Below are 216,307 nucleotides of genomic sequence, written 5' to 3'. Positions count from 1 at the left end.
GGATCAGGTGATTGTCATTACCCGGGGTGGGCGTGGTGTGGTCGCGGCAGGGCTGTCATCGAAGTCACCGGTGCGTTACCCGATGACAGCCAAGCGAACTCTTCGCGCCGCGCGGTCACTGATCAGGCACGCGACTGCGGCGCCGGTGCCGGGGCATCCACACGCGGCGGTTCCCGTCGCTGTGCTCGTGCGAGGACAAGCGCAGTCCAGGCGGCGAGCACTGCCGCGCCCAGCACCCAGCCGAAGGTCACTGTGAACGCGGACATCGTGCCGGCCTGAGTGGGCTCGTGGCTGTCCATGCCGTTCTGTAGCACCGCCACCAGCACGGCGGTGGCGATCGAACCGCCAAGCCGTTGCACCATGTTGAGCTGTGGCGCGGCATGGCCGATCTGGTCCGGGGACAGGGCGCGGAAGGCGGTGGTCATGGCCGGCATGACGGAGAGTCCGGCCCCGGCGCCGGAGATCAGCATGGCCGTGGCGATCACCGGATACGGGGTGTTCGCGCCGATCAGTACGAAGGGCACTCCGCCGGCCACCCCGAGCAGGGCACCGTAGAAGACCGTGCGCCCGCCGCCGAACCGTTCCGTCGCCCGCCCCGACAGCTGGGTCGCGATCGCGGCGCCCGCGCTGGAGGGGACGAGCAGGGCGGCGGTGGTCAGGTCGTCCGTGTCGTGCACGCTCTGGAAGAAGAGCGGCATCAGCACCATGCCCGCGTACATGCCCATCGACAGTAAGAACGAGCTGAGTGAGGCGGCGCGGAAGACCTGGTCGCGATAGAGGCGGATGTCGAAGAGCGGGTGCGCCGCCCGCAGGCTGTGCGCGACGAAGACGCCGAGCAGGGACACCCCGGCGACAAGGGCGAGCACCGCGGTGGCGGAGGGGTCCCGGCCCATCTCGCCGAGCCCGTAGGTGAGGGCCACCATGCTGACGCAGACCGAGACGAGTCCGGGCAGGTCGAGCGGAGCGGATGCCTGCGGTTCGTCGCGGCTCAACAGGCGCAGGGAGGCCAACGCGGCGGCGGCGCCCACCGGCAGATTGATCAGGAAGATCCATTGCCACTGGGCCCAGTCGAGGAGCACCCCTCCGGCGAACGGGCCGAAGACCGGGGCGAGTACGACCGGCACCCCGACCACCGCCATCACCCGCGGCAGACGGGCCGGACCGGCCGCCCGGGCCAGGATGATCTGACCGACCGGCATGATCAGTCCGCCGCCGATACCCTGGAGCGCCCGGAACGCGATCAGCTGGCCGGAACTCTGAGCCAGCGCGCACAGCGCCGAGGCGACGGTGAACAGTACGACCGCGGCGACGAAGGTGCGGCGGGCCCCGAAACGGCGGGCGGCCCAGCCGGATATGGGGATCACCGCAGCGACGGCGAGGAGATAGGCGGTGACCACCCACTGGATGGCGTCCAGCGAGGTCCGCAGGTCGGCGGCGAGAGTCCTGAGTGCGACGTTGACGATGGTGGCGTCCAGGAAGGACATCGTCGAGCCGAGGATCACCACGGTGGCCGCGCGGCGCACCGTGGGCCCGAGCCCGGTCCGCTGATCCGCTTCGGAACTGTCTTCTTGCCTGACGCTCACAGTCGGTGTCCCGTCCCCTTCGGCACTGCTGCCGGGTTCGTGTCCTCCGGTGCCTGGTTCACCGCGTTCCGTCCAGGTCGCGCAGCCAGTCGTCGACCGCTCCGGCCGTGGTCACCGCACCGTCCTCCAGCATGGTGAAGTGGTCACCGGGTACCTCGCGTTGGTCGTGTGGAGCCGGCCACTCCGGCTTCACGTCACCGGCCAGCGCCTGTCCCGCGCGTACCTGGAGGGTGGGCACCGTGCTCGGTTGGGGGGTCCAACCGTGGAAGATCCCGAAGTAGCCCCCCATGGCGGTGAGTCGGATGTCCGTGGACCAGCCGAACTCCCGGTCCCGGTCGAACATCGCCCGCACCATCCCGCCACGGAACGCCGGATCGGCGGCCTCGCCGGGCAGGTAGGTGTCGAGCAGTACCAGGCCCCGGGCGGGGGAACCTCGCCGTTCCAGGAACGCGGCCACCTCCTGCGCCGCCCATCCCCCCGAGGAGTAGGCCAGCAGTACGAAGGGCTCGCCCTCTGCCGCAGCCAGGGCCGAGGCCGCCGCCAGCTCCGTCAACGCGCTTACGTTCGCGGGCAGTTCCTCCCCCTCCAGGAAGCCGGGCAGTGGCACCACCGACAGGCTGCGCCGCCCGCGCAACGCCGAGCCCACGCGAGCGTACTGGTCGGGGCTCGACATCGCGGTCAGCGACGGCAGAGCCACCAGCACCGGCCCCCTGCCTCCTTCCGTCAGTCGCACCGGCGCCAGCGGGGGGCGGTCAGATCCTTCGGTGAAGACCGGCCGCAACCGGGCCGCGGCGATCAGCACCCCGGTGGCCTCGTCGACCTTGCCGTCCTGACATGCCTGCCGGTAGAGCGCGGCCAACAGGCCCTGCTCCCGCTCTGGTTGTTCGCCCTCCGGCTGACGCTCGTCGTCCAGGCGCTGTGCGAGGTGGACCGCGAGCCGGGCCGGGGTCGGATGGTCGAAGACGGCGGTCGCGGTCAGCTGTAGCCCGGTGGCGGTGACCAGTCGGTTCCGCAACCGGACCGAGGTCAGTGAGTCGAAGCCCAACTCCAGGAATCTCCGGTCCGGGTCGACCTGGTCGCCGGAGGCGTGGCCGAGCACCGCGGCCGTGTGAGCGCGGACCAGGGCGAGTGGATCGGTGTTCGTGTCCGCGGTGACCTCGGGGCCGCGGCGGAGGGTGGGCACCAACTGCCGTAGCGGCGGCGGTAGTTCCTCCTCCCGGGCGCGGGCGCGCAGCGCGGGCAGATCGAGCCCCAGGGGGACGATGAGCGGGTCCGGCTGGTTCAGGGCGGCGTCGAAGAGGGCCAGCGCCTCGTCGGTGTCCAGGGGCCGGACGCCGCCGAGCGCGACGGCTCCCGTCTTCTCGGCGTCCAGCCCCGCGGTCATTCCGCTGCGTTGGGCCCACAACCCCCACACCAGCGAGAGTCCGGGCAGCCCGGCCGCGCGGCGGGTGGCGGCCAGAGCGTCCAGATAGCCGTTGGCCGCGGCGTAGGCGGCCTGCCCGGGGGCGCCGAGCAGCCCGGAGGCGGAGGAGAACAGGACGAAGGCGGTGAGGTTCAACTCCCGTGTCAGCTCGTGCAGATGACGTGCCGCGTCCACCTTTGGCCGCAGGACCGCGGTCAACCGCTCGGGAGTCAGGGTGTGCACCACTCCGTCGTCCAGGACGCCGGCCGCGTGCACCACTCCGCGCAGCGGAGCCTGCTGGGGCACCGTGTCCAGCAGTGCGGCGAGCGCCGCCCGGTCCGCGACGTCGCAGACGGCGGTACGCACCGAGGCCGCGCCCAACTCCTCCAGCTCGGCGGACAGATCGGCGGTGGTGCCGGGTGCCGCGCCGCTGCGACCGACCAACAGCAGGTGCCGCACGCCGTGCGCCGTGACCAGACGCCGCGCCACGGCACGTCCCAGCGTTCCCAAACCACCGGTGATCAGCACCGTGCCCTCAGGGCCGAACTCCTCTCGGGGCCACGGCGGTTCATCAGTTCCGTGGGTGGTCACCCGAACCAGCCGGGGCGCCAGCGCATCGTCTGATCGCACCGCGAGCTGTGGCTCACCCATTCCGGCCAGCACGGCCAGTGACTCCTCCGTGATCCCGTCGGTGTCCCCGGGTTCGAGGTCCACCAGCTGGAAGCGGCCGGGATGCTCGGACTGCGCGGAACGCACCATGCCCCACACGGCCGCCGCAGCCGGGTCCGGCGCCTCCCCGGCGGTGGCGGCCTGGGCACCCCGGGTCACGAAGACGGTCACCGGGCCCGACGGCGCCTCGATGGCCTCTCGCACCCCGTGGAGCGCGGCGTCGAGAGCGTCGCGCACGGCGGAGGTACCGTCCACCTCGACCGGGCACACGGGCGTCCGATCCTCGGTACCGGCACCGGCCGTGACCCGCACGGCCTGCCAGTCCACACGGAACAGGTCCTGGCTGGCAGGAAGGTGACCCGCAGCCAGAGGGCGCAGTACCAGACTGTCGACGGTCATGACGGGGGCGCCGGTTCCGTCATGGGCGGTGAGCGCGACGGCGTCGGCGCCCGCCGCGGCGATCCGGACCCGCAGCACCGAGGCGTCCGCCGTGTGGAGGCTGACCCCGTTCCACGAGAACGGCAGCCGGACTGCGCCGTCGTCGAAGAAGGCGCCGAGCCCGATGGCGTGCAGCGCGGAGTCGAGCAGCGCGGGGTGTACGCGGAAGTGTCCGGCCTCCTGCCGTGCACCCTCCAGACGCACCTCGGCGAATACCTCCTCGCCGCGCCGCCAGGCCGCGCTGAGCCTCTGGAAGGCGGGGCCGTAGCCGAGGCCGGTGTCGGCGAGCGCCGGGTAGAAGCCGGCGAGTTCGAGCGGTTCGGCGTCCCGGGGCGGCCACTCGTGCCGTTCCGGCGCCGGGGCTGGTGTCTGCGGGGAGAGGACTCCGGAGGCGTGCCGGGTCCAGGGTTCGTCGGTACTGCCGACGGAGCGGGAGTACACGGTCAGCCGCCGGACACCGGAGGGTTCCGGCGGCCCGGCCTCCGCCTGGATCACCACCGCACCGGTGGACGGCAGTGGCAACGGTGCCTCCACGGTGAGCTCGGCCACGTACGGGGTGTCGAGGTGACGCCCGGCTGTCAGCGCCAGGTCCAGGAAGGCCGTGCCCGGGAGGAGCGGAGTGCCGCCCACCGCGTGCTCGGCCAGCCACGGGTGGGTGCGCTGCGAGAGCCGGCCGTTGAACACCACGGCAGCGGTACCGGCCAGGGGAAACGCGGTGTCCCACAGCGGATGCCCGACCGGTTCGGCCCCGGACGCGCCGACACCTGCGGCCGTGGCCACGGAGCGCAGCCAGTAGCGCTCGCGTTGGAAGGCGTAGGTGGGCAGGTCAGTGGGAGCCACCTCCGGCAACACCCCAGCCCAGTCAACAACCACCCCAAGACAATGAGCCTCAGCAACCGACACCAAAAAACGACCCAACCCACCCTCACCACGACGCAACGAACCCACCCCCGGAAACCCCACCCCCGGAACCAACACCGGATGCGGACTCACCTCAACAAACACACACCCCCGCCCACCCAACTCCTCAACAGCCTCCCCAAAACGCACCGTCTCCCGCACATTCCGATACCAATAACCACCATCCAACTCCCCACCCTCCACCCACCCACCCGTCACCGTCGACCACAACGGCACCCCCCCAACACCCGGACACACATCCCCCAACAACCCCACCAACTCACCCTCCACACACTCCACCTGCGACGAATGCGACGCATAATCCACCGAAACCCACCGCGCACCCTCCACCCCCGCACACACCTCCTCCAACACACCCCACCCACCCGAAACCACCACCGAACGCGGACCATTCACCGCAGCCAACTCCAACCCCCCACCCAACAACCCACCAACCTCCCCCACCGACAACGGCAACACCACCATCCCCCCCAACCCCGACAACCCCGCCAACACACGCGACCGCAACACCACCACCCGCGCACCATCCACCACACTCAACGCACCACTCACCACAGCCGCCGCAATCTCCCCCTGCGAATGCCCCACCACCGCCCACGGCACCACCCCCACCGAACGCCACACCTCAGCCAACGCCACCATCACCGCCCACAACACCGGCTGCACCACATCCACCCGCCCCAACGCCACCTCATCACCCAACACATCCTCCAACCGCCACCCCACAAACAACTCCAACGCACGCCCACACTCAGCCAACCGACCCGCAAACACCGACGACACCGCCGCCAACTCCAACGCCATCCCCACCCACTGCGCCCCCTGCCCCGGAAACACAAACACCACCGGCGCGTCGGGACGGGCCGTCTGCCGCACCAGGTTCTCGGCGTCCTCTCCCCTGGCGAGCGCGGCGAGCCCGGTCAGCAGCGCGTCCCGGTCGGTGCCGGTGACGGCCGCCCGCTGTGCGAAAGAGGAGCGGGTCAGCGCCAGCGAACGTCCGACGCTGACGGGGTCGAGTTCCGGCCGCGCCTCGGCGTACGAGAGAAGCGCCTGGGCCTGGGCCCGCAGCGCGGTACGGGTAGGGGCGGAGAGCAGCCAGGGCACGGCCTCCGGCGCGTCAGCCGGGGTGTCGGCCGTCTCGTCGTCAACCGCCGGGAGTGGTGAGGGGGCCTGTTCAAGGACCACATGGGCGTTGGTGCCGCTGATGCCGAAGGCGGAGACGGCGGCCCGGCGCGGCCGGCCGGTCTGGGGCCAGGGCTGTTCCTCGGTGAGGAGCGCGACCCCGCCCGAGGACCAGTCGACGTGTGGGGTGGGCTCGTCCACGTGCAGGGTGCGGGGCAGCACGCCGTGCCGCAGCGCCAGTACCGTCTTGATGACACCGCCGACCCCGGCGGCGGCCTGGGTGTGGCCGATGTTGGACTTCACCGAACCGAGCCACAACGGCCGCCCCTCCGGCCGCTGTTGACCGTAGGTAGCGAGGAGCGCCTGAGCCTCGATCGGGTCACCCAGCCTGGTCCCCGTACCGTGCGCCTCGACCGCGTCGACTCCGTCGGCGCCGATACCCGCCTGGGCGAGGGCCTGCCGGATGACCCGCTGCTGGCTGGGCCCGTTGGGCGCGGTCAGCCCGTTGGAGGCACCATCCTGGTTGACCGCCGAACCACGCAGGACCGCGAGCACCCGGTGACCATTACGCCGCGCGTCCGAGAGACGTTCCAGGAGCACCATCCCAACCCCCTCACCCCAACCCGTACCATCCGCGGACGCCGCGAAAGACTTGCAGCGGCCATCGGCGGCGAGTCCGCGCTGTAGCGAGAACTCCACGAACGTGGTCGGCGTGGCCATCACGGTGGCTCCGCCCGCGAGTGCCAGGGAGCACTCGCCCTGGCGCAGTGCCTGCGCCGCCAGATGCAGGGTGACCAGTGAGGAGGAGCAGGCGGTGTCGACGGTGACGGCGGGCCCCTCCAGGCCGAGCGTGTAGGCGATCCGCCCGGAGAGCACACTGCCCGCGTTACCGGTGCTCAGGTATCCGTCGACGCCCTCGGGTACCTCACCGAGGCCGCCGGCGTAGTCGTGGTACATCACGCCCGCGAACACTCCGGTGCCGCTGCCGCGTAGTGAGGTGGGGTCGATCCCGGCGCGTTCGACGGTCTGCCAGGCGGTCTCCAGAAGGAGCCGCTGCTGCGGGTCCATGGCGAGCGCCTCATGCGGTGAGATGCCGAAGAACCCGGCGTCGAACTCGGCCGCGTCGTAGAGGAATCCGCCCTCGCGGACGTACGAGCCGCCAGCGGTTTCCGGGTCCGCGTCGAAGAGCGAGTCCAGGTCCCAGCCGCGGTCGGTGGGGAAGGCGGCGATGCCGTCGCGGCCCTCGGTGAGCAGCTCCCACAGGTCCTCGGGGGAACGCACCCCGCCCGGGTAGCGGCAGGCCATGCCGACGATGACCACCGGATCGTCCGCGTCGGCGGAACGCACCGCGGCAGCGGTCTCGGGTGCGTCGGCGTGGTCGCCGACGAGCTCCCCGACCAGGTGGGCGAGGAGGGCCGCGGGGGTGGGGTGGTCGAAGATGAGGGTGGCGGACAGGCGGAGCCCGGTCTCGGTGGCCAGGCCGTTGCGGAGTTCCACCGCGGCGAGCGAGTCGAGGCCGAGGTCGGTGAAGGGGCTGTCCATGGCGAGGGACGCTCCGTCGCCGTGGCCCAGAACGGCGGCGACGCGGGTGCGCAGCACGTCGGCCAGCCGCTCTTCGCTCCACTCCGTCCCGGCGGAGCGGGGTCCGGTGGCGGCGGCGCGGCGTGCCGGGCCGCGCAGGAGTCCGCGGAGCAGTGGCGGAACGGGACCCGCCGAGGGCCGCAGGTCCAGCGGGGCCGGCAGGAGGAGCGGCTCGTCCAGGTGGAGCGCGTGGTCGAAGAGCGCCAGACCTTCCTCGGCGTCGAGGGTGGTGAGGCCGGAGCCGGTGACCCTGTCCAGGTCACGGCCACCGAGTCTGGCTCCCATGCCTTCCGACCACAGTCCCCAGGCCAGCGACACCGCGGGCAGTCCGAGAGCGTGGCGGTGCTGGGCCAGCGCGTCCAGGGCGGCGTTGCCGGCCGCGTAGCTCCCCTGCCCCGGGGCGCCGAAGACCCCGGAGGCCGAGGAGAACAGGACGAAGGCGGACAGCTCCGTCCGCCGGGTCAGCTCGTGCAGATGACGGGCCGCGTCCAGTTTGGGCCGCAGCACGGTGCTGATCCGCTCTGGGGTGAGTGAGCCGATCACCCCGTCGTCGAGCACGCCCGCCGCGTGCACCACCGCGGTCAGTGGCCGGTCGGCGGGTATGTCGGCCAGCAGGCGGGCGAGTGCTTCGCGGTCGCTGACGTCGCAGTTCTCGATGTGCGCCGTGCCGCCCAGTTCCCGGATCGCGGCGGCGAGTTCGGCCGCGCCCGGTGCCCGGGTACCGCGCCGTCCGGCCAGCAGCACGTGCCGCACACCGTGCTTGGCTACCAGGTGTCGCGCCAGGAGGGCGCCGAGACCGCCGGTGCCGCCGGTGATCAGGACGGTGCCCCGGGGGTCGAAGGCCACGGGAGCGGCGGTGCCAGCTTCGTCGCGGCCAGCCGCCGAGGAGGCGGTCGGGACGGGGGCCGTGCGGGCGAGCCGCGGGGCGAGGAGCCGTCCCGCGCGCAGCGCCAGCTGAGGTTCGTCCAGGTGGGTCACCGCGTCCAGCAGGGGCGCCGACTCCGCGTCCATGTCCACCAGTTGGAAGGCGCCGGGGTTCTCTGCCTGCGCCGAGCGCACCAGCCCCCACACCGCGGACGTCTCCGGGTCCGGAACCGCTTCGCCGGGCCGTGCCGCCAGCGCGCCCTCGGTGACGCACACCAACCGCGATCCGGCGAACCGCTCATCGGCGTTCCACGCCTGGAGCAGTTCCAGCACCCCGTGCACCGTCTGGTACACCCCGCTCGGGTCCCCGGTGGAGGACAGCGGGACGTGGACGGCCGCCGGGACCTCGTCCCGTGCGGCCAGCGCGGCGAGGTCGGTGACCGAGCGCACGACCGCTACCTCGTCCGAACGCCGCTGTGGCGGGGGGAGTTCGGTCCAGTCGACCCGGAACAGCGCGTCGTCGTGACGCCGGACCGGCTCGACACCGGTCACCGGTCGCAGCGCCAGTCTCGTCACCGAGGCGACCGGCGTGCCCGCCGGGTCGGCCGCCTCCAGTGCCACCGCGTCGGTCCCGGCCGCGGAGACGCGCACCCGAAGCGCCGAGGCGCCGGAGGCGTGCAGCCGTACGCCCGTCCAACTGAACGGCAGGCTGGGCCGGTTGTCAGTGACGAACTCGCCGGGGCCCAGGGCGTGCAGCGCCGCGTCCAGCAGCGCCGGGTGCAGCCCGAACCGTCCCGCCGTCTCCTCCTGCGCGGGGGGCAGCCGGACCTCGGCGAACACCTCCGTGCCTCGCCGCCAGACGGCCCTGAGTCCCTGGAACGCGGGACCGTAGCCGAAGCCGGTGGCGGCGAGGTGCTCGTACAGTCCGTCCACCGGGATCTCCTCGGCGCCCGGTGGCGGCCACTCCGCCAGGTCGCCAGCCGGGTCCGTGTCCGGCTCGGCCTGCCCCGGGGCGAGGCGCCCGGCGGCGTGGCGCGTCCACGGCTCCTCACCGCGCCGGGAGTGGAGGGAGAGTTCCCGCCCACCGTCCGCGTCGGCGCCGCCCACGGACAGCTGGATCCGCACCTCACCCCGTTCAGGGAGCACCAGCGGTGCCTCGATGGTGAGTTCCTCCAGGACGCCGCAGCCGGTCTCGTCCCCGGCGCGCACGGCGAGTTCCACGAGGGCGGTGCCCGGTACGAACACGCTGCCCCGCACGGCGTGGTCGGCCAGCCAGGGGTGGGTGCGCAGGGACAGCCGCCCGGTGAACAGTGTCCTGTCCTCCTCGGCGAGTGTCACCAGCGCCCCGAGGAGCGGATGTTCCGCCCCACGCAGCCCCGCGGCCGTGACGTCGCCGCTTCGCGCCGTCTCCTGCCAGTACCGTTCGCGGGCGAAGGGATACGTCGGCAGCTCCACCCGGCGGCCCGTGAACAGCGCGCCCCACTCGGGCCGGACGCCGTGTACGTACAGTTCGGCGAGGGCGCCCACGGCACGGTCCGGTTCGCCCTGGTCTCGGCGCAACATCGCCGTGAACAGGGGGTGTTGGGCTATCCCGTCGTTGACCGGCGGGAGGCAGTCCTGGGCGGCGGCGGTCAGGACGGCATCGGGGCCCAGTTCGACGTACCGGCAGACGTTCTCCGTGGCCAGGGTGCGTACGCCGTCGAGGAACTGGACGGGGCGGCGGACGTGCCGCAGCCAGTACGACGGGCGTGTCAGTTCGCCCGGAGTGGCCAGCGCGCCGGTCACGTTCGAGACGATCGGTATGCGTGGTTCGGACAGGGTCAGTTCACCGACCACGGCGCCGAGTTCGGCGAGCATGGGCTCCATGCGCGGGGAGTGGAACGCGTGGCTCACCTCCAGCTGCTTGGTCCGATGACCGGCCTCACGGGCCGTGTCAGCGATCCGCGCCACCGCGTCCGCCTCGCCCGACACCACCACCGACGCCGGACCATTCACCGCCGCCACCTCAACCCGACCCTCATACCCCGACAACAGGCCCACGACGACCTCGCACGAGGCCCCCACCGCCACCATCGCCCCACCCCCAGGCAACGCATCCATCAACCGACCCCGCGCGGCGACGAGTCGAGCCGCGTCCGGCAACGAGAACACCCCCGCCACACAAGCCGCCGCCACCTCACCTATGGAATGCCCCAGCAGGTAGTCCGGCCGCACACCCCACGACTCCAACAACCGGAACAACGCCACCTCCACCGCGAACAAACCCGCCTGCGCCCACACCGTCCGCGCCAGCAGCCCCGCGTCATCACCGAACACCACACCCCGCACCGACCCCCCGAGGTGACCATCCAACTCCCCACACACCTCATCGAACACAGCCGCGAACACCGGAAACGCCCCATGCAACTCCCGCCCCATACCCAACCGTTGCGACCCCTGCCCCGAGAACAGGAACGCGGTGCGTCCCGCCGCACCGTTCTCCCGCGCGGCGGGCGGTTCAGCGAGGGCGGCCAGGAGTTCGGCGCGGGAGCCGCCGAGGACGGCGGCCCGGTACGGGAGTTGGGGGGACAGGGTCAGCGAGTGGGCGACGTCGACCGCGCTGAGTTCGGGCCGCTCCGTGATGTGTGCCGCGAGGGTGGCGGCACGGGCGGTCAGGGCCTCCGGGGTCTTCGCGGAGAGGATCCAGGGCAGTACCGGCGGAGCGTGCGAACCGGTCTCCCCGGATTCAGCCATCTCCGGGCTGTCGGGGGCCTGTTCGAGGATCAGGTGGGCGTTGGTACCGCTGACGCCGAAGGCGGAGACACCGGCGCGGCGCGGTTCGCCGCCGTGCGCGGGCCAGGGCTGGCTCTCGGTGAGGAGGCGGACGGTTCCGGCGGACCAGTCGACGTGCGGAGTGGGCCTGTCGATGTGCAGGGTGCGCGGCAGGGTGCCGTGACGCAGGGCCAGGATCATCTTGATGACTCCGGCGACCCCGGCGGCGGCCTGGGTGTGGCCGAGGTTCGACTTCACCGAACCGAGCCACAACGGCCGCTCGGCGTCCCGCCGTTGGCCGTACGCCGCGAGGAGCGCCTTGGCCTCGATGGGATCGCCGAGGACTGTGCCGGTGCCGTGCGCCTCGACCGCGTCCACCGCGTCCGGGGCGAGTCGGGCCTGGGCGAGGGCCTGCCGGATGACCCGCTGCTGGGCGGGCCCGTTGGGCGCGGTCAGCCCGTTGGAGGCGCCGTCCTGGTTGACCGCCGAACCCCGGATGACGGCCAGGATCTCGTGGCCGTTGGCTCGCGCGTCCGAGAGCCGTTCGAGCAGCAGCACGCCGACGCCCTCGCCCCACCCCGTACCGTCCGCGGCTTCGGCGAAGGCCTTGCAGCGGCCGTTCGCGGCGAGACCTCGCTGGCGGGAGAACTCGGTGAACACCCTCGGGGTGGACATCACGGTGACGCCGCCGGCCAGCGCGAGGGCGCACTCGGAGCGGCGCAGCGCCTCGGCGGCCAGGTGCAGGGAGACCAGCGACGAGGAGCAGGCGGTGTCCACGGTGACGGCCGGGCCTTCGAGGCCCAGGACGTAGGACAGGCGGCCGGACAGGACGCTCGCCGCGTTGCCGGTGCCGATGTAGCCCTCGGCGCTCTCCTCCCCGATCTGGCCGTCGAAGAGACTGCCGTAGTCCTGACCGTTGGTGCCCATGAAGACGCCGGTGCGGCTCTCGCGCAGCGCGGCCGGGTCGAGACCGGCGCTCTCCACGGTCTCCCAGGCGACTTCGAGCAGCACCCGCTGCTGGGGGTCCATCGCGCGCGCCTCGCGCGGCGAGATGCCGAAGAACCCGGGGTCGAACTCGGCGGCCCCGTCGAGGAATCCGCCCTCGCGGACGTAGCAGGTACCGGGGCGGTCCGGGTCCGGGTCGAAGAGCGCGTCCAGGTCCCAGCCACGGTCCTCGGGGAAGGCGCCCACCGCGTCCCGGCCCTCGGTGAGCAACCGCCAGTACTGCGCTGCCGAACGCACCCCGCCCCCGAACCGGCAGCCCAACCCGACGACCGCGACAGGCTCGTGGCCCCGGTCCTCGCTCTCCCGCAGTCGCCGGTTGGCCTCGTCGAGGTCAGCGGTGACCCGCTTGAGATAGGCCAGGAGCTTCTGCTCGTTGCTCGTCTCGTTGCTCATCAGCGGGTTCCGTACTTCTCGTCGATGTAGGCGAACAGGTCGTCGGCGGAGAGGTCCTCGGTGTTCGCCGGGGGTTGGCTGCCTTCCGAGGTGGGGCTGCCGGCGGAGTCCGGGCGGTCGGCGCGGAGCGTCGCGAGCAGGGCCTCCAGCCGGTCGGCGGCCTCGGCGCGCACCGCGTCGTCCGGGTCCAGGTCGGGCAGCGCGCTCTGGAGACGGTCCAGGCTGGCGAGGACGCGGGTGGCCGCGGTGCCGCCGAGGACGGTGTCCAGATGGGCGGCGAGCGCTCGTGGGCTCGGGTGGTCGAAGACCACCGTCGAGTCCAGGGTGAGGCCGGTCGCCGCACCGAGCGCGTTCCGCAGGTCTACCGCCATCAGGGAGTCGAACCCCAGGTCTCGGAAGGGGCGTTGGTCCTCGACCCGTTCCGCCGTACCGTGCCCGAGCACGTTCGCCGCCCGATCGCGGACGAGGTCGAGCAGGGCCTCGGCGCGTTCCAGGGCGGGGAGTTCGGCATAGGCGGGGGCCGCCGTGGCGGCGGGTGCCGCGGCGGTGCGCGCGTCGGCCTCGGGGAGCGTGGACAGCAGCGCGCTCAGCCGGACGGCGGTGAGCCCGCGGCCGAACCGTGACCAGTCGATATCGGCCACCGCCAGGCAGGCGTCCCCGTGGTCCAGCGCCTGCTGGAGTCCGTCCAGGGCACGCTCCGGGCTCATGGGGCGCACTCCGTGCCGGTCGAGACGCTCACTGACCGCGGCCTCGTCGGCCGCCATGCCGCCGCCATCCCAGGCACCCCAGGCGAGTGCGGTGGCGGGCACTCCTTCGGCCCTCAACTGCTCGGCGAGCGCGTCGAGATGGGCGTTGGCGGCCGCGTAGTTGCCCTGGCCCGCGCCGCCCACCGCGCCAGCGAAGGAGGAGTAGAGGACGAACGCGGAGAGCCCGGCGTCGCGGGTGTGCCGGGCGAGGTTCGCGGCGGCCTCCGCCTTGGGGCGCGAGACGGCCGCGAGCCGTCGTGGGGTCAGTGCGTCCAGCACACCGTCGTCGAGCACCCCCGCCGTGTGCACGACCGCCGTCAGCGGGAACTCCTCCGGTACGTGGGCCAGCACGGCGGCCAGCTGGTCGGAGTCGGCCACGTCACAGGCGGTCACGGTGACCCGCGCTCCCGTGGCGGTGAGTTCCTCGGCGAGTCTCTCGGCGCCCGGGGCGTCGGGGCCCCGGCGGCTGAGCAGCAGCAGATGGCCGACGCCCCGGCCAGCCAGGTGCCGGGCGAGGTGGCCGCCGAGGGCGCCGGTGCCGCCGGTGATCAGGACCGTGCCCTCGGGACGCCAGCGCTTCGTGGGGGCCGTCGCGCGCTCCACGCGTTCCAGCCGACGGCCGTACAACCCGGTGTCCCGGAGGGCCAGTTGGTCCTCGTCACCCGGGTCGGCGAGCAGGACGGCGAGGCGTTCGGCCCCCGCGGTGTCCAGCTGCCCCGGCGGCAGGTCGACAAGTCCGCCCCAGCGGTCGGGAGTCTCCAGCGCGGCGGCCCGGCCGAGCCCCCACACCTGCGCCTGCTCGGGCGCGGTGATCCTGTTCCCGTCTCCGGTGGCCACGGCTCCGCGTGTCGCGCACCACAGGGGCGCGGCAACCCCGGCGTCGCCGAGCGCCTGGTGCAGGACCAGCGCTCCGGCGGCGCCGGACTCACCGGCCGGTGCCGGGAGGTGGAGCACACCGGCGAGAGGGGTCAACTGACGGATGCTGGCAGCCAGTTCGCCTCGGGAGGTGTCCTCGCCGACGGCCGGAAGGGTGCGTACCGTGGCGCCCCGGGCCGCCAGAGCGGCGCCGGCGGTTCCCGGGTCCGTCCCCACGACCAGCCAGGTTCCCGTGAGGTCACGCCCGGTGGGCGTGGGGAGGAGGTGCCAGGTGGTGCGGTACTGCATGCCGGTGGAGAGCGCGCCGGGACGGGTTCCGGCGGCGCCGCGCGCCCAGTACCGCTCCCGCTGGAACGGGTAGGTCGGCAGCGCGACGCGCCGGGCCTCCGAACCCTCGTACACCGCTTGCCAGTCGGGGACCACGCCGCGGCACCAGAGCTGGCCGAGCGCGGCGGCGAGCGTCCGGTCGGCGGGGCGGTCACGGCGAAGCAGGGCGGTGAACAGGGGCGGCGCGGTCACGTCGCCGTCGGCCCCGGGAAGGCAGTCCTGGGCGGCGGCGGTCAGGACGGCGTCGGGGCCCAGTTCGACGTATCGGGTCACGCCCCGCGCGGCGAGGGTACGGACGCCCTCCAGGAAGAGGACCGGCTGGCGGACGTGGCGGGCCCAGTACGCAGGATCGCGGAGTTCGTCCGGGGCCGCGAGTTCGCCGGTGACGTTGGAGACGACCGGGATCCGCGGCTCGCGGAACTCCAACGTCCCCAGCACTTCGGCGAACTCGGCGAGCATGGGCTCCATGCGCGGGGAGTGGAACGCGTGGCTCACCTCCAACTGCTTGGTCCGATGACCGGCCTCACGGGCCGTGTCAGCGATCCGCGCCACCGCGTCCGCCTCGCCCGACACCACCACCGACGCCGGACCATTCACCGCCGCCACCTCAACCCGACCCTCATACCCCGACAACAGGCCCACGACGACCTCGCACGAGGCCCCCACCGCCACCATCGCCCCACCCCCAGGCAACGCATCCATCAACCGACCCCGCGCGGCGACGAGTCGAGCCGCGTCCGGCAACGAGAACACCCCCGCCACACAAGCCGCCGCCACCTCACCAATCGAATGACCCAGCAGGTAGTCCGGCCGCACACCCCACGACTCCAACAACCGGAACAACGCCACCTCCACCGCGAACAACCCCGCCTGCGCCCACACCGTCCGCCCCAACAACACAGCGTCATCACCAAACACCACACCCCGCACCGACCCACCCAGATGACCATCCAACTCCCCACACACCTCATCGAACACAGCCGCGAACACCGGAAACGCCCCATACAACTCCCGCCCCATACCCAACCGTTGCGACCCCTGCCCCGAGAACAGGAACGCGGTGCCCCCGGCGTCCGGTGCCGCGTTCAGGCTGCCTCGCGCGAGGCCCGGGTAGGCGCCGCCCTCCGCGAGGACGGTGAGGCCGCGTACCAGATCCGGGTGGTCGGCGACCGTGAGGGAAGCCCGGTGTTCCAGGGCGGCACGCGTGGTGGCCGAGGAGAGTGCCAGGTCCGACAGCGGAGTGCCGGGGTGGGCGTCGAGATGCACACGGAGGGCGGTGGCACTGGCGCGCAGTCCGGCCTCGTCGCGGGCGGAGAGCAGGACCGGGAAGGCACGGTCGGGTCCGGGAGCCGGTGTGGCCGCCCGCTCCTCGCCGGGGGCCTGTTCCAGGACGAGGTGAGCGTTGGTGCCGCTGACGCCGAAGGCGGAGACACCGGCGCGACGGGGTTCACCGGTCTCCGGCCAGGGGGTGGTACGGGTGAGCAGCCGCACGGTGCCCGGCGACCAGTCGACCTGGTCGGTGGGGGCGTCCACGTGGAGGGTCCTGGGCAGCACTCCGGCCCGCAGGGCCAGGATCATCTTGATGACTCCGGCGACTCCGGCGGCGGCCTGGGTGTGGCCGATGTTGGACTTCACCGAACCGAGCCACAACGGCCGCTCCTCCGGCCGCTGTTGACCGTAGGTCGCGAGGAGCGCCTGAGCCTCGATCGGGTCACCCAGCCTGGTCCCCGTACCGTGCGCCTCGACCGCGTCCACCTGCGCGGGTGTCAACCGGGCGCTGCTGAGGGCCTGTTCGATGACGCGCTGCTGGGCCGGTCCGCTGGGTGCGGTGATGCCGTTGGAGGTGCCGTCCTGGTTGACCGCCGAGCCCCGGATGACTGCCAGGATCTCGTGGCCGTTGACTCGCGCGTCCGAGAGCCGTTCGAGCAGCAGCACGCCCGCGCCCTCGCCCCAGCCGGTGCCGTCCGCCGCGGCGGCGAAGGCCTTGCAGCGGCCGTCGGCGGCCAGACCGCCCTGCCGGGAGAACTCGGTGAAGAGGGTGGGCATCGCCATCACGGTGGCGCCACCGGCCAGCGCGAGCCCGCACTCGCGCTGGCGCAGTGACTGGCAGGCGAGGTGCAGCGCGACCAGCGACGCCGAGCAGGCGGTGTCCACGGTGACCGACGGTCCCTCGAACCCGTGCACGTACGAGAGCCGCCCGGAGAGCACGCTGGCCGCGTTGCCGGTCATGATGTGGCCGCCGAGGTCGTCCGGCGAGTCCACGGCGACCGGTGCGTAGTCCTGTCCGTTCGTGCCGACGAAGACGCCGGTGCGGCTGCCGCGCAGGCTGCCCGGGTCGATCGCGCCACGTTCCAGGGCCTCCCAGGAGATCTCCAGGAGGAGACGCTGCTGCGGGTCGAGGGCGAGCGCCTCGCGCGGTGAGATACCGAAGAAGGCGGCGTCGAACTCGCCAACGTCATGCAGGAATCCGGCCTCGCGGGCGTGCGAGGCACCCGGCGAGTCTGGCCCGAGGAGGGTGTCGAGGTCCCAGTCACGGTCGGTGGGGAAGCCGGTGATCGCGTCCCCGCCGGAGAGCAGCAGTTCCCACAGCGCCTCGGGGGTGTCGGCGCCGCCAGGGAAACGGCAGCCCATGGCGACCACGGCGATGGGCTCGCTGTCCCTGGCCTCGTTCTCGCGCAGCCGCTCCTGGGTCTGTTCCAGCTCGGCGGAGACCCGCTTGAGGAAGTGGCGGAGCTTGTCTTCGTTGGACACGGGGGCCTCCTCGTTCGGGCTGATGCGGGGTGCGGGGCGGGTTGCGGCCGTCCGGGTGCTCGGCGGGACGCCGGTGCCGGTCATGAGATGCCGAACTTCTCTCCGATGAGCCCGAAGAGTTCGTCGTCGTCCGAGGCGGCTCCGAACTCGTCGCCCTCTTCGGCGGCTTCGGGTTCCGCGACGGGGGTGTCGTCACGCCAGCGGGCCACCAGGGCCTGCATACGCAGCATCACCCGCGTGTGGGTGGCGCTGCCCGGCTTCAGCGTATCCAGGGCGCGTTCGAGCTGGTCGAGGTCGCTCTCGGCGGAGTCGCCGGTCTCCGGGTCGCCGAGTTCGGCGTGCAGCCACTCCGCGAGCGCGACCGGAGTGGGGTGGTCGAAGACGAGCGTGGCGGGCAGGGTGAGGCCGGTGGCGGCGGCGAGGCGGTTGCGGAGCTCGACCGCGGTGAGTGAGTCGAAACCGGCCTCCCGGAAGGCCCGCGTGTCCATCACGGAGGCGGGCGAGTCATGGCCGAGTACGGCGGCGGCCTGGGCGCGCACCAGTCCCAGCAGGGTCGCGCGCTGCTCGGCGGCGGGGCGATCCCGCAGGGAAGCGCGCAGACCGCCGGACGGTTCCCCGTCCGGCGTCCCCCGCTCGGCCACACTCGCCTGGATTTCCGGGAGTTCGGAGAGCAGGGGGCTCGGTCGGCCGGTCAGGAAGGAGTCGCCGAAGCGCCGCCAGTCCACGTCGGCGACCACCAGATGCGTCTCCTCCGCGAGGAGTGCCTGCTCCAGCGCGGTGAAGGCGAGGGCGGGGGCCATGGCGCTCATGCCTCCGCGGGACATCCGGTCGGCGGCGGCCGCACCGGTGGCCAGTCCCCGCTCGGCCCAGGGGCCCCAGGCCACCGACGTGGCCGCCAACCCCTCAGCACGACGACGCTCAACCAACGCGTCCACATGCGCGTTCGCCGCCGCATAACTCCCCTGCCCCGCACCACCCACCGTCCCCGCAAAAGACGAGAACACCACAAACTCCTCCCACACCACACCCAACTCCCGCGCCACAGAATCCAAATGATCCGCACCCACCGCCTTCGCACCCAACACACCACCCAACCGCTCCCCACTCAACGACCCCACCACCCCGTCATCCACCACACCCGCCACATGAAACACAGCCGACACCGAATACTCCCGCAACAACCACCCCACAGCCCCACGATCAGACACATCACAAGCCACCACCACCACCTCAACCCCCAACCCACCCAACTCCCCCACCAACTCACCCACACCCACCCCACCCCAACCCCCACGACTCACCAACACCAAACGCCCCACACCCCGACCAGCCAACCACCGCGCAACCCCCACACCCAACCCACCCGTACCCCCCGTCACCAACACCGACAACCCACCAACCCCCCACGACCCCACCAAACCCGACGGGACGGGCGCCGCGCGACGCAGCCTTCGCCCGAAAGCGGCACCGTCCCGGACGGCCACCTGGTCCTCCCCGTCCGCCGCGCCGAGGACCCGGACCACCTGAGCAGCGGCCGCGCCGTCCACGGTTTCCGGAAGATCCATCAACCCGCCCCAGTTCTGGGCCCGTTCGAGGGCGACCACCCGGCCCAGCCCCCAGATCTGCGCCGTGTGGGGGTCGGGCGGCGTGTCGCCGTCCCCCACCGTCACGGCGCGGTGAGTCAGGCACCACAGCGGTACGGGGTGTTCGGGCTCGCCCAGCTCCTGGACGAGCCCGAGCACCGCCGTAGCCGAGGAGACCAGTGCGACCACACCGGTCAGCCGCGAGCCTTCGGCGAGGGCACGGGCGGCCGCCTCTTCGACTGAGCCGCGCACGACCTCGGCTCCGGCGGCCACGAGCGCCGCGCCGACGGCCTCCGCCCGGGCCGCGTGGCCGGTCTCCGCCCGCTCTTCCGCTCCCCGCTCTTCGGTGACCAGGAGCCAGCGGCCCGACAGCACGGCGGGGGCGGCGTCCGGCAGCCGGGTCCAGCCGACGCGGTACCGCCAGGAGTCCAGGTCCGCCTGGTCGCGACGAGCGCGGCGCCAGGTGGCGAGGGCCGGAAGGGCGTCTTCCAGGGCATCGGCCGTCTCGGCGCCGAGCTGGGTGGTGAGCGCCTCGACGTCGGCGTGCTCGACCGCGCTCCAGAAGGCGGCGTCGACCGGGTCGGCGCTGGGTGCGGGCTTGGGACGCGGCCAGTAGCGCTGGTGTTGGAAGGCGTAGGTGGGCAGGTCAGTGGGGACCGCCTCCGGCAACACCCCAGCCCAGTCAACAACCACCCCAAGACAATGAGCCTCAGCAACCGACACCAAAAAACGACCCAACCCACCCTCACCACGACGCAACGAACCCACCCCCGGAAACCCCACCCCCGGAACCAACACCGGATGCGGACTCACCTCAACAAACACACACCCCCGCCCACCCAACTCCTCAACAGCCTCCCCAAAACGCACCGTCTCCCGCACATTCCGATACCAATAACCACCATCCAACTCCCCACCCTCCACCCACCCACCCGTCACCGTCGACCACAACGGCACCCCCCCAACACCCGGACACACATCCCCCAACAACCCCACCAACTCACCCTCCACACACTCCACCTGCGACGAATGCGACGCATAATCCACCGAAACCCACCGCGCACCCTCCACCCCCGCACACACCTCCTCCAACACACCCCACCCACCCGAAACCACCACCGAACGCGGACCATTCACCGCAGCCAACTCCAACCCCCCACCCAACAACCCACCAACCTCCCCCACCGACAACGGCAACACCACCATCCCCCCCAACCCCGACAACCCCGCCAACACACGCGACCGCAACACCACCACCCGCGCACCATCCACCACACTCAACGCACCACTCACCACAGCCGCCGCAATCTCCCCCTGCGAATGCCCCACCACCGCCCACGGCACCACCCCCACCGAACGCCACACCTCAGCCAACGCCACCATCACCGCCCACAACACCGGCTGCACCACATCCACCCGCCCCAACGCCACCTCATCACCCAACACATCCTCCAACCGCCACCCCACAAACAACTCCAACGCACGCCCACACTCAGCCAACCGACCCGCAAACACCGACGACACCGCCGCCAACTCCAACGCCATCCCCACCCACTGCGCCCCCTGCCCCGGAAACACAAACACCACCGGCGGGCTGTCCTGGGCGGCGCCGCTGACCAGCGCGGGGTGCGGCTCGTCCGTGACGAGGGCGCGCAACGCGTCCTGGAGCACGGTCTGTTCGGTGCCGACGACCGCGGCCCGGTGAGCGAAGGAGGAGCGGGTGGTGGCCAGGGCGCGCGCCACGGCCAGCGGGTCCGCGTCCGGGTGGGCCTCCAGGTGCGCGAGCAGCGCGCGGGCCTGACCGCGCAGCGCGGCCGCTGACCTGGCGGAGAGCAGCCACACGGGTGGCACGGGACCGCCCAGCGCGGAGGTGTCCCGGGCCGGGGCGCCGGGTGCCGCGCGCTCCGGGTCGGTGTCCTCCTCGTCGCTCTCCTCCAGCACGAGGTGCGCGTTGGTGCCGCTCATGCCGAACGAGGAGACCGCGGCGCGGCGCGGGCGGTCCCCGCGCGGCCAGGGGCGGGTCTCGGTGAGGAGTCGCACCGCGCCGGCTGACCAGTCGACCTGATCGCTGGGGACGTCGATGTGCAGGCTCGCCGGGAGTACGCCGTGCCGCAACGCCATCACCGCCTTGATCACGCCGGCGACTCCGGCGGCGGCCTGGGTGTGGCCGATGTTGGACTTCACCGAACCGAGCCACAACGGCCGCCCCTCCGGCCGCTGTTGACCGTAGGTAGCGAGGAGCGCCTGCGCCTCGATCGGGTCACCCAGCCTGGTCCCCGTACCGTGCGCCTCGACCATGTCGACCTCGGCCGGGGTCAGGCGCGCCGCCGCGAGGGCCGCCCCGATGACCCGCTGCTGGCTGGGCCCGTTGGGCGCGGTCAGCCCGTTGGAGGCACCATCCTGGTTGACCGCCGAACCACGCAGGACCGCGAGCACCCGGTGACCGTTACGCCGCGCGTCCGAGAGACGTTCCAGGAGCACCATCCCGACCCCCTCGCCCCAACCCGTACCATCCGCGGACGCCGCGAAGGACTTGCAGCGGCCGTCCCGGGCGAGTCCGCGCTGCCGGGAGAACTCGGTGAAGACGGTGGGCGCCGCCAGCACGGTCACCCCGCCGGCCAGGGCGAGGGCGCACTCCTCCCGCCGCAGGGACTGGGCGGCGAGGTGCAGGGCGACGAGGGACGAGGAGCAGGCCGTGTCGACAGTGACGGCCGGTCCCTCGAACCCGAGGCTGTAGGAGATCCGGCCGGAGAGCACGCTGGTGGCGTTGCCGGTGGCGAGATAGCCGTCGGTCTCCTCGGGGCCGCCGACGAGCACCGTTCCGTAGTCCGCCCCGTTAGAGCCGACGAAGACACCGGTGTCGCTGTCGCGCAGGCTCCGGGGGTCGATCCCGGCGGACTCCAGCGTCTCCCAGCTGGTCTCCAGGAGGAGCCGCTGCTGCGGGTCCATGGCCAGCGCCTCACGCGGGGAGATACCGAAGAACTCCGCGTCGAACCCGGCCACGTCGGTGAGGAAGCCGCCCTCGCGGACGTAGGACGAACCGGCCCGGTCGGGATTCTCGTCGTAGAGCGCGGCCAGGTCCCAGCCGCGGTCCTGGGGGAACGGCACGATCGCGTCCCGGCCCTCGGCGACCAGTTCCCACAGCTCCCGCGGGGAACCCACTCCGCCCGGAAAGCGGCACCCCATCGCGACCACGGCCACCGGCTCGCGGTCGGCGTCGGTCAGCCGCAGGTTCTGCTCACGCAGCCGCTCGGTCTCCTTCAGCGAGGTCCGCAGCGCTTCGAGCAGCTTCTCGTTCGATGCAACCATGTCGTTCAGTCCCGTGTCTCCGCGAGCCGTCAGGGTTCGTTGCCGTCCAGCGCCAGCTGGATCAGCGCTTCGGCGTCCATGTCGTCGATGTCCTCGTCGGCGATGCGGACCGGTCCGGAGGGGGTCTCCTCTCCGGCGAGCTTCAGCAGTACGTCCAGGAGGCCGGCCTCCCGCAGCCGGGCGACCGGCACGGTGGCCAGCGTTCGCCGGATCCGCCGTTCCTCGTCGTCCTCACCGATCTCGCCGGCCAGCTCACCGAGGAGGAAGTCGGCCAGTCGTACGGGGGCGGGATGGTCGAAGATCACGGTCGCGGGCAGCCTGAGACCGGTGGCGGCGCCGAGGCGGTTGCGGAGCTCGACCGCGGTGAGCGAGTCGAAGCCGAGGTCCTGGAACGCCAGGTCGTCCGTGATCCGGCCCTCCTCGCGGTGCCCGAGGACCCCGGCCACATGGGTACGCACCAGGGCGAGCACCTCAGTCCGTCGCTCCCCCTCCGGCAGGTCGGCGAGGCGTTCGGTCAGGGAACTGGCCGCCGCCGTCCGCTCGTTGAGGAGCGCCACCTCGGGTAGCGCCCGGAGCAGCGGACTCGGCCGGGCCGCGGTGAATCCGGGCACGTACCGCTCCCAGTCGATGTCCACCACGGTCGCGGAGGCGGTGCCCGTGAGGAGCGCCCGTTCCAGTGCGGTGAAGGCGGAGTGTGGCTCCAGAGGGGTCATTCCGGCCAGTCGCATCCGTTCCCGGACGGCCTCGTCGGCGGTCATTCCGCTCTCGGCCCAGGGGCCCCAGGCCACCGACGTGGCCGCCAACCCCTCAGCACGACGACGCTCAACCAACGCGTCCACATGCGCGTTCGCCGCCGCATAACTCCCCTGCCCCGCACCACCCACCGTCCCCGCAAAAGACGAGAACACCACAAACTCCTCCCACACCACACCCAACTCCCGCGCCACAGAATCCAAATGATCCGCACCCACCGCCTTCGCACCCAACACACCACCCAACCGCTCCCCACTCAACGACCCCACCACCCCGTCATCCACCACACCCGCCACATGAAACACAGCCGACACCGAATACTCCCGCAACAACCACCCCACAGCCCCACGATCAGACACATCACAAGCCACCACCACCACCTCAACCCCCAACCCACCCAACTCCCCCACCAACTCACCCACACCCACCCCACCCCAACCCCCACGACTCACCAACACCAAACGCCCCACACCCCGACCAGCCAACCACCGCGCAACCCCCACACCCAACCCACCCGTACCCCCCGTCACCAACACCGACAACCCACCAACCCCCCACGACCCCACCAAACCCGGTGTCTCGGCCCGCACCAGGCGCCGTCCGAACACGGAACCGGCCCGCAACGCCACCTGGTCCTCGTCGCCACTCGCGAGGACCCGGGCCAGGCCGGCCGCCGGGGCCCCGGCGGCCGGCAGGTCGACCAGGCCGCCCCAGCTCTGCGCCCGTTCGAGGGCGACCACCCGGCCCAGCCCCCAGATCTGCGCCAGCTCCGGTTCCGGGCCGGGGTCGGTGGGGACCGCGGCGACCGCGCCGCGGGTCAGGCACCACAGCGGTGCCGTGACCTCCAGGGCGTCGAGGGACTGGACCAACTCCAGTGCGGCGAAGGAGGTTTCGGGGCAGGCCGCCACTCCGGCCAGCGGGGCGCCGGTGTACGGGGCCAGGGCCTCGACGGAGACACCCGAGACGCGCACCACGTCGGCGCCCGCCTCGGACAGCGCCGCGGCGGCGGTCTCCGCCACGTCGGTCCCGCCCTCGTCACCGGTGACGAGGAGCCAGCGGCCGTCGAGCCGGGCCTGCGGTGGGTCCACCGGGTGCCAGTCGACGCGGTACACCATGTCGTCCACCCGTGAGGCTCCGGTGGCACCGCCCAGCCAGGCGGGCAGCGCGGCCTCCTCGGCCGGGGTCGGCCAGTAGAGCTCCCGCTGGAAGGGGTAGGTGGGCAGATCGCCCGGTGTCCCCGGGGCGCCGAGCACAGCGGTGAGGTCCATCCGCGCCCCGGCGGCGTAGGCGCCGCCGAGGGCTTCGAGCAGTGTGTCCGGCTCGGGGCGGCCGGAGCGCAACGCCGCCGTGAACACGGGGCGTTCGGTGGTTCCGGTGCCGAGGTCCGGGAGACAGTCCTGGGCCGCGGCGGTCAGGACGCCGTCGGGGCCCAACTCGACGTAACGGGAGACGTGCTGGGCGGCGAGCGTGCGCACGCCGTCGAGGAAGAGGACGGGGTTCCGGACCTGGCGGACCCAGTACGCGGGGTCCGCCAGCTCGCCGGGGGCCGCCGGGGCACCGGTCAGGTTCGAGATCACCGGCACCCGTGGCTCGTGCGGTTCCAACTCACCGACCACCGCCGCGAACTCGTCGAGCATGGGCTCCATGCGTGGCGAGTGGAAGGCGTGGCTCACCGCCAGCCGCTTCACCCGGTGGCCGAGCGCCCGGGCCAGGGTCTCGATCTCCGTCACGGTGTCCTCGTCGCCGGACAGCACGACGGACGACGGGCCGTTGACCGCGGCGATCTCCACCCGGCCCTCGTGGCCGGACAGCAGCGTCCCGGCCTCCTCCGGCGAGACGGCGGCGGCCAGCATCGCTCCTCCGCCGGGCAGGGCGTCCATCAACCGACCGCGCGCGGCGACGAGTCGGGCCGCGTCCGGCAGCGAGAACACCCCCGCCACACAGGCCGCCGCCACCTCACCTATGGAGTGACCCAGCAGGTAGTCCGGCCGCACACCCCACGACTCCAGCAGCCGGAACAACGCCACCTCCACCGCGAACAACCCCGCCTGCGCCCACACCGTCCGGTCCAGCAGCTCAACGTCATCACCGAACACCACCTCCCGCACCGACCGGTCAAGGTGACCGTCCAGCTCCGCGCACACCTCGTCGAACGCGGCCGCGTAACGCGGGAAGGACTCGTACAACTCCCGGCCCATACCCAACCGTTGCGCGCCCTGTCCGGTGAACAGGAAGGCTGTGAGGGCCTCCTCATCGGCCCTGACCGGAGCCCAGCCGCCGTCGGCGACGGACCGCAACTGGGCGAGGAGGTCCTCCTCGCGCCGCCCGGTGAGTACCGCGCGGTGGGTGAACGGCGTACGGGTGGCGGCCAGTTGTCGGCCCAACTCGGCCGGGTCGGTGTCCTGGTGGGCGGTGAGGTAGTCGGCGAGCCGGGCCGCCTGGGCGCGCAGCGCCTCGGGGGACTTGGCGGACAGCGGCCACAGGGCAGGGACCGCCCCCGGCTGCGGCTCAGGCCCGGGCGCCGACTCAGCCCGTACGGGCGGGAGTTCGGGGACCTGCTCCAGGACCAGGTGAGCGTTGGTGCCGCTCATGCCGAACGAGGAGACGGCGGCGCGGCGCGGACGGCCGGTCTCCGGCCAGTCGGTGCGGGCGGTGAGCAGGGCGATGCCGCCCTGTGACCAGTCCACGTGTGGGGTGGGCTCGTCCAGGTGCAGTGAGCGCGGCAGGACGCCGTGCCGCAGGGCGAGCACCGCCTTGATGACGCCGGCGACCCCCGCGGCCGCCTGGGTGTGGCCGATGTTGGACTTGAGCGATCCGAGCCACAACGGGCTTTCCGCCGGGCGTTGTTGACCGTAGGTCGCGAGGAGCGCCTGAGCCTCGATCGGGTCGCCCAGCGCTGTGCCGGTGCCGTGCGCCTCGACCAGGTCGACGTCGGCGGTGGTCAGGCGCGCGTTGGCGAGGGCCTGACGGATGACGCGCTGCTGGGCGGGGCCGTTGGGCGCGGTCAGGCCGTTGGACGCGCCGTCCTGGTTGACGGCGGAGCCCCGGACCAGGGCGAGCACCGGGTGACCGTGGCGGCGGGCGTCGGAGAGCCGCTCCACCAGGAGCATGCCCACGCCCTCGGACCAGCCGGTGCCGTCGGCCGCCGCGGCGAACGGCTTGCAGCGGCCGTCCGGGGCCAGTCCGCGCTGGCGGGAGAAGTCGATGAAGGACTGCGGGGTGGACATCACCGTCACACCTCCGGCCAGCGCCATGGCGCACTCTCCGCGCCGCAGTGCCTCGGCCGCCAGGTGCAGGGCGACGAGGGAGGAGGAGCAGGCGGTGTCCACGGTGAGCGCGGGTCCTTCCAGGCCCAGGGTGTAGGCGATGCGGCCGGAGGCGACGCTTCCGGCGCCGCCGGTGCCGAGGTACCCCTCCAGGCTCTCCGCGGAGTGCGAGACCAGGTCGGTGTAGTCCTGGCCGTTGGTGCCGACGAAGACGCCGGTGCCGCTGCCGCGTACCGCGCCGGGCCGCATGCCGGCCCGTTCGAGGACCTCCCACGAGGTCTCCAGGAGCAGCCGTTGCTGCGGGTCCATGGCGAGCGCCTCGCGCGGGGATATCCCGAAGAAGGCGGCGTCGAACTCGCCCACGCCGTCGAGGAATCCGCCCGCCCGGGTGTAGGTGGTGCCCTGCCGGTCCACATCCGCGTCGTAGAGCCCGGCGAGGTTCCAGCCACGGTCGTCCGGGAACGGGGTGATGGCGTCCACCTCGTCCTCGACGAGTCGCCACAGGTCCTCGGGGGAGGCGACTCCGCCCGGGAAGCGGCAGCTCATACCGATGATGGCGATCGGCTCGTCGCTGCCCACGGTGCGCACGGCCGCGTGGTGGTCGCGGGCACCGTCGAGCAGGACCTCGCGCAGGTGGCGCACCAGGTCCGCCGGGGTGGGGTGGTCGAAGACGAGGGTGGCGGGCAGGGCGAGGCCGGTGGCGCGGGCTAGGCGGGTGCGGAACTCCATCGCCGTCATCGAGTCGAAGCCGAGGTCGCGGAAGGCGTGGCCCGGGTCGGCCGTCTCCTCCGGGGTGTGGCCGAGGACCTGGGTCACCTGCTCCCGTACCAGGTCGAGCAGAGTCCGGTCCGGGTCGGGCGCGGCGGCGAGGGTGGCGTGCAGCGGGGTCACGGTCTCCGGACCGGCGATCTCCCGCGTCGGCCACGGGGTGACGGAGGTGACGGTGCCGGGGCTCCGTGGATTCTCGGGCCACAGGTGCCGCCGCTCGAAGGCGTAGGTGGGCAGTTCGATCCGGCGCGCCCCGGTGCCCTCGAAGAGGGCTGACCAGTCCACTTCCTCGCCCCAGCAGACGAGTTGGCCGACCGCGGTGACGACCCCCCGCGTCTCGGGGCGTCCGGAGCGCAGCAGGGCCACGAACCCGGAGTCCGGCTCTTCTTCGACACCGTCGAGGCATTCCCGCGCCATCGGGCTCAGTACGGCGTCGGGACCCACTTCGAGGTAACGAGCCACACCCTGCCCGGCGAGCGTACGAACCCCCTCGGCGAACAGCACCGACTCACGCACCTGCCGAACCCAGTACCCCACGTCCGACAGCTCACCAGGCACCGCCACACGACCGGTGACGTTGGAGACCACCGGGATCCGCGGCTCGGACAACTCCACCTCGCGGAGTGCCGCGGCGAACTCGTCGAGCATCGGCTCCATCAACGGCGAGTGGAAAGCGTGACTCACCTCCAACCGCTTCACGCGGTGCCCCAACGCCCGAGCCTCCCCAACAACCTCCGCGACCGCCTCCCCCTCACCCGACACCACCACCGACGCCGGACCATTCACCGCCGCCACCCCAACCCGACCCTCATACCCCGACAACAGGCCCACGACGACCTCGCACGAGGCCCCCACCGCCACCATCACCCCACCCCCCGGCAACGCATCCATCAACCGACCCCGCGCGGCGACGAGTCGAGCCGCGTCCGGCAACGAGAACACCCCCGCCACACACGCCGCCGCCACCTCGCCTATGGAGTGACCCAGCAGGTAGTCCGGCCGCACACCCCACGACTCCAACAACCGGAACAACGCCACCTCCACCGCGAACAAACCCGCCTGCGCCCACACCGTCCGCGCCAGCAGCCCCGCGTCATCACCGAACACCACACCCCGCACCGACCCACCCAGATGACCATCCAACTCCCCACACACCTCATCGAACACAGCCGCGAACACCGGAAACACCCCATACAACTCCCGCCCCATACCCAACCGTTGCGACCCCTGACCCGAGAACAGGAAGGCCGTACGACCGGCGAGCGCGGTCCCGTGCACCTGCTGCGCCGTGCCCCTGCCCTCCGCCAGGTCGGCCAGGTTGGCGCGCAGGCTGTCGTCGTCCTCGGTGAGGAAGGCGGCCCGCGCGGGGAGTGGCGTGCGTGTGGTGGCGAGAGAGAGGGCGATGTCGGCCGGGCTCGGGTGCGCCGGGAGGCCGTCGTCGAGCGCCGCGAGGAGGCGTGCCGCCTGGCGCTGGACGGCGGCCTCGGTGCGGCCGGAGAGGACGGTGATCACGGGGGTGCGGCGCCCCGTCCCGTCGGCTTCGTCGCCGGTGCCGCCGTCGGGTGTCACGGCCGCGGGTTCGCTCGTCGCGGAGGGGGGCCGCTGCTCCAGGATGACGTGCGCGTTGGTGCCGCTGATACCGAAGGAGGAGACGGCGGCGCGACGCGGGCTGCCGGTCTCCGGCCAGTCGGTGGCTTCGGTGAGCAGGCGGACCGCACCGGCCGTCCAGTCGACGTGCGGAGAGGGTTCGTCCACGTGCAGGGTGCGGGGCAGGAGCCCGTGGCGCATGGCATGGACCATCTTGATGACTCCGGCGACCCCGGCGGCGGCCTGCGTGTGACCGAGGTTCGACTTCACCGAACCGAGCCACAACGGCCGCTCCTCCGGCCGCTGTTGACCGTAGGTCGCGAGGAGCGCCTGCGCCTCGATCGGGTCGCCGAGGGTCGTGCCGGTGCCGTGCGCCTCGACCGCGTCCACGTCGGCGGCGGTGAGCCCGGCCCTCGCGAGCGCCTGGCCGATGACGCGTTCCTGGGAGGGTCCGTGGGGGGCCGTCATGCCGTTGGAGGCGCCGTCCTGGTTGACGGCGGAGCCACGGACGGTGGCGAGGACGCGGTGGCCGTGGCGTTCGGCGTCGGAGCGGCGCTCCAGGAGCAGTATGCCGACGCCCTCGGACCAGGAGGTGCCGTCCGCGGCGGCGGCGAAGGGCTTGCAGCGGCCGTCGGCGGCGAGTCCGCGCTGCCGGGAGAACTCGACGAACGTACCGGGTGTGGACATGACGGTGACACCCCCCGCGAGGGCGAGGTCGCACTCGCCCTCGCGCAGGGCCTGGCTCGCCAGGTGCAGGGCGACCAGGGAGGAGGAGCAGGCGGTGTCCACGGTGACGGCGGGGCCTTCGAGGCCGAAGGTGTAGGCGACGCGGCCGGAGGCGATGCTGCCCGCGCTGCCGTTGCCCGCGTAGCCCTCGACGCCGTCCTGCCCGGCGAGCAGACCGGCGTAGTCGTGGTACATCACGCCGGTGAAGACGCCCGTGCGGCTGCCGCGCAGGCTGCCGGGGGCGATTCCGGCGCGCTCGAAGACCTCCCAGGAGGTCTCCAGGAGCAGGCGCTGCTGGGGGTCCATGGCGAGCGCCTCGCGGGGCGACACCCCGAAGAACAGGGGGTCGAACTCGGCGGCCCCGTCCAGGAATCCGCCCTCGCGGACGTAGCTGGTTCCAGGGCGGTCCGGATCGGGGTCGAAGAGCGCGTCCAGGTCCCAGCCACGGTCCTCGGGGAAGGCGCCGATGGCGTCGCCGCCGTCCGCGACCAGTCGCCACAGGTCCTCCGGGGAGCGGACCCCGCCCGGGTAGCGGCAGCCCATGCCGACGATGACGATGGGGTCGTCGACGACGGCCGCCGGTCCGCGTCCGGTGGCCTGGGCCGGGTTGGACCGCGCCGTGCCGGCGAGGTGGTCACGGAGGTGGGCGGCGAGGGCGGCCGGGGTCGGGCGGTCGAAGGCGAGGGTGGACGGCAGACGCAGGCCGGTGGCGGTGCTGAGCCTGTTGCGCAGTTCGACGGCGGCGAGCGAGTCGAAGCCGAGGTCCCTGAAGACCTGGTCGGGCGGCAGGGGTTCGCGCGCGTCACGGCCGAGCACCGTCATGACCTCGGTGCCGATCAGGTCGAGAAGGAGCCGTTCCTGGCCGCGCGGATCGAGCGCGGCCAGGCGTGGGGCGAGCGGCGCGGGGGACGCGGTGTCCGGGGAGCTGGCGGTGGGGCGTGCCGGGGTGGGGCCCGACCGCCAGAGCACGGACGGTTCTCCGGAGGTGGCGCCTCTCGGCGCGCGGTCCAGGCGCATCGGGTACAGCACCGGTTCGGGGCGACCGCGCGCCGCGTCGAAGAGGGTCAGGGCCTCCTCGGTGCCGAGCGGGAGCATCCCGCCACGAGCGACGCGCCCGGTGGCGGCGGTGTCGAGGTCGCCGGTCATCGCGCTGCGTTCGGCCCACAGGCCCCAGGCGAGGGAGAGGCCGGGGAGTCCGGCGGCACGGCGGTGGGCGGCGAGGGCGTCCAGGAAGGAGTTGGCGGCGGCGTAGGCGGCCTGGCCGGGGGCGCCGAGAACCCCCGCGGCGGAGGAGAAGAGGACGAAGGCGTCGAGGTCGAGGTCCCTGGTCAGTTCGTGGAGGGTGCTGGCGGCGTCCACCTTGGGTCGCAGCGTGGCGTCGAGGCGTTCGGGGGTGAGTGTCTCCACCACCCCGTCGTCCACGACGCCGGCCGCGTGCACGACCGCGCGCAGGGGCCGCTCGGCCGGGAGCGTGCCGAGTAGCGCGGTGAGCGCGTCCCGGTCGGCCGCGTCGCAGCGGGCGGTGCGCACCGACTCCGCGCCGAGGGCGGTGAGTTCGGCGGTGAGCCGCTCCGCGACGCCCGGCGCGCCGCCGGTGCGGCCGGCCAGGAGGAGCGCCCGGACGCCGTGCTGGGCGACCAGGTGCCGGGCCACGGCGCGGCCGAGGGTGCCGAGCCCACCGGTGATGAGCACGGTGCCGTCGGGGCCGAAGTCCCCGCCGGGCGGGGCGTCTTCGGTGCCCTCGGTACGTTCCGGGGCTCGGGTGGCCACCGCGCGGGTCAGGCGCGGGACGAGCACCGCGCCGTCGCGGATCGCGGCCTGCGGCTCGGCGGTGGCCGCGACGCTCCCGGTGTCCAGCGAGCCGTCGGTGTCCAGCAGCCCGAAGCGGCCGGGGTGTTCGGACTGCGCGGACCGCACGAGCCCCCATACGGCGGCGGCCGCCGGATCCGGCGCCGTGCCCGCGGCGTCCACCGCTCCCCGGGTGACGAGGACGCGTCGCGGGCCGTCCTCGTCGGCCAGGGCCTCCCGCACCGCGGTCAGCGCCTGGCGGAGCGCGTCCCGGACGCCGCCCTCGCTGCCGACCTCGACCAGGCGCGGCGCGGCGGCCGTCACGGGGGTGGCCGGCTGCCACTCCAGGCGGTGGAGCGCGTCGGCGCCGGTGCGGGCGGCGGTGGAGACGGGGCGCAGCGTCAGGGACGTGATGTCGAGCACCGGTTGTCCCGCCGCGTCGGTGGCGCTGAGGGCGACGGTCTCGGGACCGGTGCCGGTGAGCCGGACCCGCAGGGCGGTCGCTCCGGAGGCGTGCAGGGTGACGCCGGTGAAGGCGAACGGCAGCCGGGCGGTGCCGTCCCGTGGCAGCAGCCCGCCGAGTCCGACGGTCTGGAGGGCGGCGTCGAGCAGGGCGGGGTGGATTCCGAACCGTTCCGCCTGCTGTTCGGCGCTCCCGTCCAGCTGTGCCTCGGCGAGGAGGGAGCCGCCGGTTCCGTCCTCCGCGTCCACCTCCCAGGCGCGGCGCAGACCCCGGAAGGCGGGTCCGTAGCCGAATCCGGCCTGGGCGCGGCTGGCGTGGAAACCGTCCAGGCCGATCTCCCGGGCTCCGGGCGGAGGCCAGGCCGTGTCGCCCGCCGCCGTTTCCCGGTGCGCCGCCGTCGCGGGGGCGAGTACGCCGTCCGCGTGCCGGGTCCAATCGCCGCCGTGGTCCGCGTCGTCCTCCCGGGCGAAGACGGTGACGGTACGGCGGTGGGTGGCGTCGGCCCCGCCGACCTCTACCTGGAGGCGGACGTCGCCGGTGGCCGGTAGCGCCAGCGGGGCGCGCAGGGTCAGTTCCTCCAGGTGGGGGCAGCCGACCCGGTCCCCAGCGCGGATCGCCATCTCCACGAAGGCGGTGCCGGGCAGCAGGATCGCGCCGTCCACCGTGTGGTCGGCGACCCAGGGCTGGGCTCGCGGACCGAGCCGTCCGGTGAACACCTGGACGGCGTCACCGGCGAGGGCGACGGTGGCGCCCAGCAGCGGGTGCCCGAGCGCGTCGAGTCCGGCGGAGGCGACCCCGGCGGTGCCGGGCCCGGTCTCCAGCCAGTACCGGCGCCGCTGGAAGGCGTAGGTGGGCAGGTCGGTCAGGGCGGCTCCGGGGAGCGGCGCGTTGAGGTCGACGGGGACGCCGTGGACGTGCAGGGCGGCGAGGGCACGGCCGAGGGTCAGCACCTCGTCCTCGTCACGGCGTAGCGCCGCGGTCCAGCGCGGTCCGGCGGTCTCGTCGGCGCCCTGGGCGAGGGCCGTGAGCACCGGGTCGGGCCCGAGTTCCAGGCAGTCGGTGACACCCTCGGCGGCCAGCGCCCCCACGCCGTCGTGGAACCGGACGGTCTCGCGCACCTGCCGGACCCAGTACTCGGCGTCCGTCAACTCGCCCGGGCGGGCCAGGCGTCCGGTGACGTTGGAGACGATCGGGACGCGCGGCTCCAGGAAGGAGAGGCGGGAGACCACCGCGCGGAAGCGGTCCAGCATGGGCGCCATCAGCGGTGAGTGGAAGGCGTGGCTGACCTTCAGGCGGCGGACGCGGTGGCCGTCGAGCAGCCGGGCGGCCTCCTCGACGGCGTCCTCCTCTCCGGACAGCACGAGGGACCGGGGTCCGTTGACGGCGGCGACGCCGAGCCGGTCCGCGCGTTCCGCGCACAGGGGCCGTACGTCCTCCTCGGTGGCCTCGACCGCGAGCATGGCGCCACCGGGTGGCAGCGCCTGCATCAGCTTGCCGCGAGCCGCCACCAGCGCGCAGGTGTCGGCCAGCCCCAGCATGCCGGAGACGTGGGCGGCGACGAGTTCGCCGACGGAGTGGCCGAGGAGGACGGCCGGACGGGCTCCCCTGCTCTCCGCGAGCCGGTAGAGGGCCACTTCGAGGGCGAACAGGACGGCCTGGGCGTACTCGGTGCGGTCGAGGAGGGCGGCGTGCTCGCTGTCCGGCTCGGCGAAGGCGACCTCGTGCACCGGCACCTCGAAGAAGCGGTCCAGGTGGGCGCAGGCGGCGTCGAAGGGCTCCGCGAACTCCGGGTACGCGGCGTGCAGTTGGCGTCCGGCGCCGGGGCGCTGGGAGCCCTGCCCGGTGAAGAGGACGGCGAGGTGGGCGTCCGGGCGGGCGGCCTCGGTGCCGTCGCCGACCAGTCCGGGCGCGGTGGCTCCGGTGGCCAGCGCTTCCAGCGCCGAGCGGAGTGCGGCGGTGTCCCGGCCGAGGGCCACGGCACGGTGCGGCAGGAGGGCGCGGGCGGTGGTGAGCGCGTACGCGACGTCCGAGGGGCTGGCCTCCCCGGGGGTGCGGGTGGCGAGTGCGGCGGCCTGGCCGCGCAGCGCGTCCGCGCCGCGCGCCGAGACCGGCCAGGCGTACACCGGGGGTTCGGCGGCCGCCCGGGGCGGGTTGGGGGGCGGTGCCTCGTCCCGCGCCGGTTCCGGCGCCTGTTCCAGTATCAGGTGAGCGTTGGTGCCGCTGATGCCGAAGGAGGAGACGGCGGCGCGGCGCGGTCGGCCGGTCTCCGGCCAGTCGACGGTCTCGGTGAGCAGGCGCACCGCGCCCGAGGTCCAGTCCGCGCGCGGGGTGGGCCGGTCCACGTGCAGCGTGCGGGGCAGGACTCCGGCGCGCAGCGCCATCACCATCTTGATGACGCCGGCCGCGCCCGCGGCGGCCTGGGTGTGGCCGATGTTGGACTTCACCGAGCCGAGCCACAACGGCCGCTCCTCCGGCCGCTGTTGGCCGTAGACGGAGAGCAGCGCGTGGGCCTCGATCGGGTCACCGAGGCGGGTCCCGGTGCCGTGCGCCTCGACGGCGTCGACCTCGTCGGGCGTCAGCCGGGCCCGCTCCAGGGCCTGCCGGACGACCTGTTGCTGGGCGGGTCCGTTGGGCACGGTCATCCCGCTGCTGGCGCCGTCCTGGTTCACCGCGGAGCCGCGGATCACCGCGAGCACCGGGTGCCCGTTGGCGCGGGCGTCCGAGAGGCGTTCCAGGACGAGCAGGGCGGCGCCCTCGCCCCAGCCGGTGCCGTCGGCGGCGGCCGCGAAGGGCTTGCAGCGGCCGTCGGCGGCGAGTCCGCGCTGCTGGCTGAAGTCGACGAAGAGGTCCGGGGTGGCGAGCACGGTGACGCCGCCGGCGAGGGCCAGAGCGCACTCGCCCTGCCGTAGCGCCTGGGCGGCGAGGTGCAGGGTGACCAGGGAGGAGGAGCAGGCGGTGTCGACGGTCACGGCCGGGCCCTGGAGGCCGAGGGTGTAGGAGAGCCGACCGGAGGCCACGGAGGCGGCGTTGCCGCTGCCCGCGTACACCTCGACGCCCTCGGGCAGGGTGTCGTGTCCGGTGAGGTAGTCGTGGTTCATCATCCCGGCGTAGACACCGGTGCGGCTGCCGCGCAGCGACAGCGGGTCGATGCCGGACCGTTCCAGGGCCTCCCAGGCGCACTCCAGGAGCAGCCGCTGCTGCGGGTCCATGGCGAGCGCCTCGTGCGGGGATATCCCGAAGAAGGCGGCGTCGAACTCGCCCGCGCCGTCGAGGAATCCGCCCTCGCGGACGTAGCTGGTGCCGCGGTGGTCGGGGTCCGGGTGGTAGACGGCGTCCAGGTCCCAGCCGCGGTCGTCGGGGAAGGGACCGACCGCGTCCCGCCCGTCGAGCACGAGCCGCCACAGGTCCTCGGGAGAGGCCACGGCGCCGGGGTAGCGGCAGCCGACGCCGACGACCGCGACCGGTTCCGTCTCCTCGGCGGCGCGCAACCGCTCCCTGGTGCGGTGGAGTTCGGCCGTGACCCACCGGAGGTGGTCGAGCATCTTCTCTTCGTCTGTCATGAGGTCCGCCCACTCCTGTCGATCACGGTGGTACAGCGCCGGAGGCGGGGGCGCGGCACCCGCCCACCGGCGACGGTCAGCGGCGCCCGACGCCCGTGTACTGCTCGGCGAAGGAGGTGGCCTCCGCCGTGGAGCCGAGGAGCCGCTCGAAGCGGGCCCGGCGTATCCGGCGGCTGAACACCGGCTCGTCGGGGGCCACATGGAGCAGTGAGGTCATGTGCGCCGAGAACTCCTGGCCCTGCCAGGCGAGTCGGAGCGCGGTGTCGGCGTACGCGTCGAGCGCCTCCCGCCTTCCGTCGCGGAACCAGGCGGTGAGGCCCTCGGCGAGCAGCCGCGCGTCGGCGACCGCCAGGTTGAGGCCCTTGGCGGCGCTGGGCGGCACGATGTGCGCGGCGTCGCCGACCAGGAACAGCCGCCTGTACTGCATCGGTTCGGCGACGTGGCTGCGGAGTGGGACGAGGACCCTCTCCAGGATCGCGCCGGTGGGGAGCGAGCCGTCACCGCCCGCGAGCCGGAAGTCCAGTTCCCGCCAGATGTCCTCGTCGGTGCGGTCGTCGATGCCCTCGTCCCTGCCGACCTGGAGGTAGAGGCGGCTGACGGAGGTCGAGCGCATGCTCTGGAGCGCGAACCCGTGGTCGCTGACCGCGTAGATCAGCTCGGGCGACATGGGTGGGGCGGCGGCGAGCACCCCGAGCCAGGCGAAGGGGTACTCGGTGTCGTGGCCGCTGAGCGCGCGGGGCCCGACGGCGCGGCGGCTCACCCCGTGGAACCCGTCGCAGCCAGCCAGGAACTCGCAGTGGATCTCGGTGAGTTCACCGTCGAGCGTGCAGCGCACCACGGCGCCGTCGGCGGTGACGGAGGCGATCTGGGCGTCCTCGACACCGAAGTACAGCCGCTCGCAGTCGCCGTCGGCGTCCCGCGCGGCGAGGAGGTCCTTGACGACCTCCTGCTGCCCGTACATCGACACCGAGGCACCGCAGAGCGCGGCGAAGTCCAGCCGGTGTGCCTCACCGTCGAGTCGCCACTGGAAGCCCTCGTGGACCAGGCCCTCGCGCTCCAGGCGCTCGGCGACCCCGGCTTCCCGCAGGGTGTCGACGGTGCCCTGTTCGAGCAGTCCGGCGCGTATCCGCTTCTCGACGTAGGCGCGTGTGCGCTTCTCCAGGACGAGGGACGGGACACCGGCGAGCTTCAGCAGCCGGGAGAGCAGGAGGCCGGAGGGGCCCGCGCCGATGACGCACACGGGGGTGCGCAGAACTCTGGTCACAGTGTCACCTCACCGGTGTCCGCCACCGACAGCCGTGCGGTCAGCGGGAGTTCGGACGAGGACGGGCCGACGGAGAGGGTGCGGGCACCGGCGCCGACGGTCCACTCGCGGGTGGTGGGGTCCCAGTACCGGAAGCGTTCGGCGGGCAGTTCGACGGTGAGGCGGGTCGACTCGCCCGGTTCGAGGCGGGCGGCCGCGTATCCGGCCAGGGCCTTCGGGGCCTGGGTGACGCCGAGGCCGGGAGCGGCTCCGAGGTAGACCTGGGCGATCTCGCGGCCGCTCCGGTCGCCGGTGTTCCGGACGGTGAACTCGGCGCGGAGGGCGCCGTCCTGGACGCTCAGCGCGAGGTCCTCGTAGCCGAACGTGGTGTAGCTGAGCCCGTGTCCGAAGGGGAACAGCGGGGCGGTGCCGGTGTGGTCGTGCCAGCGGTAGCCGCTGAGGACGCCCTCCGAGTAGGCGACCGTGCCGTTGGCGCCCGGGTAGCTCAGCGGGTCGTCCGTGAAGGGGGTGGCCCCGCTGCCGGTCGGGAAGGACTGGGTGAGTTTGCCGCTCGGGTTCACGTCCCCGAAGAGCAGCGCGGCGGTGGCCTCGGCGCCCTGCTCGCCCGGGTACCAGACGCCCAGGACGGCGGCGGTGTCGTCGAGCCAGGGCATCGGGACCGAGGAGCCGGTGTTGAGGACGACCACGGTGTTCGGGTTTGCCCGGGCCACCTCGGCTATCAACTGGTTCTGAAGGCCGGGGAGTTCGAGCGCGGGCCGGTCGATGAGCTCGGCCAGCTCGTCGTACGCGTACACGACGGCCACCTCGGCGCCGCGGGCCGCCTCGACGGCCTCCGCGATGTCCTCCCGTGCCTGCCGCGGGGTGACCCAGCCGAGGGTGAGCCGGACCGGGTTGGCGGGCACCGGCAGGGCGGAGAGGACCAGCCCGTAGGTGCCGGGCTCCAGATCGACGGTGAGGCCCGCGGTGTCCCCGAAGGAGCTGCCTGCGAAGACCCGCGGGTGACCCTCCAGGTCGATGGCGGCGTAGCCGCCGAGCGCGGTGACCGCGATCCGGTAGCGGCCCGCCTCCTCGATGGTGAGACGGCCCTCGTAGAAGTAGTCGGGCTCGTCGGAGGGTCCCGCGGGGACCTCGCCGGACCGGAAGGGCGGCTGGAGCGCGGACTCCGGCACGGGGCGGCCCGCCGGGTCCTCGCCGACACGGAAGGTGACCCGCTCCGCGCCGAGCCGCTCGGTGAGCACGTCGAGCGGGGTGCTCTGCCGCTCGGGCACCACCAGGGCGCTGCCGACACCGGCGCTCTTCGGGGTGACGGCGGGCCGGCCGATGACCGCCAGGCCCCCGGCGGACAGGGCCCGCTCGCTGAGCGGGAGGACGCCCCGGGGGTTGTGCAGCAGCACGCTGCCCGCCTGGGCGATCTCCCGGGACAGCGCGCGACCGTGCTCGGCGTCGCGTTCGGTGACCGGGGCCTGGGCGCCGTCGAGCAGGCCGAAGCGGGACATCTGGCCGAGGACACGGGCGACCGTACGGTCCAGGACCTTCTCGTCGACGCGGCCCTCGGCGATGGCGGCGGCCAGCGGCGCCCCCAGGTGCCTGCCGTCCGGCATCTCCTGGTCGAGTCCGCGCTCGATGGCGGCCGTGTCGTGTACCGCGTCCCAGTCGGACATCACCCAGCCGGTGAAGCCCCACTCGTCGCGCAGCAGGGTGGTGAGCAGCGCCTCGTTCTGGCAGGAGAAGTCGCCGTTGACGCTGTTGGTGGCGCCCATCAGGGCGCCCGCTCCCGCCTCCACCACGGCCTGGAAGGCGGGGAGTTCGAGTTCCCTGAGGGTCCGTTCGTCGACGCGCACGTCGACGGTCATGCGGCCCTCCTCCTGGTTGTTGGCCGCGAAGTGCTTGGGCATGGCGATGACGCCCCGCGACTGGATGCCGCGGACCACGGCGGTGCCCATCGCGGTGACGAGGAGCGGGTCCTCGCCGTACAGCTCGAAGTTGCGGCCGCCGAAGGGCTGGCGGAGCAGGTTGAGCATCGGGCCGATGAGCACGTCCTGGCGCTTGGCGCGCGCCTCGTGGCCCAGGAACTCCCCGTACTGGCGGGCGAGTTCGTCGTCGAAGGAGCAGGAGAGCGCGATCGGTGCGGGCAGTGCCGTGGTGGTGTGCCGCTTCATGCGCACGCCCGCCGGGCCGTCGGTCATCCGCAGCGGGGGGACGCCGAGCCGCGGGACACCCGGGATGTAGCCGGACTGGCCGAGCTTCTCCGGGTCGTCGGCACCGTGCGCGAAGGAGAGTTTCTCCTCCAGGGTCATCGCCTCGACCAGTGCGGACACGGGGTCGGTGGGGTGCGCGGTCACAGGGGGTCACTTCCGTTCGCTTCGACGGGGGCGGCCGCGGCGGCGAGCCGCGGGGCGCGCAGGGCGCGGGCCGGAGCGGCGGCCTTGAGGAGCATCTCCTCGTACTCCTCGTCCGGGTCGGAGGCGAGCACGATCGCTCCCCCCGCGCCCAGCTTCCAGTGGCCGCCGGAGCGCACCAGGGTGCGGATGACGATGTTCAGGTCGGCGCTGCCGTTGCAGGCGAGGTAGCCGAGCGATCCGGAGTACACGCCCCGGGGGCGCCGCTCCAGGGACTCGATGATCTCCAGGGTGCGCTGCTTGGGCGCGCCGGTCATGGAGCCGCCCGGGAAACAGGCACGTACGCAGTCCACCGCGTCGGTTCCCGCGCCGAGTCGTCCCTGGACGGTGGTGACCAGCTGGTGCACGGTGGCGTAGCTCTCGGTGGCCATGAGCACCGGCACCCGGACGCTGCCGACCTCGCAGACCCGGCCGAGGTCGTTGCGGAGCAGGTCGACGATCATCAGGTTCTCGGCGCGGGTCTTGGCGCTGGCCGCCAGTTCCCGGCGGATCGCCTCGTCCTCCTCGGGGGTGGCACCGCGCGGGGCGGTGCCCTTGATCGGCTTCGTCTCGGCGAGCCCCGCCGTGTCGATGCGCAGGAAGCGCTCGGGTGAGGAGCAGGCCACGTCGACGTCGTCGAGGTGCAGATAGGCCGCGTAGGGGGCCGGGTTGAGGCGGCGCAGCCGGCGGTAGGTGTCCCAGCCGTCGTCCCCGCCGGGCAGGTCGGCGCTGTTGGTGAGGCAGATCTCGTAGCTCTCGCCCCGGTGGAGGTAGGTCTGGCAGAGGGTGACGGCCTCGGTGTAGTCGGCCCGCCCCCGGTCGAGGAAGGGCTCGACGGAGAGGGGGTCGGCCGGTTCCGGTTCGGGCAGCGGGCGCAGGGCGTCGAGGCGCTTCCCGGTGCGGGTCAGCCAGTCCTCCGCGGTTCGCTCGTCAGCGCCGTCCGCGCTGAGCGCGAGGAGGTAGGTGCGCTCCTCCCGGTGGTCCACGGCGAGGAACCGGTCGGCGAACAGCCAGACGGCGTCGGGGGTTTCGGCCCGCTGGGAGCCGGGGGCCCCGCAGTCGGCGCGCGTCTCGTAGCCGAGGTAGCCGACATAGCCGCCGGTGAAGTCGAAGGGCAGTTCGGGGGCCTCGATATGGCGGCGGCCCAGCTCCCGCTGGAGGTAGTCGAGTACGGACTCCTGGTGGGTGGCTGGGGTGGCCGAGGAGACCCGGACCTCGCGGTCGGTGACCGAGTAGCGCACGGTCTCGGCGAGCGGGCCGGTGGCGTCGCCCAGGAAGGAGAACCGGGACAGGCCCTCGCTCACCCGCGCGCTGTCCAGCCAGAAGGCGTGGGTGGCGCCGGAGTACAGCTCGGCGAAGGCGGCCTCACAGTCGACGGCGCGTTCCAGGACGCGCACGTGCAGGCGGTAGCGCAGGGCCTCGGCGGGGCGAGCCGGTTCGGCGGCGCGGGCGGGCGCGGTGGTGGCCGGTGCGGGCCTGCGGCCGGTGCGCCGCTGGTCGCCGAGGGTCAGGTCGCGGAAGTTGGCCATCATCCGCAGCCCGTACTCGGTCTCCACCGACTCGGGGTGGAACTGCACGCCCCAGCGCGGCAGCCGCCGGTGCCGCAGGGCCATGACCACGCCGTCCTCCGCCCGGGCGATCACCTCAAGGTCCGGGGGCAGGGGTTCGGCGACACAGAGTGAGTGGTAGCGGACGGCGCCGAACGTCTCCGGGACGCCGTCGAAGAGGGGGTCGCCGTCGTGGGTGACCCGGGCGACCTGGCCGTGCCGGGCCGCCGGGGCCGCGACCACCGAGCCGCCCTCGCAGACCGCCAGTCCCTGGTGGCCGAGGCAGACCCCGAGCACCGGCAGTCCGGCCTTGCGCAGCACGTCGGTGGAGACGCCGAAGTCGCGGGCGCGGGAGGGGTGTCCGGGGCCCGGCGAGATCACCAGGTTGTCGTAGGCGTCCAGGTCGGGGAAGACGTCCGTGTCATTCGGGACCACGACGGGGTCCTCGCCGTTCACCTGGGCGAGCAGGTGGAAGAGGTTGTAGGTGTACGAGTCGTGGTTGTCTATCAGCAGCGTGCGCACGGGCTCACTCACTTCCCGCTGCGGGACGGCGTGAGCCGGTCCAGTCGGTCGAGGCACTCCTGGGGACGGTGGACCGGCGCCAGGGTGTCGAGGTGGCCGTCCGGCCGTACCAGAGCGATCACCGGTTCCGGCCCGAACCCCGGGAGGAGGGTACGGCGGTGCTCCGCGCCGAGTTCGGCCAGGTCGTGCACGGCGACGCGGGGGGTCAGGGTGCGCGCCGCCCGGGCGGCGCGCGTGGGCCAGTCGTCACCGGCCGTGGCTCCGGGCCACAGCAGCGCGAGGTGGCCGCTTCGCGGTAGTCGCGGGGCGCCGGGGTCGCGGCGGGTGGTGTGGAAGAAGGGGACCCGGTCGCCGGGGGCCAGGCGCCGGTGCAACGGGGTGCGCCACAGCGGTTCGTCCCGCTCGGCGTAGCTGAGCCCGATCTGGCTCATCAGCGGGGCGCCGACCCGGCGCAGGAAGCCGGAGTTCTCGGCGGCGGTCAGGGCCTCGTCGCGGCGTTCGGCGTCCTCGGGGGTCTGGGGGGCGGAGAGCTCCATCTCGGTGCGGATCACGGTGCGCACCTGCTCCACCGCGGTCCGCCGTTCCCGGTCGTAGTCGTCCAGCAGGCTCTGGCCGTACGCGCCGCCGATCACCCCGGCCAGTCGCCAGCCGAGGTTGCAGGCGTCCTGGAGGCCGATGTTGAGGCCCTGTCCGCCGAGCGGCACCACCGAGTGCGCGGCGTCCCCGGCGAGCAGCACGCGCCCCTCGCGGAAGCGTTCGGCGACCCCGGGCCGGGGGAAGTAGGTGCGCTTCCACAGCGGCTCACCGAGGGTGTACGGGAGGCTGGTGCGCTGGTCGGTCATCTCCTGCCAGTCCGCGAGGGGCCGCTCGGACCAGTCCTCCTCACCGGGCAGCAGCACCGTCGCGAGGCGGCAGAGCCCGTCCGGCAGGTGCACCAGCGGGAGCATTCCGGTGGGCCCGTAGTGGTACTCGACCCCGGAGACGGCCGGCCCCTCGATGGGGAAGTCGCCGAGCGCGATGCCCAGCGGGAAGGGCAGTCCCGGGTAGGGGATGCCGAGCAGTCGGCGTACCAGGCTGCCCGCCCCGTCGGCGCCGACCAGCCACGGCACCTCGGTCTCCTCGGTGCGCCCATCGCGGTGGGCGAGGATCGCCCGGGGCAGTTCGCCGGAGGTGTCCAGCCCGGTCAGTTCGGTGCCGCACTCGACGGTGCCGCCGAGTTCGGTGAGCCGTGCCCAGAGCAGGTCCTCCAGTTCGCGCTGGACGACGCCGAGCCCGAAGGGGTACGGCGAGTCCAGCTCCTGGAGCGGGACGGTGGCCAGACGGCGGCCCTTGGCGAAGAAGCTGACGTCGTGGGCGGGGCGGCCGCGCGCGACCAGCCGTTCGGCGACGCCCGTCCCCTCCAGGAGTTCGAGGACACGCGGCCAGATCATCACGGCCCGCGAGTGCGGGTCGCTGTCCGCGAGCGAGGGTTTGGAGTCGACGAGCCGCACCGGCACGCCCTGGTCGAGCAGGTCGCAGGCGAGCAGGGAGCCGACGGCGCCGCCGCCGACGATCAGCACCTCGGGGGCGGTCATATCGTGGCCGCCTCTCCGCCACCCAGATGTGCTTCGAGGGCGTCGGCGGCGGCACGGGCGCCTCCGGCCTCCCGCACCCGCTCGCGCATCGCTGTGGCGCGGGCCGCGGTCTCCGGGGCGGCGTGCACCGCCCGTACGGCGTCCAGGAGTTCGGCGCCGGAGGCGGCGGGGGCGAGACGGCGGCCGAGGCCGAGCTGGGCGACCCGGTCGGCGATGATCTCCTGCTCGACCATCTGCGGGACGGTCACCATCGGCGCGGCGAAGGCCAGCGCCTCCATGGTGGAGCCCATTCCGCCGTGGGTGACGAACACGTCCGCCTGCTCCAGCACCGACAACTGCGGTACACGCGTGTGCACTTCGACGTGGTGCGGCGGGCTGCCGAGCACCGCGGGGTCGGTCTCGGCGCCGACGGACATCACCGTGTGGAACTCGCTTCCCGCGAAGGCCTCCAGGCAGCCCCGGTAGAAGTCGGTGGCCTGGTTGAAGACGGTGCCGAGGGAGACGAGGACCACCGGCCGCCCGTCCTCGGGGCGCCGCCACTCCCCCTCGTCGGCGCGTCCGCCGAGGCTCGGGCCGACGAAGTGGTAGTGCGCGCCGAAGGTCCGCTGCTCCGGCTGGAACTCCCGGGGGAGGAAGGCCAGGTTCAGCTCCTCCTCGAAGTCCATGAACTCCTCCGTTGACAGGCCCCCGAGTCCGGCCGCGTCCAGGAACCCGGCCAGCCTGCGGTCGAACTCGGCGCCGTTGGCCTCGTGGTGGGGGGCACGGCCGGTGCGCGCCACCATCTCGTCCATCAGCGCCCAGCCCCGGCTGGAGGCGAGGCTGGGGAAGAACTGCGCCGCCCGGCAGCCCCAGCGGCGCGCCAGCGCCCGCCCGGCGAAGGGCACCGTGTTGTCGTAGACGACGAGGTCGGGCGCGCCGTCCGCGAACTCCCGCTCGGCGAGGGCGATCCGTTCCTCGCTGCCGTGCAGGAAGAACAGCGGCAGCGCGCCCGGGTCGTTGTCGGTGAAGGCGCGCCGCGACTGGCTCGCCGGGGCGGCGATGTCGTACCGGCACACCGAGGCGCCCAGCCCGGCGAGCCGTTCCGCGAAGGCGCCGGTGGTGAAGTACGTGACCCGGTGGCCACGGGCGACCAGCTCCTCGACGACGCCGAAGGTGGGCGAGACGTGACCGTGCGCCGCCACGCTGAAGAATGCGATCTGTGCCATCAGTTTCCCCGGGGGACGTGCCGGATGGGCCCGGTCAGATCCCGACCTCTCCGTCCAGGATGTCGAACAGTTCCTCGTCGGACGCGTCCTCCATGGCGGAGGCGTAGTCCGTGGCGCCGCTGCCCGCGGTGCCCGCCTTGGTGCCCGCCGCGCCACCGAGCAGGGCGGCCAGCGCGCGCAGTCGCTCACCGGCGTACGCGCCGGTCGCCGACTCCGGGCCCGCGTCGCGCAACTGGGCTTCCAGCTGGTCCAGGACGCGGATCACGGACCGGTCGGGAGCGTCCGGCGCGGGGGCCAGCTCCTCGTCCAGGTGCCCGGCGAGCAGTACCGGTGTCGGGAAGTCGAAGATCAGCGTGGGCGTCAGCCGCAGTCCGGTCCGCTCCCCGAGCCGGTTGCGCAGCTCGATCGCGCCGAGCGAGTCCAGGCCCAGCTCGCGGAAGGACCGGTCGCCGTCGACCCGGTCGCCGCCCCGGTGGCCGAGTACGGCCGCCACCTCTCCGGTGACCAGGTCGGCCAGCAGTCGCTCGCGGGCGGCCGGGCCGACACCGGCCAACCGCTCGGTGAGCGGCCGCTGTTCGCCGCGACCGCCCCGGCGGGGGGCCGTACTCGCACGGCGTTGGGGGGCGGACCGCCGTACGGCGAGCGGGGCCGCCGGTCCCTCGCGCAGGGTGAGGGCGGCGTCGAGGAGCGCCAGCGCCGCCTCGGTGCCGAGCGGGACGGTGCCGTGCCGGGCCATCCGTGCCACGGCCTCCGGTCCGAGCCGTCCGGCCATGCCCCGCTCCTGCGCCCAGGGGCCCCACCGCAGGGAGAGCGCGGGCAGTCCGAGCGACCTGCGGTGTGCCGCGAAGGCGTCCAGGAACCCGTTGGCGGCGGCGTAGTTGGCCTGGCCGGGGCTGCCGTGCACAGCGGCGGCGGAGGAGAAGAGGACGAAGGCGGCGAGGTTCTGCCCCTCGGTGACCGCGTGCAGGTTCCGGGCCCCCTCGGCCTTCACTCGCATCACCCGGGCGAACTGCTCCTCGGTCAGCCCGGTCACGAGTCCGTCGTCCACGATCCCGGCCGCGTGCACCACCGCGGACAGCGGCCGGTCCAGGCCCGCCACCACGTGTGCCAGGGCCTCCCGGTCGGTCACGTCACACGCCGCGAGGGTGACGTCGGCGCCCAACTCCCGGAGTTCGGCGACCAGTCGGGCGTGCTCCTCGTTCCCGGCGGTGCGGCTGAGCAGCACCAGCGTCCGCACACCGTGCCGCTTCACGAGGTGCTGGGCGAGGACGGCGCCGAGGCCGCCGGTTCCACCGGTGATGAGCACGGGCCCGTCGCCCAGCGCCACCTCCGTGGCGTCCTCCCCCCGCACCGGGACCTCCCGTGGAGTGACCACCTTCCCGTCGCGTACGGCGAGTTCGCGCGCGTCCGAGCGCAGCGCCGCGGCGGTCGGCGCGCCCTCGCACTCCACCACCGTGATCGCGCCCGGGTGTTCGGACTGGGCGGTGCGCAGCAGGGCCCGTACCGCGGCGTGCGTGGTGGACCCCGCCTCCGGCTCCGGCACGGTCAGCAGCAGCCGGGCGCTGTCGTGCGGGCGCCCGTCGAACCACTCCCGCAGCAGCGCGACCGTCTCGCCCACGGCGGCCTCGGCCTCGGCTACCGTCCCCGCGCCCTGGGCGAGTTCGAGGCGCCGCACCACCACGTCGGGCAGCTCGGAGGAGTCCGCGAGCGCCGTCAGATCCTTGTGGTGGCTGGCGCCCAGTGCCTCGGCGACCGCCGCCGCCTCCGCTCCGAGTACGGCCACTCCGCCCTGGAACCGCTCGTCCTCGTCCGGCCCGTGCTCCTCGGCGGGCTCCCAGACCGTCTCCAGCAGCTGGGCGTCCGAGGGGGCCAGGTCGGCGGCGGGTGGCCGCCGCAGCGTGAGCGAGCGCAGTTCGGCCACCGGTTCACCGGTCATGTCCGTGACGGACAGGGTGAGTTCGTCCGGTCCCAGCCGGTCGAGTCGCACCCGCGCCTCGGCCGGGCCCGGGCGGTACACGGTCAGCCCCTGCCAGACGAAGGGCAGTCGCCCCACCTCGTCCGAGGCACCTGGCGACGCCACGAAACCGGTGTGCAGCGCCGAGTCGAGCAGCGCGGGGTGCAGGATGAAGCGTTCCGCGTCCGCCGCCTCCGACTCCTCGATCCGCACCTCGCCGAAGACCTGGTCGCCGAGCCGCCAGGCACGCCGCAGCCCACGGAACACGGGGCCGTAGCCGAAACCCATGTCCCCGGCGCGCGCGTAGGTGTCGTCGGTGTCCACGGGTTCGGCGCCCACCGGCGGCCACACGGTCTCCGGGGCCCCCGTCGTCTCGTCCGTCTCGTCGGCCTCCTCGGCCAGCACGCCCACCGCGTGCCGGGTCCACTCGCTCTCCCCGGCGGGCCGCGCGTGCACGGCGACCGGACGGCGACCGGGCTCCTCGGCCGCGGCCACCGCGACGTGGAGTTCCACGGCGGAGCCACCCGGCAGCACCAGCGGAGCCAGCACGGTCAGTTCGGCGAGTACCGGGTGTCCGGTCTCCCCGCCCGCCTCCAGGGCGAGTTCGGCGAAGCCGGTGCCCGGCAGGATCGCCGTCCCGTTCACCACGTGGTCAGCGATCCACGGGTGGGTGCGTGCCGACAGCCGCCCGGTGAACAGCACCTCGTCCGAGCCCGGGGGCCGCAACGGCGCCCCGAGCAACGGGTGGTTCCCCTCCTCGGGCGCCCGGCCGGTCCCCGGCCTTGGCCAGTACCGGTCACGCCGGAACGGCCGCCTCGGCAGCTCGACCGTGCCCGCGGCCACGGGACCGAAGTAGGCGGCCCAGTCCACCGGGACGTCCCAGGTGAACAGCGCGCCGAGGGCGGCGGCCACTGTGGCCCGCTCGGAGCGGCCGTGCCGCAGGAGGGCGGTGAGGTCGTGGGCGAGGGCGGGGGGCCTCCCCGGGGCCGGACGGGACGTTCCCGTCACGGGCTCCGGCTCCGGTCGCGACTGCGGTTCCGGCTCCGGCAGGCACTCCCGGGCGGCGGCGGTCAGTACGGCGTCGGGGCCCAACTCGACGTAACGGGTGACGCCCCGCTCGGCGAGGGTGCGAACACCGTCGAGGAACAGGACGGACTGCCGCACGTGCCGGACCCAGTACCCCGCGTCCGACAGCTCACCGGGCACCGCCACACGACCGGTGACGTTGGAGACCACCGGGATCCGCGGCTCGGACAACTCCACCTCGCGGAGTGCCGCGGCGAACTCGTCGAGCATCGGCTCCATCAACGGCGAGTGGAAAGCGTGACTCACCTCCAGCTGCTTGGTCCGATGACCGGCCTCACGGGCCGTGTTAGCGATCCGCGCCACCGCGTCCGCGTCGCCCGACACCACCACCGACGCCGGACCATTCACCGCCGCCACCCCAACCCGACCCTCATACCCCGACACCAACTCCCCCACCACCGACGGCGACACCCCCACCGCCACCATCACCCCACCCCCCGGCAACGCGTCCATCAACCGTCCCCGCGCGGCGACGAGTCGAGCCGCGTCCGGCAACGAGAACACCCCCGCCACACAAGCCGCCGCCACCTCACCTATGGAATGCCCCAGCAGGTAGTCCGGCCGCACACCCCACGACTCCAACAACCGGAACAACGCCACCTCCACCGCGAACAACCCCGCCTGCGCCCACACCGTCCGACCCAACAACACAGCGTCATCACCAAACACCACACCCCGCACCGACCCACCCAGATGACCATCCAACTCCCCACACACCTCATCGAACACAGCCGCGAACACCGGAAACACCCCATACAACTCCCGCCCCATACCCAACCGTTGCGACCCCTGACCCGAGAACAGGAAGGCCAGGCCACCGGGGAGGGGCGCTGCCGAGCGCGTCAGTCCGTCGAAGGCCCCGGGCAAGGGGCGTTCGTCGTCGGCGAGCACGACGGCACGGTGCGCGAAGGCGGCGCGGCCCACGGCGAGTGAACGGCCGACGACGGCGGCCGGGGCCGGATGCGCGGCCAGGTGCTCCCGCAGCGCGTCGGCGTGGGCGATGAGTCCGTCCCGGGAGGCTGCCGACAGCAGCAGGGGGACCGTGCCGGACGGCTCCGAGTGCCCCTCCACGGCGGGGGGTTCGGGGGCCTCCTCCAGGATGATGTGGGCGTTGGTGCCGCTGATCCCGAACGAGGAGACCCCCGCCCGACGCGGACGCCCCTCCACCACCGGCCACTCCCGCTCCTCCCCCAACAACCGCACCCCACCCGAAGACCAATCCACCAACGAAGACGGCTCCTCCACAAACAACGTCCGCGGCAACACCCCCCACCGCATCGCCATCACCATCTTGATCACACCCGCCACACCCGCAGCCGCCTGCGTATGACCAAGATTCGACTTCACCGACCCCAACCACAACGGCCGACCAACCTCCCGACCCCGCCCATACACCCCCAACAACGCCTCCGCCTCAATCGGATCACCCAACACCGTCCCCGTCCCATGCCCCTCCACCACATCCACCCCACCCACACCCACCCCACCATCCACCAACGCACCACGAATCACCCGCCGCTGAGCCACCCCATTCGGCGCCGACAAACCATTCGACGCACCATCCTGATTCACCGCACACCCCCGCACCACACCCCACACCTCATGACCCAACCGCCGCGCCACCGACAACCGCTCCACCAACACCAACCCCACACCCTCACCCCACCCCGTACCATCCGCACCCCCACCAAACGCCCGACACCGCCCATCACCCGACAACCCACCCTGCCGACTGAAATCCACAAACGAACCCGGCGTCGACATCACCGTCACACCACCCGCCACCGCCACATCACACTCACCCCGCCGCAACGACTCCACAGCCAACCGCAACGCCACCAACGACGACGAACACGCCGTATCCACCGTCAACGCAGGACCCTCAAACCCATAGAAATACGCCAACCGACCCGACAACACGCTGCCGGCCAGGCCGGTGCTGAGGTAGCCCTCGACGCCTGGCTCCTCGGCGAGGCGGAGCGCGTAGTCGTGGTACATCTGCCCGGCGAAGACACCGGTGCGGCTGCCGCGCAGGGACTCGGGGTCGATCCCGGCGTGTTCGAAGAGTTCCCAGGAGGTCTCCAGCAACAACCGCTGCTGCGGATCCATCGCCAACGCCTCACGCGGCGAAATACCGAAGAACTCCGCGTCGAACTCCCCCACCCCCTCCAGAAACCCACCCCCCCTCGCAGAACTCGTCCCCCGGACATCAGGACCACCACCCAACAAAGAATCCAGATCCCACCCCCGATCCTCCGGAAAAGGACCCACCGCGTCCCCACCCGACACCACCAACCGCCACAGATCCTCCGCCGACCGCACACCACCCGGATAACGACACGCCATCCCCACAATGACCACCGGATCATCCCCCACACCCCCCGAACCCACGACCGGCTCCACGACCGACGCGCTCTCCTCCGGGACGCCGGAGAGCGTGTCGTGCAGGAAATCGGCGAGCGCGCGCGGACTGGGGTGGTCGAAGACCAGCGAGGCGGGCAGCGTGAGAGCGGTGAGCGCGGCGAGCCGGTTGCGGAGTTCGACGGCGGCGAGCGAGTCGAAGCCGAGGGCGCGGAAGGACCGGTCCGGGTCGATCGCGTCCCCCGAGGGGTGCATCAGCAGTTCAGCGGCGTGCGAGCGGACGACGTCCAGGAGTTCGGCGCGCCGCTCGTCGGCGGTACGGCCGTCGAGGCGGGCGAGCAGAGCGCCGCCCGCGGGGGTGGACGGGGTGATGACCCGGCGGAGCAGGGGCCGCTCCGCGGCGGGGCCGTGCGCCTCGGCGTAGCGGTCCCAGTCGACGTCGACGACGAGCAGAGCGGCGGGCTCCTGGCGCAGCGCCACCTCCAGGGCCCGCAGGGCGGTCGCGGGGCGCATCGGCCGGAAGCCGGTGCGCCGCACGCGGTCACGGACCGTGCCGTCCGCGGCGGCCATGCCGTCGCCCTGCCAGGCGCCCCAGGCCACGGCGGTGGCGGGCAGGCCCTGGAGGCGGCGGCGCTCGGCGAGGGCGTCGAGAGCGGCGTTGGCCATGGCGTAGTTGGCCTGGCCCGCGGCGCCGACGACCCCGGCGAGCGAGGAGAACAGGACGAAGGCGTCCAGGTCGTGGCCGCGGGTGAGTCTGTCGAGGTGGAGAGCACCGTCCGTCTTGGCGGCGAGCACTCCGGCGAGGCGCTCGGCGGTGAGCGAGGTGATCACGCCGTCGTCTAGCACTCCGGCCGCGTGCACCACCGCCTTCAGCGGGAGTTCGGCGGGGATGCCGTCGAGGACCGCCGCGAGCGCCTGCTCGTCCGCCACGTCGCAGGTGGCGAGGGTGACCCGGGCTCCCAACTCTTCGAGTTCAGCGGCGAGTTCGGCGGCCCCGGGCGCCTCGGCGCCCCGCCTGCTGGTGAGCAGCAGGTGGGCGGCGCCCGCCGTCGCCAGGCGCCGGGCCAGGTGGGCGCCGAGGGCCCCAGTCCCGCCGGTGATCAGTACGGTTCCGGCCGGCGCCCACTCCTCGTGCGCCTGGACCGGCTCCATCCGCTCCAGACGGCGCGCGTGGACCGCGCCGTCCGGACGCAGGGCGACCTCGTCCTCTCCGACGGCGCCGGAGAGCAGCACGGCGAGCCGCCGTCCCGTCTCCGCGTCCAGTTGGCCGGGAAGGTCCACCACGCCGCCCCAGCCGCCGGGCAGTTCGAGCGCGGCGACGCGACCGAGGCCCCAGAGCTGGGCCTGGGTGGGGTTCACCGTGGCGCCGGGACCGTCGGCCGCCGGTACGGTGACCGCCGCCCGGGTACCGAGCCAGAGCGGTGCGTCAGTCCGCGTGTCGGAGAGTGCCTGGATCAGTGACAGCGTCTGGTACGGGGCGAGTTCACCGTGCGGCAGGGAGAGGATCCCGGCGGGCGGGGCATCGGTGTCATCGAGGACGGCGGCGAGGCGGAGGGCCAGCCGCTGACGGTCGTCGCCCTCGGTCAGGGGCAGCCGGAGCACCCGCGCTCCCGCCTGTTCCAGGGCGGCGGTCACCTCCGCGGGGAGCCCGTCCGCGGCTTCGTCTCGGCCGTCGCTGACCACCACCCAATCACCGCCGAGTGCGGCTGACGTGGCGCCCGGAAAAGCCAACGGCGCGGCCAGCGGCACCTGTTCCCAGGTCGCCCGGTACAGCAGTCCGTCGGGGTCGTCCGTACCGTCCGCCGCCCGTCGCATCGGGGTGTCCGGCCAGTAGCGCCGCCTCGCGAAGGGGTAGGTGGGCAGTCCGGTCCGGCGCGCCCCGGAACCGGCGAAGTAGGCGGCCCAGTCCACCGGGACACCCCAGGTGAACAGTGTGCCGAGCGCGGCGGTCACGGTGGAGGACTCGGAGCGGCCGCGGCGGCACAGGGCGGTGACGCCGGGCGCGAGGGCCCCTTCTCTGCCCGTCGCGGGCAGGCATTCCCGCGCCATCGGGCTCAGTACGGCGTCGGGACCCACTTCGAGGTAACGAGCCACACCCTGCCCGGCGAGCGTACGAACCCCCTCGGCGAACAGCACCGACTCACGCACCTGCCGAACCCAGTACCCCACGTCCGACAGCTCACCGGGCACCGCCACACGACCGGTGACGTTGGAGACCACCGGGATCCGCGGCTCGGACAACTCCACCTCGCGGAGTGCCGCGGCGAACTCGTCGAGCATCGGCTCCATCAACGGCGAGTGGAAAGCGTGACTCACCTCCAACCGCTTCACGCGGTGCCCCAACGCCCGAGCCTCCCCAACAACCTCCGCGACCGCCTCCCCCTCACCCGACACCACCACCGACGCCGGACCATTCACCGCCGCCACCCCAACCCGACCCTCATACCCCGACAACAGGCCCACGACGACCTCGCACGAGGCCCCCACCGCCACCATCACCCCACCCCCAGGCAACGCATCCATCAACCGACCCCGCGCGGCGACGAGTCGAGCCGCGTCCGGCAACGAGAACACCCCCGCCACACAAGCCGCCGCCACCTCACCTATGGAATGCCCCAGCAGGTAGTCCGGCCGCACACCCCACGACTCCAACAACCGGAACAACGCCACCTCCACCGCGAACAACCCCGCCTGCGCCCACACCGTCCGCCCCAACAACACAGCGTCATCACCAAACACCACACCCCGCACCGACCCACCCAGATGACCATCCAACTCCCCACACACCTCATCGAACACAGCCGCGAACACCGGAAACGCCCCATACAACTCCCGCCCCATACCCAACCGTTGCGACCCCTGCCCCGAGAACAGGAAGGCCAACTGGCCGCCCTCGCTCCCGGGGACGTCGCCCGCCACTGTCCCGGCGTCGGCCAGTCCCGCGAGGCCGCGCAGTAGTTCGGCGTGGTGGGCGGCCGTCAGCGCGGCACGGTGCTCCAGCGGGGAGCGGGTGAGCGCGAGGCTCCACGCCACGTCTGGCAACGGGAGTTCGGGCCGGTCGGCCAGGAACGCGTGCAGCGAGGCCGCCTGCGCGCGCAGCCCGTCCGCGTCACGCGCGGAGATGAGGATCGGGAGGGGGGCGCCGTCGGGTGTGCTGGCGGCGGTCCGCGGTTCGGCGGGCGGCGGGGTGGGCGGCTCCTCCAGGATGATGTGGGCGTTGGTGCCGCTGATCCCGAACGAGGAGACCCCCGCCCGACGCGGACGCCCCTCCACCACCGGCCACTCCCGCTCCTCCCCCAACAACCGCACCCCACCCGAAGACCAATCCACCAACGAAGACGGCTCCTCCACGAACAACGTCCGCGGCAACACCCCCCACCGCATCGCCATCACCATCTTGATCACACCCGCCACACCCGCAGCCGCCTGCGTATGACCAAGATTCGACTTCACCGACCCCAACCACAACGGCCGACCAGCCTCCCGACCCCGCCCATACACCCCCAACAACGCCTCCGCCTCAATCGGATCACCCAACACCGTCCCCGTCCCATGCCCCTCCACCACATCCACCCCACCCACACCCACCCCACCATCCACCAACGCACCACGAATCACCCGCCGCTGAGCCACCCCATTCGGCGCCGACAAACCATTCGACGCACCATCCTGATTCACCGCACACCCCCGCACCACACCCCACACCTCATGACCCAACCGCCGCGCCACCGACAACCGCTCCACCAACACCAACCCCACACCCTCACCCCACCCCGTACCATCCGCACCCCCACCAAACGCCCGACACCGCCCATCACCCGACAACCCACCCTGCCGACTGAAATCCACAAACGAACCCGGCGTCGACATCACCGTCACACCACCCGCCACCGCCACATCACACTCACCCCGCCGCAACGACTCCACAGCCAACCGCAACGCCACCAACGACGACGAACACGCCGTATCCACCGTCAACGCAGGACCCTCAAACCCATAGAAATACGCCAACCGACCCGACAACACGCTGCCGGCCAGGCCGGTGCTGAGGTAGCCCTCGACGCCTGGCTCCTCGGCGAGGCGGAGCGCGTAGTCGTGGTACATCTGCCCGGCGAAGACACCGGTGCGGCTGCCGCGCAGGGACTCGGGGTCGATCCCGGCGTGTTCGAAGAGTTCCCAGGAGGTCTCCAGCAACAACCGCTGCTGCGGATCCATCGCCAACGCCTCACGCGGCGAAATACCGAAGAACTCCGCGTCGAACTCCCCCACCCCCTCCAGAAACCCACCCCCCCTCGCAGAACTCGTCCCCCGGACATCAGGACCACCACCCAGCAAAGAATCCAGATCCCACCCCCGATCCTCCGGAAAAGGACCCACCGCGTCCCCACCCGACACCACCAACCGCCACAGATCCTCCGCCGACCGCACACCACCCGGATAACGACACGCCATCCCCACAATGACCACCGGATCATCCCCCACACCCCCCGAACCCACGGGGGACGCGTTCTCCGGGTGCTCCGGCCCTTCGGCCTCCTCCGGCGCGTCGTCGCCGAGGAGTTCGCGTCCGAGGTGGGTGGCGACCGCCCACGGCGTCGGGTGGTCGAACGCCAGGGAGGCCGGGAGAACGAGGCCCGTCACGGAGATCAGCCGGTTGCGCAGTTCCACCGCGGTACGGGAGTCGAACCCCAGCGAACGGAACGCCTTCCGGGGATCCACCGTCCGGGAGTCCGCGAGTCCCAGCAGCTTCGCCATCTCCGCCACGACCGTCTCCAGGAGATGGCGGCGCGTGTCCCCCGGCCTCAGCTCGCGGTACTCCGCGGCGAGTTGACGTGCGCGCTCCGGGTCGGGCCCGGCTCCCGTGGTCGCCGGGGCGGCCACGTCGGCGGTGGCGAGGCGCACCGTCACGGAACGCTCCAGCAGCGCGGCGTCCAGGGCCTCGGCGAGCGCGTCCGGCCCGGTCTCCTCCGGTACGGCGGTGAGCGCGACGGCGAAGCGCCCGGCGGCGGCGAGGCCGCTGACCGTCGCGTCGTGGGCGCCGTCCGCCGAGAGCAGGACCAGCACCGCCTCGGGGTGCGTGGGATCGGGGGCGCCGTCTGGCAGAGGGGCGACCGTGACCTCGGCACCGTGCGTCCCCCGCAGGTGGTCGGCGAGTCCGCGAGCGCCGGTGGCGGACGCCTCGTCATGGACGAGTTCCACGCGGGCGCCCCGCACCGGACTGGTGTCGTCGTCCGGAACCGAGGCGGGCAGCGGCGCACCGTCCGGGTCGAGGAGCCGGGAGTGGTGAGTGGCCGTGCAGGCGAGCAACCGGGACGGCCGCTCGGCGACCTGGTGACGGATCGTCTTGCCGGAGGCGGTGCGCGGAACACTGTCGGTGCGGTGGAGCCGCACGGGCACCTTGAACCAGGCCAGGCGCGCGCGCAGCGCCGCGGTGATCGCCCCCACCGGCAGCGCCTGCCCGGGGCGGGCCACCAGATAGGCGGTGGGGACCTCACCGAGGGTGGTGTGCGGGCGGGCTACCACCGCCACATCAGCGACCTCGGCGCTCTCCCGGATGACGTCCTCGATCTCGGCGGGGTGCATGTTCTCCCCACCGCGGATGATCAGTTCCCGGAGACGGCCGGTGATGCGCAGGTACCCCCGCGCGTCGAGGCGGCCCATGTCCCCCGTCCGGTACCAGACGCCGTCGAAGGCGGCCCTGGTCTGCTCGGGGGCGTTGTGGTAACCGAGCATCAGGCTGGGGCTGTTGACCTGGATCTCGCCCTCGGCTCCGGTGGGCAGCACGGCGCCGGTCTCCGGGTCGGTGACTCGGACGTCGATGCCGGGGACGGGGGTGCCGCAGGAGCCGTGGACACGGTCGCCGTCCGGGGGGTTGCAGGTGATGACGCCGGTGGTCTCCGTGCTGCCGTAGCTGTCGATCAGGGGGATACCGAAGGCGGACTGGAACCGCTCCCCGAGGGCGGCGCTGGTGAGTGAACCGGCCACCAGGAAGGCGCGCAGGCCGTCGAGTTCAAGGCCCTCGTTCTCGGCGCGGTCCACCAGGTAGTGGCACATGGTGGGGACGGCGGCCATCAACGTGCAGGGCTCTTCGCGGAGTTCGGCGACGATCTCCGCGGGCGAGAAGTCGTCGAGGACACGGGCCGTGGCGCCGGCGGCGAGGACCCCGAGGACACCCAGGTTGAAGGCGAAGCTGTGGTGCAGTGGCAGCGGCCACAGCAGGCGGTCGCCGCGGCCGATCCCGAGCACCGACACGTAGCCGTGCACGGCGGACCACAGGGCGGCGTACTGGGTGGAGAGCACGCCCTTGGGTGCCCCGGTGGTGCCGGAGGTGTACAGCATCCAGGCCACCTGGTCGAGCCCGAGGCCGTCCGGGGCGGGGAGGGCGGGCTCGGTGGCGAGGAGTTCCGTGTAGTCGTGGACGTGCCCGGGGCGGGCAGCACGGTCACTCTCCGTGAGATTACGGCCCGTTTCCGGGACGACGACGAACCGCAGATCGTCGCGGAGCCCGGGGAGCCGCCGGAGCCGGGCGAAGCGCGCCTCGTCGGTGATGACGAGAGCGGCCCCCGAGTCGGAGAGGATGTGCGCCAGCTCCGAGTCCCCGGAATTCGGGTTCACCGGAATACCGACGAGTTCGGCACGGGTCAGCGAAAAGGCGCCCTCGATCATTTCCGTACGGTTGCCGAGGCAGACGAGTGCACGCTCCCCCGACCCGATTCCGAACGAAGCGAAGTGGCCGGCGAGGCGCCCGGTGTTCTCCGACAGCTCGGCATAGGTCAGCCGACGCACCCTGTCGGAGTAGGCAACCGCGTTGCCGCATTCCGCGGCATGCGTCCTGAGAATGTCCGAAACGGGACGGATCAGAGCAGCAGCCACTGCATTGACCCCCCACTCGATCAGTCAAAGTCATAAACCGGGAAAGGCACCTTCTGAGCCCCGGCAGGCGGCGGACCGGAAGATCCAGCCAGCCGCCGGGGGCGAGACTAAGCGACGCGCGACCGCAGGGCAACACGTGTGACCCTCTTGACGCTTTCAGGCCCATGCCCCCACTCTCACCTGCGAGTTGAAGCCATGGATCAAGCGGAGCACCGCCACCGAAGCGAACCGCCGCGGCCGCCGTACCCCGGCGCGGACCGCCTCCGGCTGTCCGTTCACGGCGGGCGACTGTACCCTCCAGCCATCACGGGCGCACCCTTCCCGTAGCTGCCGTCGACGCCGAAGCGGGCGACAGTTCACCGAGGAAGAGGGCGACCTTTTCTGGACATTCACCACAGCCGGAGGCGGACACTCCGGCCGACGGCCCCCACCGCAGCCGAATACCGACAAAGGAGTTCCGGGTGAGTTTGCCGATCATGGACGACGAGTTCCTCACCAACCCCTACCCCGCGTACCAGGCGTTGCAGTCCGGGGGCCCGGTGCACCGAATGCTGCTCCCCAGCGGCCTGCGCGTCTGGGCGGTGGTCAGCTACGAGGAAGCGCGCACGGCGCTCACCCACCCTTCGCTCTCCAAGGACTTCGACGCCTCGGTCCAACTCGGCTATTTCGACCGGGAAATGACGGAGGGCGGCATCCCGCGTGCCGAGCACAGCTCGGTGGGCCAGCACATGCTCAACATGGACCCGCCCCATCACACTCGGTTGCGGAAACTGGTCAACAAGGCCCTGACCGTCCGCAGCGTGAAGAAGCTGGAACCGGTCATCGAGGCGATCAGCTCGGAGCTGCTCGACGCCACCGAGGCCGTAGCCGCCGCGTCCCCGGACGGCTCGGTGGACCTGGTCGCGGAGTACACCTCACGCTTCCCAGTCCGGGTGCTGGGTGAGCTGCTCGGCATCGACGAGGAGCACTTCCCGGTGCTCGTGGGGCTGACCGCCGCGATCATGTCGGACGACAACGAGAACGCCCGGGACAACATGGCGCTGTTCGGCAAGCACATTACCGAGATGATCGCGCGGAAGCGGGAGCGTCCGGGCGAGGACCTGGTGAGTTCGCTGATCCAGGCCCGGGACGAGGAGGAGCGGCTGTCCGACGTGGAGCTGGTCTCCACCGTCTTCCTGATGGTCGTGGCCGGCTACGAGACCACCGTCAACATGATCGGGCACGGGCTGCGCGCCCTGCTCAACCACCCCGAGCAGCTGGCCGCGCTGCGCGACGACCACTCGCTCATACCGGGCGCCAACGAGGAGTTCCTCCGCTACGAGGGGCCGGGCAACCGTGCCACGCTGCGCTTCGCCACCGAGCCCTTCGAACTGGGCGGCGTCACCATCGGCACCGGTGAGTACGTCTCGGTGCTGCTCGGCTCGGCCAACCGGGACGGGACCCAGTTCGTCTGCCCCCACCAGCTCGACGTGCGGCGTTCCCCCACCGGGCACCTGGGTTTCGGTCACGGCGTCCACTACTGCGTCGGGGCCCCGCTGGCCCGGCTGGAGCTGGAGATCGCCCTGCGCCACCTCCTGACCCGCTACCCGGACATCGAACTCGCCGTTCCCGACAGCGAGTTGCGTTGGCGCAGGAGCTTCATGATGCAGGGCCTGGAGCGGCTTCCGGTCCGCCTCAGCAAGGGCTGAGCGAGCCGGTGCCGGCCACCACGCGGGGGTCCGGCACCGGCCGTGCACACGATCCTCCCCGGGCCCGGACGCCCGGGGCCGGGCTCAGGAGGTACCGAACTCCTTCTGGATGAAGTCGTAGATCTCGTCCGCGGACGCCGTGCCGAGCGCCTCGACGCCGCCCTCCGGGACCCCCTCCGATACCGTCCCCGACGCGGTGGGCGCGGCGCAGAGCGCGGCGAGCGCGGTCAGGCGCTCGTGCAGCCTGGCCCGGGTGCCGTCCTCCCCGCCCGCTTCCACCAGGGCGCGGACGGCGGTCTCGATCCCGTCCAGCTCACCCAGTACGGCGGGGTCCTCCCCGGTCACCGTCAGCTGGTCGAGGAGGTGGGCGGCGAGGGCGGCCGGTGTCGGGTGGTCGAAGACCAGGGTGGTGGGCAGGGTCAGGCCGACCGCGGCGCCGAGCCGGTTCCGCAACTGGACGGCGGTGAGCGAGTCCAGGCCCAGGTCGAAGAAGCCCTTGCCCTCCTCCACCGCCGCGGCGCCCGGCAGGCCGAGGACCGCCGCGGCGTGTCCCCGGACCAGGTCGAGCAGCACCCGCCGTCGCTCCGGCTCGGGCACGCCCGCCAGTTGCCGCGCGAAGCTGACCTCCGGCGTCACCTCCGTACCGTCCCGGCGGGCGGCCGGGGCGGGCAGCAGGCCGCGGAAGAGCGGCGGGACGCCGCCGCCAGCGGCGCCGCGGCGCAGGTCCGCGAGATCGAGCCGGAAGGGGACGAGCACCGCCTCCTCGTGGCCGAGGGCGGCGTCGAAGAGGGCCAGTCCGTCCTCGGTGGACAGGGCCCGCAGGCCGTCCCGTTCGATCCGCGCGAGCGCGGCCCCGTCCAGGTGCCCCGTCATGCCACTGGCGGCGGCCCACAGCCCCCACGCCATCGAGATCGCGGGGCGCCCCTCAGCCCGGCGGCGCTGGGCGAGCGCGTCCACCAGGGCGTTGGCGGCGGCGTAGGTGGCCTGGCCGGGGGCGCCGAACAGGGCGGCGGCCGAGGAGAACAGGACGAAGGCGCGGAGGTCCGCGTCCCGGGTCAGCTCGTCGAGGTGCAGCGCGGCGTCCGCCTTGGCCCGCAGCACCGCTTCGAACCGCTCCGGGGTCAGCGAGTCCACCACCCCGTCGTCCAGGACGCCCGCCGCGTGCACCACGGCGGTGAGCGGATGCTCGGCCGGTACGGAGGAGAGCAGTTCGGCCAGCGCCTCGCGGTCCCCCGCGTCGCAGGCCGCGACCCGTACGTCGGCACCCATCTCCCGTAGTTCGGCGGCGAGTTCGGGCGCCGAACCACCGCGGCTGACGAGCAGCAGCCGCCGGGCCCGATGCTCGGCGACCAGATGCCGGGCCACGGCGGCGCCCAGGGTGCCGGTCCCTCCGGTGATCAGAACGGTGCCCTCGGGGTCGAGTTCGACCGGTTCGGCGGCGGCCGCCCGGGCGAGCCGTGGCGCGAACGGTTCCCCGTCCCGGACGGCGACCTCCGGCTCGCCGGAGGCGGCGGCGTCGGCGAGCGGCGCGGCGGACGGAGCGTCGGCCGGGGACAGGTCGACGAGGACGAACCGGCCGGGGTTCTCCGACTGCGCGGAACGCACCAGGCCACGCACGGCGGCGGCGGCCGGATCGGGCGCGCCGGTCTCGCCGGGCAGGGCGACAGCGCCCCGGGTGACCAGAAGCAACCGGGTCCGGGTGAGCCGTGGTTCGCCCAGCCAGGACTGGAGCAGCGTGAGGGTTTCGGCGGTCGCCTCGCGCACCGTACGGCCGACCGGGACGGCGACGGCGACCAGGTCGGGGGCGTCGGCGGAGGCGTCCGGGGCGCCGAGGGCGGCGGTGAGGGCGGCGACGTCGGCGTACCGCGGTCCGTCGGCGGGGAGGTCCGTGTCGCCGAGCACCGCGAAACTCGTGGTGGCTGTGGGGCGTCCGAGGCGCTCCCAGGCGATCCGGAAGAGCGAGTCGCCGCGCAGACCCGCGAGTTGGCCCTTGCGCACCGGGCGGAGCGCCAGGGACTCGACCCGGGCGACCGGCAGCCCCGAGGGGTCGGCCAGGCTCAGCGTGACGGCGTCCTCACCGGCGGGGGTGAGGGTGGCGCGCAGGGCGCGGGCGCCGGAGGCGCGGAGTTCGGCGCCGTGCCAGGCGAAGGGCAACCGGCCACCGGAGTCCCCGGTGTCTCCGGTGGGGCCGAGCGAGACGGACTGGAGCACCGCGTCGAGCAGGGCCGGGTGCAGGCCGAACGCGCTTGCCTGGCCGTGGAGTTCGTCCGGCAGCTCCAGTTCGGCGAAGACCTCGTCGCCGCGCCGCCAGGCCGCCTTCAGGCCCTGGAAGGCGGGACCGTAGGAGAAGCCCTTGCTGGCGAACCCGGCGTAGAACTCCTCAAGTTCCAGCGGCTGGGCTCCGGTGGGCGGCCAACTGGTCTGGGGCAGGCCGGGGGTGGCCGGGGTGGCGGGGGCGAGCGATCCGGTGGCGTGCCGGGTCCAGGCCGCGTCGGCTTCGGTGTCCCCGGCGGGGCGGGCGTGCACCTCGACGGGGCGGCGGCCCTCGGCGTCCGGGGCGGCGAGCGCCACCTGGATCTGCGCCCCACCGCGCTCGGGGAGCAACAGGGGTGCCTCCAGGACGAGTTCGTCGACGCGCGGGCAGCCGATGGTGGCACCGGCGTGGAGGGCCAGTTCCAGGAAGGCGGTGCCGGGGAGCAGCACGGAACCGTGCAGGGCGTGGTCCGCGAGCCACGGGTGCGAGGAGAGCGAGAGCAGGCCGGTCATCAGGTGGCCGTCGCTGCCGGGCAGCGGGACCGCGGCGCCGAGCAGCGGGTGTCCCGCGCCGGTCAGGCCGAGTGAGGGGGCGTCGGCGCGTCCGGCGCCGGTCTCCGGCCACAGGGGTTCGCGTTGGAAGGGGTAGGTGGGCAGGTCGATCGGCTCTGGGACCGAACCGCCCCGCAGGGCCGCCCAGTTGACCGGGACGCCGTGCACGTGGGCGTGGGAGAGGGCGGCGGTGAACCGCGCGGGGCCGCCCTCGCCGCGGCGCAGGGTCTCGCCCACGAAGACCTGTCCGGCGTCGGCCGTCTCGCAGGTCTCACGCAGTCCGACGTGGAGGACCGGGTGCGGGCTGATCTCCAGGAAGTGCGTGTGGCCCGCGGCCGCCAGGGCGCGCACCGCCGGTTCGAAGCGGACGGTGCGGCGCATGTTGCGGTACCAGTAGTCACCGTTCAGTTCGTCCGTCTCCAGGAAGCCTCCGGTGACGGTGGAGCAGAACGGCGTGTCGACGGCGGGAGGGGCGAGTTCGGCGAAGGCGTCGAGCATCCGGTCGCGTACCTGGTCGATCGCCGCCGAATGGCCGGGCGTGTCCACGCCGTTGACCCGGCGTGCCCAGACACCGGCCTCGCTGAAGGCGGCCAGGGCCGCTTCGAGCGCGTCCGCGTCGCCTGAGATCACCACGGAGCTGGGGCCGTTGACGGCGGCCACCGAGAGGGTGTCCTCCCAGGGCGCGAGGTGCGCGCGTACCGCCTCCGTGGACAGCGCCACCGAGGCCATGCCGCTGGTTCCGGAGAGTTCCAGGAGCGCCTGGCTGCGCAGGGCGACGACCCGGGCGGCCTCGTCCAGGGTGAGCGCGCCGGCCACCACGGCGGCGGCCACCTCACCCTGGCTGTGCCCGACCACGGCGGCCGGTTCGACTCCGGCGGCGCGCCAGAGGTCGGCGAGGCCGAGCATCACCGCGAAGAGGGCGGGCTGGAGCACGTCCACCCGTTCCAGGGAGGGAGTGCCGGGGGCGCCACGCAGCACCTCGGTCAGTGACCAGTCCACGTACGGTGCGAGCGCCTTCTCGCAGTCGGCGACCCGGTCCGCGAACGCCGGGGCGGAGTCGAGGAGTTGGACGGCCATGCCGGGCCACTGGGAGCCCTGGCCGGGGAAGACGAAGACGGGGCGCGGCTCCCCGCCGAGTGCCGCGCCCTCCGTGATCCCGGGGTGCGGCTCGCTGGCGGCGAGCGCGTCCAGGGAGGCGGTGAGGTCGTCCGCGGAAGCAGCGGTGAGGACCGCGCGGTGCTCGTGCAGCGCGCGGGTTTCGGTCAACGCGGCGGCGAGGGAGCCCAGTTCGGGAAGCGGCGCGGTGGTGAGACGCTCGCGCAGGGCGCGGGCGCTGTCGCCCAGGGCGGCCGGAGTGGCGCCGGACAGGACGAACTGGAGCGGGGACGGCGCGGTGAACAGCGGTGCGGTGACGGGACGTTCGGGCTCGGGCTCCGCGAAGTCCGGTGCCGCCTCCAGTACCGCGTGGGCGTTCGTCCCGCTGATCCCGAAGGAGGAGACGGCGGCGCGGCGTGGCCGTCCGGTCTCCGGCCAGGGGCGGGGCTCCTGGAGCACCCGGACGGTGTCCGCGCTCCAGTCAACGTGGTCGGTGGGCCGTTCGCAGTGCAGGGACTTCGGCAGGACCCCGGCCCGTATCGCCATCACCATCTTGATGACACCGCCGACGCCGGCGGCGGCCTGGCTGTGGCCGATGTTGGACTTCAGCGAACCGAGCCAGAGGTGGCGGCCCTCGGCCCGTTCCCTGCCGTAGGTGGCGAGCAGCGACTGGGCCTCGATGGGGTCGCCGAGCGCGGTGCCGGTGCCGTGTGCCTCCACCGCGTCGATCTCGTCGGGCCGCAGCCGGGCGTTCTCCAGCGCGGTGCGGATGACGCGCTGCTGTGCGGGCCCGTTGGGCGCGGTGAGGCCGTTGCTCGCGCCGTCCTGGTTGACCGCCGAGCCACGGATGACGGCGAGCACGGGGTGGCCGTTCCGGCGCGCGGCGGAGAGTCTTTCGAGGAGGATCACGCCAACCCCCTCGCCCCAGCCCGTGCCGTCCGCTTCCTGCGAGAACGCCTTGCAGCGGCCGTCCGGGGAGAGCGAGCGCTGGCGGCTGAACTCGATGAAGGAGGCGGGGGTCGGCATCACGGTGGCGCCGCCCGCGAGCGCGAGCGAGCATTCGCCGCGGCGGAGCGATTCGGCGGCGAGGTGGATGTTGACCAGTGAGGAGGAGCAGGCGGTGTCGGTGGTGACGGACGGGCCCTCGAAGCCGAAGGTGTACGAGACGCGGCCGGAGGCGATGCTGCCCGCGCTGCCGTTGATCACGTAGCCGGCCAGTTCCGGCCGGTCTTCGAGGAGTCCCGCGTACTCGTGGTACATCACCGAGACGAAGACTCCGGTGTCACTGCCGCGCAGGGTGGTCATGTCGATCCCGGCGCGCTCCACGGACTCCCAGGTCGTCTCCATCAGGAGGCGCTGCTGGGGGTCCATGGCCAGCGCCTCACGCCGGTTGATCCCGAAGAAGCCGGCGTCGAAGCGGGTGACGTCCCGGAGGAAGCCGCCCTCCCGGGTGTAGGTGTGACCGACGCGGTCCGGGTCGGGGTCGTAGATCCCTTCGACGTCCCAGCCACGGTCGCGCGGGAAGGGACCGATGGCGTCGGTGCCCTCGTCGACCAGTCGCCACAGGTCCTCCGGCGAGGCGACGCCGCCCGGATAGCGGCAGGCCATGCCCACGACGGCGACCGGCTCGTGCGCCGCCTCGTCGATGTCGTGCAACTGCTGCCGCGCATGCTGTAGTTCGGCGGTCGCGCGCTTCAGATAGTCCCGCAGCTTCTCTTCAGCCGCCATGGATTTCGCCTTTCTCGGAAACCGTGCGTCGGCGGAGCCGGAGAGGTTCCCGGCGCGCCGGTTCATGCGTCCGCAGCGGCCGCCCCGACGTCCTCGGGGGCGGCGAGCACCGGCAGCAGCCGGAGGCGGCTGGCGGTCCTGTTGATGTCGATGGGCAGTGCCTCGCCGCGCAGGCACTCCTCCAGGGGTGCCTCGCCGATCAGATGGAAGCGGGCGTCGCGGTCACAGAGGACGTCGACCAGGTTGGCGAAGCGCTGGGCCGCGTCCCGGCTGCCGCCGGTCATCCGGGGAAGCCCGGACAGCACCCAGTGGTCGAAACGGTCGGCGAGCGAGAGGTAGTCGATGGTGGAGGTCGCCGCGTCACACAGTTCCGCGAAGTCGAACCACACCTGCGCTTCCCGCACGGCGAGTGCGGGGAGTTCGCGACCGCCGGTCTCGACGCCGCACCGCTCGTCCGGTCCGGGTCGTACGAGTCCGGCGGCCGTCAACTGCCGTGCGGTGCCCGGCCAGAGATACCCACCGCGCTGGAACTCGGTCCGCGCTTCCGTGGGGCGGCTCTCGGCGCGGTAGTCGGTGGGTCCGGCCACCTCGACGGTGTCCATGGAGCTTTCGAGCAGCGTGATGAGCGGCTCGACCATGTGGTGGTAGACGGGGTTCGGCATCAGCCCGGCGGGCGGGTAGTTGGAGGTGGTGAGCAGGGTGATGTTCTGCTCGAAGAGCGAGGTGAGGACGCGCCCCATCATCATCGCGTCGCCCGGGTCGTGTACGTGGAACTCGTCGAAGCACAGGAAGCGGCAGCCGTCGAGGAGTTCGGCCACGGCGAGTTCGCAGGCGCGGCGGTCGGCGCGGTGACGCGCATAGGCGGCGTGGAACTCGCGGAAGAACTCGTGGAAGTGCACCCGGCGCTTCTGCCGTACGTCGACGGCCTCGAAGAAGGCCGTGGCCAGCCAGCTCTTGCCCCGTCCGACCGGTCCCCAGAGGTAGACGCCCCGGGGAGGCGGGTTGGCGCCGAAGAGACGGCGTTTGCGGGTGAGTTCCGCGTCGAGCCGGGCCAGCCGCCCGGCCGCGGTGCGCTGGGCGGGATCGAGGGTGAAGCCCGCCTGTGTCGCGGCGAGTTCGACCTTCTCCATCACGGTGCCGATCCTCGTTCCCCGATCCACTTCGATACCTGTGCACGCGTCGGACGGCGACATGGTGCCAGAGCCTCATGACCGCGCCAATGCCAGCCGGGAGGTGTGACGATCATCACCTCCACCGCTGGCCACCGGTGCCCACCAGGTGGAACGACATGAACCGGGACGTCGCACGGACGGCCGGGCGCCCCGCACCCAGCTGACCCCCACGGCGGGCGGAGCCGGGGGTGCGGCGGCCCCGCCCCCGCGTCCCGGACGGCATCGGACCGCCGCGCCCTCAGCACGGGCCCGGATCCCCCACCCTCGGCCGCCGGATCGGGCGGCACCGCGCGTCCCGTCGCCACGTCAGCCGGCCCGGCGTACCCACGCGGCCACCAGACCCCCGGCCGCACGCGTTCCCTCGCACTCATCCGGCCACGGTCACCTCGCCCGCCCACATCCCCCTCGCCTACGCGGACTGGGTGTCAACCCGGGAATCCATTGACCATTCGCGCAACCAGTGCCATTCTCTCGCCATGAACGCGTAATCAAAGCCTCATCCTGTTACGCGGCATGGATGGTGAGCGCGGCGTCCGCGCTCGCGTCGGCGTCTGAGACGGGAGCCCCCATGTCCGACGAAGAGATCATTCTGCTCAATCCTACGGAACTGGACTCCGCTCCGGTCGGTGACGAGCTGTACCGGGCGGACTACGTCCTGCTCGGGCTGCTCGGCGTCCTGCTGCCCGCCCTGCTGCTGATCGGAGGGTGGCTGTGAAGGGCGGGTCGGGGATGATCAGGATTCCGAGGTCCAGCCTCCCCGTTCCCCTCGGTGAGCGGAACTGGAACGGATTCGTGCTGGGCACGGTGTGCGCGACGGCCGGGATCGCGACGTGGTCCTTCGTCGTGGGTGGCTCCTCCGCGTCGTACCTCAACGCCAAGATGGGCATGGCGGCCATGCTCGCCGGCGGCCTGATCGGCCAGCTGCTCGTCACCCTGGCCACCATTCCGGTCAGCACCAAGCACGGCATCGAGACCGTCATCTCGACCAAACCGCAGCTGGGTATCCGGGGCAGCTACCTCGCGCTGTTCATGCAGTACGCCACGGCCCTGGGCTGGAACGCGGTCCTGATGATCTTCTTCGGACGGTCCGCGGCATCCATCCTGGAGGTCACCGGCCTGATCGACTCCTCCGCGAGATCGACCGCGGCGACGGTGTTCTCCGTGGTCGGCATCGTGCTGGTGTGGATACTCGTCAGCCGAGGGGCCAAGTCGCTACAGAAGGTCGGCCCCGTCATCGCCATCGCCATCTCCCTGATGGCGGTCTACCTGCTGGTCGTGCTGTTCCGCGCGCACGGGTCCGGCGAGATCTTCTCCGCCCAGCCGCTCGCCCCCTCCCCGGACCGGCTGCTCAACTACACCTCGGTCGTCGAGCTGCTGATCGTCAGCACCTGGGGCTGGTGGACGTACATGGGCGGGATGGTGCGGATGGTCGACACCGCGCGGAAGGCGGTGCTGCCATCCATGCTGGGGCTGGGTGTCGCCTGGGTCGTGGTGGCCATCGTCAGCCTGTACTCCTCGCTGACCACCGGCGAGGCGGATCCGACCGTCTGGGCCCCGAAGGTGGCCGGTGACGTGGGGGGTGTCATCGTCCTGCTCTTCGTGGCCTTCGCGAACATCGGCTCGACGCTCGTCGGGGCCTACGTGGCCACACTGGGTGTCTTCCAGATTCCGCAAGTGAGCAGTCGTCTGCGGTGGAGGGTGGTGGCCGCGGTCGTGCTGTCGCCGATGCTGGTGGTCGTCCTCTTCTTCGCCACGGAGTTCTACGACAACGTGGACCGTTTCATGGCCTTCATCGGGTTGATGATCGCGCCGATGGTCGGCATCCAGATCGCGGACTGGTACCTCATGGGACGTCGCCGATCGCTGCGGATCTCCGGCCTGTACCGCCACAACTCGACCTCGTGCTACTGGTACCTGGGCGGATTCAACCCCGCCGGAATCATCGCCCTCGCGCTGGGAAGCCTGACCTACCAGCTGCTGCTGAACCCCGTCACCTACGAACCGCGGTCGGACCTGTTCAAGTACCTGACCGCCTCACTGCCCGCCGTGCTGGTGGCGGCGGTGGTCTACACCGTGCTGGGGCGGCTGTGGAGCAGGCGCCTGGAGCGCTCCGAGCAGGGCGGCGCGGAACCGGTGACGGACGTGTCCGTGGCACCGAAGACCTGACCCGCCCCGGTGACGGTCCCTCGCGGAGGGCTCCGGCATGGGGCCGGTACGTGAGGCGGCCTCCCTGGCCAGTGCCTCCGCTCAGCCCGCCCGGACCACCCGGGCGGGCTGAGCGCGGCGGACGTCCGAGCGAGACCCCGCCTGACGGACGGAGCGGCCGCACGGGTCCTCGCCTACTCGCTGGCCGCGGCGCCCTCGCCGATGGTGGGGTAGACGTAGGAGACCTTGTGCATCTTGAGTTCCTGGAAGGTCTCCGCGTCGGTGACGCCCTCGACGGAGGGCAGGCGACGGGACAGCAGCTGCCACAGGTGGTCGCGGTTGCGGCACACGAACTGCACGTACAGGTCGGCACGGCCGGTGCAGGAGGAGATGTAGGTGACCTCGTCCCAGGTGGTCAGCTCGTCGATGACCGACTGCTGCTGACCGAGGTCCACCTTGAGCAGGGTGAACGCCAGGACGCTGTAACCGAGTTTGAAGGGGTCGGCGATCGCGGCGATGGTCAGCACGCCCGCCGACTGGAGCCGGCCGACCCGTCCGCGCACCGTGCCCTCGGAGACCCCGAGCTTCCGGGCGATCTCCCGGTAGGACATACGGCCGTTGAGCTGCAACAGGTTCAGAATCCTGCTGTCGGTCGAGTCCAGCACGCTCTCGTTGGTCTCGGGCAGGGATTCGTCGTCTGCGTTGCCACTCGTCCATCTCACGGGTGTGATCGTAGCGAACGCCGGGGGCGGTTGCGTAATGCGTAACCCCGTACGGCCATCCGGGGAATCCCCCGTCCATCGGGCTGGCCTCGCGGGGACGGGAGGACGTCCGGGGGCCGCCCCCGTCGAAACGGAGACGGCCCCCTGAGAAGGTCCGGGTCACACCGGACGGGTCACGCGTGGGGAGTCAGGGCACCAGGATTCCGCGGCCCACCAGGCGACCGGAGTCGAGGTCGTCGATCGCCCGCTGTACCTCGTCGAGCGGGTAGACCCGGGTGTGCAGGGACACCTGTCGCTGCGCGACGAGAGTCATGAGTTCCACCAGGTCGTTGTAGGTGCCGACGAGGTTTCCGATCACGTTGATCTCGCGGGAGATGAGGTCGAGGGTGGGCAGCCGGACCTCGCCGCCGTAGCCGATCGTGTAGTAGTGGCCACGGTTCCGCAGCAGCTGCGGGCCGGTGAGTTCGGTGCCGTGCTCGCCCACGAAGTCGAAGACGACGTCCGCGCCGCCCCGGGTGATGTCGGCGACGCTCTCCCGTACCGCCTCCTCGGAGGTGGACCGCACCACCTGATGCGCTCCCAGGCCCTGGGCCAGCTCCAGCGCGCTCGGAGAACTGTCGACGACGGTGATGCGGGCGGACGTCAGCGCCGCCAGCACCTGGATACCGATGTGCCCAAGCCCCCCGGCGCCGACCACGACGGCGTGGCTGCCGGGGTGCAGCAGCGGGACGGCCTTGCGTACCGCGTGGTAGGCGGTGAGCCCGGCGTCGGCGAGCGCGGCCACGTCGCGGGGGGTCAGGCCCTCGTCGAGCTTCACGACCGCGCGGGCGTTGCTCAGCATGTACTCGGCCATTCCCCCGTCGACGTTGAGGCCGGGGAAGGTGGAGCTCTCGCAGTGGGAGTCCTGGCCGAGGCGGCACGGCGCGCAGAGCCCGCACGTGACGAGCGGATGCAGGATCACGGCGTCACCGACCGACACGTTGGTCACGGCGGCGCCGACCTCCCTCACCCAGCCCGCGTTCTCGTGCCCCAGCACGTACGGCAGGTCGGGGTGCTGGATGCCGTCCCACTGCCCTTCCAGGATGTGCAGGTCAGTGCGGCACAGACCGGCGGCACCGATCTCGACCAGCACGTCCCACGGCCCGCTGACCCTGGGTTCGTCGACGGTGTCCAGCTGGGGTCGCGAGCCGTATTCGTGCACCCGTACTGCTCTCACGACAGACCTCCTTGGGTGTGTGGCGGGCCGGTCCCGCGCGGGTCGCGGTCGCCGGTCGGCTCCGCGGTGCTCGTCGCGTGGACCGAACCCACCACTGATTGACCTATGCGTAAACCGTAAGGCATCATCCCCATAACTTGCACAGCCAGGTGGAAGATTTTCTACGCATCGCGTACTCGATTGAGTGAGGATGTGCCGTGATGACTCTCGAAGCCGTCCGCCAGAAGTACGGTCTGCCCTCCGACGCGGAGATCCTGGACGGGCTGGACCGTGGCCACACGCTGCCAGCCGAGCTGTACCTGGCTCCCGAGGTGCACGAGCTGGAGGAGGAGAAGATCTTCTCCAGGTCATGGCTGTACGCGTGCCATGAGTCGGTACTCGCCAAGCCCGGCGACTACACCGTCACGCAGGCCGGTAACACGCCGATCATCATCACGCGCGGACGCGACGGTGAGCTGAACGGCTTCGTGAACGTCTGCCGCCACCGGCTCCACTCGCTGGCGGAAGGCAGCGGCAACAAGCCGCTGTTGCAGTGCCCGTACCACGGCTGGACCTACGGACTCGACGGTCAGCTGAGGTCCGCTCCCCGCTCCGACCGCGAGCCCGGGTTCGACTGCTCGACGATCTCGCTGGCCCGGGTCTCCGTGGAGCGGTGGGACCAGTGGGTGTTCGTCAACCCCGACCCGGACGCCGAGCCGCTGCGCGACCTCACCGCGGAGATCCGCCCCCGGACCGACCAGCTCAACGCGGACCTGCGGGACTACCGGTTCGAGGTGCGCTACGAGTACGACATGGCGTGCAACTGGAAGATCTGGGCGGAGAACGCCGTCGAGTGCTACCACTGCCCGACGCTGCACCGCACCAGCTTCGGCAAGACGTACCACGTCACCCCGGACGACTACCTCCTGGAGTCCGGCGAGCACACGATCTGGCACGACGGTCCCATCAAGTGGCTTCCCGGCGGGGTCGACCCCACCGGTCTCAAGGGCTTCCGGTTCGCCTTCACCTTTCCGTCGTCGTTCTTCGCGCTGGACGACTACGTCGGCTTCATCGGCACGATCGTGCCGCGGGGTCACGACCGGTCCTTCGCCTACGTCGACATGTACTCCAAGCCCGGATCGGACCCGGCGGTCGTCGAGGAGTGGCTGAAGATGTGGGACCAGACGCTCATCGAGGACCAGCGGGCCACCGAGGTACAGCAGATCGGCTACCAGTCCCGCCGGATCCCCACCGGCCGCCTGATGCTGGACAGCGAGAGCCCGCTGCGGGCGTTCATGAGGCGGGCCTACACCTCCCTGACCTCCTGACCGGAACCGGACGAGAAGAGGAACCGACATGAGCGCCATCTCGGTCGACCTGAACAAGTGCCAGGGCTACGCCAACTGCGTCGTCGCCGCACCACACGTGTTCGATCTCAGCGAGGACGGCAAGGTCCTGACACTCATCGACGACGTCGACGCGGCCGACCGGGAGGCGGTCGCGGACGCCGTCGCCGCCTGCCCGGCGGGGGCCCTGACGCTGGAGGGGTCATGACGCCGCGGAACGTCGCGGTGGTCGGCGCCTCCCTCGCCGGGCTGCGCACCGTGGAGGCGCTGCGCCGCCAGGGGTTCGACGGCGGTCTCACGCTGATCGGCGAGGAGGCGCACCCACCCTACGAACGCCCCCCGCTCTCCAAGGACGTCCTGACCGGCGCGGCCGAGGCGGACACGGCGCGGCTCACCACACGGGAGGCGCTGGAGACGGACCTCGGGGTGGACCTGCGGCTGGGCCGGGCCGCCGTCGGGCTCGATCTCCCGTCGGGTCTCCTGCGGCTGGACGGCCCGGGCGCCTCGACCGGCGGAGGGAACCAGGTCGGCTTCGACGCGCTCGTCGTGGCCACGGGGGCGCGTGCGCGCCAGCCGTTCGCCGCGCCCCCCGCCGGTGTCCTGACACTTCGCACCCTCGACGACGCGCTGGCGGTCCGGGCGGGACTGCGGAGGGCGACCAGCGTGGTGATCGTCGGGGCGGGGTTCGTCGGGCTGGAGGTGGCCTCAGCCGCACGGTCGCTGGGGCTCCCGGTCACCGTCGTCGAGGCCGCGGCGAGCCCACTCTCCCGGAGCCTCGGGCCGGAGGGGGCGGCGGCGGTGATGGCGCTGGCCCGCGGCGGCGACGTGGCTGTCCGCTGCGGCCGGACCGTACACGGCTTCACCGGTTCACCGCGTCTGACCGGGGTCGTCCTCGACGACGGCTCGGTGCTGGAGGCCGATCTGGCCGTCGTCGGGGTCGGCGCCGAACCCAACACCGAGTGGCTGGAGGGCTCCGGGCTCCTCGTGTCGTCCGCGGGACTCCACTGCGCTCCGAACGGCCAGGCGGACGACGGCGGACGGGTCTGGGGCGTGGGCGACGTGGCCGCGTGGCGCGGGCCGGACGGCGAGTACCACCGTCACGAACACTGGACGACCGCCTGCGAGCAGGCGCGGCTGGTAGCCCACAACCTGCTCGACGGGGGACGGCGGACGCTCTCCGCGGCGCCGTTCGTGTGGTCCGACCAGTTCGGCCAGCGGATCAGCATCGTCGGCGACACCCACCGGTACGACGAGGTCAGAACGGTGGCGGGGGACGCCGGGCGGTCCGCCGTGCTCTACGCCCGCGCCGGACGGCTGACCGGGGCGTGCGTCATCGGCCAGCAGCGCCTGGCGATGCTCTGCCGTAAGTGGATCGCCGCCGCCACACCGGTGCGGGAGGTACCGGAGTGGGGGCGGGCGACCGGAGCGGACGCCTCCACCACGGGCCGGGCCGTCCGGACCTGAGCCCCGGGCTCAGGGAGACCGGTGCCCCGATGGAGGGGTCCCGGCGGGCGCCGCGTGGGGCGCCCACCCCCACCGCTCACGAGCCGGCGCCCACCCGGGGCGCCGGGCACAGACACCGGCGAGGAGCGCCAAGTGATCTTTATTACGGTGAAGTTCAAGGTCCGTCCGGAGTACCGGGACGGCTGGCTTTCCCGGGTGGAGGAGTTCACCCGGGCCACCCGCGCCGAGGCGGGCAACCTGTGGTTCGAGTGGTCGCGCGCTGTGGACGACCCCGGCGAGTTCGTCCTGGTCGAGGCGTTCCGCGACGCCCGGGCGGGCGAGGAGCACGTCACCTCCGAACACTTCAGACGCGGTCTGGAGACGATGCGCGAGGCACTCAGCGAGACCCCACGCATCATCAACACCGAGGTGCCCGGCACCGACTGGTCGCGCATGGGGGAACTCAGCATCCCAGCCACGCCGTAGTTCCGGCCGCCGTCGCGGGCGGCGGGTGGCGACTGGTGGGTGGCCAGCCCGCGCGGGCGACGCCGGAGCCGGTGGGACTCAGTCGCCCAGGGTGGCGCCCAGCGCCTCGACCAGCTGCCGGGCGCGCGTCTCCTCACCGAGCAGCGCCTCGACCAGCGGCCCGGTCCCCGGGTCGACGGTCGTCGCGCAGGCGGAACCGGACTCCGCCGGGGCCGCGTTCCGGCTGGTGGCCTCGTCGAGGTACCCCTCGACGGGCCGGGGGTCCGGCGTCATGCGGGGGCGGTCCCCACCGGTCAGCGCGGCGTGTACCGCGACGTAGCCGAGGCCCAGGCCGGCCAGCCGCTCGCCGCCCGCGTACCGGGGGCCAGGGTCGGGGGCGCGCTCCCCCGCGAGGTGGGGGTACCGGCTCGCGACCTCGTGGGTGGCGAGGATCGCGAGCAGGACGTGCTCGGTACCCACCTCTCCGTCACCGAGGCGGCGTGCCTGCTCGTGCGTCTCCAGGCTGACCCACCAGGCGGGCCTCGACGCCCAGTTGACCCCACCACGGCTCAGCAGCCACCGCTTCCAGAACACCATCCGGCGGTAGTGGTCACGGCCGAGGAGTATGTCGCGGGTGGGGTGCAGCAGGGGGTCGAGGTCGTCCGGCCGGGGGGCGGTCTCACCGTCGAGGCGGGCGAGCACGGCGTCCGGGGCGATGCCGCAGGTGGCCAGCAGCTCGACGGCGCGGTTGTCCTCCGCCAGCAGACCGCGCAGCAGGTGCCCGGTACCGAACTTCGTGGCGGCGTCCCGCCGGGCCACCTCCATCGCCGAGGTCAGCGCCCGGACGGCGGCGCCGGTGTAGTTCAGGCCCTCGTCGCCGTCGTCGCCCAGGATCTTCCGCGAGTCGACGCTGTTCTCCGCGTCGTCGTCACCTCCCCACGCCTCCTGACGGTTCTTCCGGTCCCGTACCACCGCGGCCACCACGGTCCGGGTGGCCCCCTCCGCCGCGAGTGCCTCGCGCGCGGGCCCCCTGGTCGTGGTGATGCCGGCCAGGAGGTGCCAGGAGCCGATGGGGTCGCCGGGCTCCGTCCGCGCGCCCCGGGCGGCCCCCAGCGCTCCGTTGGCCTTCCAGTCGGGCGTCGCGATCGCTGTCATACGGCCCTCTCCTTCTCGCTGATGCTCGCTGCCACGTGGGGCCGTCCGGGACCCAACTCCCCGCGCACGGGCGGATATCCACCCCACGGACGCGCCCCACCACGGTCAGTAGACCACCGGGGGTCCGGGGCGCGCCGCGCAGGGCCCCCGCCGGGCGGCGACGGCCGCCGGAGCGCCGGACGGGAGCGGGCGAACCCGTACGGAACGGTTCGCCGGGCCCTTCCCCGGGCCCGGAACGACCTGTGGTTACGTTCTCCCTTATGACAGAAGCCAGCCGGCCAGCCCCCCGGCGCGATGTTCCGGACGGGGGCTCCGACCCGAGCACCCACCAGCTGCGGCTGTTCCAGATCCTCGCGGAGGAGCTGCACTTCGGTCGTGCGGCGGCCCGGCTGTTCATGTCCCAGCCCGCCTTCAGCCAGCAGATCCGGGGGCTGGAGCGGCGCCTCGGTGTCCAGCTGGTCGAGCGGACCAGCCGGACGGTGCGGCTGACCCCCTCGGGGCGGGCGCTGCTGCCCGAGGCACGCGCCGTCACCGAGGCGATGGCCGGGCTCCGGCGGGTCGCGCAGGCGCGTTCCAGGGAGCTGACCGGCCGGATCGTGATCGGCACGCTCAGCGCCGAGCCCGCCATGCCCCACACCCGCGCCATCCTCGACGCGTTGCACGCACGGCATCCCGAACTCAGCGTCGAGATACGCAGCCTCAACTTCGTCAACCAGTACCAGTCCCTGATGGACGGCGCGGTCGACGTCGCGCTGCTGCGTCCGCCCGCCCCGTCCGGGATCCAGACCCAGACGCTGGCCCGGGAGCCCCGGGTCGTCTGCCTTCCGGCCGACGACCCGCTCGCGGCCTGTGACCAGGTCAGTGTGGCGCAGCTCGCCGGCCGCACCATGATGGCGATGCCGCCCGAATCCCCGCGGGTGTGGCGGGACTTCTGGGCCATCAACCCACGTCCGGACGGCGTGCCCGTCCGGTTCGGGCCGCTGGCCGTGGACATCGAGGGCATTCTCCATCTGGTCGCCCGGGGTCAGGCCATCGGTTTCCTCCCGGCCTCGGCCCGCGACTTCTATCCCCGACCGGGCATCTGCTATCGGGAGGTGGCGGACATACCGCCCTGCGCGATGGCGCTCACCTGGTTCGCGAGGAACCGCGACCGTCCGGACGTCGCCGCCATCCGTGCCATCGCCCAGACGGTGCTGCGGCGCGAGCGGGAACACGGCTGAGGCGGTGGGTTGTCCCCACGGCACCGATGGGGCCCTCGCGCACGCCGGTTGAGGGGGATGGCGGCGCGGGCGGCCGGGACGTGAGGGGGATGGCAGAGGAGGCCGAGGGGTGGTTCAGCGCGGCGCGGCGTCCTCAAGGTCGCGGACGCCGCCGGACATGACCGTCCGGATGTGGCGGGTGAGATGGTCCAACGGCCAGTCCCACCAGGCGAGTTCCAGGAGCCGTTCGATGTCGGCCGGGCTGTGCCGGTGGCGCAGCAGACGGGCTGGGTTGCCGCCGACGACACCGTAGTCGGGCACGTCGTCGACCACCACCGCGCCGGAGGCGACGACGGCTCCGTTCCCGACGCGTACCCCGGGCATGACGGTGGCGCGGTAGCCGAGCCAGACGTCGTGACCGACGACGGTGTCACCCCGGCTGGGGAGACCGGTGAGCAGGTCGGCGTGGTCGGCCCAGGAGCCTCCCATGATCGGGAAGGGGAAGGTGGAGGGGCCGTCCATCCGGTGGTTGGCGCCGTTCATGAGGAAGCGGACGCCCTCCCCCAGGGCGCAGAACCGTCCGATGACGAGCCGTTCGGGACCGTAGTGGTACAGCACGTTGCGGGTCTCGAAGGCGGTGGGGTCGTCCGGGTCGTCGTAGTAGGTGAACTCCCCCACCTCGATGAGGGGTGAGGTGACGAGGGGTCTGAGCAGCACGACGCGGGGCTGTCCGGGGACGGGGTGGAGGCGGTTGGGGTCGGCGGGCACCGGGGGGTCGGTCATGACCGATGACTCTAGGGCACGTGGTGGCGGAGCGCGCTGGGGTTTTCCCCGCTCGCCGCCCGCGCCGGCGGGGTGGACGGCGAGCGCGGCCCGCGCGGCCCTGGCGGTGTGGCTCCGGGGCTCGGCCCGTTGCCGGGTCTCTCCCAGCCTCGCGGGCAACTCCTCGGGAACGAGGGGGTGTTGCGGGTCCGATGGTGTCGCGCCCGGCGCCGTGGGCCGGGTCAGCTGCCCGGATCGGGCGTCCCGGCCCGGGGGTGCGCGCCGATCAGCAGCTCCACCTCGTCTCCGCGCACGCCCAGTTCGCGCACCACCCAGGTGCGGTCGCTGATCGCGGTGCCGGCGCCGGTGGTGTAGGCGGGGACGGCGAGCACGGTTCCGGCGGGGTCGCCGGTGCGCAGGTCGGCGTCGGCGAGCACGCCGTCGGAGAAGCACAGGTCCATGGCGATCGGCCGGGGCCGCGCCGCGAACTCCCGCGGGTCGGGCAGTCCCCGGACGAGGCAGTGGGCGCCGGGGAACAGGTGGGTGTGGCCGCAGACCGCCAGGAAGGTGTGCGCCTCGTTCGGTCCGGTCGGGGAGGGGGACATGGGACGCTCCGGGTGCGTGAGGTGGGGTGTGGCCGTCAGTCTGGCCGCGGGAGCCGCCGAGTCGCCGCAGGTCACGATCCACGCTCCCCGGCCATCACCCGGTCGGCGCCGCGCGGCCCTCCCGCCGGTGGGTGAGCTGACGTCCCCTCACTCGCGCAGCACCCACGCGTCACCCGCGCACACCCGCGTACGGTGGGTTCGCCGTAGGCTTGCGGGAGCCGCGCGGCGTCGTACGGCACCGTGGATGACGGCCGACGCAGGCGCCTGTCCCGCACCGTTCCAGCCAGCGGTCACCGCTGTTTGCGTGCCTCGGAGGTATCCATGAGAATGCTGATCAATGTGCCGGAGCGGGTCGTCGGGGACGCGCTGCGGGGGATGGCCGCCGCGCATCCGGAGCTGGCCGTCGACGTGGAGCAGCGGATCGTGCGGCGCGGTGACGCACCGGTCGCGGACAAGGTCGCCCTGGTCTCCGGGGGTGGTTCCGGTCACGAGCCCCTGCACGGCGGTTTCGTGGGGCCGGGGATGCTGGACGCCGCCTGTCCAGGCGAGATCTTCACCTCTCCGGTCCCGGACCAGATGGCGCGTGCCGCGGCGGCGGTGGACAGCGGCAACGGCGTGCTCTTCGTCGTGAAGAACTACACCGGCGACGTGCTCAACTTCGAGATGGCGGCGGAGCTCGCCGAGGACGAGGGCGTCCGGATCCGTACGGTCCTGGTGCAGGACGACGTGGCGATCGACGCGGACCCCGCCTCCGGGAGGCGCCGGGGCACCGGGGCGACCCTGTTCGTGGAGAAGCTGGCCGGGGCGCTCGCCGAGGAGGGCGCCGCACTGGATGAGGTGGAGGCGCTGGCTCGGCGGGTGGCGGACGCCTCCCGCAGCTTCGGGGTGGCGCTGAGCGCCGTGACCACCCCGGCCAAGGGCGGGCCCATGTTCGACCTGCCCGACGGTGAGCTGGAGCTGGGGATCGGGATCCACGGCGAACCCGGCCGGGAGCGCCGGCCGATGATGACCGCCCAGGAGATCGCGGACGCGGCGGTCGACGCCCTGCTGGAGGACCTGACCCCGGACGGCCCGGTGCTCGCGCTGGTCAACGGTATGGGGGCCACGCCGTTGATCGAGCTGTACGGCTTCTGCGCCGAGGTCCACCGCGTGCTGGGCGAACGCGGGGTGGCCGTCGCCCGTACGCTCGTCGGCAACTACGTGACGTCGCTGGACATGGCGGGCGCCTCGGTGACGCTGTGTCAGGCCGACGCGGAGCTGCTGCGACTCTGGGACGCACCGGTGCGCACCACGGGGCTGCGCTGGGGTGCGTGAGGGAACGCCCGGGCGGGCCACCGCCACGGGAGCCGTGGCCGGTCGGGCCCCGGATGACGAGCGGGGCCGGAGAGAGGGAGACGCGTGACCGACGAGGTGAGCGAGGCACCAACGGGCGGTGTCACGGAGGTGGACGCCGGTTTCGTCGTGCGGTGGCTGGAGGCCGCCGCCGTGGCCATAGACCGGGCGTCCGGCGAACTGACGGAGCTGGACTCGGCGATCGGCGACGGCGACCACGGCAGCAACATGCGGCGCGGTTTCGCCGCGGTCGGCGAGACGTTCCGTGGGGAGCCGCCGACGACGCCGGGGGCCGCGCTGACGGTCGCCGGGCGGCGGCTGGTGTCCACCGTGGGCGGGGCCTCCGGCCCCCTGTACGGGACGCTGTTGCGCCGGGCGGGCAAGGCGCTGGGCGAGGCGGAGCGGGTGAGCGGCGCCGAGTTCGGGGAGGCGCTGCGGGCTGGCACCGACGCGGTGGCCCAGCTCGGCGGGGCCGTCCGGGGTGACAAGACGATGCTGGACGCGCTGTACCCGGCGGTGGAGGTGCTGTGTTCCGGTGGTGCGGCGGGGCTGGACGTCGCGGCCGCGCACCGGGCCGCCGCGGAGGGCGCCGAGGCCACTGTTCCACTGCGGGCCCGCAAGGGGCGCGCCAGCTACCTGGGCGAACGCAGTGAGGGCCATCGGGATCCCGGCGCGGTCTCCTCCGCGCTGCTGGTCGGCGCGCTGGCGCTCGCCGCGGAGGGTGATGACGATGAGTGAGCCTGGGCCGGTCGGGATCGTTCTGGTCTCGCACAGCAGGCAGGTCGCGGACTCGGTGGCGCAGCTCGCCGCGGGGCTGGCCGGGACGGGCGGGTCGAGCATCGCCGGGGCGGGCGGGGCGCCGGACGGGGGGCTCGGCACCAGCGCCGAGCTGATCGCCACGGCGGCGCGCCGGGTGGACGGCGGCTCGGGGGTGGCGATCCTGGCCGACCTGGGCAGCGCGGTGCTCACGGTGAAGGCGATGCTGGCCGAGGGCGACGAGCTGCCCGAGCCGACGCGGCTGGTGGACGCGCCGCTGGTGGAGGGTGCGATCTCCGCCCTGGTGGCCGCCGCGGGGGGCGGCGATCTGGACGCGGTGGCGGCAGCGGCGGCCGAGGCGTACGACTACCGGAAGGTGTGAGCACCCCCCGGGGCACCGGGCGCTGGCCGCACGGTGCCCCGGCGGTCCGGGCGCGCGCCGCCCACCCGGACCGTGGCCTCAGCCCGGGTTCTCCGGGAGCGTCTGGGAGGCGAACCAGGCGGTCTCCGCTTCCCCGTCGACCGCGCGGGCGATGCGGGAGAGCGCGAAGTCGGTGAGGGGCGGCAGGTCGTCCAGCGGGAACCAGCCCACGTTCAGCGACTCCTCGTCGTTGACCCGGGCCTCGCCGCCGGTGGCCCGGCAGCGCAGGCAGACGTCCATGAACTGGCAGATGTCGCCGTTCGGGTAGACGACGGGGCGGCTCAGGGTCTCGACCAGCACGACGCGTTCGGGGAGGCAGTGCACCGCCGTCTCCTCGTAGACCTCGCGTACCGCGCAGTCGGCGGGCTGCTCCCCCGGTTCCACGATGCCGCCGATGATCGCCCACCGGCCGGTGTCGGCCCGCTGGCCGAGGAGTACCCGGTCCTCGCCGTCGAGCACGACCGCGCTGACGCCCGGCAGGAAGAGCAGCTGGTGTCCGGCGCTGGCCCGCAGCTCGCGGATGAAGTCGGGGGTACCCATGGGGTGACCCTACGTGTCCCCGGGACCTGACGGCACTCCGCCCGGAGCCGGTTCAGTCGCCCGCGTCGGCGACCCGGGGCAGCCAGCCGCGGATCGCCCGCACCGCGGAGGCGGCGTCGTCGACGGTGACCGTGAAGACCTTGCCGTCCGCCAGCCGCACCACGATGCCCTCGCCCTGGCGGACGACGATCGCGGTGCCCATGCCGGGGCGCCAGCGGTAGCCCCATCCACCCCAGTGCCGGGGGGTGACCACGGGCGTCATCTCGACGTCGACAACCTCGCGCAGCGGGATGCTGCGGCGGGGCAGCCCCAGGTGCCCGCAGCGCACCAGCAGGGACTCACCGTCGACGAGCACGCTGACCTTGACGAACGAGAGCGTGCCGAAGAGCGCGAGCAGGCCGGCGGCGACGCAGCCCACCACGGACATCACCAGGGGGGCGACGCCACCGGACCACGCCGCGCTGACGGCGAGGGCGATGCCGAGCGCCAGGCAGCCCACGCCGAGCATGGCCAGCGGCCACTGGAGGCGGTTACCGGCCCGTCCGTGCCAGACCTCCCGGGCGGGCGCTCCCGGGGGCAACGGGGCCGCTTCGTCACGGGCTTCGTCGCTCATACTCGCGACGGTACGCCGAACACGCGCGGTCGGCAGTGTGGGGCGGCAGGGCCACGGGCGCTGTGCGCGGAGCGTCAGACGGGGGTGCTGAGCGTGGTCAGCAGCCGCCCCTCGGGGTAGCTCAGGGCGGCGGGCGGCAGACTGCCCGGGCGACCTCCGAGCAGGACGGTCAGCCCCCCGGGCGCCCGCGTCTCCGCTTCGGGGACGGCGGCGACCCGGCGGAGGACCTGCGCGGCGACGGCCTCGGCGGAACCGTACAGCCGGGGTTCGGGGACGCCGGGACGGTGGAGGGCGGCGCTGACGCGTCCGGCGACGAGTTCGTAGTGGGTGCAGCCGAGCACGACCGACGCGACACCGGGTGGGGTGAGCGCGGCGGCGGCGGAGACGGCGGCGTCGATCCGGTCCTGGTCGGCACTCTCGATGGCGTCGGCGAGCCCGTGGCAGGGCACCGGGGTGACCTGGGCGCCGTTGCCGAACTCCGTGATCAGCCGACGCTGGTAGGGGCTGCCGGTGGTGGCCGGGGTGGCCCAGATGGCGACCGGGCCGCCGCCCGCCGAGGCGGGCTTGACTGCGGGGACGGTGCCGATGACCGGGAGAGCGGGTTCCAGTTCGGTGCGCAGCACGTCCAGCGCGTACACCGAGGCGGTGTTGCAGGCCACGACGAGGGCGTCCGGGCGGTGCCGGGCGGCCGCCCGCGCGCAGCCCAGGGCGAGCTGGACGATCTCGCCGGTGGAGCGGGGTCCCCAGGGCATGCTGCCGGGGTCGGAGGAGAGCACGAGCCGCGCGTCCGGGCGGGCGCGGCGCACCGCCGCGGCGGCTGCCAGCAGGCCGATCCCGGAGTCGATGAGCGCGATGTTCACGGAGGGCAACTGTAGTCGATCGGGGAATGGCGCCCTCCGGCCGCCGCCAGCCCGCGGATGGGCGGGCCCGGCGGGCGGCCGTGGGCAGGTGCCCTCGCGGCGGGCGGGGCCGCGCGGGCGCGGAGCGTCAGCGGTGCTCGCGGGCGGGGGTCACTTGCGTCCCGGCGTCCACTGCATTCCCCAGCCGTAGGCGGCGTCGACGGTGCGCTGCGGGCTGACGCCGCGGTCGCAGACGAGGAACCGCGACTCGCGCTGCACGACCAGTTCGCCACCCTGGTTGGTGATCAGCGCGAGCGCGCAGACGGTGGAGGGGACGGTGCACTCGTCGAGGGAGAACTCGATGGGCGCGCCGTGCTGGGGTTGCAGGGTGACGGTGGCGTCCAGGCCGGAGAAGCTGCGCGCGCCCTGGTAGATGGTGACGAAGATGAGCACGCGCCGCAGCTGGGCCGACTGGTCCAGGTTGACGGTCATGTTCTCGCCGGAGTCGCGGGCGCCCGTGCGGTCGTCGCCGTCGAGGTGGATCCAGGGCGGGCCGTTCAGCGAGCCGAAGGCGTTGCCGAGCGCCTGCACGACGCCCTTGCGGCCGTCGGCCAGCTCGAAGAGCGCGCAGAGGTCCAGGTCGAGGTCGGAGTGGAGCGCCATGGCCTTGCCGAGTTTCCGGCCCCATCCGGAGAACTGCTTGTGCACCTGCCAGTTGAGGTTGATCCGCATGGCGCCCGAGGTGCCGCCCTGTTTGGTGAGGGAGACGGAGGGCGTCTCCTTGGTGAGCGTCACCTTCGTCAGGCGTACCGGCGCGGCGGCGGGCTGCGGGGCGGGCGCGGCCGGGGGCGGTGGGGCCGCCACGGGGGCGGCCGGAGCGGGTGCCGGGGTCTGGGGCGGGGTCGCGGGCGCCGGTGCCGGTTCGTCGACGGAGATACCGAAGTCCTCCGCGAGTCCGGCCAGTCCGCTGCCGTAGCCCTGGCCCACGGCGCGGAACTTCCAGGCGCCCTGGCGGCGGTACAGCTCGCCGAGCACGAACGCCGTCTCCACGGTGGCGTCCTCGCTCTCGTAGCGGGCGACCTCCGCGCCGGAGGCGGCGTCCAGCACGCGGACGTACAGGCCGGGCACCTGCCCGAACGAGCCGCCGTCCGCCGAGGCGGCGATGACCACCCGCTCGACGTCCTGCTCGACGCGGCCGAGTTCGACGGTGAGTTCGTCGGTGACGGTGGCGCCCTGGGGCTTCTTCCCGCTGTGCGAGACCGCGCCGGAGGCGTGCCGGGGCTGGTTGTAGAAGACGAAGTCGCTGTCCGACCTGACGCGTTCGGACGCCGTCAGCAGCAGGGCGGACGCGTCGACGTCGGGGACGCCCGTCCCACTCCGCCAGCCCAGCTCGACGCGGACCGTCTGGGCCTGGACAGGGCAGTTGGTTCCCTTGCGCATACTCATAGAACTCCCCCTCGGGCTCGTCGCGCGTGCGTCCACGCCCGCACCAACCTAGTCGAACCCCGTCGGCGCCGTGCGGGCGCCGGTGCCGGGCCGCCCGCCCGGACCGGGGCCGTCCGCGCCGCTCGCGGTGCGGACGGCGCGGAGTCGCGGACGGTCACGCCTCCGGTACGTCCCAGAGGGCGGTGTGGTGCGCCTCGACGACGCCGGTGAGCCGGGTGAGGGCCGCGTCCACGGGGAGGGGTCCGACGCGGCGGCCGTCGCGGAGGCGCAGCGCGAGGTGACCGGCCGCGGCCTCGCGGGCGCCGATGACCGCCTGGTAGGGCACCAGCCGGGCCCGCCGGACCCGGGCGCCCAGGCTTCCCCGCTCCGGTCCTGCCAGCTCGGCGCGGAGCCCGAGGCCGGTGGCGCGGCGCACGAGGGCCTCGGCGTCCGGCAGTTCGGCGTCGGAGACCGGGAGGACGGTCAGCTGGGTCGGGGCGAGCCAGGGCGGGAAGGCCCCGCCGTGCTGTTCGACGAGGTGTGCCACGGCGCGCTCCACGCTGCCGATGACGCTGCGGTGGATCATCACCGGGCGGTGGCGTGCCCCGTCGGGGCCGACGTAGCGCAGGTCGAACCGGTCGGGCTGGTGGAAGTCGACCTGCACGGTGGAGAGGGTGGACTCGCGTCCGGAGCCGTCGGCGATCTGCACGTCGATCTTCGGTCCGTAGAAGGCGGCTTCGCCCTCGACCGCCTCGTAGGGCACGCCGGAGCGGTCCAGGACCTCGGTGAGGACAGCGGTGGAGCGCCGCCACAGTTCCGGCCGGGCGACGTACTTCCCGCCGTCTCCGGGGAGGGACAGCCGGTAGCGCACGGGGACGAGGCCGAGCGCGCGGTGGGCGCGGCGGATGAGGGCGAGCGCGGCGGCGGCCTCGTCGGCGACCTGGGCGGGGGCGCAGAACAGGTGCGCGTCGTTCAGCTGGATGGCCCGGACCCGGGTCAGTCCGCCCAGCACGCCGGAGAGTTCGGCGCGGTACATGCCGCCCAACTCGGCCATGCGCAGCGGTAGTTCACGGTAGCTGCGGGAGCGCGCACGGTAGATCAGCGCGTGGTGGGGACAGAGGCTGGGGCGCAGCACCAGCTGTTCACCGCCGAGGTCGAGGGGCGGGAACATGTCCGCACGGTAGTGCGACCAGTGGCCGGAGATCTCGTACAGCTCCCGTCTGCCGAGCACCGGGGAGTAGACGTGCTGGTAACCGGAGCGGCGCTCCTCGGTGCGGACGTACTCCTCCAGGGTGTGCCGGAGGGTGGCGCCGTCGGGGAGCCAGTACGGCAGTCCCGCGCCGATCAGCGGGTCGGTGTCGAACAGCTCCAGTTCGCGGCCGAGTGAGCGGTGGTCACGCATGGGCTTCTCCCGTGGGTCACGGAGCGGTGACCGCAGGAGGAAGCCCCGGGGCACTCGCCCCGGGGCTTCGGACTCAGGTCAACGATCAGCGCGCCGGGACACTCTCCGGCGTCGTCGTCATCCTCGGGGCGCGCTGCATGGCGGGGACCGTAGCAGCCCCGGCCGGAGCGGCGCGCGGGGTTTTCGGCGCTCCGGCGCCCCGGGGGGGGACCGGACGCCGGGAGGGGTGGGAGCTGGCGGACGGGGAACGCGGGGGCGGCGGCGGGGTGTTGGGCGGTCGCGTGCCCGGCGCTGGCCCCACCGGCTGGACCGCGAAGGCGAACGGGACGCGGCTGCGCTGACGTTGGGGCGCCGACTCCCCGACCGTCCGTCTGCCAGCGGTCGTTGGCCCGGTACGCGGCGGACCTCCCGGCACCGGGCCGCCGGGCCCGGGTGGCCGCGGGCCGCGCGACGGGTTGGACGCGTGAGGGAGCGGTACGGCGCGGGGGTATCCAACCTGCCTTCCGTTCCCCTTCGTTGGCGGTCCGGTTCTCCGGGTTCTCGGGCGTGGGACCTCGGCCGCGTTCCCCGTACTCGCGTCGAATGGTGAAGTCCGTGGAAAGTCGGTGATCCCCGGGAACCGATCGGAATCCGCGCTCGTTGGTTTGCCGGGTAATGTGGGCGGCGCCGCCATCGGCGGGTCCCCGCGGAATGGCTGTTCCCCCCGCCGGGTCTCCGCCGTGCCTTTGGAGATCACCTCCAGCCGATCTCCAAAGCGGCCCGGGTAAGCGGGGGACGGCTCGGCGTACGGGCCGTGCGCGCCGCCCGGGGGGCGGCTCCGGAGGGGCCCGGGCGCGGGGTGGGGCGAGGAGCGGACGCGGATCGGCGGGAAGCCGGAACCGGGCCCGCGCGTCAGCATGTTGAGGCGAGAAGACACCGAAGCGGCCCCGGGTGAAACTGGGGCCGAAGTGCCGCGGGAGAGGTCTGGTCCCGCCGTGTATTTTGGGCTTAACTTATGGGCATGACCTCCCCCCGCAATACTTATGGCGGCGGCTATTACTCTGCTCCGCCGCAGCCGGACACCCCCATCTACGACATGCTTGTCGCGGAACGGGGCACCCCGCAGATCGCTCCCATTCGCGTTCCGTCCGCTTACGAGCCGCAGAGCGCGCTTCCGGCTCTTCCCTCGGGACAGGGCCCGCAGCCGCCCGCGCCGCCGTACGGCCACCAGGCGCCCGCTCAACTCCCGGCCGCTCCGCAGCCGTTGGCACCGGCGCCCGCGCCGCGCGTCCAACAGCCCGCGCAGCAGCAGCCGATGGGCCTACAGCAGGCGCCCGCTCCGTACCTTCCGCACCCCGCGCAGCAGCGGGGGCAGGCGGATCCGCGTCAGCAACCGCAGCAGCCCCACCCGTACCCCCAGCAGCAGCAACAGCCGCCCCCGCCGCAGCAGATGCGGCCGGTGGCACCACGGCCCGCGGCGCCGCGTCCGGCCCCGGGCGGGTACCAGGACCCCTACCAGCGTGGTCAGCAGTACCCGGGCCGGGGGTACTGACCCCGGTTCGGGAGCGAGTGCGCGGGAGGGACGGACGGCCGCCGTCCGGGGGACGGGGCGGGGTGGCAGGATGACCGCATGACACCACCGACGCTGGCGGGGCTGTATCTCTACCCGGTGAAGTCGCTTGCGGGGAGCGAGCGTGACGAGGCGGACATCGAGCTGTGGGGACCGCGGGGGGACCGCCGCTGGCTCGTGGCCACACCGGACGGGGACAAGGTCTCGCAGCGCGAGCAGCCACGGCTCGCGCTGGCCTCCGCCGAGACGCTGCCGGGGGGCGGTGTGCGGCTGAGCGCCCCGGGAATGCCGCCGCTGGAGGTCGCCGTGCCGGACGCACGGCACGGCACGGTGGAGGTGGAGGTCTGGCGCAGCACCGTCGAGACCGTCCCCGCCGGGGGCGCCGCGGACGACTGGCTCTCCGAGTTCCTGGGCGGGCCGGTGCGGCTGGTCCACCTCGACGCCCCGGAGTACCGGCGGCCGATCGACCCGGCGTACGGACTGCCCGGCGAGACGGTGTCGTTCGCGGACGGCTTCCCGCTGCTGCTGGTGTCCGTCTCCTCGCTGGACGCCCTCAACTCCCTTATCGCGCAGGGCGATCACCCGGACGAGGGTCCGCTGCCGATGAACCGCTTCCGCCCCAACCTGGTGGTGGAGGGGACCGCCCCGTGGGCGGAGGACGACTGGCGCCGGGTGCGGGTGGGCGAGGTGACCTTCCGGGTCGTCAAACCGTGCGGGCGCTGTGTGGTGACCACCACCGACCAGCGGACGGGCGAGCGGGGCAAGGAGCCCCTGCGCACCCTGACCCGCCACCGCCGCTTCGGTGACCAGCTGGTGTTCGGCCAGAACCTGATCCCGGAGGGGACGGGCAGGGTCCGCGCGGGCGATCCCTTCGAGGTGCTCGGCTGATTCGAGGTGCTCGGCTGAGGTGATGCTGCGGGGCGACCCGGTCGCCGGGCCGCCCCGCGGTCAGCCGTCCGGGGGGCCCGGCTGGTCCGGTGGGGGTTCCAGCAGCCGGGAGCGGATCAGGAAGCGCACGCCCTCCGGGGCCTCCAGCGAGAAGCCACTGCCCCGGCCGGGCACCACGTCGACGGTCAGGTGGGTGTGGCTCCAGAGGGCGTGCTGGCTGACCGACATCCAGAACGGCACGGGCTCGGGGACCTCCGGCACCTCCAGCTCGCCGAGGAGCACGTCGGAGGCGCCGGTGCGGAACTCCCCGCGCTGGTAGCACATCGGGCTGCTGCCGTCGCAACAGCCGCCGGACTGGTGGAACATCAGCGGTCCGTGCTGTTCCGTCAGCCGCCGGAGGAGGTCGGCGGCTGACGGGGTCAGGGCGACCCGCTCGGCCGGGCCGGTCATCAGAACAGTCCGAGCTGCTGCGGGGAGTAGCTCACCAGCAGGTTCTTCGTCTGCTGGTAGTGGTCGAGCATCATCCGGTGGTTCTCCCGGCCGATGCCGGACTGCTTGTAGCCGCCGAACGCGGCGTGCGCGGGGTAGGCGTGGTAGCAGTTGGTCCACACCCGCCCGGCCTGGATCGCGCGTCCGGCGCGGTAGGCGGTGGCGCCGTCACGCGTCCACACCCCGGCCCCGAGCCCGTAGAGCGTGTCGTTGGCGATGCTGATCGCCTCGTCGAAGTCCTCGAAGGGGGTGACGGAGACGACGGGGCCGAAGATCTCCTCCTGGAAGACCCGCATCCGGTTGGTGCCCTCCAGGATCGTCGGCTGGACGTAGTAGCCGCCCTCCAGTTCGCCGCCGAGCTCGGCGCGGCCCCCGCCGGTCAGGACCTTCGCTCCCTCCTGCCGGCCTATGTCCAGGTAGGAAAGGATCTTCTCCAGCTGGTCGTTGGACGCCTGGGCACCGACCATCGTCGCGGTGTCCAGCGGGTGACCCTGGACGATCCGCTCGGTGCGGGCCTGGGCCGCTGGGAGGAAGTCGCCGTAGTGGTCGCCCTGGATGAGTGCGCGCGAGGGGCAGGTGCAGACCTCGCCCTGGTTGAGCGCGAACAGGGCGAAGCCCTCCAGCGCCTTCTCGTGGAAGTCGTCCGCCGCGTCGGAGACGTCGTTGAAGAAGATGTTGGGGCTCTTGCCACCGAGTTCCAGGGTCACCGGCTTCAGGTTCTCCGAGGCGTACTGCATGATCAGCCGCCCGGTGGTGGTCTCGCCGGTGAAGGCGATCTTCGCCACCCGGGGGCTGCTCGCGAGCGGTTTGCCCGCCTCGGCGCCGAAGCCGTTGACGATGTTGACGACCCCCGGCGGCAGCAGGTCGCCGATGAGGCCCATCAGGAAGTGGATGGAGACCGGCGTCTGTTCGGCGGGCTTCAGCACCACGGCGTTGCCCGCGGCGAGCGCGGGCGCCAGCTTCCAGGTGGCCATCAGGATCGGGAAGTTCCAGGGGATGATCTGCGCGACGACGCCCAGCGGCTCGTGGAAGTGGTAGGCGACCGTGTCCGCGTCGATCTCGGAGATCGAGCCCTCCTGGGCGCGGATCGCCCCGGCGAAGTAGCGGAAGTGGTCGATGGCCAGCGGGATGTCGGCGGCCAGGGTTTCGCGGACCGGCTTGCCGTTCTCCCAGCTCTCCGCGACCGCCAGTGCCTCCAGGTGCTCCTCCATCCGGTCGGCGATCCGGTGCAGGATCAGCGCCCGCTCCGCCGCCGGGGTGCGCCCCCAGGGGCCGGCCGCCGCGTGCGCGGCGTCGATGGCGCGCTCCACGTCCTCCGCGGTGCCGCGGGCCACCTCGGTGAAGGGCTGGCCGGTGACGGGCGTGGGGTTCTCGAAGTAGCCGCCCCGCCGGGGCGCGACATACTCGCCGCCGATCCAGTGGTCGTAGCGCGACTGGTAGGTGAGCAGGGCGCCTTCGGTTCCGGGCGCGGCGTAACGGCTCATGCTGGTGCCTCCCCTGACGAGACCCGCCGCCGGGCGGCGGATGCGTGAGACGGTGCGTGCCAGCGGAGCCTAGGGGCGCGGACGTTGCGGATACGTTGCGGACCGGCGCACGCCGGGGGCCGGGGCCAGCCCGCCGGGGCGGCCCGGCGCCGGGCCGAGTCCGTAGGCGTGGCGCAGCTCCGTCACGCGGGCCGCGAGGGTGCCGCGCAGCGGGTCGGTCTCCGGGGATCTGACGAGCAGCGCCTCCCAGGCCGCCAGGTCGGACTCGCCCCACGGGGTGCGCACCCAGGTCTCCAGCGGAGCCCGGTCCCGCGCGCTGAGGACCGCGCGGCGCAGCCGGTCCTCCAGCGCCCCGCGCAGCCGCAGCACCCCCGGCGCCTCCGAACAGGGCAGCGGTGGGCCGCGGTAGACGGCGAGGGCGGCGGCGAGGTCGCCGGCGCGGAGCGCCTCGGTCAGCAGGTCACAGTCGAGCGTGAGCGGCTGGGCCAGCCGGTAGGGGCGGGAGAGCACCAGGGGGCCCAGCACCTGGCGCAACCGGGAGAGTTCGGCGCGCAGCGTCACCGGGTTCACCTCGCGCTCGCCGTACAGCTCCAGGGCGAGCCGCTCCCCCGTCAGTCCCTCGGGGTGGGTGGCGAGGAGCAGCAGGATCTCGCTCTGCCGCCGGGGCAGCCGCAGCGGCGGCGGGGCGTCCCGGTGCACCAGCGCCTCCTCCCGGCCGAGGACGGCGAGCGCGGGGCCGCGCGGGGCGCGCGGACGGGCCAGCTGGGCGAGGTGGGCCTCCGCGGCGCGGGCGGTGGCCTGCACGAGGGCGAGGCTCTGCGGAGAGGCGAGGTGGTCGCCGCCGGTGATGTCGATGGCGCCGATGACGCGGTGGGTGCGCGGGTCGTGCACCGGGGCGGCGGCGCAGGTCCACGGCTGGACGGGACGGCAGTAGTGCTCGGCGGCGAAGATCTGCACCGGGTGGTCGACGGCGAGCGCCGTGCCGGGCGCGTTGGTGCCGCTGAACGACTCGGACCAGCGGGCCCCGGGGACGAAGTTCATCCGCTCGGCCGCCCGCAGTACCCGGGGGTGGCCCTCGACCCAGAGGAGACGGCCCGCCGCGTCGCAGACGGAGAGCAGCTGGGCGCCGTCGTCCGCGATGGTGCCGAGGAGTTCGCGGATGAGCGGCATGACCGGGGCGAGGGGGTGTTCCGCGCGGCAGGCCGACAGCTCGTCCCCGCCGAGGACGACGTGGGCCAGTCCCTCGGGCTCCACCCGGGCGCCGGCGCAGCGCCGCCAGGACTCGGCGATCACCTCCCGCACGGGGGCGTGGACCGTGCCGTGGTCGAGGAACCGCTCGTGGGCGCGGCGCACTTCACCGGCCCGCGTGGCCGGATCGGCGCCCGCTTCGAGCGCCAGCCATGGATTCCGCACCCCGTCATCGTCGGGCAGACCGGGCGGGTGGGCAATGTCCCGGACGGAGTCCTCACCGGCCCCGCACGTGGGGAAGCCGCCCGTTCCGGCGCCGGGTGGCGGGCCGGAGCGGGCGGCGTTCCACCGGGTGCGTCAGATCTCCACGTCCTCCAGGACGCCGAGCGCGTCGGGCACCAGCACGGCCGCGGAGAAGTAGGTGCTGACCAGATAGGAGGTCAGCGCGCGGTCGTCGATGCCCATGAACCGGACGTTGAGCCCGGGTTCGACCTCGTCGGGGATACCGGTCTGGCGCAGGCCCACCACGCCCTGGTCCTCCTGCCCGACGCGCATCGCGAGCACGGAGCTGGTGTGGTCGGCGTTGATCGGGATCTTGTTGCAGGGCAGCAGCGGGATGCCGCGCCAGGCGCGTACCCGGGACCCCTCCACCTCGGTCGTCTCCGGGTAGATCCCCCGCTCGGTGCAGGCACGGCCGATCGCGGCGATGGTGCGCGGATGGGCCAGCAGGTACTGGGTCTTGCGCCGCCGGGAGATGAGGTCGTCGAGGTCGTCGGGGGTGGGCGGACCGGACCGGGTGTGGAGGCGCTGTCCGAGGTCGGCGTTGTGCAGGAGGCCGAACTCCCGATTGTTGACCATCTCGTGTTCCTGCCGCTCCCGCAGCGCCTCGACGGTCAGCCGCAGCTGCTCCTCCACCTGGTTCATCGGGTCGTTGTACAGATCGGCCACCCGCGAGTGCACCCGCAGCACCGTCTGCGCCACGCTCAACTCGTACTCCCGGGGGGAGAGTTCGTAGTCGACGAAGGTCCCGGGCAGCTCCGGCTCCCCCACGTGCCCCGACGCCAGGTCGATCTCGGCCTCCCCCCGCTTGTTCTGCCGGGGGACGGCGCGGGAGGTCAGCCCGTCCAGGTGCCCGCGGAGCGCCGGGGACTGGTCGGCCACGGCCCGGAAATCGGCGGCGGAGAGGGCGAGTACGGTCCCCCGGGTGACGGCGGTCAGGGTGTGGTCCCAGACTCCGGGATCGGAGGTGAGGAGCTGGTCCCCGGTGTGGTCCCCGTCGGCGAGCACCCCGGCGCTGCTGTCCTCGTCGTACTTGCCCGGGGCGCGTTTGTCGAACTTGCCGTGCGCGATCAGCAGCAGCTCCCCGACCTCCGCGCCGCGCGTGGTGAGGGTGTCCCCCGGGGTGACGTCCCGCTGGGTGAAGCGCCCGGCGAGCGCGTCCAGCGCGTCCTGGTCGGTGAGCCCGCGCAGCAGCGGGATCTCCCGGAGCTCCGCCGGGATGACACGGATCTCGGAGCCGGTGGAGACGAACTCGACCCGCCCGTCCCCCAGCGTGTGCGTCAGCCGCCGGTTCACGCGGAAGGTGCCGCCCGAGGTCTGCGCCCAGGGCAGGATCCGCAGCAGCCAGCGGGTGGAGATCCCCTGCATCTGCGGGGGCGTCTTGGTGGTGGTGGTCAGCTGCCGCGCGGCGGTGGTGGCGAGGCTGAGCGGGGTCGTACGGGGTTCGGTGGTCATCGGGCGCGAGCCTTCCTGGTGCGGGGCGGGGCGGTCGGGGCGGTCGGGGTGGGCCGGGCGGGCGGTGGAGTACGGACCCGCGGGGCCGTCAGTGCCCGACTTCCACGTCCTCCAGAATTCCGAGAGCGTCCGGAACCAGTACGGCGACGGAGTAGTAGGCGCTCACCAGATACGAGATGACGGCCTTGTCGTTGATTCCCATGAAACGCACGGAGAGGCCGGGCTGGTATTCGTCGGGAATTCCCGTCTGATGGAGCCCGACAACGCCCTGGGATTTCTCCCCGGTACGCAGGGCCAGCATGGAACTGCTGCCGTCGCGGGTCACCGGGATCTTGTTGCAGGGCAGGATGGGCACGCCGCGCCAGGCGGGCACCGCGTGCCCATTGATCTCGGTGGCGGCGGGGTACAGGCCACGGGCGCTGCACTCCCGGCCGAAGGCGGCGATCGCTTTGGGGTGCGCGAGGACGACGCTGGGTTCCTTCCAGACGGTGGCCAGCAGCTCGTCGAGGTCGTCGGGGGTGGGCGGACCGGACCGGGTGTGCACGCGGTGCTTCATGTCGGCGTTGTGCAGGAGGCCGAACTCCCGGTTGTTGACCATCTCGTGTTCCTGCCGCTCCCGCAGCGCCTCGATGGTCAGCCGCAGCTGCTCCTCCACCTGGTTCATCGGGTCGTTGTACAGATCGGCCACCCGCGAGTGCACCCGCAGCACCGTCTGCGCCACGCTCAGCTCGTACTCCCGGGGCGCCAGGTCGTAGTCGACGAAGGTCCCCGGCAGCTCCGGCTCCCCCACGTGCCCGGAAGCCAGGTCGATGGCGGTCTCGCCGTCCTCGGTGCGGTTGCCGGGGGTGGTGCTGGAGGCCGCCTCCAGATGGGCGCGGAGACCGCTGGACTCGGCCACCACCCGCTCGAACTCGGCGCGGGGCAGCGTGAGAACGGTGCCGCTGGTCAGCGCGGTGAGGGTGGTGTCCCAGTGGGTGCGCTCCCCGGTGAGCACCTCGTGTCCGGCGTAGTCGCCGTCGGCCAGCACGCCGATGACGGACTCCTCGTCATACCGGCCGCGGCCGGTCTCGCGCAGCTTGCCGTGTGCCACCAGGATCAGCTCCCCGGCCGCCGCGCCCGACTCGGCGATGACCTCGCCCGGGCCGAAGTCCCGCTGTGTACAGCGGTCGGCGAGGACCTCCAGCACCAGCCGGTCGTCGAAGCCGCGCAGCAGCGGGAGTTCGGACAGCTCCAGCGGGATCACCCGGACCTCGGAGCCGGTGGAGTGGAACTCGATCCGGCCGTCCCCGAGGGTGTGGCTCAGCCGCCGGTTCACGCGGAACGTTCCACCTGAGGTGCGCACCCAGGGAAGGACCTTGAGCAGCCAGCGGGAGGTGATCCCCTGCATCTGCGGCTGCGTCTTGGTGGTCGTGGTGAGATTGCGCGCCGCGCCCGTGGCAAGGCTGAGCTGACTCTGCCCGGGCCCGCTCTCGGATTGCCGCTCGGCCGCTGTCGTCATGGATACCGCCAATCACCGTGGATGTATGAATACGAATACGAAGGGGAATTCCGGTCGACCGCGCCAAGGAAGCTAGACCGGCGCCTGGATCACAAGCAATCGCTCGAAAGAGAGACCGGAACAGGGAATGGCGGAGGAACGAGCGGGGTAATCGGGGCGCCACCCCTCACTTTCGGTGAGCAGAAAGCGCGTACTTCTCACCGTGCGCAAGGTGTGCCACACGGGCGCACGAACCGGATCACGGTGGCACGGCGGAGGCGCACACCCGGCGGCCACCGATCTCCCCGCCTCCCCAGCCCCGGTCCACCCCGCGCCGTGGCCGGAACCCGTACTCGAACAGGAGGTCAGAGCCCGCGGCGGACCGCGAGTAGTTAAACTCCCGGCAGGGAATCACCGGGCACCGCCACGGTCCGAACACCGGCCGCTCCCAGGTGTCTTCACGCACGCCGCCGGTTCGGGAAGGAACGGCGCGCGGCATCCGGCGGCTCCCGTCGACGGGGCGAGTCCACCGGGTGCGGCACCGAGAGAGCCGCGCCCAGCGGGCGACGGGGACGAACGGGGCGAGGGGGCGGAAGTGGTGCGGGTTATCACGGGGCTCTGGCGCTGGCGCGGCAACCCGCTCTGCCGCGCCAGCGACCGGCACGAGGCGTGGCTCACCTGCTGCGCCGTGCTGCTGGTCGTGGTGGCGGCGCCGCTCGCTGGCTGGTTCGGCGCCGGCCAGGTCCGCTCGGCGCTCCTGGCCGACATGCGCGAACAGCGTCTGGAACGCCGGGTGGTGGCGGCCGTCGCCGAGCAGGTGACGCAGGAGTCCCCGGCCAAGCCCGAGGATCCACGGGACGCCGAGTCCGACTACGGCTCCCCTGACGGGCAGAAGCCCCGGCTTCGGGTCACCGCGAGCTGGCCGGTGCCGGACGGCACGCGCCGTTCGGGTACGGTGACTCTCCATCACGTCGTCCACCCCGGCGAGCGGTTCCGGATGTGGACGGACAGTCGTGGCCGTCCGGTGGGACGGCCGATGGAGGAGCGCAGCGCCACCTCGCACGCGGCTCTGGCCGGAGTGGCCATCACCGCGGCGATGGTCGCGACCGTCGAGGCGGGGCGGCGGCTGGCCGTGCGGAACCTGCTCCGCGGGCGGTACGCGCGGTGGGAAGCGGAGTGGCGGCGGATCGGACCGGACTGGGGACGCACCGGCAGCAGCAACTGACCTGCCCTCCAACGCGGTTCGTCCGCCGGGAAGGGGCTGACCGCCGCCGTCGGCCACGCCTCCCGGCGCACGCTACGGTGGGTCGGCCGGCAGTTCGGCAGGGCGGCAAGACAGCGCGGATCGCACGAGGTTGGGGCACAGCACTCGATGGCACAGGGCTCGGTCCAGGTGACATACGCCGGAGCGTCGCGATGGCGACGCCGTACGGGGGACTACGCCTCCCTCTCCGCCGCGCTGGAGGCCGCGGCCGACGGTGACGTGCTCACCATCAGTCCCGGAACCTACCGGGAGAACGTCGTCATAGAGCGCGCGGTCACGCTCCGCGGCACCGAGCGCTCCGGCGGCCCGGTGCGCATCGCCCCGGCGGAGGGCGCGGCGCTGACGCTGCGCTCGGCGGCGACCGTGCGCGACCTCCAGGTGGAGGGGCAGGACTCAGCGGCGCCCGCGCTGCTGGTCGAGGACTGTGCCCCGGAGTTGACGGGGCTGCGGGTGGTGACCCGCTCGGCGGCGGGGATAGAGGTGCGCGGCGCCGCCCGTCCGATGGTGCGGCGCTGCGCGGTGGACAATCCGGCGGGCCTCGGGATCAGTCTGTCCGGCGGCTCCGGTGGCCTGTTCTCCGAGTGTGAGGTGGTCAGCGCGGGGCAGTCCGGTATCGCGGTGCGGGACGGCGCGCATCCACGGCTGGAGCGCTGCCGGGTGCACCACGCCTCCGGCGCGGGCATCTCGCTGCACGGCGAGGGCAGTTCGGCGGAGGCGGTGGGCTGCGAGGTGTACGAGATCAAGGGCAGCGGGGTGCGGGTCGCCGCCCGCGCGAACGGCCAGCTCACCGACTGTCAGGTGCATCGCACCTCGGCCGACGGCGTCACGCTGGAGAGCGACGCGGTGCTCACGCTGGCGGACTGCGACATCCACGACACCACGGAGAACGCGGTCGATCTGCGGTCCCGCTCGGTGCTCACGCTGACCCGGTCGACGGTGCGCCGCTTCGGCCGGAACGGCCTGTCCGTCTGGGATCCGGGCACCCGCGCCGACGCCAACGGCTGCGAGATCCACGACAGTTCGGGCGACTATCCGGCCGTCTGGGTCAGCGACGGCGCCACCGCCGTCCTGGACACCTGCCGGGTGCACACGGTGCCGGACGCGCTGTTCGTCCTGGACCGCGGGTCCCGGGCGGACGTGGTGGACAGCGACCTCAGCCAGGTGCGCGGCACCGCCGTCTCGGTGAGCGACGGCGGTGCCGTGCAGCTGGACGACTGCCGCATCAGCCAGGCCACGACCGGCGCCTGGTTCCGGGACCACGGCAGCAGCGGCACCCTCGCCGCCTGCACCATCGACGACACGGCGACCGGTGTCATCGTCACCAAGGGCGCCGATCCGACGATCGAGCGCTGCACGGTCAGCGCCCCGTCCGAGGCCGGGTTCTACGTGTCGGCCGAGGGGCGCGGCACCTTCCACAACTGCCGGGTCACCCGCTCTCGGGGGTACGGCTTCCACGTCATAGACGGCTGTCCCACGACGCTGCGCCGCTGCCGCACCGAGCGGTGCGCGCGCGGCGGTTACGAGTTCGCCGAGTCGGGGCCGGTGGTGGAGGACTGCGTGAGCGACGAGAGCGGCACTCCGGTGAGCGGTGAGCCCCGGCAGCCCTCCGCCGGTCCGGTCGAGACGGCCACCGCCACCGTGACCGCGCGGCCGTCGGGGCAGGTGGCCGCGGCCCAGCAGCCGGTGGCGCCGCGGGAGACCGGGGCGGCGGCTCCCGAGGCGCCGCCCACCCGGCCCTCGAAGGAGGTGCTGGGGGAACTCGACGCGCTGGTGGGCCTGGAGAGCGTGAAACTGGAGGTGCGCAGCCTCACCGACATGATCGAGGTGGGCAGGCGGCGCCAGCGGGCGGGTCTGAAGGCGGCGTCGGTCCACCGGCACCTGGTCTTCACCGGCTCCCCCGGCACCGGCAAGACGACGGTGGCCCGGCTCTACGGGGAGATCCTGCGTTCGCTGGAGGTGCTGGAGCGCGGGCACCTCGTGGAGGTCTCACGGGTCGACCTGGTGGGCGAGCACATCGGCTCCACCGCGATCCGTACCCAGGAGGCGTTCGAACGCTCCCGTGGCGGGCTGCTGTTCATCGACGAGGCGTACGCGCTGGCGCCGGAGGACTCGGGCCGGGACTTCGGCCGCGAGGCCATCGACACCCTGGTCAAGTTGATGGAGGACAACCGCGAGCAGGTCGTGGTGATCGTCGCGGGGTACACCGCGGAGATGGAGCGCTTCCTGGCCGCCAACCCCGGTGTGGCCTCCCGGTTCTCACGCACCATCACCTTCGCCGACTACGCGCCGGAGGAGCTGCTGCGGATCGTCGGCCAGCAGGCCGAGGAGCACGAGTACCGGCTCGCCGAGGGCACGGACGAGGCGCTGCTGAAACACTTCACCACGCTGCCCAAGGGGCCGACGTTCGGCAACGGCCGGACGGCCCGGCAGGTGTTCGAGGCGATGGTGGAGCGGCACGCGGGCCGCGTCGCCCAGCTGCCGGATCCGGGCACCGACGAGCTGACCCTGCTCTACCCGGAGGACCTGCCGCCGCTCTCCCCCTGAGCCGGTCCCTCCCACTCCCCCGGCTCCGCCGCCCGGTCACCGTCGGCGTCCCGCCGTTCCTGGGCGGGGAGCTGACCGGCGGCCTCGGTGGGCGGGGTCAGGTGGGCGAGCAGGGCGTCGCGCGCCGCGCCGAACGCCGGGTCGGCCTGGTAGTCGCTGTGGCCGAGGATCGGCTCGGGGAGCGGGTGGGCGTCGGTGCGTCCGTAGACGAGGGGGTCGCGTAGCGGGCCCTGGTCGACCCGGCAGCTGCCTCCCGGGTGGTCGTGGCCGGGCAGGACGGCCCCGCCGATGGGGTCGGTGGACCGCCACAGGTTGCGCCAGCAGTCGACGTCGCCGTGCAGCGTGCGGAGCGCGGCCGGGCCGAAGTAGGCGGGGAACCAGCGGCCGTAGAGCCGCTCCAGCGGGGAGCCGTAGGTGAGCAGCGCGATCTGCCGCCGGGTGACGGGGTCGAGCTGCCAGGCCGCGGAGGCCGCGAGCACGCTGCCCTGCGAGTGGCCGGAGATGACGAGCCGTCCGCCGGGTTGCTGACGGGTCCAGGTGGCCATCCGCCACGCCAGGTCGGGCACGGCGCGCTCGGCGTAGCAGGGCGGAGCGAAGGGGTGGGCGGCCCGCGGCCAGAAGGTGCCGACGTCCCAGAGGATGCCGATGGTGCGGCGGGCGGAGGCGTCCCGGTAGGCGCGGCGGCCCCAGGTGAGGAAGGCGAGGAAGGCGAAGCCGATCATCCAGGAGCCGAGCGCCTGCACGGTGTCGGCGGCGCCGTCGATCAGGGCGGGAGCGCCGTCGGCCGCGCCGCCGGGGGTCTTCCCGGTCAGGAGGGTGCCCAGCACGGCGACGCCGCCGAGCAGCAGCGCTATCAGCGCGACGGTCCCCACCAGCCAGGGGGCGCGGTCGGTCAGTTCGGCGCGCGCTATGGCCCCGCCGATCCGCCGGGAGCGGGACTCGTCGGGCAGTTCGCCCGGGTAGTCCGCGTCGACCTGCTCGCGGAGCCGCTGAGCGCGGCGCACCAGCTGGAAGGAGAACCAGCCCAGCAGTGCGAGGACGACCAGCAGCAGCACGGGGATGGCGGACGCCTGCCAGGTGAGCAGGACGGGCGGTCCGGCGATCAGCCCGTCGGAGCCTGAGCCGTCCAGCCAGTCGCCGACGCGCTGGGCGACGCCGCCGGTCATCAGCCCGCCGAGGCCGCAGGCGAGCATCGCGACGGCGGCGGGGGCGAGGCCGGTCAGCGCGGTGCGCGGAACGCGGCGCTCGCGGTAGAGCAGGAGTCCGGTGACGGCGAGGGCCGCGGCGAGGGCCCCCTGGACGACGGCGAGCACCCCGAAGGTCTCGTCGCCGGGGAGGGTGGCGCCGGAGGCCCAGCCGGGCCGGGACCAGCAGGCGTAGACCGCGGCGAGGCCCGCGACCGCGATGGCGGCGCCGGGCAGCGCGCGCACGGCGAACCGGTCGACGCGGTCGTCCGGTTCGCTCTGTTTGCTGCCCCGGCGGCAGACGACGTACACGACGCCGCAGGCGCCGAGGAGGATGACGGTGGCCAGGGCCCAGCCGAGGACGTCCAGCGCGGCGGGGCCGCCGGGTTCGCGGTCGTGGCGGGTGGCGGCGGCGGTCAGTGCGGCGGCGACGGTGAGGAACCCGGCGGCGGTGTGCGCGGCGCGGAGCCTGCTCACCAGCCGGCGGCCGTACCAGAACCCCGGCAGGCAGAGCGCGGGGCGGCCGTTGGCGGCGGGCTCGTCCTCGGCGATGGGGCGGCGCAGGGGCTGCTGCGACTCGTAGGCGCTCCAGGTGCGGTGCGAGAGCCACCACATGAGGGCGGTGAGCGCGGCGGGCAGCAGCGCGGCCAGCGCCAGGCGCCGTCCGGGCTGACTCCACCAGCCGCCGCCCTCGGGGTGTTGGGTCAGGAACCCGAGCCAGGCGCGGTCCCGGGTGCACTCGGGGTTGCCGGCGCACTGCCAGGCGACGAGGTCGAGGGCGACCTCGCAGGCCCCGGCGACGAGTAACACGGTGAGGCTGAGCGCCAGCAGCCGCACGATCAGCCCGTGCGCCCGGACGGCGCGGCTGCCGGGGCCCGCGCTGCCGGTGCCGGAGTCGGGGCGCATCCAGTGGGCGAGGTTGACGACCATGAAGGGCAGCAGCAGGAGCCAGAGCGCGCGGGCGCTGTTGCCGGAGGTCAGGTTGGACCAGCAGTACGCCTCCGGGACCGGTTTCTCCGCGTAGTCGCGGGGGCGTTGTTCCGCGTCGGCGTCCTCGCCCCGCCGGTGGATGGCGGCGGTGTGGTCGCCGGTGACGCGTGTGGTGCGTGGGTCGCCGAGCATCTCCTGTGGTGTGGTGCCACCGACCCCGTGCACCAGCAGTTCCAGGGACAGTCCGCGTCGCTCGGCCGTCTGCTTCGCCCGCATGTCGTGGTCCCCGCTCTCCCCGTGTGTGAACCAGCGAACGTCGTACAGCATCGCGGCGCCCGGCCCGTCTCGCATCCCCCGGGGAGGGGACGTGCACGCCTGCGGCACAATCGTGACACGCTCGGCGCACACGGTGCGCCGGCACCGGCCCGGGTTCCCGCGACTGGCGGGCGCGCGGGGGCACTTGGGGGCGGCGAAGCCCACGGGGGTGACCGGTGCCGGACACTCGCGGCGCCGGTGGGGAGGGGGCACGCGCGCCGGTGTGCCCGTGCCGGGGAGCGCTCGCGCGCCGGTGCCCCTCCCCCGGCAGCGCGGTGGAGTCCGGTCCGGCGCTCCGGAACGACCGTGGCGGCGTGAGGAGTCACTCGGATGCGATACCAACTGCGAGCGGTGGGGCCCGACTTCGTGGGGAGCGCCCAGCTGCGGCTGGCCTTCAGTACCGCGCTCTCCGCTCCCCCGTCCCGGGTCTACCACGCGCTGGCTGAGGAGCCGGAGGGCTGGCCGCGCTGGTTCGGCGCGGTGACCTCGGTGACCGCCGAGCGGGACGGGGAGCGCCGGGGGCGGCGGGTGCGGCTGCGGGGCGGCGGCGACTTCGCCGAGACGGTGCTGGTGGAGCGGCCGGACGAACGGTACGCGTACCGCGTGGACACCGCCAACGCGCCGGGGCTGCGGGCGCTGGCGGAGGACTGGCACCTGTCCCCGGCGCCGGACGGCGGCACCCGGGTGTGGTGGACGATCGGGCTCGACGGCGGCGTGGTCGCCCGCGCCCTGATGCGCTCCGCTGGCCCGGCGCTGCGGCTCAGCTTCCGGCGGGCGATGCGCGACCTCGACCGGCTGCTGGCCCGGGAGGGCTGAGCGCGTGGGGCGCGCCGCGCGCTCAGCGCGGGGCGGCCCCGGTCTCCAGCAGGGTCTCGATGGCGGCGGTGAACGGCCCGATGTCCAGGCCCTGTTCGGCGAGCCAGGCGTCGGAGTAGTACTTGTCGAGGTAGCGCTCGCCCGGGTCGCAGAGGAGCGTGACGACGCTGCCGGTCTCGCCTTGCTCGGCCATCTCGGCGACGATCAGCAGGGCGCTCCACAGACCGGTGCCGGTGGATCCCCCGGCCCGCAGTCCGGTGTGCCGTTCCAGCGCGCGGACGGCGGCGACGCTCGCCGCGTCCGGCACCTTCATCATGCGGTCGATGGCACCGGGCACGAAGCTGGGCTCCATCCGGGGGCGGCCGATGCCCTCGATGCGGGAGGCGTGCGCGCTGACCGCGCCCGGGTCGTCGCGTACCCAGCCGTCGAAGAAGCAGGAGTTGTCCGGGTCCGCGACGCAGACCCGGGTCTCGTACCGCTGGTAGCGGATGTACCGGCCGAGGGTGGCGGAGGTGCCGCCGGTTCCGGCGGTGGCGACGATCCAGGCCGGTTCCGGGTACCGCTCCCAGCGCAGCTGTTCGAAGACGGACTCCGCGATGTTGTTGTTGCCACGCCAGTCGGTGGCCCGTTCCGCGTAGGTGAACTGGTCCAGGTAGTGGCCTCCGGTCTCCCGCGCGAGCGCGGCGGCCACCTCGTACACCGCGGCCGGGTCGTCCACCAGGTGGCACTCGCCGCCGTGGAACTCGATGAGCCGGGTCTTCTCCGCGCTCGTGGTGCGGGGCATCACGGCGACGAAGGGCACGTTGATCAGCCGTGCGAAGTACGCCTCGCTGACCGCCGTGGAACCGCTGGACGCCTCGATGACGGGGCGGCCCCGGCGGATCCAGCCGTTGCACAGCGCGTAGAGGAAGAGGGAGCGGGCCAGCCGGTGCTTGAGACTGCCGGTGGGGTGGGTGGACTCGTCCTTGAGGTAGAGGTCGACGCCCCAGCGCTCGGGGAGCGGGAAGGCCAGCAGGTGGGTGTCCGCGCTCCGGTTGCCGTCGGCCTGGACCCGGCGGACGGCCTCGCGGAGCCAGGCGCGGTCGGCCGGGTCGCCGCGGTCCACGTCGAGGGTGGGGGCGGCGGCGCCGCACCGCGCCGGGATCCGGTGCGCGACGGCTTGCCAGTCGACGGTCTCCCGGGGTGGTTCTGGGGTGCTCACGAAGCCGATCATAGGGCGGTCTGGCACTCGGGCCCGGACGCAGGCACACTGCGGAATGGGACATGGCCCGGAACCCGCGGCCGTGTGGGGAAGCCGGAAACGGCATGGACAAGGTGGGAGGCGGTCGACTGTGGCGGAGCCGGATTTCGATGTGGCGGGGGTGGAGATACGCCGGATGCTGCGCTCCCTCACCCGGGCCGGGAACGTCCTCGTCCGCGAGGGCAAACTCGTGCTCCAGACCAGCTACGGCAGTGAGATCGACAGCGCCCCGCTGGAGCGGGTGCGCGTCAGCGGATACGGCGTCCGCGACTACGCGCTGGCCACGATGGACGGCAGCCGGTACGTGCTGCGCTTCGCCCTCGGCCACCGCGAGGGGCTGCTCGACGCCATCCGCACCGCGCGGGCCAAGGCCGACGCGGAACGCGGCGTCCTCGGCCGCTGAATCCGGTGCCCGGCGTCGGCGGGCCGGACGCGCCCCGGCGCGGGCCGAGCGGCCGGGCCCCACCGGTGGTGGCGCCGGGGCCGAGTCCGGGCGCCCGCCGGGCCTTCCGCGTGCCCGGGTGTCCGCGGCGGCCGGGGCCCTGAGCGCGCGGCCCGGCGGCGGGCGGGGCTACTCCTCGCGCACCTTGATGACCTCCACGATGTCGACGACGCACAGCAGCGTGTCGTCGCCCTTCACCCCCGTCGCCTCGCTCCCCTCCCGGCCGTAGCCCATCTCCGGGGGGACGGTGAACTCGACGCGGCTCCCGGCGCGTTTGCCGACCAGGGTGGCGTCCCAGGCGCGCAGCACCTGTCCGATGCCCAGCTGGAACACCTCGGGACCATCGCGTTTGAAGGAGGCGTCCAGGATCTTGCCGGTGTCCCAGAACTGGAGCACGTAGTGGCACTTGAGGTGGTCACCGGCCTTGACCGTCTTGCCGGTGCCCTTGATCAGGGTGCGGGAGACAATGTCGGTCGGTGCCGCGCCGGAGGTGGCGGCGACGGTCGGCCGCTGCCCGAACTTCTTGCCCGCGGTGATCGCCGGTAGCTTCGCGCTGGCGGGGCCGGTGCGCTCGGGCTGGCCCTCCTCGGCCGGGGTTCCGGTCTCCAGGCTCTCGCCGTCGCCGTTCCCCTTGGCCTTCGCGTCGCCGCCGCCCTCGCTGTCCCGTTCCCAGAGTGCGAAGGCGCCACCGCCGCCCACCGCGACGGTGGCGATCCCGGCCGAGAGGCCGAGGACGGCGCGACGGGACAGCCTCCCGCGTCCGGCGCCGCCGGACGGGGGCGGCACGGCGGCGGGGGTGGGCCCCGGGGTTCCGTACCAGGGGGTGGCGGGCGGCTGCATCATGGGCGCCGGGCCGAAGCCCTCGCCCGGCCCCGTCAGGGGGCCGCCGCCGGGGGTCAGCGCCTCCGGGGGGACGACCGGCCGGGTCACCATCGTGGTGATCGCCGGGGGCAGCCAGCGGCGCTCGCGCACCTCGTCGGGGACGGCGAACCCGGCGCGCAGCTCGGCCAGTTCCGGGCGCAGCGCGGGGTCCTTCGCCAGGCAGCGGTTCACCGTCTCCCGCAACGACTCGGGCAGCCCGTCGAGTTGGGGCTCGTCCTCCATGGTGCGGTAGATCATGGCGAGGGGGTCGCCGTGGCCGAAGGGCCCGTCACCGGTGGCGGCGAACACCAGGGTGGCGCCGAGCGCGTAGACGTCCGTCGGCGGGCCGACCGTGCCGCCGCGCAGCTGCTCGGGTGCCATGTAGCCGGGGGTGCCGGGGGCCTGGCCGGTCCGGGTGATCTGGGAGTGCTCGACGGAGCGGGCGATGCCGAAGTCGATGACGCGCGGGCCGTCGTCGGCGAGGAGCACGTTGGACGGCTTGAGGTCCCGGTGCACCAGACCGGCGCCGTGGATCGCGTCCAGCGCCTCGGCGACTCCGGCGAGCAGTCCCCGCAGGGCGGCTTCGGGCAGCGGACCGTCGGCGGCCACGGCGTCGGTGACGGAGACGCCGGGGATGTACTCGGTCGCCAGCCAGGGCCGCCGGGCCCCCGGGTCCGCGTCGATGACGGCGGCGGTGAACCGGGCGCCGACCTTCCGGGCGGCGTCGACCTCGCGGGTGAACCGGCGGCGGAAGTCCGCGTCGTGGGCCAGTTGGGCGTGCGCCGCCTTGATCGCGGCGAACCGCCCGTCACCGGAGCGCCCGAGGAAGACCTCGCCCATGCCCCCGCTGCCGAGCCGTCCGAGCAGCCGGTAGCTGCCGATCCACGCCGGATCCTCTGCCTCCAGCGGATTCATACCTCGCCTCTCCTCCCCCGTCGCGCCGTGTGAGCGTACAACCTCACCGCGCGCGGACGGAGGGTGGTCCGCCGTACCCTCGCGCGGGGGAGGGCCGGTGCCGTGTCGGCGGGGCCCGGGCGGCGGTGCCGTGCGGGCGACCGCCACCCGTCCAGATCCCAACTCGCCTGCGGGGCAAGGTGGTTGGCGGCGGGTTCCGGGGTTGTCCGGTGGCGGAGGGCACCGCTACCGTGGGCGGGCTCGGCTTCCCCGGGGCGTCCGCTCCCGGTGTCCGCACTCCCGGCTCCCGGAGGTGCCGTGGGCACGACTCCCGAGTCCCCTCCCTCGAAGCCCTCCGGGGACACCCCCGGTACCGGCTGGTTCCGCGAACTCGGCCCCCGCGGCAGACGCGCCTTCTACGGCGCGTTCGGCGGCTACGGCCTGGACTCCTACGACTTCCAGGTGCTCCCGCTCTCGCTGGCCGCCATCACCAGCTACTTCGCCCTCTCGGGCGGTGAGGCCGGGCTGCTGACGACGGTGACGCTGGTGGTCTCCGGGCTCGGTGGGGTGCTCGCCGGGATCCTCGCGGACCGGATCGGCCGGGTGCGCACGCTGATGCTCACCGTCGCGGTGTACGCGGTCTTCACCCTGCTCTGCGGCTTCGCGCCGAACTACGAGACACTGCTGGTCCTCCGGGCGTTCCAGGGGCTGGGGTTCGGCGGCGAGTGGGCGGTGGGGGCGATCCTCGTCGCCGAGTACACCAGCTCCCGGTACCGGGGACGCACGGTCGCCGTGGTGCAGAGCTCCTGGGCGGTCGGCTGGGCCTGCGCGGTGCTGGCCTACACGCTGGTCTTCGCGCTGGTGGACGAGAGCCTCGCCTGGCGGGTGCTGTTCTGGACGGGGGCGCTGCCCGGACTGCTGTTGCTGTACGTCCGCCGCCGGGTGGAGGACGCGCCCGCCGCCGAGCGGCAGCGGCGCGCGCGGGGCGGCGCGGGGACCCTGCGCCGTATCCTGGCGCCACCACACCGCCGCACCACGCTGTACGCGGCGCTCATGTCCACCGGGGTGCAGGGCGGTTACTACACGCTGGCCACCTGGGTGCCCTCGTACCTCAAGACGGAGCGGGGCCTGTCGGTGGTGGGCACCGGCGGGTACCTGTTCCTCCTCATCTCCGGCGCGTTCACCGGTTACCTGACGGGTGGTCACCTCACCGACCGGCTCGGACGCCGGGCCAACATCGCCCTGTTCGCGGTGTTCTCGGCGGTGGCGATCGTCAGCTACACGCTCGTGCCGGAGGGCGCGGACACCCTGGTGCTGCTGCTGGGCTTTCCGCTGGGCTTCTGCACCTCCGCCATCTTCAGCGGTTTCGGTGCCTTCCTGAGCGAGCTGTACCCGACCGAACTCCGGGGCACGGGGCAGGGGTTCACCTACAACGTGGGCCGGGCCGTGGGCGCGGTCTTCCCCTCGCTGGTCGGCTTCCTCAGCGACGGCTGGGGGCTGGCCGGGGCGCTGACCTTCGGCGCGCTCGGCTACGCGCTGGCGGTCGCCGCGCTCTTCGGGCTGCCCGAGACTCGGGGCCGCTCCCTGACCTGACGTTCACTCATCTTCCCCGCGCCGTACGGTGACTGGCGCGTCGTCCTGCCCGTCGCGCCGGGCGGCGGGGGATTCGGCGGGCCAGTCGTCCGGGTCGGGTCCGGCGGTGCTGCTCCGGGGCCGCAGCGCGGTACGGAGCACCACGGTCCGCAGCGGCTCCCCGGAGCCCGCGATCCGTTCCTGGAGCAACTCCGCTGCGGCCACCCCGAGTTCGTAAGCCGGGAGGTGGACGGTGGTGAGCGGGGGCCGCACGAGCGAGGCCCAGGGCACGTCGCCGAACGAGAGGATGCCGAACTCCGGTGGTTCGACGCCCGCTTCGCGCAGTGCCCGGAGGGCGCCGACGGTCATGAGGTTGTTCGCCACGAACACCGCGTCCGGCGGGACGGGGAGAGCCAGCAGCTCCCTCATGGCGGCGTAGCCGCCCTCCTCACGGAAGTCGGCGTGCCGGGTGTGGGCCCGGATCCACTCCTCGGCCACCCCGGCGTCCAGCAGTTCGGCGCGATATCCGGCCAGCCGGTCCTCGGAGGTGGAGGCGCCCGCCGGTCCGGTGACACAGGCGATCCGGCGGTAGCCCCGGTCCAGCAGGTGGGCGACGGCCTCCGCGCTGCCGTGCTGGTTGTCCACCAGCACGGTGTCGACCTCGGCGGAACGCGGTCTCCGGTCCACCGCGACCACCGGCATCCCGCGGGCGGCGAGGGCGGACAGGTCGGTGCGGCGCCGGGAGGCGGCGGCGACGATCACACCCGCCATCTGCTCGGCCAGCGCTATCTCCAGGTACCGGCTCTCCTTGCGCACGTCCTCGTCCGAGTTGCACAGCACCAGCGAGTGGTTGGTGCGCTGGGCGGCGTCCTCCACGCCACGGGCCAGGGCGGTGAAGAAGGGGTTCTCGATATCCGGGATGAGCAGCCCGATGACGCTGGCCCGCTGGATGCGCAGCGAACGGGCCACCCGGTTGGGAGAGAAGCCGAGTTCGGCCGCGGCCCGGCGTACGCGCTCGGCGCGCTCGGGGGTGACCCGGCCGCTGTTGAAGACCCGGGAGACGGTCGCCGGGGAGACCCCGGCGGCCCGTGCCACATCGCTGATCGTCGCCACCGGACTCCTTCGGTCTCTGGGGCGGGAGGGCCCGGACGGCTGGAGCACGCACCGGCCGCGGACGCCCGTGTCCGACCTCTTGACGCCCCGCGTACCGAACCCTATGTTCGCGTGAAATGGATTTCAACAGGGGCCCCGCAGAGCCCCGTTGATGCTCTCCGCACCACCCGTTCACCGCACGTGCAGGCCCTGATGGCCAGGGTGTGCTCACGCGCGGCCAGTTGAGAAATCGATTTCAGAACGGAGCGTGGAATGCTCGACGAACTGCTCCGGCGCATCGGGGAGTTGAGACGGTCGGTGAGGCCGGCGAACAGCGCCGGTCGCGGCGGGATGGGTGGCCGGTCCGCCGGGAGTTCCCCGTCCCGAGCCGTCCGTGGGTCCACCTCCGGCCGTCGCCCCCACCGTCCCTGACCCACGCGAGGCCGCCCGCCCGGCGGCCCGGAGCCCGGCGGCCCGTTCCGCGAGCCGGCCCCGCGCCCCTTCCGCCGTGGCACGACCGGACGCCGCCCGTTCCCCGTCCCCGTCCCTGCCCCCGCCCGCCAACGCCGGTGCCAGAGCGCCGGGTTGACCCGTCACCGGGCTCAGCCGACCGGCCGGACCGGCGCGTTCGCCATCCGGTCGCGTGCGGCCCGGTGCTCCCCCACCCCCGCACCCCGTCCCGAGGAGCCGCATCCATGGCACGTATCGGCCTGCTCCCGCTCTCCGACGGCCGCGCCTACGTACGGCGCGACGTCCACGCGCACATCGACCGCTCCGCCACCCAACTCGCAGCCCTGTTACGGGAGGCGGGGCACGAGGTGATCACCGCCCCGGAGCAGGTCAGCAGCAACACCCTGGCGACCTCGCAGGCCCGCTGGCTGGCCGACCACCATCCGGACCTGACGATCCTCCACTACGCGGTGTGGACCTTCCCGCACTTCACCGCGCTGGCCGCGGACGCCCTCCCCGGGCCCCTGCTGCTGCTGTCCACCATCGACCCCCAGTACCCCGGAATGGTGGGGATGCTCGCCGCGGGCGGCGCCCTCGACCAGATCGGGCGCACCCACACCCGCGCCTGGGGGGACCTGGACGACCCGGCGGTGCGGGAGCGGATCCTGACGCAGGTGCGGGTCGGCGCCGCGGTGAGCGGGCTGCGCGGCTCCACCTTCGGCCGGATCGGCGGGCGCCCCATGGGGATGTACACCGCGACCGCCAACACCGACCAGTGGATGCGGCTGTTCGGCGTGGACGTCGAGGAGATCGACCAGTGGGAGATCGTCCGCCGCGCCGACCAGGTCGCCCAGCGGCGGGTCACCGCCGCCCGCGAGTGGCTGGAGCGGCACACCGCCGGAGTGCTCTACGACGGGGACCGGCTCACGCCCGAGTTGCTGGAACGGCAGGTCCGCTCGTACCACGCGATGCGTGAGCTGATCGACGAGTGGAACCTCGACTTCTCCGGGATCAAGGGACAGCCCGAACTCACGGCGAACTTCTGCACGATGGACGTGGCAGAGGCGTTCCTCAACGACCCGTACGACTGGGAGGGGCCCAAGGAGACCCATGTCACCGCGACCGAGGCGGACATGGACGGGGCGCTGACGATGCAGTTGCTGAAGCTGCTCACCGGCGATCCGGTGCTCTTCGCCGACGTGCGCCACTACCACGCGGACCGGGACGTGTGGGACCTGTGCAACTCGGGCCAGCACACCACCTGGTACGCCGCGCGGTCGGACGATCCGGCGGAGAACCTGCGGCACGTGACGCTGATGCCGGAGGTGTTCTACTTCCCCGCGGGCGGTGCCTCCGTCCAGCACCTCGCCGCACCCGGCGAGATGACCTTCGCCCGGCTGACCCGGGCGGACTCCGCGTACCGGATGCACGTGACGCGCGGCTCCCTCACCCAGTACGACAGCGAGACCAACGAGCGGATGATGCGGGCCTCCACCTGGGAGTGGCCGCATGCCTTCGCCGAACTCGACTGCTCCGCCGACGAGTTCCTGTCCCGCTTCGGTTCCAACCACCTGCACGCGGTACCGGGCGACCACGTCGAGGCGCTGCGCGCGGTCTGTTCCCAACTCGACATCGCCTACGACGGGTTCGGCGGCGCGCGCTAGCCCGCGCCGCGCTCCGGGGTCAGCAGCCAGTGCGAGGGAAGCGGGGACCAGAGAGCATGACCGACGAACAACCGGCGGTGGAACCGCCGTTGCTGGCGATGCGGGATATCGTCAAGTCCTTTCCGGGCGTCCGCGCGCTCGACGGGGTGCGGCTGACCGTGCGCGGCGGCCAGGTGATGGCGCTGCTGGGCGAGAACGGCGCGGGCAAGTCGACGCTGATGAACATCCTCGCCGGGGCAGAGCCCGGCTACGCGGGCACCATCACGTGCGCGGGACGGCGGGCCGACATCCGCCGGCCGAAGGACGCGCGGGCGCACGGCATCGCGATGATCCACCAGGAGCTGAACCTGGTGCCCGAACTGTCCGTGGCGGAGAACGTCTTCCTGGGCCGGGAGCCGCTGACCGCGCGGGGAACCGTGGACCGGGCGGCGATGGAGCGCCGGACGGGGCGGCTGCTGGACCGGCTGGGGCTGGAGGTCGCGCCGCGCCAGCGGGTCGGCCGGTGCCGGATCGCGGAGCGGCAGCTGATCGAGGTCGCGAAGGCGCTCGCCGGTGACCTGCGGCTGCTGGTGATGGACGAGCCGACCTCCGCCCTCGCCGACGCGGAGGTGCGGCGGCTGTTCACCGTGATCCGGGATCTCACGGCCGACGGCACCGGCGTCGTCTACATCTCGCACCGGCTGGAGGAACTGGAGGAGATCGCGGACGCGGTGACGGTGCTGCGGGACGGCCGCTTCGTCGGGGAGCGGCCGATGGCCGGGACCAGCCGGGAGGAGCTGGTGCGGATGATGGTCGGCCGTCCGCTGACCGAGCTGTACCCGCGCGGTGGCGCGCAGCGGGGTGGGGAAGCGGTTCGGCTGGAGGTGACCGGGCTGCGCTGCGCCCCACCGGACGGCAGGCCACTGCACGGTGTCGACCTGACCGTCCGGGCCGGGGAGATCGTCGGCCTGGCGGGGCTGATGGGAGCGGGCCGCACGGAGGTGCTCCAGGCGCTGTTCGGCGTCTACGGCCGCCGGGTCGAGGGCACCTTCGCCCTGGACGGCCACCCGTACCGGCCGCGCGGCCCCCGGCACGCGATCCGCCGCGGGATGGCGCTGGTCGCGGAGGACCGCAAGGCGCAGTCGCTGGTGCTGGGCGCCACCGTCACCTTCAACAGCTCGCTGTCGGCGCTGCGTCGCTACCGGCGGCCCTGGCTGACGGTGGACCGGGCCACGGAGCGCGCCGAGGTCCGGGCCCGCGTACGGGACCTGCGGGTCAGGACGGCGTCGCTGGCGACGCCTGTGGGGCGGCTCTCGGGCGGGAACCAGCAGAAGGTGGTGCTCGCCAAGTGCCTGCTGACCCGCCCCGGGCTGCTGCTGATGGACGAGCCGACGCGCGGCGTCGACGTGGGCGCCAAGGCGGAGATCCACGCGCTGATGGACCGGCTCGCGCGGGAGGGCACCGGCATCCTCGCGGTCTCCTCCGAGTTGCCCGAGCTGATCGGGATGTGCGACCGGGTGCTGGTGCTCTGCGAGGGGCGGCTCACCGGCGAGTTCCACCGCGATCCGGCGCGCGGCCCGCGCGCGGAACAGGAGGCGCTGCTCCGCGCGGCTATGGCGCGCCCCGTAGCGGCGGAACCACCGGGCACGGGCCGCGTGGAGCGGGTCCGCTCCACGGACGTCGGGCGGGCGGACGGGGGTGAGCGGCGATGAGCCGGACGCTCCCCGGTCCCGAACCGGCACCCGACGCCGAACCGCCGGACGGGCCGCCGGACGGCGAGAGGCCACCGGAGAGGGGCGGGTGGCCCGGGCGGTGGGCCGGGGTCCGGCGGGCGCTGCCCGCGCTGGGCTCGCTCCAGGGCGGTGTGGGGCTGGTGCTGGTCCTCGTCATCGGGATCGTGACGAAGGGCGACACCTTCCTCAACGAGACGAACCTGACCAACGCCGTCGGCGCGTTCTCCTCGCGGGGCATCCTCGCCGTCGGGGTCACGCTGGTGATCCTCACCGCGGGCATCGACCTGTCGGTCGGCTCGCTGATGGGGTTCTGCTCGATGGCGGCCGCGCTGCTGCTGGTCAACGAGCAGCTGCCGGTGTGGCAGATCGTCCCGCTGTGCATGCTGGCGGGGGCCGCGTTCGGCCTGGTCAACGGCGTCGGCACCGCGTGGCTGCGCATCCAGTCGTTCGTGATGACGCTGGCGATGCTCTCCATCGCGCGGGGGCTGGACCGGCAGATGTCCGACAACGTCTCGGTGGGTACCCAGGTCTCCGGGCCGGACGGTCAGCTCACCCCGGAGTCGGAGTCGTTCCAGTCGCTCGGCACCCCGGGGCACAACGTGCTGGAGGGCACCTGGCTGCCCCTCGTCGGCCGGGAGGGCGTCTACTTCCCGGTGCTCGCGTTCGTCGCGGTGTGTGTGGTCTTCCATCTGCTGCTGACGCGCACCCGGTTCGGCCGGCACGTCTACGCGGTGGGCGGCAACCCGACGGCGGCCCGGCTGTCGGGGGTGAACGTCACCTTCGTCGTCATCGCCGTCTTCACCCTGTCCGGGATGCTCGCGGGGACCGCCGGGCCGATCGACGCGGCCTACAGCGCCTCCGCCGACCCACTCGCCGGAACCTCCTACGAGCTGGACGCGATCGCGGCGGCGGTCATCGGCGGCGCCTCGCTGGCGGGCGGCAAGGGGACGATCGCGGGGACCTTCGTCGGCGCGCTGATCCTGACGCTGCTCGACAACGTGCTGGGGCTGAACGCGGTGAGCGACAACTGGCAGCTGGTCATCAAGGGGTCGATCGTCGTGGTGGCGGTGGTGCTGCAACGGCCCGACCTCCTCCGCCGGAGGGAGAAGCAGGCATGAGGCACCACAGGGACACCGCGAGCGCGGCGCGGAACCGGAACCGGGGCGGGAACGTCCGGTCCCCGGCCCCCGAAGACGGCCCCGGGCACGGACCCGGACCCGGGGCCGGTAGCCAGCGGCGGGGCCGGGCCGCGCGGGCGGTGCTGGCGGGCGCGACGGTGCTCGCGCTGGCCGCCGTCCCCGCGTGCAGTTCCAAGGCGCCCGGCGGGGACGGCGCGAGCGGCGGCGACAAGGACGAGTTCGTCGTGGGCTACTCGCAGGCCAACAACGCCGAGCCCTACCGCGCCCAGCTCAACCTCCAGCTGAAGTACTTCGCGGGCAAGCACCGCAAGCTGCGGCTGCTGCCCATCGCGGACGCGAAGCAGAGCAGCGCGACGCAGGTCAGCCAGGTGCAGAACTTCATCCAGCAGAAGGTGGACGTGCTGATCGTCTCCCCGAACGAACCCGCCCCGCTGACTCCGGCGGTGAAGCAGGCGTGCGCGGCGAGGATCCCGGTGATCGTGCTGGACCGCACGGTCAACACCGACTGCTACACCTCGTTCATCGGCGGGGACAACTACGCGATCGGCAAGCGGGCCGGGGAGCGCGCGGTCAAGGCGCTGCCGAAGGGCGGCAAGGTGGCCGAGCTGCGCGGGGTGCTCAGTGCCCAGCCGCAGATCGAGCGGCACCGGGGCTTCCAGGACGCCCTCAAGGGGCACGGCGTCGAGGTGGTGGCGCACCGCGAGGCGAAGTGGCTGCGCGCCAACGCCACCCAGATCATGCAGCAGTGGCTCCAGCGCGGCACGGACATCGACCTGGTGTACGCGCACAACGACGACATGGCGATCGGCGCCCAGCTCGCCGCGGAGTCGGCGGGGAAGGCGCGGGGGATCCGGTTCCTCGGCATCGACGGTCTGGCCATCCCGAGCGGCGGTATCCGCGCCGTTCAGCAGCGGAAACTGCTGGCCACCTACCTGTACCCGACGGCCGCGAAGGAGGCCGCGCGAACCGCGGCCGCGGCGGCGTCGGGTAAGAAGGTACCGAAGAAGCAGGTGCTGAAGACGGAGGAGATCATGTCCGGCAACGCGGAGCGCGTGTACGAGCGCTATGACATGAGCGGGAAGCTCGGGTGACGCGCGCCGGGCTGCTGCTGGGGATCGACATCGGCACGGCCTCGTCGAAGGGGGTGCTGGTCGACCCGTCCGACGGGCGGCTGGTCGCCAGCGCCGTACGCGAGCACACCACCGCCACCCCGCACCCGGGCTGGTTCGAGCACGACGCGGAGCGCGTCTGGTGGGGCGACCTCGTCGCGCTCGCGCGTGAACTCCTCGCAGACGGACCGGAGTTGGCGGGGGTGTGTGTCAGCGGCATCGGGCCGTGCCTGCTGCCCACCGACGCCCGGGGCGAGCCGCTGCGCCCGGCGATCCTCTACGGGGTCGACACCCGGGCCGGGGAGCAGATCGCCGCGCAGCGCGCCCGGTACGGCGCCGAGCGGGTGCTGGAGCGGTGCGGTTCCGACCTCACCAGCCAGGCGGTCGGACCGAAGCTGGAGTGGCTGCGCGAGCGCGAACCGGAAGTCTACGCACGCACCCGCCGCTGGTACATGGCCAGTTCCTGGGCGGCGCACCGGCTGACGGGCGGTGCCTACGTCCTGGACCACCACTCGGCCAGCCAGTGCGCCCCGCTGTACGACCTGCGGGAAGGGCGCTGGATCGAGGAGTGGCGGGAGGAGATCGCCCCCGGGCTGGAGTGGCCCGAACTGGTCTGGCCCGCCGAGGTGGTGGGCGAGGTGTCGGCGTGGGCGGCCGGGACCACCGGGATCCCGGCGGGCACCCCGGTCGTCGCGGGCACGGTCGACGCCTGGTCGGAGTCGGCCGGGGTGGGGGCCACCGGCACCGGCGACCTGATGTTGATGTACGGCACGACGATGTTCCTGGTGAACGTGGTCCCCGAGCCGGTGTCCGACCCGCGCCTCTGGTCGACGGCGGGAGTGTTCGCGGGCACCTCCTGTCTCGCGGGCGGCATGGCCACCTCGGGCGCGGTGACGGGTTGGCTCCGCGACCTGACCGGCGCGGACTTCGGGACGCTGACGGCCGAGGCGGCCCAACTGCCGCCGGGGGCGGAGGGGTTGCTGATGCTGCCGTACTTCGCCGGGGAGCGCACCCCGGTCCTCGATCCGGAGGCGCGCGGCGTGGTGGCGGGGCTGACGCTGCGGCACGGCCGGGCCCACCTGTACCGGGCGGCGCTGGAGGCGACCGCCTTCGGCGTGCGGCACCACCTCGCGGCGATGCGCGAGGCGGGAGGCACGCCGGACCGGCTGGTCGCGGTGGGCGGCGGGGCGCGGGAGCTGTGGACCCAGGTGGTCTCCGACGTCACCGGACGCGAGCAGCGGCTGCCCCGGCACACCATCGGCGCGGCCTTCGGGGACGCCTTCCTCGCGGCCGTGGGCGTCGGCGCCGCCCGCCGTCCGGACATCGCGGAGTGGAACCCGGTCGAGGCCACGGTGGCTCCCGAACCCGCGCACGCGGCGGTGTACGGGGAGCTGTACGGCCACTACCGGACGCTGTACCCGGCCACCCGGGAGACCGTGCACGCCCTGGCCGCGCGGCAGCGGGCGGACGACCGGAGCGCTGCCGGGCCGGGCTGACCCCGCTGGGCCCGGCCCGGGCACGCCGCCGGGCCGGGCTCAGCCGCCGAGGGTGCCCAGCGGATCGTCCAGTACCGGCTGCCAGGCCAACTCGGCGGCGCCGACCAGGGAGTTGTGCGCGAGCGAGCTGGGCAGCACGGGCACGCCGCCGCCGCGCCCCCAGAGGCTGCGGCGGGCGACGACGGCGCCCAGCCGCTCGCCACCGGCCTCGGCGAGCACCCGGTGCAGCCCGGCGAGCACGATGCGGTCCGGGTTGAGGATGTTGACCAGCCCGGCGAGGCCCAGCCCGAGCCGGTCGATCAGCGTGTGGACGGCCTCGCGCACGGCGGGGTCGGTGGCGTACTCGGTGTGGATCAGCTCGCGGGCCTGCTCCAGCAGGGAACTCTCGGGGCCCGGGGAGCGTCCGGCGGCGTCGAGCAGCGCGAGCGGGTCGGTCTCCACGTCCAGGCATCCCCGGCTTCCGCAGTGACAGGGGCGCCCGGCCGGGTCGACGGTCAGGTGACCGACCTCCAGCGCCAGCCCCGAACTCCCGGTGTGCAGCCGCCCGTCCAGGACCAGCGCCCCACCGACACCACGGTGCCCGGTGCCGACGACGAGCAGGTGGCGTGCCCCCCGGCCCGCGCCGTGCCGGTGTTCGGCCAGCGCGGCCAGGTTGAGGTCGTTCGCCGCGTGTCCGGCGGCGGTGGCGCCCGGGCCGGCGCGGCCGGACGGGCCGGGGACACCCTCCCGTTCCAGGCAGCGGGTGAACAGCTCCCGCACCGGGACCCCGGCCTCCCAGGCCAGGTGCAGCGGGTTGAGCGCGGTGCCGTCGGGCTCGGCGACGGCGGAGGGCACCGCCAGCCCCGCGCCCACACAGCGGCGTCCGCTCTCCCGCAGCAGCTCGGCACCCGCGCGCACGACCTCGCCCAGCACCTGTTCCGGGTCGGCGGTGACGGTGCCGCAGCCGGGCACGGTGGCGACGAGGCGTCCGCCGAGTCCGACCAGCGCCGCCCGGAACCCGTCGGCGTGCACCTGCGCCGCCAGGACTACCGGGCCGTCGGGGTCGACGGCGAGCCGGTGCGAGGGCCGCCCCTGGGTGCCGACGGCGGCCGAGGGACGGGAGTCGACGCTGATCAGCCCGAGCGCCTCCAGTTCGGCGGCGACCGCCCCGGCCGTCGCCCGGGTCACGCCGAGTTCGGCGGTGAGCACGGCGCGGGTGGGCGCCCGGCCGGTGTGGACCAGTTCCAGCGCGGGGCCGAGGGCACCGCGGCCCCGCTCAAGTCTTGTACGCGTCAGGGTCACTCCCCTATTCTCACTTTGTGCCGAAGCTAAACAAAATACGGTCGGCGCTTGGCGGCCCACCGCGGACGTCCACCGCGTCCACCGATCCCGCCCTGCGCCAACTCCGCGCCGCACTCACCGTCTTCTTCGCTCTGGACGGCTTCATCTTCGCAGGCTGGGTCGTCCGCATTCCGGCGATCAAGGAACAGACCGGAGCCTCCTCCAGCGCGCTCGGCCTGGCGCTGCTCGGGGTGTCCGCCGGGGCCGTGGTCACCATGGTCGTCACCGGCCGCCTCTGCCACCGCTTCGGCAACCATCCGGTCACCGTCGCCACGGCACTGCTCCTGGGGATCAGCGTGGCCCTGCCACCGCTCACCCACTCCGCCCTCACCCTCGGCCTGGTACTGCTGGTCTTCGGCGCGGCGTACGGCGGTATCAGCGTCGCCCTGAACAGCGCCGCCGTGGACCTCGTGGCGGCGCTGCGCCGTCCCGTCATGCCCAGCTTCCACGCCGCGTTCAGCCTCGGCGGGATGCTCGGCGCGGGACTGGGCGGACTGCTGGCGGGGCGGCTCCCCGTCGACCGGCACCTGCCGCTGCTGGCGGTCGTCGGGCTCGCCGTCACCGCGTTCGGCGCCCGGCCGCTGCTGCGCCACCCGGCCCCGGCCGCCCGGGAGTCCGCCCGCCCCTCCACGGCCGGAGCGGCTCCGGAGCCGCTCCGGGGGGTGCGCTGGATGGTCGCGGTGCTCGGCCTGATCGCACTGTGCACCGCCTACGGAGAGGGCGCGCTCGCCGACTGGAGCGCGCTCCACCTCACCGAGGAACTGGAGGCGAGCCCGGGCGTGGCCGCCGTCGGGTACTCCGTCTTCGCGGGGGCGATGACCGTCGGGCGGCTGTCCGGGACCGCGCTGCTCGAACGACTCGGCCCCCGCCGCGCGTTGACCGGCGGCGGAGCCACCGCCGCCGTGGGGATGACACTCGGGGCGCTGGCGCCGAGCGTCTGGCTGGCGCTGACCGGCTTCGTCGTCGCCGGGCTCGGCCTCGCCAACATCTTTCCCATCGCCATCGGCCGCGCCGGGGACCTCGCCGGGCCGAACGGGGTGGCGGCGGCCTCCACGCTCGGCTACGGCGGGATGCTGCTCGGCCCGGTCGCGATCGGCTTCCTCGCGGACTGGTACTCGCTGCGCTCGGCGATGGTCACGGTGGCCCTGCTCGCCGGGCTCGCGGCGGTCGTCTCCGCGCTCGCCCGGCGGGCGGTGGCCCCCGGCGCCACTATTACCCACGAGTAACAAGCGTGGTACCTTCGCCTCCATGCCCAACCCACTCGCCACACCCTGGGGCATGCGCCACGCTCTGGTCGTCTGGCCGCCGTTCCTCTTCGCCGGGATCAAGGTCCTCGACATCTCCGAGGACTGGAGCAGCGCCCGGGTGCGGATGCGGCTCGGCAAACTGAACCGCAACACCTTCGGCACCCAGTTCGGCGGCAGCCTGTACTCGATGACGGACCCGTTCTGGACCCTGCTGGCGCTGCGCCAGCTCGGCGCCGACTACCACGTCTGGGACAAGGCCGCCGAGATCGAGTACGTCACCCCCGGACGCGGCCCGGTCTACGCGGAGTTCACGCTCACCGAGGACCGGGTGACGGAGATCCGCGAGGCCACCGCGGGCGGCGCCAAGACCCTCCCCTGGTTCCGGACCGAGGTGACCGCGGCCGACGGCACCGTCGTGGCCCGCGTCCGGAAACAGCTGTACGTCCGGCGCAAGCCGGACCGCCGCTGAGCGCGGCCCACCCCGGAACAGCACCGCGCCCTCCGGCCAACCGCCTCCCGGCGGGGGCCGGTTGACGGCACCCCGCCCCGGCCCGCCCCTTCCGGGAGGGACACGCCGCGCTCGCCCCGGGTGCCGGGCTCAGGACTCCCCGTCCGGGCCGGGCTCCCGCCTCCCCGGACCGCGTACCGGCCCGCCCCGCACCGGCCGGGTCACCTGCTTCGCCAGACACGGCGGGATACCCGCCGCCACGTCCGCGTGGTCCCGCCGGTAGACGCCGGGAGAGACACCGACCAGCTCGGTGAAGCGCGTGCCGAAGGTGCCCAGCGAGGAGCAACCCACCGCGAAACAGACCTCGGTGACGCTCAGGTCCCCGCGCCGCAGCAGCGTCATCGCCCGCTCGATACGCCGGGTCATCAGGTACGCGTACGGCGACTCGCCGTAGACGCGCCGGAACTCCCGGCTCAGGTGCCCGGCCGACATGTGCGCCCCGCGCGCCAGCGCCTCCACGTCCAGCGGCCGCGCGTACTCGCGGTCGATCCGGTCGCGGACGCGGCGCATGGCGGCCAGGTCGCGCAGTCGCCGCGCCTCGGAACGCTCCATGGCCATGGGCCCGATCGTCCCACGCCCCCGCCAGGACCCGCGCCGCCGGGACCCGGCGGCGGCGAGGACCGCCAGTCCGGAGCGGACGGGACCGGGGGCGGCGGGGGCGGCGGCAGCGAAGAGGCGGCGCGGGGCGGTGGCGCGCGCCGCGCCAGGGGACATGCCGGTCAGCCCGCCGCCGCGCGCGTGATCCGGGCGATGCGCCGCTCGGTCGCCTCGTCGAGCGCGGTGAGGAACCACGCCGAGGCCATCAGCCGGTCCCCCGCGCCGTCCTCGGCCGGGAAGTGCGCCTTCTCCGTCAGGCCGAACGAGAAGTACGGGTCGTCGGCCCGGAAGAAGAGCAGCACGGGCCCGCTCCCCCGCGCGTACCCGGGCATGCCGTACCAGACCGGGGCCGCAGCTCCGGCACGGCACCGATGACGATCTCGTGCACGCGCTCACCCATCTCCCGGTACGCCGCGGGGAAGGCGGCGATCTTCTCCCGCACCGCCGCCTCGTCCCGGGCCGCCCGGCCGGACGCCTCCGCCCCGCCGGAGGCCCGCCCCTGGCCCGTCTTCCGCCTCTCCGCCACGCGCTCTCCCTCTCCGTCCCTGTCGCTGCCCTTGCCCCGTCCGTCACCCGGCCGGGATGACCGCTCCGCTCAGTCCCGTTGGTTGACGCGGATCAGGTTGCCCGCCGGGTCGCGGAAGGCGCAGTCGCGTACGCCGTAGTCCTGGTCGATCGGCTCCTGCACCACGTCGGCCCCGGCGGCCTCCAGCCGCGCGAACAGCCCGTCGAGATCGTCGGTGGCCAGGGTGATCGCGGCGTACGCGCCCTTCGCGATGAGGTCGAGGACCGTGGCGCGCTCCTCCTCGGTGACACCCGGGTCGATCGCCGGCGGGTGCAGCACGATGGACGTGCCCGGCTGCCCCACCGGACCCACCGTGATCCAGCGCATGTCCTCGTAGCCGACGTCCTTGCGGACCTCGAAGCCGAGGGTGTCACGGTAGAAGCCGAGGGCCGCCTCCGCGTCGGTGTGCGGGAGGAAGGCGTAGTGAATGCTGATGTCCATGGGCCTCACGCTAGACGCGGCCGGACACCGGGCACTTCTCGATTCCTGATCGATCCAGAGGACCACTCGCGTGGCACAGCGGGCCTCCGCCCCCTGGTCACGCCGGGGTCACCGGCGCCCCGACGCCGGGCTCGCCCACCGTCCCCTCCCCCGCGGGTCACCTACCCCCGCCGTCGCGGAGCGCCCACCGGCCCCTCCGCCGGGCTCGCCCACCGCCCGGCGCGGGTTGCTGGCGATCCGGCAGCGAGCGGGCGGGGCGGCGGGTGGCCCAGGCGTGGTGTCAGGCCGACGCGACGCGCAGCAGGCGGAGTTGGCCGATTTCCGCGACGTTCTTCATCAGCTCGGCGTTCACCCAGGCCAGCATGTCCGCGACGGTGCGGTCCGGGTCGTGCTGCCAGGGGAAGGGCGCGGTGGCGTCGAGTTCGGCGTCGGTGAGGGTGCCGAGAACGTCGAGCCAGTCGTCCCGGAGGGCGCGCAGCCAGTCGGCGGCCGCCTCCTCGCCCGGCCAGACGATCTCGGTCCGCTCCCTGGGAACGCGTCCGCGCGCGTGGTCCAGCGCGGTGGTCCACCACCAGCCGATGTGCCAGCTGACCCAGCCGATAGTGGGGACCGGCACCGGATCGGGCTCGGTCTCGGCGAAGTCCGGCCGCCACACCCCCGAGGGGTCCTGGCGTACCGTCCAGCAGTGCGCGGTGGGCTCCCAGCGGAAGTCGCCGGGCCGCAGCCGCTCCGCGTGGTACTCGAAGAGCTGCCAGACGAGGTCGAACTGCTGCCGGAGCAGGTCACATCGAGGGGTGGACATCCGCCGATCCTGACACGGCGTCGCCGCTCCGGACAGTGAATAAGTGACGGACGGCACGGGACGGCGGCGGGGACCGCGTCCACCGCGCCTGCCGAGGGGGGCACCGCGCCTGCCCCGGGGTCCAGCGGGCCGACCCGGGTCCGCCGGACCGGCCGGGTCCACGCGGGGTCCGCCGGATCCGCCAGCATGCGCTGAGGCCCCCCGGATCCGCAGGGGTCCGGGGGGCGGCGAGGGGTGGCCGGGTCCCGACCGGGACGGCCGGGACCGGGAGCCCGGGGGAGGGCGGAGCGCCCTAGGTGGTGGGGCTGCCGTTCTTGTCGAGCCGGTCGAGGACCCGGCGGGCGACGGGGTGGGTGCGCACCACGTCGCCGAGCGAGGTGGAGCCGCGGGTGAACCGGGCGAAGACGTTCCAGGCGGGGCGGAATCCGGTGAGCGCGGCGTGGATCAGGGCGGGGCGCTTGGCGAAGACTCGCAGCAGGCGGCGGCCGACCCCCATCTCGACACCGAGCCCGGAGCGGATGGCGAAGGCGTAGTTGAGCGCTTGGCGGCGGGCCTCGACGGCGTCCGACGCCTCGGCTATCCGCACCGCCCACTCCCCGGCGAGCCGCCCGGAGCGCAGCGCGAAGGAGATGCCCTCCCGGGTCCAGGGCTCCAGCAGTCCGGCGGCGTCCCCGCAGACCAGGACCCGGCCCCGGGAGAGCGGGGAGTCGTCCGCGCGGCACCGGGTGAGGTGGCCGGAGGAGACGCTGGGCTCGAATCCGGCGAGTCCGAGACGGCCGATGAAGTCGTCCAGGTAGCGCTTGGTGGCCGCGCCGTCTCCGCGCCGGGCGATCACGCCGACGGTGAGGGTGCCGTCCTTGGGGAAGACCCAGCCGTAACTGCCGGGCAGCGGGCCCCAGTCGATCAGCACCCGGCCCGCCCAGTCCTCGGCGACGCTCTCCGGGACCGGGATCTCGGCCTCCAGGCCGAGGTCGACCTGGTCCATCCGCACACCGACGTGTGCGCCTATCCGGCTGGCGCTGCCGTCCGCGCCGACCACGGCGTGGGCCAGCACGGGCCGCTCCTCGCCGGACAGCACCACGGCGACGGTGCGGCGGTCCGGAACGTCCGGGCCGTGCTGCTCCACACGCGTCACGGTGACGCCGGTGCGCAGCTCGGCTCCGGCCTTGAGGGCGGACTCCACCAGCGCGTGGTCGAACTCCGGCCGGTTGACCAGGCCGAACAGCATGGTGCGGGAGCGGCGGGTACGGGCCAGCCTGCCGCCGAGCGAGAAGGTGACGGCGTGTACGCGGTCGCGGAGAGGCAGGTCGAAGCCGGGGGGCAGGGCGTCCCGGGTGGGGCCGATGATGCCGCCGCCGCAGGTCTTGTAGCGCGGCAGTTCGGCCTTCTCCAGCAGCAGGACCCGGCGGCCCGCCACCGCGGCGGCGTAGGCGGCGGAGGCGCCCGCCGGACCCGCGCCGACCACGACCACGTCCCATACCGCGCTCTGGTCGCCTTGCTGCTCGTCTCCGGCTGCGCTGTCGCTGCTCACGCTCTGCTTCCGCTCCCGCTCGGCCTTGGTTCGGATAGGGGCGACCGCATCCTACGGCCTCCCGGGTGCGACCTCACTGTGGGATGATCGACCGCACCGCTGTTCGATCACGCCGGACGCGCGCGCACGCGGTCCGGCCCGCGGACTCGTTCGTGTGCGCGGCCACCCCGGCGCACACTCCCCCAACGTCGTGCCTACGAGGAGCGTTCCGAATGACACACAGCGCCGACCACGCCGCGGTCGCCGAGACCGTCGCCGCCCTGCTGCCGCGGGCGCGGGAGGAGCTGACGGAGCTGGTGCGCTTCCGTTCCGTCGCCGATCCGGCGCAGTTCCCGCGGAGCGAGTGCGAGGCGGCGGCGCGCTGGGTGGCGGACGCGCTGCGGGCGGAGGGCTTCCAGGACGTGGCGCTGCTGGAGACGCCGGACGGCACCGAGTCGGTGTACGGGCTGCTGCCCGGCCCGGAGGGCGCGCCCACGGTGCTGCTCTACGCGCACTACGACGTGCAGCCGCCGCTGGGTGAGGAGGGGTGGGAGACGCCGCCCTTCGAGCTGACCGAGCGGGAGGACGGGCGCTGGTACGGGCGCGGTGCCGCGGACTGCAAGGGCGGGATCGTGATGCACCTGCTGGCGCTCCGCGCGCTGAAGGCGAACGGCGGTCTGCCGGTGACGGTCAAGCTGATCGCCGAGGGGTCGGAGGAGCAGGGCACCGGCGGTCTGGAGCGGTACGCGGAGGAGCACCCGGAACTGCTGGCCGCCGACGCGATCGTGATCGGGGACTCCGGCAACTTCCAGGCCGGTCAGCCGACGGTGACGGCGACGCTGCGCGGGATGGGCATGCTGCGCGTCCAGGTGGACACGCTCCAGGGCAACCTGCACTCGGGCCAGTTCGGCGGAGCGGCCCCGGACGCCCTGGCGGCGCTGATCCGGGCGCTGGACTCACTGCGGGACGAGGTGGGCGACACCGTCGTCGACGGGCTGGCGAACGACGCCTCCTGGGAGGGGCTGCACTATCCGGAGGAGCAGTTCCGGGCGGACGCGCGGGTGCTGGACGGGGTCGAGCTGACCGGCTCCGGTTCGGTGGCCGACCGGATCTGGGCGCGGCCCTCGGTCACGGTGATGGGGATCGACTGCCCGCCGGTGGTGGGCGCCACGCCGTCGGTGCAGTCCTCCGCGCGGGCGCTGGTCTCGTTGCGGGTACCGCCGGGGGTGGACGCGGGCGAGGGCGTCGGGCTGCTCGCCGCGCACCTGGAGAAGCACGTGCCGTGGGGGGCGCGGGTGTCGGTCGAGGTGGTGGGACAGGGGCAGCCGTTCCGGGCGGACACCGGCAGCGCCGCGTACACGGCGATGGCCTCGGCGATGCGGGACGCCTACGACGGGACGGAGATGGCGGTGGCCGGGCTGGGCGGTTCGATCCCGCTCTGCGGCACGCTGGGGAGGCTCTACCCGGACGCGGAGATACTGCTGGCCGGGCTCTGCGAGCCGCAGACGCAGATCCACGCGGTGAACGAGAGCGTCTCGCCGGAGGAGCTGCGGCGGATGTCGGTCGCGGAGGCGCTGTTCCTCCAGCGTTACGCGCGCGGCTGAACCAACGGGCCACCGGCTCCGCTCCGTTGGGGCGCGGGGCCGGTCGGCGGGCGATCCGGCCGCCGTGTCGGCGGGGTGTTCAGTCGCCGCGGGGCACGCCGCCCTCCAGGTAGAGGGGGCGGCCCGCGTCGCGGGCGCGGAGCGCGCCGCGCAGCCGCTCCAGCCGGACGGGCGGCAGCAGTTCGGCGGCCTCCCGTTCGGTGACGAAGCGCCAGCCGCGCAGTTCGGCGCCGGGCAGCAGCACCTCGGCGGACTGCCGGGGATCCAGCCGTCCGCCGTCGAAGAGCATCCGCAGGCCGCCGAAGCGCGGAGGGCAGGGGGCCTCCCAGTCGACGACGAGGAGACGCGGGTCGGCGGTGAGCCGCAGTCCGAGTTCCTCGGCGACCTCGCGCACCCCGGCTCGGGCGGGGGGTTCGCCGGGTTCCACGATTCCGCCGGGGAACTCCCAGCCCGCCTTGTAGGTGGGGTCGACGAGCAGTACCCGGTCGCTTTCGTCGAAGAGGAGGACTCCGGCGGCGACGGTCTCGCCCACCGGTTCCGGGGTCTGCACGATGTCCTGGGCTCCGGCGCCGTCCCGGAGTGCCTCGGCCACGCGCTCGGCGGTGCGGCGCGGGGTGAGCCGTGTGGTGTCGACGGTGTGCGCCTCGGCGGTTATCCAGGGCAGCGCGGCGCGGTAGTCGTCGAGGCGGGCGAGGCACCAGGCGCGGGTGGACTCGCCGTCCAGATCGGGGCGTTGGTCTATCCGCCCGCGGAGGACCGTTTCCTCGGCGTGCAGCAGCAGGTGGTGGACGGGGACGCGGCGGGCGGCGAGGATGCCGAAGATCTCGTCCCGGTCGATCCGGCGGAGCAGGCTGGCGGGCGCGACCAGCGGTCCGGGAACCTCGCTGAGCAGGGCGACCGCCGTGTCGGCCACGAGCCGTCGCCAGGCGGGGAGTTCACGGACGTCGTCCACCTGGGCGAGGCGTTCCTTGGGCAGCATCCTTCTCAGCTCGTCGCCGAGTGGGCCCGGGTCGTAGAGCGTGCTGCCCGGCAGCAGGTCGAGAAGTTCGCGCGCCGCCGTGCTCTTGCCCGCGCCGAAGGCACCGTTCAGCCAGACGATCACGTCGAGTCCCCCTCTTCCGTCACCCCTGTTCAGGTGCCCAGTCACCCCCGCCGGGGAAACGCGCCGGGGTGGCTCCGCCGCGCCCGGAGGGGCGCACGGTGCCCGCGCCCCGGCGCGCGGGGGTCGCCCGGTCGGCGCCACCGCGCCGGAGAGGAGGTCCGGTCGGGCCCGCGGCGGGCGGCCACAGCACCTCCCGCCGCCACGGGAGTCGGGGTCGGTGGCGCCGCCCGCTCCCTCGTCTCCCGTGCGGCGGCGGGTGGTTCTGCCGGTCGACGCCGGACGGGCCCTCCGGGCCCGGGAGTTACGGCGTCCAGCCCGGGTCGCGGCCGGTGGCGCCGATCATCACGGTGAAGGCGTCGGCGCCCTCCGGGACGTCCACGGCGGGGGCGAACTGCTGGGCCTCGACGCCCGCCGGGCCCATTCGCGCGAAGAGCGTGCCGGTCTCCTCGACGGCCCCGGCGTCCGGGGTGTACTCCTGCCCGGTAGCGCGGGCCAGGTCCCAGGCGTGCACCGTGATGTCGCCCAGGACCAGCTGCGCGAGGGTGTGCCACGGTATGCCCATGGCCTCGGCGGTGCCCTCCAGCGCGCCCTCCGCCGCCCAGGAGTCGGCCAGTTCGCGCACCTCCCGCTCGTACCGGTCCCGCCAGTCGCCGTCGAGGTAGTCCGGCGCCTCCCCGCCGTCGACGGCCTCGCCCGCGGCGAGCAGGCGGAAGCTGGCGAGGCCGTGGAAGACGTGGTTCAGCAGGGCGCGGACGTCGAAGGACTCGCAGGGCGTCGGGGCGGTGAGCTGGTCGTCCCGTACTCCGCGCACCACGGGGGCGGTGGCGTCGGCGGCACGCTTCATCAACTCGCTGAGTTCGTTCGTCATACCGCGAGGCTATCCGGGGCGGCGGCGGTGACGTGAGGAAACGCCGCACGGGATCCGGCCCCCGCTCGCCACCGAGCTGAGCAGCGGCCAACCAGACCCATCCGTACGGGAGTTCACCGGGCGCCGGAGCCCCGGTGGCTGGGCGGCGGGCGCGACGCGGTCGGCGGTCAGCCGATCCGTTCCCAGCAGGCCGCCGCGGCCCCCACCAGGCCCGCCTCCGCGCCGAGTTGGGCCGGTACCACCTCCGGGCCCCGGACGAAGGAGAGGGTGGCGAACTCCGCGACGGCCCGCCGCAGCGGCGCGAACAGCACCTCTCCGGACTCCGCGACGCCGCCGCCCACCACGGCCGTATCGATCTCGGTCAGCGCGGCGGTCGCGGCGATGCCCGCCCCGAGCGCGCGGGCGGCGCGCCGGAAGGCGGCGCGGGCCACCGGGTCCCCGGCGCGCGCCGCGGCGGCCACGGCGGCGGCCCCGGTGTCACCGGCGTCGTCCGGGCTCCAGCCCTGGGCGCGGGCCCACCGGCTGATGCTGGGCCCACTGGCCAGCCGCTCCACACAGCCGCGGGCCCCGCAGGGGCACGGTTCGCCGTCCAGCTCCACGCAGAGGTGGCCGATGTGCCCGGCGTTGCCCGTCGGCCCCGGGTAGAGCCGCCCGCCCAGCACGAGTCCGCCGCCGACACCGGTCGACACCACCAGGCACAGCGCGGCCTCCCGGCCGCGGGCGGCGCCTCGCCAGTGCTCGGCCGCGGTGAGCGCGACGCCGTCGCCGACGAGGGTCACGGGCAGGCCGCCGGTGTGGCGGCGCGCCGCCTCGACGAGCGGATAGCCGCGCCAGCCGGGGATGTTGACCGGGCTGACGGTGCCCCGCTCCGCGTCGACCGGCCCGGCGCTGCCGATACCGAGACCGACGGCGCGCCGCCAGCCCGGGTCGCCGGACAGCTCGTCGAGGACGGCGCCGACCGCCGCCATGACCCGCTCGCCGTCACCGGTGGTCGGGGTGGCGCGGCGGGCGCGCGCGTGGATCGCGCCGGAGCGGTCGACCAGCGCGCCCGCGATCTTGGTTCCGCCGACGTCGAGCGCGGCGACGAGGTCGGTGTGCATGGGCGCGGGGCTCCTCACAGCGGTCCGGCCGGGACGCTGTGAGAGTACCCGGCTCGACAACGTTGTCCAGACCCTGACAGTCCGGGCTATCCTGCGCTGAGCGCCCGTCGGCGCCCCGCGCGCCAACCACCCCGGCGGAAGGGGCTCCCCGTGGCTGAGATCGCACCGTCCGGCACCGGCCTGCCGGCGCCCCGGTACGGCGGCCGCCCGACGATGAAGGACGTCGCCGCGCGGGCGGAGGTCGGGCTGAAGACCGTCTCCCGGGTGGTCAACGGTGAGCCGGGGGTCTCCCCGGACACCGAGCGGCGGGTGCGGGACGCGATCACGGCGCTCGGCTTCCGGCGGAACGACAGCGCCCGGGTCCTGCGCAAGGGCCGCACCGGCAGCGTCGGCCTGGTGTTGGAGGATCTGGCCGACCCCTTCTACGCCCCGCTGAGCCGCGCCGTCGAGGAGGTCGCGCGGATCCACGGGGCGCTGCTGATCAACGGTTCCAGCGCGGAGGACCCGGCGCGGGAACGGGAGTTGGTGCTGGCGCTCTGTGCCCGCCGGGTGGACGGCCTGGTGATCGTCCCGGCCGGGGAGGACCACCGGTATCTGGAGCCGGAGCTGGCCGCGGGGGTCGCCACCGTCTTCGTGGACCGGCCGCCGGGCTCGCTCGCCGCCGACCTGGTGCTCACCGACAGCTTCGGCGGGGCGCGGAGCGGGGTGGCCCACCTGGTGGCCCACGGGCACCGGCGAATCGGGATCATCGGCGACCACCCGGGGATCCACACCGCCGCCGAACGGCTGCGCGGCTACCGGGCGGCGATGGCCGACGCCGAGCTGCCGGTGCGCGAGTCCTGGGTGGCGCTCGGCGACACGGCGCCGGAGCGGGTGGCGGCGGACGCCACGCGGATGGTGACCGGGGAGCGGCCGGTGACCGCGCTGTTCACCGGCAACAACCGGGTGACGGTGACGGTGGTGCGGGTGCTGGCCCAACTGGCCCGGCCGGTGGCGCTGGTCGGCTTCGACGACTTCGAACTGGCCGACCTGCTGTCGCCGCCGGTCACCGTGGTGGCCCAGGATCCGGGGCGGCTGGGGCGGGACGCCGCCGCGCTCCTGTTCCGCCGGCTCGACGGGGCGGGCGAGCCTCCGCGCCGGGTGACGCTCCCCACCCGCCTGGTTCCCCGGGGCTCGGGCGAACTGCCGCCGTACGACGGGGAGTAGGGACGGCGCCGGGTGCGGGGCCACGGAACGGGGACCTCCGCCGTTGCGCGCGGGACCCGGGCCGGGGCGGGCGAACCCGGGCCGGGGAGCGGGGAGTTCGGGCTCCGGCGGGCGCCCGTCCGGGCGGTGGGGGGCGGCTGGCGGAGTCAGCCCGCGGTCGCGGGGAAGTACCGGGGTCCGACGTATTGACCCCGCCCGGAGACCGTCAATAGATTCGCGCCGTCATACCGAACGTCATCCGAAATCTCGAACACCCTTGTCGAGAGGTCACGTTCCGTGCGTATAACCCGCATCACCACGCAGGTCGTGGGAACCCCGTGGCGTGATCTCAGCTACGTCCGGGTGCACACCGACGAAGGGCTCACGGGGGTCGGCGAGACCCGGATGATGGGCCGCACCGACGCGCTGCTCGGCTACCTGCGGGAGGCGGAGCGCAACCACCTCGCCGGTTCCGATCCGTTCGCGGTCGAGGACCTCGTCCGCCGCATGAAGTACGGCGACTTCGGGCGGGCCGGGGAGATCGTGATGTCCGGCATCGCCTGTGTCGAGATGGCCTGCTGGGACATCAAGGGCAAGGCGCTCGGGGTCCCGGTCTGGCAGCTGCTGGGCGGCCGGGTCACCCCGCGGGTGAAGGCGTACGCCAACGGCTGGTACACCACCGAGCGCACCCCGGAGGCGTACCACCGGGCGGCGCGCGCGGTCGTCGACCGCGGCTACCGGGCCCTGAAGATCGACCCGTTCGGGGCGGGCCGGACCGAACTCGACCCGGCGGCCAGCCGCTACGCGGTCTCGCTGATCGAGGCCGTCCGGGACGCGGTCGGCCCGGACACCGAGCTGATGCTGGAGATGCACGGCCGCTTCTCCCCCGCGACCGCGATCCGGCTGGCCCGCGAGATGGCGCCGTTCCAGCCCGCGTGGCTGGAGGAGCCGGTGCCCCCGGAGAACCTCAAGACCCTTGCCAAGGTGGCGGGTTCGGTGGAGCAGCCGATCGCCACGGGGGAACGGATACACGACCGCATCGAGTTCCGGGAGTTGTTCGAGTCGCAGGCCGCGGACATCATCCAGCCGGACGTGGGGCACATCGGCGGCATCCTGGAGGCGCGGAAGCTCGCGGCGACCGCCGAGACGCACTGCGTGCTGGTGGCGCCGCACAACGTCGGCGGTCCGGTGCTGACCGCCGCTTCACTCCAACTCGCGGGCTGTACACCGAACTTCAAGATCCTGGAACACTTCAACGACTTCGCGGACGCGGAGATCGGGCGGGTGGTCAAGGATCCTCCGCAGGTCGTCGACGGCTACTTCACGCTGCCCAGCGAACCCGGCCTGGGCATCGAGTTCGACGAGGACGCGGCCGCTGAACTCCCCCGCCGCCAGGCCCGGTTCGACCTGTGGTCAGAGGGCTGGGAGCGGCGCGGGCCACGCGACGGGCGGAACTCCCGTGCCGGGGCCTCCGGTTGAGCGCCGGGCCACGGCTGGCGGAGAGCGCCGCCGTGGTGGTGGAACGTCCGGGGTACCACCGGCTGACGAGCGGCCCGGTGCCCGAACCCGGCCCGGGCGAGGTGCGGATCGCGGTGCACGCGGCGGGGGTCTGCGCCAGCGACCGGGAGCTGTACGAGGGCAACCGCCCCGCCGAGTACGTCAGTTACCCGATCGTCCCGGGACACGAGTGGTCGGGCACCGTGGACGCGGTGGGTCCGGGAGTCGATCCGGCGCTGGCCGGGCGGAAGGCGGTGGCGGAGGGCTTCCGTGCCTGTCTGCGCTGCGACCGCTGCCGGGAGGGCGCCACCAGCCTCTGTCTCGGCGGCTACCAGGAGACCGGCTTCACCCTGCCCGGCGCCTTCGCCGACCATCTGCTGGTCCCCGCACGGCTGCTCCACCCGCTGCCGGACGGCACCGATCTGACGGCCGCGGCGCTGCTGGAGCCGGCGGCCGTGGCCGCGGCGGCGGTGCTCGCGGCGGCACCCCGGCCCGGGGAGCGGATCGCGCTGGTGGGCGCTGGGACGCTGGGGCTGCTGACCGTTCAGTTGCTGGCGGCCTCCTCGCCCGAGTGGCTGGTGGTGGTCGAGCCGCGCGCGGGCCGCACGGCCCCGGCCCGGGCGGCGGGCGCCTCGGTGGTCTGCCCGCCGGGCGCCGGGGAGGCCCCGGAGGGCGGCTTCGACCTGGTGGTGGAGACAGCGGGGGCGCCGACCACGGCCGACGACGCCTGCCGGCTGACCCGGCGCGGCGGCCGCACCGTGCTGACCGGGATGTTCGCACCGGGCGCGCGGGGCATCGACCCGGTGCGGCTCTCGGTCGCCCAGCTGACCATCCGTTCCGTCTTCGGAGCCTCGTCCGCCGCCTGGTCGTACGCGGTGCGCGCGCTGACGGCCGGACTGCTCGACCCGGCTCCGCTAGTCACCCACCACCTCCCGCTGAGCGCCTACGCCGAGGGGATCCGGCTGGCCAGCGGCGGTGCGCCGGACGTCGGCAAGGTGCTGCTCCGGCCCGGTTCCTGAGCCGTGGCCGGGGCGCGGACCGCGCCCCGGTCGGCCGCCGCGCCCCGGACTCCCCTCCCCCGGCCGGAACCGGCCGGGTCCCTCCGCCCGACCGTGCCGCTCCCCACCGCCCCCGGGTTCCGGGGCAGGTCCCGGGAGCACCCGGTCATTCCCACCACCCCGGGAGCACTATGACGTCCGCCGCCACGCCGCCCCCGCAGCAGCCCCCCGGCCCGGACGCGGGAACCGGCCCGCCGGGTGGGGGGCGGCCCGCCCGGGAAGGAGCCGGGGCCCTCGCCGGACTCGGGCTCGGCGCGCCCCCGCCCGATCCGGGCGACGCCTCCCCGCACACCTTCCCCGACGGGGGCCGCTGGCGGACCGAGGTGCCGTCCGTCGAGGGGCCCGAGGCGCTGACCGCCGTGCTAGACGAGGCGGTCGAGCTCGACGTGCCGATCCACCGGATCAGCCAGGGCAGCGGCGTCTGGATGCTCACCGACGCCGAGATCGGCGAGATGGTGGCGCGCTGCGCCGCGCACGGCAGCGAGCTGTGCCTGTTCACCGGGCCGCGCGGCACCTGGGACATCGGGGCGGGCACCCGCACGGCGTCCGGTGGCGCGGGGGTGCGCGCCCGGGGGCGCGGGGCCCTCGCGGGCTGTGTGGAGGACGCGCTGCGCGCCGCCGAACTCGGCGTGCGCTGCCTGCTGGTGGGCGACGAGGGCGTGCTGTGGACGCTGCACCGCCTGCGGGAGGCCGGCGCGCTGCCGCCGGACACCACGCTGAAGGTGTCCGCGCTGATCGGCGCCGTCAACCCGGCCTCGTTCCAGGTGCACGAGCGGCTCGGCGCGGACTCCTGCAACGTCCCCTCGGACCTGACGCTCCAGCACCTCACCGAGATCCGCCGGGTCAGCCGGGCCCCCGTGGACCTCTATCTGGAGTCGCCCGACGACCTGGGCGGCGCGGTGCGGATGTACGAGACGGCCGAACTGATCCGCCGGGGCGCGCCGATCTACCTGAAGTTCGGGCTGAGCCGCGCGCCCGGGCTCTACCCGTACGGGGCCCAGCTGCGCGAGGCCGCGCTGGCCACCGCGCGGGAGCGGGTACGGCGCGGCCGTCTCGCGCTGGACCTGCTGGCCCGGCAGGGCGCTGACGGCGGTATGTCGCCGCTCGGCTCCCGGCTGCCGGGGGCCCTGACCCGATTCCCCCTCCCCGAGAGGAGCTGACACCCATGCGTACCCGCACCCGCCCCCGTCCGCCGGGCCCGGCCCGGGCCCTGGCGGCGCTCGCCGCCGCCGCGCTGCTGACCTGTTCGCTCGCCGCCTGCGGCCAGGAGGCCAAGGGCGGCAGCCGCTACCAGCAGGACGAGGGCAAGGGCGGCACCGTCGGCCTGGCGATGCCCACGAAGTCCTCGGAGCGGTGGATCGCCGACGGCCGCAACATGGCCCGGCAGTTCGAGAAGGCCGGCTACGAGACGGATCTCCAGTTCGGCGACGACAAGGTGGAGAACCAGGTGGCCCAGGTCGAGAACATGATCGCGAAGGGGCACCGGCTGCTGGTGATCGCCGCCATCGACGGTTCGGCGCTGACCAACGTGCTGCGCCGCGCCGCCGAACAGGACATCCCGGTGATCTCCTACGACCGGTTGATCCAGGGCACCGAACACGTCGACTACTACGCCTCGTTCGACAACGAGCGGGTGGGCCGCCTCCAGGCGCGGTACATCGTCGACCAGTTGGGGCTGGAGAAGGGCGGCGGAAAGAAGCGCACCGTCGAGCTGTTCGCGGGTTCCCCGGACGACAACAACACGCGCTACTTCTGGAACGGAGCGATGTCGGTGCTCCGGCCCTTCCTCAAGAACGGCCAGCTGACCGTCCGTTCGAAGCAGACGAAACTCAACCAGGCCACCACGCTGCGCTGGGACGGCGGCACCGCGCAGAAACGGATGGACGACATCGTCACCAAGCACTACGGATCGGAGCGGCTGGACGCGGTGCTGTCGCCGTACGACGGGATCTCCATCGGCGTCATCTCCGCGCTGAAGAGCGCCGGTTACGGCAGCGGGGACACCCCGTACCCGGTGATCACCGGCCAGGACGCGGAACTCGCCTCGGTCAAGTCCATCCTGCGCGGCCAGCAGACCCAGACCGTCTTCAAGGACACCAGGGAACTCGCCAAGCGCGCGGTGCGGATGGGCGACGCCGTGCTGACCGGGGGGAAGGTCGAGGTGAACAACGTGCGGGACTACCACAACGGGAAGAAGCGGGTCCCGGCCTACCTGCTCGACCCGGTCAGCGTCGACAAGGACAACGTCGACCTGCTGGTGAGGGCGGGCTACTACCGGGCGGGGCAGCTGAAATGACGGGCCCCGTACTGGAGTTGCGCGGAATCACCAAGAGCTTCGGCCCGGTGACCGCGCTCGACCGGGTCGACCTGACGGTGGCGGAGGGCGAGATCCACGCGGTCTGCGGGGAGAACGGCGCGGGCAAGTCCACCCTGATGAAGGTGGTGAGCGGGGTCCATCCGCACGGCTCCTACCGGGGGGAGATCCGGTTCCGTGGGGAGGCCCGCACGTTCCGCTCCATCCGGGCCAGCGAGCGCCAGGGAATCGTCATCATCCACCAGGAACTCGCCCTGATACCGCAGCTGTCCGTCGCGGAGAACATCTTCCTCGGCAACGAGCGGGCGCGGCGCTCCCTCATCAGCTGGCACGAGACGATGCGGCGGGCGGGCGAGGTGTCCCGCCGGGTCGGGCTGCCCGACCACCCCGGTGCCCGCGTGGCGGATCTGGGGGTGGGCCGCCAGCAGCTGGTGGAGATCGCCAAGGCGCTGGCGAAGGACGTGCGGCTGCTGATCCTGGACGAGCCGACCGCCGCGCTCAACGACGAGGACAGCGTGCGGCTGCTCGCGCTGCTACGGGAGTTGAGGGAGCAGGGCATCACCTGCGTCGTCATCTCGCACCGGCTGAACGAGGTGCTGGAGGTCGCCGACACCGTCACCATCCTTCGGGACGGCCGCTCGGTGGAGACCCTTCCGGTGCGCCCCGCTCCGGACGCGCCCGCGGAGCTGTCCGAGGACCGGATCATCCGCGGCATGGTCGGCCGCCGCCTCGACCAGCGCTTCCCCGAACGCACCCGGTACGCGGGCGCGGACGCCGGGGAGCGGGTGCTGGAGGTCAGCGACTGGACGGTCCGGCATCCCGTCGACCCCGGCCGCCGGGTCGTGGACGGTGCCTCGCTGAGCGCCCGCCGGGGTGAGATCACCGGTATCGCGGGGCTGATGGGCGCCGGGCGCACCGAGTTGGCGATGAGCCTGTTCGGCCGCTCCTACGGGCGTTACGAGCGGGGCGAGGCCCGGGTGCGGGGCGAGCCCGCCGACACCCGTACGGTCCCCGCGGCGATCGCGGCGGGCATCGCCTACGCCACGGAGGACCGCAAGACCTACGGGCTGAACCTGATCGACAGCGTCCAGCGCAACGTCTCGCTGCCCTCGCTGCGTGACTTGGTGCGGCGCGGCGCGGTGGACGAGCACGAGGAGCGGCGGATCGCGGAGCGCTACCGCTCGTCGATGAGCATCCGGACACCGACGGTCGGCGAGCGGGTGGGCCGGCTGTCCGGCGGCAACCAGCAGAAGGTCGTGCTGAGCAAGTGGATTCACGCCGGTCCGGAGGTGCTGATCCTCGACGAGCCCACGCGCGGCATCGACGTCGGTGCCAAGTACGAGATCTACACCGTCATCGACGCGCTCGCGGCCCGTGGCAAGGCGGTGCTGGTGATCTCCTCGGAGCTGTCGGAGCTGCTCGGGCTCTGCGACCGGATCTACACCATGGCCGCCGGGCGGATCACCGGGGAGTTCGACCGCGCCGGGGCCGACCAGGAACTGCTGATGCGTCACATGACCCACGACCGGAGCTGAGGCCACCATGACCGCCACCACGACCAGCCCCCGTGAGCCGGGGGAGGACGGGAGCCCGCGGGCGCGGAGCGGCCCGGCCGCGGTGCTGCTGCACGGGCTGCGCACCAACATGCGCCAGTACGGCATGCTCATCGCGCTGGCCTTCATCGTCGTCCTGTTCCAGATCTGGACGGACGGGGCGCTGCTGCTGCCCAACAACGTCTCCAACCTGATCCAGCAGAACAGCTACATCCTCATCCTGGCGATGGGCATGATGCTGGTGATCATCGCCGGGCACATCGACCTGTCGGTCGGCTCCGTCGTGGCCTTCGTGGGCGCGCTGGCGGCGGTGATGATGGTCGACCACAACCTGCCCTGGCCGGTGGCGTTCGGGCTGTCGCTGCTGGTGGGCGCGGTCATCGGGGCCTGGCAGGGCTTCTGGGTGGCCTATGTGGGCATCCCCGCGTTCATCGTGACGCTCGCGGGGATGCTGCTGTTCCGCGGCGCTACCCAGATCGTGCTGGACGGGCGTTCCAAGGCGCCGTTCCCGCAGGGCTTCCAGGACATCGCGCAGGGCTTCGTCCCGGAGATGGGGCCGTACACGCAGTACCACAACCCGACGCTGCTGCTGGGGCTGGGCGTCGCGGTGCTGCTGGTCCTGCGGGAGTGGCGGGACCGCCGCCGCCAGCTGGCCTACACCCTCGACCCGTTGCCGTTCCGGCTGTGGGTGCTGAAGCTGGTGGCGATGGTCGCGGCGGTGGCCGCGTTCAGCATGACGCTGGCCAGCTTCCACGGGGTGCCGGTGGTGCTGCTCATCATGTGCGCCCTGCTGCTGGGGCTCGGCTTCGCGATGCGGAACGCGGTGGCCGGGCGGCACATCTACGCGCTCGGCGGCAACCGGGCGGCGGCGGTGCTGTCCGGGGTCAAGGACCGACGGGTCACCTTCCTGGTGTTCGTCACCATGGGGGTGCTGGCGGCGCTGGCGGGCTGCGTGTACGCGGCGCGGCTGAACGCGGCCACCCCGCAGGCGGGCACCATGTTCGAACTGGAGGCGATCGCGGCGTGCTTCATCGGTGGCGCCTCGATGAGCGGCGGCGTGGGCACCGTGTTCGGGGCCGTCATCGGCGGGCTGGTGCTGGGCGTGCTGAACAACGGCATGTCGCTGGTGGGGGTCGGTACCGACTGGCAACAGGTCATCAAGGGGCTGGTGTTGCTGGCAGCGGTCGGCTTCGACGTCTGGAACAAGCGCCGCACCGGTTCGTGACCGGGGTGAGGCCCGCCGCCCGCTCCGGGGCGGCGGGCTCGACGGGCCTCACCCGGCGGGCCTCAGTTCGCGGAGGGTGCGGGTTCGCGGCGGCCGTCCACCCGGCGGGGCAGCCCCAGCGGGTTGCCGTCCCGCAGTTCGGGCGGGAGCAGCGGCTCCGGGGTGCTCTGGTAGACGACGGGGCGCAGCCAGCGGTCGATCGCGGCGGCGCCGACGGAGGTGGCGGTGGACGTGGCGGCCGGGTAGGGCCCGCCGTGGTGCTGGGCGCGGGTCACCGCCACGCCGGTGGGCCAGCCGTCGGCCAGCAACCGACCGGCCAGCGGGGCCAGTTGGGCCAGCAGTTCGGCTCCGGCGGGGTCGTGGCCCGCGGCCTCCCGGGCGCCGAGCCGGACGGTGGCGGTGAGGCTGCCGGGCAGCAGCTCCAGCACTGCGGTCAGCTCGGCCGTGTCCCGGTAGCTGACGAGCACGGTGACCGGCCCGAAGCACTCCTCGAACAGCGGGCCAGGGCCGCCCGGCGCGGCGTCCGTCCCGGCCTCGGCGAGGCGGGCGGCGGGGACGGTGAGGTACCCGGCGGCGACGGCGCGTTCCGCTTCCCGCGCGCCGCCGGCCAGCGGCGCGGTCACCCCGTCGAGCCGGGCCCTGGCCTCGATACCGGCGAGGAAGGCCGCGCGCGTCCGCTCGTCCAGCAGCGGCGCGGGCGGCACCTCGCGCAGGGCCGCCGCGAACGCGGTCTCCAGCCGACGGCCCGGCTCGCCCTCCGGCACCAGCACCAGTCCGGGCTTCACGCAGAACTGGCCGGCGCCGAGGCTGACGGATCCGGCGAGTCCGGCGCCGATCTCCTCGGCGCCCTCCCGGGCCGCCGCCTCGGTGACCACCACCGGGTTGAGGGAACCGAGTTCGCCGTGGAAGGGGATGGGCACCGGGCGGGCCGCCGCCGCGTCGTGGAGCGCGCGGCCGCCGCCTACCGAACCGGTGAAGCCAGCGGCGGCGACCAGCGGATGCCGGACCAGCTCGGCCCCGGCGTCGAAGCCGTGGATGAGGACCACCGTGTCCTCGGGTAGCCCGGAGCGGGCGGCGGCGCGGCGGAGGGCGGCGGCGCACCGCCGCGCGGTGGCCGGGTGCGCGGGGTGGGCCTTGATCACCACGGGGCATCCGGCGGCCAGCGCCGAGGCGGTGTCACCGCCGGGGACGGAGAAGGCGAAGGGGAAGTTGGAGGCGGCGTATACGGCCACCACGCCGAGCGGGACCCGGTAGCGGCGCAGGTCGGGGCGGGGCGGGGTCAGTCCGGGGTCGGCGTGGTCGATGGTGGCTTCCAGGTAGCCGCCCTCCTCGACCTCCTCCGCGAAGGCGGTGAACTGCCCCGCCGCGCGGGTGAGTTCGCCGTGCAGCCGGGTCTCCCCGAGGGCGGTCTCGGCGTCGGCCACGGCCACCAGCTCGGCCCGGTCGGCCTCCAGCTCCCCGGCGGCGGCGCGCAGCAGCCCGGCGCGGGTGGCACGGTCACGCAGTGCGTCCCGGGTGGCGTGCGCGGCGTGGACGGCGGTGTCCACCCCCTCGGCCGTTGTCTCCACCGTGACCTGCTCGCGCCGCCGTCCGGTACGCGGATCGACGCTCCACACGGGCTCCGCTGACACGGACCCCGCTGAGACGGACTGGGCTGACACGGGCTTCTCCCGTCCACGAGACGACCGAGGGCGTCCGGTATGCCGAACACGGTTCCCACCACCGAACGTTCGGGACTCTAGGACCGGCCCCGGCGGCACTTCAAGCCCCCCGGCACCCCCGGAAACCCCCCGTCGGGGGCGTCCAACTCCCCACCGGCCCGGGCGGGTTACGCCTCCCGCTCGCGCCTCAGCCGGCGAAGGGGGTGGTGGGCAGGCCCTCGCCCACGTCCGGGACCACCAGCAGCGCCCCGGCGAGCGGTTCGGCGGCGCTCCGCGCGCCCAGGCTGGCGGTGGTGACGTACAGGTCGCGCAGCGCCCGGCCGCCGAAGGCGCAGGAGGTGGGCCGTCCCACCGGCACCGGGAGGATCCGGTCCAGCGCACCGGACGGGGTGTAACGGCGCACCGCGCCGCCGTCCCACAGCGCGACCCAGACGCAGCCCGCGGCGTCCACGGTGAGACCGTCGGGGTAACCGACCCCGGGTTCCAGGGTGATGAGGGGGCGGCGCCCGGTGGCCGAGCCGTCCGGCCGCACCGTGAGGGCGTCGATCCGCCGGGTGGGAGTGTCCACGTAGTACATCGTCCGCCCGTCCGGGCTCCAGCCGAGGCCGTTGCTGACCGTGACCTCGGGGAACACCACCTCCGGCGCCGCGTCCGCGCCGGGGTACCGGGTCAGGGTGCCGCCGCCGGGCCGCTCGTCGTAGGCCATGGTGCCCGCCCAGAGCGAGCCGTCCGGCGCGACGGCCGCGTCGTTCCCGCGCCGTCCCGGCAGCGGGCGGCGGTGCAGCCAGTGGAAGGAGGCGCCGTCGGGTCCGTAACACCCCACGCCGTCACGGAGGTTGACGACGATCCCGCCGCGGGTGCGGGGCAACGCGGCACCCACGTGCTGAGCGGCCGTCCAGGAGACGCGCGCCCCGGTCGCGGGGTCCAGGGTGTGGATGCGGGAACCGAGGATGTCGACCCAGAGCAACAGCCCCCGCGCGGCGTCCCAGACCGGTCCCTCACCGAGCAACGCCGGTCCGCGCACCGCGAGTTCGGGCCGCCGGACGCTCACTCCCGGTACCCCAGCCGGGCGGACAGCTCGCGCGCGCCCTCCGCCGCTAGCTCCGCCAGTTCGGCGCCGCGCTCCGTGGTCCAGCGCACCATCGGCACCGAGACGCTGAGCGCGGCCGCCACCCGCCCGGACGCCTCGCGCACCGGGGCGGCGACGCAGCAGACGTCCGGATTGGACTCGCGCTCCTCGACCGCCCGGCCACGGCGGCGGACTCCGGCCAGCTCGGCCAGCAGCGCCTCCGGCGCGGTGTGGGAGTGCTCCGTCAGCGCGGTGAGCGGCGTCGCGGCGGTGAGCCGGGCGGACAGCTCCGCCTCGTCCAGCGAGGCGAGCAGCATCTTGCCCACCGCCGTGCAGTGCGCGGGCAGCCGCCGTCCGGTCGCCGAGACCATCCGAACCGCGTGGGTGCTGTCGACCTTCGCGACGTAGAGGACCTCCGGGCCCTCCAGGATCGCCACGTGCACCGTCTCCCCGCAGGCGGCGGCGACGCCCCGGGCGACCTGCTGCCCCTCGGTCGCCAGGTCCAGCCGTTCCGCGTAGCGGCTGCCGAGCTGGAAGGTCCGCACGCCCAGCCGGTAGCGCCCGGGCTGGCCCGGCACGGGAAGCAGGTAGCCGCGGGCGGCGAGCGTCGTGACCAGTTCGTGGACGCTGGTGCGGGGCAGCTCCAGCCTGCGGGTGATCTCGGGTGCCGAGAGCGCGTCCTCCGCGTCGAGGAAGAGTTCCAGAACGTCCAACGCCCGGCTCACCGCCGGTATGTGACGGCCCATCCCCCGACCCCTCCCCTCCGGCCAGCGCGGCGCGTGACGCGCTGTTCGACATCTCGGCCCGTTGTCGGCGGACCGAACGCAATCTAGCCGGTGCGGCTCGGCGACGGCAACGCGTCCGGCCCGGCGACGGTGCGGGTCAGCAGCGGGGCAGACCGGGCACCGGCCGGTCGTTCTTGCCGCCCTTGAGGTAGACGGCGCTGACGAAGACGCCGGAGTTGCCGCTGTCGTCGTCGGTCCTGGCCCACCACACGTTCGTCCAGCGGTCGAAGGTCTCCCGGTGCGGGAACTTCCGCTGACAGTAGAAGTAGTTCTTACCGGCCTTGAGCTTCCCGGCCCGCCGGTGCTCCGCGTCGTACGAGGGGGCCTCCCGCCACACCTCGCAGCTCACCTTAGTCCTGGTCAACGGACGGCATCCCAGGGGTGGTTCATCCTCGCCGGAGCCGCCGCTCCCCGAACTCCCCGCACTTCCCTCCCCGTCCGGAGACGGCGAGTGCGGGGCCGACGGGCCGGTCGAGGCGCTCGGTTCCGGCGGGGCGGCGCGCTCCTCGTCGCCACCACCCCACAGCGCCCAGCTCGCCACCGCGGCACCGCACACCAGCGCCAGCGCCAACACCCCGGTCAGAAGCCGCCGTTGCCCGTGCCCGCCCGCCGGACCGGACGCGGTCCGCACCGTGTGCCGGTCGGTGTCCAGTTCCGGTGGGGGGCCGAACTCCCCCAGCACTGCGGGCTGTCGGGGAGGTTCACCGTCCGGCGAGGTGTCCGGCTCCGCGCCCGGGGGGCCCGGCGCCGCGACGGGGCCGGGGTCCGGAGCGGCCCGCCCGGGTCCGGCCCGGAGGGTGGCCGTATCCGGCCCGGCCCCCACCACCACCGCGTTCAGCAGCGCCGCCGCGCGCTCCGCGTCGGCGCGCTCCGCCGGGTCCTTGCGCAGCAGCTCGACGAGGGCGGGGCCGAGAACCCCCGCGCGCCGGGGCTCGGGCAGCGGTTCCGTGACGATCGCCGTCAGCGTCGACCAGGTCGAGGTACGGCGGAACGGGGAGGCGCCCTCCACGGCCGCGTACAGGGTGGCGCCCAGCGCCCACACGTCGGACGGCGGGCCCGGCTCGCCGCCCCGCGCCCGCTCCGGCGCCAAGTAGTCGAGCGAGCCGACGAGTTCACCGCTGCCGGTGAGCCGCGTGGTGATGTCGTCCCCCGGGTTGTCCATCGCGGCGATCCCGAAGTCGGTCAGCACCACCCGGCCACCGCGCTCCAGCAGGATGTTGCCCGGCTTCACGTCCCGGTGCAGCACCCCCACCCGGTGCGCCGCCGCCAGCGCGTCCAGCACCCGGGCCCCCACGGCCGCCGCCCGCACCGGGTCGAGCGTGTTGCCGTCCGCCAACTCGTCGTCCAGCGACGGGCCTTCGACCAGCTCCATCACGATGACGGGACGGCCCTCGTGCTGCGCCACGTCGTACACCGCGATGACCCCGGGGTGCCGCACCCGGGCGGCCGCCCGCGCCTCCCGCCTCATCCGGGCACGCAGGTCGGCGAGTTCGGGACCGCCCGCGTCGGTGAAGGTACGCAGCTCCTTCACCGCGACCTCGCGCCCGAGTTCCTCGTCAACGGCGCGCCACACCACGCCCATTCCACCCCGGCCGAGCCGCTCCGTCACCCGGTACCGCCCGGCGAGCAGCCTGCCGCCGCCGGACGCCGCCTGCTGTTCCCCCGAAGTGTGCACAGCGCCGCCCCTTATCACGTAGAGACCCCCAACAGCCTACGGGGAGACGGCCACTGAGGGCAGCGGCCGACGGCCCGCCAGCCGGTCGAGGTCCGCCCGGGTGAGGCCGCACAGCCGGGTCACCTCGGCGCCGTCCAGCGCCCCGCAGTCGATGCCCCGCACCAGGTGGTCACTGAGCGCACGGGCGGTCGCGGGCTCGTCGGCCACTCCCCCCGCACGCGCCTCCCCCACCCCGGAGCCGCCGAGGCGCTCGACGTAGGCCGCGAGCCGTTCGGCGGTGCGGGACAGGTCGGCGCGGTAGAACGCGTGCACCGCCGCGTACCGGGTGGGAAGGTGCCCTGGGTGCATGTCCCAGCCCTGGTAGTAGGCGCGCGCGAGCGAGCGCCGCACCAGCCCGTGGTGCAGCCGCCAGGCGGCACGCACCGCCCGCGCGTCACCGACGGGCAGGACGTTGGTCGAGCCGTCCGACAGCCGCACCCCGGTGCCCGCCGCGGCGACCTGCATCACCGCCTTCGCGTGGTCGGCGGCAGGGTGGTCCATGGCCTGGTACGCGGCGCTCACCCCGCAGGCGGCGCTGTAGTCGAACGTCCCGTAGTGCAGGCCGGTCGCGCGCCCCCCGGCCGCCTCGATCAGCCGGGCCACCGTGGCGCGCCCGTCCGCGCCGAGCACGGCCTGTGGGGTCTCGATCTGGATCTCGAACCCGATCCGCCCCTCCGCCACGCCACGCGCCCGCTCGAACTCGGCGCACAACCGGGCCATCGCGGCGACCTGTTCGGGATAGCTGACCTTCGGCAGGGTCAGCACCATGCCCTCCGGAAGGCCACCCGCCTCCAGCAGCCCGGTGAGGAAGACGTCCAGGGTGCGGATGCCGCGCTCCCGTACCCCGGCCTCCAGGCACTTCATGCGCACACCCATGAAGGCGGGTCGCGGCCCGGCCGCGGTGCCCCCGAGCGCGGCGACGGTGAGGCGGGCGACCCGGAGGGCCGCGGCGTCCTCCTCGTCATCCGGGCGGGGCCCGTACCCGTCCTCGAAGTCGACGCGGAGGTCCTCGATCGGCTCCCGCGCCAACTTGGCCCGCACCCCGGCGTACACCGGCTCCACGAGCGCCTCGGGCAGCTCCAGGACGGAGGCGAACTCGCTGGCGTCCGGGGCGTGTTCTTCCAGCAGCGCGAGGGCCGCCGCCCCCCACTCCCCCACGGTGGCCTCCGTGACGGCGTCCGCCGGGACGTACACGGTGTGCACGGGCTGCCGGGTCCCGGGATCGCCCGGGTAGCGGCGTTCCAACTCGGCGTCCACGGCGGCGAGCGACGCCGCGACGTCCCGCCGGACGGAGGAGGTGAAGGTCGTGGGCGCACTCGTCTCGCGGGCCATCCGTGTCCCTTCGCTCACCGGGAGGTCAACAGAATGTTGAAGCAGGCACGTGGGGACGCTAGACCCCACCCCACAGCACGTCAACAGCCCCCGCGCGCACACCGGGACCCCCACACGGAGGCCGTGTGGGGGTCCCGGATCAGATGGCCCCGGGCGGGAGGCCGAGAGCGCGATGTATCACCCGTCCCGGCAACTCCCCGCGCCGAGTGCCCGGTTCAGCTCTTGCGTTGGTTGATGTCCTCGGTCAGCTGGGGCACGACCTCGAAGAGGTCCCCGACCACGCCGTAGTCCACCAGATCGAAGATCGGCGCCTCAGCGTCCTTGTTGATCGCCACGATCGTCTTCGAGGTCTGCATCCCCGCACGATGCTGAATCGCCCCGGAAATACCCGCCGCCACATACAACTGCGGCGACACCGACTTCCCCGTCTGACCCACCTGATGCGAATGCGGATACCACCCCGCGTCCACCGCCGCCCGCGACGCCCCCACCGCACCACCCAACGCATCCGCCAACCCCTCAATCACCGGGAAGTTCTCCGCCCCATTCACCCCACGACCACCCGAGACCACCACCGCCGCCTCCGTCAACTCCGGACGCCCACTCGACTCCCGCGCCGCACGCGAAACCACCCGCGTCCCCCGCGCCAACTCACCCAACACCACCGACAACTCCTCCACCACCCCCGCACCCGCGACCGCCTCCGGCGCCACCGCGTTCGGCTTTACCGCGATCACCGCAACCCCACCCACCACCCGCGACCGCGTCGCATACGACGCCGCGAACACCGACTGCACCACCACCGGACCCTCCTCACCCGCCACCACATCCACCGCGTCCGTCAACACACCCGACCCCAACCGCACCGCCAACCGACCCGCGACCTCCTTCCCCTCCGCCGACGACGACACCAACACCGCCACCGGATCCACCACCCCCACCGCCGCCTCCAACACATCCACCAACGGCACCACCGAAAACTCCCCGAACTCCGGCCCATCCACCCCCAACACCCGCACCGCCCCATACTCACCCAACACCCCAGCCGCACCCTCCACACCCGACCCCACAAACACCGCCACCGGATCACCCAACCTCCGCGCCAACGTCAACAACTCCAACGTCGGCTTCCGCACCTGACCATCCACATGATCAACAAACACCAGAACATCAGCCATGACTCTCTCCCAACGAGAACGAAGACAGAAACGAGGAACAGAACGAAGAACAGAAACCAGAACCAGGCCCAGGACAGGAACAGGGCCGGGACATGAATAGGGGGCAGAGGCAGAGGCGGGGAAACGAGAAGGGGGAGTGACCCACACCCACGGCCCATCACCCACCAGGCACGGCCACCAACGACCAGCAATCAGCGACCAGCGGACCGTGACCCGTGGCTCGTAGCCCGTGGCCCGGAAGTCGCGCCGCCGTGGCTCGTGGCCTGCCAGGCGTCACCACCGGGCGTCATCCGCCCGGCGTCATCCGCCAGATGGCACCCCATCACCAGCGCCTCATCACCCGGGACTCGTGATCCGTGTGGCTCTTGACGTGGCACCGGGGCAAGGTCAGATGAACTTCTGACCAGCGAGGAACTCCGCGAGCTGACGAGCCCCCTCACCCTCATCCTTGACCACCGTGCCCGCCACCCGCGCCGGACGCTCGGTCACCGACTCCACCCGCGTACGCGAACCCGCCACACCCACCTGCTCCGCCTCCAGATCCAGATCATCCAGATCCCACGAGACCACCGGCTTCTTCTTCGCCGCCATGATCCCCTTGAACGACGGATACCGCGCCTCACCCGACTGATCCGTCACCGACACCACCGCCGGCAACGCCGCCTCCAACTCCTCACTCGCCACATCCCCATCCCGACGCCCCCGCACCACACCATCCCCAACCGACACCTCAGACAACAACGTCACCTGCGCCACCCCCAACCGCTCCGCCAACATCGCCGGAACCACCCCCATCGTCCCGTCCGTCGACGCCATCCCACACATCACCACATCAAACCCCGCCTTCTCCACCGCCCGCGCCAACACCAACGACGACGCCACCGCATCCGAACCCCGCACCTCCTCATCCTCCACATGCACCGCCCGATCCGCCCCCATCGACAACGCCTTCCGCAACGCGTCCCCCGCATCCTCCGGACCCACCGTCAACACCGTCACCTCAGCACCCTCCACCCCCTCAGCCACCCGCAACGCCTGCTCCACCGCGTACTCATCCAACTCCGACAACAGACCATCCACCCCCTCACGATCCGTCACGAAGTCATCATCAAAACCCCGCTCCCCCGCGGCGTCCGGCACGTACTTCACACACACGACAATCCTCAAGCTCACGCCGACTCCCTCGTGCTCGTTTGGCCGTTCGGTCCAGGTGGACCACTGTTGTCATCCACGATATTACTCGCCAGTACAAACGGCGGCGGGCCCCTGCTCAAGGGGCACGTACTGTGACCTTGCCAACCCCCGGCGGTGGCTGCGACCACCCGGCGAGAGGTGGGACCGGGATCACGTCAGCGCGGCGCCGAGCGCGGCGATGACGTCAGCGCGGCGTGGCGTTCCGCTCGCCCGTCGGATGACGCGGCCACGGGCGTCCAGCACGAAGACGGTGGGGGTGCGATCGACGTTCAGCGCCCGCACGAGGTCCAGCTGCGACTCGGCGTCGAGTTCGTGGTGCCGTACTCCCCCGACCATCGCGGCGACCTCGGACAGGGTGCGCCGGGTGGCGCGGCAGGGCTGACAGAAGGCGGTGGAGAACTGCACGAGGGTCGCGCGTTCCCCCAGCCCGTCCGGGCCGATCGCCGCGACCAGCCTCGCGTCCGGTGCCGTCTCCCGCGTCCCCACCTGGGCCCGCCTCTCCGCCGGTCTTCCGTGTCGGGTTGCTCTCGCCCGCTTACACCGCTCTCCAGTGTGCGCACCGCTCTCCCCTTGCACGCATCGCTCACGCTCGCGAGCGTCGCTCTCTTCAGGGCACACCGCTCTCGTCCATGAGCACCGCTCTCCGCTCGTACCGCCGAAGCCGTGCTTTCGCGCATGGCCGTGCTCTCGTCCGTGGCCGTCACTCTCGCCGTCCAGTGGGCGGTCGCGCCTCCCCGGTCACCGTCCCGGAGGGGCCCGGCAGTCCCCGTACCGGGGAGTTCCCGCACGCCACCCCGGAGAACGTGAGAAGGATCTCGCGCCCACAGCGTCCCAGGGCTGGCGGTGGGCGGGTCTATGGGGAACGATCAGCGAAACCCAAGCTACGAGCCCGTACGTTGCGGGCACCCTGACGGGAGCGATCCCCGGGCAGGGAACCGAAACGAAGGGGCCCCCGACATGGCAGATCTCGTCTACCCGCCGGTCATCGGTGTGGCTCGTACCTGGTTCAAGGCGCTCGATCTGCGCTTCGACATCCAGGGCACCGAGCACATACCCCGGCGATCGGGGGCCGTGCTGGTCAGCAACCACATCAGCTATCTGGACTTCATCTTCACCGGGCTCGCGGCCCGTCCGGCGAAGCGGCTGGTGCGGTTCATGGCGAAGGAGTCGGTGTTCCGGCACCGGGTCTCGGGGCCGCTGATGCGCGCGATGAAGCACATCCCGGTCGACCGCTCGCAGGGCGAGCACGCGTACGCGCACGCGCTGAAGGCCCTTCGTTCCGGCGAGATCATCGGGGTCTTCCCGGAGGCGACCATCTCCCGCTCGTTCACCCTGAAGGACTTCAAGTCGGGGGCCGCGCGGCTGGCGCAGGAGGCCAAGGTTCCGCTGATCCCGATGGCTCTCTGGGGCACCCAGCGGCTGTGGACCAAGGGGCACAAGCGGGACTTCGGCCGGAACCACGTCCCGATCAACATCCGGGTCGGGGAGCCGATGCACCCCGAGGCCGAGGAGGGCTCGGACCGGCTCACCGGGCGGCTGCGCGAGCGGATGCAGGAGCTGCTGGAGTCCGCGCAGCGCGCCTACCCGGCGGCCCCGAAGAGCCGGGAGGACGCCTGGTGGTTGCCGGCGCACCTCGGCGGTACGGCGCCGACCCCGGCCGAGGCGCGCGCACTGTAGCCGACGGCAGGCGAGGGCCGCTCCCCCGAGGACGCGGCGCACCACGTGCGGGAGGGCCGGGGCGTGTGCCCCGGCCCTCCCGACGTCCGGCCCGCGCCTCCGGGTGCGGTGACTACTGGCCCATCTCCTCGCGGAGCGCGGTCACGAAGCCGTCCACGTCGGCCCCGGTGGTGTCAAAGGAGCACATCCAGCGGACGTCGCCGGCCGCCTCGTCCCAGAAGTAGAAGCGGTAGCGCTTCTGGAGCCGCTCGCTCACCTCGTGCGGCAGCCGGGCGAAGACGACGTTCGCCTCGACGGGGTGCAGTATCTCCACCCCGTCGACCGTGGCGACGCCCTCGGCCAGCCGCCGGGCCATGGCGTTGGCGTTCTGGGCGTTCCGCAGCCAGAGGTCTCCGGCGAGCAGCGCCTCCCACTGGGCGGAGACGAAGCGCATCTTCGAGGCGAGCTGCATGGACAGCTTCCGCAGGTGCGCCATTCCGCGCACCGCGTCCGGGTTGAGCACCACCACGGCCTCGCCGAACAGCAGCCCGTTCTTGGTGCCGCCGAGCGAGAGGACGTCCACTCCGGCGGCGTTGGTGAAGGCCCGCATCGGCGTGTCGAGCGCGGCGGCGGCGTTGGCGAGCCGCGCGCCGTCCAGGTGTACCCACATGCCCCGCTCGTGGGCGTGATCGCAGAGCGTGCGTATCTCGTCGGGGGTGTAGAGGGTGCCGAGTTCGGTGCTCTGGGTCAGGGACACGACCTGGGGCATCGCCCGGTGCTCGTCGTCCCAGCCGTGTGCCTCCCGGTCGACCAGCTCCGGGGTGAGCTTGCCGTGTTCGCCGGGCACGGTCAGCAGTTTGAGGCCGCCGACGCGCTCGGGCGCCCCGCACTCGTCGACGTGGATGTGCGCGGAGTCGGCGCAGATCACCGCTCCCCGCCGGTCGGTGAGGGCCTGTAGGGAGACGACGTTGGCCCCGGTGCCGTTGAACACCGGGAACGCCTCGGCCCGGCGGCCGAAGTGGCTGCGGATGACCTGCTGGAGGTGGCCGGTGTAGTCGTCACCTCCGTACGCGGTCTGGTGTCCGCCGTTGGCGAGGGCGATCGCCTCCAGCACCTCGGGGTGCGCGCCCGCGTAGTTGTCGCTCGCGAAGCCGCGCACCTCCGGGTCGTGGCGGCGACGGGCGTCGGTGGTCCGCGGGGACGGGGTGGTGGGGGCGGCGGCGCGCGCGCTCAGGGACGGGGAGTCAGCCACAGGCGTTTTCCGTTCACTTCCTCGGTGGGCTCGGTCCACGATCCGGCGATGGTGCCCGCCAGTTCCCGGACGTCGGTGAAGCCCGCGAACTTCGCGTTCGGGCGGGCGGCCCGCATCTGGTCGTCCACCAGCGCCTTGACGACCAGGATCGCAGCGGCGGCGGGCGGGCCCGCGTCGCCCCCCGCCTTGCGGAAGGCGTCCCCGAGGGCGAGGGTCCACGCCTCGGCGGCGGCCTTCGCGGCGGCGTACGGGGCCATCCCCGCGCTGGGCTTGCTCGCCCCGATGGCGCTGACCAGCAGGAAGCGTCCGTTGCCGCCGCGTTCCAGGGCGCCCTGGAAGGCCAGCGAGGTGTGCTGCACGGTGCGGATCAGCAGGTCGTGCAGGGTGTCCCAGTCGGCGAGGTCGGTCTCGGCGAAGGTGGCCGCGCCGCGCCAGCCACCCACCAGGTGCACCAGTCCGTCGATCCGGCCGAACTCCTTCTCCGTTCGCGCGGCCCACGCCCGGGTGGCGTCCAGGTCGAGCAGGTCGACGGTGTCACCGGTGACCGTGGCGCCGCCGTGCGCGAAGCGCGCCGCGTCCACCGCCTCGGCCAGCCGCTCGGCGTCCGCGTCGGCCGCCATCACCTCGGCGCCCTCCTCGGCCAGGCGCAGCAGGACCGCCCGCCCGGCCGGGCCGGCGGCGCCCGCCACGGCGATCACGCGTCCCTCCAGCTTTCCGCCTCCGTTGCCCTGATATCCGCGGGCGGTCGTCTCCGTCATGCGCGCAGCCTCCTCGTACCAGCACCGTGACCGTTCGTGAGCGTTCAGGCCGCGGCCTGGCCGGCCGGCGCCGCGGTGATGCCCTCGGTCGATGCGATCACAGTCCGCAGCTTCTTCGCGAGTGCTTCGTAGAACATGCTCAGCGGAAACTCGTCCGGCAGCACCTCGTCGACGAGCTTGCGCGGCGGGAGGGAGAGGTCGAGGGCGTCCGGGCCCTTGGCCCAGGTGGACCCGGGGTGCGGGGCGAGGTAGGTGGACACCAGCTCGTACGCCTTCAGCCAGTGGACGATCTTGGGGCGGTCGATTCCGGCCCGGTAGAGCCCTTCGATCTCCTCACGGAGCCGTCCGGTCACCTCGCGTGCCCGGTCCCAGTCGATGCTGAGCTGGTTGTCCCGCCAGCGCAGCGCCTCGTGCTGGTGCAGGTAGGCGAAGAGCAGCTGGCCGCCGAGGCCGTCGTAGTTGCGCCGCCGCTCTCCGGTGACGGGGAAGCGGAAGAGGCGTTCCAGCAGAACGGCGTGCTGGACGTCGAGGCCCTGGGGGTAGCCGTCGGCGGCGAGCCGGGCACCCTCGTGGAAGGCGGTGAGGTCGCAGCGCAGCTCCTCCAGCCCGTACATCCAGAAGGGCTGGCGCTGTTTGATCATGAACGGGTCGAAGGGCAGGTCGCCGTGGCTGTGCGTACGGTCGTGGACCATGTCCCAGAGGACGAAGGTCTCCTGGCAGCGCTGCTGGTCGGCGAGGAGCTCGCGGGCCTCGGGGGGCACCTCCAGCCCGGTGACCTCGCAGGCGGCCTCGACGACGCGGCGGAAGCGGGCGGCCTCCCGGTCGCAGAAGATGCCGCCCCAGCTGAACCGCTCGGGCGCCTCGCGCACCGCCACGGTCTCCGGGAAGAGCACCGCGGAGTGGGTGTCGTAGCCGGGGGTGAAGTCCTCGAAGGTGATGCCGCAGAACAGCGGGTTGTCGTAGCGGTCGCGCTCCAGCTCCGCCAGCCAGTCCGGCCAGACCATCCGGAGGACCAGGGCCTCCAGGTTCCGGTCGGGGTTGCCGTTCTGTGTGTACATCGGGAAGACGACGAGGTGCTGGAGGCCGTCCTCGCGTGCCCGCGCGGGCTGGAAGGCGAGGAGCGAGTCGAGGAAATCGGGCACGCCGAAGCCGTCGTCGGCCCAGCGGAGCAAGTCGGCGGAGAGCGCGCGGTGGTACTCGGCGTCGTGTGGCAGCAGGGGGGAGAGGTCGTCGAGCGCGGCGCGGACGCGTTCGATCTCGGCGCGGACGGCGTCCGGGGTGGGAGCGCCCTCGGCGGTGAAGTCGATGGATCCGTCGGCGGACTGGGCCGGGCGCACGGCCTCGACGGCCTGCTTGAGCGCCGCCCAGGAAGGGTGCTCCACCACGGGGCGTCCGGAGGGAACGCCACTCTCCGCGGAGTCGTACGAAAGAATTTCCGTCATAGCCGCCCCTCTGCGGGATACTTTCTCGTACTTGCACAGTAACCAGGAGAGCTGTGAGCCTCAAGGGGAAGTGACAGGAGACTATGCGGTTTAGATGCCGCCTGACGGGATAGTTTCCGGTGCGGCCGGGAGTACACCGGCTCGGGCCCCGGACCTGGCGGAGCCCGCTAGTCTGGCGGCGCGTGCGGGGCGGACCGCACGTCCACACCCAGCCAGGGAGGCGGAGCGCGCCGTGCCACTGCTCACCGTCGGACACCGCGGAGTGATGGGCGTCGAGCCCGAGAACACGCTGCGCTCCTTCGTCCGGGCCGACCGCGAGGGCCTCGACGTCATCGAGCTGGACCTGCACCTGAGCAAGGACGGCGCGCTGGTCGTGATGCACGACGCGGACGTCGCCCGTACCACCGACGGCGAGGGCCCCATCGGCGAGTTCACCCTCGCCGAGCTGCGCGAGCTGGACGCCGGATCGGGCGAGCGGATCCCGGTGTTCGAGGAGGTCGTGGACGCGGTGCGGGCGCCCCTCCAGGCGGAGATCAAGGACCGGGCCGCCGCCCGGGTCCTCGCGGAGGTCATCGAGGCGCGCGGGCTGCACGACCGGGTGACGGTGATCTCCTTCCACCGCGAGGCCCTGCGGGAGACCCGGGAGCTGCTGCCCGACATCCCCATCGTGCTGGTCGCCGGGCGATCCTCCCCCACCGCGCCCGAGCGCGCCCAGGAGATCGGCGCCGGGATGATCTCGCTGGAGCTGCGCCACCTCGACGAGGACACCGTGGCCCGCGCGCACGCGGCCGGGATCAAGGTGATCAGCTGGACGGTCAACACCCCGGAGGAGCTGGCGCGGGTCCGGGAGCTCGGGCTCGACGGAGTGGTCACCGACCGCCCGGAGATCCGGCGGGCGATCAGCGCAGCGGCTTGACCAGGGTCTCGAAGACGAGGTCCGGGCGGAGCGGGACACCGAAGCGCTCGTCGCCGTAGGGGAAGGGGCTCAGCTCGCCGGTGCGGGTGTAGCCACGGCGCTCGTACCAGGCGATCATGTCGGCGCGCTGCCGGATCACCTTCATCCGCAGCTCGGCCACGCCCCAGTCGTCCCGCGCCCGGCGCTCCGCCTCGGCGAGGACCGAGGAGCCGAGTCCGCCGCCCTGTGCGCCGGGGCACACGGCGAACAGGCCGAAGTAGCCATGGCCCGGGTGGCGCTCCAGCTGGCAGCAGGCGAGCAGCTCGCCGTCCCGACGAAAGGTCAGCAGCAGGCTCTCCGGATCCTTGACGATCAGCGCGAGGTCCTCGGGGTCGGTGCGCCGCCCCTCCAGCAGATCGGCCTCCGTCGTCCAGCCCACGCTGCTCCGCCCGCGATAGGCCGACTCGATCAGCGTCGTCAGCTCGCCCGTGTCGTCCTCGGTCGCGGGGGCCGCCACCAGCCGCCGCGTCTCACTGTCACTGTGCACGCCACGAGCCTACGCCCGCGTCCCGACGGCGTGACCGGACATATGGTGCCCCCATGGTGCGGGTACTGAGCAGCAGAGCGATGGTGCGGCCCACGGATCCGGAGCGCTCGCGGGCGTTCTACGGAGAGGCGCTTGGGCTGGCGATCTACCGGGAGTTCGGCACCGGTCCCGAGCGGGGGACCGTCTACTTCCTGGGCGGTGGCTTCCTGGAGGTGTCGGGGCGGTCCGCCGAACCGCCCGGGCCGGGGCTCCAGTTGTGGCTCCAGGTACCGGACGCCGAGGAGGCGCACCGGGAGCTGGTGGACGCGGGCGTGGAGGTGCTCCGGCCCCCGGTGCGCGAACCGTGGGGGCTGATCGAGATGTGGATCACGGACCCGGACGGGGTGCGGATCTGCGTGGTCGAGGTACCTGCCGACCATCCGATGCGCTACCGGCCGGGCATCTGAGCGCACACCCCCCGCGCTCAGCGCTCCCCCGGCGCCACGATGCGCTCCCGTACGCGAAGCGTCGGCGGGCAGCCTCCGCCAGGGCCGGCTCTGCCCCGCTGACGGCGGCCCGGAGGGGAGGCGGCGCGTGCACGGTCCCCCGATGGTCGGCTGGCTGCTGGTGGCGGTCTCGGCGCTGGGCGGCGCGGTCTGCCTGCTGCGGGTGGCTCCCGGGGCCGGGGCGCGGCGGTGGGGCGCGTTGAGCGAGGCGGTGATGGGCGGCGGGATGGCGGCGATGGCGCTGCCCGTCGCGCCGGGACCGCTGTCCCCACCACTGTGTGTGGGGCTGTTCACCACGTCCGCGCTCGGGGAGTGCGCCCTGGCACTGCACGCGGCCCGGCGGGGGGACGGTCCCCGTGGCGGGCCCCGGGGGTCGGCGCGCCACGGGGGCGACCGGGTGGCGGAGACACGACCGGTGGCCCACCATCTGCGGCTCGCTGGCGGGGCGCTCGCCATGGTCTACATGGCCTGGGCGATGGGCTCGGCGCACCAGGCGCCGGGCACGGGGCCGCCCGGAGTCCCGGTGGTCACCTGGGCGTTGGTGCTCTGCCTGGTGCTTCCGCTGCCGGGACAGGCGCACCGGATGCTTCCCGGTAGCGGGCCGCCCGTGGCGGCGCGCGGGGAGGCGCCGGAACTCGCGGCCGCCTCCCACCTGGCGATGACCACGGCCATGGTGGCGATGCTGCTCACCCTGTGAGGCGCCGCCGGGGCGGGCCGCCGAGCCTTCCGGGACGCGGCCCACCCGTCCGAGGCGACCCGGGGCCGGGGCGCGGGAGGTGAGGGATACGTCACTTCTGCGGGCGAGACCGTTCAGCGATACCCCGTTGACCCTAGTGTGACCACCATGATGGTCCCGCTCGCCCTGCTGGCACTGGCCGCCGTGGCCGCGGGTGTGGCACCGCGCGTGCTGACCCGGTCGTCCTGGCCCGAGCGCGAACCGGTCCTCGCCCTGTGGGTGTGGCAGTGCGTGGTCGCCGCCGTCCTGCTGTGCTGCGCGCTGGCGATGGCGCTCTCCGCCGCCTCCGCCTGGCAGGTGGTGCGCAACCACGTCTTCGCGCCCGCCCCGCCCGGTGTGGTGGAGGCGTACGCGCTCAGCGCGCACGGCCCCTGGTCCGGCGCGCTCGCGGTGCTGCTGGCCTGTGGTGGCGCCTGGACGGGAGCGATGCTGCTGCGTGAGGTGGTGGAGGCCCGCTCCCGACGGCGCCGCCGCCGCGCGGAGTTGCGCGGTCGCGCTCCCCAACTGCCCGGCGAGGGGCCGTCGTTGGAGAAGCCGCTGGTGGTGCTGGAGGACGACCGGCCGGACGCCTGGTGGCTGCCGGACACCCCACCCCGGCTGGTGATCACCACGGGCGCGCTGCACCGTCTCAAGGGGCGTCAGCTGGACGCCGTACTGGAGCACGAGCAGGGTCACGCGCGTGCCCGGCACGACTGGCTGCTGCACTGCTCCTCGGCGCTGGCGACCGGTTTCCCCCGCGTCCCGGTGTTCGCCGGCTTCCGTGACCAGGTGCGACAGCTGGTGGAGATGGCCGCGGACGACGTGGCCTCGCGGCGCTACGGACGGCTGACGATCGCGCTGGCCCTGGTGGAACTGAACGAGGACCGTGGGGCGTTCGGCCCCGGCTCCCATCCGCTGGCGCAGGTCTCACAGCGGGTGCACCGGCTGCTCTCCGCCGCGCCCCGGCTGTCGTTCGGCCGCCGCGTCCGGATGACGGCGCTGGCCTCCCTGGTGCCGCTGCTGCCGCTGCTGGTCACCTTCGTCCCCGCGCTGACCGTGCTGGACTGACGGCCGCCCGCCTCCGGGACGCGCGCTCGCGGCGGGCCGCTCGCGAGTCCGCCGGGGCGGTGGCCGACGGCGGCCGAGTCCGCCACCCCGCCCCGCCGGTCTCCCGGGTGTTCTCCGTCTTTCCAGTCATCTCCCCCCGGTCCGTGGCGCGTTCGGGTTCGGCCGCTGTACGGGCCCCCCGGGGTGGGAGAGGATCGACCCATGGACGGTCAGCCCGCGCGGCCCGCGCGGTTCGCGGTGACGCTCACGCTCCTCGCGCTTGTCCCGCTCACCCTGGTGAGCGCCGGATGGCGTCCGCTGCTGGAGCTCGACAGACGGGTCGCCGTCGCGCTGCACGAGATCGCGCTGGCCCACTCCGGCTGGACCCGGGCCAACCGGATCCTGACGGACTGGGTGTGGGACCCCTGGACGATGCGGCTGCTGCTCACCGCCGCCGTCGGCCTGCTGCTGTGGCGCGGACTGCCGTGGCTGGCGCTGTGGGTCGCCGGAACGGCCGTCGCCACTACGGCCGTTCAGCAGCTGCTGAAGGCCGCGGTCGGCCGGGAGCGACCGCGGTGGGCGGAGCCCGTGGACACCGCCCAGTACGCCGCGATGCCTTCGGGGCACGCGATGACCGCCGCCGTCACCGGGGTCCTGCTGCTCTGGCTGGTGCGGCTGGGGGGTGCCAGGGGCCGGACGTGGGGGTGCGCGGTGGCGGTCGCCGGACTCTCCGTCGCCGGAGTCGCCTTCACCCGCGTCGCGCTCGGGGTGCACTGGCTGACCGACACCCTGGTGGGGACGCTGCTGGGCGCGGCCTCCGGGCTGGGCGCCGTGGCGCTCTGGAACCTGCGGGAGCGGCGAGCCAGCCGGGACGAGCGCGGGGTGGCGCGGGACGCCGCCGTCTGACGCGGACGCCCCGCTCCGGGGGGGGGCGGGGCCGTGGTGGTGGCGGGTGTTCGGCCTCACCCGCCACCGGCCACCGTACGTGCCGATATCGGAGCGATCCCCCGCGTCGCTCCGATATCGGCGGCCGAGCCGGACGCGAGCCGTGAACGGCGCGGCGTGCGTCCGAAGTCATGCTGCCCTGACCTGGCCATGGGCGTATATTGGCTGCGGGCCAGTCAACGCAGGAGTTATAGCATGTCCCCTCGGAGCGCCTTGGTCAATGAAGAGTTGCGCCGACGCTCACGCACTCGTCTCCTCCAGGCGACCGTCGAACTGGTCGCGGAACACGGTTACGAGGCGACCACCCTCGGGGACATCGCCGACCGCGCGGGGGCGGCCCGCGGGCTGATCTCCTACTACTTCCCCGGCAAACGGCAGCTGTTCCAGTCCGCCGTGCACCGGACGATGCACCGGACGCTGGGCGAGGCGCTGGAGCGCCCTCCCCTGCCCCAGGGCCCCGAGGCGGGCCAGGAGTCACTCGCCCGCGCCATCGACGCCATCCTGGGCCTGGCCCGGGACCAACCCACGCTGATGCGGGCACACATGGCGGGCATCCTCCAGCAGGAGGGATTCGTGCAGTGCGACGAACAGCAGCGGCTGGCCCATCTGCTGCACACCACGATGGCGCGCTTCGGCTCGCCCGATCCGGACACCGACTACCCGCTGCTGCGGGCGCTACTCATGGGCGCGGTGGTGGCCGTGCTGCTCCCCGGGGCGCCGATGCCGCTGGAGCGGCTGCGCGCCGAACTCTTCGACCGCTACGGGCTGGAGTGGGAGCTGGGCGCCCCGCCGGGCCCCCTGCCCCCGGGCGGCACACGGCAGTTGATCGCCCAGGCCCCGCCCGGCCCCCGCGCCCCGCACTGACCAGACCGCCGTGCCCCGTGGCCTCCGGCGGCCCCTCGTCCCGAACCCCGGGCACCCGACAGGGCGTTCACCGTCCGCCCCGGCGCCGCTGGCCGTCCCCTCGCGACCGGGCGGTGTTCGACACGGACGCCGGGAACACCGGAGGGCTCCGTCGCATCACGACACAGCGCGGTCACGCGCGATCCTGGCGCCACGGGCCAGCGGGGCAACGCCACCCTCTCGCGGGCGACTCGGGCTCGAAGCAGGACCGGGACCGCCGGACCTCCCCCCGCCCGTCGCCGTACGCGACCGTTGTCTCCCGCTGCCGTACGGAACGGCTCGCGGGGTTCGACCTCACCGCGCTCGTCACCGGCGGAACGTGAGTTGGCCCAACTCCCCGTATTCCGGCCGGACATTCCGCTGGAGTCGTTCACGGCCACGGGAGGCCGATTCCGCCCTCTCTCGGAGCGGACCGCGTGACTCAGTTCATTCCGACGTTACTTCGCCGCCTTTTTCAGCATGCCCAGATACGTCGGCAGGCGGCTGACGGCCTTTTTCGTGACGGGAATGACGTCGGTGTGGCCGCTTTCCGCGTCCGTCACCAAGAGTTGGTGCTGTCCGTTCACGAGATGGAGTTGGGCACTGTACAACATGACGGACTCCCCTTCCTGTTCCCGACCGACTGACGTCATCTGCTCGACCACCCTTCCGCAACCCTGTCCCGGCCCCTCGCCCCGTCACGCTGAGCCGACCACCCGGGGCAGCCGCTCTCACCGCGACGAGCACGCCGTTCAACCACCACTTGCGGCGGTTCGGGGCTCGGCAGGCGAACCTGCCACGCCGGGCGACGCGAGGGCCGCGCCTGACGGTACTGACACTCGAACGAGCGACGGCGCACCGTCGATCCCCCACTGGACCCACCGCGCGGGGGACTCATCGGGCATCGAGCCGGAGCGCATTTCCGGGCGGCGCGTCGCGTACCGCCACGCACCGCGCACGAGTTCGCGGATCAGCGAGCGGTCCGCACGCCCCGGAGCGGAGAACCCCCACCGCGTGAACCGAGTGGGCCCCGCCTCTCCTCCGCGCGGCGACCGAACTCCCAGCAGGGGGCTGAGCGGAAGCGGCCCGGAAAGCTCAGGGGTTCCGGGCGAACCGCGCCCGGATTCCGGGCGATTACTCGATGGAGTGAAGAGCGAGGGCGTGCCTCGCAGGCACTTGATTCCGGACCCTAGTATGCCAATCACCGGTTTGTGCCGCCGGTTTGAACGCCCGTCGCGTGAGTTGTCGATCAATCACACGCCGCAGCGGTCCGGTTGGCACCTCACCGTGACAATTCTCCTGCCGCAAGATCGGAATGGAACCAGCATGCTGCCTTTCGTGCCCCCCTTCATCATCGGAGTCGTCGCGGCTCCCGTAGCCAAGCGAGCCGTTCAGACGGCCGCACGCGGGATGTTCAAGACATCCGTCAAGATCGCCGTCGACGCCAAGCGCGCGGCTCACCAAATGACCGAGGAGCTACAGGACATCGCGGCCGAAGCCAGTGCCGAGGCTTTCGTCAGCGAGGCCACCGCGACGGAGGGCCAGGGAACGCGCAAGGCTCCCCCGAAGGCCCGCGCGGCCACGGTCAAGTCCTAGTGGTCGCTCGTCGCGGCCTGGCAGTGACCGGGGCCGGGATGTGAGGGGTGGGTCCTTTGGTGAGGGGATGAGAACCGCCGAGTCGCTCGTTCGCCGTCGTGAAGGACCCGCCCGGAGTCCCGCCGTGATCCCCGGGGGCCCAGTGTGATGTTCCGCTGCCGTACCGCTCCGACACTCCTCGCGGGCGACCCCGTCTGACCCACCGAGGCCTGGCCCCGCGCGGTCGGCCCGCGGGCCGGTACGGCCCGTTCCACCGTCCGTCGTGACGCAACTGACCACGGTCGTGGGGCAGTTACCCCCTCCGAGGGAACCCTTCGCAGCTCGGCGGCACTCTTGACTACAGCAAGTGGAAAACGTCTCTTATGTCATTTTTGTATGGGCCTTCTGGGGTGAGCCCGGGCGTGCCTGTGCGCCAGAACTCCGCCCCGGCCCGTCCTCGCTCCGTTGTTCCGGGTCGCCAGCGATGGCAGGTGGAGGCGGCCCGTGGGCGGGTCAACCTCGCCCGGCTACTGGAACGGGCGCTGCTGGCGGCTCCCGGGGTCCGGGAGGCTCGGGTCAGCGTGATCACCGGAGGGCTGCTGGTCCTCCACGGACCCGAACTCACGGAGGGGGAAGCGGCCCAACTGGTGCGTCGCACCATCGAGGGGGTGCTGTCGCGCGCCTTCCCCGCCTCGGCTCCGGCCACCTCGCCGGGCCCGGCGCCACAGGTGGCGGGCGGCTCCGCTGAGACCGCTTCCGGTCCTCGCCTCACCGCCGACGGGGTCCCAGCCGAGCGCCGCGGCCCGGACGCCGTGACGGTGGCGCTCGGCGGCGGCGCGGCCGCCACCGCCGTGCTGGGCAGCGCGAAGTTCGGCCTGGCGTGGCTGACCGGCCCCTGGGTGAGTCTGGGCCTCATCGGCGCCGCGACCGCTGTCGTCATCAGACGGGCGCTGCGACGTTCCGGTGGAGGCGAGAGCTCCTCCGACCGCCGCTCCCCCTTCCTCCCCCGGCTCTTCCGTCAGCACCGGGCGAGATGCGCCCTGGCGACCACCCTGTCGGTGCTCGACCAGGTGGTCCACGCCGCGGTCTTCTCCACCGTCGCCTACTCGATCACCGTCCTCGTGCAGGGCGGGAGTTACCTGCTGGCCGGGCTGGGAGTGGTCGGCCTGAGCAGTCAGATGTACCTCCTGGGCGGCCTGGTGACGCTGGGCACGCTGGTGTCGGCGGGGCTGTCGTACTTCGCGGAGAGCAACTGGGACCGGCTGGGCCAGGCCGTCGAGCACCACTGGCGTACCACCACCTACTCCCACGTCCTCCGGCTGTCGACCGCGGACGTGGAAGGCGAGCGGGCGGGCCACACCTCACGCGTGCTGAGCGAGGACATCGGTCAGTTGGGCACCTTCGTCGGGCACACCATGCACGAACTCGTGCAACTGGGCACGTGTTTCGCCGTTCTGGTGCCGGCGATGCTCTGCTTCGCCCCCCAGATCGCCTGGGTCGCCTTCGCGCCGATCCCGCTGGTCGCCTGGCTCTCGTTCCACTACCAGAAGCGCGTCACCGCGGCCCACCGGCGATCCGCGGAGACCCGCTCGCGGCTCAACAGCCGGATGGCCGACGGTCTCCAGGCACACGCGACCGTCAAGGCGGCCTGCACCGAGAGCCACGAGGAGCAGCGGGCGGCCGAGCTGAGCGAGGAGCACGGTTCCGCCAATCACCAGACGAGACGCAGTTCGGCGCTCCAGGCGCACATGGTGCGGATGTGTGCCATGGCCACGCTGCCCGGCGTCCTTCTGCTGGGCGGAAGGTCCGTGATGCTGGGAGAACTCTCCGTCGAGGGCTTCAGCCCCCTCGTGGAGTTGCCGACGATCGCGCTCGCCCGGCTGAACCGGCTCGGCGTCCTGACGGACAGCTACCAGCGCTCCCGCGCGGCGTTCGGCCGGCTGGAACACCTGCGGGAGCTGCCCACCGAGCCACAGGGCGGACGCGCGTCACTCTCCGGGGAGGTCAGGGGGGCGTTCGAGCTGTCCGGCGTGACGTTCTCCTATCCGGGGCGCGAGCCCGTGCTGCGCGATCTGTCCCTGCGGATCCCCTCGGGGCGGGTCACCGGCGTGGTCGGGGCCACGGGGGCCGGGAAGACGACGGTGGCCAGACTCCTGATGCGCTTCGCGCACCCGGACTCCGGACAGGTCCTCCTCGACGGTGTCGACGTGCGCACGTTGTCCCTGCGGGAGCTGCGCGGGGCCATCGGGCTGGTCTCCCAGGAGCCCTTCCTGTTCGACGGGACCATCGCGGACAACATCCGCTACGGCAGCTTCGACGCTCCGCAGGCCCGTGTCATCGACGCGGCGAAGGCGGCCGGTGCGGACTCGTTCATCGAAGCGCTGCCCGCCGGCTACGACACCCCGGTCGGCGAACGGGGCACGGCGCTCTCGGGCGGTCAGCGGCAGCGCGTCGCGCTCGCTCGGACGATCCTCGACAACCCGCCCATCGTGATCCTCGACGAGGCGACCTCCGCGGTCGACAACGAGACGGAGGCAGCCATCCAGCGTGGGCTCGACACCTTCGCGCGGGACAAGACCCTCATCGTCATCGCGCACCGTCTGTCCACCGTCCGGAACGCTGACCGCATCTACGTGCTGGAGCGTGGCGGGGTCGTCGCCCAGCAGGGCACCCACACCGATCTGCTGCGGCGCGGCGGCAAGTACGCCAACCTGTGGCGCCTACAGACGGGCGAAGCCGCGGCGGGCGGCGAGCGGCCCACGGACACCGGCAGGCAGCTCGCGGCCACGGCCGGTCGCGAACTGCGCATCGTCCCGGGCGGCTCGGCCCGCACGGCTGACGCCGAACCGGTGGATGACACCGAACCGGTGGTCGCGGGAGGGCTCCCGCTGTCGTGACGGGCCGCTAACCGACCGAGGGGGCGCCCATGCCGCTGGGGCGGCCACACACGACGAACCCCCGGCCGGTGCGGGGCTGGATTTCGGACGGTCGGGGTGGAGTGCCGCAGTACGGGCGCTCCGCCGGGGTCCACTCCCGGGCCTCCGTGGCCTTCCGGGCCCGGGGTTACTCCCGTGCGGGGCGGGGCGGTTGATCGCCGGTCACCGCGCGTCCCGGCGACGAGCGCCGGCCGGTCCACCGCCAGTCTCCCGCCGATCCCCCGCCCGTCCCCAACCGGCCTCCCTGGCCCGGGCGGTACCGGTGCGGGACGCGAACACGGGGTGCCAGGCGGTCCGTTGGCCGTGCGCGCCGTCTCATCACCCACTCGTCCCCTCGTCGTCTCGTCCGGACCGGTGCGGCGTCCGGGCTGGACTCGGGTGGGCGGTGGGCCGGTGGCGGTGGATCGGAGGCGATGGGGCCGGGGCGGGCGGGCCCGGCGGTCCCGCTGAGCCAGTAGAGTGAGCGCCCGTGGCTGCACGACCCTTGAACGAGATCGTCGAACCGGGCTGGGCCAAGGCACTGGAACCGGTCGCTGAACGCGTCGCCGCGATGGGCGACTTCCTGCGGGCCGAGATCGCCGCGGGCAGAACGTACCTGCCGGCGGGCGCGCACGTACTCCGCGCCTTCCAGCAGCCCTTCGACGAGGTGCGGGTCCTCGTCGTCGGTCAGGACCCCTATCCCACGCCGGGCCACGCGGTCGGGCTGTCCTTCTCGGTGGCGCCGGAGGTCCGGCCGCTGCCCGGGAGCCTGGAGAACATCTTCCGCGAGATGCACCAGGACATCGGCGCCGACCGGCCCTCCAACGGGGACCTGACCCCCTGGACCGAGCAGGGGGTGCTGCTGCTCAACAGAGCGCTGACCACCGCTCCGCGGAAACCCGGTGGGCACCGGGGGAAGGGGTGGGAGGAGGTCACCGAACAGGCCATCCGGGCGCTCGCGGCGCGCGGGCGCCCCCTGGTGGCGGTGCTCTGGGGCCGGGACGCGCGCAACCTGCGCCCGCTGCTGGGTGGCACGCCCGCCGTCGAGTCCGCGCACCCCTCTCCGATGTCCGCCGACCGGGGCTTCTTCGGCTCCCGTCCGTTCAGCCGAGTCAACGAGATGCTGGCGCAGCAGGGCGCGTCACCGGTGGACTGGCGGCTGCCGTGAGCGGTGGGGCGCCGGGGGGCGCGGGGGTGCGAAGACCGGAACCGGAGGGCGAGCCGGGCTGGGTGCTGGGGGTCGACTCCGGCGGGTCGGGGCTGCGCGTGGCGCTGGCCCGCGCTGACGGCTCCGCCGTGCCCTCCGACGGTCTGACCCGGGACCTCGGGGAACCGGTGCGCACGGGGCCGCGGGGGATCGAACCGGCGGCGATGCTGGGGCGGTTGCTCCCGGCGGCGCGCGCGCTGCTGACGGCGGCCGGTTCGGCGGGGCCGCCCGTCGCCGTCTGTGTCGGGGCCGCGGGGATGGCGACGCTGGGTGAGGGGCTGCGGGCCGAGCTGCCCGGGGCGTTCGCGCGGGAACTCGACGTGCGGCGGCTCGCGTTGGCGGCGGACGGGGTGACGGCGTACGCCGGGGCGCTCGGTGAGGCTCCCGGGGCGGTGGTCGCGGCCGGTACCGGAATGATCGCTATGGGTACCGATCTACGGGCCTGGCGACGGGCCGACGGCTGGGGTCATCTGCTCGGTGACTGCGGCGGCGGCGCGTGGATCGGCCGCGCCGGGCTGGAGGCGGCGATGCGTGCCGCCGACGGCCGGGAGGGCGGCTCGGCGGCTCTGCGCGAGCGGGCCGAGGCGGTGTTCGGGGCACCCCTCAGCGAACTCCCGGGCCAGCTGTACCCGCGGCAGGACCGGCCCGCGGTGCTGGCCTCGTTCGCGCCCGAGGTGGCGCGCTGCGCTCCGCGGGACGCGGTGGCCGCGGGGGTGCTGCGCGCGGCGGGCCGGGAGATCGCGCGGAGCGCGGCGGCGGTCTGCCCCCCGGGGGAGGGTGCCCGGGTCGCGCTCACCGGGGGGCTGTTCCGGCTGGGTGAGGGCCTGCTGGGTCCGGTGCGGGAGGAGCTGGCCGCCCGGCTGCCGCTGGCGCGCGAGGTTCCCTCGCCGGGCGATCCGCTGCGCGGGGCGCTGCTGGTGGCGGACCGGCTTGCGCGCGGGACGCTGGTGCTCCCTCGTGATCGCCCGTTGCTGACCGTTGCTGCCCATCTGACGTCGGAATCTGTTCTCTGACCGGAACGCCGAAGCGGACATACCAGGACGGTATCCCCCGCCCGAACAGCGAGGCCGGGCAAGGCATTAGCATGCGGGCACATGAGCTCCCCCACAGGGCCCGACAACGGCCTGCCCGTACGAATGCCGCGTCCACGCCAGCCCGGACGGCACCGCCGGCCGGAGCCCGTGGTGGCTCCCGAGAACGCCCCGGCGCTGGTGCTGGCCGTCCCGGGCACGCCGTCCGGCACGCACCGCGGCCTCGCCGAGGAGACGCTCAGCATCGCCCGTTCCGAACTTCCCGGGCTGGACGCCCGGATCGGCTATGTCGATGGCACCGACGAGGAGTTCCCCTCGCTGCGGACCGTCCTGACGCAGGCCGCGGAGGAGCGGGTCGCGCGGGCGCGGGAGGCCGCCGCCGCCTCCGAGGAGGCGGGGCCGGTCGCGGACGAACTCCCGGCGGTGGTGGTTCCGCTGCTGGCCGGTCCCGAGGCCGCGCGGATGCGCCAGATACGGCAGGCGGTGCTGAACAGCGGCTCGGGAGCGGAGCTGACCGACGTGCTGGGGCCGCACCCGCTGCTCGCGGAGGGGGTGCACGTCAAGCTGTCGGAGGCGAGTCTCGCGCGGGCGGACCGGGCCCGGCTGTTCACCGTCGCGACGGCGGCGGACGGCATCGTGCTCGCCACCCTCGGCGGGGAGGAGGCCGTGCAGGCCGCCGGGATCACGGGCATGCTGCTCGCGGCCCGGCTGGCGGTGCCGGTGCTGGCCGCCGCGCTGGACGAGGAGGGCGGCGTGCCGCGTGTCGCGGAGCAGCTGCGGGGCGCCGGTTCGCGACAGCTGGCTATCGCGCCCTGTCTGATCGGGCCGGAGATCCCCGAGGGGCTGTTGGAGACGGCGGCGCGGGAGGCCGGGTGCGCGACGGCCGAGCCGCTGGGCACCTATCCGGCCGTGGGCAAGCTGGTCGCCTCCGCCTACGCGGCGAAGCTGGGCATCGGCCCGCAGTCCCCTCAGGGGGCGCGGAGCACCCCCTGAGGGGACGTCTCCCGTGGTGTCGGCCGGGCCGCCCGACGGGCCCGTGGGCCCCGGGTGCCCGGCGCGCGGTGTGCTGGGCCCCGCTGGTCCCGGTGTCCGGCGGGGAGTTGGGGACGGGCGTCAGCCGAGGGCGACCCAGGAGGCGGCCGGTGCGGGGACGGAACCGGCTCGCCGGGGCACCCCGTCCGCCGGGTCCACCACGAACCAGGTGACGTCGCCGGAGCGTTCGTTGGCGCAGTAGAGCAGGCGGCCGGTGGGGTGCCCGGTGAGGGAGCGCGGCCAGTGCCCGCCGCAGGGCACGGTGGTGACCAGCCGGGCGGTGCCGTCGGGTCCGCCGTCGAGCGCGAGTACCGCGACGCTGTCGTGTCCCCGGTTCGCCACCCAGGCGAAGCGGCCGTCGGGGGAGATGACCAGTCCCGAGGGGTGGTTGCCCTCGGCGGGGGTGTCCTCGGGCAGGGTGCGGCACTCGCCCAGCGCGCGCAGGCCGCCGTCCGCGGCGTCCCAGCGCCAGGTGGTGACGGTCGGCTCCAGTTCGCTGACCAGTAGGAGGCGCGTGCCGTCGGGGTGGAAAGCCAGGTGGCGGGGGCCGGTTCCGGGTCGCGCCGGGACAGCGCGCGGCGGGCGGTCGCCGTCCAGTCCGTACACCAGGATCTCGTCGGTGCCCAGGTCGGTGGCGAGCAGCCAGCGGCCGGAGGGGTCGGGGACGACGGCGTGCGCGTGGGGGCCGGTCTGTCGGGCGGGGTCGGGGCCGGTGCCGTGGTGCTGGTGGGTGACGGCCGGGGTGAGGGGCTCTCCCCCGGCCGCGAGCGCCAGTGAACTGACGCTGCCCGAGCCGTAGTTCGCGGTCCAGAGCCGTCCGCCCGCGAGCGTCAGGTGGGTGGGCGCCGAGCCGTCGACGGGTACTACCGGGCCGAGCGCGACGGGGTGCGCCGGGTCGGCGAGGGAGAACGCCCGCACGCCGCCCTCCGGCAGCTCGCTGACCGCGTACAGCAGCGCGGCGTGGGCCGCGCGGGCCAGACAGGACGGGTTGGGCAGGGCCGGTCCCGTGTGGTGGACCGGTGTGAGGGCGCCGGTGCCGGGGTCGAGCGCGGCCGTGGTGATCCCGTGGCCGCCCTGTTCGGTGAACGATCCGATGTACGCCCACTGTTCGCCGCCGACGCGGTTCTCGCTCATCGCGCCTCCTGTCGCTGACCGCCCCGGTCCGGGCCGACGGTAACAGCGCACCGGGCGGCGGTCCCGCGCTCCGCAACCGCGACCGGTGCCGTCCGGGGGCGAGCCGGGGACGCGGGTCGTTGCCATGCTGGGGGGATGAGCAGCGCATCCGACTCCCCCGTCCGGCGGTCCACCTCCCGCCCCGCGGTGATCTTCGATCTCGACGGCACACTCGTCGACAGCGAGCCGAACTACTACGAGGCGGGACGCCGGGTGCTCGCCGCGCACGGCGTCCCCGGTTTCAGATGGGCGGACCACACCCGGTTCATCGGCATCAGCACCCGGGAGACCCTGAGCGCGCTCCGCGAGCGGCACGGCATCGCCGCGCCGGTCGAGCGGTTGCTCGCCGAGAAGGACCGGGAGTACCTGGCGCTGGCTCCCCGTATGGCGGTGTTCCCGCGGATGCGGGAGTTCGCGGAGTTGCTCCGCCGGGAGGGGCATCCGCTGGCGGTGGCCTCCGGTTCGTCCCGCGCCGCGATCGGGGCGGTGCTCTCGCACACCGGGCTGGACCGGCTCTTCCCGGTGTGGGTCTCGGCCGAGGAGGTCGTCGCGGGCAAGCCCCGGCCGGAGGTGTTCCTGGAGGCCGCGCGGAGGCTGGGTGTCGGGGCGTCCGAGTGTGTGGTGGTGGAGGACGCGCCGCCGGGTGCGGAGGCCGCCCGGCGGGCGGGAATGCGCTGTGTCGCGGTCCCGTACCTGCCGGTGGCGGCCGGGGATCCGGCGTTCGCCAGCGCGGGTCTGCTGGTCGCGGGCGGCCAGTCGGCTTTCGATCCGCGGCACGCTTACGCCTGGGCCGTGGGCTGACCCGGCGGCCCGGATCGTCGGGCGGGGCAGGGTCCGCGACGGCCCGTCACTCGCACGGAAGCACACCTTTCGCACCATATGGGAAGTACGTCTACCTTTGAGCTGTCGCCTACGCCGGGGCACGAGAGCGTGGGCCCGATCCAGCGAGGCGGCAGAGGGAGCGCTATGCCCACGGTGACGACACGCGACGGTGTGGAGATCTTCTACCGGGACTACGGTGGTGGCCGTCCCGTGCTCTTCCTCCACGGCTGGCCGCTGAACGGGGAAGCCTGGGAGGAGCAGCTGCGGCTCGTGGCGGGGCACGGCTACCGTGGCGTCGCCCACGACCGCCGGGGGCACGGCCGCTCCACCCCGGTGTGGGACGGGTACGACTTCGACACCTTCGCCGACGATCTGAACGACCTCCTCACCGCGCTCGACCTCCGGGAGGTCACCCTGGTGGGGCACTCGATGGGTGGCGGTGAACTCGCCCGGTACGTCGGGCGGCACGGCACCGGCCGGCTCCGGTCGGCGGTGCTGCTCTCGGCCATTCCCCCGGTGATGGTCCAGTCCGCCGACAACCCGGACGGCACCCCGGCGGAGGTCTTCGAGGACATCAAGAGCGGGCTCCTCGCGGAGCGTTCACAGTTCTGGAGGGACACCGCCGAGGGGTTCTTCGGCGGCAACCGGGAGGGGAACCGGGTCACCCAGGGCAACCGGGACGCCTTCTGGCTGATGGCCATGGCGCAGACCCTGGAGGGCGGGGTGCGGTGTGTCGACGCCTTCGCGCACACGGACTTCACCGAGGACCTCCGGGCCTTCGACGTCCCGACCCTCCTCGTCCACGGCGACGACGACCAGGTGGTCCCGATCGGCGCGGCGAGCGCGAGGGCCGCGACGATCGTCCCCCGCTCCGTCTACAAGATCTATCCGGGCGGTTCCCACGGCATCGCCCTCGTCCCCGGTGAGAAGGAGAGGTTCAACGCCGACCTGCTGGAGTTCCTGCGTACCTGAGGACGGGGCCGTCACGCGGCGCACCGCGGCCGGTCGGGACCGGACCGCGCGCCGTCCCGGCCCGCCCTCGCGCACCGGCCCGCCCCGTCCCGCACCACCCGCGGAGAGTGCACATGAGCGAGAAGTTCACCACGTCAGAGTCCGGTATCCCCGCCGAGAGCGACCAGTACTCGCTGTCCCCGGGCCCCGACGGCCCGGTGCTGCTCCAGGACGTCTACCTCATCGAGAAGATGGCGCTGTTCAACCGGGAGCGCATTCCGGAGCGCGTGGTGCACGCGAAGGGCTCCGGGGCGTATGGCACCTTCGAAGTGACCAACGACGTCAGTGAGTTCACCCGCGCCGACCTGTTCCAGCCGGGGCGGCGCACCAGGATGCTGGCCCGGTTCTCCACCGTGGCCGGGGAGACCGGCAGTCCGGACACCTGGCGGGACCCCCGGGGGTTCGCGCTGAAGTTCTACACCGACCACGGCGTGTTCGACATGGTGGGCAACAACACCCCGATCTTCTTCATGCGGGACCCCAGCAAGTTCCAGGACTTCATCCGCAGCCAGAAGCGGGGTATCCGGGGGGCGTTGCGGGACAACGACATGCAGTGGGACTACTGGACGCTGTCGCCGGAGTCGGCGCACCAGGTGACGTACCTGATGGGCGACCGGGGTATCCCCCGCACCTACCGGCAGATGAACGGCTACAGCTCGCACACCTACCTGTGGGTCAACGCGGCGGGCCGGAAGACGTGGGTGAAGTACCACTTCATCTCGGACCAGGGGGTCGACTTCCTCACCGACGCGGAGGCGGCCGTGCTCGCCGGGGAGGACGCCGACTGCCACCGTCGGGACCTGCTGGAGGCCATCGACCGGGGCGACCACCCGTCGTGGACGCTGTACGTGCAGCTCATCCCCTACGAGGACGCGGCGGACTTCCGGTTCAACATCTTCGACGTCACCAAGACCGTGCCGCACGGCGACTATCCGCTCACCGAGGTGGGGCGGATGACGCTGCACACCAACCCGGACGACTTCTTCGTCCACATCGAGCAGGCCACCTTCGAGCCGTCCAACCTGGTGCCGGGGACCGGGCCGTCACCGGACAAGATGCTCCAGGCGCGGCTGTTCTCCTACGCCGACACCCACCGGTACCGGGTCGGCACCAACTACAACCAGTTGCCGCCCAACCGGTCCGACAGCGAGGTGCGTTCGTACGCCAAGGACGGCGCGATGCGCTACGTCCCGCCGAACGTCGCCCGGCCGTACGCGCCCAACTCCTACGGCGGTCCGGCCGCCGACGAGGAGCGCTGCAACCATCCGGCCGGGTGGACGGTGGAGACGGCCGAGATCATCCGGGCCGCCTACACCCTGCACTCGGCGGACGACGACTTCGGGCAGCCGGGGACGCTGGTCCGCGAGGTGCTGGACGACGCGGCCCGGGACCGGCTGGTTGGCAACGTGACCCGGCACCTGCTGAACGGGGTCTCGCGGCCGGTTCTGGAACGCGCCGTGGAGTACTGGCGGAACGTGGACCGGGCGACCGGCGACCGGGTCGCCCAGGGCGTCGGGCTCAGCTGACCCCGGCGGATGGGGAGTTCGGGGCCGGGCGGGCCGCCACCCGCCCGGCCGCTCCAGTGTCCGCGTCAACGCCCGGGCAGGGCCGTCGGGTTCAGCGATCCCGGGGCAACGGCCCCCGCGCCCCGGGGTGTTCGGCCCGGCTGTCCCCACCGGGGCCCGGACCCAGCGGGGTTGGGGACGACCGGCCCGGCTTGCGGGAGCGCGGCCGGAGGACGCCCCCGCGCGTTCCCCGGCTCACGCGGGCCACTCCACGTTGGCCACCGCCGGTCGTTCGGCGTCGAGCACGGTACGGCGCTCCTGGCTGACCACCAGGGGCCCGGTGCCGCTCCGGGGCTGGTGCGGCGGTTCGGCGCGGACGGTGACCCACTGGGTCTCGGTGAAGGCGTCGAGGTTGGCCTGGTGGCCGCCGTGCCGCGCCCCGTTGCCCGAGTCCCCCAACCCGCCGAAGGGAGCGGCCGGTTCGTCGTTCACCGTCTGGTCGTTGATGTGCACCAGGCCGGTGGGGACCCGTTCGGCGAACGCGAGGCCGCGGAGCACGTCCCGGGTGAGGACGCCGAGCGAGAGGCCGTACGCGGAGTCGGCGGCCAGCCGCACGGCCTCCTCCTCGTCGTCGAAGGGGATCACGGGGGCGACGGGGCCGAACACCTCCCGCGCGTAGGCCGGGGCGTGCTCCGGCAGGTCGGTGAGGACCGTCGGCTGGTAGAACAGCTCCTGATAGCCGCCGCCGGTCACCAGGGTGCCCCCCGCCGTCACGCTCGCGGTGACCAGCTGGTGCACCCGGTCGCGCTGGCGCTCGTCTATCAGCGGGCCGACCGTCACCTCAGGGCGGCGCGGATCCCCGACCACGGCGTCCTCCGCGCACTCGGCGAGCGCCGCGACGTACTCCTCGGCGAGGGAGCGGTGCACCAGGTGCCGTCCGGTGGCCATGCAGATCTGCCCGGCGTGGTGGAAGGAGCCGTGTGCCCCGGCCGCCGCGGCCCGGCCCACGTCCGCGTCCTCCAGCACGACGAGCGCCGAGTTGCCGCCCAGCTCCAGATGGACCCGCTTGAGCAACTCCCCCGCCGTTCGGGCCAGTTCCCGCCCGGCGTCGGTGGAGCCGGTGAACGCGATGACCGGGGTGCGCGGGTGCCGCACCAGCGCCCGCCCGACGTCCGCGCCGCCGGGCAGGACGTGCAGCAGCCCCTCGGGCAGCCCCGCCGCCTCGAAGATCCGGGCGAGCACCGCTCCCCCGCAGACGGCGGTGCGCGGATCGGGCTTGAGGACCACGGCGTTGCCCAGCGCGAGGGCGGGCGCGAGCGCGCGGACGGCGAGCAGCAGCGGCGCGTTGAACGGGGAGATGACCCCGACCACGCCGACCGGGCGGCGCCGGGTGAGCGAGAGGCGGGGCTGCGCGGAGCGGAGCACCTCGCCGTACGGCAGCGCCGCGAGGGCGGCGGCCTCATGGCACTCCGCGGAGGCGACCAGGGCGGCGCGGCCCGCCATCGGTCGGGCGGCCCCGGACTCCCTGGCCGTCCAGTAGGCGATCTCCTCGGCGTGCTCGACGAACAGGGCCGCCGCGCGGCGCAGCACCTCGGCACGGTGGTCGTGTCCGCGCGCGGACCAGTCGCGTTGGGCTTCGGCGGCCCAGGTCACCGCCCGGTCGACGTCGGGCGCCTCCGCCCGCCCGACGCGGCCGAGCACCGCGCCGGTGGCGGGTTCGACGACCGAGCTGCCGTGTGGAACGGGTATCCAGGAGCCGGAGTAGATCCGGTCGTGCCACAGTTCGCGTGCGAGAAAGTCCACCCGAGCCTCCAGGGTCACCTCACGGACGATCCACCCGGGGCTTCCCGGACATGGTCCGCCGGAGACGAGCGTCGGCGCCGCCTCCTCGCACGGGGTGGAAAGCGCTTCCATGGTCGCCCGATCCCCGGACCGCCTCAACCGGCCGGTGTGCCGCTCCCGGCCACGGGAGGGCCGCCGGGTGCCACGGGCGCGGGGCGGCACACCGGCCGGTGACGGGGAACGCACGCTCCGACCGGCCGAGTTGATTCGCTCATCGGGACGAGGGGCGTACTGGGTCGCGGTGGAGCGCGGCAGGGGGCGTCGGGGCGCCCACGTGATCAGTACCCGCCCGGCGGGGAGGGTGCGCGGGCCGCGCGGTTCGCCACCCTCCGCCACCCCTTCGGCCTCCGGCGCACCTCCGGCGCCGCTCCGTTCCGCCCGGTGGGGCCCCAGTCCCGACCGCCTCGGGGGAACACGATCCGGCCCGTCCCGCCGGGCGCCGTCCCACCGGAGGGGGAACGGGAGCCGACGGAGGAGAGGTGAGGGTACCTCCCCACGGGGGCGCCGGGGGTGGCGTGTTCGCCGCGAGGTTCCCCAACTCTCCACGGCGGCACGTCTGTTCGGGCCGCAGGAGCCGCTGGTACGGGCGCCGGTGTCCCGGGCCGGCCCGGGACGCCCGGTTCCGGTCACGCCGTGCGGGGCGGACGGGGCGCGGGGCCGTCAACCGCCGTCCGCCCGGGGGCCGTTCCGCCCTGTCCCAGGCCGTTCCGGCGGTTCGGGGGCCGGGCGGGGCGTTCGTCAGGCGCGTCCGAACTCCGGCGGCCGGACGCAGCTCCGGCACCGCCGGGCGGAGGTCGCGAGCACGGCGTGCGCCGCCGCGGTGAGCGCCGCCGCGAGCAGCACGAGAGGCCAGTTGGCGGCGCCGGGCGCGCTCACCAGCAGCGCGAGTCCGCCGAGTGGCATCGCCACGCTGGCGGTGCTGCCGGTCCACGCGACGGCCAGCGGTAGCCGTCGCGGAGTGCGGACGCGCCGGGCCAGGACGCCGGTGGCCAGCAGTCCTCCGGCGGCCAGCGCCGCCGCCCCCACCGCGACCAGCGACAGGACCACCAGCGGGAACACCCACGGTGACAACGGCCATCCGCCGCCGGGCGACGGGGCGAGCGCCAGGTGCCAGCAGGCCACCAGCGGTGGGAGGGTGAGGGCCGTCGCCCGGGCCGTGTGCCGCACCTGGGCGATCGTCAACTCCCGCTGGCAGTCAGGCGCCAGGTCCTCGACGCCGCCGAAGTCGTGGAGGGCGCGACGCGTGGCGGCCGGGGGCGGGAGCCCCTGGTCGGTGTAGGCGGCTACGGTGTCGGTCAGGCCGTGCCGCAGCTCCTCCAGCATCCGCGCCCTGGCCCGGGACGGGCCCCGGAGCACCGCCGCCAGCGCCGCGAGGTGCTCCTCGACCGCCTCGCTACCGCCGGTCTCCGCCCGTCCGCCCGCCGCCGGGACCCGCTCCCGGGCCCGGACCCGGGTAGGGACCGGAGCCGGGCCGTCACCGGCGCTCATACGGTCCCGCCCCGCGGGGTTCCGGGGTCGAGCACGGCCCCGACGGCCGTGGTGAACTCCCGCCAGGCGCTCCGCTCCCCGGCCAGGGCGCGCCGTCCGGCGCCGGTCAACTCGTAGGCGCGGCGGCGGCGTTCGCCGCTGGAGCACCAGCTGCTGTTCAGCAGGCCCAGCCGCTCCAGCCGGTTGAGCGCCGGGTAGACGGTGCCGGTGCGCAGCTCCAGCACGCCGCCGCTGCGCCGCTGGACGGCGGTGATGATCGCGTAGCCGTGCAGCGGGCCCGCTTCGAGGGCCGCCAGGAGCAGCCCGTCCAGGTGCCCACGCACCGCGTCGGTCTTCTTCATAAGTAGGCAGCCTACACATGAGCGTTGTAGGCGTGCTATGTATTGGCAGCCAATATATTCACTCACTGAGGAGTGCCCGCGTGACCAAGGTGCTGCTGTCCCTGCACGTCCTCGCCGCGATCCTGACGGTGGGACCGATCACCGTCGCGGCGTCGATGTTCCCGCGCTACGCCCGCCGTTCGGCCGAGAGTGCCGCCCGGGCCCGCCCGGTGGCCGGACGCGTGGGGCACGAGGGCGATCCCGGCCCGGGCGGCGGGGCGTTGACGGCGGAGGCGGAGGGCGGAGCGTCCGCCGGGGAGCCGGACGCGCCGGGACGGGCCGCCGGGATCGCCGCGCTGCTGCACGGGATCTGCCGGGGCTACGGCGTCGTCGGGGTCAGCGTCCCGGTCTTCGGGATAGCGACCGGCGCCCAGCTGGGGGTGCTGACGGACCTCTGGCTGGTCGCCTCGCTCATCCTGACCACCGGGGCCGCCGCGCTGTTGGTCTGGGGCATCCTGCCCGGACAGCGGCGGGCGCTCGGCGACCCCGAGGCGGGCACGGCCCCGGCCGGTCCCGCCGGGGCCGCCGCCCTGGCGAGTCGGCTGGCCATGCTCACGGGCGTCTTCAACGTCCTCTGGACGATCGTGGTGGTCCTCATGATCGTGCGGCCGGGGTCGACGACCGGCACCTGAGCACGGGCCGCCCGTCGTGCCCCCGCGCGGGTCGCCGTCCCGTCGCGCCGCCGTACGGAGCCCGGTCAGCGGGAGGCGGTGATCCAGCGCAGCAGTCCGTAGAGGAGCTGGGTGGCTCCGGGCATGAAGGCGGAACCGTGGTGGTAGACGGGGTCCATCGTGGAGACGATGAGCCTGCCCGGGGTGCTCACCCGGTCCTCGTAGAGGATGGCCGACGGCCCGTCGCCCGGGGGCCCGGCGGTGACGAGGGTGCTGGCGCCCTCGGGTGGGCGCAGCAGACCGTGGTAGTGCCAGACCACCGCGCGCTCCGACAGGTGTGCCCACGCCTCGTGCCGGGGTGAGCGGACGCGGATTCCGGGGTCCTCGCCGGTGCGCCACCACCAGAAGTTGGTCTCCGCCGGGCGGTGTTCGGCCAGGCCGGGGAGCCAGGGGGTGATCTCGTTCTCGCCCAGCACGACCAGGGTCCCGCCCCGGGCCGCCACCGTGAGCAGGTCGTCCGCCCGCTCGCGCAGCAGCCGGGGGTGCAGGCGGTCGCTGACGACGAGCCCGTCGAGCCCGTCGAGATCGGCGGGGCCGGTCTCGGGGAGATACAGCGCCCGGGGGCGGTGGACGCGGACGGCGGGGTCGTCCAGGGTGGCGAGTTGGTGGAAGCTGCCGCCGTGCAGCAGCCCCAGGGTGGGTTCGGCGCGGCTCATCGGCCCTCCAGCCAGTCGAGCAGCCGCTCACCCAGCCGCCGGGTGCTGCGGTCGGGGTCGGCGAAGATGGTCAGGTCGTTCCCGGCGTGCGCGAGGACCTCGCCGTCCCCGAGCCGGTAGTGGATGTCGATCGGCAGCCGGTGGGGGCCGATCCCGTTGAGGACGGTGGCGTCCGGGGGCAGTTCGCCGTGGTAGCCGCGCCCGTAGAACCCGGCGACGCCGGTCTCCGCGAGCCGGTCACCGGTGGCGCCCGCGGCCGATCCGCCGGTGCGGTACAGGAGTTCGTCGTAGTCGACGCCCTCCCAGACCGGGTGCGGGGTGACGGGCGAGATCCGCAGGTCCGACGGCCCCCGGAAGTCGAGTCGCCGCCAGCGGCCGAGGCCGGGCAGGAACGGCAGCCGCACGTGCCCGTTGACCAGCACCCGGCCGCCGCCACGGACGAAGTCGGTGAGCGCGTCGGTGCGGGAGAGGAAGACCTGGTCGCAGCCGCCGACGAGGGAGACGCCCATGCAGCCGCGCAGCGTCGCGGCGCTGAGCTGGTAGAGGTCGAGGGAGGTGGCGCGGGTGGCCCACTCCGCGGCGAGCTGCCCTGGCGCGGCCTCGCCCATGGTGACGAAGCGCACCGTGGGGGTGGGCGGGGAGACCGGGGTGGTGGGCGCGGGGAAGCCGTCCGGGGGCGCGGTGGTCACGCGGCGCTCCTTCCGTGCGGGGTGTCGGGGTGGGCGCCGGTGCGGGGCGGCCCGAGGTCGGAGGCGACGACGGTGCGTGGGCCCCGCTCGGTGGCCACCTCGGCGAGGGTGAGCGGCACCTGGTACAGCTCGCTGAGGACGGGGCCGGTCAGCAGCTCCTCCCGGGGGCCGCAGCGCACGTCGTCCGGGCCGAACACCAGCAGCGCGTCGTCGGCGAGGTGCAGCGCGTGGTCCGGGTGGTGGGTGGTGAGGACCACCCCCATGCCCTCGTCGGCCAGTTCGCCGAGCAGGGTGTGGACCCGTGCCTGGTTGCGCAGGTCGAGCGCCGAGGCCGGTTCGTCCAGGACCAGGATCCGGCAGTGGGCCGCCAGCGCGCGGGCGATCAGCGTCAACTGCCGCTCTCCGCCGCTGAGTTCGGTGTAGATACGGGGCGCGAGATGGGCGATGCCCACCCGGTCCAGCGCCTCGGCGGCGCGGCGCCGGTCCCGTTCGCCGGGGGTGGCGTAGGCGCGCAGGTGCCGGGTGCGGCCCATCAGCACCATGTCGGCGACCGAGTAGGAGAGCGCGGCCCCGTGCGACTGCGGTACGTACGCGACGGGCCGGGTGGCGCGCACCGTGCCCGCGCTCGGCTTGAGCAGCCCGGCGGCGCACCGCAACAGGGTGGTCTTGCCCCGGCCGTTGGGGCCGAGCACAGCCAGCACCCGGCCCTCCCGCGCGGTGGCGTGCACGTCGCGGAAGACCCAGCGGCCGGGGGTGTAGCGGTAGCCGATTCCGTTCAGCTCAATCATTGATCCACATCCGGTCGCGGGACCTGGCGAGCAGGACGACGAAGAACGGGGCGCCGATGACGGCGGTGAGGATCCCCAGCGGCATCTCCCCGGAGGTGAGACAGCGCGACAGGGTGTCGATCACCGTCAGGTAGGCGCCGCCGAGCAGGAAGGAGGCGGGCAGCAGCACCCGGTGGTCGGTGCCGGCCCAGAGCCGCGCGAGGTGCGGCACGACCAGCCCGACCCAGCCGACGAGGCCGGACACCGCGACCGAACCCGCGGTGATCAGGGCGACGGCGGTCAGGAGCAGCAGCCGCGTGGGGCGCGGCGGGACACCGAGCGAGGCGGCGTCCTCGTCCCCGAGGGAGAGGACGTTGAGCCGCCAGCGCAGGCAGAGCACCACCAGGGCCCCGGCGAGCACCGGCCCCACCGCGACCAGGACCTTCCCGTAGGAGGCGGTGGCGAGGCTGCCGAGCAGCCAGAACACGATGGAGGGCAGCTCGGTGTAGGGGTCCGCGACGTAGGTGGCGAAGGAGACCAGCGCGCTGAAGAACGCGCCGGTCACGGTGCCGGCGAGAATGATCATCAGGAGCGGTGAGCCCCCGGCGCGGCCCCCGACCAGCAGCACGATCGCCAGCGCGAGGAGGCCGAACGCGAAGGCTCCGGTGACGAGTTGCAGGGAGCCGAGGCCGAAGAGCAGGGCCAATACGCCGCCGAGTGAGGCGCCGGAGGACACCCCGATCACGTCCGGGCTGACCAGCGGGTTGCGGAAGACGCCCTGGAGCGCCGCGCCGCTGAGCGCGAGCCCCCCGCCGACCAGCAGCGCGAGCAGCACCCGGGGAAGGCGGACGTCGAGGACCACCGCCTCCTCGGTCGGCGTCCAGGTCCGGGCGAGCGGCAGTACCTGCCCGCCGATCATCCGCAGGATCTCGTTCGGCGGCACCAGGTACCGTCCGAGCGCGAGGGCGCCGAGCGCCACCAGCAGGGTGCCGAGGGCGAGCAGCGGGAGCGCCGCGCGGCGGCGGCCGCGGACCGGGGCGCCGTCGGTGCGCTCGGGGTCCCCGGCCGCGTGCCCGGGCGGGGCGGAGGCGTCCGGTCCCCGCTCGTCTCCCGCCGGGGCGTGGGGGGTTGGGGCGCGGCCGGACACGGGGGTCTCAACCTCGGAAGCGGCCATAGCCCGCGCTCTTCCCGTTCATGTCGATCCGGAGGATCTCGTCGGCCTGTTTCGGGGAGATCTCGTAGTCGTAGAGGTAGCCGAGGCGCTCGGGCAGCCGCTCCCGGACGTCGGCCCGCAGGCCGGGGTGGAGCACCTGGGAGAGCCAGCGCCACATCAGGGGCGACTCGCAGTTCGGCGGGTCCCAGCGGTAGCCGCCGAGCGGGATCTTGTAGACCCGGCGCTGGCGTACCGCGCGCAGGGAACGGAGGGCGGGCGCGCGGTAGATGTCGGCGGGGGTGGAGGCGTCGAAGGCGCCGAGGAGGATGACGTCGGGGTCCCAACGGTGCAGCTGTTCGGTGCCGACGGCGGTGTTGCCCGGCGGCAGGCCCGTCGCGGCGGAGGTGCCGCCCGCGAGCGCGACGGAGTGGTCCATGTAGTGGTCGCCGTAGGTCTCGTAACCGTCGGTCGCGGCGTTGAGGTAGAGGACCTTCGGTTCGCGGGCGCGGAGCTTGCGCACCGCGGCCTTGACGGCGGTGGCCTCCTCCTCCATCCAGTCGAGGATGGCCTTGGCCCGCCCGCGCTCGCCGGTCAGCTTCCCGAAGGTGGAGACCCAGGTCTCCAGGTGCTTCTGGGTTCCGTAGGTCAGGCCGAGCACCACGCATCCGGCCTTCTCCAGCGGCGCGATGACGTCGTCGCCCTGGTCGGCCCACTGGATGACCACGTCGGGTTCGAGCTTGACCACGGTCTCGACGTTGGGTGCGAAGTCGGAGCCCGCGACGGTGGTCGTGTTCTTCGACGCCGGGTGCATCACGCCGAACAGGCCCTCGCGGTTGGCGGTGCGCGTCGACTCGTTGATGCCCTTGATCCGGCCGTAGCCGCCGTCCACGGCGGTGAGGATCGCGGGTACCGGCATGACGGTGGTGACGATCCGCTGGACCGGCTGGTCGAAGCGGAGCTTCTCGCCCCGCTGGTCGGTGACGGTGAAGCCGCCTCCCTTCCCGCCGGTGGAGGCCGCGTCGCGGTCCTCCCGGCTGGAGCAGGCGGCGAGCGCGGTTCCGCCGAGCGCGGCCGCCGACCCGGCGGCCAGTCCGCGCAGCAGCCGGCGGCGGCTGGGTCCGCCGGGACCGGCCGGGCGCGGCGCCGTGGCCGCGCGGGCCCGAGGGAGCTCCGGCGTTCCGGGAGTTGTGCCGTCCCCCGTGGGACGGGCGGATCTCGTGACAGGGGTGGACACCAGCGACCTCCACGACGACTCAGCAAGGTAAGGCTTACCTTACTCACAGTCCGAAAGTCGCCGCTCGATGGGTCCCGTTCACTCCCCCTACGCCCGATTCCAACCGCCCCACTCCAACCGCGCCCCGGCTCCCCTCCCCCGCGCGCGCCCATCCCCGGCCACCCCCGAAAGCTCGTCAACTCCCCTCCCCCACCTGCGTGTTCAGGAGTGGCCGCGACCGGGGACACGAGGGAAGCGGAGGCCGACGGCGAACCCCCCACGCCTCCCGACCCCGACACCCCTCCGGGGAGCGGGGGTGAACTTCGGCCATGCGGACGGCGGTGGGAGCCGCCGCCGTCCGCCGGGGTCAGCGTCCGGCGCCCGCCCGGTGGGCCGGGGCCACCTCGGCGAACCGCTCGGTGATCCGGGCCGGTGCGGTGATCGCGGTGCCGACGACCACCGCGTAGGCGCCCGCGTCGAAGGCGCGGCGGGCCTGTTCGGGCGTGGTCACCCGTCCCTCGGCGACCACCGGCACCCCGGCGCGCGCGGCCAGCCGCTCCACCAGGGCCAGGTCGGGTTCGGGTCCGGCGGGGCTGTGGGGGGTGTAGCCGGAGAGGGTGGTGGACAGCAGGGCGACCCCCAGCTCCTCGGCCGCCCGCCCCTCTTCGGCCGTCGACACGTCCGCCATGACCGGCAGGTCCCGCTCCCGCAGGGCCTCCACCGTCGCCGCCAGGGGCCTGCCGTCCGGGCGCGGGCGGCCGGTGGCGTCAACGGCGACGATGTCCGCGCCCGCCTCCGCGACAGCGAGCGCGTGGGCCACCGTCGGGGTGATGTAGACGCCGTCCGCGCCGTCCTTCCACAGTCCGATCAGCGGCAGTTCGACGGTGTCCGCGATGGCCCGCACGTCGGCCGTCCCCTCGGCCCGGATACCCGCGGCGCCGCCGAGCCGCGCCGCCAGCGCCATCGCGGTCATGTGCCGCGGGCCGTGCAGGGGGTCGCCCGGCGGTGCCTGGCAGGAGACCACCAGCCCGCCGGAGAGCGCCGCGACCGGCGGGGAGGTGCGGGGGAACTCCGGCGCGCCGGAGGGGTGCTGGGGTGAGCAGGGTGACATCGGGAGGTCCTGTTCTGTACGGGTGCGAGGGTGCGCGTGCTCACCGGGCGGGGCGGTGGCGGGCGGCCGGGACGCCGGGCCGGGCTCATCCGGCCGCGCCGGTAGAGGGGCGCGCGGAGCGGGCGGCGGTGAGCTCCGCGTGCGCCGGGAGCACGGCGGCTCCGCAGACCGCCGCGAGCGGGCCCAGTTCGGCGCCCAGCAGCGGCACCTCCCGGACGCTGGGCAGCAGTTCGGCGGTGAACGCGGACCGCAGCGGCCGCCAGTAGGCGGGGCCGCAGGCGGACACCCCGCCGGAGACGATCACGGCCTGCGGGTCGAAGAGGTTGCACAGACCGCCCAGTGTGCGGCCCAGCACGGTGGCGCCGTCGGCCAGCACCTCACGGGCCAACGGCTCCCCGGCGTCGGCGCGTTCGGCGATCCACCGCAGGGCGGGCGGTTCGCCGGGAGCGGCCGCGTCCCCGGCCGGGGCGGGGCGGAGGGCGGCGAGGCGGGCGTAGCGGGCGGCGAGGGAGGGGCCGGCGGTGGCGCCCTCCAGATGGCCCGTCCGGCCGCAGCTGCACACGGTCTCCCCGGCGCCGGGAGCCGGGAGGTGGCCCAGCTCGCCCGCCGTGTGGTGGGTGCCGCGCACCAGCTCTCCGCCGTACAGCAGCGCCCCGGCGACTCCGGTGCCCACAGCGGTGAACAGCACGTCCTCGCGGGTGCGGGCCGCGCCGAACCACAACTCGCCCAGCGCGAGGGCGTTTCCGTCGTTCTCCACGGAGACCGGGACCCCGCCCAGCCGGGTGGACAGCTCGCGGGCGACGGCGGTCCCGGCCCAGCCGGGCAGGAGTCCGGTCGCGGCGACGACCGTCCCCGTGGCGTGGTCGACGACGCCGCCGGTGCTCACGCCCACCGCTTCGGGTGGGGCGGCCCGTCCGGCCCGCCGCAGCGCGCCCCGGGCCGCCTCCGCCATGGTGTCCAGCACCGCCTCCGGTCCGGCCGCCGCGGGGGTGGGCAGCCGGACGGCGCCGAGGGGGACGCCGGAGGCGTCCACCACCGAGGCCGCGACCTTGGTGCCGCCCACGTCCACGCCCAGGCCCCACCAGCCACCGGGGAGCGCACGCGGGGCCGCGGCGCCGGGCGGGGCCGCGGCGCCGGGCGGGGCCGCGGCGCCGGGCGGGGCCGCGGCGCCGGGCGGGCTCACGGCGAGCCCCGGTGCACGGTGAGTTCGATGTCGTAGCGGTCGGCCCGGTACAGGCCCAGCGTCGCCTCCTGGGGGCGGCCCCGCTCGTCGGTGCTGACCCGGCTGACCCGGAAGGCGGGGGATCCGGTGGGCACCCCCAGCAGTACCGAACTGCCCTCGTCGAGCGCCACGGCGCGCCACGTCTGCTCGGCGTGCACCATGCGGAGCGCGTAGTCGCGACGCAGCACCCGGTAGAGGGAGCGGGCCAGGTCGCGGTCGAGCAGCCCAGGCACCAGGGCCGCGGGCAGGTGCACGGTCTCCAGGCACATGGGGCGCTCGTCCGCGAAGCGCAGCCGTACCAGTCGCACCACCGGGTCGGCCGGGTCGAGGCGGAGCTGCTCGGCGATCTGCCGGCCGGCGGCCCGCTCGTCGGCGGCGAGCAGCCGGGTGCCGGGGACCAGCCCGCGGGCCTGCATGTCCTCGGTGAAGGAGGTCAGGGTCAGCGACTTGGAGATGGTGGTGGACGCGACGAAGGTGCCCGCGCCGTGCACCCGGTAGACGGCGCCGGCCTCCACCAGCGCGTCCAGCGCCTGCCGGACGGTGGAGCGGCTGACCTGGTGCCGGGCGGCGAGGTCGCGTTCGGTGGGGAGCGCGGTGTGCGGCTCCATCCGGTCGACCTCGGCGCGCAGCCTGCGGCTGAGGCGTTCGTGTTTGGTGCGGCGCGGTCCGGACTCGCCGGCCGGGGCGGCGGAGGGGGTGGTGGCCACTATCCCTTCACCCCCGTCAGCGCGATCCCCCGGACGAAGGTCTTCTGCGCGAAGAAGAAGAGGACGACGACCGGCAGCGCGGCCAGCAGTGCCGCCGCCATGGTGAGGTTCCACTGCACCTGGTAGGTGGAGCGGAACTGGGCCAGGCCCACGGAGAGCGTCCAGTTGCTCTCGTCGTTGCCGACGTAGAGGAGCGGACCCATGAAGTCGTTCCAGCAGAAGGTGAACTGGAAGACGGCGACAGCGGCCAGCGCCGGGCGGGTCAGCGGCAGCACCACCTGGATCAGGGTCCGCAGGTCGCCGCAGCCGTCCATCCGGGCGGCCTCCAGGTACTCCTGCGGCACCGTCAGGAAGAACTGGCGCAGCAGGAAGATGGAGAAGGCGTGCCCGAAGCACATCGGCACGATCAGCGGGGCCAGGGTGCCGACGAGGCCGACCCCGGCCCACATCGAGTACAGCGGGACGAGGGTGACCTGCGCGGGCAGCATCATCACGGAGACGGTCAGCAGGAACCACACCCGCCGTCCCCGCCAGCGCATCTTGGCCATGGCGTAGGCCGCGGGCACGCTGGAGAGCAGGGTGCCCAGGGTCGCCAGACCCGCGTAGAGGAAGGTGTTCCCGGCGTAGCGCAGCAGGGGTATCTGCTCGAACACCTGGGAGAAGTTCCCCCACTCGAAGGAGCTGGGCCACAGCGCGGGGGAGAGCGTCTGCTCGTTCGGCATCAGCGAGGTCAGCGCGATCATCACGAACGGCATCAGCACGATGAACGCGAGCGCGACGAGCAGCGCGTGGTCGGCGACGACGGTGAGGAGTCTCCCGGCGCGGCCCGGCCCGGGAGCCGCGCCGGAACGGGACGGGGCCGCGGGGCGGCCTCTGGTGGTGAGGGACATCAGCGCTCTCCGGTCAGGTCCGACATCCAGCGGGCCGACCGCCGGAGCATGAGGAAGGCGATCGCGAACGACACCACGAACAGCAGCAGCGCCAGCGCCGAGGCGTAGCCCATGTTGAAGTAGCGGAAGCCCTGCTTGTAGAGGAGGACGGGGAAGAACATCGTGGAGTCGTCGGGGTAGCCCAGCGACTCGGCCCCGCTGGTCGCGCCGCCCGCGAGGGAGGTCGCCACCACGTACGCCTGGGTGAAGTACTGGAGGGCGTCGATCGCCGAGGTCACGGCGGCGAAGACCAGCACCGGGCGGACCGAGGGCAGTGTGACGTGCCACAGCTTGCGGAGTCTGCCCGCGCCGTCCAACTCGGCGGCCTCGTACAGCTGCTGGGGGACGTCCAGCACCGCGGCGAGGAAGATCACCATCAGGTTCCCGACCATCCAGGTGTCCAGGAGCAGCAGCGAGGGCTTCGCCCACGCCGGGTCGTTGAACCAGAGCGGGCCGTCCACTCCGACGTGGCCGAGCAGCGTGTTCACCGGTCCGGCCGCCGGGTTGAGCAGCACCACGAAGCCGAGCGCCGCGGCCACCAGCGGCATCAGGTGCGGCAGGTAGAAGACGGTGCGGAACAGTCCCCCGGCCCGTTTGGCGCGGGAGACGAGCACCGCGACGGAGAAGGCGAAGGCCAGTTTGATCGGCACCCCGATCAGCAGCATCCAGGCGCTGTTCTGGACGCCGGTGAGCAGCGCGCTGTCCCGGAGGAGGAAGGCCCAGTTGTCGAGGCCGACGAAGGTCGCCGAGGACAGCAGGTCGTACCGGGTCAGCGAGAGGTAGACGTTGGCGAGCAGCGGGTACCCGAAGAAGACGGTGAAGCCGATCGCCCAGGGCGCCATGAAGCCGACCACGGGCCAGTTGATCCGGCGGCGGGGCCCACGGGGCGTGGGAGGGCGGGACGGGGTCCGCTGGACGGACCGCTCGGGCGCGGAGACGGCCACCGGACTCACCGGTCCTTTCCGATGGTGATCTGGTCGATGAACTCGTCGATGCGGCGGGCCTGTTCGTCCAGCCCGGACCGGGTGTCCGAGGCGGCGCCGGACTCCACCCGCTGGAAGAAGGACGCCATGGTGTCCTGGTAGCTCAGCCCCGCGGGGGTGTTGGGCGGGATCTTGCTGTGCGGGTGCGCGGCCATCCGCAGGAACGGCGCGAAGTGGGGGATCTTCCGCAGTTCCGGGGAGTCCAGCGCCTCCCTGGTGGTCGGCACGTTGTGCAGGCCCTTGGCCAACGCGATCTGCGCCCCCTTGTCGGTGGCCAGCCATTTGACCAGCCGCCAGGACGCGTCGGGGTGCGCGCTGCGGTTGGTGACTCCGGCCAGGTGGACCGTCCAGGCACCGGCGCCGTAGCGCTCCGGCTGGTCATCGGGGGCGGGGAACGGCCCGGTGCCGTAGTCCAGGTCCTTCGCCTCGTTCTTGATGAAGCCGGTGCGGAACTCGCCGTCGAGCATCATCGCGAGGCGTCCGGTGTGGAAGGCGTTGGAGGCGGTGTACTGCGCCCCGGCTCCGGCGGTGAAGGCCCGGATGCGGTCGTAGCCGTACCAGTCGATCAGCTCGCGGCGCCACTCCAGCATCCGCCGCCAGGTGCGGTCCGTGGCGACGGCGGAGCGGCCGTCCTCGTCGAACCAGTCCGCGCCCCACAACTGCGCCTCGTAGGAGGGGCGGTTGGCGTAGAAGAGGGTGAGCGGCGCGTAACCGGCGACCTTGACGCGGCCGCTGCCGGTCCGCTCGGTGAGCTTCTTGGCGTACGAGGTGAGCTGGCTCATCGTCTTGGGCGGGCCGTCCAGCCCGGCGCGCTTCAGCAGCGTCCGGTTGTAGTAGAGCCCGTACACGTCACCGAGCACCGGCAGCGCGCACCGCTTTCCCCCGGCCGTGGTCGCGCGCCAGGCGGCGGGCACGAAGACCTTCTTGTCGACCTTGTCGCGCTCGATGTAGTGGCGCAGATCGCGCCAGCCGCCGCTGGGGCAGTACACCCCGGCCAGGTCGCTCTGCGGGGCCCACTGCACGTCGGGCGCCGGGCCGCCGCGCAGCGCCGCGACCATGCGGTCGTTGTTCTGCGAGCCGACGCTCTTGACGGTGATCCAGGGGTGCTCGTCCTCGAAGGTCTTCAGCACCTCGTTGAACACGTCGAGTTCGCGGCCGGTGTAGGCGCTCCAGACGGTGATGGTCACCGGGTCGCGGCCCGGCTGGTCCAGCGGCACGTCCGGGGTGGCGACGGAGCAGCCGGTCAGCAGCGCGAGAGCGCCGCAGAGCGCGGCGGCCGGACGGGCGCGGCGCGTGCGCGGGGACCGGCGGCCAGCGCGCCGCCCGAGCGCCCCGCGCACGCGACCGGTGCCGCCCGGCCCGCGGGTCTCGCGGGGTTCGTCTGCCCCCCGTGGCTCGCGCGTTTCGCGTGTCCCGTGTGTCCCGCGTATGCCACGCGTCTCGCGGACGCGGCGGACGAGCCTCATGACCGCTCCCCCGATCCGCTGGTCGCGGGGGCGGTGACCGCGAAGTCGACCTCGAAGGTGCGTTGCCAGGGCAACGTCACCGAGTCCGGTGGCACCGTCCACCCCGCGAAGCCGGGCAGCTCGCCCGGGGCCGTGGCGAGTCGTTCGGCGACCCAGGCGCGGACGGGCTCCACCAGTTCCGCGGGGAGCGTGCTGTGCCGGGTCCGGTCGGTGAACTCGGCGAGCGCCGCGCCCCGGATCCCGGCCATGTAGGCGTGGTCCTCGACCAGCCGGTGCAGCAGCAGCGCGCGGTGCGCCGCCGTGTCGAGCACCCCGGCGCGCCGGGCCGCGGTGTGCACCACGGCCTGCGCGATGACGCTGCCCATGGTGTTCCCTGCGGTGTTCCATCCGGCGTATCCGGCGAGGTCCTCCCAGGGCCCCCGCTCTCCGAGCGCGCTGACCAGCGCGGGGTCGGAGCCGTTGGGGTAACCGCAGTCGGCCACGGCGACGGCGGCGCCCCGCGCGCGGTGGGTGGCCACCTCCGCCACGGTGGCCAGCACCTCCGGGTGGGAGGAGTCGCGCACCGTGGGGTGGCGGTGGGCCCAGTCCCCGCCGGCGGTGTCCCAGGGGTGCACCACCAGCACGAGGTCGGCGTCGCCCGGGTCGGTGAGCCGCGCGCCGCAGGCCCGCACGTGTCCCTCGGCGCCGACGCCCAGCGGCTGGTTCTCGTAGGGGGCGACGCGCTCCAGTCCGCCGGGCACCCCGCACACCACGGCGACGGAGGGCGGCGGCACGTCGAGTTCGGCCAGGACGGCCCGCGCGGTCAGCACCGATCCGACCTCGTCCGCGCCCGGGTGGCTGAGCACCCGCCCCGGCGGCGGCGCGAGCACGTCGGTCCAGTGCCGCAGCCAGATCTGCTCCAGGCTCCCGGCCGAGCGTTCGGCGGTGTCGTCGGCGGTCAGCAGCAGGGTGTCCAGCACCCCGTCGGCGGCCAGCCCCAGCGCGGCGAGGTTGCCGGTGTGGTTCCGCAGGCGGCGGGCGGTGAAGTCGGCCACCGGCTCGGCGGGCAGCCGCTCCCGGAAGCTGGCGGGGGTGGCGCCGTCGGCGGCGGGCTCGCCGAGGAACGAGCGGTGCAGCGCCCCACCGAAGGCGTGCAGGTCGGCGCCGATCTCGGACCAGTAGGCGGGCTCCTCGTCGTCGTTGTACGAGTTGGGGGCGCGGGTCACCAGGGAGACGGCGTGCACCCTCGTCTCCGGCGCCACCGCGCGCAGTTCGCGCAGCACCTCCCAGCGGGAGACGACCTCGCTGAGCGCGTCGGCGGTGGTGCGGGCCGCGATCAGACCGCCGTGGCCCAGCATGTCGAGCGAGACGACCAGGGCGGCGGGGACCGGGTCGCCGTGTGCCAGCGCGGCGGCCCAGGACACCAGCGCCTCGGTGTCCGCCGGGCGCTTCTTCCGGCTCAGCACACCGGCGGGGGGCAGTTCGAGCGCGCCGCCCGCCAGTGCCGCGATCTGCCCCGGCAGACGTGCGTTGACGGGTCGTTCATCGAGGGGCAGTAGTCCGATACGCACGGCAGTCTCCTGGCTCGGCCGAAGGGAACTGCGATTTTGGTTCGGTCCAATTTTCCGGTCAATACGTGATAGCCCCCTGTTCACGGACCACCGAGGGCGAATTGGTTCGGACGACCTACCGGGTTCCGGCCAGGACTCTGCCACTTCCGGCCGGGAGCCGAAGCCTCCCGGGGAAGAGGAGACGGATGCCCGGAGCGCGGGCGGGCCCGCGCCACCCCGGACGCCCGGCCCCACTCCCCGCTGGGGCGGGGCCGGGCGCACCGCCACCGGTGGGGCGCCGGGACTAGTCGGCGGACCCCGGGTCGGCGGCGAGTCCGCGGAGGAACACGGCGAGCCCGCCGCTGAACTCCCGGTCGGGGCCGACTCCCCGGGCGTACCGCGCGGTCTCGCGCAGGTGGGGGAAGTCCCCGTCCGGGAGTTCGGAGAGGGCGGCGGTGCCCGCGCCGGAGAGCGAGCTGAGGTGTTCGAGCTGGATGGCACCGATGACGTAGCCGAGCAGGCCGCGCAGCGCGATGACCCGGCGCTCCCCCTCGACCCCCGCCTCGGTGAGGATCCCGAGCACCGTCTCGGACCAGCGGCGCACCGCGAGGGACCGGTGCCGATGGGCCAGCGTGAGCGGGATGGCGGCGGGGTGGGCGGTCACGGCCGTCCGCAGCCGCTCGACCATGGCCTCGATCCGCCGCGCCCAGGGGGCGGCCGGGTCGTCCTCGGGGCGGCTGGCCATCTCGTCGAGCACGAACTCGACGACGAGGCCCTCCAGTCCGTGACGGTCGTCGACATAGCGGTAGAGCGCCATGGTGCTGACGCCCAGCTCGGCGGCGACGGCGCGCATCGAGAGGGCGGCGAGCCCCCGCCCGTCGATGATCTCCAGGGCGGCGGCGGCCAGTTGGGCCTCGGTGAGGGAGCGGGGACGCGGCATGGCGGTTGACAGCGTACGGCATACACCTACGCTGGTTCGCGTATGGTGTACACCAACGAAGGGTCACCCGATGCGTCTCCCCCTCACCTCCCGGACCCCCGTGGCGCCGCCCGGCTCCCGCACGGCGGGCCCCGTGGTTCCCGCCCGCACGCTGACCCCGGTCTCCGGCCCGCCGATCCCCGTGCCCGACCCGTCCGGCCCCACGCACCTCCAGTTCCGCCGCTTCGCCGGGTGCCCGGTCTGCAACCTGCACCTGCGCTCGGTGGCCCGGCGGCACGCGGAGATCGAGGCGGCGGGGATCCGCGAGGTGGCGGTGTTCCACTCACCCGCCGCGGAACTGCGGGAGCACACCGCGGAGTTGCCGTTCGCGGTCGTCGCCGATCCGGAGAAGCGCCTGTACACCGAGTTCGGGGTGGAGTCCGCCCCGCGTGCGCTGCTCAGCCCGCGCGCCTGGGGCCCGGTCCTCCGGTCGGTGTCACGCGGCCTGTGGGCCGTGGCGCGGGGGCGGGAGCGCCTGCCGGCCCCGCGGCAGCCGGGCGGGCGGCTGGGCCTGCCGGCCGACTTCCTGATCGCCGCGGACGGCCGGGTGCTCGCCGCCCACTACGGCGACCACGTCTACGACCAGTGGCCGGTGGACGAACTCCTGGCCCTCACGGCCCGGTTGGCCCCGCCGACCGGGCGGTAGCCGCGGCCGCGCGGCGCGGCACCGCCCCCCGGTCCCTCGCGCGGCGGCCCCACCCGTCCGCACCCTTGTCGGCCCCGCCCCGATCTGCTTGACTCCGGCCGCCAGAGCGGCACACCGCAGGGGGAGGACGCCATGGAGATCACCCGTAGACGCCTGCTGACCGCCCTCTCGGCGGCCGGTCTGCTGACCGTCGTCCCCGCGGTGCCCGCGAGCGCCGCCGAGGTCGCCGAGGACGGTCCGCGCCTGCTGGACAACCTGGTCGCCGTGTTCGCGGGGACGGCGGAGTCCAACGCGCGTCCGGAGACGGCCGAACGGCTCGCCGCCATCGGGAAGGACGCGCGGGACAACCTGGCCGAGATGGACGCGGCGGGCCCCGACGAGCTGTTCGCGGGGCTGGAGCTGGGCACCGACGAGGCGAAGCTCGGCACCGCCTTCCAGAAGCTGTACGAGATCGCCCTGGCCACCCGCGCCCCGGCGGAGCGGCCCTCCGACCTCCACCAGGACGCCGCCGTCCAGCGCCGGGTGATCGACGGCCTTGTCTGGCTGCACGAGCGGTACTACGGGGACCAGTCGAAGGGCTACTACGGGAACTGGTTCCACTGGGAGATCGGCATCTCCCAGCACGTCAGCCGGACGCTGGCGCTGCTGGCCGGGCCGATCGGCGAGCAGCGCCCCGAACTCGTCGCCACCTACGTCGACTCGATGGACGCGTACCTGCGCAACGGCGAGGACGGGGACGTCGACCTGGACTCCCGTTTCCACACCGGCGCCAACCTGGCCGACATCACGACCAACCGGATCGTCCAGGGCGCCCTCCTCGGCGACGGCCCCCGGATCCGCAAGGCGCTCACCGACCAGCTGACCGTCTTCGCCACCATCGACCCCTACCACCTCCAGCACGGCGTCACCGACGGCTACTACGCGGACGGCTCGTTCATCCAGCACGCCTCCGTCGCCTACACCGGCTCCTACGGGAAGGGCCTCCTCTCCCGGGTGGTGCAGACCCTCACGATCCTGGAGGGGACGGGCTTCGCGCACGGCGAGGAGCTGGTGCCCACCGTCCTGGGCTGGGTGCGCGACGGCTTCGCCCCGCTGATCTTCGAGGGCTGGATGATGGAGATCGTCAAGGGTCGGGCGGTGTCCCGGCCCGAGACCGGCTACGCCGACGTGGGGATCGTGGCCGAGGCCGTGGTCGACCTCTCCGCGCTGGCCGAGGGGGCCGACGCCACCGCGCTGAAGAGCTACGTCAAGCACCTCGCGACGGCCTCGCGGGCCCCGCTGGACCCCTCCCGCTTCGTCTCCCCCCTGAGCATCGCGCGCCACGCCGACATCCTGGACGACGACGGCGTCCCGGCCGCCGACCTGAACCCCGCCGCCCGCAGTGTCGCCTTCAACGCGATGGACAGGACCGTGCACCGCAGGCCGGGTTACGCCTTCGCGCTGGCCCGCAGCTCCGGGCGGATCAGCAAGTACGAGTACATGAACGGCGAGAACCTGCTGCCCTGGTTCCAGGGGGACGGCGCCTACTACCTCTACCTCTCCGGCCAGGACCAGACCCACGCGTACGGCGTCGACTACTTCACCACCGTCTCGCCCTACGCCCTCGCCGGGGTCACCGCCCCGGTCGAGGAGCGGCGCAGCGTCCCCGACCTCTACGGCAAGCCGTACTACGACAACCCCGGCCACCCACTGAACTTCACCGCCTCCTCCGAGTCGCAGAACACCTACGTCTACTTCCCGCGCGGCACCAACGGGCACTCCGGTGGCGCCGTCCTCGGGGCCCTCGGCGCGAGCGGGATGGTGCTCTCCAGCGACGTCGCGTACCGCGACCGGGCGAAACTGCCGGAGGACTTCACCGTCTACCGGAACGCGAGCGCCACCAAGTCGTGGTTCCTGCTCGACGACGAGATCGTGGTGCTGGCGGCGGGCGTCGGCGACGCCGCGGGCAGGGCGGTGACCACCTCCGTCGACGCGCGGCCCGCCGCTCCCGGCGACCGGCTCTCCCTCACCGGGCAGCTGCGGGACGGCGGCGCGTGGAACGGCACCGGCAGCGCCGACCTGCGCTGGCTGCGCTACGCCAACGTCACCGAGGGCACCGCCGTGGGCTACGTCTTCCTCGACGCCCCCCGGGTCACGGTGGCGCTGGACGAGGTGACCCGCAGCCGCCGGACCGTGCGCACCGCCAACCCGGACACCGAGGTGAGCCGCACCGTCCTGGGGGTGACGCTCCGCCAGGCGGCCGACGCTCGCCCCACCCGGCACGCCTACGCGCTGGTGCCCAACGCCGGGGAGACGGCGCTGCGTTCCTACCGGGGCGGGCCGCTGACCGTGCTCGCCAACAGCACCCGGCTCCAGGCCGTCCGGCACACCGGGCTCGGGCTGACCGCCGCCAACACCTTCACCCGGGGCACGCACCAGACCGCCGGGCTGCGCGTCGAGGGTCCGGCCTCGGTGCTGGTGCGGCGTGCCGGGGGCGAGACCACCGTCGCCGTCGCGGATCCGACCATGGACCGGCGGTCGGTCAGTGTGCTGCTACGCGGCCGGTCGCTGCGGGCCGTCTCCGCCGACGAGGGGGTGCGGGTGCGCCGGGTCCCCGGCGGCACCCAGCTGGACGTCGACACCCACCAGGTCCACGGCCGCAGTCTCACCGCCACCCTGCGCTAGCCCGGCCACGCCGGTAGTCCCGGTCGGCCCCCGCTCCGGCGGCCGACCGGGTTCCGGCCCGCGCCCTCCCCCGCCGGACCCGGCCCACCCGCCGGTCCGGGTCGAGCCGTGCGCTTCGTCCCGCTCCCCGCTCCTCCGCCCCTCCACCAGTGATCATTATTGGTCTATACCTTGACGGTGGCCGAGGGAGACGGTTCAGTGTGCGGACATCCACCGTGCGTGCCCCGGGGCTTCACGCCCAACGGGGCTCCGTGGCATGCCCGTTGACTGACCGAAAGGGACCGTTCGTGCTCAGAGAACGCCTTAGGGCCCTCCTCGTCGGCGTGGTCGCGGCGGGGTCGCTGGCCACCGTCGGCCTCCTGCCGACCCCCGCCGCCGCGGCCCACCCGCGGGCCGACGAGTGCGCCCCCGCACCCAACTGGACCTCCGGCTCCAGCTACCGGGCGGGGGACGTCGTCAGGTACACCGACGGCTCGTTCCACCTCGCCAAGCGGGACAACCCGGGCTACAACCCGGTCGTCAGCACCCGGCACTGGAGCACCCTCAGCTGCGACGACACCGCCGCCCCGGCCCACGACGACTTCGTGGTGAGCGAGGCCCAGTTCGACGAGATGTTCCCGAAGCGGAACCCGTTCTACACGTACGAGGGACTGACGGACGCGATGAAGGCGTTCCCGAAGTTCGCCCGCACCGGCAACGACACGATGCGCAAGCAGGAGGCGGCGGCCTTCCTCGCCAACATCAGCCACGAGACCGCCGGTCTCTACTACATCAAGGAGGTCAACGAGGACAACTACCCGCACTACTGCGACCGGGAGCGGCCCTACGGCTGCCCCGCCGGGCAGGACGCCTACTACGGCCGCGGCCCGATCCAGCTGAGCTGGAACTTCAACTACAAGACCGCCGGTGACTGGCTCGGCATCGACCTGCTGAACGACCCGTGGAAGGTCGAGCGGGACCCGGCCGTGGCGATGATGACCGCGCTCTGGTACTGGAACACCCAGAACGGGCCCGGCCCGCTCACCGGGCACGACGCCATGGTCAGCGGCGCGGGCTTCGGCCAGACCATCCGCTCCATCAACGGCCTCCTGGAGTGCGACGGCGGCAACCCCCACCAGGTGGAGAACCGCGTCAGGCTTTACAAGGAGTACACGGAGATCCTCGGCGTCCCCACCGGCCCCAACCTCTCCTGCTGAGCGGCCGGTCCGGCTGACCCACCAGTCCCCCACCGGCCGAACCCACGGGCGGCCGGCACCGGTCGAGGCCGGAGCCGGGCGCGGTGGCGGGCCGGGTGGTCAGCCGCGGCGGCGGGGGCCGCCACGCTTCCCGGAGCGGCCCCCGCCCGCTCGGCCACCCCGCCCGCCACCGCGCGGCCCACCTCCACGGGAGCCGCGCCGGGCGGCGCCGGGGCGCCCCCCTCTGGCCTGCCCCCCGGACTCCTTCGCCTCTCTCCCCGGGGGCGCGCCTTCGGCGGATCCCCGGCCGGACGGGCCGTCCTGGGCGCGGGTGGCGGCGCGACCCCGGGTGCTGTTCACGGTGCGCCCCCGCACGATGCCGATGAAGTCGTCCACCAGGTCAGTGGTGGCCTCCTCGGGCCACGAGAGGGCGACACCGGACCGCGGGGCGTCGGTCACCGGCCGGTAGGTGAGGTCCTTGCGGTGGTGCAGCCGAGCCAGGGACTGCGGGACGACGAGCACCCCGACACCGGCCGCGACCAGGGCCACGGCGTCAGCCGTGGAGGCCGGGCGCTCCAGCGCGGGCCGCCCGGGACGATGTTCCCAGTCGAGCACCTCGTCGAGCGGGTGCAGCACGATCTCCTCGGCGAGGTCCTCGGTGGCGACCTCCTCCACCACCGTCAGCACGTGGTCCCTGGGCACCACGACCACCGTCGCCTCGGTGTAGAGCGGGATCGCGCTCAGCACGGTCCGGTCGACCGGCAGCCGCAGCAACCCGGCGTCCGCGCCACGGTCCCGCAGCAGCCCGGCGGCCTCGGCGGCGGGTACCTGGACGAGGGTCAGGGGGACGTCCGGCAGCCGTTCGTTCCAGGTCCGCACCCACTTGGTGGGCGTCACTCCCGGTACGTAGGCGAGCCGGAAGGAGGGGGAATCGGCGGGGCCTGTCACGGGGAACAGGTTACCGCTCCGGTCAGCGGGGGTCCGGACGGTGGATACCCTGGTGACATGACATCGCAGCAGTCCACCCAGACCATGAAACCCGCCACGGCGGCGAAGAAGCTGGGTGTGTACCTGGCGGCCACCCCCGCCGAGTTCCGCGAGGGCGTGGTCTCGCGCACGGAGCTGAACGCCCTACAGGCCGATCCGCCGGAGTGGCTGCGTGACCTGCGCCGTCACGGGCCGCATCCGCGGCCGGTGGTCGCGGCCAAGCTGGGGGTCTCGCACTCGGGGCTGATCCGTGGCGGCATCACGGAGCCGCTCACCACGGAGCAGATCGAGGAGCTGAAGCGGGAGCGGCCGGAGTGGCTGGAGCGGGAGCGCGCCACCCAGGCCGAGGTGCGCAAGGAGGCGGCGCGGCTGCGGGAGAAGCGCGCCGAGCAGGGGGACGACTCCGGCGCCTGACCCGGCTGCCGCCCCGGCGAGGGGGCGGCTGCGCCGGTGGAGTCTCAGGTCAGGGAAGCGCGATGCTCACGCCACTCGGCGATGATCTGCTCCAGTTTCGGGGTCACGAACAGGCCGAACTCCCGCATGTAGGTGAGCCGTCTGCGGGCCCCGGTGTTCACCTCGTCCAGCATGTCCATGTCCTCGGCGGACCCGGTGGCGAAGTCGCGCAGCCAGTCCGCCCGGATCGAGAAGACGTCCGGCCACGGATCGTCCTGCACCCGATAGAGGTCACGCCGGGAGCCGGGCACCGGCTCCCGGGTGATCAGCCCCACCCGCACCAGGCCCTGCACCGCGGTGGAGACCGTGCCCGAACTGATGGACAGGGATTCACCGATCTCGGCGGCCGTGAGCGCCCCGTTCGGTGAGACGATGAGCGCGGCGAAGACCCGCGCGGACATCCGCGGCAGCCCCGTCTCGTTGAACCTGCTGGCCAGCCGCTTGATGACGCGCGCCTCGACCAGGGCCGTCCACTCCTCGTCGGGCAGGGACGCTTCGCCCCCGGATTCGTTTCTGCCTGTTGACAACGGCCACACCTCCTGGAGCAAGACTATCTTCCCCAGCAGGTGTCTTCCAGTTCTCGCAAATCTCCAAATATTCGAGTACTGTCGAGGGATGACAACACCACTCTCAATTACCTCGCTAGTCAAGACGTTTGGGGCGACCCGCGCCCTGGACGAGCTGGACCTCACGATCGAGGCCGGCGAGGTGCACGGATTCCTGGGGCCCAACGGTGCGGGCAAGTCCACCACGATCCGCATCCTGCTGGGGCTGATGCGGGCCGACAGCGGTCGCATATCGCTACTGGGCGGCGATCCGTGGCGGGACGCGGTGGAGCTGCACAGGCGCCTGGCGTACGTCCCCGGCGACGTGACGCTCTGGCCGAACCTGTCGGGCGGCGAGGTCATTGACCTGCTCGGCCAGCTGCGCGGAGGCGCCAGCAAGCAGCGGCGCGACGAACTGATCGAGCGCTTCGAGCTGGACCCGAAGAAGAAGGGCCGGGCGTACTCGAAGGGCAACCGGCAGAAGGTCGCCCTGGTGGCGGCGCTGGCCTCGGACGTCGAGCTGCTGATCCTGGACGAGCCCACCTCGGGCCTGGACCCCCTGATGGAGTCCGTCTTCCAGGACTGTGTGGACGAGGAACGGCGCCGTGGCCGGACGGTCCTGCTCTCCAGCCACATCCTCTCCGAGGTGGAGCGGCTCTGTGACCGGGTCACCATCATCCGCGGCGGCCGGACGGTGGAGACGGGTACCCTCGCGGAGCTGCGGCACCTGACGCGCACCTCGATCCACGCTGAGCTGGCCGAACCCCCCGGTGACCTCACGCGGCTGCCGGGCGTGCACGAGGTGCGGGTCGATGGCCACACGGTCGACTTCGACGTGGACACCAGCGACCTCAACACCGCCGTCCAGCACCTCACGACGCTGGGCCTGCGCGGTCTGGTCAGCCAGCCCCCCACGCTGGAGGACCTGTTCATGCGTCACTACACCACCGCGCAGGACGCGGACGCGGGGGCCGCGCGGTGAAGGACTACGCCGGCACGGGCACGCTGCTGCGTCTCGCCCTGCGCATCGACCGGGTCCGGGCCACGGCCTGGGTTCTGGGCTTCTCGCTGTTCACCGTCGCGTCGGTGTCCAGCAACAACGACCTGTACGGAGATCCGGAGGAACAGGCCAAGCTCGCCGAGACGGTGGGCACCAACCCGGCCATGCTGGCGCTGGGTGGCCGAGCCTTCGACCTGACCTCCACGGGCGGCATCAACGCCTACCAACTCGTGGCGTTCATGTCCACGATCCTCGGCCTGATGAGCATCATGCTCGTGGTCCGGCACACCCGCCTGGAAGAGGAGAGCGGGCGTGCGGAACTGGCCGGGTCGGCCGTGCTCGGCCGCAAGGCGTGGCTGGCCAGCGCCCTGCTGCTGGTCACCGGGGTGAACCTGGCCATCGCCGTGCTCACCGCGCTCGGGATGCAGAGCACCGGCCTGGCGGCGGGCGGTTCCTGGGCCTACGCCCTCGGCTGCGCGGGCGTGGGTATCTTCTTCGCCGTCGTCGCGGCCATCACCGCGCAGCTGACGGACCACGCCCGGGGGGCCACCGGCATCGCCTCGGCCGTGCTCGGCCTGGCCTACCTGCTGCGCGCGACGGGTGACGCCGCCAGCGGCTCGGACGGCGGCCTCCAGTTCCTGACGTGGCTCTCGCCCATCGGCTGGGCGGAGATGATGCGTCCCTACGCCGACGAACGCTGGGCGGTGGCGCTGCTGTTCGTCCTGCTGATCGCGGTGATGACCGCCGCTATCGGGGCCCTCGTCGACCGGCGTGACATGGGCTCGGGCATCCTGCCCGCCAAGCTGGGACCCCCCGAGGGCGCACCGAGCCTGCGCAGCCCCCTCGCGCTGGCCTGGCGTCTCCAGCAGGGTTCCCTGATCGGCTGGGCCGCGGGCTTCGCCGTGGTGGGCGCCGCCTTCGGTGGCGTGGCCGACGGCATGGTCAGTATCGCGGAGGACAACGCGAGCATCGACGACCTGCTGCGGGATCTCGGTGGCAGCGGCGGCATCGTGGACGTGTTCCTGGCGACGATCACCTCGCTGATCGCGATCGTCGTCGGTGCCTACGCGGTCCAGGCGACGCTGCGGCTCTCCTCCGAGGAGTCGGCGGAGCGCGCCGATCCGGTGCTCACCACCCCCGTCGAGCGGGTGCGGTGGGCGGGCAGCCACCTGATCGTCGCCGCGCTCGGTTCGGTCGTGATGCTCGTCACCGCGGGCTTCATGGCGGGGCTGGCGCACGGCCTCAACAGCGGGGACGTCGTCGGGGAGGTGCCGCGGATGATCGGCGCCGCGCTGGCGCAGGTGCCCGCTGTGTGGACGCTCATCGGGCTGTCGGCCCTGCTGTTCGGGCTGCTGCCGCGGCTGGCGGTGCTCAGCTGGGTGGCGCTGATCGTGGCCCTGGTCATCGGGCAGTTCGGTGACGTGCTGAAGCTCGACCAGATGGTCAAGAACGTCTCGCCGTTCACCCACATCCCCGACCTCCCGTCGGGGGACTTCCAGGTGGTTCCGCTGTTGGTGCTGACCGTTCTCGCGGCGGCCCTCACGGCGGGCGGTCTCGCCGGGTTCAAGCGGCGCGACATCGCGTAACGGCTGGCCCTCACACGGCCGGGGCGCCTTCCAGCACTCGCTGGAAGGCGCCCCGGTCGCTGTGTGGCCGGTGGGCGGCCGAGCGTCAACGCGTCGTCGTACCACCCGACTTGAGGTGTTCCCGCATCTGCGCGGCGGTCTGCTTGGCGATCCGCCGGTCGTGCTCGGTCTCCGCCGGGAGGGAGGTGAAGAGGGTCTTGGCCCGGATGCCGATGGACTCGGCCATGCTGCGGTCGGTGACGACGTGCGTCCTGCCCGCCCGGAGGCCGTCGACGAGCATCTGGCCGACCGTCTCCACCGGAAGCCCCAGGTACTTCAGGTATGACTCCTGCTCGGTGAGCTGGCCCTCGTGCTCGCTCGCCTGCTCGCTGGTGAGCGCCACCTCACCGGACCGGCGGCCGTGCGCGGCGCGGCCGGTGGCGACCAGGTTGGTGGCCACCGGCCCCGGGCACAGCACCGTCATCCCGATGGGGTGGCCCTCGTGGCCGAGCTGCTTGGAGAGCGCCTCGGAGAGGCCGATCACGCCCGCCTTCGTTCCCTCGTACATGTATCCGGCGGCGGACCCGCCGGGCGCGAGACCCGCCGCCGAGGCGGTGTTGACGACGTGTGCCGGCTCCCCACGGGCGATCATGCGGGGCAGGAACGTCTGTATTCCGTTGACGACCCCGCCGAGGTTCGTGCCGACCAGCAGGTCCCACAGCTCGTACGTCATCGAGGCGATGGGGTAACTGCCCCCGACGCCCGCGTTGTTACACAGGACCGTCACCGGTCCTAGGCGTTCCTCGGCCTCGTCCGCGACCCGCGCGTAGGCGTCGCGGTCGGTGACGTCCAGCGCGAACGTCTCGACCCGGGTGAGCGCGGACAGCTCCGCGCGCGCCGTGTCCAGCGCGGACTCGTGCAGGTCGACGAGGGCGAGCCGCGCCCCCTCCTTGGCGAACGCCCTGGCGATCCCCAGTCCGATGCCCTGGGCCCCTCCGGTGATGAAGGCGGTACGTTCCGCGAGTTCGAACACCCTCGCTCCTCGTGTCTGTTGTCGGTCGTTGTCGGTCGCCGGGTGAGGGGGCCGATCAGTGGAAGTGCTCGTCCAGCCAGCCGCCGATGGCGGCGGCGGTGTCGGCCGCGTGCGCCCCCTCCATCAGCGTGAAGTGGTCGCCGGGCACGTCGATCACGGAGTGCGGGAACGACCAGTCGGTGCGCAGCTCCCCCGTCTCCTCGTCGCTGACGAGGGAGTCCGCGGCACGGACGACCAGCGTCGGCGCCTCCACCCGCTGCTGGGCGAACTCCATGCCCAGGTAGCGGGCCCGGGCGGTGACCCACGCGTCGCCCCAGTTCTCACCCTCGTGTTCGTCCTCCCCCATCCGGTCCAGCAGGCCGACGAGGACCGAGGAGGACCAGGTGTCGAGGTCGAAGCTGTCCGCCGCGTCCCACCAGTGGGTGTCGATCATGACGAGCCCGGCCGCGGGGTGGCCGGTCTCCTCCATGTGCTTCGCCACCGCGCTGGCGATGAGCCCACCGCTGGAGTACCCCAGCAGCACGAAGGGTTCGTCGCCGACCTCCCGCCGCACCACCTCCGCCTGGATGCGCACCAGCGCGTCGAGGCTGTCCGGAAGGGCCTCGCCGGTCATGAAGCCCGGCAGGGAGGCGGCCGACACCGTCCGGGTGTCCCGGAACGCCGAGGCGAACGGCAGGTAGTGGTACACGCTGGGCTTCCAGGCGAACGTCGGGAAGCACACCAGCCTGGGCGACTCGGAGCCGCGGGACAGGTGGGCGAGCCGGGGCAGCTCCTCCATGTCGGCCGGGCCGGAGACGGACGGACGGAAACCGACCGCCGTCCGCAACATGGCCCCCATCTCCTGGAACCTGCGCTCCCTGCACGCCCGGATGAACAGCCCGCTGAGCGATTCGGGGGCCGTGCCCTGCTGCGGTGCCCCGGTGGCCGGGGACGGCGCGGACGCGGGGGCCTCGGCGGGGACGAGGCCGGCGGCGTCGCCCAGTTCCCGGCCGAGGTGCTCCGCGAGCGCGTTCGGCGTGGGGTGATCGAAGATGAGCGTGGCGGGCAGTTCCAGACCCGTCGCGCTCCCCAGCCGGTTGCGCAGTTCGACCGCGGTCAGCGAGTCGAAGCCCAGGGAGACGAACTCGCGTCCGAGGTCGAGTGTGGTGGGGTCGCCGTGGCCGAGGATCGCGGCCACGTGGTCCCGTACGGTCTCCCGCAGGAGTTGGCCCCGTCCGGCCGCGTCGAGTCCGGCCAGCCGCCCGATCAGGTCGCCCTGGGACTCGGCACCACCGGTGGCGGCGGCGGCCCGGCGGCGGCGGGGAACCGTCACCAACTCGCTGAAGAACGGCGGCACCTGGGACTCGCCGTGCCGCCGCAGCGTGCGGAGGTCCAGCGCGGCACCTACGGCCGTGGCCGATGCCGAGGCGGTCGCCGCGTCGAAGACGGCGAGTCCGCGCTCGGTGGACAGGGGCCGCACTCCCCCTTCCGACATCCGGGCCTGGTCCTGCTGTCCCAGGGTGCCGGTCAGGGCGCTCGTCTGGGCCCACAGGCCCCAGGCGATGGAGGTGGCGGGCAGTCCCTGGGCGCGGCGGTGGTGGGCGAGGGCGTCCAGGAACGCGTTGGCCGCCGCGTAGTTGGCCTGTCCGGGGCCGCCGAAGACGCCGGCGGCCGAGGAGTAGAGCGCGAACAGGTCCAGGTCCAGGTCGCGGGTCAGCTCGTGCAGGTTCAGGGCGGCGTCCACCTTCGGCCGCCAGACGTGCTCCAGCGTCTCGACGGTCTGGGAACCGAGCATGCCGTCGGCGAGGACGCCCGCGGTGTGGACGACGCCGGTCAGCGGGCGCTCGGCCGGTATGGAGGCCAGCACCCCCGCCAGTTCGTCCCGGTCGGCCGCGTCACAGGCCACCACCTCGGCGACGGCACCCGCCTCCGCCAGCTCCGCCACCAACTCCCCGGCACCCGGCGCCTCACGACCACTGCGACTGGTCAACACCAGGCTCCGCACCCCGTGTTCAGCCACCAGATGCCGCGCCAGCAACGAACCCAACGTCCCCGTACCACCGGTCACCAACACCGTCCCGCCCGCGTCCAGCACACGCGGCATCCGCAGCACCACCTTGCCCACATGCCGCGCCTGACTCATGAACCGGAACGCCTCCGGAGCCCGCCGCACATCCCAACCCCGCACCGGCAACGGCTCCAGCGCGCCGCTGGTGAACAGCTCCATGACCTCGGTGAGGATCTCGTTCATGCGATCGGGTCCGGCTTCGCCCAGCTCGAACGTCGCGTAGCTGGTGCCCGGGTACTGGCGCGCCAGCTCCTCCGGGTCGCGCAGGTCCGTCTTGCCCATCTCGACGAACCGGCCGCCCGGCGCCATCAGTTCCAGCGAGGCGTCGGTGAACTCCCGGGCCAGGGAGTTGAGTACCACGTCCACCCCGGCGCCGCCGGTCGCCTCCTTGAAGGCGTCCCGGAAGTCCAGGTCGCGGGACGAGGCGATCTCCTCATCCGTCAGGCCCAGGTCCCGGAGCGCCTGCCACTTGCCGGGGCTGGCCGTCGCCAGCACCCGCGCGCCGCGATGGCGTGCCAGCTGGATCGCGGCCATGCCCACACCACCGGCGCCCGCGTGCACCAGTACGGTCTCCCCGGCGCGCAGCCCACCCAGATCCACCAGGCCGTAGTACGCCGTCAGGAACACCACCGGCACCGAGGCCGCGCGCTCGAACGACCAGCCCTCGGGCATCCGCGCCAGGGTTCGCGCGTCCGCCACCGCCAGCGGGCCGAACGCCTGCGGGAGAACGCCCATCACCCGGTCACCCGGCCGGAGATGAGCGACACCCTCGCCCACCTCGACCACGACACCGGCACCCTCACCACCGAGCATCGGCTGACCCGGGTACATCCCGAGACCGATCAGCACGTCGCGGAAGTTCATCCCCGCCGCACGGACCTCGACCCGCACCTGACCGGCCGCCAGCGGCGCCTCGGCCTCCGGCGTCGCGACCAGCGCCAGCCCGTCGAGCGAACCGGTCCCCATCGAGTCCAGCCGCCAGGCCCGCACACCGGCCGGGGGCACCAGCGCACCGTCACCGCCCGGGCGCACCAGCCGCGACAGGTACACCTCCGCACCACGGACGGCGACCTGCCCCTCACCGGAGTCGAGGGCCAGGGTGAGGGCGGCGGGCAGCAGGTCCGCACCGGCTCCCCCCGGCTCCTCCTCCGGATCGAGGTCGACCAGCAGGAAGCGGCCGGGATTCTCCGACTGCGCCGAGCGGATCAGGCCCCACAGCGGCGCCGCGGCCAGGTCGGCCACATCCTCGCCCTGGACCGACACCGCGCCGCGCGTCACCACGACCAGGCGGGAGTCGGCCAAGCCGTCCGTCGCGAGCCACTCCTGGACCGCGTCGAGCAGGTGGGCTGCCGCCGCCTCGGACGCGCGGGCGAGCCCGCGATCCCCCGCGTCGGTCGCCGTCGGCACCGCGAGCAGCGCGACCTGCGGGGCGGGAACGCCCCACTCCATGACCTCGCGGACGCCCGACACCGCCGGGTACGCGTCCGCGGAGAGACCGGCGGTCTGCACGGCGGAGCTGAGGCCGTACGGATCGTCGCCCACCACGGCCCAGACCGCGTGCCGCACGCCGTCCGGATCGCAGCTGACTCCGGTCCAGCCGACGTGGAACAGCTCATCGGTGGTGGGTGTGCGGGCGGCCGCGAGCTGCGCCGCCGTCACCGGCCGCACCAGCAGCGAGTCGACGACGGCGACGGGCGCGCCCGCGCTGTCGGCCAGCGCCAGCGAGATCGCGTCGGCGTCGGTCGCCCGCAGCCGGACCCGCAGCCGGTCGGCACCGCCCGCGAGCAGCGTCACCCCGGTCCAGGCGAACGGGAGGCGGAGGGCCTCCTCCTCGCCGTCCGCGCCGGGTACCGCGAAACCCCTCGCCTGGAGGGCCGCGTCCAGCAGCGCGGGGTGCAGGCCGAAGCGCGCCGCCGACTCCCGCTGGCCGCCGGGCAGCGCGACCTCGGCGTAGACCTCGTCGCCGCTCCGCCACACCGAGCGCAAGCCCTGGAACGCGGGGCCGTAGCCGTAACCGGCCTCGGCGGCGGCCGAGTAGAAGCCCGACACGTCCACCGGCTCCGCGCCCGGCGGAGGCCAGGCAGTCAGGTCGACGGTGGGCGGTGCCGGGGCCTCCGCGACCAGAGTGCCCTCGGCGTGGCAGGTCCACGGCGCATCGTCGCTCAGCCCGTCATCGCCCTCGACCGGCCGCGAGTGGATCGAGACCGCGCGAGCCCCGGTGTCATCCGGCAGTTCGACGAACACCTGCACCTGCGCGGCGCTCTGCTCGGGGAAGACCAGTGGCGACTGGAGGGTCAGTTCCCGCAGGTGGCCGCAGCCGACCTCGTCACCGGCCCGGACAGCCAGCTCCACGAAGGCGGTCCCCGGCAGCAGGACCGTGCCGCTGACCGTGTGGTCGGCCAGCCAGGAGTGCGTACGCGGGGAGAGTCGGCCGGTCAGCACCAGCCCGCCCTCCACCGCCAGGCTCACCGCGGCGCCCAGCAACGGATGCCCGGCCGCCGCCAGTCCGGCGCCGCTCACATCGGCGGTCCCGGACTCGCCCGAGAGCCAGTAGCGGCGCCGCTGGAAGGCGTAGGTGGGCAGCTCGACCCGGTTGGCCGCGCGTCCGGAGTACACCGCGGTCCAGTCGATCTCGGCGCCGCGCACCCACAACTCGGCCGCGTTCGCGATCAGTCGGGCGTTCTCGTCCTCCTGGCGGCGCAGCGTGCCGACCACGGTGGCCTCGATACCGGCCTCCTCGGCGATGGCCTCCACACCCATCGTCAGCACCGGATGCGCACTCACCTCGATAGCGCGTGAACAGCCCATGCCCAGCGCCACGTTGACCGCCTCACTGAAGCGCACACGCTGACGCAGGTTCGTGTACCAGTACTCCCCATCCATCCCCGTGCCATCGATCACCTCACCGGTGACCGCCGACACCACCGGGACGCGCGCCTCACGCGGGGCAACCCCGGCCAGCACCTCCCGCAACCGCTCCTCAATCGCCTCCACCTGGATGCTGTGCGAGGCGTAGTCCACCGGCACCCAACGCGCCCGCACACCCTCACCCTCCGCCCGGGCCACCAACGCCTCCAGACCAGCCACCGTGCCCGCGACGACGGTTGCCGAAGGACCGTTGACGGCGGCGACGGAGACGCCCTCCACGCTCTCGACGGCAGCCTCGGCCCACTCCAGACCCGCGGCGACCGACACCATCCCGCCGCCACCAGCCAGCACCTCACCGATCAACCGCGAACGCAACGCCACCACACGCGCGCCATCCTCCACACTCAACGCACCCGCCACCACAGCAGCCGCGATCTCACCCTGCGAATGACCCACCACAGCCGACGGAGTAACACCCAGCGACTCCCACACCGCAGCAAGGGAGACCATCACACCCCACAGAACCGGCTGGACCACATCCACCCGCTCCATCCACCCCTCATCCACACCACACAACACCTCACGCAACGACCACCCCACATACGCCGCCAACGCACCCTCACACTCAGCCAACCGCTCCGCGAACACCGGCGAGGACTCCAACAACCCACGACCCATCCCCACCCACTGCGAACCCTGACCCGGGAACACAAACACCACACCCGAACCCGCACCGGCGTCGACCGTGCCGGACACCACGTTCCCGGCCACCCCGCCCGAGCCCAACGCACCCAGACCAGCGCTCAGTTCAGCCGACTCCGCACCCCACACCACCGCACGGTGCTCCAGCACCGAACGCGAGGAGAGCAGACTCCAGCCCACGTCGACAGGGTCAACGTCGGCCACAGCCGACGAGAGCCGAGCGGCCTGCGCCGACAGCGCATCCGCCGAACGCGCGGACACCAGCCACGGCAACACCGGCGAACCCGACAGACCCTCCGGACCGGACACCACCACCGCACCACGCTCGGTCTCCGCGGGAGCCGACTCCAGCACCACGTGGGCGTTGGTCCCGCTGATACCGAAAGAGGAGACGCCGGAGCGCCGCGGCTGGCCCTCCGCCGGGGTCCAGGGACGGGGTTCGAGCAGCAGCTCGACGTCCCCGGCGGTCCAGTCGACGTGCGGGGTGGGCTCGTCCACGTGCAGCGTGTGCGGGAGGACGCCCTCGCGCATCGCCATCACCATCTTGATGACGCCCGCCACACCCGCCGCCGCCTGCGTGTGCCCGATGTTGGACTTGACGGAACCCAGCCACAGCGGACGGCCCTCCGGACGCTCCTGGCCGTAGGTGGCCAGCAGCGCCTGCGCCTCGATCGGGTCACCCAACGAGGTCCCCGTACCGTGCGCCTCCACCACGTCCACGTCCGAGGCTGACAGCCCGGCGTTGGCGAGGGCCTGCCGGATGACACGCTGCTGCGAGGGGCCATTGGGCGCGGTCAGACCGTTGGACGCACCATCCTGGTTGATCGCCGAACCCCGCACCACAGCAAGGACGTTGTGCCCGTTCCGCACCGCGTCCGACAACCGCTCCACCACCAGGACGCCCACGCCCTCCGCCGGACCGAAACCGTCGGCGGCACCGGCGAACGCCTTACACCGGCCGTCCTCGGACAGGCCGCGCTGCCTGCCGAACTCCACGAAGGTGGCCACCGTCGGCATGACGGTGACGCCACCGGCCAGCGCCAGGGTGCACTCGCCCTGCCGCAGCGCCTGGATCGCCAGGTGCAGGGCCACCAGCGAGGAGGAACAGGCGGTGTCCACCGTCACCGCCGGGCCCTCCAGACCGAAGGTGTAGGCGACCCGGCCGGATGCGACGCTGGCCGCGTTGCCCGTGCTGACGTACCCCTCGAACCCCTCGGGGACCCGGTTCAGCCGCGACACGTACTCGGACGAGGGCGCGCCGGTGAACACCCCCGTGGCGCTGCCCCGCAGCGCCCCGGGGGCGATCCCGGCCCGCTCGATGGCCTCCCACGAGGTCTCCAGCAGCAGCCGCTGCTGCGGGTCCATCGCCAGCGCCTCACGCGGGGCGATCTCGAACGGCTCCGGGTCGAAGTCGCTGGCCGCGTCCAGGAACCCGCCACCCCGGACGTAGGTCTTGCCCTCGGCCTCCGGGTCGGGGTCGTAGAGGCTCTCCACGTCCCAGTCCCGGTCGTCCGGGAAGGGACCGATGGCGTCCACGCCATCGGCCACCACCCGCCACAGGTCCTCGGGCGAGGACACTCCGCCAGGAAACTGGCAGGCCATGCCGACGATGGCGATGGGCGGCTGCTCTTCCAGCTGCTTCACCCGACGCCGCGCCTGCCGAAGGTCGGCGGTGGCCCGCTTGAGGTAATCGCGGAGCTTCTGCTCGTTGTTCATCGTTCGTCTTCCATCCAGTCTCGATCGGCGGTTCGGTTCACTGAGTCCCCAACTCGCCGTCGAGGAGATCGAACAGTTCGTCGTCGGTGGCGCCATCCAGGTCGTCGTCACCCGTGTCGTCGGAGTCCGGCTCCGCACCCTCCAACTTTCCGAGCAGTGCCCGGAGTCGGTCCGCCACGCGGTGGCTGACCACCTCCTCGGCACTGGCCGAGCCGACCACTCCCTCCAGACGCTCCAACTCGGCCGCGAGCGTGGGCGCCTCACTCACGCCCTCCGAGACCAGGACCTGGGAGCGGATGTGGAGGGCGAGGGTGTTGGGGGTGGGATGGTCGAAGATCAGGGTGGCCGGCAACCGCAGACCCGTCGCGCTGTTAAGCCGGTTACGCAACTCGACCGCGGTCAAACTGTCGAACCCCAGATCCTTGAACGGCCGCTCAGCATCAATCGCCTGCGCGTTCGCGTGCCCCAACACAGCCGCCACATGCGACCGCACCACATCCAACACGAACCGCTCCCGCTCCTGCTCACCCAACCCCACCAAACGCCCCGCCAACGACGACACATCACCACCACCAGCCGACACATCCACCACCCGCCGCGCCACCGACACCGGAGCACTCACCAAACCCCGCAACACCCCCGGCAACCCCCCACCAGCCACCAACCCACGCAACGCCCCCACATCCAACGGACTCGCCAACACCACCGGCTCATCCACCACCACCGCACGATCAAACAACGCCACCCCCGCACCCGACGACAACGCCACCAAACCACCCTGCGACAACCGCGCCTGATCACGACCCCCCATATGCCCCGTCATCGAACTCGCCTGCTCCCACAACCCCCACGCGATCGACGACCCCACCAACCCCTCAACCCAACGCCGCCGCGCCAACGCATCCAAAAACACATTCGCCGCCGCATAATTCGCCTGCCCCGGACCACCAAACACACCAGACGCCGACGAATACAACACAAACAAATCCAAATCCGCACCCCGCGTCAACTCATCCAAATTCACCGCCGCATCCACCTTCGGACGCCACACCCGCTCCACCTGCTCCACCGACAACGACCCCACCAAACCGTCATCCAACACACCCGCCGCATGCACCACACCCCGCAACGGCCGCCCCACCGGAATCGACCCCAACACCCCCGCCAACTCATCCCGATCAGCCACATCACACGCCACCACCTCCGCGGTAGCACCCGCCTCCGCCAACTCCGCCACCAACTCCCCAGCACCCACCGCCCCCGGACCACTCCGACTCGTCAACACCAAATTCCGCACCCCATACTCAGCCACCAAATGCCGCGCCAACAACGAACCCAACGTCCCCGTACCACCCGTCACCAACACCGTCCCACGACCATCCAACACACGCGGCATCCGCAACACCACCTTCCCCACATGCCGCGCCTGACTCATAAACCGAAACGCCTCCGGAGCCCGCCGCACATCCCAACCCCGCACCGGCAACGGCTCCAACACACCACCCTCAAAAAGAGACAACACCTCCGTCAACATCTCATGAATCCGCCCCGCCCCCGCATCACCCAACTCAAACGTCTCATAACCCACACCCGGATACTGCCGCGCCAACTCCTCCGGATCCCGCAAATCCGTCTTGCCCATCTCCACAAACCGCCCACCCGGCGCCATCAACTCCAACGAGGCATCCGTGAACTCCCGGGCCAGCGAGTTAAGCACCACATCCACCCCGGCCCCGCCAGTCGCCTCCTTGAAAGCGTCCCGGAAGTCCAGGTCGCGGGACGAGGCGATCTCCCCATCCGACAGGCCCAGGTCCCGGAGCGCCTGCCACTTGCCGGGGCTCGCCGTCGCCAGCACCCGCGCACCGAAATGCCGCGCCAACTGGATCGCCGCCATCCCCACACCACCAGCACCCGCATGCACCAACACCGTCTGCCCCGCACGCAACCCACCCAAATCCACCAGCCCATAGAACGCCGTCAGGAACACCACCGGCACCGACGCCGCCTGCTCAAACGACCACCCCTCCGGCATACGGGCGATCGCCCGCACATCGGCGACGACGAACGGCCCGAACGCCTGGGGCATGATGCCCATCACCCGGTCACCCGGCCGGAGATGAGCGACACCGGCGCCCACCTCGACCACGACACCGGCGCCCTCACCGCCGAGGATCGGCTGGCCCGGGTACATCCCGAGGCTGATCAGCACGTCACGGAAGTTCACTCCGGCCGCACGGACCGCTACCCGCACCTGACCGGCCGCCAGCGGTGCCTCGGCCTCCGGCGTCGCGACCAGCGCCAGCCCGTCGAGTGAACCGGTCCCCATCGAGTCCAGCCGCCAGGCCCGCACCCCGGGCGGAGGCACCAGCGCACCGTCACTACCGGGTCGCGCCAGCCGGGGTACCAGGACCTCTTCGCCACGGATGGCCAGCTGCCACTCCCCCGCCTCCAGCGCGGCGGAAACCGCACCGGCGATGAAGTCGACACTCGCCTCGTCCACCGGATCGAGATCCAACAGCAGGAAACGGCCCGGGTTCTCCGCCTGCGCGGAGCGGATAAGGCCCCACAGCGGCGCCGCGGCGGGGTCGACCACGTCGTCATCCCCAACGCCCATCGCGCCCCGCGTCACCACCACCAGTCGCGTGTCGGCCAGTCCGTCCTGGTCCAGCCACTCCTGGACGACGGACAGCAGTTCCACCGTCGCGCCCCGAGCGGCCTCGGCCAGCCCGACGCCCTCGTCCGCCGACACGGAGGTGAACGCCACGGCGGGCGCGGGAACTCCCGCCTCCAACACCGCACGCAGTCCCTCCACGGTGGGGTAGGCGTCCACCGCCAGCCCGGCCCCCTGAAGTCCAGCACCGACGGCGAAGGGGTCCTCGCTACCGAGCATCGCCCACACGTCACGGACCACCACCTCGTCGACCACCGGCAACGAGGTCCACGCCATCTGGAACAGGTCGTCCGACTCGGTGGGTGTGTTCAACGCGGAAGCCGACATGGGCCGTACGACGAGTGAGCCCACCTCGGCCACGGGCTGCCCGGTGCTGTCCGCCACCTCGATCCGCAACGCCTCGTCGCTGGCGGCGGAGATCCGCACCCGGACGCGGTCGGCGCCCGCCGCGAACAGGGACACCCCCGTCCACGCGAACGGCAGCCGCAACTCCCCACCATCACCACCGAACTCACCGAAGCCGTTCGCCTGGAGCGCGGCGTCGAGCAACGCGGGGTGGATACCGAAGCCAGCGGCCTCAGCACTGTACTCCTCGGGCAGCGCGACCTCGGCGAACACCTCACCCTCGCGCCGCCACACCGCCCGCAGCCCCTGGAACGCCGGACCATAGCCATAACCAGCCTCGGCAGCCCCCTCATAGAACGAGGAGACGTCGACGCTCTCAGCACCCGCCGGAGGCCAGGCGGTCAGCTCCGACGAGGGAGCCACCGTCTCAGCGCTCAGCACACCCTCCGCATGACACACCCACGCCCCATCCGCCTCCGAACCCTCCGGCCGCGAATAGACACGCAACGAACGATGACCACCGTCATCCACGGCACCAGCCACCACCTGAATCTGCACCGCACCCTGCTCCGGCAACACCAACGGCGCCTGAAGCGTCAGTTCACTCAGCTGACCACAACCAACCTCGTCACCCGCCCGAACAGCCAACTCCACAAAGCCCGTTCCCGGGAACAGGACGGTACCGGCGACCGCGTGATCCGCCAGCCACGGATGCGTACGCAACGACAACCGGCCCGTCAGCATCACACCATCACCCGAGGCAAGGCTCACCGCCGCACCCAACAACGGGTGCTCGGCCGAGTCCAGACCCGCCCCACTGACGTCCGAGACCACGCCAGCCCGCTCCTCCAGCCAGTACCGCTGATGCTGGAAGGCGTAGGTGGGCAGCTCGACGTGACGCACGGCGCGTCCGGAGTACACCGCGGTCCAGTCGATCTCGACGCCGCGTACCCACAACTCGGCCGCGTTGGCGATCAGTCGGGCGTTCTCGTCCTCATCACGCCGCAGCGTGCCGACGACGGTGGCCTCGATACCGGCCTCCTCGGCGATGGCCTCCACACCCATCGTCAGGACCGGATGCGCACTCACCTCAACGGCGCGTGAACAGCCCATGCCCAGCGCCACGTTGACCGCCTCACTGAAGCGCACACGCTGACGCAGGTTCGTGTACCAGTACTCCCCATCCATCCCCGTGCCATCGATCACCTCACCGGTGACCGCCGACACCACCGGGACGCGCGCCTCACGCGGGGCGACCCCGGCCAGCACCTCCCGCAACCGCTCCTCAATCGCCTCCACCTGGATGCTGTGCGAGGCGTAGTCCACCGGCACCCAACGCGCCCGCACACCCTCACCCTCCGCCCGAGCCACCAACGCCTCCAGACCAGCCACCGTGCCCGCCACCACCGTCGCCGAAGGACCGTTCACGGCGGCGACGGAGACGCCCTCCACGCTCTCGACGGCAGCCTCGGCCCACTCCAAACCCTCCGCGACCGACACCATCCCGCCACCACCAGCCAGCACCTCACCGATCAACCGCGAACGCAACGCCACCACACGCGCGCCATCCTCCACGCTCAACGCACCCGCCACCACAGCAGCCGCGATCTCACCCTGCGAATGACCCACCACAGCCGACGGAGTAACACCCAGCGACTCCCACACAGACGCCAGGGAGACCATCACACCCCACAGAACCGGCTGAACCACATCCACCCGCTCCATCCACCCCTCATCCACACCACACAACACCTCACGCAACGACCACCCCACATACGCCGCCAACGCACCCTCACACTCAGCCAACCGCTGGGCGAACACCGGCGAGGACTCCAACAACCCACGACCCATCCCCACCCACTGCGAACCCTGACCCGGGAACACAAACACCACACCCGAACCCGCACCAGAGCCGGAATCGACAGAGCCGGACACCACGTTGCCCGCCACCCCGCCCGAACCCAACGCCGCCAGGCCGGAGTTCAGCTCCGTCGACTCCGCACCCCACACCACCGCACGGTGCTCCAGCACCGAACGCGAGGAGAGCAGACTCCACCCCACGTCGACAGGGTCAACGTCGGCCACAGCCGACGAGAGCCGAGCGGCCTGCGCCGACAGCGCATCCGCCGAACGCGCCGACACCAGCCACGGCAACACCCGCGAACCCGACAGACCCTCGCCGCCGGACACCACCACCGCACCACGCTCGGTCTCCGCCGGAGCCGACTCCACGATCACGTGCGCGTTCGTGCCACTGATACCGAACGAGGACACACCCGCCCGACGCGCCGCCGTGCCCGGCGCCCACTCACGCTGCTCGGTCAGCAACTCCACGTCCCCGGCGGTCCAGTCGACGTGCGGGGTGGGCTCGTCCACGTGCAGGGTGCGGGGCAGGACGCCCTCGCGCATGGCCATCACCATCTTGATGACGCCCGCCACACCCGCCGCCGACTGCGTGTGCCCGATGTTGGACTTGACGGAACCCAGCCACAGCGGACGGCCCTCCGGACGCTCCTGGCCATAGGTGGCCAGCAGCGCCTGCGCCTCGATCGGGTCACCCAACGAGGTCCCCGTACCGTGCGCCTCCACCACGTCCACATCGGCCGGCGACAGGCCGGAGTTGGCCAGCGCCTGCCGGATCACCCGCTGCTGCGAGGGGCCATTGGGCGCGGTCAGACCGTTGGACGCACCGTCCTGGTTGATCGCCGAACCCCGCACCACAGCAAGGACGTTGTGCCCGTTCCGCACCGCGTCCGACAACCGCTCCACCACCAGGACACCCACGCCCTCGGACGGACCGAAACCGTCGGCGGCACCCGAGAACGCCTTACACCGGCCGTCCTCGGACAGGCCGCGCTGCCTGCCGAACTCCACGAAACCGGTCGGGGTGCACATCACGGTCACACCACCGGTCAACGCGAGGTCGCACTCGCCCTGCCGCAGCGACTGGACGGCCATGTGCAGGGCCACCAGCGAGGAGGAACAGGCGGTGTCCACCGTCACCGCCGGGCCCTCCAGACCGAGCTGGTAGGAAACACGGCCCGAGGTGACGCTCGTCATGCTGCCGGTGACGAGGAAGCCCTCGATCTCCTCCGGCACCTGGTCCAGGCGGGAGGAGTAGTCGGCCGTGACGGCACCGGCGAAGACGCCGGTGCGGCTGCCACGCAGGCTGCTCGGCACGATCCCGGCCCGCTCGACGGCCTCCCACGAGGTCTCCAGCAGCAGCCGCTGCTGCGGGTCCATCGCCAGCGCCTCACGCGGCGAGATGCCGAAGAACCCGGCGTCGAACCCGGCGACGTCGTCGACGAATCCGCCGCCCCGGACGTAGGTCTTGCCCACGGCGTCCGGGTCGGCGTCGTACAGACCGTCGAGGTCCCAGTCGCGGTCCGTGGGGAAGGCGGAGATGGCGTCGCCGCCCTCCACCACCAGCCGCCACAGGTCCTCCGGCGAGTGGATCCCACCGGGGAAGCGGCAGGCCATCCCGACGATCGCGATGGGCTCGTCATCCGTCACTGCGGCGGTCGGGACGTCCACGGGCCGTGCCACGTCGACGTCGGAGACCTGGGAGCGGATGTGGAGGGCGAGGGTGTTGGGGGTGGGATGGTCGAAGATCAGGGTGGCCGGCAACCGCAGACCCGTCGCGCTGTTAAGCCGGTTACGCAACTCGACCGCGGTCAAACTGTCGAACCCCAGATCCTTGAACGGCCGCTCAGCATCAATCGCCTGCGCGTTCGCGTGCCCCAACACAGCCGCCACATGCGACCGCACCACATCCAACACGAACCGCTCCCGCTCCTGCTCACCCAACCCCACCAAACGCCCCGCCAACGACGACACATCACCACCACCAGCCGACACATCCACCACCCGCCGCGCCACCGACACCGGAGCACTCACCAAACCCCGCAACACCCCCGGCAACCCCCCACCAGCCACCAACCCACGCAACGCCCCCACATCCAACGGACTCGCCAACACCACCGGCTCATCCACCACCACCGCACGATCAAACAACGCCACCCCCGCACCCGACGACAACGCCACCAAACCACCCTGCGACAACCGCGCCTGATCACGACCCCCCATATGCCCCGTCATCGAACTCGCCTGCTCCCACAACCCCCACGCGATCGACGACCCCACCAACCCCTCAACCCAACGCCGCCGCGCCAACGCATCCAAAAACACATTCGCCGCCGCATAATTCGCCTGCCCCGGACCACCAAACACACCAGACGCCGACGAATACAACACAAACAAATCCAAATCCGCACCCCGCGTCAACTCATCCAAATTCACCGCCGCATCCACCTTCGGACGCCACACCCGCTCCACCTGCTCCACCGACAACGACCCCACCAAACCGTCATCCAACACACCCGCCGCATGCACCACACCCCGCAACGGCCGCCCCACCGGAATCGACCCCAACACCCCCGCCAACTCATCCCGATCAGCCACATCACACGCCACCACCTCCGCGGTAGCACCCGCCTCCGCCAACTCCGCCACCAACTCCCCAGCACCCACCGCCCCCGGACCACTCCGACTCGTCAACACCAAATTCCGCACCCCATACTCAGCCACCAAATGCCGCGCCAACAACGAACCCAACGTCCCCGTACCACCCGTCACCAACACCGTCCCACGACCATCCAACACACGCGGCATCCGCAACACCACCTTCCCCACATGCCGCGCCTGACTCATAAACCGAAACGCCTCCGGAGCCCGCCGCACATCCCAACCCCGCACCGGCAACGGCTCCAACACACCACCCTCAAAAAGAGACAACACCTCCGTCAACATCTCATGAATCCGCCCCGCCCCCGCATCACCCAACTCAAACGTCTCATAACCCACACCCGGATACTGCCGCGCCAACTCCTCCGGATCCCGCAAATCCGTCTTGCCCATCTCCACAAACCGCCCACCCGGCGCCATCAACTCCAACGAGGCATCCGTGAACTCCCGGGCCAGCGAGTTAAGCACCACATCCACCCCGGCCCCGCCAGTCGCCTCCTTGAAAGCGTCCCGGAAGTCCAGGTCGCGGGACGAGGCGATCTCCCCATCCGACAGGCCCAGGTCCCGGAGCGCCTGCCACTTGCCGGGGCTCGCCGTCGCCAGCACCCGCGCACCGAAATGCCGCGCCAACTGGATCGCCGCCATCCCCACACCACCAGCACCCGCATGCACCAACACCGTCTGCCCCGCACGCAACCCACCCAAATCCACCAGCCCATAGAACGCCGTCAGGAACACCACCGGCACCGACGCCGCCTGCTCAAACGACCACCCCTCCGGCATAGGTGCCAGCGTCCGCGCGTCCGCCACCACCAGGGGTCCGAACGCCTGCGGAATGATGCCCATCACCCGGTCACCCGGCTGAAGGTGCGTGACGTCCTCGCCGACCTCCAGCACGACACCGGCGCCCTCGTTACCCAGGACCGGCTGGCCCGGGTACATCCCAAGACTGATCAGCACGTCACGGAAGTTCATCCCCGCCGCGCGTATCGCGAGTCGCACCTGACCGGCGCCGAGGGGTGCCTCCGCCTCGGGAGCCGGCAGGAGCGTCAGGTTGTCCAGCGTGCCCGACTCGGTCATGTCCAGCCGCCAGGCGGCCACACCAGCCGGTGGCACCAGCGTGCCGCCGTCGGCGGCCCGCACGAGCCGGGGTACCAGGACCTCTTCGCCACGGATGGCCAGCTGCCACTCCCCCGCCTCCAGCGCGGCGGAAACCGCACCGGCGATGAAGTCGACACTCGCCTCGTCCACCGGATCGAGATCCAACAGCAGGAAACGGCCCGGGTTCTCGGACTGGGCGGAGCGGATCAGACCCCACAGCGGCGCCGCGGCGGGGTCGACCACGTCGTCATCCCCAACGCCCATCGCGCCCCGCGTCACCACCACCAGTCGCGTGTCGGCCAGTCCGTCCTGGTCCAGCCACTCCTGGACGACGGACAGCAGTTCCACCGTCGCGCCCCGAGCGGCCTCGGCCAGCCCGACGCCCTCGTCCGCCGACACGGAGGTGAACGCCACGGCGGGCGCGGGAACTCCCGAGTCCAGCACGGCGCACAGCCCCTCCACCGAGGGATAGGCGTCCACGCCGAGCCCGGCACCCTGGAGCGCCGCGCCGACGGCGAAGGGGTCCTCGTTACCGAGCATCGCCCAGACGTCGGCGCCCGCCACCTCGTCATCGAACGGCAGCGTCCTCCACGCCATGGGGAACAGGTCGTCTGCCTCGGCGGGGGCGGTGGCGCTCAGCGCGGCCGCCGAGACGGGCCGCAGGACCAGGGAGCGCACTTCCGCGACGGGCTGTCCCGCCGCGTCGGCCACCTCGACCCGCAGGCCGTCCTCACCCACTGCGGAGATCCGCACCCGGACGCGGTCGGCGCCAGCCGCGAACAGGGACACCCCCGTCCACGCGAACGGCAGCCGCAACTCCCCACCATCACCACCGAATTCGCCAAATCCGTTGGCGTGGAGCGCGGCGTCGAGCAACGCGGGGTGGATACCGAAGCCAGCGGCCTCAGCACTGCGCTCCTCGGGCAGCGCGACCTCGGCGAACACCTCACCCTCGCGCCGCCACACCGCCCGCAGCCCCTGGAACGCCGGACCATAGCCATAACCAGCCTCGGCAGCCCCCTCATAGAACGAGGAGACGTCGACGCTCTCAGCACCCGCCGGAGGCCAGGCGGTCAGCTCCGACGAGGGAGCCACCGTCTCAGCGCTCAGCACACCCTCCGCATGACACACCCACGCCCCATCCGCCTCCGAACCCTCCGGCCGCGAATAGACACGCAACGAACGATGACCACCGTCATCCACGGCACCAGCCACCACCTGAATCTGCACCGCACCCTGCTCCGGCAACACCAACGGCGCCTGAAGCGTCAGTTCACTCAGCTGACCACAACCAACCTCGTCACCCGCCCGAACAGCCAACTCCACAAAGCCCGTTCCCGGGAACAGGACGGTACCGGCGACCGCGTGATCCGCCAGCCACGGATGCGTACGCAACGACAACCGGCCCGTCAGCATCACACCATCACCCGAGGCAAGGCTCACCGCCGCACCCAACAACGGGTGCTCGGCCGAGTCCAGACCCGCCCCACTGACGTCCGAGACACCACCGGCCGACTCCAGCCAGTACCGCTCCCGCTGGAACGCGTACGTCGGCAAGTCGACATACCGCACGGCGCGTCCGGCGAAGACCGCCGACCAGTCCACCTCGACGCCGCGCACCCACAACTCGGCCGCGTTGGCGATCAGTCGGGCGTTCTCCTCCTCATCACGCCGCAACGTCCCAACCACGGTGGCCTCGATGCCGGCCTCCTCGGCGATGGCCTCCACACCCATCGTCAGCACCGGGTGGGCGCTGACCTCGATGGCGCGTGAACAGCCCATGCCCAGCGCCACGTTGACCGCCTCACTGAAGCGCACACGCTGACGCAGGTTCGTGTACCAGTACTCCCCATCCATCCCCGTGCCATCGATCACCTCACCGGTGACCGCCGACACCACCGGGACGCGTGCCTCACGCGGGGCGACCCCGGCCAGCACCTCCCGCAACCGCTCCTCAATCGCCTCCACCTGGACGGAGTGCGAGGCGTAGTCCACCGGCACCCAACGCGCCCGCACACCCTCACCCTCCGCCCGAGCCACCAACGCCTCCAGACCAGAGACCGTGCCCGCCACGACGGTTGCCGAAGGACCGTTCACGGCGGCGACGGAGACGCCCTCCACGCTCTCGACGGCAGCCTCGGTCCACTCCAAACCCTCCGCGACCGACACCATCCCGCCACCACCAGCCAGCACCTCACCGATCAACCGCGAACGCAACGCCACCACACGAGCGCCGTCCTCCACGCTCAACGCACCCGCCACCACAGCGGCCGCGATCTCACCCTGCGAATGACCCACCACAGCCGACGGAGTAACACCCAGCGACTCCCACACAGACGCCAGGGAGACCATCACACCCCACAGAACCGGCTGGACCACATCCACCCGCTCCATCCACCCCTCATCCACACCACACAACACCTCACGCAACGACCACTCCACATACGCCGCCAACGCCGCCTCACACTCAGCCAACCGCTCCGCGAAAACGGGCGAGGACTCCAACAACCCACGACCCATCCCCACCCACTGCGAACCCTGACCCGGGAACACAAACACCACACCCGAACCCGCACCAGAGCCGGAATCGACCGTGCCGGACACCACGTTGCCCGCCACCCCGTCCGAACCCAGCGCCGCCAGGCCAGAGTTCAGCTCCGTCGACTCCGCACCCCACACCACCGCACGGTGCTCCAGCACCGAACGCGAGGACAGCAGACTCCACCCCACATCCACCGGGTCGCCCGCGCCCACAGCCGACGAGAGCCGACCGGCCTGCGCCGACAGCGCATCCGCCGAACGCGCCGACACCAGCCACGGCAGCACCGGCGAACCCGACAGGGCGCCCGCGCCCGAGACCACCGTCGTAGCCGAACCGGTCCCGGAGCCCGACTCCGACTCGGCGGCCGGCGGGGCGGATTCCACGATCACGTGGGCGTTGGTGCCCGAGACACCGAAGGAGGAGACCGCGCCACGCAGTGGCCGGTCACCGTCCCGCTCCCAGGCGCGTGCCTCCGTCAGCAGACGCACCTCACCCGCGGACCAGTCGACGTGCGGGGTGGGCTCGTCCACGTGCAGCGTGCGCGGCAGCACACCCTTGCGGAGCGCCATGACCATCTTGATGACGCCCGCCACACCGGCGGTGGCGCCGGAGTGGCCGATGTTGGACTTGATGGAGCCAAGCCACAGCGGACGGCCCTCGGGGCGGTCCTGGCCGTAGGTGGCCAGCAGCGCCTGCGCCTCGATCGGGTCACCCAACGAGGTCCCCGTACCGTGCGCCTCCACGGTGTCGACGTCGCGGGGGGTGAGCCGGGCGCTCTCCAGGGCCTGTTCGATGACGCGGCGCTGCGCGAGTTCGCTCGGTGCGCTGAGGCCGTTGCTGGCTCCGTCCTGGTTGGTGGCCGAACCCCGCAGCACGGCCAGCACGTTGTGGCCGTTGCGGCGGGCGTCGGACAGCCGCTCCAGGACGAGGACGCCGACGCCCTCGGCCCAGTTGGTGCCGTCGGCGGAGGCGGCGAACGCCTTGCACCGGCCGTCCGCGGCCAGGCCGCGCTGGCGGCTGAACCCGACGAAGCCGGACGGGGTGGCGAGGACCGTCACGCCACCGGCCAGGGCGAGGTCGCACTCGCCCTGACGGAGCGCCTGGAAGGCGAGGTGGGTGGCGACGAGTGAGGAGGAGCAGGCGGTGTCCACGGTGACCGCCGGGCCCTCCAGGCCGAGGACGTAGGAGACGCGGCCGGAGACGACGCTCGTCATGTTGCCGGTGACGAGGAAGCCCTCGATCTCCTCCGGCACCCGGTCGAGGCGGGAGGAGTAGTCGGCGGCGACGGCGCCCGCGAAGACGCCGGTGCGGCTGCCGCGCAGGCTGCTGGGCACGATCCCGGCGCGCTCGATGGCCTCCCAGGACGTCTCCAGCAGCAGCCGCTGCTGAGGGTCCATGGCCAGCGCCTCACGGGGCGAGATGCCGAAGAACTCGGCGTCGAAGTCCGGGGCGTCGTGCAGGAATCCGCCCTCGACGACGTAGGTCTTGCCGTGCGCGTCGGGGTCCGCGTCGTACAGGTCCTCGTCCCAGCCACGGTCGGTGGGGAAGGGCGTGATGCCGTCCTGGCCCTCCGCCACCAGGTGCCACAGGTCCTCCGGCGAGGCGACCCCGCCCGGTAGGCGGCAGGCCATCCCGACGACGGCGATCGGTTCCTGATCCTTGGCCTCAAGCTCCCGCATCCGCTGGCGGAGCTGGCTGTAGTCGGTGGTGACGCGCTTGAGGTATTCGCGAAGCTTGTCTTCGTTCGTGGTCATCGTGGGACTCCTAGGCTCCAAGCTCGCGATCGATCAGGTCGAACATCTCGTCGTCCGAGACGGCATCGAGGGCGTCGTCGTTGAGGACGCCCGTGTCGGCTGGGGCGCCGGCGTCGGGGGTGGTGTTCCCGGTCCAGCGCCACAGCACGGTCTGTAGCTGCTTCACGACGCGCTTGCGGGCGGCGTCGTCGGTCATGTCGCGCTCGACGGCCGCGAGGGCCGAGTCGAGACGCTCGATCTCGGCCAGGACCCGGCCGGTCTCGTCGGTGGCCCCCGCGCCATCCCCGGCCGCCTGGAGCAACTCGTCCAGGTGCACGGCGAGTTGGGCGGGGTTCGGGTAGGTGAAGGCCAGGGTCGCGGGGAGGGAGAGGCCCGTCTCGGCGGCGAGGCGGTTGCGCAGCTGGACGGACATCATCGAGTCGAAGCCGATGTCCTTGAACGGACGGTCCGACTCGACCTCCTCCACCGAGGTGTGGCCGAGCACCGCGGCCGCCTGCTCCCGGACGAGGTCCGTGAGCGTCTGGACGCGTTCGGCCGCGCTGAGGCCGGACATCCGGCGCAGCAGCGCCTCGCCCGCGGCGGGGTCCACCTCGGTTCCGGAGCCCGCGGTGGCGCGGCGCCGGGCGCCCTCTGCGGGGCCGTCCGTCCCCTGGGCGCGGGCCGCGCCGTCCCGGACGGCCTCGGCGATCCGCTCGGGGTCGACGGCCCGCTGGACGAGCGCGTCGATGGTGGCGACGGCCCGGTCCGCGGGGTCGGCGAGGGAGACGCTCAGCTCACCGGAGGGTGAGGGGGTGACGCGGACGCGGAGTTCGGTGGCGCCGGAGGCGATCAGTGACACACCGGACCACACGAAGGGCTGACGTACTCCGGTTCCCTGATCGTCGGAGGAGGTCAGGGCTCCCGTCTGGAGGGCGGCGTCCAGCAGTACGGGGTGCAGACCGTACTGGGGCGCCTCGGAGCGGAGGGTTTCCGGCAGCGCGACCTCGGCGAAGACCTCGTCGCCGCGCCGCCAGGCGGCGCGCAGGCCGTGGAAGGCGGGGCCGTAGCCGTATCCGGCCTGGGCGAGTCCGTCGTAGAAGCCGGTGAGGTCGACGGGTTCGGCGCCCAGGGGCGGCCACGCGCCGGGGGCGGTGGCGGCGTCCGGGTCGGCCGTGGGCTCGGGGACGACGGATCCCTCGGCGTGGCAGGTCCACGGTTCGTCGGCGGGTCCGTGCTCGGTCCGCGAGTGGATGCTGACGGTGCGGGCGCAGTCCTCGTCGGCCGCGCCGAGCACGACCTGGAGCCGCACGCCGCCACGCTCCGGGAGGACCAGCGGGCTCTGGAGCACGAGTTCGCGCAGCCGCCCGCAGCCCGCCTCGTCACCGGCGCGCACGGCGAGTTCGACGAGGGCGGAGCCGGGCAGGAGCGTCGTTCCGAGCACCTGGTGCCCACTCAGCCAGGACTGGGTGTGCGGGGAGAGGCGGCCGGTGAGGAGCACGGTGTCCCATGGTTCCTCGGCGAAGCGGACGACGGCGCCGAGCAGCGGGTGGCCGGTGTCGGTGAGGCCGAGTCCGGAGGGGTCGCCGGCGGCGGCGCCGGATCCGGTGAGCCAGTACCGCTTGCTCTGGAACGGGTAGGTGGGCAGGTCGACGGGGGCGGGCAGGCGGTCGCCGTGCAGGGAGCGCCAGTCGACCGGCACGCCACCGACCCAGAGTTCGGCGGCTGAGGCGGTCAGTTGTTCCGGTCCGGCGTGGCCCTTGCGCAGGGTGCCGGTGACGGTGGCGTCGGCTCCGGCCGCCTCCGCGACCTCCTGGGCGGCTCCGGTGAGCACGGGGTGGGGGCTGACCTCGACGACGGTGCTGTGCCCGAGGGCGAGGGCCGTCTCCAGCGCGGCGCGGAAGGCGACGGGTTCGCGCAGGTTGCGGTACCAGTAGCTGGCGTCCAGCGTCTCGGTGTCCAGGAGTTCACCGGTGACGGTGGAGACGAAGGCCACGCGGGACGGGCCGTGTGTCACCGGCCGCACCGCGTCCACCAGTGCCTCGCGCAGCCCCTCCATCTGCGGGGAGTGGGAGGCGTAGGTGTGGGCCACGCTGCGGAACCAGACGCCCTCGGCGTCGAGTTCGGCGGTCAGCTCGTCGAGCGCCGCGTGCTGCCCGGCGAGGACGGTGGAGGCGGGTCCGTTGGTCGCGGCGACCGACAGGGCGCCGTCCCAGCGTTCCAGGCGCGGCGTCAGCTCGTCGACCGGAGCGGCGACGGACACCAGCCGTCCCTCGGCGACGAGCGGCGCGGCGAGCGAGGAGCGGGCGGTGACGATCCGGGCGCCGTCCTGGAGGCTGAGCACTCCGGCGACGACGGCCGCGGCGATCTCGCCCTGCGAGTGGCCGACCACGGCGGACGGGGTCACGCCCGCGGCCTCCCAGACGGCGGCCAGCGAGACCATGACGGCCCAGAGCACCGGCTGGATGATCTCGACGCGCTCCATCCAGTCCGCCCACTCGGACGCCGGGTCGGGTCCGGCGAGGAGTTCACCGAGCGACCACTCCACGAAGGGCGCGAGCGCCGCCTCGCACTCGGCGACGCGGTCGGCGAACACCGGGCAGGTGGTGAGGAGTTCGCGTCCCATCTCCAGCCACTGGGAGCCCTGGCCGGGGAAGACGAACGTGACGCCGCCCGCGCCGGTGACGCGGCCGGTGACGGTTCCGGCGGCCGGTGTGCCGTCGGCCATCGCCCGTGCGGCGGCGCGGAGTTCGGTGAGGTCGTCGCCGGTGAGGACGGCGCGGTGTTCGAGCTGGGCGCGCTGGGTGAGCAGCGCCCAGCCGACGTCGGCCGGGTCGGCGGGGTGGTCGCCGAGGTGGGACGCGAGGCGCGCGGCCTGGGCGCGCAGCGCCTCGGGGTCGCGGGCGGACAGTGTCCAGGGCGGTGTCGCCACCGGCCAGGCGGGGGCCGCGCCGGTGGTGTCCGGGGCGGTGGGGCGGGGTTCCGCGTCGGCGGGCTCGGGGGCCTCCAGGATGACGTGGGCGTTGGTGCCGCTGATCCCGAAGGAGGACACCCCGGCGCGACGGGGGCGTCCCACCTCGGGCCAGGGGGTGGCCTCGGTGAGCAGCGCGACCTCGCCGCTGGTCCAGTCGACGTGCGGGGTGGGCTCGTCCACGTGCAGGGTGCGCGGCAGGGTTCCCTCGCGCATCGCGAGCACCATCTTGATGATGCCGGTGACCCCGGCGGCGGCCTGCGGGTGGCCGAGGTTGGACTTGACCGAGCCGAGCCACAGGGGGCGGCCTTCGGGGCGGTCCTGGCCGTAGGTGGCCAGCAGCGCCTGCGCCTCGATCGGGTCACCCAGCGAGGTGCCGGTGCCGTGCGCCTCGACGGCGTCGACGTCCGCGGTGGAGAGTCCGGCCTCGGCGAGCGCCTGCCGGATCACGCGCTGCTGCGAGGGGCCGTTGGGGGCGGTCAGCCCGTTGGACGCGCCGTCCTGGTTGATCGCGGAACTCTTGACGACGGC

Annotated in this window: 130 protein-coding genes and 3 pseudogenes (1 of these 133 running past the window's edge); 55 read left to right on the top strand and 78 right to left on the bottom strand. The window is 73.1% G+C overall.

All coding sequences use genetic code 11. From position 1 onward, the window contains the following. Positions 1–122: 122 nt before the first annotated feature. The 12 genes and pseudogenes from E0L36_RS17505 to E0L36_RS17455 all read right to left on the bottom strand — a co-directional run bounded on the left by E0L36_RS17505 (position 123) and on the right by E0L36_RS17455 (position 55,996). Positions 123–1,583: an MDR family MFS transporter gene (locus E0L36_RS17505; RefSeq protein ID WP_308416795.1), complete on the bottom strand. Its 1,461-nt coding sequence runs from the start codon at positions 1,581–1,583 to the stop codon at positions 123–125. 58 nt (positions 1,584–1,641) lie between these two features. Continuing rightward, positions 1,642–4,764, bottom strand: a pseudogene (locus E0L36_RS28520) (SDR family NAD(P)-dependent oxidoreductase); the annotation flags it as partial. Between the two features lie 348 nt (positions 4,765–5,112). Continuing rightward, positions 5,113–12,696 (bottom strand): annotated as a pseudogene (locus tag E0L36_RS27755) (type I polyketide synthase); the annotation flags it as partial. Between the two features lie 32 nt (positions 12,697–12,728). Further along, entirely contained in the window at positions 12,729–17,429 is a 4,701-nt protein-coding gene (locus E0L36_RS17495; protein WP_308416794.1) for an SDR family NAD(P)-dependent oxidoreductase, read from the bottom strand. Between the two features lie 80 nt (positions 17,430–17,509). Continuing rightward, positions 17,510–22,276 carry a type I polyketide synthase gene (locus tag E0L36_RS17490; RefSeq protein WP_374705552.1) on the bottom strand — a complete coding sequence of 1,589 codons (4,767 nt, stop codon included), beginning with the start codon at positions 22,274–22,276 and terminating at the stop codon, positions 17,510–17,512. A 74-nt stretch (positions 22,277–22,350) separates the two neighbouring features. Next, positions 22,351–35,232 (bottom strand): type I polyketide synthase, encoded by a 12,882-nt coding sequence (locus E0L36_RS17485; protein ID WP_180929904.1) that lies wholly within the window; start codon positions 35,230–35,232, stop codon positions 22,351–22,353. A gap of 76 nt (positions 35,233–35,308) precedes the next feature. Further along, positions 35,309–36,496, bottom strand: a complete 1,188-nt coding sequence (locus E0L36_RS17480) for a 4-hydroxybenzoate 3-monooxygenase (RefSeq protein WP_308416793.1) — start codon at positions 36,494–36,496, stop codon at positions 35,309–35,311. Continuing rightward, on the bottom strand, positions 36,493–38,838 hold the full coding sequence (locus tag E0L36_RS17475) for a glycoside hydrolase family 3 protein (RefSeq protein WP_219636591.1): 2,346 nt from the start codon (positions 38,836–38,838) through the stop codon (positions 36,493–36,495). The genes E0L36_RS17480 and E0L36_RS17475 overlap by 4 nt, the downstream gene beginning before the upstream one ends. Next, entirely contained in the window at positions 38,835–40,943 is a 2,109-nt protein-coding gene (gene pabB / locus E0L36_RS17470; protein ID WP_180929903.1) for an aminodeoxychorismate synthase component I, read from the bottom strand. The genes E0L36_RS17475 and pabB overlap by 4 nt, the downstream gene beginning before the upstream one ends. Positions 40,944–40,951: 8 nt before the next feature. Next, complete coding sequence (locus E0L36_RS17465) at positions 40,952–42,517, bottom strand: NAD(P)/FAD-dependent oxidoreductase (protein ID WP_180929902.1); 1,566 nt, start codon at positions 42,515–42,517, stop codon at positions 40,952–40,954. Then, complete coding sequence (locus tag E0L36_RS17460) at positions 42,514–43,722, bottom strand: macrolide family glycosyltransferase (protein WP_180929901.1); 1,209 nt, start codon at positions 43,720–43,722, stop codon at positions 42,514–42,516. The genes E0L36_RS17465 and E0L36_RS17460 overlap by 4 nt, the downstream gene beginning before the upstream one ends. 34 nt (positions 43,723–43,756) lie before the next feature. Beyond that, complete coding sequence (locus tag E0L36_RS17455) at positions 43,757–55,996, bottom strand: type I polyketide synthase (RefSeq protein ID WP_180929900.1); 12,240 nt, start codon at positions 55,994–55,996, stop codon at positions 43,757–43,759. A 461-nt stretch (positions 55,997–56,457) separates the two neighbouring features. Between E0L36_RS17455 and E0L36_RS17450 the strand changes: the two genes are divergently transcribed. Next, on the top strand, positions 56,458–57,684 hold the full coding sequence (locus E0L36_RS17450) for a cytochrome P450 (protein WP_219636590.1): 1,227 nt from the start codon (positions 56,458–56,460) through the stop codon (positions 57,682–57,684). Positions 57,685–57,768: 84 nt separating this feature from the next. Here E0L36_RS17450 and E0L36_RS17445 read toward each other — a convergent pair whose 3' ends face one another. Next, positions 57,769–63,312 (bottom strand): type I polyketide synthase, encoded by a 5,544-nt coding sequence (locus E0L36_RS17445; RefSeq protein WP_180929899.1) that lies wholly within the window; start codon positions 63,310–63,312, stop codon positions 57,769–57,771. 62 nt (positions 63,313–63,374) lie between these two features. Next, positions 63,375–64,442, bottom strand: coding sequence for a cell division protein ZapE (zapE, locus tag E0L36_RS17440; RefSeq protein WP_180930084.1), 1,068 nt, complete (start codon positions 64,440–64,442; stop codon positions 63,375–63,377). Positions 64,443–65,052: 610 nt separating this feature from the next. Here zapE and E0L36_RS17435 point away from each other — a divergent pair. Both E0L36_RS17435 and E0L36_RS17430 read left to right on the top strand, forming a co-directional pair. After that, positions 65,053–65,199, top strand: a complete 147-nt coding sequence (locus tag E0L36_RS17435; RefSeq protein ID WP_180929898.1) for a hypothetical protein — start codon at positions 65,053–65,055, stop codon at positions 65,197–65,199. Between the two features lie 14 nt (positions 65,200–65,213). Next, positions 65,214–66,650 carry a cytosine permease gene (locus E0L36_RS17430; RefSeq protein ID WP_180929897.1) on the top strand — a complete coding sequence of 479 codons (1,437 nt, stop codon included), beginning with the start codon at positions 65,214–65,216 and terminating at the stop codon, positions 66,648–66,650. Positions 66,651–66,823: 173 nt separating this feature from the next. Here E0L36_RS17430 and E0L36_RS17425 read toward each other — a convergent pair whose 3' ends face one another. Beyond that, the gene (locus E0L36_RS17425) at positions 66,824–67,351 is read right to left on the bottom strand and encodes an Lrp/AsnC family transcriptional regulator (RefSeq protein ID WP_219636589.1); all 528 of its coding nucleotides are present in this window, start codon (positions 67,349–67,351) and stop codon (positions 66,824–66,826) included. Between the two features lie 187 nt (positions 67,352–67,538). Next, positions 67,539–68,567, bottom strand: coding sequence for an NAD(P)-dependent alcohol dehydrogenase (locus E0L36_RS17420; protein WP_180929896.1), 1,029 nt, complete (start codon positions 68,565–68,567; stop codon positions 67,539–67,541). Between the two features lie 200 nt (positions 68,568–68,767). Between E0L36_RS17420 and E0L36_RS17415 the strand changes: the two genes are divergently transcribed. The 4 genes from E0L36_RS17415 (at position 68,768) to E0L36_RS17400 (ending at position 71,821) form a co-directional block, all read left to right on the top strand. After that, entirely contained in the window at positions 68,768–69,874 is a 1,107-nt protein-coding gene (locus tag E0L36_RS17415; RefSeq protein ID WP_258016193.1) for an aromatic ring-hydroxylating dioxygenase subunit alpha, read from the top strand. Positions 69,875–69,902: 28 nt separating this feature from the next. Continuing rightward, positions 69,903–70,100, top strand: coding sequence for a ferredoxin (locus E0L36_RS17410; RefSeq protein ID WP_180929894.1), 198 nt, complete (start codon positions 69,903–69,905; stop codon positions 70,098–70,100). After that, positions 70,097–71,356 carry an NAD(P)/FAD-dependent oxidoreductase gene (locus E0L36_RS17405; RefSeq protein WP_180929893.1) on the top strand — a complete coding sequence of 420 codons (1,260 nt, stop codon included), beginning with the start codon at positions 70,097–70,099 and terminating at the stop codon, positions 71,354–71,356. Before E0L36_RS17410 ends, E0L36_RS17405 begins: the two co-directional genes overlap by 4 nt. Positions 71,357–71,488: 132 nt before the next feature. Continuing rightward, on the top strand, positions 71,489–71,821 hold the full coding sequence (locus tag E0L36_RS17400) for a putative quinol monooxygenase (RefSeq protein ID WP_180929892.1): 333 nt from the start codon (positions 71,489–71,491) through the stop codon (positions 71,819–71,821). 78 nt (positions 71,822–71,899) lie between these two features. Here E0L36_RS17400 and E0L36_RS17395 read toward each other — a convergent pair whose 3' ends face one another. Next, positions 71,900–72,955, bottom strand: coding sequence for a Clp protease N-terminal domain-containing protein (locus tag E0L36_RS17395; RefSeq protein ID WP_180929891.1), 1,056 nt, complete (start codon positions 72,953–72,955; stop codon positions 71,900–71,902). A gap of 260 nt (positions 72,956–73,215) precedes the next feature. Between E0L36_RS17395 and E0L36_RS17390 the strand changes: the two genes are divergently transcribed. After that, on the top strand, positions 73,216–74,175 hold the full coding sequence (locus E0L36_RS17390) for a LysR family transcriptional regulator (protein ID WP_180929890.1): 960 nt from the start codon (positions 73,216–73,218) through the stop codon (positions 74,173–74,175). A gap of 114 nt (positions 74,176–74,289) precedes the next feature. Here the strand turns inward: E0L36_RS17390 and E0L36_RS17385 are convergent, their stop codons facing one another. Both E0L36_RS17385 and E0L36_RS17380 read right to left on the bottom strand, forming a co-directional pair. Continuing rightward, a complete protein-coding gene (locus tag E0L36_RS17385) occupies positions 74,290–74,937 on the bottom strand; it encodes a CatB-related O-acetyltransferase (protein WP_180929889.1) in 648 nt (215 codons plus the stop codon). A gap of 221 nt (positions 74,938–75,158) precedes the next feature. Then, positions 75,159–75,521, bottom strand: a complete 363-nt coding sequence (locus tag E0L36_RS17380) for a hypothetical protein (RefSeq protein ID WP_180929888.1) — start codon at positions 75,519–75,521, stop codon at positions 75,159–75,161. 321 nt (positions 75,522–75,842) lie between these two features. Between E0L36_RS17380 and dhaK the strand changes: the two genes are divergently transcribed. The 3 genes from dhaK (at position 75,843) to E0L36_RS17365 (ending at position 77,991) form a co-directional block, all read left to right on the top strand. Continuing rightward, entirely contained in the window at positions 75,843–76,835 is a 993-nt protein-coding gene (dhaK, locus tag E0L36_RS17375; protein ID WP_180929887.1) for a dihydroxyacetone kinase subunit DhaK, read from the top strand. Positions 76,836–76,919: 84 nt separating this feature from the next. Then, positions 76,920–77,591, top strand: a complete 672-nt coding sequence (gene dhaL, locus E0L36_RS17370) for a dihydroxyacetone kinase subunit DhaL (RefSeq protein ID WP_308416792.1) — start codon at positions 76,920–76,922, stop codon at positions 77,589–77,591. After that, entirely contained in the window at positions 77,584–77,991 is a 408-nt protein-coding gene (locus E0L36_RS17365; protein WP_180929886.1) for a PTS-dependent dihydroxyacetone kinase phosphotransferase subunit DhaM, read from the top strand. Before dhaL ends, E0L36_RS17365 begins: the two co-directional genes overlap by 8 nt. Before the next feature lie 78 nt (positions 77,992–78,069). On the opposite strand, the gene E0L36_RS17360 is transcribed toward E0L36_RS17365, so the two are convergent. The 5 genes from E0L36_RS17360 to thrS form a co-directional block, all read right to left on the bottom strand. Further along, a complete protein-coding gene (locus E0L36_RS17360; protein ID WP_180929885.1) occupies positions 78,070–78,570 on the bottom strand; it encodes an NUDIX domain-containing protein in 501 nt (166 codons plus the stop codon). Between the two features lie 52 nt (positions 78,571–78,622). Beyond that, complete coding sequence (locus E0L36_RS17355) at positions 78,623–79,183, bottom strand: hypothetical protein (protein WP_180929884.1); 561 nt, start codon at positions 79,181–79,183, stop codon at positions 78,623–78,625. Between the two features lie 74 nt (positions 79,184–79,257). Beyond that, positions 79,258–80,043, bottom strand: a complete 786-nt coding sequence (locus E0L36_RS17350; protein ID WP_180929883.1) for a glutamate racemase — start codon at positions 80,041–80,043, stop codon at positions 79,258–79,260. A gap of 150 nt (positions 80,044–80,193) precedes the next feature. Further along, positions 80,194–81,462: a TerD family protein gene (locus E0L36_RS17345; protein ID WP_180930082.1), complete on the bottom strand. Its 1,269-nt coding sequence runs from the start codon at positions 81,460–81,462 to the stop codon at positions 80,194–80,196. Between the two features lie 160 nt (positions 81,463–81,622). Further along, a complete protein-coding gene (thrS, locus tag E0L36_RS17340; RefSeq protein ID WP_308416816.1) occupies positions 81,623–82,885 on the bottom strand; it encodes a threonine--tRNA ligase in 1,263 nt (420 codons plus the stop codon). Between the two features lie 964 nt (positions 82,886–83,849). Between thrS and E0L36_RS17335 the strand changes: the two genes are divergently transcribed. Beyond that, positions 83,850–84,380 (top strand): DUF6643 family protein, encoded by a 531-nt coding sequence (locus tag E0L36_RS17335; RefSeq protein WP_180929881.1) that lies wholly within the window; start codon positions 83,850–83,852, stop codon positions 84,378–84,380. Between the two features lie 78 nt (positions 84,381–84,458). Then, a complete protein-coding gene (locus tag E0L36_RS17330) occupies positions 84,459–85,286 on the top strand; it encodes an MOSC domain-containing protein (protein ID WP_180929880.1) in 828 nt (275 codons plus the stop codon). Positions 85,287–85,346: 60 nt separating this feature from the next. Here the strand turns inward: E0L36_RS17330 and E0L36_RS17325 are convergent, their stop codons facing one another. From E0L36_RS17325 to E0L36_RS17305, 5 genes are all read right to left on the bottom strand, one after another. Continuing rightward, positions 85,347–85,736 carry a DUF779 domain-containing protein gene (locus E0L36_RS17325; RefSeq protein ID WP_180929879.1) on the bottom strand — a complete coding sequence of 130 codons (390 nt, stop codon included), beginning with the start codon at positions 85,734–85,736 and terminating at the stop codon, positions 85,347–85,349. Next, positions 85,736–87,259 (bottom strand): aldehyde dehydrogenase family protein, encoded by a 1,524-nt coding sequence (locus tag E0L36_RS17320; RefSeq protein ID WP_180929878.1) that lies wholly within the window; start codon positions 87,257–87,259, stop codon positions 85,736–85,738. Before E0L36_RS17320 ends, E0L36_RS17325 begins: the two co-directional genes overlap by 1 nt. A gap of 69 nt (positions 87,260–87,328) precedes the next feature. After that, positions 87,329–88,672 carry a GAF domain-containing protein gene (locus tag E0L36_RS17315; protein WP_180929877.1) on the bottom strand — a complete coding sequence of 448 codons (1,344 nt, stop codon included), beginning with the start codon at positions 88,670–88,672 and terminating at the stop codon, positions 87,329–87,331. Positions 88,673–88,804: 132 nt separating this feature from the next. Further along, positions 88,805–90,181 (bottom strand): family 2B encapsulin nanocompartment shell protein, encoded by a 1,377-nt coding sequence (locus tag E0L36_RS17310; protein ID WP_180929876.1) that lies wholly within the window; start codon positions 90,179–90,181, stop codon positions 88,805–88,807. 88 nt (positions 90,182–90,269) lie between these two features. Beyond that, positions 90,270–91,679 (bottom strand): family 2B encapsulin nanocompartment shell protein, encoded by a 1,410-nt coding sequence (locus tag E0L36_RS17305; protein ID WP_180929875.1) that lies wholly within the window; start codon positions 91,677–91,679, stop codon positions 90,270–90,272. Between the two features lie 577 nt (positions 91,680–92,256). Here E0L36_RS17305 and E0L36_RS17300 point away from each other — a divergent pair. Together E0L36_RS17300 and E0L36_RS17295 are read left to right on the top strand one after the other, a co-directional pair. Next, complete coding sequence (locus tag E0L36_RS17300; protein ID WP_219636585.1) at positions 92,257–92,883, top strand: hypothetical protein; 627 nt, start codon at positions 92,257–92,259, stop codon at positions 92,881–92,883. A gap of 147 nt (positions 92,884–93,030) precedes the next feature. After that, positions 93,031–95,466, top strand: coding sequence for a right-handed parallel beta-helix repeat-containing protein (locus tag E0L36_RS17295; RefSeq protein WP_180929873.1), 2,436 nt, complete (start codon positions 93,031–93,033; stop codon positions 95,464–95,466). On the opposite strand, the gene E0L36_RS17290 is transcribed toward E0L36_RS17295, so the two are convergent. Next, positions 95,433–97,856 (bottom strand): hypothetical protein, encoded by a 2,424-nt coding sequence (locus E0L36_RS17290; RefSeq protein WP_180930081.1) that lies wholly within the window; start codon positions 97,854–97,856, stop codon positions 95,433–95,435. The two genes, E0L36_RS17295 and E0L36_RS17290, sit on opposite strands and share 34 nt — an antisense overlap. Positions 97,857–98,225: 369 nt before the next feature. Between E0L36_RS17290 and E0L36_RS17285 the strand changes: the two genes are divergently transcribed. Next, entirely contained in the window at positions 98,226–98,711 is a 486-nt protein-coding gene (locus E0L36_RS17285; RefSeq protein ID WP_180929872.1) for an SRPBCC family protein, read from the top strand. A gap of 22 nt (positions 98,712–98,733) precedes the next feature. On the opposite strand, the gene E0L36_RS17280 is transcribed toward E0L36_RS17285, so the two are convergent. Then, positions 98,734–99,912: a PLP-dependent cysteine synthase family protein gene (locus E0L36_RS17280; RefSeq protein ID WP_374705542.1), complete on the bottom strand. Its 1,179-nt coding sequence runs from the start codon at positions 99,910–99,912 to the stop codon at positions 98,734–98,736. Between the two features lie 130 nt (positions 99,913–100,042). Here E0L36_RS17280 and E0L36_RS17275 point away from each other — a divergent pair, with 130 nt between their 5' ends. Next, on the top strand, positions 100,043–100,354 hold the full coding sequence (locus E0L36_RS17275) for a hypothetical protein (RefSeq protein ID WP_180929870.1): 312 nt from the start codon (positions 100,043–100,045) through the stop codon (positions 100,352–100,354). Between the two features lie 168 nt (positions 100,355–100,522). Here the strand turns inward: E0L36_RS17275 and E0L36_RS17270 are convergent, their stop codons facing one another. Then, a complete protein-coding gene (locus tag E0L36_RS17270; protein WP_180929869.1) occupies positions 100,523–102,169 on the bottom strand; it encodes a protein kinase in 1,647 nt (548 codons plus the stop codon). A gap of 297 nt (positions 102,170–102,466) precedes the next feature. Between E0L36_RS17270 and E0L36_RS17265 the strand changes: the two genes are divergently transcribed. After that, positions 102,467–103,741, top strand: a complete 1,275-nt coding sequence (locus E0L36_RS17265) for an MFS transporter (RefSeq protein WP_180929868.1) — start codon at positions 102,467–102,469, stop codon at positions 103,739–103,741. Positions 103,742–103,744: 3 nt separating this feature from the next. On the opposite strand, the gene E0L36_RS17260 is transcribed toward E0L36_RS17265, so the two are convergent. Further along, complete coding sequence (locus E0L36_RS17260) at positions 103,745–104,833, bottom strand: LacI family DNA-binding transcriptional regulator (RefSeq protein WP_180929867.1); 1,089 nt, start codon at positions 104,831–104,833, stop codon at positions 103,745–103,747. Positions 104,834–105,507: 674 nt separating this feature from the next. Here E0L36_RS17260 and E0L36_RS17255 point away from each other — a divergent pair. Genes E0L36_RS17255 through E0L36_RS17235 form a run of 5 tightly spaced genes read left to right on the top strand, consistent with a single transcriptional unit; the run spans position 105,508 to position 112,382 of the window. Further along, positions 105,508–106,926 carry an L-fucose/L-arabinose isomerase family protein gene (locus E0L36_RS17255; RefSeq protein WP_180929866.1) on the top strand — a complete coding sequence of 473 codons (1,419 nt, stop codon included), beginning with the start codon at positions 105,508–105,510 and terminating at the stop codon, positions 106,924–106,926. Between the two features lie 56 nt (positions 106,927–106,982). After that, the gene (locus E0L36_RS17250; RefSeq protein WP_180929865.1) at positions 106,983–108,617 is read left to right on the top strand and encodes a sugar ABC transporter ATP-binding protein; all 1,635 of its coding nucleotides are present in this window, start codon (positions 106,983–106,985) and stop codon (positions 108,615–108,617) included. Further along, on the top strand, positions 108,614–109,756 hold the full coding sequence (locus E0L36_RS17245) for an ABC transporter permease (RefSeq protein ID WP_180929864.1): 1,143 nt from the start codon (positions 108,614–108,616) through the stop codon (positions 109,754–109,756). The genes E0L36_RS17250 and E0L36_RS17245 overlap by 4 nt, the downstream gene beginning before the upstream one ends. Further along, entirely contained in the window at positions 109,753–110,868 is a 1,116-nt protein-coding gene (locus E0L36_RS17240; protein ID WP_180929863.1) for a substrate-binding domain-containing protein, read from the top strand. The genes E0L36_RS17245 and E0L36_RS17240 overlap by 4 nt, the downstream gene beginning before the upstream one ends. Continuing rightward, positions 110,865–112,382: an FGGY-family carbohydrate kinase gene (locus E0L36_RS17235; protein ID WP_180929862.1), complete on the top strand. Its 1,518-nt coding sequence runs from the start codon at positions 110,865–110,867 to the stop codon at positions 112,380–112,382. The genes E0L36_RS17240 and E0L36_RS17235 overlap by 4 nt, the downstream gene beginning before the upstream one ends. Before the next feature lie 39 nt (positions 112,383–112,421). On the opposite strand, the gene E0L36_RS17230 is transcribed toward E0L36_RS17235, so the two are convergent. Continuing rightward, positions 112,422–113,663 carry an ROK family protein gene (locus E0L36_RS17230; RefSeq protein ID WP_180929861.1) on the bottom strand — a complete coding sequence of 414 codons (1,242 nt, stop codon included), beginning with the start codon at positions 113,661–113,663 and terminating at the stop codon, positions 112,422–112,424. A gap of 17 nt (positions 113,664–113,680) precedes the next feature. Between E0L36_RS17230 and E0L36_RS17225 the strand changes: the two genes are divergently transcribed. Together E0L36_RS17225 and E0L36_RS17220 are read left to right on the top strand one after the other, a co-directional pair. Then, positions 113,681–114,928 (top strand): MFS transporter, encoded by a 1,248-nt coding sequence (locus E0L36_RS17225; RefSeq protein WP_180929860.1) that lies wholly within the window; start codon positions 113,681–113,683, stop codon positions 114,926–114,928. A 22-nt stretch (positions 114,929–114,950) separates the two neighbouring features. Next, positions 114,951–115,418 carry a DUF4442 domain-containing protein gene (locus E0L36_RS17220; protein WP_180929859.1) on the top strand — a complete coding sequence of 156 codons (468 nt, stop codon included), beginning with the start codon at positions 114,951–114,953 and terminating at the stop codon, positions 115,416–115,418. Between the two features lie 129 nt (positions 115,419–115,547). On the opposite strand, the gene E0L36_RS17215 is transcribed toward E0L36_RS17220, so the two are convergent. The 5 genes from E0L36_RS17215 to E0L36_RS17195 all read right to left on the bottom strand — a co-directional run bounded on the left by E0L36_RS17215 (position 115,548) and on the right by E0L36_RS17195 (position 119,393). Continuing rightward, positions 115,548–116,015: a helix-turn-helix transcriptional regulator gene (locus tag E0L36_RS17215; RefSeq protein ID WP_180929858.1), complete on the bottom strand. Its 468-nt coding sequence runs from the start codon at positions 116,013–116,015 to the stop codon at positions 115,548–115,550. A gap of 161 nt (positions 116,016–116,176) precedes the next feature. Then, positions 116,177–116,356, bottom strand: coding sequence for a hypothetical protein (locus E0L36_RS27070; RefSeq protein ID WP_219636582.1), 180 nt, complete (start codon positions 116,354–116,356; stop codon positions 116,177–116,179). Between the two features lie 293 nt (positions 116,357–116,649). After that, entirely contained in the window at positions 116,650–117,060 is a 411-nt protein-coding gene (locus E0L36_RS17205) for a VOC family protein (protein WP_180929857.1), read from the bottom strand. A 280-nt stretch (positions 117,061–117,340) separates the two neighbouring features. Then, positions 117,341–117,862, bottom strand: a complete 522-nt coding sequence (locus E0L36_RS17200) for a DinB family protein (RefSeq protein ID WP_180929856.1) — start codon at positions 117,860–117,862, stop codon at positions 117,341–117,343. Between the two features lie 292 nt (positions 117,863–118,154). Beyond that, complete coding sequence (locus tag E0L36_RS17195) at positions 118,155–119,393, bottom strand: geranylgeranyl reductase family protein (RefSeq protein WP_308416791.1); 1,239 nt, start codon at positions 119,391–119,393, stop codon at positions 118,155–118,157. A 212-nt stretch (positions 119,394–119,605) separates the two neighbouring features. Between E0L36_RS17195 and E0L36_RS17190 the strand changes: the two genes are divergently transcribed. Further along, positions 119,606–120,976, top strand: a complete 1,371-nt coding sequence (locus E0L36_RS17190; protein WP_180929855.1) for a dipeptidase — start codon at positions 119,606–119,608, stop codon at positions 120,974–120,976. Positions 120,977–121,055: 79 nt separating this feature from the next. On the opposite strand, the gene E0L36_RS17185 is transcribed toward E0L36_RS17190, so the two are convergent. The 3 genes from E0L36_RS17185 to E0L36_RS17175 all read right to left on the bottom strand — a co-directional run bounded on the left by E0L36_RS17185 (position 121,056) and on the right by E0L36_RS17175 (position 124,046). Then, positions 121,056–122,078 carry an NUDIX hydrolase gene (locus tag E0L36_RS17185; protein ID WP_180929854.1) on the bottom strand — a complete coding sequence of 341 codons (1,023 nt, stop codon included), beginning with the start codon at positions 122,076–122,078 and terminating at the stop codon, positions 121,056–121,058. 301 nt (positions 122,079–122,379) lie between these two features. Next, positions 122,380–122,946 carry a TIGR03086 family metal-binding protein gene (locus E0L36_RS17180; protein WP_180929853.1) on the bottom strand — a complete coding sequence of 189 codons (567 nt, stop codon included), beginning with the start codon at positions 122,944–122,946 and terminating at the stop codon, positions 122,380–122,382. Between the two features lie 167 nt (positions 122,947–123,113). Next, positions 123,114–124,046, bottom strand: coding sequence for an ROK family protein (locus E0L36_RS17175; protein WP_180929852.1), 933 nt, complete (start codon positions 124,044–124,046; stop codon positions 123,114–123,116). A 213-nt stretch (positions 124,047–124,259) separates the two neighbouring features. Between E0L36_RS17175 and E0L36_RS17170 the strand changes: the two genes are divergently transcribed. From E0L36_RS17170 to mmsB, 7 genes are all read left to right on the top strand, one after another. Continuing rightward, positions 124,260–125,252, top strand: coding sequence for a LacI family DNA-binding transcriptional regulator (locus tag E0L36_RS17170; protein ID WP_180930079.1), 993 nt, complete (start codon positions 124,260–124,262; stop codon positions 125,250–125,252). A gap of 276 nt (positions 125,253–125,528) precedes the next feature. Continuing rightward, positions 125,529–126,710: a mandelate racemase/muconate lactonizing enzyme family protein gene (locus E0L36_RS17165; RefSeq protein ID WP_180929851.1), complete on the top strand. Its 1,182-nt coding sequence runs from the start codon at positions 125,529–125,531 to the stop codon at positions 126,708–126,710. Beyond that, positions 126,707–127,747, top strand: coding sequence for a zinc-binding dehydrogenase (locus E0L36_RS17160; RefSeq protein WP_374705541.1), 1,041 nt, complete (start codon positions 126,707–126,709; stop codon positions 127,745–127,747). Before E0L36_RS17165 ends, E0L36_RS17160 begins: the two co-directional genes overlap by 4 nt. 170 nt (positions 127,748–127,917) lie before the next feature. Further along, entirely contained in the window at positions 127,918–128,946 is a 1,029-nt protein-coding gene (locus E0L36_RS17155) for a hypothetical protein (protein ID WP_180929850.1), read from the top strand. 5 nt (positions 128,947–128,951) lie between these two features. After that, positions 128,952–130,082 carry a multiple monosaccharide ABC transporter substrate-binding protein gene (chvE, locus tag E0L36_RS17150; protein WP_180929849.1) on the top strand — a complete coding sequence of 377 codons (1,131 nt, stop codon included), beginning with the start codon at positions 128,952–128,954 and terminating at the stop codon, positions 130,080–130,082. Further along, a complete protein-coding gene (locus E0L36_RS17145; RefSeq protein WP_180929848.1) occupies positions 130,079–131,635 on the top strand; it encodes an ATP-binding cassette domain-containing protein in 1,557 nt (518 codons plus the stop codon). Before chvE ends, E0L36_RS17145 begins: the two co-directional genes overlap by 4 nt. 7 nt (positions 131,636–131,642) lie before the next feature. After that, positions 131,643–132,878, top strand: coding sequence for a multiple monosaccharide ABC transporter permease (gene mmsB, locus E0L36_RS17140; RefSeq protein WP_180929847.1), 1,236 nt, complete (start codon positions 131,643–131,645; stop codon positions 132,876–132,878). Positions 132,879–132,940: 62 nt separating this feature from the next. Here the strand turns inward: mmsB and E0L36_RS17135 are convergent, their stop codons facing one another. The 8 genes from E0L36_RS17135 to E0L36_RS17100 form a co-directional block, all read right to left on the bottom strand. Next, the gene (locus tag E0L36_RS17135) at positions 132,941–134,509 is read right to left on the bottom strand and encodes an aldehyde dehydrogenase family protein (protein ID WP_180929846.1); all 1,569 of its coding nucleotides are present in this window, start codon (positions 134,507–134,509) and stop codon (positions 132,941–132,943) included. Positions 134,510–134,726: 217 nt separating this feature from the next. After that, a complete protein-coding gene (locus tag E0L36_RS17130; protein ID WP_180929845.1) occupies positions 134,727–135,590 on the bottom strand; it encodes an SMP-30/gluconolactonase/LRE family protein in 864 nt (287 codons plus the stop codon). Beyond that, positions 135,587–136,354, bottom strand: a complete 768-nt coding sequence (locus E0L36_RS17125; protein WP_180929844.1) for an IclR family transcriptional regulator — start codon at positions 136,352–136,354, stop codon at positions 135,587–135,589. The genes E0L36_RS17130 and E0L36_RS17125 overlap by 4 nt, the downstream gene beginning before the upstream one ends. Positions 136,355–136,490: 136 nt before the next feature. Next, positions 136,491–138,068, bottom strand: a complete 1,578-nt coding sequence (locus E0L36_RS17120; RefSeq protein WP_308416790.1) for a serine/threonine-protein kinase — start codon at positions 138,066–138,068, stop codon at positions 136,491–136,493. Between the two features lie 36 nt (positions 138,069–138,104). Continuing rightward, the gene (locus E0L36_RS17115; RefSeq protein ID WP_180930076.1) at positions 138,105–139,439 is read right to left on the bottom strand and encodes an aldolase/citrate lyase family protein; all 1,335 of its coding nucleotides are present in this window, start codon (positions 139,437–139,439) and stop codon (positions 138,105–138,107) included. A 215-nt stretch (positions 139,440–139,654) separates the two neighbouring features. Further along, a complete protein-coding gene (locus E0L36_RS17110) occupies positions 139,655–140,617 on the bottom strand; it encodes an electron transfer flavoprotein subunit alpha/FixB family protein (RefSeq protein WP_180929710.1) in 963 nt (320 codons plus the stop codon). A 387-nt stretch (positions 140,618–141,004) separates the two neighbouring features. Then, positions 141,005–141,790 carry an electron transfer flavoprotein subunit beta/FixA family protein gene (locus tag E0L36_RS17105; protein WP_180929711.1) on the bottom strand — a complete coding sequence of 262 codons (786 nt, stop codon included), beginning with the start codon at positions 141,788–141,790 and terminating at the stop codon, positions 141,005–141,007. Positions 141,791–141,961: 171 nt separating this feature from the next. Then, complete coding sequence (locus tag E0L36_RS17100; protein ID WP_180929843.1) at positions 141,962–142,297, bottom strand: thioredoxin family protein; 336 nt, start codon at positions 142,295–142,297, stop codon at positions 141,962–141,964. A gap of 471 nt (positions 142,298–142,768) precedes the next feature. Between E0L36_RS17100 and E0L36_RS17095 the strand changes: the two genes are divergently transcribed. After that, positions 142,769–143,488 (top strand): 1-acyl-sn-glycerol-3-phosphate acyltransferase, encoded by a 720-nt coding sequence (locus E0L36_RS17095; protein ID WP_180929842.1) that lies wholly within the window; start codon positions 142,769–142,771, stop codon positions 143,486–143,488. Between the two features lie 112 nt (positions 143,489–143,600). Here the strand turns inward: E0L36_RS17095 and E0L36_RS17090 are convergent, their stop codons facing one another. Genes E0L36_RS17090 through E0L36_RS17080 form a run of 3 tightly spaced genes read right to left on the bottom strand, consistent with a single transcriptional unit; the run spans position 143,601 to position 146,919 of the window. Then, positions 143,601–144,719, bottom strand: a complete 1,119-nt coding sequence (locus E0L36_RS17090; RefSeq protein WP_180929841.1) for a low specificity L-threonine aldolase — start codon at positions 144,717–144,719, stop codon at positions 143,601–143,603. Beyond that, positions 144,698–145,477: an SDR family NAD(P)-dependent oxidoreductase gene (locus E0L36_RS17085; protein WP_180929840.1), complete on the bottom strand. Its 780-nt coding sequence runs from the start codon at positions 145,475–145,477 to the stop codon at positions 144,698–144,700. Before E0L36_RS17085 ends, E0L36_RS17090 begins: the two co-directional genes overlap by 22 nt. A gap of 44 nt (positions 145,478–145,521) precedes the next feature. Continuing rightward, a complete protein-coding gene (locus E0L36_RS17080; protein WP_180929839.1) occupies positions 145,522–146,919 on the bottom strand; it encodes a DUF6421 family protein in 1,398 nt (465 codons plus the stop codon). Positions 146,920–147,151: 232 nt separating this feature from the next. Between E0L36_RS17080 and E0L36_RS17075 the strand changes: the two genes are divergently transcribed. Beyond that, positions 147,152–147,835, top strand: coding sequence for a glycerophosphodiester phosphodiesterase family protein (locus E0L36_RS17075; RefSeq protein ID WP_180929838.1), 684 nt, complete (start codon positions 147,152–147,154; stop codon positions 147,833–147,835). Here the strand turns inward: E0L36_RS17075 and E0L36_RS17070 are convergent. Then, on the bottom strand, positions 147,819–148,334 hold the full coding sequence (locus E0L36_RS17070) for a GNAT family N-acetyltransferase (protein ID WP_180930075.1): 516 nt from the start codon (positions 148,332–148,334) through the stop codon (positions 147,819–147,821). The two genes, E0L36_RS17075 and E0L36_RS17070, sit on opposite strands and share 17 nt — an antisense overlap. 80 nt (positions 148,335–148,414) lie before the next feature. Here E0L36_RS17070 and E0L36_RS17065 point away from each other — a divergent pair, with 80 nt between their 5' ends. From E0L36_RS17065 to E0L36_RS17045, 5 genes are all read left to right on the top strand, one after another. Then, entirely contained in the window at positions 148,415–148,807 is a 393-nt protein-coding gene (locus tag E0L36_RS17065) for a VOC family protein (protein ID WP_180929837.1), read from the top strand. A gap of 127 nt (positions 148,808–148,934) precedes the next feature. Beyond that, on the top strand, positions 148,935–149,543 hold the full coding sequence (locus E0L36_RS17060) for a DUF5134 domain-containing protein (protein ID WP_180929836.1): 609 nt from the start codon (positions 148,935–148,937) through the stop codon (positions 149,541–149,543). A 147-nt stretch (positions 149,544–149,690) separates the two neighbouring features. Beyond that, positions 149,691–150,629, top strand: coding sequence for a M56 family metallopeptidase (locus tag E0L36_RS17055; RefSeq protein WP_180930074.1), 939 nt, complete (start codon positions 149,691–149,693; stop codon positions 150,627–150,629). Between the two features lie 201 nt (positions 150,630–150,830). After that, positions 150,831–151,514, top strand: a complete 684-nt coding sequence (locus tag E0L36_RS17050) for a phosphatase PAP2 family protein (RefSeq protein WP_180929835.1) — start codon at positions 150,831–150,833, stop codon at positions 151,512–151,514. 234 nt (positions 151,515–151,748) lie between these two features. Further along, on the top strand, positions 151,749–152,417 hold the full coding sequence (locus E0L36_RS17045) for a TetR/AcrR family transcriptional regulator (RefSeq protein WP_180929834.1): 669 nt from the start codon (positions 151,749–151,751) through the stop codon (positions 152,415–152,417). A 476-nt stretch (positions 152,418–152,893) separates the two neighbouring features. On the opposite strand, the gene E0L36_RS17040 is transcribed toward E0L36_RS17045, so the two are convergent. Next, positions 152,894–153,100, bottom strand: coding sequence for a hypothetical protein (locus E0L36_RS17040; RefSeq protein ID WP_180929833.1), 207 nt, complete (start codon positions 153,098–153,100; stop codon positions 152,894–152,896). Between the two features lie 745 nt (positions 153,101–153,845). Here E0L36_RS17040 and E0L36_RS17035 point away from each other — a divergent pair. From E0L36_RS17035 to E0L36_RS17015, 5 genes are all read left to right on the top strand, one after another. Continuing rightward, a complete protein-coding gene (locus tag E0L36_RS17035) occupies positions 153,846–154,031 on the top strand; it encodes a DUF5132 domain-containing protein (RefSeq protein WP_258016192.1) in 186 nt (61 codons plus the stop codon). A gap of 470 nt (positions 154,032–154,501) precedes the next feature. Beyond that, positions 154,502–156,907, top strand: coding sequence for an ABC transporter ATP-binding protein (locus tag E0L36_RS17030; protein ID WP_308416789.1), 2,406 nt, complete (start codon positions 154,502–154,504; stop codon positions 156,905–156,907). A 508-nt stretch (positions 156,908–157,415) separates the two neighbouring features. Next, positions 157,416–158,093 (top strand): uracil-DNA glycosylase, encoded by a 678-nt coding sequence (locus tag E0L36_RS17025; RefSeq protein WP_180929830.1) that lies wholly within the window; start codon positions 157,416–157,418, stop codon positions 158,091–158,093. A 26-nt stretch (positions 158,094–158,119) separates the two neighbouring features. Then, positions 158,120–159,145 carry a BadF/BadG/BcrA/BcrD ATPase family protein gene (locus tag E0L36_RS17020; protein ID WP_180929829.1) on the top strand — a complete coding sequence of 342 codons (1,026 nt, stop codon included), beginning with the start codon at positions 158,120–158,122 and terminating at the stop codon, positions 159,143–159,145. Positions 159,146–159,226: 81 nt separating this feature from the next. Then, a complete protein-coding gene (locus tag E0L36_RS17015; RefSeq protein WP_180929828.1) occupies positions 159,227–160,156 on the top strand; it encodes a hypothetical protein in 930 nt (309 codons plus the stop codon). Between the two features lie 120 nt (positions 160,157–160,276). Here E0L36_RS17015 and E0L36_RS17010 read toward each other — a convergent pair whose 3' ends face one another. After that, the gene (locus E0L36_RS17010) at positions 160,277–161,329 is read right to left on the bottom strand and encodes a lactonase family protein (RefSeq protein ID WP_180929827.1); all 1,053 of its coding nucleotides are present in this window, start codon (positions 161,327–161,329) and stop codon (positions 160,277–160,279) included. A 135-nt stretch (positions 161,330–161,464) separates the two neighbouring features. On the opposite strand from E0L36_RS17010, the gene E0L36_RS17005 reads away from it, so the two are divergent. The 3 genes from E0L36_RS17005 (at position 161,465) to E0L36_RS16995 (ending at position 164,727) form a co-directional block, all read left to right on the top strand. After that, a complete protein-coding gene (locus E0L36_RS17005; RefSeq protein ID WP_180929826.1) occupies positions 161,465–162,169 on the top strand; it encodes an HAD family phosphatase in 705 nt (234 codons plus the stop codon). 165 nt (positions 162,170–162,334) lie between these two features. Further along, positions 162,335–163,162 (top strand): alpha/beta fold hydrolase, encoded by an 828-nt coding sequence (locus tag E0L36_RS17000; protein ID WP_180929825.1) that lies wholly within the window; start codon positions 162,335–162,337, stop codon positions 163,160–163,162. Between the two features lie 113 nt (positions 163,163–163,275). Then, positions 163,276–164,727, top strand: a complete 1,452-nt coding sequence (locus E0L36_RS16995; protein ID WP_180929824.1) for a catalase — start codon at positions 163,276–163,278, stop codon at positions 164,725–164,727. Positions 164,728–164,961: 234 nt separating this feature from the next. Here E0L36_RS16995 and E0L36_RS16990 read toward each other — a convergent pair whose 3' ends face one another. From E0L36_RS16990 to E0L36_RS16980, 3 genes are all read right to left on the bottom strand, one after another. Then, positions 164,962–166,509: an aldehyde dehydrogenase family protein gene (locus E0L36_RS16990; protein ID WP_308416788.1), complete on the bottom strand. Its 1,548-nt coding sequence runs from the start codon at positions 166,507–166,509 to the stop codon at positions 164,962–164,964. A gap of 777 nt (positions 166,510–167,286) precedes the next feature. Beyond that, positions 167,287–168,036: a permease prefix domain 1-containing protein gene (locus tag E0L36_RS16985; RefSeq protein WP_180929822.1), complete on the bottom strand. Its 750-nt coding sequence runs from the start codon at positions 168,034–168,036 to the stop codon at positions 167,287–167,289. After that, positions 168,033–168,377, bottom strand: a complete 345-nt coding sequence (locus E0L36_RS16980; protein ID WP_180929821.1) for a helix-turn-helix transcriptional regulator — start codon at positions 168,375–168,377, stop codon at positions 168,033–168,035. The genes E0L36_RS16985 and E0L36_RS16980 overlap by 4 nt, the downstream gene beginning before the upstream one ends. A gap of 80 nt (positions 168,378–168,457) precedes the next feature. Between E0L36_RS16980 and E0L36_RS16975 the strand changes: the two genes are divergently transcribed. Beyond that, positions 168,458–169,048 (top strand): hypothetical protein, encoded by a 591-nt coding sequence (locus tag E0L36_RS16975; protein WP_180929820.1) that lies wholly within the window; start codon positions 168,458–168,460, stop codon positions 169,046–169,048. 65 nt (positions 169,049–169,113) lie between these two features. Here E0L36_RS16975 and E0L36_RS16970 read toward each other — a convergent pair whose 3' ends face one another. The 13 genes from E0L36_RS16970 to E0L36_RS16910 all read right to left on the bottom strand — a co-directional run bounded on the left by E0L36_RS16970 (position 169,114) and on the right by E0L36_RS16910 (position 182,452). Continuing rightward, the gene (locus E0L36_RS16970; protein WP_180929819.1) at positions 169,114–169,743 is read right to left on the bottom strand and encodes a hypothetical protein; all 630 of its coding nucleotides are present in this window, start codon (positions 169,741–169,743) and stop codon (positions 169,114–169,116) included. Continuing rightward, positions 169,740–170,432, bottom strand: coding sequence for a hypothetical protein (locus E0L36_RS16965; protein ID WP_180929818.1), 693 nt, complete (start codon positions 170,430–170,432; stop codon positions 169,740–169,742). The genes E0L36_RS16970 and E0L36_RS16965 overlap by 4 nt, the downstream gene beginning before the upstream one ends. Further along, the gene (locus tag E0L36_RS16960; protein ID WP_180929817.1) at positions 170,429–171,220 is read right to left on the bottom strand and encodes an ABC transporter ATP-binding protein; all 792 of its coding nucleotides are present in this window, start codon (positions 171,218–171,220) and stop codon (positions 170,429–170,431) included. The genes E0L36_RS16965 and E0L36_RS16960 overlap by 4 nt, the downstream gene beginning before the upstream one ends. After that, positions 171,213–172,373, bottom strand: a complete 1,161-nt coding sequence (locus tag E0L36_RS16955) for an iron ABC transporter permease (protein ID WP_180929816.1) — start codon at positions 172,371–172,373, stop codon at positions 171,213–171,215. The genes E0L36_RS16960 and E0L36_RS16955 overlap by 8 nt, the downstream gene beginning before the upstream one ends. Beyond that, positions 172,354–173,586 (bottom strand): ABC transporter substrate-binding protein, encoded by a 1,233-nt coding sequence (locus E0L36_RS16950; protein ID WP_308416787.1) that lies wholly within the window; start codon positions 173,584–173,586, stop codon positions 172,354–172,356. Before E0L36_RS16950 ends, E0L36_RS16955 begins: the two co-directional genes overlap by 20 nt. A 346-nt stretch (positions 173,587–173,932) precedes the next feature. Beyond that, the gene (locus E0L36_RS16945) at positions 173,933–174,676 is read right to left on the bottom strand and encodes an N-acetylmannosamine-6-phosphate 2-epimerase (RefSeq protein ID WP_180929815.1); all 744 of its coding nucleotides are present in this window, start codon (positions 174,674–174,676) and stop codon (positions 173,933–173,935) included. 85 nt (positions 174,677–174,761) lie between these two features. Next, positions 174,762–175,859, bottom strand: coding sequence for an ROK family protein (locus E0L36_RS16940; RefSeq protein ID WP_308416786.1), 1,098 nt, complete (start codon positions 175,857–175,859; stop codon positions 174,762–174,764). Continuing rightward, positions 175,856–176,605: a GntR family transcriptional regulator gene (locus E0L36_RS16935; RefSeq protein ID WP_308416785.1), complete on the bottom strand. Its 750-nt coding sequence runs from the start codon at positions 176,603–176,605 to the stop codon at positions 175,856–175,858. The genes E0L36_RS16940 and E0L36_RS16935 overlap by 4 nt, the downstream gene beginning before the upstream one ends. Next, positions 176,605–177,495: a carbohydrate ABC transporter permease gene (locus E0L36_RS16930; protein ID WP_180929814.1), complete on the bottom strand. Its 891-nt coding sequence runs from the start codon at positions 177,493–177,495 to the stop codon at positions 176,605–176,607. Before E0L36_RS16930 ends, E0L36_RS16935 begins: the two co-directional genes overlap by 1 nt. Next, positions 177,495–178,388, bottom strand: a complete 894-nt coding sequence (locus E0L36_RS16925) for a sugar ABC transporter permease (protein WP_308416784.1) — start codon at positions 178,386–178,388, stop codon at positions 177,495–177,497. The genes E0L36_RS16930 and E0L36_RS16925 overlap by 1 nt, the downstream gene beginning before the upstream one ends. A 95-nt stretch (positions 178,389–178,483) precedes the next feature. Next, positions 178,484–179,857 carry an ABC transporter substrate-binding protein gene (locus E0L36_RS16920; RefSeq protein WP_308416783.1) on the bottom strand — a complete coding sequence of 458 codons (1,374 nt, stop codon included), beginning with the start codon at positions 179,855–179,857 and terminating at the stop codon, positions 178,484–178,486. Between the two features lie 122 nt (positions 179,858–179,979). After that, positions 179,980–181,533 carry a DUF4127 family protein gene (locus E0L36_RS16915; protein ID WP_180929812.1) on the bottom strand — a complete coding sequence of 518 codons (1,554 nt, stop codon included), beginning with the start codon at positions 181,531–181,533 and terminating at the stop codon, positions 179,980–179,982. A gap of 283 nt (positions 181,534–181,816) precedes the next feature. Then, a complete protein-coding gene (locus E0L36_RS16910; protein WP_180929811.1) occupies positions 181,817–182,452 on the bottom strand; it encodes a TetR/AcrR family transcriptional regulator in 636 nt (211 codons plus the stop codon). Positions 182,453–182,522: 70 nt separating this feature from the next. Between E0L36_RS16910 and E0L36_RS16905 the strand changes: the two genes are divergently transcribed. The 3 genes from E0L36_RS16905 to E0L36_RS16895 all read left to right on the top strand — a co-directional run bounded on the left by E0L36_RS16905 (position 182,523) and on the right by E0L36_RS16895 (position 186,997). Beyond that, positions 182,523–183,137, top strand: coding sequence for a peroxiredoxin-like family protein (locus E0L36_RS16905; protein WP_180929810.1), 615 nt, complete (start codon positions 182,523–182,525; stop codon positions 183,135–183,137). A 132-nt stretch (positions 183,138–183,269) separates the two neighbouring features. Next, the gene (locus E0L36_RS16900; RefSeq protein WP_180929809.1) at positions 183,270–185,801 is read left to right on the top strand and encodes a polysaccharide lyase family 8 super-sandwich domain-containing protein; all 2,532 of its coding nucleotides are present in this window, start codon (positions 183,270–183,272) and stop codon (positions 185,799–185,801) included. A 287-nt stretch (positions 185,802–186,088) separates the two neighbouring features. Then, positions 186,089–186,997, top strand: coding sequence for a chitinase (locus tag E0L36_RS16895; RefSeq protein WP_180929808.1), 909 nt, complete (start codon positions 186,089–186,091; stop codon positions 186,995–186,997). Positions 186,998–187,096: 99 nt separating this feature from the next. Here E0L36_RS16895 and E0L36_RS16890 read toward each other — a convergent pair whose 3' ends face one another. Then, a complete protein-coding gene (locus E0L36_RS16890; RefSeq protein WP_180929807.1) occupies positions 187,097–187,924 on the bottom strand; it encodes a LysR substrate-binding domain-containing protein in 828 nt (275 codons plus the stop codon). Positions 187,925–187,981: 57 nt separating this feature from the next. Between E0L36_RS16890 and E0L36_RS16885 the strand changes: the two genes are divergently transcribed. Further along, entirely contained in the window at positions 187,982–188,377 is a 396-nt protein-coding gene (locus E0L36_RS16885) for a DUF5997 family protein (RefSeq protein WP_180929806.1), read from the top strand. Positions 188,378–188,421: 44 nt separating this feature from the next. Here E0L36_RS16885 and E0L36_RS16880 read toward each other — a convergent pair whose 3' ends face one another. Beyond that, positions 188,422–188,943, bottom strand: a complete 522-nt coding sequence (locus E0L36_RS16880) for a GbsR/MarR family transcriptional regulator (protein ID WP_180929805.1) — start codon at positions 188,941–188,943, stop codon at positions 188,422–188,424. An 88-nt stretch (positions 188,944–189,031) separates the two neighbouring features. On the opposite strand from E0L36_RS16880, the gene E0L36_RS16875 reads away from it, so the two are divergent. Both E0L36_RS16875 and E0L36_RS16870 read left to right on the top strand, forming a co-directional pair. Continuing rightward, positions 189,032–189,943 carry an ABC transporter ATP-binding protein gene (locus E0L36_RS16875; protein ID WP_180929804.1) on the top strand — a complete coding sequence of 304 codons (912 nt, stop codon included), beginning with the start codon at positions 189,032–189,034 and terminating at the stop codon, positions 189,941–189,943. Further along, a complete protein-coding gene (locus tag E0L36_RS16870; RefSeq protein WP_180929803.1) occupies positions 189,940–191,547 on the top strand; it encodes an ABC transporter permease in 1,608 nt (535 codons plus the stop codon). Before E0L36_RS16875 ends, E0L36_RS16870 begins: the two co-directional genes overlap by 4 nt. A gap of 85 nt (positions 191,548–191,632) precedes the next feature. Here E0L36_RS16870 and E0L36_RS16865 read toward each other — a convergent pair whose 3' ends face one another. From E0L36_RS16865 to E0L36_RS16820, 4 genes and pseudogenes are all read right to left on the bottom strand, one after another. Continuing rightward, complete coding sequence (locus tag E0L36_RS16865) at positions 191,633–192,559, bottom strand: SDR family oxidoreductase (protein WP_180929802.1); 927 nt, start codon at positions 192,557–192,559, stop codon at positions 191,633–191,635. A 55-nt stretch (positions 192,560–192,614) separates the two neighbouring features. Then, a complete protein-coding gene (locus E0L36_RS16860; RefSeq protein WP_180929801.1) occupies positions 192,615–199,892 on the bottom strand; it encodes a type I polyketide synthase in 7,278 nt (2,425 codons plus the stop codon). Between the two features lie 37 nt (positions 199,893–199,929). Beyond that, positions 199,930–212,829: a type I polyketide synthase gene (locus E0L36_RS27745; protein WP_258016191.1), complete on the bottom strand. Its 12,900-nt coding sequence runs from the start codon at positions 212,827–212,829 to the stop codon at positions 199,930–199,932. 10 nt (positions 212,830–212,839) lie between these two features. Continuing rightward, positions 212,840–216,307: pseudogene (locus tag E0L36_RS16820) on the bottom strand (type I polyketide synthase) (its annotated part continues 5,535 nt past the right edge of the window); the annotation flags it as partial.

The sequence above is a fragment of the Streptomyces sp. AJS327 genome, from assembly GCF_013450295.1.
Classification (GTDB): domain Bacteria; phylum Actinomycetota; class Actinomycetes; order Streptomycetales; family Streptomycetaceae; genus Streptomyces.
Note: the sequence above shows the minus strand (reverse complement) of the source record. Positions and strands in the feature narration are given on the sequence as shown.

What these genes read in the sequence shown, in the direction of transcription:
- E0L36_RS17485 (WP_180929904.1), bottom strand. Translation starts at nt 35,232, where the DNA reads ATGACAGACGAAGAGAAGATGCTCGACCACCTCCGGTGGGTCACGGCC.
- E0L36_RS17465 (WP_180929902.1), bottom strand. Translation starts at nt 42,517, where the DNA reads ATGACCGCCCCCGAGGTGCTGATCGTCGGCGGCGGCGCCGTCGGCTCC.
- E0L36_RS17460 (WP_180929901.1), bottom strand. Translation starts at nt 43,722, where the DNA reads ATGGCACAGATCGCATTCTTCAGCGTGGCGGCGCACGGTCACGTCTCG.
- E0L36_RS17445 (WP_180929899.1), bottom strand. Translation starts at nt 63,312, where the DNA reads ATGGCGGCTGAAGAGAAGCTGCGGGACTATCTGAAGCGCGCGACCGCC.
- zapE (WP_180930084.1), bottom strand. Translation starts at nt 64,442, where the DNA reads ATGGAGAAGGTCGAACTCGCCGCGACACAGGCGGGCTTCACCCTCGAT.
- E0L36_RS17435 (WP_180929898.1), top strand. Translation starts at nt 65,053, where the DNA reads ATGTCCGACGAAGAGATCATTCTGCTCAATCCTACGGAACTGGACTCC.
- E0L36_RS17430 (WP_180929897.1), top strand. Translation starts at nt 65,214, where the DNA reads ATGATCAGGATTCCGAGGTCCAGCCTCCCCGTTCCCCTCGGTGAGCGG.
- E0L36_RS17415 (WP_258016193.1), top strand. Translation starts at nt 68,768, where the DNA reads ATGACTCTCGAAGCCGTCCGCCAGAAGTACGGTCTGCCCTCCGACGCG.
- E0L36_RS17410 (WP_180929894.1), top strand. Translation starts at nt 69,903, where the DNA reads ATGAGCGCCATCTCGGTCGACCTGAACAAGTGCCAGGGCTACGCCAAC.
- E0L36_RS17405 (WP_180929893.1), top strand. Translation starts at nt 70,097, where the DNA reads ATGACGCCGCGGAACGTCGCGGTGGTCGGCGCCTCCCTCGCCGGGCTG.
- E0L36_RS17395 (WP_180929891.1), bottom strand. Translation starts at nt 72,955, where the DNA reads ATGACAGCGATCGCGACGCCCGACTGGAAGGCCAACGGAGCGCTGGGG.
- E0L36_RS17390 (WP_180929890.1), top strand. Translation starts at nt 73,216, where the DNA reads ATGACAGAAGCCAGCCGGCCAGCCCCCCGGCGCGATGTTCCGGACGGG.
- E0L36_RS17385 (WP_180929889.1), bottom strand. Translation starts at nt 74,937, where the DNA reads ATGACCGACCCCCCGGTGCCCGCCGACCCCAACCGCCTCCACCCCGTC.
- E0L36_RS17380 (WP_180929888.1), bottom strand. Translation starts at nt 75,521, where the DNA reads ATGTCCCCCTCCCCGACCGGACCGAACGAGGCGCACACCTTCCTGGCG.
- dhaK (WP_180929887.1), top strand. Translation starts at nt 75,843, where the DNA reads ATGAGAATGCTGATCAATGTGCCGGAGCGGGTCGTCGGGGACGCGCTG.
- E0L36_RS17365 (WP_180929886.1), top strand. Translation starts at nt 77,584, where the DNA reads ATGAGTGAGCCTGGGCCGGTCGGGATCGTTCTGGTCTCGCACAGCAGG.
- E0L36_RS17360 (WP_180929885.1), bottom strand. Translation starts at nt 78,570, where the DNA reads ATGGGTACCCCCGACTTCATCCGCGAGCTGCGGGCCAGCGCCGGACAC.
- E0L36_RS17355 (WP_180929884.1), bottom strand. Translation starts at nt 79,183, where the DNA reads ATGAGCGACGAAGCCCGTGACGAAGCGGCCCCGTTGCCCCCGGGAGCG.
- E0L36_RS17345 (WP_180930082.1), bottom strand. Translation starts at nt 81,462, where the DNA reads ATGCGCAAGGGAACCAACTGCCCTGTCCAGGCCCAGACGGTCCGCGTC.
- E0L36_RS17335 (WP_180929881.1), top strand. Translation starts at nt 83,850, where the DNA reads ATGACCTCCCCCCGCAATACTTATGGCGGCGGCTATTACTCTGCTCCG.
- E0L36_RS17330 (WP_180929880.1), top strand. Translation starts at nt 84,459, where the DNA reads ATGACACCACCGACGCTGGCGGGGCTGTATCTCTACCCGGTGAAGTCG.
- E0L36_RS17325 (WP_180929879.1), bottom strand. Translation starts at nt 85,736, where the DNA reads ATGACCGGCCCGGCCGAGCGGGTCGCCCTGACCCCGTCAGCCGCCGAC.
- E0L36_RS17320 (WP_180929878.1), bottom strand. Translation starts at nt 87,259, where the DNA reads ATGAGCCGTTACGCCGCGCCCGGAACCGAAGGCGCCCTGCTCACCTAC.
- E0L36_RS17310 (WP_180929876.1), bottom strand. Translation starts at nt 90,181, where the DNA reads ATGACCACCGAACCCCGTACGACCCCGCTCAGCCTCGCCACCACCGCC.
- E0L36_RS17305 (WP_180929875.1), bottom strand. Translation starts at nt 91,679, where the DNA reads ATGACGACAGCGGCCGAGCGGCAATCCGAGAGCGGGCCCGGGCAGAGT.
- E0L36_RS17295 (WP_180929873.1), top strand. Translation starts at nt 93,031, where the DNA reads ATGGCACAGGGCTCGGTCCAGGTGACATACGCCGGAGCGTCGCGATGG.
- E0L36_RS17290 (WP_180930081.1), bottom strand. Translation starts at nt 97,856, where the DNA reads ATGCGGGCGAAGCAGACGGCCGAGCGACGCGGACTGTCCCTGGAACTG.
- E0L36_RS17285 (WP_180929872.1), top strand. Translation starts at nt 98,226, where the DNA reads ATGCGATACCAACTGCGAGCGGTGGGGCCCGACTTCGTGGGGAGCGCC.
- E0L36_RS17270 (WP_180929869.1), bottom strand. Translation starts at nt 102,169, where the DNA reads ATGAATCCGCTGGAGGCAGAGGATCCGGCGTGGATCGGCAGCTACCGG.
- E0L36_RS17255 (WP_180929866.1), top strand. Translation starts at nt 105,508, where the DNA reads ATGGCACGTATCGGCCTGCTCCCGCTCTCCGACGGCCGCGCCTACGTA.
- E0L36_RS17250 (WP_180929865.1), top strand. Translation starts at nt 106,983, where the DNA reads ATGACCGACGAACAACCGGCGGTGGAACCGCCGTTGCTGGCGATGCGG.
- E0L36_RS17245 (WP_180929864.1), top strand. Translation starts at nt 108,614, where the DNA reads ATGAGCCGGACGCTCCCCGGTCCCGAACCGGCACCCGACGCCGAACCG.
- E0L36_RS17240 (WP_180929863.1), top strand. Translation starts at nt 109,753, where the DNA reads ATGAGGCACCACAGGGACACCGCGAGCGCGGCGCGGAACCGGAACCGG.
- E0L36_RS17220 (WP_180929859.1), top strand. Translation starts at nt 114,951, where the DNA reads ATGCCCAACCCACTCGCCACACCCTGGGGCATGCGCCACGCTCTGGTC.
- E0L36_RS17215 (WP_180929858.1), bottom strand. Translation starts at nt 116,015, where the DNA reads ATGGCCATGGAGCGTTCCGAGGCGCGGCGACTGCGCGACCTGGCCGCC.
- E0L36_RS17205 (WP_180929857.1), bottom strand. Translation starts at nt 117,060, where the DNA reads ATGGACATCAGCATTCACTACGCCTTCCTCCCGCACACCGACGCGGAG.
- E0L36_RS17200 (WP_180929856.1), bottom strand. Translation starts at nt 117,862, where the DNA reads ATGTCCACCCCTCGATGTGACCTGCTCCGGCAGCAGTTCGACCTCGTC.
- E0L36_RS17190 (WP_180929855.1), top strand. Translation starts at nt 119,606, where the DNA reads ATGACACACAGCGCCGACCACGCCGCGGTCGCCGAGACCGTCGCCGCC.
- E0L36_RS17180 (WP_180929853.1), bottom strand. Translation starts at nt 122,946, where the DNA reads ATGACGAACGAACTCAGCGAGTTGATGAAGCGTGCCGCCGACGCCACC.
- E0L36_RS17175 (WP_180929852.1), bottom strand. Translation starts at nt 124,046, where the DNA reads ATGCACACCGACCTCGTCGCCGCGCTCGACGTCGGCGGAACCAAGATC.
- E0L36_RS17170 (WP_180930079.1), top strand. Translation starts at nt 124,260, where the DNA reads ATGAAGGACGTCGCCGCGCGGGCGGAGGTCGGGCTGAAGACCGTCTCC.
- E0L36_RS17155 (WP_180929850.1), top strand. Translation starts at nt 127,918, where the DNA reads ATGACGTCCGCCGCCACGCCGCCCCCGCAGCAGCCCCCCGGCCCGGAC.
- chvE (WP_180929849.1), top strand. Translation starts at nt 128,952, where the DNA reads ATGCGTACCCGCACCCGCCCCCGTCCGCCGGGCCCGGCCCGGGCCCTG.
- E0L36_RS17145 (WP_180929848.1), top strand. Translation starts at nt 130,079, where the DNA reads ATGACGGGCCCCGTACTGGAGTTGCGCGGAATCACCAAGAGCTTCGGC.
- mmsB (WP_180929847.1), top strand. Translation starts at nt 131,643, where the DNA reads ATGACCGCCACCACGACCAGCCCCCGTGAGCCGGGGGAGGACGGGAGC.
- E0L36_RS17125 (WP_180929844.1), bottom strand. Translation starts at nt 136,354, where the DNA reads ATGGGCCGTCACATACCGGCGGTGAGCCGGGCGTTGGACGTTCTGGAA.
- E0L36_RS17115 (WP_180930076.1), bottom strand. Translation starts at nt 139,439, where the DNA reads ATGGCCCGCGAGACGAGTGCGCCCACGACCTTCACCTCCTCCGTCCGG.
- E0L36_RS17110 (WP_180929710.1), bottom strand. Translation starts at nt 140,617, where the DNA reads ATGGCTGATGTTCTGGTGTTTGTTGATCATGTGGATGGTCAGGTGCGG.
- E0L36_RS17095 (WP_180929842.1), top strand. Translation starts at nt 142,769, where the DNA reads ATGGCAGATCTCGTCTACCCGCCGGTCATCGGTGTGGCTCGTACCTGG.
- E0L36_RS17085 (WP_180929840.1), bottom strand. Translation starts at nt 145,477, where the DNA reads ATGACGGAGACGACCGCCCGCGGATATCAGGGCAACGGAGGCGGAAAG.
- E0L36_RS17080 (WP_180929839.1), bottom strand. Translation starts at nt 146,919, where the DNA reads ATGACGGAAATTCTTTCGTACGACTCCGCGGAGAGTGGCGTTCCCTCC.
- E0L36_RS17065 (WP_180929837.1), top strand. Translation starts at nt 148,415, where the DNA reads ATGGTGCGGGTACTGAGCAGCAGAGCGATGGTGCGGCCCACGGATCCG.
- E0L36_RS17055 (WP_180930074.1), top strand. Translation starts at nt 149,691, where the DNA reads ATGATGGTCCCGCTCGCCCTGCTGGCACTGGCCGCCGTGGCCGCGGGT.
- E0L36_RS17050 (WP_180929835.1), top strand. Translation starts at nt 150,831, where the DNA reads ATGGACGGTCAGCCCGCGCGGCCCGCGCGGTTCGCGGTGACGCTCACG.
- E0L36_RS17045 (WP_180929834.1), top strand. Translation starts at nt 151,749, where the DNA reads ATGTCCCCTCGGAGCGCCTTGGTCAATGAAGAGTTGCGCCGACGCTCA.
- E0L36_RS17035 (WP_258016192.1), top strand. Translation starts at nt 153,846, where the DNA reads ATGTTCAAGACATCCGTCAAGATCGCCGTCGACGCCAAGCGCGCGGCT.
- E0L36_RS17015 (WP_180929828.1), top strand. Translation starts at nt 159,227, where the DNA reads ATGAGCTCCCCCACAGGGCCCGACAACGGCCTGCCCGTACGAATGCCG.
- E0L36_RS17010 (WP_180929827.1), bottom strand. Translation starts at nt 161,329, where the DNA reads ATGAGCGAGAACCGCGTCGGCGGCGAACAGTGGGCGTACATCGGATCG.
- E0L36_RS17005 (WP_180929826.1), top strand. Translation starts at nt 161,465, where the DNA reads ATGAGCAGCGCATCCGACTCCCCCGTCCGGCGGTCCACCTCCCGCCCC.
- E0L36_RS17000 (WP_180929825.1), top strand. Translation starts at nt 162,335, where the DNA reads ATGCCCACGGTGACGACACGCGACGGTGTGGAGATCTTCTACCGGGAC.
- E0L36_RS16995 (WP_180929824.1), top strand. Translation starts at nt 163,276, where the DNA reads ATGAGCGAGAAGTTCACCACGTCAGAGTCCGGTATCCCCGCCGAGAGC.
- E0L36_RS16985 (WP_180929822.1), bottom strand. Translation starts at nt 168,036, where the DNA reads ATGAGCGCCGGTGACGGCCCGGCTCCGGTCCCTACCCGGGTCCGGGCC.
- E0L36_RS16980 (WP_180929821.1), bottom strand. Translation starts at nt 168,377, where the DNA reads ATGAAGAAGACCGACGCGGTGCGTGGGCACCTGGACGGGCTGCTCCTG.
- E0L36_RS16970 (WP_180929819.1), bottom strand. Translation starts at nt 169,743, where the DNA reads ATGAGCCGCGCCGAACCCACCCTGGGGCTGCTGCACGGCGGCAGCTTC.
- E0L36_RS16960 (WP_180929817.1), bottom strand. Translation starts at nt 171,220, where the DNA reads ATGATTGAGCTGAACGGAATCGGCTACCGCTACACCCCCGGCCGCTGG.
- E0L36_RS16955 (WP_180929816.1), bottom strand. Translation starts at nt 172,373, where the DNA reads ATGGCCGCTTCCGAGGTTGAGACCCCCGTGTCCGGCCGCGCCCCAACC.
- E0L36_RS16945 (WP_180929815.1), bottom strand. Translation starts at nt 174,676, where the DNA reads ATGTCACCCTGCTCACCCCAGCACCCCTCCGGCGCGCCGGAGTTCCCC.
- E0L36_RS16930 (WP_180929814.1), bottom strand. Translation starts at nt 177,495, where the DNA reads ATGTCCCTCACCACCAGAGGCCGCCCCGCGGCCCCGTCCCGTTCCGGC.
- E0L36_RS16910 (WP_180929811.1), bottom strand. Translation starts at nt 182,452, where the DNA reads ATGCCGCGTCCCCGCTCCCTCACCGAGGCCCAACTGGCCGCCGCCGCC.
- E0L36_RS16905 (WP_180929810.1), top strand. Translation starts at nt 182,523, where the DNA reads ATGCGTCTCCCCCTCACCTCCCGGACCCCCGTGGCGCCGCCCGGCTCC.
- E0L36_RS16900 (WP_180929809.1), top strand. Translation starts at nt 183,270, where the DNA reads ATGGAGATCACCCGTAGACGCCTGCTGACCGCCCTCTCGGCGGCCGGT.
- E0L36_RS16885 (WP_180929806.1), top strand. Translation starts at nt 187,982, where the DNA reads ATGACATCGCAGCAGTCCACCCAGACCATGAAACCCGCCACGGCGGCG.
- E0L36_RS16875 (WP_180929804.1), top strand. Translation starts at nt 189,032, where the DNA reads ATGACAACACCACTCTCAATTACCTCGCTAGTCAAGACGTTTGGGGCG.
- E0L36_RS16860 (WP_180929801.1), bottom strand. Translation starts at nt 199,892, where the DNA reads ATGAACAACGAGCAGAAGCTCCGCGATTACCTCAAGCGGGCCACCGCC.
- E0L36_RS27745 (WP_258016191.1), bottom strand. Translation starts at nt 212,829, where the DNA reads ATGACCACGAACGAAGACAAGCTTCGCGAATACCTCAAGCGCGTCACC.